This window comes from Pseudomonas sp. microsymbiont 2 (assembly GCF_054788395.1).
In genome coordinates this window covers 1,196,116-1,395,000 of record NZ_CM139112.1, presented here as the reverse complement: position 1 = coordinate 1,395,000, position 198,885 = coordinate 1,196,116, and the positions used below count along the sequence as shown (strand labels likewise).

At 64.6% G+C, this 198,885-nt stretch carries 177 protein-coding genes and 1 tRNA gene (2 of these 178 cut by a window edge); 102 read left to right on the top strand and 76 right to left on the bottom strand.

The window, feature by feature from the left end; translation table 11 throughout:
- A protein-coding gene (locus ACYUME_RS06350) for a formate/nitrite transporter family protein (RefSeq protein WP_460418344.1) crosses the window boundary here: on the top strand, nucleotides 1-460 show its 3' portion. The gene continues 422 nt to the left of window position 1, outside the view; the window shows 460 of its 882 coding nt (coding positions 423-882); its start codon lies beyond the left edge, outside the window; the stop codon is at nucleotides 458-460.
- Here ACYUME_RS06350 and ACYUME_RS06345 read toward each other — a convergent pair.
- Nucleotides 457-1,551 (bottom strand): MBL fold metallo-hydrolase, encoded by a 1,095-nt coding sequence (locus ACYUME_RS06345; protein WP_460418343.1) that lies wholly within the window; start codon nucleotides 1,549-1,551, stop codon nucleotides 457-459. The two genes, ACYUME_RS06350 and ACYUME_RS06345, sit on opposite strands and share 4 nt — an antisense overlap.
- A gap of 126 nt (nucleotides 1,552-1,677) precedes the next feature.
- Here ACYUME_RS06345 and ACYUME_RS06340 point away from each other — a divergent pair, with 126 nt between their 5' ends.
- Nucleotides 1,678-2,754 (top strand): diguanylate cyclase, encoded by a 1,077-nt coding sequence (locus ACYUME_RS06340; RefSeq protein WP_279887926.1) that lies wholly within the window; start codon nucleotides 1,678-1,680, stop codon nucleotides 2,752-2,754.
- 50 nt (nucleotides 2,755-2,804) lie between these two features.
- Complete coding sequence (locus ACYUME_RS06335) at nucleotides 2,805-5,387, top strand: bifunctional diguanylate cyclase/phosphodiesterase (protein ID WP_279887927.1); 2,583 nt, start codon at nucleotides 2,805-2,807, stop codon at nucleotides 5,385-5,387.
- A gap of 65 nt (nucleotides 5,388-5,452) precedes the next feature.
- Here ACYUME_RS06335 and ACYUME_RS06330 read toward each other — a convergent pair whose 3' ends face one another.
- Nucleotides 5,453-5,773, bottom strand: a complete 321-nt coding sequence (locus ACYUME_RS06330) for a DUF2025 family protein (RefSeq protein ID WP_279887928.1) — start codon at nucleotides 5,771-5,773, stop codon at nucleotides 5,453-5,455.
- 183 nt (nucleotides 5,774-5,956) lie between these two features.
- Between ACYUME_RS06330 and ACYUME_RS06325 the strand changes: the two genes are divergently transcribed.
- A complete protein-coding gene (locus tag ACYUME_RS06325) occupies nucleotides 5,957-7,171 on the top strand; it encodes a GAF domain-containing sensor histidine kinase (RefSeq protein ID WP_460418342.1) in 1,215 nt (404 codons plus the stop codon).
- Here the strand turns inward: ACYUME_RS06325 and ACYUME_RS06320 are convergent.
- Nucleotides 7,110-8,027, bottom strand: coding sequence for a LysR family transcriptional regulator (locus ACYUME_RS06320; RefSeq protein ID WP_460418341.1), 918 nt, complete (start codon nucleotides 8,025-8,027; stop codon nucleotides 7,110-7,112). The two genes, ACYUME_RS06325 and ACYUME_RS06320, sit on opposite strands and share 62 nt — an antisense overlap.
- Before the next feature lie 113 nt (nucleotides 8,028-8,140).
- Here ACYUME_RS06320 and ACYUME_RS06315 point away from each other — a divergent pair, with 113 nt between their 5' ends.
- Nucleotides 8,141-8,899 carry an SDR family NAD(P)-dependent oxidoreductase gene (locus ACYUME_RS06315; RefSeq protein ID WP_279887934.1) on the top strand — a complete coding sequence of 253 codons (759 nt, stop codon included), beginning with the start codon at nucleotides 8,141-8,143 and terminating at the stop codon, nucleotides 8,897-8,899.
- A 33-nt stretch (nucleotides 8,900-8,932) separates the two neighbouring features.
- On the opposite strand, the gene ACYUME_RS06310 is transcribed toward ACYUME_RS06315, so the two are convergent.
- On the bottom strand, nucleotides 8,933-9,712 hold the full coding sequence (locus ACYUME_RS06310; RefSeq protein WP_279887935.1) for a LysR family transcriptional regulator: 780 nt from the start codon (nucleotides 9,710-9,712) through the stop codon (nucleotides 8,933-8,935).
- Between the two features lie 101 nt (nucleotides 9,713-9,813).
- Here ACYUME_RS06310 and ACYUME_RS06305 point away from each other — a divergent pair, with 101 nt between their 5' ends.
- Nucleotides 9,814-10,542 (top strand): SDR family oxidoreductase, encoded by a 729-nt coding sequence (locus tag ACYUME_RS06305; RefSeq protein ID WP_460418340.1) that lies wholly within the window; start codon nucleotides 9,814-9,816, stop codon nucleotides 10,540-10,542.
- 99 nt (nucleotides 10,543-10,641) lie between these two features.
- Here ACYUME_RS06305 and ACYUME_RS06300 read toward each other — a convergent pair whose 3' ends face one another.
- The 7 genes from ACYUME_RS06300 to ACYUME_RS06270 all read right to left on the bottom strand — a co-directional run bounded on the left by ACYUME_RS06300 (nucleotide 10,642) and on the right by ACYUME_RS06270 (nucleotide 15,623).
- On the bottom strand, nucleotides 10,642-11,532 hold the full coding sequence (locus ACYUME_RS06300; protein ID WP_460418339.1) for an efflux RND transporter periplasmic adaptor subunit: 891 nt from the start codon (nucleotides 11,530-11,532) through the stop codon (nucleotides 10,642-10,644).
- Nucleotides 11,533-11,543: 11 nt separating this feature from the next.
- A complete protein-coding gene (locus ACYUME_RS06295) occupies nucleotides 11,544-11,750 on the bottom strand; it encodes a DUF1656 domain-containing protein (RefSeq protein WP_279887939.1) in 207 nt (68 codons plus the stop codon).
- Nucleotides 11,737-13,725: an FUSC family protein gene (locus ACYUME_RS06290; protein WP_460418338.1), complete on the bottom strand. Its 1,989-nt coding sequence runs from the start codon at nucleotides 13,723-13,725 to the stop codon at nucleotides 11,737-11,739. The genes ACYUME_RS06295 and ACYUME_RS06290 overlap by 14 nt, the downstream gene beginning before the upstream one ends.
- Before the next feature lie 300 nt (nucleotides 13,726-14,025).
- Nucleotides 14,026-14,142 carry a cytochrome c oxidase subunit CcoM gene (ccoM, locus tag ACYUME_RS06285; protein WP_279887943.1) on the bottom strand — a complete coding sequence of 39 codons (117 nt, stop codon included), beginning with the start codon at nucleotides 14,140-14,142 and terminating at the stop codon, nucleotides 14,026-14,028.
- 135 nt (nucleotides 14,143-14,277) lie between these two features.
- Nucleotides 14,278-14,439 carry a hypothetical protein gene (locus tag ACYUME_RS06280; protein WP_279887944.1) on the bottom strand — a complete coding sequence of 54 codons (162 nt, stop codon included), beginning with the start codon at nucleotides 14,437-14,439 and terminating at the stop codon, nucleotides 14,278-14,280.
- Nucleotides 14,440-14,498: 59 nt separating this feature from the next.
- On the bottom strand, nucleotides 14,499-14,825 hold the full coding sequence (locus ACYUME_RS06275) for an aspartate-semialdehyde dehydrogenase (RefSeq protein WP_460418337.1): 327 nt from the start codon (nucleotides 14,823-14,825) through the stop codon (nucleotides 14,499-14,501).
- A gap of 102 nt (nucleotides 14,826-14,927) precedes the next feature.
- Nucleotides 14,928-15,623 (bottom strand): M949_RS01915 family surface polysaccharide biosynthesis protein, encoded by a 696-nt coding sequence (locus ACYUME_RS06270; RefSeq protein ID WP_460418336.1) that lies wholly within the window; start codon nucleotides 15,621-15,623, stop codon nucleotides 14,928-14,930.
- A gap of 127 nt (nucleotides 15,624-15,750) precedes the next feature.
- Here ACYUME_RS06270 and rapA point away from each other — a divergent pair, with 127 nt between their 5' ends.
- Together rapA and ACYUME_RS06260 are read left to right on the top strand one after the other, a co-directional pair.
- A complete protein-coding gene (rapA, locus tag ACYUME_RS06265) occupies nucleotides 15,751-18,597 on the top strand; it encodes an RNA polymerase-associated protein RapA (RefSeq protein WP_279911489.1) in 2,847 nt (948 codons plus the stop codon).
- 255 nt (nucleotides 18,598-18,852) lie between these two features.
- Nucleotides 18,853-21,117 (top strand): putative bifunctional diguanylate cyclase/phosphodiesterase, encoded by a 2,265-nt coding sequence (locus ACYUME_RS06260; RefSeq protein WP_279887464.1) that lies wholly within the window; start codon nucleotides 18,853-18,855, stop codon nucleotides 21,115-21,117.
- Here ACYUME_RS06260 and ACYUME_RS06255 read toward each other — a convergent pair.
- On the bottom strand, nucleotides 21,017-21,904 hold the full coding sequence (locus ACYUME_RS06255; RefSeq protein ID WP_279887466.1) for an NAD(P)-dependent oxidoreductase: 888 nt from the start codon (nucleotides 21,902-21,904) through the stop codon (nucleotides 21,017-21,019). The two genes, ACYUME_RS06260 and ACYUME_RS06255, sit on opposite strands and share 101 nt — an antisense overlap.
- A gap of 191 nt (nucleotides 21,905-22,095) precedes the next feature.
- Here ACYUME_RS06255 and ACYUME_RS06250 point away from each other — a divergent pair, with 191 nt between their 5' ends.
- Nucleotides 22,096-24,279, top strand: a complete 2,184-nt coding sequence (locus ACYUME_RS06250; RefSeq protein WP_279887468.1) for a hypothetical protein — start codon at nucleotides 22,096-22,098, stop codon at nucleotides 24,277-24,279.
- Nucleotides 24,280-24,489: 210 nt separating this feature from the next.
- Here ACYUME_RS06250 and ACYUME_RS06245 read toward each other — a convergent pair whose 3' ends face one another.
- Nucleotides 24,490-24,795 carry a DUF2288 domain-containing protein gene (locus ACYUME_RS06245; RefSeq protein WP_213659879.1) on the bottom strand — a complete coding sequence of 102 codons (306 nt, stop codon included), beginning with the start codon at nucleotides 24,793-24,795 and terminating at the stop codon, nucleotides 24,490-24,492.
- 359 nt (nucleotides 24,796-25,154) lie between these two features.
- Here ACYUME_RS06245 and ACYUME_RS06240 point away from each other — a divergent pair, with 359 nt between their 5' ends.
- The 7 genes from ACYUME_RS06240 (at nucleotide 25,155) to ACYUME_RS06210 (ending at nucleotide 32,774) form a co-directional block, all read left to right on the top strand.
- Nucleotides 25,155-26,270 (top strand): branched-chain amino acid ABC transporter substrate-binding protein, encoded by a 1,116-nt coding sequence (locus tag ACYUME_RS06240; RefSeq protein ID WP_460418335.1) that lies wholly within the window; start codon nucleotides 25,155-25,157, stop codon nucleotides 26,268-26,270.
- A 236-nt stretch (nucleotides 26,271-26,506) separates the two neighbouring features.
- On the top strand, nucleotides 26,507-27,430 hold the full coding sequence (livH, locus tag ACYUME_RS06235; protein WP_046854487.1) for a high-affinity branched-chain amino acid ABC transporter permease LivH: 924 nt from the start codon (nucleotides 26,507-26,509) through the stop codon (nucleotides 27,428-27,430).
- Nucleotides 27,427-28,683, top strand: a complete 1,257-nt coding sequence (locus ACYUME_RS06230; protein WP_186735313.1) for a high-affinity branched-chain amino acid ABC transporter permease LivM — start codon at nucleotides 27,427-27,429, stop codon at nucleotides 28,681-28,683. Before livH ends, ACYUME_RS06230 begins: the two co-directional genes overlap by 4 nt.
- The gene (gene livG / locus ACYUME_RS06225; RefSeq protein ID WP_084856089.1) at nucleotides 28,680-29,447 is read left to right on the top strand and encodes a high-affinity branched-chain amino acid ABC transporter ATP-binding protein LivG; all 768 of its coding nucleotides are present in this window, start codon (nucleotides 28,680-28,682) and stop codon (nucleotides 29,445-29,447) included. The genes ACYUME_RS06230 and livG overlap by 4 nt, the downstream gene beginning before the upstream one ends.
- Nucleotides 29,448-30,149, top strand: coding sequence for an ABC transporter ATP-binding protein (locus ACYUME_RS06220; RefSeq protein ID WP_028692122.1), 702 nt, complete (start codon nucleotides 29,448-29,450; stop codon nucleotides 30,147-30,149).
- A gap of 235 nt (nucleotides 30,150-30,384) precedes the next feature.
- A complete protein-coding gene (locus tag ACYUME_RS06215; protein WP_460418334.1) occupies nucleotides 30,385-31,062 on the top strand; it encodes a COG3650 family protein in 678 nt (225 codons plus the stop codon).
- A gap of 104 nt (nucleotides 31,063-31,166) precedes the next feature.
- Complete coding sequence (locus tag ACYUME_RS06210) at nucleotides 31,167-32,774, top strand: NAD(P)/FAD-dependent oxidoreductase (RefSeq protein WP_279887473.1); 1,608 nt, start codon at nucleotides 31,167-31,169, stop codon at nucleotides 32,772-32,774.
- 125 nt (nucleotides 32,775-32,899) lie between these two features.
- Here the strand turns inward: ACYUME_RS06210 and ACYUME_RS06205 are convergent, their stop codons facing one another.
- A complete protein-coding gene (locus ACYUME_RS06205; protein WP_023632818.1) occupies nucleotides 32,900-33,364 on the bottom strand; it encodes an outer membrane lipoprotein in 465 nt (154 codons plus the stop codon).
- A 147-nt stretch (nucleotides 33,365-33,511) separates the two neighbouring features.
- On the opposite strand from ACYUME_RS06205, the gene ACYUME_RS06200 reads away from it, so the two are divergent.
- Nucleotides 33,512-33,742: a hypothetical protein gene (locus tag ACYUME_RS06200; protein ID WP_279887475.1), complete on the top strand. Its 231-nt coding sequence runs from the start codon at nucleotides 33,512-33,514 to the stop codon at nucleotides 33,740-33,742.
- A 111-nt stretch (nucleotides 33,743-33,853) separates the two neighbouring features.
- On the opposite strand, the gene pdxH is transcribed toward ACYUME_RS06200, so the two are convergent.
- The 5 genes from pdxH to dinG form a co-directional block, all read right to left on the bottom strand.
- A complete protein-coding gene (pdxH, locus tag ACYUME_RS06195) occupies nucleotides 33,854-34,501 on the bottom strand; it encodes a pyridoxamine 5'-phosphate oxidase (protein WP_460418333.1) in 648 nt (215 codons plus the stop codon).
- 19 nt (nucleotides 34,502-34,520) lie between these two features.
- Complete coding sequence (locus ACYUME_RS06190) at nucleotides 34,521-35,498, bottom strand: OmpA family protein (RefSeq protein ID WP_279887479.1); 978 nt, start codon at nucleotides 35,496-35,498, stop codon at nucleotides 34,521-34,523.
- Between the two features lie 99 nt (nucleotides 35,499-35,597).
- Nucleotides 35,598-36,743 carry a serine hydrolase domain-containing protein gene (locus ACYUME_RS06185; protein WP_460418332.1) on the bottom strand — a complete coding sequence of 382 codons (1,146 nt, stop codon included), beginning with the start codon at nucleotides 36,741-36,743 and terminating at the stop codon, nucleotides 35,598-35,600.
- A 96-nt stretch (nucleotides 36,744-36,839) separates the two neighbouring features.
- Nucleotides 36,840-39,068, bottom strand: coding sequence for a beta-galactosidase (locus tag ACYUME_RS06180; RefSeq protein WP_460418331.1), 2,229 nt, complete (start codon nucleotides 39,066-39,068; stop codon nucleotides 36,840-36,842).
- 81 nt (nucleotides 39,069-39,149) lie between these two features.
- Nucleotides 39,150-41,294, bottom strand: coding sequence for an ATP-dependent DNA helicase DinG (dinG, locus tag ACYUME_RS06175; protein WP_279887483.1), 2,145 nt, complete (start codon nucleotides 41,292-41,294; stop codon nucleotides 39,150-39,152).
- Between the two features lie 98 nt (nucleotides 41,295-41,392).
- On the opposite strand from dinG, the gene ACYUME_RS06170 reads away from it, so the two are divergent.
- On the top strand, nucleotides 41,393-41,857 hold the full coding sequence (locus ACYUME_RS06170; protein ID WP_460418330.1) for a CopD family protein: 465 nt from the start codon (nucleotides 41,393-41,395) through the stop codon (nucleotides 41,855-41,857).
- 879 nt (nucleotides 41,858-42,736) lie between these two features.
- Here ACYUME_RS06170 and ACYUME_RS06165 read toward each other — a convergent pair.
- From ACYUME_RS06165 to ACYUME_RS06150, 4 genes are all read right to left on the bottom strand, one after another.
- Nucleotides 42,737-43,486 carry a collagen-like protein gene (locus ACYUME_RS06165; RefSeq protein ID WP_460418329.1) on the bottom strand — a complete coding sequence of 250 codons (750 nt, stop codon included), beginning with the start codon at nucleotides 43,484-43,486 and terminating at the stop codon, nucleotides 42,737-42,739.
- Nucleotides 43,479-43,754, bottom strand: a complete 276-nt coding sequence (locus ACYUME_RS06160; protein WP_460418328.1) for a DUF1145 domain-containing protein — start codon at nucleotides 43,752-43,754, stop codon at nucleotides 43,479-43,481. Before ACYUME_RS06160 ends, ACYUME_RS06165 begins: the two co-directional genes overlap by 8 nt.
- Nucleotides 43,755-43,852: 98 nt before the next feature.
- Nucleotides 43,853-44,572, bottom strand: coding sequence for an OmpA family protein (locus ACYUME_RS06155; RefSeq protein WP_460418327.1), 720 nt, complete (start codon nucleotides 44,570-44,572; stop codon nucleotides 43,853-43,855).
- A gap of 89 nt (nucleotides 44,573-44,661) precedes the next feature.
- Complete coding sequence (locus ACYUME_RS06150; RefSeq protein WP_279883021.1) at nucleotides 44,662-45,354, bottom strand: OmpA family protein; 693 nt, start codon at nucleotides 45,352-45,354, stop codon at nucleotides 44,662-44,664.
- A gap of 159 nt (nucleotides 45,355-45,513) precedes the next feature.
- On the opposite strand from ACYUME_RS06150, the gene ACYUME_RS06145 reads away from it, so the two are divergent.
- The 7 genes from ACYUME_RS06145 to ACYUME_RS06115 all read left to right on the top strand — a co-directional run bounded on the left by ACYUME_RS06145 (nucleotide 45,514) and on the right by ACYUME_RS06115 (nucleotide 51,533).
- The gene (locus tag ACYUME_RS06145; protein WP_460418326.1) at nucleotides 45,514-46,008 is read left to right on the top strand and encodes a DUF6231 family protein; all 495 of its coding nucleotides are present in this window, start codon (nucleotides 45,514-45,516) and stop codon (nucleotides 46,006-46,008) included.
- Nucleotides 46,009-46,012: 4 nt separating this feature from the next.
- Nucleotides 46,013-46,489, top strand: a complete 477-nt coding sequence (locus ACYUME_RS06140; RefSeq protein ID WP_460418325.1) for a YchJ family protein — start codon at nucleotides 46,013-46,015, stop codon at nucleotides 46,487-46,489.
- A 2-nt stretch (nucleotides 46,490-46,491) separates the two neighbouring features.
- Complete coding sequence (locus ACYUME_RS06135; protein WP_279883027.1) at nucleotides 46,492-46,968, top strand: LEA/WHy family protein; 477 nt, start codon at nucleotides 46,492-46,494, stop codon at nucleotides 46,966-46,968.
- Between the two features lie 7 nt (nucleotides 46,969-46,975).
- Entirely contained in the window at nucleotides 46,976-47,173 is a 198-nt protein-coding gene (locus ACYUME_RS06130; RefSeq protein ID WP_029613223.1) for an SEC-C metal-binding domain-containing protein, read from the top strand.
- Nucleotides 47,174-47,382: 209 nt separating this feature from the next.
- Nucleotides 47,383-49,818, top strand: a complete 2,436-nt coding sequence (locus ACYUME_RS06125) for a penicillin acylase family protein (protein ID WP_460418324.1) — start codon at nucleotides 47,383-47,385, stop codon at nucleotides 49,816-49,818.
- A 109-nt stretch (nucleotides 49,819-49,927) separates the two neighbouring features.
- Nucleotides 49,928-50,269: a hypothetical protein gene (locus ACYUME_RS06120; RefSeq protein ID WP_460418323.1), complete on the top strand. Its 342-nt coding sequence runs from the start codon at nucleotides 49,928-49,930 to the stop codon at nucleotides 50,267-50,269.
- Nucleotides 50,270-50,417: 148 nt separating this feature from the next.
- Entirely contained in the window at nucleotides 50,418-51,533 is a 1,116-nt protein-coding gene (locus tag ACYUME_RS06115; protein WP_460418322.1) for a succinylglutamate desuccinylase/aspartoacylase family protein, read from the top strand.
- Between the two features lie 10 nt (nucleotides 51,534-51,543).
- Here ACYUME_RS06115 and ACYUME_RS06110 read toward each other — a convergent pair whose 3' ends face one another.
- Entirely contained in the window at nucleotides 51,544-51,786 is a 243-nt protein-coding gene (locus ACYUME_RS06110; protein ID WP_460418321.1) for a hypothetical protein, read from the bottom strand.
- Between the two features lie 98 nt (nucleotides 51,787-51,884).
- Nucleotides 51,885-52,451, bottom strand: coding sequence for a dCTP deaminase (gene dcd, locus ACYUME_RS06105; protein WP_003258001.1), 567 nt, complete (start codon nucleotides 52,449-52,451; stop codon nucleotides 51,885-51,887).
- A 327-nt stretch (nucleotides 52,452-52,778) separates the two neighbouring features.
- On the opposite strand from dcd, the gene ACYUME_RS06100 reads away from it, so the two are divergent.
- Nucleotides 52,779-52,988, top strand: coding sequence for a cold-shock protein (locus tag ACYUME_RS06100; protein ID WP_003254922.1), 210 nt, complete (start codon nucleotides 52,779-52,781; stop codon nucleotides 52,986-52,988).
- A 190-nt stretch (nucleotides 52,989-53,178) separates the two neighbouring features.
- Here the strand turns inward: ACYUME_RS06100 and apbC are convergent, their stop codons facing one another.
- Nucleotides 53,179-54,273, bottom strand: a complete 1,095-nt coding sequence (apbC, locus tag ACYUME_RS06095) for an iron-sulfur cluster carrier protein ApbC (RefSeq protein ID WP_279883039.1) — start codon at nucleotides 54,271-54,273, stop codon at nucleotides 53,179-53,181.
- A 157-nt stretch (nucleotides 54,274-54,430) separates the two neighbouring features.
- Between apbC and metG the strand changes: the two genes are divergently transcribed.
- The 7 genes from metG (at nucleotide 54,431) to ACYUME_RS06060 (ending at nucleotide 60,153) form a co-directional block, all read left to right on the top strand.
- Nucleotides 54,431-56,470 carry a methionine--tRNA ligase gene (gene metG / locus ACYUME_RS06090; protein WP_460418320.1) on the top strand — a complete coding sequence of 680 codons (2,040 nt, stop codon included), beginning with the start codon at nucleotides 54,431-54,433 and terminating at the stop codon, nucleotides 56,468-56,470.
- Nucleotides 56,471-56,560: 90 nt separating this feature from the next.
- Nucleotides 56,561-57,091, top strand: a complete 531-nt coding sequence (locus tag ACYUME_RS06085; RefSeq protein WP_460418319.1) for an Rnf-Nqr domain containing protein — start codon at nucleotides 56,561-56,563, stop codon at nucleotides 57,089-57,091.
- A 37-nt stretch (nucleotides 57,092-57,128) separates the two neighbouring features.
- Entirely contained in the window at nucleotides 57,129-58,100 is a 972-nt protein-coding gene (locus ACYUME_RS06080; protein ID WP_279883045.1) for an RnfABCDGE type electron transport complex subunit D, read from the top strand.
- Nucleotides 58,097-58,708, top strand: coding sequence for an RnfABCDGE type electron transport complex subunit G (locus ACYUME_RS06075; protein ID WP_460418318.1), 612 nt, complete (start codon nucleotides 58,097-58,099; stop codon nucleotides 58,706-58,708). The genes ACYUME_RS06080 and ACYUME_RS06075 overlap by 4 nt, the downstream gene beginning before the upstream one ends.
- A complete protein-coding gene (locus ACYUME_RS06070) occupies nucleotides 58,705-59,229 on the top strand; it encodes an Rnf-Nqr domain containing protein (RefSeq protein ID WP_460418317.1) in 525 nt (174 codons plus the stop codon). The genes ACYUME_RS06075 and ACYUME_RS06070 overlap by 4 nt, the downstream gene beginning before the upstream one ends.
- Before the next feature lie 4 nt (nucleotides 59,230-59,233).
- Nucleotides 59,234-59,872, top strand: coding sequence for an endonuclease III (gene nth / locus ACYUME_RS06065; RefSeq protein ID WP_279883051.1), 639 nt, complete (start codon nucleotides 59,234-59,236; stop codon nucleotides 59,870-59,872).
- A 104-nt stretch (nucleotides 59,873-59,976) separates the two neighbouring features.
- Nucleotides 59,977-60,153, top strand: a complete 177-nt coding sequence (locus tag ACYUME_RS06060; protein ID WP_279883053.1) for a PA3496 family putative envelope integrity protein — start codon at nucleotides 59,977-59,979, stop codon at nucleotides 60,151-60,153.
- 40 nt (nucleotides 60,154-60,193) lie between these two features.
- On the opposite strand, the gene ACYUME_RS06055 is transcribed toward ACYUME_RS06060, so the two are convergent.
- Nucleotides 60,194-60,820 (bottom strand): response regulator transcription factor, encoded by a 627-nt coding sequence (locus tag ACYUME_RS06055; protein ID WP_279808088.1) that lies wholly within the window; start codon nucleotides 60,818-60,820, stop codon nucleotides 60,194-60,196.
- A 377-nt stretch (nucleotides 60,821-61,197) separates the two neighbouring features.
- Between ACYUME_RS06055 and ACYUME_RS06050 the strand changes: the two genes are divergently transcribed.
- Nucleotides 61,198-61,722: a hypothetical protein gene (locus ACYUME_RS06050; protein WP_460418316.1), complete on the top strand. Its 525-nt coding sequence runs from the start codon at nucleotides 61,198-61,200 to the stop codon at nucleotides 61,720-61,722.
- Nucleotides 61,723-61,774: 52 nt separating this feature from the next.
- On the opposite strand, the gene ACYUME_RS06045 is transcribed toward ACYUME_RS06050, so the two are convergent.
- Nucleotides 61,775-62,992 carry an argininosuccinate synthase gene (locus ACYUME_RS06045; protein WP_013973956.1) on the bottom strand — a complete coding sequence of 406 codons (1,218 nt, stop codon included), beginning with the start codon at nucleotides 62,990-62,992 and terminating at the stop codon, nucleotides 61,775-61,777.
- Nucleotides 62,993-63,120: 128 nt separating this feature from the next.
- Entirely contained in the window at nucleotides 63,121-64,080 is a 960-nt protein-coding gene (locus ACYUME_RS06040) for a flagellar protein MotY (protein WP_460418315.1), read from the bottom strand.
- Between the two features lie 130 nt (nucleotides 64,081-64,210).
- Between ACYUME_RS06040 and pyrC the strand changes: the two genes are divergently transcribed.
- Together pyrC and rnt are read left to right on the top strand one after the other, a co-directional pair.
- Nucleotides 64,211-65,257, top strand: a complete 1,047-nt coding sequence (gene pyrC, locus ACYUME_RS06035) for a dihydroorotase (RefSeq protein ID WP_460418314.1) — start codon at nucleotides 64,211-64,213, stop codon at nucleotides 65,255-65,257.
- A complete protein-coding gene (gene rnt, locus ACYUME_RS06030; protein ID WP_460418313.1) occupies nucleotides 65,254-65,928 on the top strand; it encodes a ribonuclease T in 675 nt (224 codons plus the stop codon). The genes pyrC and rnt overlap by 4 nt, the downstream gene beginning before the upstream one ends.
- 134 nt (nucleotides 65,929-66,062) lie before the next feature.
- Here rnt and ACYUME_RS06025 read toward each other — a convergent pair whose 3' ends face one another.
- Nucleotides 66,063-66,665 carry a peroxiredoxin gene (locus ACYUME_RS06025; RefSeq protein ID WP_279808083.1) on the bottom strand — a complete coding sequence of 201 codons (603 nt, stop codon included), beginning with the start codon at nucleotides 66,663-66,665 and terminating at the stop codon, nucleotides 66,063-66,065.
- A 213-nt stretch (nucleotides 66,666-66,878) separates the two neighbouring features.
- On the opposite strand from ACYUME_RS06025, the gene ACYUME_RS06020 reads away from it, so the two are divergent.
- Together ACYUME_RS06020 and bfr are read left to right on the top strand one after the other, a co-directional pair.
- Nucleotides 66,879-67,100, top strand: a complete 222-nt coding sequence (locus tag ACYUME_RS06020; RefSeq protein WP_279808082.1) for a bacterioferritin-associated ferredoxin — start codon at nucleotides 66,879-66,881, stop codon at nucleotides 67,098-67,100.
- 202 nt (nucleotides 67,101-67,302) lie between these two features.
- Nucleotides 67,303-67,776 carry a bacterioferritin gene (gene bfr, locus ACYUME_RS06015; protein WP_279883064.1) on the top strand — a complete coding sequence of 158 codons (474 nt, stop codon included), beginning with the start codon at nucleotides 67,303-67,305 and terminating at the stop codon, nucleotides 67,774-67,776.
- Between the two features lie 104 nt (nucleotides 67,777-67,880).
- Here bfr and grxD read toward each other — a convergent pair whose 3' ends face one another.
- Nucleotides 67,881-68,216: a Grx4 family monothiol glutaredoxin gene (gene grxD / locus ACYUME_RS06010; RefSeq protein WP_016713741.1), complete on the bottom strand. Its 336-nt coding sequence runs from the start codon at nucleotides 68,214-68,216 to the stop codon at nucleotides 67,881-67,883.
- A 91-nt stretch (nucleotides 68,217-68,307) separates the two neighbouring features.
- Complete coding sequence (locus ACYUME_RS06005) at nucleotides 68,308-70,416, bottom strand: molybdopterin oxidoreductase family protein (RefSeq protein ID WP_460418312.1); 2,109 nt, start codon at nucleotides 70,414-70,416, stop codon at nucleotides 68,308-68,310.
- 364 nt (nucleotides 70,417-70,780) lie between these two features.
- Here ACYUME_RS06005 and argF point away from each other — a divergent pair, with 364 nt between their 5' ends.
- Together argF and ACYUME_RS05995 are read left to right on the top strand one after the other, a co-directional pair.
- Entirely contained in the window at nucleotides 70,781-71,701 is a 921-nt protein-coding gene (argF, locus tag ACYUME_RS06000) for an ornithine carbamoyltransferase (protein WP_460418311.1), read from the top strand.
- A complete protein-coding gene (locus tag ACYUME_RS05995; protein ID WP_460418310.1) occupies nucleotides 71,698-72,807 on the top strand; it encodes an ABC transporter ATP-binding protein in 1,110 nt (369 codons plus the stop codon). The genes argF and ACYUME_RS05995 overlap by 4 nt, the downstream gene beginning before the upstream one ends.
- Nucleotides 72,808-73,053: 246 nt before the next feature.
- Here the strand turns inward: ACYUME_RS05995 and ACYUME_RS05990 are convergent, their stop codons facing one another.
- Both ACYUME_RS05990 and ybaK read right to left on the bottom strand, forming a co-directional pair.
- A complete protein-coding gene (locus tag ACYUME_RS05990) occupies nucleotides 73,054-73,833 on the bottom strand; it encodes a PhzF family phenazine biosynthesis protein (protein WP_460418309.1) in 780 nt (259 codons plus the stop codon).
- A gap of 99 nt (nucleotides 73,834-73,932) precedes the next feature.
- Complete coding sequence (gene ybaK / locus ACYUME_RS05985; protein ID WP_279883076.1) at nucleotides 73,933-74,403, bottom strand: Cys-tRNA(Pro) deacylase; 471 nt, start codon at nucleotides 74,401-74,403, stop codon at nucleotides 73,933-73,935.
- A 305-nt stretch (nucleotides 74,404-74,708) separates the two neighbouring features.
- Between ybaK and ACYUME_RS05980 the strand changes: the two genes are divergently transcribed.
- The 11 genes from ACYUME_RS05980 to ACYUME_RS05930 all read left to right on the top strand — a co-directional run bounded on the left by ACYUME_RS05980 (nucleotide 74,709) and on the right by ACYUME_RS05930 (nucleotide 87,123).
- A complete protein-coding gene (locus ACYUME_RS05980; protein ID WP_279883078.1) occupies nucleotides 74,709-75,560 on the top strand; it encodes an MIP/aquaporin family protein in 852 nt (283 codons plus the stop codon).
- Nucleotides 75,561-75,638: 78 nt separating this feature from the next.
- Entirely contained in the window at nucleotides 75,639-77,138 is a 1,500-nt protein-coding gene (gene glpK / locus ACYUME_RS05975) for a glycerol kinase GlpK (RefSeq protein ID WP_050704018.1), read from the top strand.
- A gap of 173 nt (nucleotides 77,139-77,311) precedes the next feature.
- A complete protein-coding gene (glpR, locus tag ACYUME_RS05970) occupies nucleotides 77,312-78,067 on the top strand; it encodes a DNA-binding transcriptional repressor GlpR (RefSeq protein ID WP_279883081.1) in 756 nt (251 codons plus the stop codon).
- A gap of 250 nt (nucleotides 78,068-78,317) precedes the next feature.
- Complete coding sequence (gene glpD / locus ACYUME_RS05965) at nucleotides 78,318-79,844, top strand: glycerol-3-phosphate dehydrogenase (RefSeq protein ID WP_279883083.1); 1,527 nt, start codon at nucleotides 78,318-78,320, stop codon at nucleotides 79,842-79,844.
- A 405-nt stretch (nucleotides 79,845-80,249) separates the two neighbouring features.
- Entirely contained in the window at nucleotides 80,250-81,167 is a 918-nt protein-coding gene (locus ACYUME_RS05960; RefSeq protein ID WP_279883085.1) for a glutamate/aspartate ABC transporter substrate-binding protein, read from the top strand.
- A 151-nt stretch (nucleotides 81,168-81,318) separates the two neighbouring features.
- Nucleotides 81,319-82,065 (top strand): amino acid ABC transporter permease, encoded by a 747-nt coding sequence (locus ACYUME_RS05955; RefSeq protein WP_279883087.1) that lies wholly within the window; start codon nucleotides 81,319-81,321, stop codon nucleotides 82,063-82,065.
- On the top strand, nucleotides 82,066-82,737 hold the full coding sequence (locus ACYUME_RS05950; RefSeq protein ID WP_279883089.1) for an amino acid ABC transporter permease: 672 nt from the start codon (nucleotides 82,066-82,068) through the stop codon (nucleotides 82,735-82,737). It begins immediately after the preceding gene.
- Nucleotides 82,734-83,468, top strand: coding sequence for an amino acid ABC transporter ATP-binding protein (locus tag ACYUME_RS05945; RefSeq protein ID WP_279883092.1), 735 nt, complete (start codon nucleotides 82,734-82,736; stop codon nucleotides 83,466-83,468). Before ACYUME_RS05950 ends, ACYUME_RS05945 begins: the two co-directional genes overlap by 4 nt.
- 61 nt (nucleotides 83,469-83,529) lie before the next feature.
- A complete protein-coding gene (gene aauS, locus ACYUME_RS05940) occupies nucleotides 83,530-85,434 on the top strand; it encodes a two-component sensor histidine kinase AauS (protein ID WP_460418308.1) in 1,905 nt (634 codons plus the stop codon).
- Nucleotides 85,435-85,481: 47 nt separating this feature from the next.
- A complete protein-coding gene (gene aauR / locus ACYUME_RS05935; protein WP_460419296.1) occupies nucleotides 85,482-86,759 on the top strand; it encodes a two-component response regulator AauR in 1,278 nt (425 codons plus the stop codon).
- A gap of 28 nt (nucleotides 86,760-86,787) precedes the next feature.
- Nucleotides 86,788-87,123, top strand: coding sequence for a GlpM family protein (locus ACYUME_RS05930; RefSeq protein WP_279883098.1), 336 nt, complete (start codon nucleotides 86,788-86,790; stop codon nucleotides 87,121-87,123).
- Nucleotides 87,124-87,237: 114 nt separating this feature from the next.
- On the opposite strand, the gene ACYUME_RS05925 is transcribed toward ACYUME_RS05930, so the two are convergent.
- Entirely contained in the window at nucleotides 87,238-88,233 is a 996-nt protein-coding gene (locus ACYUME_RS05925; protein ID WP_460418307.1) for an alpha/beta fold hydrolase, read from the bottom strand.
- A gap of 198 nt (nucleotides 88,234-88,431) precedes the next feature.
- Between ACYUME_RS05925 and metR the strand changes: the two genes are divergently transcribed.
- Complete coding sequence (metR, locus tag ACYUME_RS05920; protein WP_460418306.1) at nucleotides 88,432-89,349, top strand: transcriptional regulator MetR; 918 nt, start codon at nucleotides 88,432-88,434, stop codon at nucleotides 89,347-89,349.
- On the opposite strand, the gene ACYUME_RS05915 is transcribed toward metR, so the two are convergent.
- Nucleotides 89,333-89,746, bottom strand: a complete 414-nt coding sequence (locus tag ACYUME_RS05915) for an NUDIX hydrolase (RefSeq protein WP_460418305.1) — start codon at nucleotides 89,744-89,746, stop codon at nucleotides 89,333-89,335. The genes metR and ACYUME_RS05915 overlap by 17 nt on opposite strands.
- Nucleotides 89,747-89,889: 143 nt before the next feature.
- Here ACYUME_RS05915 and ACYUME_RS05910 point away from each other — a divergent pair, with 143 nt between their 5' ends.
- Nucleotides 89,890-94,182 (top strand): DNA glycosylase AlkZ-like family protein, encoded by a 4,293-nt coding sequence (locus tag ACYUME_RS05910; RefSeq protein WP_460418304.1) that lies wholly within the window; start codon nucleotides 89,890-89,892, stop codon nucleotides 94,180-94,182.
- Between the two features lie 123 nt (nucleotides 94,183-94,305).
- Here ACYUME_RS05910 and ACYUME_RS05905 read toward each other — a convergent pair whose 3' ends face one another.
- A complete protein-coding gene (locus ACYUME_RS05905; RefSeq protein WP_134693467.1) occupies nucleotides 94,306-94,563 on the bottom strand; it encodes a type B 50S ribosomal protein L31 in 258 nt (85 codons plus the stop codon).
- Nucleotides 94,564-94,722: 159 nt separating this feature from the next.
- On the opposite strand from ACYUME_RS05905, the gene ACYUME_RS05900 reads away from it, so the two are divergent.
- Nucleotides 94,723-96,342: an FMN-binding glutamate synthase family protein gene (locus ACYUME_RS05900; protein ID WP_460418303.1), complete on the top strand. Its 1,620-nt coding sequence runs from the start codon at nucleotides 94,723-94,725 to the stop codon at nucleotides 96,340-96,342.
- A 120-nt stretch (nucleotides 96,343-96,462) separates the two neighbouring features.
- Here ACYUME_RS05900 and ACYUME_RS05895 read toward each other — a convergent pair whose 3' ends face one another.
- Nucleotides 96,463-97,881: an amino acid permease gene (locus tag ACYUME_RS05895; RefSeq protein WP_279883118.1), complete on the bottom strand. Its 1,419-nt coding sequence runs from the start codon at nucleotides 97,879-97,881 to the stop codon at nucleotides 96,463-96,465.
- 426 nt (nucleotides 97,882-98,307) lie between these two features.
- Between ACYUME_RS05895 and ACYUME_RS05890 the strand changes: the two genes are divergently transcribed.
- From ACYUME_RS05890 to ACYUME_RS05880, 3 genes are all read left to right on the top strand, one after another.
- Entirely contained in the window at nucleotides 98,308-101,427 is a 3,120-nt protein-coding gene (locus ACYUME_RS05890) for a transglycosylase domain-containing protein (protein WP_460418302.1), read from the top strand.
- A 113-nt stretch (nucleotides 101,428-101,540) separates the two neighbouring features.
- On the top strand, nucleotides 101,541-102,104 hold the full coding sequence (locus ACYUME_RS05885) for a PadR family transcriptional regulator (protein WP_460418301.1): 564 nt from the start codon (nucleotides 101,541-101,543) through the stop codon (nucleotides 102,102-102,104).
- Complete coding sequence (locus tag ACYUME_RS05880) at nucleotides 102,101-102,862, top strand: siderophore-interacting protein (protein WP_460418300.1); 762 nt, start codon at nucleotides 102,101-102,103, stop codon at nucleotides 102,860-102,862. Before ACYUME_RS05885 ends, ACYUME_RS05880 begins: the two co-directional genes overlap by 4 nt.
- Nucleotides 102,863-102,918: 56 nt before the next feature.
- Here the strand turns inward: ACYUME_RS05880 and ACYUME_RS05875 are convergent, their stop codons facing one another.
- Complete coding sequence (locus ACYUME_RS05875) at nucleotides 102,919-103,545, bottom strand: Pr6Pr family membrane protein (RefSeq protein WP_460418299.1); 627 nt, start codon at nucleotides 103,543-103,545, stop codon at nucleotides 102,919-102,921.
- A complete protein-coding gene (locus ACYUME_RS05870; protein ID WP_011532490.1) occupies nucleotides 103,545-103,766 on the bottom strand; it encodes a VF530 family protein in 222 nt (73 codons plus the stop codon). The genes ACYUME_RS05875 and ACYUME_RS05870 overlap by 1 nt, the downstream gene beginning before the upstream one ends.
- A gap of 225 nt (nucleotides 103,767-103,991) precedes the next feature.
- Here ACYUME_RS05870 and ACYUME_RS05865 point away from each other — a divergent pair, with 225 nt between their 5' ends.
- The 7 genes from ACYUME_RS05865 to cmoB all read left to right on the top strand — a co-directional run bounded on the left by ACYUME_RS05865 (nucleotide 103,992) and on the right by cmoB (nucleotide 115,119).
- The gene (locus ACYUME_RS05865) at nucleotides 103,992-106,049 is read left to right on the top strand and encodes a TonB-dependent receptor (protein ID WP_279883129.1); all 2,058 of its coding nucleotides are present in this window, start codon (nucleotides 103,992-103,994) and stop codon (nucleotides 106,047-106,049) included.
- Between the two features lie 304 nt (nucleotides 106,050-106,353).
- A complete protein-coding gene (locus ACYUME_RS05860; RefSeq protein ID WP_460418298.1) occupies nucleotides 106,354-107,700 on the top strand; it encodes a carbohydrate porin in 1,347 nt (448 codons plus the stop codon).
- 31 nt (nucleotides 107,701-107,731) lie between these two features.
- Nucleotides 107,732-110,143, top strand: coding sequence for a glucose/quinate/shikimate family membrane-bound PQQ-dependent dehydrogenase (locus ACYUME_RS05855; RefSeq protein ID WP_460418297.1), 2,412 nt, complete (start codon nucleotides 107,732-107,734; stop codon nucleotides 110,141-110,143).
- A 150-nt stretch (nucleotides 110,144-110,293) separates the two neighbouring features.
- On the top strand, nucleotides 110,294-112,714 hold the full coding sequence (gene lon / locus ACYUME_RS05850) for an endopeptidase La (protein WP_279885907.1): 2,421 nt from the start codon (nucleotides 110,294-110,296) through the stop codon (nucleotides 112,712-112,714).
- Between the two features lie 226 nt (nucleotides 112,715-112,940).
- Entirely contained in the window at nucleotides 112,941-113,333 is a 393-nt protein-coding gene (locus ACYUME_RS05845) for a protease inhibitor I42 family protein (RefSeq protein ID WP_279885905.1), read from the top strand.
- Between the two features lie 89 nt (nucleotides 113,334-113,422).
- On the top strand, nucleotides 113,423-114,166 hold the full coding sequence (gene cmoA / locus ACYUME_RS05840) for a carboxy-S-adenosyl-L-methionine synthase CmoA (protein ID WP_050703993.1): 744 nt from the start codon (nucleotides 113,423-113,425) through the stop codon (nucleotides 114,164-114,166).
- Complete coding sequence (gene cmoB / locus ACYUME_RS05835; RefSeq protein ID WP_279885901.1) at nucleotides 114,163-115,119, top strand: tRNA 5-methoxyuridine(34)/uridine 5-oxyacetic acid(34) synthase CmoB; 957 nt, start codon at nucleotides 114,163-114,165, stop codon at nucleotides 115,117-115,119. Before cmoA ends, cmoB begins: the two co-directional genes overlap by 4 nt.
- 68 nt (nucleotides 115,120-115,187) lie before the next feature.
- Here cmoB and ACYUME_RS05830 read toward each other — a convergent pair whose 3' ends face one another.
- Entirely contained in the window at nucleotides 115,188-115,391 is a 204-nt protein-coding gene (locus ACYUME_RS05830) for a hypothetical protein (protein WP_460418296.1), read from the bottom strand.
- A gap of 311 nt (nucleotides 115,392-115,702) precedes the next feature.
- On the opposite strand from ACYUME_RS05830, the gene ACYUME_RS05825 reads away from it, so the two are divergent.
- Together ACYUME_RS05825 and ACYUME_RS05820 are read left to right on the top strand one after the other, a co-directional pair.
- On the top strand, nucleotides 115,703-116,377 hold the full coding sequence (locus ACYUME_RS05825; RefSeq protein ID WP_279885898.1) for a heavy metal response regulator transcription factor: 675 nt from the start codon (nucleotides 115,703-115,705) through the stop codon (nucleotides 116,375-116,377).
- Nucleotides 116,374-117,759 (top strand): heavy metal sensor histidine kinase, encoded by a 1,386-nt coding sequence (locus ACYUME_RS05820; protein WP_460418295.1) that lies wholly within the window; start codon nucleotides 116,374-116,376, stop codon nucleotides 117,757-117,759. The genes ACYUME_RS05825 and ACYUME_RS05820 overlap by 4 nt, the downstream gene beginning before the upstream one ends.
- Nucleotides 117,760-117,877: 118 nt before the next feature.
- Here ACYUME_RS05820 and pdxJ read toward each other — a convergent pair whose 3' ends face one another.
- From pdxJ to rpoE, 10 genes are all read right to left on the bottom strand, one after another.
- A complete protein-coding gene (gene pdxJ / locus ACYUME_RS05815) occupies nucleotides 117,878-118,600 on the bottom strand; it encodes a pyridoxine 5'-phosphate synthase (protein WP_460419295.1) in 723 nt (240 codons plus the stop codon).
- 62 nt (nucleotides 118,601-118,662) lie between these two features.
- Nucleotides 118,663-119,346, bottom strand: a complete 684-nt coding sequence (gene recO, locus ACYUME_RS05810) for a DNA repair protein RecO (RefSeq protein WP_279885892.1) — start codon at nucleotides 119,344-119,346, stop codon at nucleotides 118,663-118,665.
- A gap of 162 nt (nucleotides 119,347-119,508) precedes the next feature.
- Complete coding sequence (gene era, locus ACYUME_RS05805; RefSeq protein WP_028690122.1) at nucleotides 119,509-120,411, bottom strand: GTPase Era; 903 nt, start codon at nucleotides 120,409-120,411, stop codon at nucleotides 119,509-119,511.
- On the bottom strand, nucleotides 120,404-121,093 hold the full coding sequence (gene rnc, locus ACYUME_RS05800; RefSeq protein WP_279885889.1) for a ribonuclease III: 690 nt from the start codon (nucleotides 121,091-121,093) through the stop codon (nucleotides 120,404-120,406). The genes era and rnc overlap by 8 nt, the downstream gene beginning before the upstream one ends.
- Before the next feature lie 161 nt (nucleotides 121,094-121,254).
- A complete protein-coding gene (gene lepB, locus ACYUME_RS05795; protein WP_279885887.1) occupies nucleotides 121,255-122,109 on the bottom strand; it encodes a signal peptidase I in 855 nt (284 codons plus the stop codon).
- 5 nt (nucleotides 122,110-122,114) lie between these two features.
- Nucleotides 122,115-123,914, bottom strand: coding sequence for a translation elongation factor 4 (lepA, locus tag ACYUME_RS05790; protein WP_110739522.1), 1,800 nt, complete (start codon nucleotides 123,912-123,914; stop codon nucleotides 122,115-122,117).
- Between the two features lie 270 nt (nucleotides 123,915-124,184).
- A complete protein-coding gene (locus ACYUME_RS05785) occupies nucleotides 124,185-125,585 on the bottom strand; it encodes a DegQ family serine endoprotease (RefSeq protein WP_460419294.1) in 1,401 nt (466 codons plus the stop codon).
- Nucleotides 125,586-125,788: 203 nt separating this feature from the next.
- A complete protein-coding gene (locus ACYUME_RS05780; RefSeq protein ID WP_460418294.1) occupies nucleotides 125,789-126,754 on the bottom strand; it encodes a MucB/RseB C-terminal domain-containing protein in 966 nt (321 codons plus the stop codon).
- An 8-nt stretch (nucleotides 126,755-126,762) separates the two neighbouring features.
- Nucleotides 126,763-127,356, bottom strand: a complete 594-nt coding sequence (locus ACYUME_RS05775) for a sigma-E factor negative regulatory protein (protein WP_279885881.1) — start codon at nucleotides 127,354-127,356, stop codon at nucleotides 126,763-126,765.
- A gap of 31 nt (nucleotides 127,357-127,387) precedes the next feature.
- Nucleotides 127,388-127,969 (bottom strand): RNA polymerase sigma factor RpoE, encoded by a 582-nt coding sequence (gene rpoE, locus ACYUME_RS05770; RefSeq protein WP_010220971.1) that lies wholly within the window; start codon nucleotides 127,967-127,969, stop codon nucleotides 127,388-127,390.
- Between the two features lie 437 nt (nucleotides 127,970-128,406).
- Between rpoE and nadB the strand changes: the two genes are divergently transcribed.
- Nucleotides 128,407-130,011 (top strand): L-aspartate oxidase, encoded by a 1,605-nt coding sequence (gene nadB, locus ACYUME_RS05765; RefSeq protein WP_460418293.1) that lies wholly within the window; start codon nucleotides 128,407-128,409, stop codon nucleotides 130,009-130,011.
- Between the two features lie 95 nt (nucleotides 130,012-130,106).
- On the opposite strand, the gene ACYUME_RS05760 is transcribed toward nadB, so the two are convergent.
- Complete coding sequence (locus ACYUME_RS05760) at nucleotides 130,107-130,565, bottom strand: protein YgfX (protein WP_460418292.1); 459 nt, start codon at nucleotides 130,563-130,565, stop codon at nucleotides 130,107-130,109.
- Nucleotides 130,549-130,803 carry an FAD assembly factor SdhE gene (locus tag ACYUME_RS05755; protein ID WP_133332057.1) on the bottom strand — a complete coding sequence of 85 codons (255 nt, stop codon included), beginning with the start codon at nucleotides 130,801-130,803 and terminating at the stop codon, nucleotides 130,549-130,551. Before ACYUME_RS05755 ends, ACYUME_RS05760 begins: the two co-directional genes overlap by 17 nt.
- A 133-nt stretch (nucleotides 130,804-130,936) precedes the next feature.
- Here ACYUME_RS05755 and ygfZ point away from each other — a divergent pair, with 133 nt between their 5' ends.
- Both ygfZ and ACYUME_RS05745 read left to right on the top strand, forming a co-directional pair.
- Nucleotides 130,937-131,878: a CAF17-like 4Fe-4S cluster assembly/insertion protein YgfZ gene (gene ygfZ / locus ACYUME_RS05750; protein WP_460418291.1), complete on the top strand. Its 942-nt coding sequence runs from the start codon at nucleotides 130,937-130,939 to the stop codon at nucleotides 131,876-131,878.
- Between the two features lie 55 nt (nucleotides 131,879-131,933).
- Entirely contained in the window at nucleotides 131,934-132,740 is an 807-nt protein-coding gene (locus ACYUME_RS05745; protein WP_279885869.1) for an HDOD domain-containing protein, read from the top strand.
- 64 nt (nucleotides 132,741-132,804) lie between these two features.
- Here ACYUME_RS05745 and ACYUME_RS05740 read toward each other — a convergent pair whose 3' ends face one another.
- Nucleotides 132,805-134,184 carry a sensor histidine kinase gene (locus ACYUME_RS05740; RefSeq protein ID WP_279885867.1) on the bottom strand — a complete coding sequence of 460 codons (1,380 nt, stop codon included), beginning with the start codon at nucleotides 134,182-134,184 and terminating at the stop codon, nucleotides 132,805-132,807.
- Entirely contained in the window at nucleotides 134,177-134,848 is a 672-nt protein-coding gene (locus tag ACYUME_RS05735; protein WP_279885865.1) for a response regulator, read from the bottom strand. The genes ACYUME_RS05740 and ACYUME_RS05735 overlap by 8 nt, the downstream gene beginning before the upstream one ends.
- A 200-nt stretch (nucleotides 134,849-135,048) precedes the next feature.
- Here ACYUME_RS05735 and ACYUME_RS05730 point away from each other — a divergent pair, with 200 nt between their 5' ends.
- From ACYUME_RS05730 to ACYUME_RS05710, 5 genes are all read left to right on the top strand, one after another.
- Nucleotides 135,049-136,338 (top strand): OprD family porin, encoded by a 1,290-nt coding sequence (locus ACYUME_RS05730; RefSeq protein ID WP_279885864.1) that lies wholly within the window; start codon nucleotides 135,049-135,051, stop codon nucleotides 136,336-136,338.
- A gap of 31 nt (nucleotides 136,339-136,369) precedes the next feature.
- Nucleotides 136,370-137,350, top strand: a complete 981-nt coding sequence (locus ACYUME_RS05725; protein ID WP_279885862.1) for a Bug family tripartite tricarboxylate transporter substrate binding protein — start codon at nucleotides 136,370-136,372, stop codon at nucleotides 137,348-137,350.
- A gap of 170 nt (nucleotides 137,351-137,520) precedes the next feature.
- Nucleotides 137,521-137,979 carry a tripartite tricarboxylate transporter TctB family protein gene (locus ACYUME_RS05720; RefSeq protein WP_279881615.1) on the top strand — a complete coding sequence of 153 codons (459 nt, stop codon included), beginning with the start codon at nucleotides 137,521-137,523 and terminating at the stop codon, nucleotides 137,977-137,979.
- A 3-nt stretch (nucleotides 137,980-137,982) separates the two neighbouring features.
- Nucleotides 137,983-139,497 (top strand): tripartite tricarboxylate transporter permease, encoded by a 1,515-nt coding sequence (locus ACYUME_RS05715; RefSeq protein ID WP_460418290.1) that lies wholly within the window; start codon nucleotides 137,983-137,985, stop codon nucleotides 139,495-139,497.
- Nucleotides 139,490-140,521: an AbrB family transcriptional regulator gene (locus ACYUME_RS05710; RefSeq protein WP_460418289.1), complete on the top strand. Its 1,032-nt coding sequence runs from the start codon at nucleotides 139,490-139,492 to the stop codon at nucleotides 140,519-140,521. The genes ACYUME_RS05715 and ACYUME_RS05710 overlap by 8 nt, the downstream gene beginning before the upstream one ends.
- Nucleotides 140,522-140,589: 68 nt before the next feature.
- On the opposite strand, the gene ACYUME_RS05705 is transcribed toward ACYUME_RS05710, so the two are convergent.
- The 4 genes from ACYUME_RS05705 to ung all read right to left on the bottom strand — a co-directional run bounded on the left by ACYUME_RS05705 (nucleotide 140,590) and on the right by ung (nucleotide 148,480).
- Entirely contained in the window at nucleotides 140,590-143,112 is a 2,523-nt protein-coding gene (locus ACYUME_RS05705; protein ID WP_460418288.1) for an autotransporter outer membrane beta-barrel domain-containing protein, read from the bottom strand.
- Nucleotides 143,113-143,361: 249 nt separating this feature from the next.
- Complete coding sequence (locus tag ACYUME_RS05700; RefSeq protein WP_460418287.1) at nucleotides 143,362-145,608, bottom strand: hypothetical protein; 2,247 nt, start codon at nucleotides 145,606-145,608, stop codon at nucleotides 143,362-143,364.
- A 69-nt stretch (nucleotides 145,609-145,677) separates the two neighbouring features.
- Nucleotides 145,678-147,669: a hypothetical protein gene (locus ACYUME_RS05695; RefSeq protein WP_460418286.1), complete on the bottom strand. Its 1,992-nt coding sequence runs from the start codon at nucleotides 147,667-147,669 to the stop codon at nucleotides 145,678-145,680.
- A 118-nt stretch (nucleotides 147,670-147,787) separates the two neighbouring features.
- Nucleotides 147,788-148,480 (bottom strand): uracil-DNA glycosylase, encoded by a 693-nt coding sequence (ung, locus tag ACYUME_RS05690; protein ID WP_460418285.1) that lies wholly within the window; start codon nucleotides 148,478-148,480, stop codon nucleotides 147,788-147,790.
- 128 nt (nucleotides 148,481-148,608) lie between these two features.
- On the opposite strand from ung, the gene ACYUME_RS05685 reads away from it, so the two are divergent.
- On the top strand, nucleotides 148,609-149,715 hold the full coding sequence (locus tag ACYUME_RS05685; RefSeq protein ID WP_460418284.1) for an enoyl-CoA hydratase/isomerase family protein: 1,107 nt from the start codon (nucleotides 148,609-148,611) through the stop codon (nucleotides 149,713-149,715).
- Between the two features lie 145 nt (nucleotides 149,716-149,860).
- Here ACYUME_RS05685 and ACYUME_RS05680 read toward each other — a convergent pair whose 3' ends face one another.
- On the bottom strand, nucleotides 149,861-150,271 hold the full coding sequence (locus tag ACYUME_RS05680; protein WP_460418283.1) for a hypothetical protein: 411 nt from the start codon (nucleotides 150,269-150,271) through the stop codon (nucleotides 149,861-149,863).
- 200 nt (nucleotides 150,272-150,471) lie between these two features.
- Between ACYUME_RS05680 and ACYUME_RS05675 the strand changes: the two genes are divergently transcribed.
- The 7 genes from ACYUME_RS05675 to nadS all read left to right on the top strand — a co-directional run bounded on the left by ACYUME_RS05675 (nucleotide 150,472) and on the right by nadS (nucleotide 155,608).
- Complete coding sequence (locus tag ACYUME_RS05675; RefSeq protein WP_460418282.1) at nucleotides 150,472-150,693, top strand: cysteine-rich CWC family protein; 222 nt, start codon at nucleotides 150,472-150,474, stop codon at nucleotides 150,691-150,693.
- A gap of 32 nt (nucleotides 150,694-150,725) precedes the next feature.
- Nucleotides 150,726-151,418, top strand: a complete 693-nt coding sequence (locus ACYUME_RS05670; protein WP_460418281.1) for a pseudouridine synthase — start codon at nucleotides 150,726-150,728, stop codon at nucleotides 151,416-151,418.
- A gap of 471 nt (nucleotides 151,419-151,889) precedes the next feature.
- A complete protein-coding gene (locus tag ACYUME_RS05665; RefSeq protein ID WP_460418280.1) occupies nucleotides 151,890-152,774 on the top strand; it encodes an alpha/beta fold hydrolase in 885 nt (294 codons plus the stop codon).
- A gap of 116 nt (nucleotides 152,775-152,890) precedes the next feature.
- A tRNA-Gly gene (locus ACYUME_RS05660) sits at nucleotides 152,891-152,964 on the top strand.
- 209 nt (nucleotides 152,965-153,173) lie between these two features.
- Nucleotides 153,174-154,874, top strand: a complete 1,701-nt coding sequence (locus ACYUME_RS05655) for a SulP family inorganic anion transporter (protein ID WP_460418279.1) — start codon at nucleotides 153,174-153,176, stop codon at nucleotides 154,872-154,874.
- Nucleotides 154,875-155,003: 129 nt separating this feature from the next.
- The gene (locus ACYUME_RS05650; RefSeq protein ID WP_460418278.1) at nucleotides 155,004-155,270 is read left to right on the top strand and encodes a type II toxin-antitoxin system RelE/ParE family toxin; all 267 of its coding nucleotides are present in this window, start codon (nucleotides 155,004-155,006) and stop codon (nucleotides 155,268-155,270) included.
- A 50-nt stretch (nucleotides 155,271-155,320) separates the two neighbouring features.
- Nucleotides 155,321-155,608: a NadS family protein gene (nadS, locus tag ACYUME_RS05645; protein ID WP_279881565.1), complete on the top strand. Its 288-nt coding sequence runs from the start codon at nucleotides 155,321-155,323 to the stop codon at nucleotides 155,606-155,608.
- 8 nt (nucleotides 155,609-155,616) lie between these two features.
- On the opposite strand, the gene ACYUME_RS05640 is transcribed toward nadS, so the two are convergent.
- The 5 genes from ACYUME_RS05640 to ACYUME_RS05620 form a co-directional block, all read right to left on the bottom strand.
- Nucleotides 155,617-157,212, bottom strand: coding sequence for an alpha/beta hydrolase-fold protein (locus ACYUME_RS05640; protein WP_460418277.1), 1,596 nt, complete (start codon nucleotides 157,210-157,212; stop codon nucleotides 155,617-155,619).
- Nucleotides 157,213-157,219: 7 nt separating this feature from the next.
- Nucleotides 157,220-159,583: a TonB-dependent siderophore receptor gene (locus ACYUME_RS05635; RefSeq protein ID WP_460418276.1), complete on the bottom strand. Its 2,364-nt coding sequence runs from the start codon at nucleotides 159,581-159,583 to the stop codon at nucleotides 157,220-157,222.
- 52 nt (nucleotides 159,584-159,635) lie between these two features.
- Nucleotides 159,636-160,616 (bottom strand): FecR family protein, encoded by a 981-nt coding sequence (locus tag ACYUME_RS05630; RefSeq protein ID WP_460418275.1) that lies wholly within the window; start codon nucleotides 160,614-160,616, stop codon nucleotides 159,636-159,638.
- Nucleotides 160,609-161,145, bottom strand: a complete 537-nt coding sequence (locus ACYUME_RS05625) for an RNA polymerase sigma factor (RefSeq protein WP_279881556.1) — start codon at nucleotides 161,143-161,145, stop codon at nucleotides 160,609-160,611. The genes ACYUME_RS05630 and ACYUME_RS05625 overlap by 8 nt, the downstream gene beginning before the upstream one ends.
- 82 nt (nucleotides 161,146-161,227) lie before the next feature.
- The gene (locus ACYUME_RS05620; protein WP_460418274.1) at nucleotides 161,228-162,301 is read right to left on the bottom strand and encodes a glycerophosphodiester phosphodiesterase family protein; all 1,074 of its coding nucleotides are present in this window, start codon (nucleotides 162,299-162,301) and stop codon (nucleotides 161,228-161,230) included.
- Nucleotides 162,302-162,442: 141 nt separating this feature from the next.
- On the opposite strand from ACYUME_RS05620, the gene ACYUME_RS05615 reads away from it, so the two are divergent.
- From ACYUME_RS05615 to ACYUME_RS05600, 4 genes are all read left to right on the top strand, one after another.
- A complete protein-coding gene (locus ACYUME_RS05615; protein WP_460418273.1) occupies nucleotides 162,443-163,459 on the top strand; it encodes a DUF4917 family protein in 1,017 nt (338 codons plus the stop codon).
- Nucleotides 163,460-163,535: 76 nt separating this feature from the next.
- Nucleotides 163,536-164,072 carry an RNA polymerase sigma factor gene (locus ACYUME_RS05610; protein WP_279881549.1) on the top strand — a complete coding sequence of 179 codons (537 nt, stop codon included), beginning with the start codon at nucleotides 163,536-163,538 and terminating at the stop codon, nucleotides 164,070-164,072.
- Nucleotides 164,069-165,022 (top strand): FecR family protein, encoded by a 954-nt coding sequence (locus ACYUME_RS05605; protein WP_460418272.1) that lies wholly within the window; start codon nucleotides 164,069-164,071, stop codon nucleotides 165,020-165,022. Before ACYUME_RS05610 ends, ACYUME_RS05605 begins: the two co-directional genes overlap by 4 nt.
- A gap of 112 nt (nucleotides 165,023-165,134) precedes the next feature.
- The gene (locus tag ACYUME_RS05600) at nucleotides 165,135-167,687 is read left to right on the top strand and encodes a TonB-dependent receptor (protein ID WP_460418271.1); all 2,553 of its coding nucleotides are present in this window, start codon (nucleotides 165,135-165,137) and stop codon (nucleotides 167,685-167,687) included.
- 33 nt (nucleotides 167,688-167,720) lie between these two features.
- Here ACYUME_RS05600 and ACYUME_RS05595 read toward each other — a convergent pair whose 3' ends face one another.
- From ACYUME_RS05595 to ACYUME_RS05580, 4 genes are all read right to left on the bottom strand, one after another.
- Complete coding sequence (locus ACYUME_RS05595; RefSeq protein WP_460418270.1) at nucleotides 167,721-168,215, bottom strand: helix-turn-helix transcriptional regulator; 495 nt, start codon at nucleotides 168,213-168,215, stop codon at nucleotides 167,721-167,723.
- Complete coding sequence (locus tag ACYUME_RS05590; protein WP_279881537.1) at nucleotides 168,215-168,487, bottom strand: hypothetical protein; 273 nt, start codon at nucleotides 168,485-168,487, stop codon at nucleotides 168,215-168,217. Before ACYUME_RS05590 ends, ACYUME_RS05595 begins: the two co-directional genes overlap by 1 nt.
- A 166-nt stretch (nucleotides 168,488-168,653) precedes the next feature.
- Nucleotides 168,654-169,874, bottom strand: a complete 1,221-nt coding sequence (locus ACYUME_RS05585) for a class I SAM-dependent methyltransferase (protein ID WP_279881535.1) — start codon at nucleotides 169,872-169,874, stop codon at nucleotides 168,654-168,656.
- Between the two features lie 151 nt (nucleotides 169,875-170,025).
- Nucleotides 170,026-170,634, bottom strand: a complete 609-nt coding sequence (locus ACYUME_RS05580; RefSeq protein ID WP_279881533.1) for a TPM domain-containing protein — start codon at nucleotides 170,632-170,634, stop codon at nucleotides 170,026-170,028.
- 200 nt (nucleotides 170,635-170,834) lie between these two features.
- On the opposite strand from ACYUME_RS05580, the gene bglX reads away from it, so the two are divergent.
- The 7 genes from bglX (at nucleotide 170,835) to ACYUME_RS05545 (ending at nucleotide 180,588) form a co-directional block, all read left to right on the top strand.
- A complete protein-coding gene (gene bglX / locus ACYUME_RS05575) occupies nucleotides 170,835-173,126 on the top strand; it encodes a beta-glucosidase BglX (RefSeq protein WP_460418269.1) in 2,292 nt (763 codons plus the stop codon).
- 118 nt (nucleotides 173,127-173,244) lie between these two features.
- Entirely contained in the window at nucleotides 173,245-175,002 is a 1,758-nt protein-coding gene (locus ACYUME_RS05570; protein ID WP_279881528.1) for an ATP-binding protein, read from the top strand.
- Nucleotides 174,996-176,330, top strand: a complete 1,335-nt coding sequence (locus ACYUME_RS05565; protein ID WP_279881525.1) for a sigma-54-dependent transcriptional regulator — start codon at nucleotides 174,996-174,998, stop codon at nucleotides 176,328-176,330. The genes ACYUME_RS05570 and ACYUME_RS05565 overlap by 7 nt, the downstream gene beginning before the upstream one ends.
- Nucleotides 176,331-176,588: 258 nt before the next feature.
- On the top strand, nucleotides 176,589-177,908 hold the full coding sequence (locus tag ACYUME_RS05560) for an MFS transporter (RefSeq protein ID WP_460418268.1): 1,320 nt from the start codon (nucleotides 176,589-176,591) through the stop codon (nucleotides 177,906-177,908).
- 105 nt (nucleotides 177,909-178,013) lie between these two features.
- Complete coding sequence (locus ACYUME_RS05555; RefSeq protein ID WP_460418267.1) at nucleotides 178,014-179,183, top strand: Fic family protein; 1,170 nt, start codon at nucleotides 178,014-178,016, stop codon at nucleotides 179,181-179,183.
- A gap of 354 nt (nucleotides 179,184-179,537) precedes the next feature.
- Entirely contained in the window at nucleotides 179,538-179,864 is a 327-nt protein-coding gene (locus tag ACYUME_RS05550; protein WP_460418266.1) for a hypothetical protein, read from the top strand.
- Between the two features lie 118 nt (nucleotides 179,865-179,982).
- Nucleotides 179,983-180,588 (top strand): flavin reductase family protein, encoded by a 606-nt coding sequence (locus ACYUME_RS05545; protein WP_279881516.1) that lies wholly within the window; start codon nucleotides 179,983-179,985, stop codon nucleotides 180,586-180,588.
- Here ACYUME_RS05545 and ACYUME_RS05540 read toward each other — a convergent pair whose 3' ends face one another.
- Both ACYUME_RS05540 and ACYUME_RS05535 read right to left on the bottom strand, forming a co-directional pair.
- Nucleotides 180,589-180,822 carry a hypothetical protein gene (locus ACYUME_RS05540; RefSeq protein WP_279881513.1) on the bottom strand — a complete coding sequence of 78 codons (234 nt, stop codon included), beginning with the start codon at nucleotides 180,820-180,822 and terminating at the stop codon, nucleotides 180,589-180,591.
- 42 nt (nucleotides 180,823-180,864) lie between these two features.
- Nucleotides 180,865-181,158 (bottom strand): putative quinol monooxygenase, encoded by a 294-nt coding sequence (locus ACYUME_RS05535; protein WP_279881510.1) that lies wholly within the window; start codon nucleotides 181,156-181,158, stop codon nucleotides 180,865-180,867.
- A 202-nt stretch (nucleotides 181,159-181,360) separates the two neighbouring features.
- Between ACYUME_RS05535 and ACYUME_RS05530 the strand changes: the two genes are divergently transcribed.
- Complete coding sequence (locus ACYUME_RS05530; protein ID WP_279881507.1) at nucleotides 181,361-182,281, top strand: AraC family transcriptional regulator; 921 nt, start codon at nucleotides 181,361-181,363, stop codon at nucleotides 182,279-182,281.
- Between the two features lie 100 nt (nucleotides 182,282-182,381).
- Here the strand turns inward: ACYUME_RS05530 and ACYUME_RS05525 are convergent, their stop codons facing one another.
- Nucleotides 182,382-184,019, bottom strand: coding sequence for a 5-guanidino-2-oxopentanoate decarboxylase (locus tag ACYUME_RS05525; protein WP_460418265.1), 1,638 nt, complete (start codon nucleotides 184,017-184,019; stop codon nucleotides 182,382-182,384).
- Between the two features lie 112 nt (nucleotides 184,020-184,131).
- Between ACYUME_RS05525 and ACYUME_RS05520 the strand changes: the two genes are divergently transcribed.
- Nucleotides 184,132-185,013: a LysR substrate-binding domain-containing protein gene (locus tag ACYUME_RS05520; protein ID WP_460418264.1), complete on the top strand. Its 882-nt coding sequence runs from the start codon at nucleotides 184,132-184,134 to the stop codon at nucleotides 185,011-185,013.
- 138 nt (nucleotides 185,014-185,151) lie between these two features.
- Here the strand turns inward: ACYUME_RS05520 and ACYUME_RS05515 are convergent, their stop codons facing one another.
- Together ACYUME_RS05515 and ACYUME_RS05510 are read right to left on the bottom strand one after the other, a co-directional pair.
- Nucleotides 185,152-185,766 carry an NAD(P)-dependent oxidoreductase gene (locus tag ACYUME_RS05515; protein WP_460418263.1) on the bottom strand — a complete coding sequence of 205 codons (615 nt, stop codon included), beginning with the start codon at nucleotides 185,764-185,766 and terminating at the stop codon, nucleotides 185,152-185,154.
- 28 nt (nucleotides 185,767-185,794) lie between these two features.
- Nucleotides 185,795-186,670, bottom strand: a complete 876-nt coding sequence (locus tag ACYUME_RS05510) for an MBL fold metallo-hydrolase (RefSeq protein ID WP_460418262.1) — start codon at nucleotides 186,668-186,670, stop codon at nucleotides 185,795-185,797.
- A 103-nt stretch (nucleotides 186,671-186,773) separates the two neighbouring features.
- Here ACYUME_RS05510 and ACYUME_RS05505 point away from each other — a divergent pair, with 103 nt between their 5' ends.
- Together ACYUME_RS05505 and ACYUME_RS05500 are read left to right on the top strand one after the other, a co-directional pair.
- Entirely contained in the window at nucleotides 186,774-187,685 is a 912-nt protein-coding gene (locus ACYUME_RS05505; RefSeq protein WP_460418261.1) for a LysR family transcriptional regulator, read from the top strand.
- 69 nt (nucleotides 187,686-187,754) lie between these two features.
- Complete coding sequence (locus ACYUME_RS05500) at nucleotides 187,755-187,928, top strand: hypothetical protein (protein WP_279881495.1); 174 nt, start codon at nucleotides 187,755-187,757, stop codon at nucleotides 187,926-187,928.
- Between the two features lie 6 nt (nucleotides 187,929-187,934).
- Here the strand turns inward: ACYUME_RS05500 and ACYUME_RS05495 are convergent, their stop codons facing one another.
- On the bottom strand, nucleotides 187,935-188,804 hold the full coding sequence (locus tag ACYUME_RS05495; RefSeq protein ID WP_414536001.1) for an isocitrate lyase/PEP mutase family protein: 870 nt from the start codon (nucleotides 188,802-188,804) through the stop codon (nucleotides 187,935-187,937).
- 403 nt (nucleotides 188,805-189,207) lie between these two features.
- Here ACYUME_RS05495 and ACYUME_RS05490 point away from each other — a divergent pair, with 403 nt between their 5' ends.
- Nucleotides 189,208-190,659: an MDR family MFS transporter gene (locus ACYUME_RS05490; protein ID WP_279881491.1), complete on the top strand. Its 1,452-nt coding sequence runs from the start codon at nucleotides 189,208-189,210 to the stop codon at nucleotides 190,657-190,659.
- 242 nt (nucleotides 190,660-190,901) lie between these two features.
- On the opposite strand, the gene ttgR is transcribed toward ACYUME_RS05490, so the two are convergent.
- Nucleotides 190,902-191,534, bottom strand: a complete 633-nt coding sequence (gene ttgR, locus ACYUME_RS05485; RefSeq protein ID WP_279881489.1) for an efflux transport transcriptional regulator TtgR — start codon at nucleotides 191,532-191,534, stop codon at nucleotides 190,902-190,904.
- A gap of 258 nt (nucleotides 191,535-191,792) precedes the next feature.
- On the opposite strand from ttgR, the gene ttgA reads away from it, so the two are divergent.
- From ttgA to ACYUME_RS05465, 4 genes are all read left to right on the top strand, one after another.
- Nucleotides 191,793-192,947 (top strand): toluene efflux RND transporter periplasmic adaptor subunit TtgA, encoded by a 1,155-nt coding sequence (ttgA, locus tag ACYUME_RS05480; protein ID WP_279881487.1) that lies wholly within the window; start codon nucleotides 191,793-191,795, stop codon nucleotides 192,945-192,947.
- Between the two features lie 3 nt (nucleotides 192,948-192,950).
- Nucleotides 192,951-196,103, top strand: a complete 3,153-nt coding sequence (gene ttgB / locus ACYUME_RS05475) for a multidrug efflux RND transporter permease subunit TtgB (protein ID WP_279881484.1) — start codon at nucleotides 192,951-192,953, stop codon at nucleotides 196,101-196,103.
- On the top strand, nucleotides 196,100-197,545 hold the full coding sequence (locus ACYUME_RS05470; RefSeq protein ID WP_460418260.1) for an AdeC/AdeK/OprM family multidrug efflux complex outer membrane factor: 1,446 nt from the start codon (nucleotides 196,100-196,102) through the stop codon (nucleotides 197,543-197,545). The genes ttgB and ACYUME_RS05470 overlap by 4 nt, the downstream gene beginning before the upstream one ends.
- Before the next feature lie 374 nt (nucleotides 197,546-197,919).
- A protein-coding gene (locus ACYUME_RS05465) for an OprD family porin (protein ID WP_460418259.1) crosses the window boundary here: on the top strand, nucleotides 197,920-198,885 show its 5' portion. It continues 288 nt past the right edge of the window; only the first 966 of its 1,254 coding nucleotides appear in the window; it begins with the start codon at nucleotides 197,920-197,922; its stop codon lies beyond the right edge, outside the window.

Genomic DNA, 198,885 nt, shown 5'->3' with positions numbered 1-198,885 from the left:
CACCCTGCTGGTGGCCTGGGTCATGCTCGAACTGCCGATCTTCGACAGCAAGACCGACATCGCCTTTCTCGATATTGGCCGCAAGGTGATGGAGAACGGCATTACCCAGATGTTCGCCAAAGGCATCGTCTCGGGCTGGATGATCGCCACCATGGTCTGGATGATCCCGTCCATGGAGCACGCCAAGATCTGGATCATCCTGATGATCACCTACCTGATGGCCCTGGGGGATTTCACCCATATCGTGGTCGGCTCGGTCGAGGTGTCCTATCTGGTCTGGGCCGGCGAACAGACCTGGCAAGCCTTCTGGCTGCAGTTCGCCCTGCCCACGCTGGCCGGCAACATCATCGGCGGCAGCTTCATCTTCGCCCTCATCAGTCACGCCCAGGTACGCAGCGATAGCGGCAAGCCGCCCTCGCGGCTATTAAAGGATGACAAAACCTCGAAGACCGATGGCTAGCGTGTCGCGACAGCGCGCTCGACCGCCCTGCCCTTCTGCGGCAGTGGCCGTGGCCGCCACCAGTTCTGCCCCGGATGGGGAGAGTCGAGACTGATCCGCTCCCCCATCTGCGGCGTGCTCAGCGGGACCTGCGCCGCGTTGGCCAGCGCCAGAATGCGTTCGAACGGTTCCTGCCAGCTGTGGATGGAAAGATCGAACGTGCCGTTATGAATCGGCAGCAGCCAACGGCCACGCAGATCCAGGTGTGCCTGCAGACTCTGCTCCGGCTGCATGTGTACATTGGGCCAGGCCAGGTTGTAGGCGCCGGTTTCCATCAGAGTCAGGTCGAACGGTCCGAAACGCTCGCCGATTTCGCGAAAGCCTGCAAAGTAGCCAGAGTCGCCACTGAAGAACAGGCGCATGCCCTCATCGATCATCACCCAGGACGCCCATAAACGTCGGTTGCTGTCGAACAACCCGCGTCCCGAGAAATGCTGCGCGGGCGTGGCGACGAAACGCACGCCTTGCACTTCGGTCTCCTGCCACCAGTCCAGCTGCCGCACCTTGACTGGCGGCACGCCCCATTCGATCAGCAGGTCGCCCACCCCCAGCGGCGCCAGGAAATGCTCGGTGCGCGGCGCCAGGCGACGTATGGCCTGTTCATCCAGATGATCGAAGTGGTCGTGAGAGAGAATCACCGCAGTCAGCGGCGGCAGATCGTCGATGTCCAACGGTGGCGCGTGAAAGCGCAAGGGCCCGGCCCATTGCACCGGAGAGGCGCGCTCGGCGAAAACCGGGTCGGTAATAAAGAAGCGCCCGCGCAACTTGAGCAATACAGTGGAATGCCCGAGGCGCCACAAGCTGCGATCCGGGGCATCGGCTACCTGCTGGCGGGTCATGGACTGCACACTGAGCCCCGTGCCAGGGCGGGTTTCTGGCGGCTTGCGCAGCAGCAGGTACTTGATACCGATGCGCAGCTTCTTGAGCGCGCCATCCTTCGGCAATTCGACCTGATTGTGGAAACGTCCATCCCGGCGCGGTGCCGGCTCGCCGGCAGGGGTAGCCATGGGAACCATGAGCATGAGCACTCCGAGCAAGAGGAAAGCCTTCATGTTACTCCACAGGGACCGGATCAACCGTGAATTGGCTTGTAAGGTCATTTTTCGCCGATGAGCGATTGTTCAACAATATTCACGCGACTTATGCGATAAACGGCGCCTCACAGAAGAACGACAACCATGATCGACAACCGCAGCGGCAAAGGGATTTCTTTCGTCAGGCGCATCTACCTGCCGCGGATCATCGGCCTGGGTATCGGTCTGTTCAGCGTGATGGCCGCCATCGCCCCTCTGTCGCCGCCGTCTTGGGCCTGGGCCCTGTTGCTGTTCAATGGCCTGGCCTGGCCGCATGTGGCCTATCAATGGGCATTGCGCTCGACAGCGCCCTACCAGGCCGAGCAACGCAACATGCTGATCGACTCGCTGATGGGCGGATACTGGACCGCGGCGATGCATTTCAATCCATTGCCCACCGTCACCATCCTGTCGATGATGACCATGAACAACGTCGCCGCTGGCGGCACGCGGCAGCTCGGACGCGGCCTGCTGGCCCAGCTGTGCGGCATGCTGCTGGCCAGCGCCCTGCTTGGCACCGGCCTGCAAACGCAGGCGACGCCCCTGCAGGTACTGGCCTGCCTGCCGATGCTCACGCTCTATCCATTGGCCCTGGGCTGGGTGTGCTACCAGCTGGCGATCAAGCTGGCCGAGCACAAGCGCCGGCTAAGCGCCCTGAGCCGTACCGACAGCCTCACCGGCCTGCTCAATCATGGCTCATGGAAAGACCTGCTGCTGCTCAAGTTCCAGATCTGCCAGCAACAGCAACTGCCAGCGGTCGTCGCCCTGATCGATATCGACCACTTCAAGGCCATCAACGACACTTACGGCCACGTGGTCGGAGACTGTGTCCTGCGCCAGCTCAGCCAGGAACTCAAGCGCAACCTGCGCGAGGACGACCTTGCCGGGCGCTACGGTGGCGACGAGTTCTGCGTGATCCTCCCCAATAACGGGCAAGCCCAGGCCTGCCTGGCCATGGAGCGTCTGCGCGAGCGTGTGGGCGCCTATCGCAACCCGCAGCTGCCGGACCTGCGCATCAGCCTGAGCATTGGCATGGCGCCGATCCACCCCAGCATGCCCTCGCCCGAGCACTGGCTGGAACAAGCCGACAGAGCCTTGTACGCAGCCAAGCACCAGGGCCGCGACCAGGTCAATTTCGCCCGTGGCGAGGTCACACCGCTCAAGCTGGCCTATCCTGACTGAACCTTCCCCCAGGCCGGGCGGAAGACTGCAGTTGAAGGAGTCGCCCGTACATGGACAGGAACGTCGACCTTTCACCCTCGAGCCCTACGTCACACCGGCAGGTGCGTCGCCTGGTCGGCGCGTTCTGCGCCCTGTTCGGGCTTGCCTGCCTGTTCACCCTGGTGGCGCTGTTCAACATCGCCGCCACGCTGGACCGCCAGGAGCAGGCGCAAAGTGCCTTCCACGCCACCCAGGCGCTGGAGCAGCGGCTGCTGGCCTCGCGCCAGTTCCTTTCCAGTTACGCGGTCTGGGATGCCGCCTACGAGCACCTGGTCGGCAAGGTCGACTGGCAGTGGGCCTACGACGAAAAGAACATCGGCGAGTCGCTGTACAGCGCCAGCGGTTACGAAGGCGTCTTCGTGATCGAGGACGGACGCACCAGCTACGCCCTGTTCAAGGGCAAGCCCACCGACTCGCCCGCCGGCGCGCACATCGACAGCCCCCTCGCGCCCCTTATCGAAGCTGCACGCAAGGCCGCGCCGGCCCGCGAGCAGATTACCCATTTCGTGCGTTTCAATGGCTGGCCTGCGGTGCTCAGCGCGGCGGCGGTACGCCCGGACAAGGACGTGACCGAGGCCGATGTCAGCCAGGCACCGGTGATGGTGTTCGTCGACCAGCTGACCGACGCCAAGCTGGCTGCGCTGGGCGCGGGCGCGGGCCTGACCGGCATGCGCCTGGAGAAGGACAGCGCCGCCCAGGCCGAAGAGCCCCATATCGCCCTGGGTGATACCGGCTATCACCTGGCCTGGAACAGCCCGCAGCCAGGCCGCCAGTTGCTTCATGCCTTCCTGCCGCCACTATTGGCCGTCCTGGCACTGCTCGGCCTGGTGCTGCTCTACCTGTTCCGGCACGCCTTGCGCAGCTCCCGGGCCATCGATGCCAGCCTGTTGCGCCTGCAGCAAAGCAACCGCGCCCTGGAAGCCAGCGAGCAGCGCTTCCGGGCAGTGGCCGAAGCCGCTTCCGACTGGATATGGGAAACCGACCGCCACCATCGCCTGACCTACCTGTCGCAACGCTTCGCCAGCGTCACCGGCTACCGGATCGAGAACTGGCTCGGACAGCCGCTCAATCAGTTGCTGTCCTGCGACACCACGCCCCTGCTGCCCTGGCTCGACAGCCAGGCCGACAGCGACCCGCAGCAGTTGGCGAACCTGCGCTGCAACTACGATGACGCCAGCGGGCAGAACCGCTACTGCCGCATCTCGGCGCGCTCGATCGTGTACGAGGGCAAGCTAGCCGGTTTTCGCGGTACCGCCAGCGACATCACCGACGAGGTCGCCGCCCATGCCCGGATCCAGCACCTGTCCATGCATGACGCGCTGACCGGTCTGGCCAACCGCAACAAGCTTTCCCGGCACCTCGAGCAAGCCCTGCTGCGCGGCAGCGATGCGCCTGCGCTGACCCTGCTGCTGCTCGATCTGGACAGTTTCAAGCCGATCAACGATTCGCTCGGTCACCCGGCGGGCGATGCGGTGCTGCAGGAAGTGGCGACCCGTCTGCGCGATACCACCCGCGACGGTGACCTGGTCGCGCGCCTGGGAGGGGACGAATTCGTCCTGGTGCTGCTGGGCCTGGATAACCGTAGCGAGATCGATCGCTTCTGCGCGCGCCTGCTCGACCTGCTGCAGCAGCCTGTCAGCTTCGAGGAGCATCAGTTGCATGTCGGCGCCAGCATCGGCATCGCCCAGACCCGGACACAGGGCTTCGACGCCGGCGAACTGATCCGCTGCGCCGATATCGCCCTGTACCAGGCCAAGGCCGACGGCAAGAACACCTGGCGCTACTTCTCGCCGGAGATGAACCAGCAAATCCAGTACCGCCGACAGCTGGAAAACGACCTGCGCCGGGCGATCAAACAGCACGAATTCGTTCTCTACTACCAGCCACGCTACCGCCTCGACGGCCTGCGCATCGTCTCGGTCGAGGCCCTGCTGCGCTGGCAGCACCCGCAGGAGGGCCTGCTCGGGCCGGATACCTTCATTCCGCTGGCCGAGCAGAGCGACCTGATCGTCCCCCTGGGGCGCTGGGTACTGAGCGAGGCCTGCCGCACCGCGCGCGAATGGCCCGACGAGCTGCTGGTCTCGGTCAACCTGTCGCCAGCGCAGTTCTCGCGCAGCGATGTCGTCGCCGACGTGCGCCAGGCCTTGCTGGAAACCGGATTCCCAGCCCAGCGCCTGGAGCTGGAGATCACCGAGAACGTCATGCTCAACGATATAGAAGGCGCCCTGGGCACGATGCTGGCGCTCAAGGAGCTGGGCGTTCGCCTGAACATGGATGACTTCGGCACCGGCTACTCGTCGCTGGGCTACCTGCGCACCTACCCGTTCGACAGCATCAAGATCGACAAGCGTTTCATCGCCGGGCTGAGCAGCCAGAGCGGCAACGACCGGGCGGTGGTCCAGGCCATCATCAACCTGGGCAAGGCCATGGGGCTGACCGTGACGGCCGAAGGGGTGGAGACCGAGCAGCAACTGAAGACCCTGGACAAGGAGCAGTGCCACGAGGTGCAGGGCTACTACCTGAGCAAACCGATGGACCGCGAAGGATTCGAGGCGCTGCTGGCGGGACGCGACGCCCGCCAGGATGTGTCCTGACCCGGCGGGAACGGGTCGCGCGCCGCGATGACCTCGTTCCCACAAGATGAACACTGCACCCGAAATCAGCGCAGGTTGCGCTCGGCGACGATCTCCGGCAGGTCGGTGCGCTGCAGATAAAGACGTAACGGCTCGCCGATGTTCAAGCGATCGTCGACATGCTGCGCCAGCAACAGCGCCAAGCGCTCACGGCAGAGCGCCATGCGCGCCTCGGTCTCGGGCCGCCAGACGAACTCGCTGCACGGGGTGATGCTGTCGTCGGCCACATCCATGCCGAACGAGTCCTCGGAAAACCGCACGATATGGGTACCGCGCTTGCCGTGGAAGCCGACGAAGCCTCTTAGCTGGTCGGCAGCGTTGCAAATATCCTGGGAAGTGATGGCCATGGCGTTACCTCGCATGAAGAACCGGAAGTGACGCACACAGGGCAAGCGGTCGCCTCTGGCGGGCAACGCGCAGGCCCAGCCTAGCGTAACTGCCAGACCGTTCGCCAAGATTTTTTTGCCCGGTCCGACGGCCCGCTAGAATGATTTTTCGAGCCCTTTCGCCGCCATCGGACCCGCACCTTCATGACCCAGGCCGCCAATGCCGACATCGCCATCATCGGTCGCATCAATGCCGTGCCGGCCATCCTCCAGGTGATCTGCGAGACGACCGGCCTGCGCTTTGCCGCCGTGGCGCGGGTCACCGACAACAGCTGGACCGCCTGTGCCGTGCTCGACACCCTGGGCCTGGGCCTGGCGGTTGGCAGCCAACTCGACGTCGCCACCACCCTGTGCCACGAGATCCACGGCACCCGCCAGACCATCGTGATCGACAAGGCCAGCGAGGACCAGCAGTACTGCCACCACCCCATACCACGCCTGTACCGTTTCGAAAGCTACATCTCGGTCCCGGTGCTGCGTACCGACGGCAGCTTCTTTGGCACCATCTGCGCCCTGGATCCCCAGCCGACACCGCTCAAGGGCACGGCGATCCAACCGATGATGGAGTCCTTCGCCCGCCTGCTGGCGATCCAGATCGAGAGCGAGGAGAACGCCCAGCGCACCGAGCGCGCCCTGCGCAAGGAGCGCGCCATGGCAGAGGTTCGCGAACAGTTCATCGCCGTGCTTGGCCACGACCTGCGCAATCCGCTGTTCGCCATCACCGCCGGCGCCGAACTGCTCAGCCAGCGCCTGCGGGATGACAAGCAACGTGCCATCGCCCTGCACATCCTCACCTGCGGTCAACGCGCCAACCAGCTGGTGCGCGACATGCTGGACTTCGCCCGGGGGCGCCTGGGTACTGGCATCCCGCTGAACCTGCAGCCATGCCACGACTTGCCCGAAGCCCTGCGCCACGTCGCCTCCGAGTTGCAGCGAATTCACCCGCAGCGGCGCATCGCCCTGGATATCGGCCAGGTTGGCGGCCTGTCGTGCGATCGCGAACGGATCACCCAGCTGCTCTCGAACCTGATCGCCAACGCGCTGGTGCATGGTGATCCCCAGGGCACGGTGACCGTGCGCGCCACGCTCGCCGACGGCACCTTCACCCTGAGCGTGCACAATCAGGGCGCGCCAATTCCAGCGCAGACGCTGCCCCTGCTGTTCCAGCCCTTTAGCCAACCGCTCTGCGACGCCCCTGGGCAAGGCCTGGGCCTGGGCCTGTACATCGCCAACCAGATCGCCCTCGCCCACGGCGGCCAGATGGAAGTGACGTCGAGCCTGGAGCACGGCACGTTGTTCAGTTTCCGTCTGCCATCGGGTCGACCTGGGACGCCAGCAACACCGTCAGCCAGTTCATGAACGCCTGGACCCGGCGCGGCACATGGCGCTGCCGCGCGTACAGCAGCGACACCGGCATGGCCCGTGCCTGCCAGGGCTCGAGCAACGACACCAGTTCGCCCTTGCGCAGGTGCTCCTCGACGCCCACCGCCGGCACCTGGATCAGGCCGAGACCGGCCAGGCAAGCGGCGGAATACGCCTCGGCGTTGTTCACCGTGACCACGCCGGCCATGGCCTGGAAGCACAACTGGCCACCCTGCTCGTACTCGAAGCCGGGGCTGCGCGCGCCGAGGCTGCGCACGTAATGAACCAAGCGATGGCTGGTCAGGTCTTCGAGCCGCTCTGGCACGCCATGCCGCTCGAGATAGGCCGGGCTGGCGCAATTGCGCATGCTCAGGCTGCCTACCGGCCGGGCCACGACATCCAGGTCGCCCAGCGCGCCGATGCGCATGACGCAGTCGAACCCCTCGCGCAGCAGGTCGACCTGACGGTCGGTGCAACTGATTTCCACCTCCAGGCGCGGGAAACGCTCGAGAAAACCCGGCAGCGCCGGCACGATCACCCGCCGCGCCATCATGGTCGGCAGGTCGATGCGCAGGCACCCGGCCAGCTCGGCATCGTCGGCGCTGAACAGGCTTTCGATCTCGTCCATGCCCGACAACAGGTCCTTGCCGCGCTCATACAGCAAGGCGCCATCCTGGGTCGTCCGCACCCGGCGCGTGGTGCGATTGAACAGCCGCGTGCCGAGCAGGTTCTCCAGCGCGCGCACTTGCTCGGAAACGGTCGAGCGCGGCAGGCCGAGGCTTTCGCCGGCCAGGGTGAAACTGCTGAGTTCGCTGACCCTGACAAAGGTGCGCAACAGATCCAACTTGTTCATCAAGGCCTCAATTGTCCATTCATCACGAACAGTATTTCCAAAATCAGCGGATTTAACAGACCTCGACCGACCAATAACCTGTCGCTAACCACCACCCCACCGAGGTAACCGACATGACCCGCAAGATCGCACTCATCACCGGCGCCAGCCGCGGCCTGGGCAAGAACACCGCTGAGCACCTTGCCGCCCGCGGCATCGACGTCATCGGCACCTACCATAGCAAGGCCGATGAAGCCCAAGCCGTGGCCATCTCGCTCGAACAGGCCGGCGTGCGCGCCGCCATGCTGCAGCTGGATGTCAGCGACAGCGCCAGCTTCGGCGATTTCGCCCAGCGCCTGGGCGAATCCCTCGAACAGCGGTTTGGCCGGCGCCAACTGGACTTTCTGGTGAACAACGCTGGCATCGGCTTGAACGTCCCCTTCAGCGAGACCAGCGAAGCGCAGTTCGATCAGTTGCTGAACATCCAGCTCAAGGGCCCCTTCTTCCTCACCCAACGCCTGCTGCCGCTGCTGGCCGATGGTGGACGCATCGTCAACATCTCCACCGGCCTGACCCGTTTCGCCCTGCCCGGCTACGCCGCCTACGCCGCGATGAAAGGGGCCATGGAGGTGCTGACCCGCTATCAGGCCAAGGAACTGGGCGCACGCGGCATTCGCGTGAACATTCTCGCCCCGGGTGCCATCGAGACCGATTTCGGCGGTGGCGTGGTGCGCGACAACCAGCAGGTCAATGACTACATCGCCGGCAACACTGCCTTGGGCCGGGTCGGGTTGCCCGACGATATTGGCGCGGCGATCGCCCTGTTGCTGGAGGATGGCAATGGCTGGATCACCGGACAGCGCCTGGAGGTGTCTGGAGGGATGTTCCTCTGAGATTGATCCGCCCCGACGAGGGCAGGTCTTGCCTCAAGGTCCCATCAAGGCCTGGTGCAAGCTGGCCAGTGCCGGCAACGCCAGGGCCTGGCTGCTCATGCACAGGCCAATCCGCCGCCTGAGCGCCAGCCCCGGGCCCGGCTGCCAGTAGACCCCTGGATGACGCTCGACCAGCGATTGTGGCAGCCACGCCGCGCCCAGCCCGGCGGCGACCATCGCCAGGACCCGTTGCAGCGAGCCGGCCTGGCCGACCTGCTCGCCCTCGCCATACAACCCCATCAAGCGCTGGTGCGAAGGGTGCTGCGGGCAGGTGATCCAGCGCCCATTCGGCTGGCTGCCGGTCGCCACGACCAGCACGAACGCCTCCTCCCAGAGCGGCAGGAACAATTCGTCCTCGCAACGCTGGGCCTCGTCGGCCAGGCGCGCATCACCTTCGCAGCCCTCGAGCAGCGTCAGCTGCAACCCTGCCACCGCCTGGCTGGCCAGGCGCACGCAGGCCTCGACCTGAGCCGGTGCGATGTCCGCCTCGATGCCCAACGCCAGCGCTACCCGCTCTTGGCCCTGGCGAAAGCGCAGGCGCAGCGCGTCGGCCTCGGCCACCATGCGGCAGGCCTGTGGATACAGCTCACGCGCCTGTTCGCTGACTTCGACGCCGCGGGCCTGACGCAGGAACAGCTCGGCGCCCAGGTCCTCCTCCAGTTGGCGAATGGTCACCGACAAGGTCGGCTGGGCCACGCACAGACGCTGCGCGGCCAGCGTGATGTTGCGCGCTTCAAAGACCGCGATGAATGCTTTGAGATGACGAATATCCATAGACAAAACCGATGCCAGCCAAAGAAATAAGCCGTTTTTCATGGTTAGGAGCGCTACCTAGAATACCGACCATCGAAAACGATTATGCCTGGGAGGCAACCATGAACAAACCACTGATCATCGTCACCGGCGCCAGCTCCGGTATCGGCGCCGCCACCGCCCGTCTGTTCAGCGCCGCCGGCCATCCCCTGCTGCTGCTCGCCCGCCGGTTGGAACGCCTCGATGCCCTGGCATTGCCCGATTGCCTGTGCCGCGCCGTGGATATCCGTGACCGTGCGGCACTCGTCGCCGCCGTGGCCGAGGCCGAGGCGCTTTACGGTCCGGCCGATGCCCTGGTGAACAATGCCGGGGTGATGCTGCTGGGGCAGATGCACGAGCAGGACCCGGAACAGTGGGAACGCATGTTCGACATCAACGTCAAGGGCCTGCTCAACGGCGTGCATGCGCTGGTCGGCGGGATGATCGAGCGGCGCCATGGCACCCTGATCAACGTAAGCTCGGTGGCCGGACGCAAGACCTTCCCCAACCACGTGGCCTATGTCGGCAGCAAGTTCGCCGTGCACGGGCTGTCGGAGAATCTGCGCGAGGAACTGGCACCGCACAATGTGCGGGTGGTGACCATCGCCCCTGGCGCGGTGGAGACCGAATTGCTCGGGCATACCACCGATGAGGGCATCAAGCGCGACTACGAGGCGTGGAAGGCCAATGACATGGGCGGCGTGGTGCTGACGGCGCAGGACGTGGCCGGGGCGATCGTCTGGGCGTATCAGCAACCGCAGCAGGTGTGCGTCCGCGAGATCGTGCTGGCGGCGACCGCCCAGCAGCCCTGAGAACCCGCCCTTCAGAGCTTTGGGTGAGAGGGATATTGACCGAGCGAGGGCCTTAAACTCTAACGGCGAACACCTTGAAAGCAATGGCCTGAAAACGCGCTATCGATCGTTAGCCGGCACGCCGGTCTCCGCGCGCTCCTCGTGAACTTGCACGCTTGCGGTCATGCCGGCGCTCAGCGTCACCCCTTCGGGGATTTGATCCAGGCGGATCCGCACCGGGATCCGCTGCGCCAGCCGCACCCAGTTGAAGGTCGGCTCCACTTCGGGCAACAGCTGCCCGTCCGGCGTCGAGTTGCGGTCGGTGATCCCCCGGCTGATGCTCTGCACATGCCCTTGCATCGAGTCGCCAGCGCCCATCAGCCAGACCTTGACCGGGTCGCCGACGCGGATCCTCGGCAGCTTGGTTTCCTCGAAATAGGCCTGGATGTAGAACGTGGAGTCGTCCACCAGCGCCATCACCGATTGCCCGGTATTGACGAAGTTGCCCTCGGCCAGGCGCAGGTTGGTGATGTGCCCGCCACGCGGGGCGCGCACCTCGCTGCGGGCCAGGTTGATCTTCGCCACCTGCAACTGCGCCTGGGCCTGGTGTAGTTCACCACGGGCGACGGCAGCGTTGATCTGGGCATTCTCGCGCAGCTCCGCGCTGATCGCCTCAGGCCCCAGGGCGGTGCGCCGCGCGGCTTCACGGTCACGCAGGCGCAGCTGCTGGGTGCGGGTCTCGACCACGGCGCTGGCCTGGTCGAAGGCGGCCTGGAAACGTTCGCGATCGATGGTCATCAGCAGGTCGCCCGCCTTGACCTGCTGGTTGTCATGCACCTTCAGCGCACTTACCCAACCGGACACGTCAGGGGCGATCACCACCACGTCGGCCCGCACCCGGGCATCTCGGGTCCAGGGCGTGAGCATGTAGTACTGCCAGAGCTGATAGCCGGCGAACACGGCGAGGATCACCACGCACAGGGTGACCAGGGTACGTACGGCTGTACGCATGGACTTACTCCTTACAAAGGTCCCAGCAGCCTCACCACCAGGTACAACACGCACACGAACAGCGCGGCGTCGAACAATGCCTCGTGCCAGATCCACCGCCCCAGGGGCGTGGCCTGGACGAAGATGCGCACCAGGCCGGTGACCACCAGCGCCATCAATACATAGATCAGAAACGGGCTGAGCAGCACGCCCCCCAGAGCCCACTCACGCAACCCCATGCACGTCCTCCTGCCAAAGGCACCACTTGCCCCAGCTCTTGCGCAGCTGCAATACCGCGCCGACGGCCAGGCGCAGCGGGTCGCTGGGCGGCTGGCCGCGCAGGGCCTCGATGAACTGTTCGGTGGCGGCGTCCAGCCGCTTGCCGCGCCCGGGGGCCGGGCCGCTGGCGAGCACCGCCTCCAGTTGCCTCAGGTACGCGCGCTCGGCATCGCCCAGCGGCGCCTTCGCCACCGCCAGGCACATGCGCAGATGCACCAGTTCGTCGCCGATGTCCAGGCCATGCAGCCCGTCGTCCCAGCGCTTGCGCTCGGCTTCGGGCAGTTCGCTGGCATGTCGCGCCAACTGCATCAGGCGGTCGGCCATGCGCCCGCCGAACCAGCTGTCGGCGCCGCGCAGATCGCGCCGGGTCAGGCGCACCAGGTCGCTCTGCGTGGCGGCGCGCAGGCGGCGGCCGAGCCAGGCAGGATGACGCAGTACCAGCAGACGGAACGCCAGCACCGCAGCGCCCACGCCAAGCAGCATGGCCTGTGCGCTGTTGAGCATGCTCGCGACATCGAAATGCATGGCATTGAGCGGTGCGACCAGCACGATGAAATGCAGGCAATAAGAGGTGGCGGTAGCGCCGATGCGTGGGTGTGCCATGCCCAGGGCCCCGAAGAACAGCGGCACGCCCATTGCCAGGCAGAGCATGGCGAAGCTGCTCCACTGCGCCAGCAGGATCTGCCCCACCAGGAACGCGACCGGGATCGCCAGCAGGATGCCACGCAGGAAGCTCAGGCCAATCTGCGCGCCGTTCTCGCGGCTGGCGAACAGGCTGCAGACCACGCAGGTCAGCACCAGCCCGCCTGGCGCCGACGGCCAGGCGGTGGCTAGCCAGAAGCTGCTCATGGCCAGGAAGGCCAGGGCACTGCGAGAGCCGAACAGCAGCGCCAGGGACAGGTCACGGTGGGCAGCCAGGCTCTGGGCCACCTCCTTCGGCGCCCTGCCCTGCTCCACGTCGCCAAGGGCCCCGCTGGCGGCCATGGCAAAGTCCAGCAACAGGGTCAGGCGCGCCAGGCAGTAATGTTCGGCGGGGCTGATGGTTTGATCGTGAGCCGCATCCCAGACCCGCTGACGCAACACCAGCAGGCTGGGTTGATCGGGCGCGGCCAGTTGCGTGCGCACTTCTTCCAGCCAAGGCGCCAGGCGTCCGGCCTCGCTTGCGTCGAGCTGACGCCACTGTCGGCGCACCGAGCGGGCGATGCGCAGCAGCACCATCAGTTTCTGGCTGAGACCGCTGATCGCACGGGCTCGCTGGCGGCCACGGCGACCCTCGAACCAGGCATGTTCACGTTGCGTGTCGATGGCGACGATGCGCCCGAGGCTGTCGAGCAGGCCTTGGCGTGCACTCTCCTCGCCGCCGAGCATGGCGCTGGCCGCCTGCAGGCCATTCTGCCAGGCCTGGCGTGCCTGACCGGCAAGCTGCTGTTCGACCCGAAGCGGCCAGACCAGCGCGCTGCTGAGCGTGGCGCAGCAAATGCCCAGGCTAATCTCGGTACAGCGCGCCACGGCCTGGTCGAACACCTGCAGCGGATGATCGATCGCTGGCAGGGCGATGATCGCCGCCGTATAGCCGGCGAGCACGTAGGCATAGGCCCAGGCGCTGCGCAGCTGGGTGGACGCCGCGGTGCACAGCGCCAGCCACAAGGCCAGGGTCAGCAGGAACAGCCAGGGCGTCTGCGCGAACAGGCCGATGAACACCACCGACATGAAGGTACCGACCAAAGTACCGACCAGACGGGCCAGGCCTTTCTGCACCACCATGCCCGACAGCGGCTGGGCGACGATGAAAGCAGTCATCAGCGCCCAGGCCGGCTGCTCCAGGCCCCAGCGCAGCGCCAGCCACAACGCCAGGCCGCCACCGAACAGGGTCTTGATGGCGAACTTGAGGGCGAGACTGCTGGGGGCGAACAGGGCCTGGAAGGTGATGGGCACGAGGCGGACCTTGGCAAGGCGGTGTAGTACAAGAAAGATAGACAATGCAAAGCAGGATAAATCGAGAACGATTAATTAGCTAGCTAATCATCATTTTAGCGTTCTTCGCGGCCAAGCCCCACAGTGACCGCGCCGATCTCAAGCCATGCGCTGTACCTGTGGGAGCGGGCTTGTCGGGGCGCCGAACCGCCGCGAAGGGCTGCAAGGCAGCCCCGAAGCCTGCAATGACTTTTCCATGGGCAAAAAAATGGGCGACCGAAGTCGCCCTAAATGCCTTGCGTGCTCGTGAATCGGGAAGGCTCAGCGCTGGTTGCGCTTCTTCGCGTCCTTCCAGATGAAAATGCCCAGACCGGCGAAGAAGGCCAACATCAACCCGACCGTTACCACTCCGGCGATAACCACGTTGTCGAAGAACATGTCGGCCCCTCCCTTGGTGTGCCGTCATCCGATGGGTGCAAGGTAACCAATGCAGGGCGGGGGAAAATTGACCGGAGTCAAAGGTGCCCGGGACCGGGCACGCGAGGCGGGCGCAGGGTTGACCTGCATCAAGTTTCAGCGTTTCTTGGGCTTGCCCTTGGACTTCTTCTTTTTCGCCTGCCCCAACGGCATGGCCTGCTCGAAGGCCTGGCGCATGTCATTCAGGCGCTTGTCGTTGAGGTCATGGATGCGTTTGGCGCGCTCGGCGCCGAAATCGATCAGGTTGTCTTGGCTCATGGCGGGCTCGACGGACAGCAGAGGCCTTCATGATGAAGGCAAGCGCTCGTGCTGACTAGTCAGACTTCGATGTCCACCAGCAATCCCTGGCGGGTACGCTCGCCCAGTGGCGCCACCGGCACGGTGTTGTCGGCATTCAGCTCATCGCCGGGCACGGCCTCGTACCGCTCGCCTTCGGCCTGCTGGCGACGCTGCTGCTGGCGCCGCTGCTCATCGCGCAGCAGCAAGGCCTGCTCCTCGGGGTCGCGATGGTTCTTCAGGTCGATGGCGCCATCACTGGAGGTTGGCTGCGCGGGCACCACCGGCGCGATCGTCGGCGGCGGCTTGACCGGATCCTGTTGCGAGGTCACGGGGGCGGCACTGAGAGGAATGATGGGCGGCAGCATGGGGTGGGTCTCCTGTAGCCTTTTTGTCGGCTGGTGGTCCGCCTGCGGGCGAAGGTGTGCGGCGCATCACAGCGCCGCGGCTGCCCGAAGTATAGCGTGGCCTTACTCGGCCTCGTCGTCCGGGTCGTCGTCCGACGGCGCGGCGGAATCGCTCCAAGGCCGTTTGTAGACCTGCTGCCAGACCGCATCCATGTGCGCACGCAACACTTGCGGGGCATTCTTCAGTGAAGCGCTGTCTTCGCGCTCGCCACCGAACGGGTCTTCGCCCGGCGGGGTGATCAGCGACTGTCCGGTGATGGTGTAGACCGCCTGGCCCTCGCGCATCTCGATAGCGATGTCATGGGGGTCGATGCCGCCGCCGCAGAATGAATGACTGGCCACCGTCACCTCGGCGATGCCGTCCTTGTTCAGGTCGCTGACGTCGCTGACATCGGTGTAGAAGTCCACGTCGAGGTCCAGGCCGGCGCAGGTGGTTTCCTGCTCGTTCTGCCAGCGTGGCCTGAACACCTCGCCACTGCTCGCGCGGCCATACAGGGTGGCCTTGAGCACCACCTTGTCCACTTCCTCCTCGGTGTCAGGGTCGGTGGCCTGGCCATCGACCCGGCTCAGCACCAGCAGCCCTTCGCCTTCGCGGTCGTGGAAGTGCACGCTCTTGATCGGCGTCTGCACGCCCAGCACTTCCAACTGCTCGGTCGGGATCGGCGGCAGGACCTCGAAACTCTTCTGTTCACAGGCGGCCAGCAGCGCCAGGCTGCCCAGGCCCAAGGAGACGTTCAACCAGCGGTGCTTGGCAAACATGGTGGCGCAGGGTCCTCATGGCGGGCGGTGTTCGTCGATGAACGCGCTAGACTCTGTAGATTCTTTGGTCTGGCGCAGCCGATCCGTTAACATAGCCGGCTTTGTTCATCGCGGGAGTTTTGGCAGTATGGCGCAGCAGTATCAACCGGGGCAACGCTGGATCAGCGACAGCGAAGCCGAGCTCGGTCTTGGGACCATCCTGGCGCAGGATGGCCGCCTGTTGACCGTGCTCTACCCGGCCACCGGCGACACCCGCCAATACTCGCTACGCAACGCGCCGCTGACCCGCGTGCGGTTCTCGCCAGGCGACCAGATCACCCACTTCGAGGGCTGGAAACTGACCGTGCGCGAGGTCGACGATGCCGACGGCCTGCTGGTCTACCACGGCATCGACGCGCAGAACCAGCCGCGCACGCTGCCCGAGACGCAGCTGTCGAACTTCATCCAGTTCCGCCTGGCCAGCGACCGCCTGTTCGCCGGGCAGATCGATCCACTGTCGTGGTTCTCGCTGCGATACAACACCCTGCAGCACACCAGCAAGCAGATGCTTTCCAGCCTGTGGGGCCTGGGCGGCGTTCGCGCGCAACCCATCGCCCACCAGCTGCACATCGCCCGTGAAGTCGCCGACCGCATCGCCCCACGGGTACTGCTGGCCGACGAAGTGGGCCTGGGCAAGACCATCGAAGCCGGCCTGGTGATCCACCGCCAGCTCCTGTCGGGCCGCGCCAGCCGTGTGCTGATCCTGGTCCCGGAGAACCTGCAGCACCAGTGGCTGGTGGAAATGCGTCGGCGCTTCAACCTGCAGGTCGCGCTGTTCGACGCCGAGCGCTTCATCGAAAGCGATGCCAGCAACCCGTTCGAGGATGCCCAGCTGGCGCTGGTCGCCCTGGAATGGCTGGTTGATGACGAAAAGGCCCAGGATGCGCTGTTCGCCGCCGGCTGGGACCTGATGGTGGTCGACGAGGCCCACCACCTGGTGTGGCACGAGGAGCAGGCCAGCCCCGAGTATTCGCTGGTCGAGCAACTGGCCCAGGTCATTCCCGGCGTGCTGCTGCTCACCGCCACCCCCGAGCAACTGGGCCAGGACAGCCACTTCGCCCGTCTGCGCCTGCTCGATCCCAACCGTTTCCACGACCTGGCCGCCTTCCGCGCCGAAAGCGAAAACTATCGTCCGGTGGCCGAGGCCGTCCAGGAGCTGCTCGACGAAGGCCGCCTGTCGCCCAAGGCCCACGCCACCATCCAGGGTTTCCTCGGCGCAGAGGGCGAGGCGCTGCTGGCCGCGGTCAGCGATGGCGACAGCCAGGCCAGCGCCCGCCTGATCCGCGAGTTGCTCGACCGCCACGGCACCGGCCGCGTGCTGTTTCGCAACACCCGCGCGGCGATCCAGGGCTTCCCCGAGCGTCAACTACACCCCTATCCCCTGGCCAACCCCGACGCCTATGCCGAACTGCCGTCGGGCGAGCGTGCCGAGCTTTACCCTGAAGTGGCCTTCCAGGCCCAGGGCGAGACCGCCGACGACGAGCGCTGGTGGCGCTTCGACCCACGGGTCGATTGGCTGATCGACACCCTGAAGATGCTCAAGCGCACCAAGGTCCTGGTGATCTGCGCCCACGCCGAGACCGCCATGGACCTGGAAGACGCCCTGCGCGTGCGCTCCGGCATCCCGGCCACGGTATTCCACGAAGGCATGAGCATCCTTGAGCGTGACCGCGCCGCCGCCTACTTCGCCGACGAAGAGTTCGGCGCCCAGGTGCTGATCTGCTCCGAGATCGGCAGCGAAGGTCGCAACTTCCAGTTCGCCCATCACCTGGTGATGTTCGACCTGCCGGCCCACCCGGACCTGCTCGAGCAGCGCATCGGCCGTCTCGACCGGATCGGCCAGAAGCACACGATCCAGTTGCACATCCCGTACCTGCAGGACAGCCCGCAAGAGCGCCTGTTCCAGTGGTACCACGAGGGGCTCAATGCCTTCCTCAATACCTGCCCGACCGGCAACGCCCTGCAGCATCGGTTCGGTCCGCGCCTGCTGCCGCTGCTGGCCGGTGGCGACGACAAGGGCTGGAGCGCCTTGGTGGCCGAGGCCCGCGCCGAGCGCGAGCGCCTGGAAGCCGAGCTGCACAGCGGTCGCGACCGCCTGCTGGAACTCAACTCCGGCGGTGCCGGCGAAGGCCAGGCGCTGGTCGAGGCGATCCTCGAACAGGACGACCAGTTCGCCCTGCCGATCTATATGGAAACCCTGTTCGACGCCTTCGGCATCGACAGCGAGGACCATTCGGAAAACGCCCTGGTGCTCAAGCCGAGCGAGAAGATGCTCGACGCCAGTTTCCCGCTGGGCGACGACGAAGGCGTGACCATCACCTACGACCGCGGCCAGGCGCTGTCGCGCGAGGACATGCAGTTCCTCACCTGGGAACACCCGATGGTCCAGGGCGGCATGGACCTGGTGCTGTCCGGCTCGATGGGCAACACCGCCGTGGCGCTGATCAAGAACAAGGCGCTCAAGCCCGGCACCGTGCTGCTCGAACTGCTGTACGTCAGCGAGGTGGTGGCCCCACGCAGCCTGCAGATGGGCCGCTACCTGCCGCCGGCCGCGCTGCGCTGCCTGCTCGACGCCAACGGTAACGACCTGGGCGCGCGCGTGGCCTTCGAAACCCTGAATGATCAGCTCGAAAGCGTGCCCAGGGCCAGTGCCAACAAGTTTGTCCAGGCCCAGCGCGACGTGCTGGCCCAGCGCATTGCCGCAGGCGAGGCCAAGGTCCTGCCGGTGCATGACGAGCGCGTGGCCGAGGCCCGACAGCGCCTCACCGCCGAGGCCGATGAAGAGCTGGCACGCCTGACCGCGCTCAAGGCGGTCAACCCGAGCGTGCGCGACAGCGAGATCGATGCGTTGCGCAAGCAACGCGAGGACGGCCTGGCGGCGCTGGAAAAAGCGGCGCTGCGTCTTGAAGCGATCCGGGTGCTCGTCGCCGGTTGATCTCTATAGAGGTCATCGCGGGGCAAGCCCGCTCCCACAAATGCCCAATGGGCTTGTGGGAGCGGGCTTGCCCCGCGATCGTTTCAGCCTTTCGATATCCATTTAGACCTTACAGCTATTACCCTCATATCCAAATGGTAGAAATCAAAGTGCCATTAATCAGGAAGGCTTAAACACGCGTTTCTATACTCCAGCAGGAACAGTCTCCATCCGTGCTTTTTGGGGACGAGTGAAGACTCGACGAAGAGGCCTGCAATGGAGTGGCTGGGACTGCAATTGTTCGCCGAGCTGCCGGCGACCGGACAGATCGTCCTCGACTGCCGACACAACCCTTTTCTGGTGCTGCTTGCCTTCTCGGTGGCCAGCGCCGCCTGTTTCGCCACGCTGGACATGAGCGAACGGCAAAGCCACTGCGAAGACCGCTTCGCCCGCAGGCAATGGCGCGTGCTCGGTGCCTGCTGCCTGGCCGGTGGCATCTGGGCCATGCATTTCATCAGCATGCTGGCCTTCGAAGCCCCCTTGGAAATGCACTATGACGCCCCGCTGACCGGCCTTTCGCTGCTGATCGCCCTGCTGGCCTCCTGGCTGGCGATGAACAGCCTCAACCGCGGCGAAATGCACCTGCGCCACTACGTGCAGACCGCGCTGTTTATCGGCCTGGGAATCAGCGCCATGCACTACACCGGCATGGCCGCCCTGCAGACCAGCGCCCAACAGCACTACCAGACCGGCCTGCTGCTGGCCTCCATCGGCATCGCCGTGGTCACCAGCCTGGGCGCACTGTTGCTGGCCCGCTACTTCCACGAAGGCAGTGGCACCCTGCACCTGCTGATGAAATACGGCGCGAGCCTGCTGATGGCCGGCGGCATCGTGCTCACCCATTTCACCGGCATGGCCGCGATGACCCTGGTCATCCCCCAGGAGACCGCTCTGCACCTGTCCTCCGGTGACAACAGCCTGCAACTGGCGCTGACCATCGCCTTCATCACCTTGCTGATCAGCGGCAGCAGCATCAGCGCGGCCCTCGCCGACAAGAAGCTGCAGAGCAAGGAGCACGACCTGCGTCGGGTCAACGTGCTGCTCAGCCAGCTCGACCAGGCTCGCGCCTCGCTCCAGCAAGCGGCGCACTACGACGCCCTGACCAACCTGGTCAACCGCCGTGGCTTCAACCAGGTATTCGCCGAGCGCCTGGCCGAACAGTCCGTCCATGACGGCATGCTGGCGGTGATGTTCCTCGACATCGACCACTTCAAGCGCATCAACGACAGCCTCGGCCATGCCGCCGGCGACGAGCTGCTCAAGGTAATCGCCGGCCATATCAAGGCGGCGACCCGCGGCCAGGACCTGGTGTCGCGCTTCGGTGGCGACGAGTTCTGCATCGTCACCAGCCTCAACAGCCGCGATGAAGCCCGACACCTGGCCCAACGCATCATGCAGCGGATGAAAGAGCCGATCGACCTGGCCGGCCGACGCATGGTGATGACCACCAGCATCGGCATCAGCATCTTCCCCGACGACGGCCAGAGCACCGAGGAACTACTCAAGAACGCCGACCTTGCGCTCTACCAGTCCAAAGGCTGCGGGCGCAACAGCCTGAACTTCTTCAACAATGGCCTGAAGACCCGTGCCACCCTCGAACTGCAACTGGAAGAAGAGCTGCGCGTGGCACTGTTCGAGGAGCGCGGCCTGTGCGTGCATTACCAGCCGATCTTCGACCTGCACAGCGGGCAGGTCGCCAAGCTCGAAGCCCTGGTGCGCTGGCAGCATCCGCAACACGGGCTGCTCAGCCCTGAGCGCTTCATCGGCATCGCCGAGGCCAACGGTTTGATCGCCGAGCTGGACCTCTGGGTGCTCCAGCGCGCCTGCGAGGATCTGGCAAAGCTGAACCAGCACGGCTACGCCGAACTGAGGGTCACGGTGAACTGCTCGGCGCTCACCCTCGGCCGCGAGGAACTGGCCACGGAAGTGGAAATGGCGCTGTTCCAGGCCGGTCTGGCGCCACGCCAACTGGAGCTGGAGGTCACCGAAAATGCCCTGATGGGCGACATCCACCACACCATCAATCTGCTCAAGCGTATCCGGGCCATGGGCGTGGCCCTGTCGATCGACGATTTCGGCACCGGCTATTCATCGCTCGCCTACCTCAAGCGTCTGCCGCTGGATGTGCTGAAGATCGACCGCTCGTTCATCCAGGACGTGCCGGCCAGCCAGAAGGACCGCGAGATCGTCCAGGCGATCATCATGATGGCCCATACCCTGCACCTGAAAGTGGTCACCGAAGGTGTCGAGACCGCCGAGCAGCACAGCTTCCTCGCCAACCACGGCTGCGATTATCTGCAGGGCTACCTGCTCAGCCGCCCAGTGCCTCTGGCCGAGCTACGACCGATCCTCGACCGGCTCGATCGCCAGGACAACGATTTCAATCCTTGTTGCGATACAGCTCTACCAGGGTCGCCGGATCTTTTTGCAGATAACCCTGGCTACCGTGCAGGCGCATCAACTGCGCGGCGAGGCCACTGACGGGGGTGGCAGAGCCCTGCTCGCGGGAAAATTTCACTGCGCTATCGAGGTCCTTTAGCAGGGTGCGCACGTGCCACTTGATCGGTTCGAAGCGGCTCTCGGCCATTTGCGGGGCGAGAATCTGCAGGGGTCTGGAGTCGGCAAAACCGCCGGCCAAGGCTTCGGCGATCAGCCGTGCATCGACCCCTGACTGTTCGGCCAGCGCCACCACCTCGGCGATCACCAGGGCATTGCAGGCGACGATCATCTGGTTGCAGGCCTTGGTCACCTGCCCCGCGCCTACGCCCCCCATGTGCGTGACCCGTTGGCCGAGGGCCAGCAATACCGGCCGTGCCCGCTCCAGATCGTCCGCCTCGCCACCGACCATGATCGCCAGGGTCCCCGCCTCGGCGCCCGGCGTGCCGCCGGACACGGGCGCGTCGAGCCAGGCCATGCCGCACAGGGCCGCCAGCTCCGCAGCCATCTCCCGCGTGGCGGTGGGCTCGAGGCTGGAGAAGTCCACCAGCAACTGCCCGTTGCGTCCGCCACTGGCAATGCCCCGCTCGCCGAACACCACCTCGCGCACCACCGCCGTGTCGGCCAGGCACAGCAACACCATGTCCGCCGCCTGGCACAGCTCGGCGGGGCTGCTGGCAAGGCGGGCACCGGCGGCGACCAGCTCGGCGCACTTGTCCGGGCTGCGGTTCCACACGGTCAGCGGGTAACCGGCGGCCAACAGGCGACGGCACATCGGCAGGCCCATCAGGCCGATCCCGGCGAACCCCAGCGAAGGCAATGCAGTACTCATGGAGGACTCCAGATTAAAGAAGCGTGACAAACGGGCGATGCAGTGCGGGTGCGCGACAAAAACCCTAGAAGCACTAGGGGAAAACCCGATCGCGCAAGAAAAAGACGCACTGATAAAGTCGCGAGATTTTCCGTAATGGCCATATGACATGCGCCAGCGGAAAGCTACCAACACCAGGCAAATGGCGCACTATGACCTCTACGAACACTTCTGCCAACGCGGTCCCCGAGTCGTCGCTCATCCCCGCCGGGCTGACCGTCGGCAATGCTCGGGACCTTTCCGCCGCCCGCAGCATGCCGGCGCAGCAGTACCTGTACTTCACCGAGCAGGACATCCAGCGCATTCTCGACAATCTCGATGGCCTGCGTGACCTGGTGTTTCCAGCGAACCTGCATGTCGAGGACGAGGACCAGTTGCGCCTGGAACAGCAGTTCCCCTCGGTCTGCCTGATCGGCCTGGGCCGCTGTGGCTCGAACATCGCGCTGGATGTGGCGGAGCTGGTATACAACGCCCGCACCTTCTTCCTCAACGAGTTCAACAACGAGGACCGCATCAAGGGTGAGTCCGGCTACAGTCCGGCGCGCTGGATCCGCCAGAACCTGCGCCTGGTGCAGAACAAGGCCGCCAAGCCGGTGTTCCTGGTCGAGCCGCTGGTGATGCTCGGCGACCTCGACAAGGACATCGCCGGGCGTATCCGCTTCTCGCGCAAGGGCGAGCGCGGCGCCTTCCTGCGCGACTACAGCAAGATGAAGATCATGGACCTGTCCGAGGTGCATGCCGGCGGAGCCGGCAACGCGCCGATCCTCGGCCAGTACCTGGCCAAGATCATCCTCAACAAGGACACCCAGCGCTTCTCCAGCGCCGACTGGAAGCTGATCCACTCGTACCTGATCGACTCCTGTGGCATCAAGGCCAACCAGTCGCGCCTGTACTTCTATATCTTCAGCGCCGGCGGCGGCACCGGCTCGGGCATGGCCTCGGAATTCGGCCTGGCCCAGCAGTATTCGTACATGAACAAGACTTTCGACACCAAGCCGGCCGACGAGAACGACGGCAAGAGCGGGCATTCGTTCGTCTTCGAGCCGATCTTTACCAGCGGCATCTGCGTGCTGCCCAATGCCTCCGACCACCGCAGCGAAATGTCCGAGGCGCTGCACATCAACGCCGGACGCCTACTGTGCAAATACCTGTCGGAGGAATGGGACTTCTCGTACAACTTCGACAATGAAGACAGCAGCGAAGCCAGCGTCATGGGCCGGATCCGCCCGTGGAACGCGATGATGCTGATCTCCAACGACATCATGCGCTACGCCGAGGAGAGCGACGACGGCACGATCCAGAACATCGACGTCAATGCCATGGAGAAGCACGCCAACCAGTACATCTCCCAGCAGATCTTCAACATCCTTACCGCCCAGGCGGTGACCACCGACTACGACCAGAACTACTTCCGCCGTGCCGGCATCGACATCGGCGAGACCATCCGCCTGGACGCCAACGACCTGTTCATGAGCCTGGCCGGCCCCGTGGCCATCGCCTACGCCGAATCGGTGGTGCCGGAAGTGCCAGCGGCGGGGTCGGACAAGTTCAAGGTATTCGAGCGCGAGCAGCCGCGCCTGGACATCGACGATCTGTTCTTGCGCTCCATCGACCTGCCGCACTTCAACAAGCAGACCCAGGCCATCGAAGGCATCAGCCTGCTGCCGATCGAATCACGCCGCTACCGCGCGGCGCTCGAGCAATACAAGGCCTCGGGCTACGACGCCGCGGCCCTGCACGACCTGCATTTCTTCAAGAACTGTTCGTCGGTGGTGTCGATCGTGTCCCTGCCCAAGGACTACAAGCTGTCGTACATGGACTTGAACCGGCTCAAGACTCACCTCAACAGCCTGTTCCCCAACACCACGCTCAAGCGCTACGCGCTGGTGATCGGCGCCTCGGCCAACCTGTCGCTGACCACCCTGATCGCCAAGAGCCCGTGCCTGTCGGACGACTTCCTGACCCTGATCGTGGCGTTCATCAAGCGTTGCTTCGCGCGTACCCCGTACCGCTTCGACGACACCCTGGACAACGCCATCCTCGAATTCATCACCGGCGAGCACTTCGACGAGGCGCGCATCGACGAGCTGCTCAACGAGTTCGAGAATCCGGCGAAGATCCTCGACACCAACTGGTATGCGATCAAGCCGATGTACGAGAAGAAGTACCGCGAGCTGATCAACGACAAGAGCCGCTTCGTCTCGATCAACGACATCCGCCTGTCGCGCGAATGCGTGAAGAAGGCGGTGAAGTACCTGCGCGAGATCTTCCGCCACCGCATCGGCAAGACCCGGGTGATTTCGCTGAACAGCCATACCGGGCGCGTGGATTACTGAAAACCATCGCGGGGCAAGCCCGCTCCAACGAGGAGCCCTCGTGGGAGCGGGCTTGCCCCGCGATCATTTCGGCGGCTATTACGCATGCCGTAAACTGTTACCGCCCCGCCGAATCACCCCGCCACTGTTACCAACTTCCACCTTACGTGAGCGTCAACACGCACCGTATCGAGGCGTCTGCGCGTTTTCGCGCACTAAAAAAGCGCGCACTTATTCCGCTTTCTTCGCTTGAATCACGATGAACGGCGAAACCACCACCGCCCAGATCTCTGGATCGCGGGTTTGCAGGTCAAGCGCCTGCTCGGCGGAAACCGGCCCAACAGTGCCATCACTACGCCACTTGGCGAAGATCTCGCTGCGATTCTCGGCCATCGCCTCGGCAACGGCGATCAGGTCAAGGCTGGGGTCGACCCAAATCAGGTCACCCTTGGCCCAGAAACGCTCCAAGGCTTTCCACTCGATGACAGCGGTCTCGCCGAGCAATTTGGCATAGAGGGTGCTTACTTGATCAGTCATGGGTTACCTGCGCAAAGATCGTCCGAACGAAAATGGCCGATATTTTTGCAGAAAAACCTGGTTTCAAATACGTAATTTGGTCGATCAGGCCCGAACTTGTGGGGGCGGGCCAAGGATGCAGGCAAAGTGATGGCGCTTTTCTGTATCTTTCTGTCGATCACGCGACACCCTTGGAAACAGACGCTTTTCGCCCGCTTTTCAAGCGCTCGGACGGCGCTCTACACTGTACCGGTACAGTTCCGGGACATGTTCCGGGGGAAGGCGGGGTTACGGCGTGGCGTAGCCAGGCCGCGAATCCCGCCCGGTCTGTAGCCCTGGCCTCAGGACTATAAGAATTACAACAGAATGAGTGGAGCACTATGATCAAGATTTCCAAGCTGTTTGCCGCGATGGTTCTGGCCGGAGTCGCCAGCCATTCGTTTGCCGCCGACACCATCAAGATCGGCATCGCCGGTCCCAAGACCGGGCCGGTGACCCAGTACGGCGACATGCAGTTCGTCGGCGCCAAACAGGCCATCAAGGACATCAACGCCAAGGGCGGCGTCGATGGCAAGATGCTCGAAGCCAAGGAATACGACGACGCGTGCGACCCTAAACAGGCCGTGGCCGTCGCCAACAAAGTGGTCAACGATGGCGTCAAGTACGTGATCGGCCACCTGTGCTCCAGCTCCACCCAGCCTGCGTCCGACATCTACGAGGACGAAGGCGTGATCATGATCACCCCCGCCGCCACCTCGCCGGAAATCACTAGCCGTGGCTACAAGATGGTCTTCCGCACCATCGGCCTGGACAGCGCCCAGGGCCCGGCCGCCGGCAACTACATCGCCGACCACGTCAAACCGAAAGTGGTCGCCGTCCTGCACGACAAGCAGCAGTACGGTGAAGGCATCGCTACCGCAGTCAAGCAGACCCTCGAGAAGAAAGGCACCAAGGTCGCCGTCTTCGAAGGCCTGAACGCCGGTGACAAGGACTTCTCCTCGATCATCCAGAAGCTCAAGCAGAACAACGTCGACTTCGTCTACTACGGCGGCTACCACCCGGAGCTGGGCCTGATCCTGCGCCAGGCGCAAGAGAAGGGCCTGAAAGCCAAGTTCATGGGCCCGGAAGGCGTGGGTAACGACTCCATCTCGCAGATCGCCCAGGGCGCCTCCGAAGGCCTGCTGGTCACCCTGCCGAAGTCGTTCGACGCCGACCCTGCGAACAAGGCCATCGTCGACGCCATCAAGGCCGACGGCAAGGACCCGAGCGGTCCGTTCGTGTTCCCGGCCTACTCGGCTGTCCAGCTGATCGCCGACGGCATCAAGGCCGCCAAGTCCGAAGACGCCGACAAGGTGGCTGCCGCCATCCACGCCGGTACCTTCAAGACCCCGACCGGCGACCTGTCCTACGACGAGAAAGGCGACCTGAAGGACTTCAAGTTCGTCGTCTACGAATGGCACTTCGGCAAGCCGAAGACCGAAGTCTCCCCTCAGTAACTGCGTGACTAATAGCTGACCGAGAAGCCCACTGTGCGAGCAGTGGGCTTTGTTTTACGAGGTTCTATGGACCTGATTCCCGCGATCCGGGAGTCGGTTCACCTGAAAATCTTAAAACCGTCACCCGCGGTTTCCTGGCAGTGCCCGCAAAAGATCACGTGGCGAAGACCGCGAGAACATGGGCCGGGGCCATCCCCCACCAGTGAAATGCAAATCAGGTTTTTAGGAGCGCTGTAATGCCTGAGATCTACCACTTCCTACAACAACTGGTTAACGGATTGACCATCGGCAGTACCTACGCGCTGATCGCCATCGGTTACACGATGGTGTACGGCATCATCGGCATGATCAACTTCGCCCATGGCGAGGTGTACATGATCGGTTCCTACGTGGCCTTCATCGCCCTCGCCGGGCTGGCCATGATGGGCATCCACTCGTTGCCGATCCTGATGACCGTGGCCTTCGTCGCCACGATCTGCGTCACCAGTGCCTACGGCTACAGCATCGAACGGGTCGCCTACCGGCCGCTGCGCAACAGCAACCGGCTGATCCCGCTGATCTCCGCCATCGGCATGTCGATCTTCCTGCAGAACACTGTCCTGCTCTCGCAGGACTCGAAAGACAAGTCCATCCCCAACCTGATCCCCGGCAGCTTCTCGTTCGGCCCGGGCGGCGCTGAGGAAGTACTGGTCTCGTACATGCAGATCCTGGTGTTCGTGGTGACCCTCGTCGCCATGACCTGCCTGACCCTGTTCATCTCCCGTTCCCGCCTGGGCCGCGCCTGCCGCGCCTGCGCCGAGGACATCAAGATGGCCAACCTGCTGGGCATCAACACCAACAACATCATCGCCCTGACCTTCGTCATCGGCGCCGCGCTGGCGGCGGTGGCGGCCGTGCTGCTGAGCATGCAGTACGGGGTGATCAACCCCAACGCCGGTTTCCTGGTGGGCCTGAAGGCCTTCACCGCGGCGGTACTGGGCGGCATCGGCAGCATCCCGGGCGCCATGCTCGGCGGGCTGGTGCTGGGCGTGGCCGAAGCGTTCGGCGCCGACATCTTCGGCGACCAGTACAAGGACGTGGTGGCATTCGGTCTTTTGGTTCTTGTCCTGCTGTTCCGGCCGACCGGCATCCTGGGCCGCCCGGAGGTTGAAAAAGTATGAACAGAAATCTCAAACAGGCGTTCTTCAGCGCCTTGCTGGTCTGGGCCGTGGCCTTCCCGGTGCTGGGCCTGAAACTCAGCATCGACGGCATCAGCCTGATCGTGCACAGCCAGGGCTCGTTCACCATCAGCATCATCGCCGCGTGCTCGGTGCTGATGTTCCTGCGCGTATTGTTCGACAAGCAGTGGAGCGCGGTGATGGGCCGCCGCTCGGAGCGCAAGCTGGTACCACCTTCGGTGACCAACTTCCTCACCCTGCCGAAGACCCAGCGCTGGGTCATCATGGGGCTGATCGTGGCGGCGCTGATCTGGCCGTTCTTCGGCTCGCGCGGCGCGGTCGACATCGCCACGCTGATCCTGATCTACGTGTTGCTGGGCCTGGGCCTGAACATCGTGGTCGGCCTGGCGGGCCTGCTCGACCTGGGTTACGTCGGTTTCTACGCCGTCGGCGCCTACAGCTATGCGATGCTCTCGCACTACCTGGGCTGGAGCTTCTGGGTGTGCCTGCCGATCGCCGGCCTGATGGCCGCCACCTTCGGTTTCCTGCTCGGTTTCCCGGTGCTGCGCCTGCGCGGCGACTACCTGGCGATCGTGACCCTGGGCTTCGGCGAGATCATTCGCCTGTTCCTGCGCAACCTCACCGACTGGACCGGCGGCCCCAACGGCATCAGCAACATCCCCAAGCCTGAGTTCTTCGGCCTGACCTTCGAACGTAAAGCTGCCGAAGGGATGCAGACCTTCCACGAGTTCTTCGGGCTGGAATACAACTCGATCAACAAGGTGATCTTCCTCTACCTGGTGGCCCTGCTGCTGGCACTGCTGGCGCTGTTCGTCATCAACCGCCTGCTGCGCATGCCGATCGGGCGTGCCTGGGAAGCGCTGCGTGAAGACGAGATCGCCTGCCGCGCGCTGGGCCTGAACCCCACCGTGATCAAGCTCTCGGCGTTCACCCTGGGCGCCTGCTTCGCCGGTTTCGCCGGCAGCTTCTTCGCCGCCCGCCAGGGCCTGGTGACACCGGAGTCGTTCACCTTCATCGAGTCGGCGATCATCCTCGCCATCGTCGTGCTGGGTGGCATGGGTTCGCAGCTGGGCGTGATCCTCGCGGCCATCGTGATGATCCTGCTGCCGGAGATGATGCGTGAGTTCAGCGAATACCGGATGCTGATGTTCGGTGCGCTGATGGTGTTGATGATGATCTGGCGTCCGCAGGGCCTGCTGCCCATGCAACGTCCGCACATGGAGCTGCCTCGATGAGCCGCGAAATTCTGCAAGTCAGCGGCCTGAGCATGCGCTTCGGCGGCTTGTTGGCGGTCAACGGCGTGGGCCTGACCGTCAAGGAAAAACAGGTGGTGGCATTGATCGGCCCGAACGGCGCCGGCAAGACCACCGTGTTCAACTGCCTCACCGGCTTCTACAAGCCCAGCGGCGGCACCATCCTGCTCGACGGCCAGCCGATCCAGGGCCTGGCCGGCCATCAGATCGCCCGCAAGGGCGTGGTGCGGACCTTCCAGAACGTGCGCCTGTTCAAGGAAATGACCGCGCTGGAAAACCTGCTGATCGCCCAGCACCGCCACCTGAACACCAACTTCTTCGCCGGCCTGTTCAAGACCCCGAGCTTCCGCCGCAGCGAGAAGGAGGCCATGGAGCGCGCGCAGTACTGGCTGGAGAAGGTCAACCTGACCGAGTTCGCCAACCGTACCGCCGGCACCCTCGCCTACGGCCAGCAACGGCGCCTGGAAATCGCCCGCTGCATGATGACCCAACCGCGGATCATCATGCTCGACGAACCGGCCGCCGGCCTCAACCCCAAGGAGACCGAGGACCTCAAGGCCCTCATCGCCTACCTGCGCGAATCCCACAACGTGACCGTGCTGCTGATCGAGCACGACATGAAGCTGGTGATGAGCATTTCCGACCACATCGTGGTGATCAACCAGGGCACGCCCCTGGCCGATGGCACGCCGGAAGAGATTCGCGGCAACCCTGATGTGATCAAGGCCTACCTGGGGGAGGCGTAAATGCTGAAGTTCGAGAACGTTTCCACCTTCTACGGCAAGATCCAGGCGCTGCACAGCGTCAACGTGGAGATCAACCAGGGCGAGATCGTCACCCTGATCGGCGCCAACGGTGCCGGCAAGTCGACCCTGCTGATGACCCTCTGCGGCTCGCCCCAGGCAAGCAGCGGCAGCATCAAGTACCTGGGCGAGGAGCTGGTCGGCCAGCCGTCCTCGCACATCATGCGCAAGAGCATCGCGGTGGTGCCGGAAGGCCGTCGCGTGTTCTCGCGCCTGACCGTCGAGGAAAACCTGGCCATGGGCGGTTTCTTCACCGACAAGGGCGACTACCAGGAACAGCTGGACAAGGTCCTGCAGCTGTTCCCGCGCCTGAAGGAGCGCTACATCCAGCGTGGCGGCACCATGTCCGGCGGCGAGCAGCAGATGTTGGCGATCGGCCGGGCGCTGATGAGCAAGCCCAAGCTGCTGCTGCTCGACGAGCCGTCGCTGGGTCTGGCGCCGATCATCATCCAGCAGATCTTCGACATCATCGAACAGCTGCGCCGCGATGGCGTGACGGTGTTCCTGGTGGAGCAGAATGCCAACCAGGCGCTGAAGATCGCCGACCGCGCGTATGTGCTGGAGAACGGCAAGGTGGTGATGCAGGGCACCGGTGAAGCGTTGCTGACCGACCCGAAGGTACGCGACGCGTATCTGGGGGGGTGAATGATCAAAGGGCCTTCGCAAGGCCCTTTTTTCTGCCTGCAAGGAATATATCGCCTATGCCGGCCTCTTCGCGGGTAAACCCGCTCCCACAGGTACATCACTGCATACAAGGGTGGTGGTGAACCTGTGGGAGCGGGTTTACCCGCGAAAGGACCGACACACGGCCCACTTGTGATCAGCGCCCAGCCTGGGTACCGTGGCCCGTTATTGTGCAAAGTCTCCCGGAGCCCGCCCCATGCGCCTCACCCCTTCCCTGCTGCTCACCGCCTTGCTGCCCCTGTTCGCCGGCTGCCAGATGCTGGCCGAAAAACCAGCCGATCCGAACTTCGGCACCACCCGCATGCAGGGCGAACTGAGCGCGGCCGGCGGACACTTGCTGTTCAAACCCTGCAGCGAAAGCCGTCGCTTCATCGTCAACGACGTGGCGGCCACCGGCATCCTGCAAGAGGCGGCAACCCTTGCCGAAGATGCCGGCGACAAGCTGTTCGCCGACGTCCGCGGCCGCCTGACTGGCAGCAAGCAGGCCAGCACCGATGGCCAGCTCGACGTGACCCGCCTGTACCGCCTCGAGTCCTCCGAATACAGCGGCTGCGAAGACCCCAACTTCAAGCAGCTGACCCTGCGTGCCGGCGGCCATGAGCCAGACTGGGACATCAAGGCCAGCGGCAAGGGCATGGTGCTCAACCGCGTCGGCCAGGAGCCACTGCCACTGCCCTACCTGGAAGAGGAAATCCCCGGCGGCGGCCTGAGCCTGTCCAGCGAAGCCAACGGCCAGCGCGTCGAGCTGTGGGTCGCGCCGCAGCGCTGCGTCGACGGCGCCACCGGTGCCATCCGCCACCTCAAGGCCGAGCTGCGCATCGACGGCAAGACCCTGCAAGGCTGCGCCTACTACGGCGGCGCCCGCGACCTCTGATCGCCAGGCGCTTTTATCCTGCCAGTCGGGGCGGCTAACAGCTTATACTTGGCGGTTTGTGTAAAGCCGCCGGCCGCCCCATGGCCGGGATACTGGACCCTGCCATGCTACGAATCACCGAACTGAAGCTGCCCCTGGACCACTCCGACGACGAGCTGCGCGCCGCCATCGTCCAGCGCCTGGGCATCAGCGATGAGCAACTGCTCGGTTTCACCCTGTTCAAGCGCAGCTACGACGCGCGCAAGAAGAACAGCGAAATGCTGTTCATCTACACCATCGACCTCGAAACCAGCAACGAAGACGAACTGCTGCGCCGCTTCGAGGACGACGGCAAGATCAGCGTCGCCCCGGATGTCAGCTACAAGTTCGTGGGGCAGGCACCGGCCGATCTGCGCGAGCGCCCGATCGTGGTCGGCTTCGGCCCCTGCGGCATCTTCGCAGGGTTGCTGCTGGCGCAAATGGGCTTCAAGCCGATCGTGCTCGAGCGCGGCAAGGAAGTGCGCCAGCGCACCAAGGACACCTGGGGCCTGTGGCGCAAGAGCGTGCTCAACCCTGAATCCAACGTGCAGTTCGGCGAAGGCGGTGCCGGCACCTTCTCCGACGGCAAGCTGTACAGCCAGATCAAGGACCCGCACCACCACGGCCGCAAGGTACTGGAAGAGTTCGTCAAGGCCGGCGCGCCGGACGAGATCCTCTACATCAACAAGCCGCACATCGGCACCTTCCGCCTGACCAGCATGGTCGAGAAGATGCGCGAAGAGATCATCGCCCTGGGCGGCGAAGTGCGCTTCGAGCAAAAGGTCAGCGATCTGCTTGTCGATGGCGAACAGCTCACCGGCGTGGTGCTCGGCAGCGGCGAGCAGCTGCAATCGCGGCATGTGGTGCTGGCCCTGGGGCACAGCGCCCGCGACACCTTCCGCATGCTCCACGCCAAGGGCGTGTTCATGGAGGCCAAGCCATTCTCGGTCGGTTTCCGCATCGAGCACCCACAGTCGCTGATCGACAAGGCGCGCCTGGGCAAGTACGCCGGTCACCCGAAACTCGGCGCCGCCGACTACAAGCTGGTGCACCACGCCAAGAACGGCCGCTCGGTGTACAGCTTCTGCATGTGTCCCGGCGGCACCGTGGTCGCCGCCACCAGCGAGCCGGGCCGCGTGGTCACCAACGGCATGAGCCAGTACTCGCGCAACGAGCGCAACGCCAACTCCGGGATCGTCGTCGGCATCGACCCCGAGCGCGACTACCCGGGTGGCCCGCTGGCCGGCATCGAGCTGCAGGAGCGCCTGGAGGCCCATGCCTATGTGATGGGTGGCAGCAACTACCAGGCACCCGCGCAACTGGTCGGCGACTTCGTTGCGGGGCGCCCTTCCACCGCGCTGGGCAGCGTCGAGCCATCCTACAAGCCGGGGGTCACCCTGGGTGACCTGGCACCGAGCCTGCCGGACTTCGCCATCGAGGCTATCCGTGAGGCGCTGCCGGCCTTCGACCGCCAGATCAAGGGCTACAACCTGCACGATGCGGTGCTGACCGGGATCGAGACCCGCACCTCGTCGCCGCTGCGCATCACCCGTGACGCCAGCTTCCAGAGCCTCAACCTCAAGGGCCTGTTCCCGGCGGGAGAAGGTGCGGGCTATGCTGGCGGCATTCTTTCGGCCGGCGTGGATGGCATCCGTATCGCCGAAGCGGTAGCGAAGGACATGCTCGGCCTGTAAGCCTTTTCGCGGGGCAAGCCCGCTCCCACAATCGTGGGAGCGGGCTTGCCCCGCGATAGCGCAGGTACAGGCAAAAGAAAACCCCGAACAGGCCAGGCCCGTTCGGGGTTTCTTTTGTACGGCGATCAGTGAGTGACGCGGCTGGTGCCATCGACAGTCATGATGCGCACGCGCTCGCCGACACGGAAGATCTCGTTCTGCTGCACTTGCTGCACGTAGGCACGCATGCTGCCGTCGTCTTCACGCACGGTGATCTCGACGCCCTGGGTGCGGGTCAGGCCCTCTTCGGCGGCGGAACCTGCCAGGCCACCGGCCACGGCACCGATCACCGCGGCGACGATGCTGCCACGGCCACCACCGACGGCGCTGCCGGCGACACCACCGACAATGGCGCCGGCGCCACCGCCGATCGGCGTCTTGGTGCCTTCGATCTTCACCGGACGCAGGGATTCGATGGTGCCCATGCGCACGGTCTGCACGCGGCGGGCCTCATCACGAGAGTAGCTGTCGCCGGTCAGCGACGACTGGCAGCCGCCCAGCAGCAGCGACACGGTGGTGAAGCTGGCCAGCAGCAAAGCGGATTTACGCATGGGGTCAATCTCCATAAGACAGGTGTCCATTAGACTCCGCACCTTGACAAGTGTCACGGCGCATTCGTTATAAAATTGTTTTCATTCAGCCCTGGTACAGCCAATGCCGACTGCCTGGCGGGCTTTCACGTGAGACCAAGGATAGCCATGGATTACTTCATCGTCGTCGTGGTGACTATCGCCGGCCTGTATTTTCACGGGTGGCTGTATGTGCGCATGCGTCGCTGGATGGACCGGGACCTGGCGCTGTCACTGGCCGGTGAGGATCCGGCGAAGCGCGATTTCATGCTCAAGGCGCTGGAGCGGGCACGGGGGGAGAAGGTGCGGCGCAAGGAGTTGGCGGCATGGCTGGAGCGGGAAGCGGCAGGTTATCGGTAATGCTGGGGCTGCTTTGCAGCCCATCGCGACACAAGGCCGCTCCTACAGGGGTCACGCGGTTCCTGTAGGAGCGGCCTTGTGTCGCGATGGGCCGCGAAGCGGCCCCGGATATCAGGGCGCCAGGCGCTCGCGCAGCCACTGGCCATCGACCAGCCGGTAGTTCAGGCGGTCATGCAAGCGACTGGCCCGCCCCTGCCAGAACTCGACACGCTGCGGCACCAGGCGATAACCGCCCCAGTGCTCAGGGCAATGGGGTTGCGTATCGGAAAAGCGCGCCTCGGTGGCCTTGACCAGCCCCTCCAGTTCCTCACGGTCGGCAATCACCCGGCTCTGCGGCGACGCCCAGGCCCCCAGCCGGCTGCCCAGCGGACGAACCTGGTAGTAGTCGTCCGACTCCTTGGCCGTGACCTTTTCCACCCGTCCCTCGATACGCACCTGGCGCTCCAGCGCCGGCCAGAAGAAGGTCATCGCGGCGAAGGGATTGGCCGCGATGTGCTGGCCCTTGGCGCTTTCGTAGTTGGTGAAAAAGGTGAACCCGCGCGCATCGAGGGCCTTGAGCAACAGCACCCGGCAATGCGGGCGACCATCGGCATCGACGGTCGCCAGGGTCATGGCGTTGGCTTCCACCGGCAGCTGCTCGGTCTTCACCGCGTCAGCGAACCATTGGTGGAACAGCGCGAACGGCTCTCCCGGGGCCTGGGCTTCGGCCAGGCCATCACGGGTGTAGTCGCGGCGCATATCGGCCAGGGATTGGGTCATGACTGCGTTTCCTTGACGATCAGTTGGTCTTCGCAGGGCTGTTGGCGGCGACTTTCTTGTCGGTGCTGGTCTTCTTCGCGGCCGGCTTGGCCGCTGCGGGTTTTTTCTTCGCGGCGGCGGTGGCCTTGGCCGGGGCCTTGGCTTTGGCGGCCGGTTTCTTCGCGGCCGGCTTGGCGGCGGCCTTGGCGGCTGGCTTGGCCGCTGGAGCCTTGACGTCCTGGGTGGCTACCATCGGCGTCGGAACCGGCGCCGGTGCCGCCTGCTGGTACTTGGCCAGCAACGCGATCATGGTGTTCTGCGGGGTCAGCAGCAGCTCGACACGGCGGTTCAAGGCGCGACCCTCGGCGCTGTCGTTGGCGGCACGTGGCATCACCGAGCCCATGCCCTTGAGCATCAGCCGGTCACGCTGCAGGCCACTGAGACGGAAAATGGCCGACACCGAGGCGGCACGCTCGAGGCTGAGCTTCTGGTTGGCGGCGGTGGCACCGCTGCTGTCGGCATGGCCGAGGACCAGCACGGCAGTCTTGGTGTCGGTCTCGACGACCTTGGCGACCTGGGTGATCGGGCCGAGGGTCACCGGCAGCAGCATGTTCGGACGATCCGGGTTGTAGGAGCTGTCCACCGGAATGGTCACCGCCAGCACATCCTCGCGGCGCTCCAGCTCGAACTTGCTGCCCTTGATGGCTTCGCGCACCTTGGGTTCGTACTGGTCGAGCCAGGCCTGGGTGGCCTTCTGGTCGATCTTCGGCACCGCCGCGACCTTGTCCTTCTTCTCGTCCGTGCCGAACGGCCACCACCAGCGGCTGCTGCTCTCGGACTTGGCGTCGGCCTTGGCGACGCTCTCGACGACGGCCTCCTTCACCTCCTGATCGGCAACCTTGTCCGAACCGAATGGCCACCAGTTCAGACCGGCGTCCTTGGAGCCATCCTGCGAGTGGCTGGCGCAACCGGTCATGGCCAGGCACAGGGCGAGTGCTAAGGTTTTATGTGAAGACATCAGCGATACACCATGAAATAGAAAGAAATTTTGCCCATACGCGTCAGGCGTTGGCATTGAGGATAGTCAAAGGGTCCGGGCAATACCCGCGTTACCCGATCAAAGGCAACTGCCAAGGACTCGCACCAGTTTCTGTGCGCGCGGATCCATCAGCACGTAGGGGCCAAGGGTATTGGTGACGAAGCCGAAGGCCACGTCATGCTCGGGGTCGGCGAAGCCGACCGAGCCTCCCGCGCCGGGATGGCCGAATGCCCGGCTTCCCAGACCGAAGGTGGCATTGGCCACTTGTGGCTGGTCGAGCATGCAGCCCAGGCCGAAGCGGGTCTGGGTCAGCAGCGTGCGATCCTGGCCGAGGCTGTGCTCGCGGGTCAGCTCGTCGAGCAGTTCGGATTCGAGCAGGCTGCCATCCAGCAGGCCGGCATAGAAACCCGCCAGGCTGCGGGCGTTGCCGTGGCCATTGGCCGCCGGCTGCTGCATGCGCCGCCATTCGGGCTTGTTGGTGCTGGTGAGGATCGCCGGTGGGTTGGTGAAGGCTCGGGTGGACAAGGCCTCGGGCTCGCGCATCGTGACCTGCAGCAGGCGCTGGGCCGCGGCATCGCCGGGATTGCCCTTGCCACGGGCGATGTGCGCCACGCGATGGAATTCTTCGTCGGCCAGGCCGACATGGAAATCCAGCCCCAATGGCCGGGCGGTCCGGGCCACGATCGACTCTCCCGGGCCACGCCCATCGGCGCGACGGATCAGCTCACCGATCAGCCAGCCATAGGTGATCGCCGCATAGCCGTGTTCGCTGCCGGGTGTCCACCAGGGCGCCTCGGCGGCCAGGGCGTCGACCATGGCCTGCCAGTCGTACAGCGCCTCGGCCGGCAGCAGTTCACGGATGGCCGGCAGGCCGGCGCGGTGGCTGAGCAACTGGCGCAGGGTGACCTGCTCCTTGCCGGCCTGGGCGAATTCGGGCCAGTAGCGCGCAACCGGGGCATCGAGGGCCAGCTTGCCCTCGCCCACCAGTTGCAGGGCGGTAACGGCGGTGAAGGTCTTGGTGCAGGAGAACAGGTTGGCGATGGTATCGCTGTGCCAGGCTTCGCGCCCATCCTTGTCGGCGCTGCCGGCCCACAGATCGACCACGGTTTGCCCGCCGACCTGGATGCACAGCGCCGCGCCACGCTCCTGGGGATCCTCGAACAGCGCGGCGAAGGCATCGCGCACCGCCTCGAACTTCAGCTCATAGTGACCCTGGATCTGCACCCGACTACCTCTCTGCACGGCCTGCTTTGCAAAAGCGTGCATTGTTCCAGTAGTTGGTCGATTTGCCTACTGAATATGGCTGGGTGGTTACCACCATCACGGCGCCGGCTTCTCCAGTTGGGCACGCAATTGCCCGAGCAGCTGCAGGTTGCTGCGGCGCACCGCCTCGACGAATCCTGCATAGGGCACATCAGTGATGGCCACCAGCCCCAGGTGCCCGTTCTCGCCATCGAGCAGCCGACCGCTGGCCGGCTGGTCAAGGTACTGGAACCAGTGCGCGCCAACGATCATCGGCTGGGCCAGGGCGGCCTTGAGGAAGCGGGCATAGGCCGGACCACGATCCTCCTCGCGCGCCACTTCCAGCGGGCCGGGCCAGAACGGGCCGCGGTCACGGGAGCCGAACTGGAATTCCGAGACCAACACCGGCTTGTCCAGCTCGGCCAACCTGGCGAAGTCGTAGCCATCCTCAGGCTTGAGGGTGTAGAAGTTGAAGCTCAGCACATCGCAGAATTGGGCACAGGCCTTGACCGCCTCGGGCGTGCTGAGCGCATAGCGCCCGCCCAGCAGCAGATGGTTGGGCGCGTGCCATTTCAATGCATCGGAGATGGTCTTGAAGTAGGTTTCGGCGAACACCTGCTGGAAATACTGGTAGTCGCGTTCGATCTCCGGATGCTCAGGGTTGGGCAATGGCGCCTCGAACCCAGGATCCTCCATCAGCTCCCAGGCCGTCAGCTCGATGCCCCAGGCCTTGGACAGCCCTTCCTGGTTGCGGTACTTGTCGCGCAGCTGTTTGAGAAAAGCGCGCTTGGCTGGCACATCGGTGGTCAGGCGCAGGGTGCCGTAGGCCAGGCCGTAGCGTGCCTTGGGATCATCGCCGGGCGCGGCCCAGGCCAGTTCGTTGTCGGCGAAGTAGCCGATCAACCAAGGGTCGTCGCGATGATCACGGGCGGCGATGGCCACGGCACGTTCGGTGGCCATGGCAAAACGCGGGTCGAACGGGTCGGGCATGCGGCCCCACCAGTCCATGCCGGTGCTGATGCTGGCGTAGTCGCCGACGATCGACAGTGGCAGGGTGTACGGCAGGCGCTTGGCCTGGCCGAGCGTTGGATCGCTCCAGTTGCCGAGGGTATTGAAGCCCCAGGCCTGCAAACGGTCGAGGCTGTGGCCTTGCCAGCGCTGCGCGTCCAGCGCCAGTGGCGGGCAGGTCGGTGTCCCGTCGACCTCGGCACAGGGCGCGCCATAGGTACGCTGAAGGTTGGCGGCATAGAAGTCGAACCAGCGTCCCTGCTTGTAGTTGCGCCCCTTGGAAGAGGCATTGCCGTCATCGTTATTGCCTTCGCCGTAATAAGCGCTCAATGCATCCTGTTGGCCCGGCAGGGCATCGAACATGCTTTCGCGGCCAGCGACATAAGTACGCCCACCGTCGGCGGCGACGGCATTCACCCCGAGCGAGTAGAACGGGTGTCCGTCAGGCGTCACCAGGTACCAGCGGCCTTCTCGCTTTTCGGTGCGGAAGAAGCCTTTGGCCTCGAACGCCGGCCCTGCAAGCAAGCCACCATAGGTGTCCAGCTTCAGCTTGTCGCGTTCAGCCTGCCAGACCTTGAGTTGCGCTTGCTCGCGGGTATCGGCGGCCTTGAGCTGGTCGTCACTGACGATTCGCTCGGGCCAGCGACCACGGGTGGACTGGCCGTAGCCATCGATCAGTCCGCTGTAGGCGGCCTTGAGAGCCTGGTCGTCATCCTGCAGGCCGACTTTCTCAATCAGCAGGCTCTGCGCCACCTTGGGGCTGGGGATCGAAAGGCTGACGGACGTGATCTGCGCCAGGTCGGCAGCCCCTTCGCTGCTGGTCAGCAACAGGCGCTGTCCCTCGAAGGTCCAGGGCATCGGCGGCCCGGCGCGCATGCCCTGGCTCAATGGCGAGCTGGCCTTGAGCGGAATCATCACGGTCTGCGCAGGCCCCGCCGGCAGGTCGATACGGCTGGTGAGCGTGCGCCCGTCACTGCTTTGCACCACCACATCGACGGTCAAGGCCCAGTCCATGCCGCTCTGCAGGCGCAAGGTCAGCGCCTGACCGGCGGACCAGTCCCACGCCCCGCTCTGCGGCGCGAGGCGCAGGGTCGGTCGAGCCACCGGATTGAATACTACCCTGCGCAGGACCTCGCCTTCGGCTGTCTGTTCCGCGTTGTACTGCGGCAGGCTGGCGTCCTGAGTGACCACGCTCACCACCGAAGCCGGGCGCACGAAGCTGAACAGCGTCTGTTGCCCGGCCAGCAAGGGCGCGCTGAACAACAGGGAGAACATGACAGGCAGGGTACGGCGGATCATAGGGCGGTAGCTCTCCTTCGGAGCCCGTCATGGGCTCGCGATCGAGTAATGGACAACGGGTCGGGCGTCTTGCTCCGGCAGTCAGCCGATTTCCCGCCGGAAGGGGGGTAGTGCGTTGAGAATAGCCTTGCCGTAGCGTTGAGTGACCAGGCGCCGGTCGAGCAAGGTGATGATGCCGCGATCCTGCTCGGTCCGCAGCAGGCGGCCACAGGCCTGGATCAGACGCAGCGAGGCATCGGGCACGGCGATCTCCATGAACGGGTTGCCGCCTCGGGCTTCGATCCACTCGGCCAGCGCGGCCTCGACCGGATCATCCGGCACCGCGAAGGGGATCTTGGCGATCACCACGTGTTCGCAATAGGCACCTGGCAGGTCGACCCCCTCGGCAAAGCTGGCGAGGCCGAACAGCACGCTGTGCTGGCCGTCATCGACCCGTGCCTTGTGCTTGTTCAGGGTTTCCTGCTTGGACAGGTTGCCCTGGATCAGCACCAGCTTGCGCCAGTCGCGGTCCAGGCCATCGAACACGTCCTGCATCTGCTTGCGCGAGGAGAACAACACCAGCGCGCCACGGGCCTCTTCGACGATGCTCGGCAGTTCACGGATGATCGCCGCGGTGTGCGCCGTCGCATCCCGCGGATCGGCACCCAGGTCGGGGACCCGCAACAGGCCGGCATCGCCATGCACGAACGGGCTGGGCACCACGCAGGTGACGGCGTCGCGCGGCAACCCCGAGCGCATGCGGAAGCGATCGAACTTGCCCAGGGCGGTGAGCGTCGCCGAGGTCACCAGGGCGCCGTGGGCGACGTTCCACAGGCTCTTGCGCAGCATCTCGGCGGCAAGAATGGGGCTGGCGTTGACTTCGATGTCGAACAGCGCACCGCTCTCGGCCAGGGTCAGCCAGCGCGCCATGGGCGGGTTGTCTTCGGGATCTTCGGCGGTAAAGGCGGTCCATAGCTCCCAGTTGCCCTGGGCACGGGTCACCAGGCTGCCGAACAACGGGTACCATTCCTCGGCCTGGTGGCTGGCGATGCCGATATTGTTCTCGCCGTCCATGCCTTCCTTGAGCAGGTCGGCCAGGCGCGTGAACAGGTCGTTGAGACGGGCGAAGCCTTTCTTGAGCTCGATGCCGACTTCGCGGATCTGCTCCGGCACCACGCCGCCCTCGAAGCGGTAGCGCGGACGGTCACGACCTTCCATATCCTCGCCGACGCGAAAATCCGCCACCTGCTCGCACAGGGTGAACATGAACTGTTGCTGGGTACGGACCTCCCGCGCCAGTTCCGGGACCTGCTCGATGTAACGCCCCAGGTCGCCGGGCAGCGGATGCTGGGCCAGCAGCTTGGTCAGGTTCTTGGCCGTCTGCTCCAGCCAGTCGGCGGTGGAGCGCAGGCGCGAATAGTGGGCGAAATGGCCGATGGCCTTGTCCGGCAGGTGGTGGCCTTCGTCGAACACGTACATCGTCTCGCGCGGGTCGGGCAGCACGGCACCGCCGCCCAGGGCGAGGTCGGCCAGGACCATGTCATGGTTGGTGACGATCACGTCGACCTTGCCCATGCCCTCGCGCGCCTTGTAGAAGACGCATTGCTGGAAATTCGGGCAATGCCTGCCGGTGCACTGGCTGTGGTCAGTGGTCAGGCGCGCCCAGTCCTGGTCTTCGATGCTTTCGGACCAGCTGTCGCGATCGCCATCCCAGCGGTTGCCGGCGAGCTTCTCGATCATGCTGTTGAACAGCTTCTGGCTGCGCTCGTCCACCTCGATGCGAAAGCCCTCTTCCTCGAACAGCTGGGCGGTGGCCGACTGGGCGTGGCCTTCCTGCAGCAGGATGTCGAGCTTGGACAGGCACAGGTAGCGGCCACGCCCCTTGGCCAGGGCGAAGCTGAAGTTGAGCCCGCTGTTGCGCATCAGGTCGGGCAGGTCCTTGAAGACGATCTGCTCCTGCAGCGCCACGGTCGCGGTGGCGATCACCAGGCGCTTGCCGGCGGCCTTGGCGGCGGGAATCGCGGCCAGGCTGTAGGCGACGGTCTTGCCGGTACCGGTACCGGCCTCGACCGCCACCACGGCAGGCTCGCCGGCACGGCGACCTTCGTCGTCGCAGGCGATGTCGCCGAGCACCTTGGCCACTTCGGCGATCATCAGGCGCTGGCCATAGCGTGGCTTGAGGCTTTTGGCTTCGAGGAAACGCGAATAGGCGCCCTGGATAGTGGCTTTGAGTTCGTTGCTGATCATGGTCTGCGGGCGCCCGGAGGGCTGGATATATTTTCAGTGTTTCGCATGGGCCGGCTATCATACCCCGCTATTGCCCTTTGTGCCGCATGGAGATCCGGATGCTCGCCTTTGCCCTGCCCTACACCTTGCATGTCCTGGCCGCCCTCGTCTGGGTCGGCGGGATGTTCTTCGCCTGGCTGATCCTGCGCCCGGCCGCGGTCGCCGCGCTGGAAGGGCCTGCGCGGCTGCGGTTGTGGGTGGAGGTTTTCCAGCGGTTCTTCAGATGGGTCTGGCTGGCGGTGGCGGTACTGGCTGTCAGCGGGGTCGGGATGATTCACCTGCGGTTTGCCGGGTTCGAAACGGCGCCCCGTTACGTGCAAGTGATGATTGGCGGGGGGATCGTCATGTTTGCGTTGTTCATGCGGATTCAGGCGTTGTTGTTGCCTGAGTTGCGCACGGCGGTGCAGGCTGAGGATTGGGCTGCGGGGGCCGGGGTGCTGGGGCGGATTCGGCGGATGGTGGGGGTCAATTTGTTGATTGGGGTGATGGTGGTGGGGGTGGCGAGTTCGCGGGTTTTGGTTTGAGGGGGGCGGCTTCGGCTTCGAGAGTGTGGGTTTTGATAGTTGTATGCGCATTCATTGGCGATGACGACGCATAGTCACCTTTCCGCCCTTACGGCGGGTCACTTTTTGTCAAACGCGACAAAAAGTAACCAAAAAACGCTGCGCTCCATTCATCCGGCCCCTACGCTTCGCTCCGGGGTTCCCTCGCTCCGTTCTTGCTCCCGGGAGGACCGCGCTGAACGCCCCATCCTGGGGCGCAGCGCTTGACGGGCATCCATGCCCGTCACCTCCCTTCGCAAGAACTCCGCTCGGCCTCCTGAAGTCGCAATTGGCGGCGCCTGAACTACCGCGCGCTTAGAAGCAAGAGCAAGAGCAAGAGCAGAAACTTTAAATTAGCTCTTGGCAGTTATTTATATATTGGTTGTTCTGGCCCTTTCGCGGGCAAGCCCGCTCCCACAGGAGAGTGGTGTAAGTTGAAAATGTGCATAACCCTGTGGGAGCGGGTTTACCCGCGAATACGGATCTGAGATCACACAGTTGCAACTAGCGTCAGCTGCGCCAGCCCAGTCGCCGCCTGTAACTTCGCGACTTCAGGAGGCCGAACGCAGGACTTGCGGAGGGAGGTGACGGGCATGGATGCCCGTCAAGCGCTGCGGCCCAGGATGGGCCGTTCAGCGCGGTCCTCCCGGGAGCAAGGCCGGAGTGAGGGAACCCGGAGCGAAGCGCAGGGCCGGATGAATGGAGCGCAGCGTTTTTTGGTTACTTTTTGTCGCGTTTGACAAAAAGTGACCCGCCGTAAGGGCGGAAAGGTGATTATGCGTCGCCATCGTAAATGAATGCGCATACAACCATAAAAACCAACTAAACAACTAAACAACCAACAACCAAACCCCACCCAGTTCAAAGCCGCTGCAGAATCAACTCCCCAGCCAACCCAGGCTGCCCGGCCTGCCCAGGCCGCCCATTCCCACCCGCATCGGTCCGATACACCAGACACCCCTTGCTAGCCCCACCAACCCCAGCCTTCCCGGCAGCCCCCGCCTTCCCCGGCGCACCGCCATCGAGCCGCACCACAATCCGCTCCTGCGCGAACCCTTCAGGCACCGCCAGGCGAACCCGCCCTCCAGACGCGCCATCATGCCCGTTACCGCCATCATCGCCATTGGCCCCCCGGCTGGCCTGCCCCCAGGTGCAGCCACCCGGCTTGCCATTGGCGCCATCGAGCCCCGCATACCCAGGCGCCCCAGCCCCGCCTCGGGCATCGATCGCCAGCCGATCGGCGTCCAGCGCCTGCAAGCGCAGATCCAGGTTACGCCCCGGCCGGGCCGCGTGCTCATAGGTGCCAGACGCCCCCGGCGCGCTGAATTCGCTCCCCTCGCCCAGACGCGCGGTCAATACCTCGATGCTCAAGTCACGCTCGGCCGGTGCAATGGCAATGCGCGCATCGCGCCCCAGCTCGAGTCGATCGATCTTCAGCTCGGTGAGCGTGGCCGGCAACAACAAGGTCGCCGAATCGGCCACCCGCAGTTGCTCCAGATGCACGCTAGCCGCCTTGTTGGGCAGGCGCAGCATCGAATGGGCGGCGACTTCCAGGCTCTCGGCCTGGGCCATGGGCGCGACCAGCACCGCCAGCAACAGTAATTTATGCATGGCGCGGCGCCTCCTGCGGCTTGGGAATGGACATGACATGGAAAATGCCGGTCAACAGGATCTGCAACCGGTCGAACCAGCGGTGACTGCGCTCGCGCAGGCAGCCATTGAAGAACAGCACCTCCAGCGCGTGAAGCGCCAGCAGGACAATCCCCGCAGCATTGATCAGCAGATTGAGCGGCAATGGCTGCGGCATGAACAGGTTGAACAACACCACGCCCCAGAACGCCACCGTCAGCACCTTGCCCAGGCCCAGGATAAACGCCATGCCCCGCCCTCATGATTTGTTGTTATGTCGACACGGCCCGATCGAGCGGGCCGCGTCGGCAACAGTAACCCTAGTGCCGGGGCATGCGCCAGGGGGGCTCAGTTCAGGTGCAGTTCCACCCGTCGGTTGCGCGCACGGCCCTCGTCGGAGTCATTTTCGGCTACCGGTTCACTCTCGCCACGGCCTTGGCTGGTCACCTTGCTCGGTGCCAGCCCCTGGCTGATCAGGTACTCGGCAACACCGCTGGCACGGCGCTCGGACAAGCGCTGGTTGTAGTTGTCCGAACCCACGCTGTCGGTGAAGCCGATGACCTTGACACTGGCCACGCTAGGGTCGTTGAGCTTGGGCAGCAGGCCTTGCAGACGCTGCTGCGCGCCAGAGGTGAGCTCGGCGGAGTCGAAGGCGAACAGCACCTGACCCTGGTCATCGAGGGTGATCACCTCGGGGGTCGCCGCCGGCTCCGGCTGCGGCGCGGACGGCGGATACTGCGGCAGCGGGCACCCCATATGATCGACCTGGGTGCCGGCCGGGGTATCCGGGCAACGGTCGCGGCGGTCGAAGACGCCATCGCCATCCTCGTCGCCGTCCTGGGCATAGCAGATCAGGCCACCGGTGATGGCTCCCAGAACGCCCGCACCGGCCGCCCAGCTGGAACTTTCGATGGCGCCCAGGCCACCACCGACCAGCCCGCCGAGCAGGCTGCAGATGGGCCAGGTCCGTTGATTGAGGGGCGCGCTGCCATCGCTGTGGGTGGCGCAGCCTGCCAGCAGGCTCGTGGCCACCACCAGCGGCAGTGCCGCCTTCGACAAAACACTCATGGTGCATGCTCCTGTGTCACCGGCCGCTACCGGTCACTCAGGAGTAAAGACGCGCCCGCGCCACTTCTCAAGGCGCGGGCGTACAACGGTCAGCGTTGGATCTTGATCTCGGTACGGCGGTTCATGGCACGACCATCGGCAGTGGCGTTGTCGGCGACCGGTTGCGTTTCGCCCGCCCCTACGACCGACACGAAGCTGGCGCGCGGCACGCCGCTCTCGACCAGGTAGTTGGTCACCGACTGGGCCCGGCGCTCGGAGAGCTTCTGGTTGTAGCTGTCCGAGCCGACGCTGTCGGTGTGGCCGCTGACACTCAGGCGGGCGCTCGGCGCTTCCTGCTTGAGGCGCGTGGCAATGGTATTGAGGCGTTCCTTGTCCGCCGCGGTCAGGCGCGCCGAATCGAACTCGAAGTGCACGTCACGGATGACGATGACTTCTTCCTTCTGCACCACGACCTCCTCGACCACCGCCACCGGCTCCGGCGGGCAGCCATTGGCGTCGACCTGGACACCGCGCGGTGTGCCAGGGCATTTGTCGCGGCTGTCCGGCACGCCATCGCCGTCTTCGTCGCCATCGCCATGGGCCCAGCAGTAGCCGGCCGCCAGGCCGCCACCGAGCAAGGCGCCCCAGCCAGCCCAGCTGGAACTCTCGATGGCACCAAGGGCCGCGCCGCCCACGCCCCCGACGGCAGCACATTTCGGCCAGTCGGTTTTCTGCAAACCTGCACAACCAGTCAACACACTGGTGAGCAGAACCAGGGGTAACGCTGTGCGTACTATGCTCATCTTGTTGCTTCTCCTAGGGGAATCGGTGCAAAACCGATGCTCTGGGAGTAAAGACCGGCGATTACCGCTCTGCCAGCAATAAGCCACGACGTGGCGACGCGCCTCTTTGCCCGATCGCCTGGGACCGCTAGTCTTGAGCGACCTGTACGAGGAATGGCAATGACCGACGCTTTTTCACAACGCACGCCACAGCAGGCGCTGGCCGCGCTACTCGAGCGCTTCACTCCACGCCACCTGCTGTTGGTGGGCAGCCGCTTCCCGGCCCTGGAGGCCTTCGCCGCCGCCCATCCCGAGGCCAGGATCGAAGTAGCGATCCCCGGCCCGCTAGCGCCCGAACAGGCCGCCCGGCGCTTCGACCTGGCGGTGCTGGTCGATTGCCTGGAGCACCTGCCCAAGCGCACCGGCCTGGAGCTGCTGGGCGGCATCCGCAACCTCAACGCCAGCCGCGTCGCGGTGCTGGCGGACCTGAGCGCCTGCGGCTGGCAAGACACCGACTTCTACTCTCTGGCGCTCTCGGCCAGCGAGAAATTCCAGCGCGGTGATCAGGTACTGAGCCTGTTCACCTATGATCTGCATGACTACAAGCAGGTCCCGGACTGGCTCAATGCCAGGTTCTGGGCCAACCCTGAAAATTTCGGCAAGTACTGGTGGTGATTCAATGAGTGTCTCGGTCTGCCCATGCGGCAGCGGCAACCTGCTCGACGCCTGCTGCGGGCACTATCACAGCGGTACTGCGGCGCCAGACGCCCAGACCCTCATGCGCTCGCGCTACAGCGCCTACGTGCTGGGCCTGGTGGATTATCTGGTGGCCACCACCCTGCCCGCCCAGCAGGCCGACCTGGATCGCGCCGGCATCGCGGCCTGGAGCGCGCAGAGCACCTGGCTGGGGCTCGAGGTGGAAAGCGCCGAGGTATTGGGCGGGCAGCCCGAACACGCCTTCGTCACCTTCACCGCACGCTGGCACGACCTGGAAGGCGATCATCAGCACCGTGAACGCTCGGCGTTCGTCCAGCACGCCGGACGCTGGTACTTCATCGATCCGACCGTGCCGCTCAAGAGCGGGCGCAACGATCCCTGCCCCTGCGCCAGCGGGCAGAAATTCAAGAAATGCTGCGCCAGTTACCTGGGTAGCTGAGCATGTCGCCCCTGGCCCGCCTGCTCTCGCTCAGCCTGCTGCTGGGCTGGCTGACGGGTTGCGTGAGCTGGGGAAGCGACAGCTGGCAGGAGCCCCAGGTACACCTGGTGAAAGTGGAGCCTGTGAAGCTGCGCCTGCACCAGCAGGAATTCGTCCTTCACCTGCGCGTCGACAACCCCAACGACAGCCGCCTGTTCATCCGCAACCTCGTCTATTCGATAACGCTGGGCGACCTGCTGCTGGCCCGGGACGAAGTCAGCCTGTGGCGCAGTGTCGGCGGCCATGCCCGGCGCACCTTCAAGATCACCGCGCGGACCAACCTCTGGCAACACCTCAAGCCGCTCGCGAAACTGCTCAAGAGCGGGCAGCCGCTTGACTATCAGCTACGCGGCGAGCTGGCCACGGGGCTGATCGTCTACCGGGACCTGCACTTGTCGCGCAGGGGTGAGATAATCCCCGGCGATCTTCAACCGGAGTAACCCCGCAATGACCCAGCAACCCCATGTCCATGGCCCCGACTGCGACCACGGTCACGACCACCACCACGACCACGGCCATGTGCACGGCCCGCACTGCAACCACGGCCACCAGGAGCCGGTGCGCAACGCCCTGAAGGACGTCGGGCGCAACGACCCTTGCCCGTGCGGCAGCGAGAAGAAATTCAAGAAGTGCCACGGCGCTTGAAGCGCAGCAGATAAGCTGCAAGCTGCAAGCTGCAAGCTGCAAGCAAGAACAGATCGGCGCAACGTGCGCTTCTCTCTCGAGGCTTGAAGCTTGCGGCTTGCAGCTGCCGACCATTCGTAAATAAAGCCTCCCGGCACCTTGCACGGCGACCGCGCGCTCACTACCTTAGCGCCTTTCAGAACCCCGCCACGCCCTGCAGGAGCCTAGCCATGGCCGCCCCCGTCCTTCCGCCCTTCCCTCTCCGCCTCGGCAAAGCTGCCGCGTTGCTTGGCCTGCTCGCGCTGGGCGGCTGCCAGATGGGTGGCTACCAGGACAGCGTCCTGCCGAACACCGGCGTGCAACCGCTCAAAGGCCTGGCGCAGAACGTCTCGGTCCGACGCAACGCCATGGGCGCGCCGCTGATAGAAAGCGGCAACTTCCACGACGCGCTGTTCAGCCTCGGCTACCTGCACGCCGCGGACCGCATCGAACAGATGGTCGCCATGCGCCTGCTGGCCCAGGGACGCCTGGCCGAACTGGCCGGGGCCGATGCCCTGGAGATGGATCGCCTGATGCGCGCCGCCAACCTCAAGCAGAGCGCCGGCCAGCTCTACGCCGACGCCTCGCCGCGCCTGAAGCGCTTCTTCGAGGTCTATGCTCGCGGGGTCAACGCCTACCTGTTCCGCTATCGCGACAAGCTGCCGGCGGAACTTGCCCGCAGCGGCTACCGCCCGGAGTACTGGAAGCCCGAGGATTCGGCGCTGATTTTCAGCCTCTATGCCTTCAGCCAGTCGGTGAACCTGCAGGAGGAACTTTCGGCGCTGACCCTGGCGCAGAAAGTCGGCATCGACAAGCTGGCCTGGCTGTTGCCCGGAGCGCCCGACGAGCCATTGGCCGAGACCGAGGCGGACAAGCTCAAGGGCCTGAACCTGGCCAGCCAGTTACCGGGCCTGACCGCGCTGGCCGCCGCCGGCCAGCAGTTGGCCGACCTCGGCGTGCTCGGCAGCCCGGGGTCCGCCAACCTGGCCCTGGCGCCCCAGCGCAGCCGCAGCGGCAAGAGCCTGCTGGCCAGCGACAGCCGCGCCACTTGGGCACTGAGCCCAGTGCAGATCCATACCGGCAAGTACCAGGTCGCAGGCCTGTCCCTGCCGGGCCTGCCGATCGTGCTGGCCGGTTACAACGGCAAGCTGGCCTGGAGCGCCAGCGCGGTGATGGCCGACAACCAGGACCTGTTCCTCGAGCAGGTCCGTCGCCAGGGCAGCCAGCTGACCTACCTCGTCGACGGCAAATGGCAGCAGGCCCGCGCGCGCAACGAGACGTTCTTCGTCCGCGGCCAGCGTCCCCAGCGCGAAGTGATGTACGACACCCGTCACGGCAGCCTGTTGCCCGGCCACGGCAGCCTTGCGCTGGCCTTGCAACTGCCGCAGTCCAAGGGCGATCGCAGCCTCGACGCGCTGTTCGACCTGACCCGTGCCAGCAATATCGAACGGGCCTTCGACAGCACCCGGGAAGTCGGCGCGGCGGCCCTCAACTTCGTGTTCGCCGAGCCTGGGCACATCGGCTGGCAGGTCAGCGGCCGCTATCCCAACCGCCGCGAAGGCCAGGGCCTGCTGCCCTCGCCGGGCTGGGACGGGCGCTACGACTGGGATGGCTACGCCGATGCCATGCTGCACCCCTACGATCAGGACCCGCCAGCCGGTTTCATCGGCCACGCCAACCAGCGCAGCCTGCCCAAAGGCTACGGCATGCAGCTGTCGAGCAGCTGGTACTATCCCGAGCGCGCCGAGCGCCTGGCCCAGCTGGCCGGGAACGGCCGTCACGACAGCCGCAGCCTGATGGCCATGCAGAACGATCAGGTCACCCTGCTGGCGACCAAGCTCAAGCAGATGCTCGAGGCCCCCGGCATGGCCCAGCCGCTCAAGCAGGCCATCGACACCTTGCCCGCCGCCCAGCGCGACAAGGCCCGCGATGCGCTGGCCCGACTCAAGGCCTTCGACGGCCGGCTGAGCCCGGTGTCAGCCGATGCCGCACTGTATGAACTGTTCCTGCAAGAGGTTACCCGGCAGACCTTCCTCGACGAGCTTGGCCCGGAATCCAGCCCGGCGTGGCAGGCGTTCACCGGTAACGCCCAGCGCTCCTACTCTGCCCAGGCCGATCATCTGCTGGGGCGCGACGACAGCCCATTCTGGGATGATCGCACCACCGCGCAGAAAGAAGACAAGCCAGCCATCCTTGCCCGCAGCCTCGCCGCCGTGGTCGACACCGGCACCGCCAGGCTCGGCGCCGATCGTCGTGCCTGGCAATGGGGCAAGCTGCACCAGTACCGTTGGCCGGCGCCGGCCTATCACGGCCTGGGCGACCGCCTCGAGCGTTCGCCCCTGGCGGCAGGCGGTGACTTCAGCACCGTGGCGCTGACCCCGTACGCTTGGGGTAGCGGCTTCGAGACCCAACTGCCGGCCTCGGCACGGATGATCGTCGATTTTGGCCAGGCCGAACCGCTGCAGGTACTGACCAGCAGCGGTCAATCCGGCAACCCGGCCAGCCGCCACCACGCCGACGGGCTGGACGCCTGGTTCAAGGGGCGCTTCACGAGCCTGCCACTGCAACCGCAGAATTTCGCCCGCGCCTATGGCAACCAGCGCTTGACGCTTACACCCGGCCGCTGAGGTGAATACTTCCTGCTGATCAACGGAGCACGGAGCGGCCTAGCATCCTTACCCGCCGCACAGGTCTAGCGAGCTGCGCGGCGTTCTCTGATCGACAAGGATGCGTAATATGAGCAACGAAACCCTGAAAATGGAAATTTCCTGGCCCGAGTCTCTGACCGTGCCCGCCGGCACCACCATCAACGCCCAACTGTGGGTCGGCAACGAAACCGCCCCGTATCGCATGATTTCCGCTGGCGATTGTTCGGCACCGGCCAACGGCTCGCCAACGCTGCTGGAAATCGCCTACGCCCCACAGGAGCTGACGCCAGCCGATGCAGACACCACCTGGGGTCACTTCCACGCCTCGCCCTACCTGATGCACGAAGGCCGGCGATTGAATGTCGAAAGACTGGAAAAAATCGGTATCGAACAAAGCAAGGCGGGTGTCTGGAAGGTGAGCCTGTCCTGAGAGAGCGGTCCCTGGGGCTGTCGCACAGCCCCTTCGCGGCACCCGCAATCCTGCGCCTGCCACGTGGACGACAGGTGCGCCCGTTACGAAGTTGTGCTTCTATTCTTGATCCCGGCCCCTGTCGCAGACCGCCTCCATCAGGATCACCATGCACCACTCGACCCATGAACTGCTGTCCCCCGTCCCAGGCATCAGCCGCCAGCTACACAGCTTCCACTTCGGCCCTCGTGGCGGCGGCAAAGTGTATATCCAGGCCTCGCTGCATGCCGACGAGCTCCCGGGCATGCTGGTGGCCTGGCACCTCAAGCAGCGCCTCGTGGAGCTGGAACAGCAGGGTCGCCTGCGTCGGGAAATCATCCTGGTTCCGGTGGCCAACCCGGTCGGCCTGGAACAGGTGCTGCTGGACGCCCCGCTGGGGCGCTTCGAATTGCAAAGCGGCGAGAACTTCAATCGCCGCTTCGTCGACCTGTCGGACAGCATCGGTGATCAGATCGAAGGGCACCTGACCCAGGACCCGGCGCACAACGTGGCGCTGATCCGCGAGTACCTGCGTCGTGGCCTGGATGCCCATCCGGCGCACACGCCCCTGCAGTCCCAGCGCCTGACCCTGCAGCGCCTGGCCTGCGACGCCGACATGGTGCTCGACTTGCATTGCGACTTCGAAGCCGTCGAACACCTCTACACCACCCCGGAAGCCTGGCCCCAGGTCGAGCCTCTGGCACGCTACCTGGGCGTCCAGGCCAGCCTGCTGGCCACCGATTCGGGCGGGCAGTCGTTCGATGAGTGCTTCAGCCTGGTCTGGTGGCAGTTGCAGCAACGCTTCGGCAAGCGTTACCCGATCCCGCTGGGCAGTTTCTCGGTGACCGTCGAGCTGCGTGGTCAGGCCGATGTCAGTCATGCCCTGGCGAAACACGACTGCCAGGCGATCCTCGACTTCCTCGGCCACGCTGGCGTCATCGAAGGCCAGCCGTCGGCGCTACCGCCACTGCGCTATCCCGCCACGCCGCTCGCCGCCGTGGAGCCTGTCACGACACCTCTGGGCGGGGTGCTGGTGTTCCACGCAAAACCCGGGCAGTACCTGGAAGCCGGGCAATTGATCGCCGAGGTGATCGATCCGATCAGCGATCGCGTCACAACGCTGCGCAATACCCAGGCCGGATTGCTCTATGCCCGCAGTATCCGGCGCATGGCCACGGCAGGCATGGTGGTCGCCCATGTCGCTGGCGAGCAGGTCTGCCGCAGCGGCTACCTGCTAGGCAACTGAATCAGGGCGCTCAGGCGACCGGAGCGGGTGGCGGCTCGTCGGGCAAGGTCGGTTCGCCCGGCTCCATGGGCGGGTGTTCGCCCGGCTCGGGAGGCTGCGGGGTGTCGGGGTCAGGTTGATGCGGCACGCCGCCCGCGCGCATCGGCAGCGGCGTGTGGATCGGCGGGTGCGCCAGCAGCGACCAGACCGGCAAGCCGATCTGGTTCGGCTGCAGGACGGCCAGCTTGGCGCTGATTGCGGGGTCGAGTTTCATGGGCGGCTCCTGAACGAGAGCCGGCATGCGTCATGCACGCCGGGACTGTTAACTCGTTGGAGTGCCGAGCGCGGAAACAATTCCCGCGTTTTGTCGGCTCAGGTACGTGGCAGCGTGACGCCGCGCTGGCCCTGGTACTTGCCGCCACGGTCCTTGTAGGACACTTCGCATTCCTCGTCGGACTGCAGGAACAGCATCTGCGCCACGCCTTCATTGGCATAGATCTTCGCCGGCAGCGTGGTGGTGTTGGAGAATTCCAGGGTCACGTGGCCTTCCCACTCGGGCTCGAGCGGGGTGACGTTGACGATGATGCCGCAACGGGCATAGGTGCTCTTGCCCAGGCAGATGGTCAGCACGTCGCGTGGAATGCGGAAGTATTCGACGGTGCGGGCCAGGGCGAAGGAGTTCGGCGGAATGATGCAGACGTCGCTCTTGATGTCGACGAAGCTGCCGGCGTCGAAGTTCTTCGGGTCGACGGTGGCCGAATTGATGTTGGTGAACACCTTGAATTCGTCGGCGCAACGCACGTCGTAGCCGTAGCTGGACACGCCGAAGGAGATGACCCGGCTGTCCTGCTCGCCACGCACCTGGCGCTCGACGAACGGTTCGATCATGCCGTGTTCCTGCGCCATGCGGCGAATCCACTTGTCCGATTTGATGCTCATGGCGGGGTGTCCTGAAGAGTGCAAGGTGAAAAACGAGATGCGCATCTTACCGGTCCCGGCGTCCGGGTTAAAGTTTCGTTGTCCATCCCACGCCAGACGGGGGCTGCGCTGGCCGCCGATCCGAAATTCATCAAAGCGCTTCTTGGCCATTGGCAGGCCGTGGAAAGTGGGTTAAGGTGGCGCCACTGTGCTGCACGTGACACCGAGAATCTCTAGTTTGATGCACGATACTCATCGGCCCATCGCTGAATTTTCTGCTCTCTTTGCGCTCAGTCCCGGCCAGGGTTTTTCCTGACCGTAATCAACTTTGTCCAAGGAGACAGAAACATGTCCAACCGTCAATCCGGTGTTGTCAAGTGGTTCAACGATGAGAAGGGCTACGGCTTCATCACCCCTCAGTCGGGCGACGACCTGTTCGTGCACTTCAAAGCCATCCAAGCTGACGGCTTCAAGACCCTGAAAGAAGGCCAGGCTGTTACTTTCGTCGCTACCCGCGGCCAGAAAGGCATGCAGGCTGAAGAAGTTCAGATCGCCTAAGTCGATCTCGCTTCCTCGCTTTCAAAAAAAACCCGCCATTGGCGGGTTTTTTTGTGCCTGAAACATCGATGGTTTTGCCGGCGCGCCTGTTCGTGGGAGCGGGCTTGCCCCGCGATGGCGCCAACCCAGGTAATCATCATCGCGGGGCAAGCCCGCTCCCACGCCTCTCAGGGCCCACTTCTGGCGAGGCTCAATCCTCGCTGATGGTAATGCTCGGCATCGCCGGCGCCGCCGCTTCCTGCAGCACGATGCGCGCGCCCACCTGCCGCGCCAGCTCCTGGTAGACCATGGCAATCTGGCTTTCCGGCTCGGCGATGGCGGTTGGCTTGCCGCTGTCGGCCTGCTCGCGGATCAGCATCGACAACGGCAGCGAGGCCAGCAACTCGACCCCGTACTGCGCCGCCAGCTTCTCGCCTCCACCTTCGCCGAACAGGTGCTCGGCGTGGCCGCAATTGGAGCAGATGTGCACCGCCATGTTCTCCACCACGCCCAGCACCGGGATATTGACCTTGCGGAACATTTCCACGCCCTTCTTGGCGTCCAGCAACGCCAGGTCCTGAGGCGTGGTGACGATCACCGAGCCCGCCACCGGCACTTTCTGCGCCAGGGTCAGCTGGATGTCACCGGTACCCGGGGGCATGTCGATCACCAGGTAGTCGAGATCATCCCAGGCGGTCTGGGTCACCAGTTGCAGCAATGCGCCCGAGACCATCGGCCCGCGCCAGACCATCGGCGTGTTGTCATCGGTGAGGAAGGCCATGGACATGACTTCGACGCCATGCGCCTTGATCGGCACGAACCACTTCTGCTCGCGCACCTGCGGGCGGGTGCCCTCGGCGATGCCGAACATCACGCCCTGGCTGGGGCCGTAGATGTCGGCATCGAGGATGCCGACCCGCGCACCTTCACGAGCCAGGGCCAGGGCCAGGTTGGCGGCGGTGGTCGACTTGCCCACACCGCCCTTGCCCGAGGCCACGGCAATGACGTTCTTCACGTTGGCCATGGCCGGCACCTGGGCCTGGGCCTTGTGGGTGGCGATCACGCAGTCGATGCTGACGCTGGCCGCAGCGACCCCATCGAGGTGTTCGATGGCGGTCTGCAGCACCTGCGCCCAGCCCCCCTTGAACAGGCCTGCGGCATAACCCAGCTGCAACTGCACGCTGACCTGGCCGCCCTGGATATCGATGGCGCGCACACAACCGGCGCTGACCGGGTCCAGGTTCAGGTAGGGGTCGGTGTACTGGCGAAGCACGCCTTCGACGGCGGCGCGGGTAACGGCACTCATGGAGGCTCCCATTGGCAGACTGAATACGGAACAGGCGCCTATGCTAACCCGTCAATCGTCAGTCGATGCGTCGCTGGGGTGAAATATATTTCCCAGCCCTTTATAGTGGCCGATCACCCTCATTTTTACCCGTAGCCAGATAAGTAGCCGAGCCACCATGTCCGAGCCACGCCAGATTCTCGTCACCAGCGCCCTGCCCTATGCCAATGGATCGATCCACCTTGGCCATATGCTGGAGTACATCCAGACGGACATGTGGGTGCGCTTCCAGAAGATGCGTGGCCACCAGTGCATCTACGTCTGCGCCGACGACGCCCACGGCTCGGCCATCATGCTGCGCGCCGAGAAGGAAGGCATCACCCCGGAACAGCTGATCGCCAACGTCCAGGCCGAACACAGCGGCGACTTCGCCGACTTCCTGGTCGACTTCGACAATTTCCACTCCACGCATAGCGAGGAGAACCGCGAGCTGTCGGGAATGATCTACACCCGCCTGCGCGACGCCGGGCACATCGCCACCCGCTCCGTGACCCAGTACTTCGATCCCGAAAAGGGCATGTTCCTGGCCGACCGCTTCATCAAGGGGACCTGCCCCAAGTGCGCGGCCGAGGACCAGTATGGCGACAACTGCGAAAAATGCGGCGCCACCTATGCCCCCACCGAACTGAAGAACCCCAAGTCGGCGATCTCCGGCGCCACCCCGGTGCTGCGCGACTCTCAGCACTTCTTCTTCAAGCTGCCGGACTTCCAGGCCATGCTGCAGCAGTGGACCCGCAGCGGCACCCTGCAGGACGCTGTGGCCAACAAGCTCGCCGAATGGCTGGACTCGGGTCTGCAGGAGTGGGACATCTCCCGCGACGCACCGTACTTCGGCTTCGAGATCCCGGGCGAGCCGGGCAAGTACTTCTATGTCTGGCTCGACGCGCCGATCGGCTACATGGCCAGCTTCAAGAACCTCTGCGCGCGCCGCCCGGAGCTCGACTTCGACGCGTTCTGGAATGCAGACTCCAAGGCCGAGCTGTACCACTTCATCGGCAAGGACATCGTCAATTTCCACGCCCTGTTCTGGCCAGCCATGCTCGAAGGCGCGGGTTTGCGCAAGCCAACCGCGGTCAACGTGCATGGCTACCTGACCGTCAATGGCGCGAAGATGTCCAAGTCGCGTGGCACCTTCATCAAGGCGCGCACCTATCTGGATCACCTGCAGCCGGAATACCTGCGCTACTACTACGCGGCCAAGCTGGGCCGTGGCGTCGACGACCTCGACCTGAACCTCGAGGACTTCGTGCAGAAGGTCAACTCCGACCTGGTCGGCAAGGTGGTCAACATCGCCAGCCGCTGCGCCGGCTTCATTCACAAGGGCAACGACGGCGTCATGGTCCCGGGTGATGCCGCACCAGAGCTGACCGAAGCCTTCCTCAGCGCCGCGCCTTCGATCGCCGAGGCCTATGAAGGTCGCGACTTTGGCCGTGCCATGCGCGAGATCATGGCCCTGGCCGATCGCGCCAACGCCTGGATCGCCGACAAGGCTCCATGGTCGCTGGCCAAGCAGGAAGGCAAGCAGGACGAGGTACAGGCCATCTGCGCCCAAGGCATCAACCTGTTCCGCCAGCTGGTGGTTTTCCTCAAGCCTGTGCTGCCGGTCCTGGCGGCCGATGCCGAGGCATTCCTCAACATCGCCCCGCTGACCTGGAACGATCACCTGTCGCGCCTGGAAAACCACAAGCTCAACCCGTTCAAGGCGTTGATGAGCCGTATCGAGCCGAGCAAGGTCGAGGCCATGGTCGCCGCGAGCAAGGAAGACCTGCTCGCCGCCGAGGCCAAGGCCCCGGCCGGCAACGGCGAACTGGCCAAGGATCCGCTGTCGGCCGAAATCGAGTTCGACACCTTCGCCGCCGTTGACCTGCGCGTGGCGCTGATCGTCAAGGCCGAGGCCGTCGAAGGCGCCGACAAGCTGCTGCGCCTGACCCTGGACATCGGCGATGAGCGCCGCAACGTGTTCTCGGGCATCAAGTCGGCCTACCCTGAACCGTCCCAACTGGAGGGACGCCTGACCATGATGGTGGCCAACCTCAAGCCCCGCAAGATGCGCTTCGGCATCTCCGAAGGCATGGTCATGGCCGCCGGCCCTGGTGGCGAGGAGATCTACCTGCTCAGCCCGGACAGCGGCGCCAAGCCCGGTCAACGCATCAAGTAATGCCCACCTGCCCCGGCCAACTGGCCGGGGCATTTGCATCCAGCGCCCGCTGCCCGATAATCAAGGCATCCTCCTGTTCTCGGCTATCTCATGAGCGACTACGTCCTGGTCCTGGTCGGCGCGGCGCTGGTCAACCACCTGGTTCTGCGACCTGAACGCAAGCGCCTACAGGCGCTAGGCCTGTGCAGCGCCCTGCTGATCCTGGTCGCCTTGCCAGCCGGCGTGTTGCTCCAACTCGCGACACCACGGCTCCAGGACCTGCGCCTGTTCCTGCTGCTGCCCTTGATCGTCGTATTGGCCTGGGCAGTGCCACAGATACTGCGCAAGGCCCACCCCAAGTGGCCTGTCGATGGCCTGACCGGCATCCTGGCGGGCAATGCCGTGGTGCTAGGCTTGTCATTGCAGTTCGCGACCGACACCGATGATCTGCGGCAAGCCTTGATCCAGGGCCTGATGGGCGGACTGGGTTTCTGGCTTGCGTTGACACTGTTCGCCGATTTGCGAGCACGTAGCCAGCACCCCGATATCCCGTCGGCACTGCGCGGGCTGCCTATCGAACTGATCGGCGCCGGCCTGATGGCCATGGCGCTGTCCGGGTTCAACGGACTGTTCGCACAATGAAAACCGCCCGGTACGCCTCTTGAAGAGCCACATCCCCATGCCCGCGACCGACCCTCGCCTGCGCAGCGCCATGAACCTGGTCATGCTGGCCTGCCTCCCAGGTTTGCTGGCATTGGTCTGGTTGCAGGGCTGGGGAACACTGATCAATCTGCTGCTGTGCGCCGGCGCGGCCCTCACCACCGAAGCGCTGCTGCTGGCCTGGCGCCGACAGCCCGCAATGGAGGCCCTTGGCGACGGCAGCGCACTGGTGACCGCTGTGCTGCTCGGCGCGGCGCTTCCCAGCCAGGCGCCTTGGTGGCTGCCGGCCATCGCGGCAAGCGTCGCCATCGGCCTGGGCAAGCAAGCCTTCGGCGGCGTGGGGCGCAATCCGTTCAACCCGGCCATGGTCGGCTATGCCTTCGTCCTGCTGAGCTTTCCCCAACAGATGAATCATTGGCCCGGCGACACCCCGGGCCTGCTGGACAGCCTGCAGCGGAGTTTCGTCGACAGCACGCAGGTCGACGCCTGGGCGACACCGACAGCGCTCGACACCCTGCGCCACAACCGTAGCCTGACCATCGACGAATTGTTCGCCAGCCATTGGGCCTTCGGCCATGTGGGCGGACGTGACAGTGAGTGGGTGAATCTCGCCTTCCTGCTCGGCGGGTTGTTCCTGTTGCAGCGCAAGGTCTTCAGCTGGCATGCGCCGGTCGGCCTGCTCGGTGCCCTGTGCCTGATCAGCCTGCTGGGCTGGAACGGCTCCGGTTCGGACTCCAACGGCTCACCGCTGCTGCACCTGTTCTCGGGTTCGACCATGCTGGCGGCCTTCTTCATCGCCACCGAGCCGGTCTCCGGCTGTCGGCGCCCGCTGGCGCGACTGCTGTTCGGGATCGGCACCGGCGTGCTGATCTATGTCATCCGCACCTGGGGCAGCTATGCCGATGGCACGGCGTTCGCCATCCTGTCGATGAACCTCGCCGCGCCAGCCCTGGATCGCTGGGTCGAACATCGACAGCAGGCCATGCCATGAACACTCGCTGGCGCAACGCCTTGCTGCTGTCGCTGGTGGTCGGCCTGGCGATCGCCGCGACCCTGGCCTGGCAACGCTGGACCGCCCCCTCGATCGCCGAGGGCACACGCCAGCTGCAACAGCAGCAATGGCTCGCGGCGCTCCCTCAAGGCAGCTATGACAACCAGCCGCTGGACACGCCCCTCCCCCTGGTCGACGCCAGACTGCGGCACAGCCACCTGCTCGCCGGCTACCGCGCCAGCCTGGCTGGCTTGCCCGTCGCCGTGCTGTTGCACAGCAGTGTCCAGGGCTATGCGGCCCCCATCAGGCTAATCATTGCCATCGATATCCAGGGCCGCCTGCTGGGCGTACGGGTGCTCGAGCAGCAGGAAAGCCCCGGCCTGGGCAACCGACTGGTCGACCCGGCCCTGCACTGGCTCGATCAGTTCACCGGCAAGGCGCTGGGCGATACAGCCGAGCCACGCTGGGCGATCAAGCGTGATCATGGCGCCTTCGACCAGTTGGCCGGCGCGACCGTGACCTCTCGGGCCGTGATCGATGCCGTTCAGGATGCCCTGCGCTACTTTGACGAACATCGCGCGTCTCTGCTTGGCGAGACGAGACCATGAACAGATTCTGGCTGCTCTGCGCCGCCCTGGCCCCCGTGCTCGGCGCCACCGCCACGTTCACCCAGGCCCTCTCGATCGCCCTCGGCGCAGTGGCACTCACGAGCGTTCATCAGCTGCTGATGACTCCGCTGCGTCATCGCCTCGAAGCCCCGGCGCGCCACTGCGCGAGCCTGACACTGGCTTGCGCGCTCACGATTTGCCTGCAACTGGGCTTGCAGGCCTGGGCCTTGCCACTGGCACAGGCGCTGGGTCACTTTCCGGCGTTGCTGGCCCTGACCTGCCTGGCCACCGAGCAGTTGCTGCCGAACGAGCAGCGCTGGCGCACGCTGCTCACGGGGCTGAGCGCCCTGCTGACGGCCAGCCTGGCCATGGGCCTGTGCCGCCAACTGCTGGCAGAGTACCTGGGCCTGCACATCGTCCGCCTCGCTCCTGGTGCGCTGATACTGCTCGGCCTGCTGCTGGGCTTGTACAATTACCTGCGTCCCCAGCCCAATCCACCACGCCGTCAAGGAAGCCTTTGACCCCATGAATGCTGCCAAACGCCTGGAGATCTTTCGCAGGCTGCACGAAGACAATCCTGATCCGAAGACCGAGCTGGCCTACACCACCCCATTCGAACTGCTGATCGCGGTCATCCTCTCGGCCCAGGCGACCGACGTCGGGGTCAACAAGGCCACTGCCCGACTGTTTCCGGTGGCCAATACGCCAGAAGCCATTCACGCCTTGGGCGTGGACGGCTTGAGCGAATACATCAAGACCATCGGCCTCTACAACAGCAAGGCCAAGAACGTCATTGAAACCTGTCGCCTGCTGGTCGAGCAGCACGGCAGCGAGGTACCGCAAACCCGCGAAGCGCTGGAAGCATTGCCCGGCGTTGGCCGCAAGACCGCCAATGTCGTGCTCAACACAGCCTTCCGACAACTGGCCATGGCCGTCGATACGCATATCTTCAGGGTAAGCAATCGCACCGGGATCGCGCCTGGCAAGACCGTGCTGGAAGTCGAAAAGAAACTGTTGAAGTTCGTGCCCAGGGACTATCTGCTCGATGCCCACCATTGGCTGATCCTGCATGGCCGTTACGTGTGCCAGGCCCGCAAACCACGCTGTGGCAGTTGCCGCATCGAAGACTTGTGCGAGTACAGGCACAAGACGTCGGACGATTGAGGCAATAGTTGAAACCGACGTATCGCGATTGAAAAAATCTTTTTTACCCGCTCAGGGAATCCCGCTATAAGGACGGCCAATGGCCCTTTGGCTTGGAGTGACGCATGAGCACCGATAAAGAAGACCTGGCTATCGACGAAGACTTCCCGGCGACGGACGATGACGGTGAGGCGCAGCCTGAACCGGCCAAGACCAACCTCAGCAAACGCCGTACCATCGACAACATGCTCGAAGAGCGGCGCCTGAAGAAACAGCTGGCCGACTTCGACTACGACCTGTAGCGAACGTAGAAAAGCCTCCCGAGCGGAGGCTTTTTTACCTTCAGGCCAACCCGTGTCGTTGCGCAAGCTCGATAAGGTCGACCAGCGAACGTGCGTTGAGCTTGAGCAACAGGCGGGTCTTGTAGGTACTTACAGTCTTGTTGCTGAGGAACATGCTATCAGCAATTTCCTTGTTGCTCTTGCCACGCGCGAGTTGCTGCAACACCATCATTTCCCGCCCGGAGAGCCGTTCGACCATCTCGATTTCCGTACCGCCTCCCACACCTGAGCGCCCCTTGTGCAGCGCCTGGTTTGGGAAATAGCTGTACCCGGAAAGCACTGCCTTGATGGCACTCAACAGCTCGGTCAACTCCTGCTGTTTGCACACATATCCGGCAGCACCGGCCTGCATGCAGCGCATGGAAAAATGCCCAGGCGCCTGGGACGTCAGCACCAGCACCTTGCTTGCGGGGCTTATCAGCGTCATTCGCGCAATGACTTCAAGCCCGTCCAGCTTGGGAATCCCGATATCCAGAATGACGATGTCCGGCAGATGCTCCCGCGTAAGTTGCAAGGCGTCCACACCGTTGTCGCTCTCCGCCACTACCTCGTAGCCATGCCGTTCCATCAGCATGCGTACGGCCAGGCGAATGACCGGGTGATCATCCACGATCAGCACTTTATTCATGCGATTTCCATTGATACGTTATTTTTAATCCAATAGCCCACCATAACCGAACATAACGATTATTAATGCAACGGTTTCCCTGGCTGAACCACCGAAAGAAATGGACTACGAACTTTAAGGACTATTCCTACACAAGCCTGTTGCCCAAAAAACAATAAGCTCATGCTCTTTCACAACGACCGGAAAATTAACAGGCCACCTCATGGGATCCAAGTACTGGTGACTTACTCTTCGTGCAGGAAAATTCAACTCCGAGCACAAGATATCGAGTACTGCCGAACCAAGGAGGATCAAGTTTCCAACCTTGGAAAAACCGCACCGTTATCCCAGCCACGCAAACAGGTTACTGATGAGCAAAGCATGCCCGGGCACTCACCATGAGCCAAGAATCCATCAGTCCACTCACCCTCATCGCTGTATTCGCCGGCGTAATCGAAGCTTCGGCACTGGCGTCGCTGCCATTCCTGAGCGATGACAGCCAGATCATCTATACGTGGTTTCTGGTGGTATTCCCGTTCTTCCTGACCGTGCTGTTCTTCCTGACACTCAATTTCAATGCAGGCTCGCTGTTCGCCCCCGACAAGCACGAGCCCGCCCAGGCCTGTCCAGGCCCTGCTGCGCCGCATGCGAACCCGGCCTCGACAACAGAAGAACACCACCCCCCTCGAGCCTCGGCAGCCGAGATACCCACCGAGCAGGATGGCAGCATCATCATCGCCATCTCAGGCCCGGACAGCCGCAGGATGATCGAGAACCACATACTGCGAATGATCGAGACCCCCCAAGCCACGGCCCGACACTGGACCCTGTACAACCTCGACACGCGTGCGTGCATCCATCTTTCGGCAGGCCCCATGGGCGAGGATTCCGAGGTGCCATTCGCCACCGATCAGGCACGCTAAATCACAGGCAAAAAAAAACCCGGCCGCAGCCGGGTTCTTTCTGTGACCGAACTCAGAGCAGCGAACGCCCCTTGTTCGCCGCAATGCGCATGCGCAGAGCGTTGAGCTTGATGAAGCCGGCGGCGTCAGCCTGGTTGTAGGCACCACCATCTTCCTCGAAGGTCGCGATGTTGGCATCGAACAGAGAATCGTCCGACTTGCGACCGACAACGGTCACGTTGCCCTTGTACAGTTTCAGGCGAACGACGCCGTTCACGTTGACCTGCGAAGCGTCGATCATCTGTTGCAGCATCAGGCGCTCCGGGCTCCACCAGTAGCCGGTGTAGATCAGGCTGGCGTACTTCGGCATCAGCTCATCCTTCAGGTGAGCGACTTCGCGGTCCAGGGTGATCGACTCGATGGCACGGTGCGCCTTGAGCATGATGGTGCCGCCCGGGGTCTCGTAGCAGCCGCGCGACTTCATGCCCACGTAACGGTTCTCGACGATATCCAGACGGCCGATGCCGTTGGCGCCGCCGATGCGGTTGAGATCGGCCAGCACGGTAGCCGGAGTCTTCTCGACGCCGTCGATGGCGACGATATCGCCGTTGCGATAGGTCAGCTCGATGTAGGTGGCCTGGTCAGGGGCGTTCTCCGGCGAGACGCTCCAGCGCCACATGTCTTCCTCGTGCTCGGTCCAGGTATCTTCCAGGACACCGCCTTCGTAGGAGATGTGCAGCAGGTTGGCGTCCATCGAGTAGGGCGATTTCTTCTTGCCGTGGCGCTCGATCGGGATACCGTGCTTCTCGGCGTAGTCCATCAGTTTCTCGCGGGACAGCAGGTCCCACTCGCGCCATGGGGCGATGACCTTGACACCCGGCTTGAGCGCGTAGGCACCCAGTTCGAAACGCACCTGGTCGTTACCCTTGCCGGTCGCACCGTGGGAAATGGCGTCGGCGCCAGTTTCGTTGGCGATCTCGATCAGGCGCTTGGCGATCAGCGGACGAGCGATGGAGGTACCCAGCAGGTACTCACCTTCGTAGACGGTGTTGGCGCGGAACATCGGGAACACGAAATCACGCACGAATTCTTCGCGCAGGTCGTCGATGTAGATCTCTTTCACGCCCATCGCCTGAGCCTTGGCACGGGCCGGCTCGACCTCCTCGCCCTGACCCAGGTCAGCGGTGAAGGTCACCACTTCGCAGTTGTAGGTGTCCTGCAGCCACTTGAGAATCACCGAAGTATCAAGGCCGCCGGAATACGCCAATACGACCTTTTTTACGTCCGCCATGCCATCACTCCACGGGGTTGTACGGAAAGCCGATGATTCTACCGGCCTTGCCGAAAAATTTACAATGGGGCGACAGCTTGTGACGACAAAGCGACAGGAACTGTCGAGGGCGCGACCAGCGGTCGCACTCAGGACTTGATGGCAGGAGCCGGCTGAGCGGTGCCTGTGGCAGGGGCTGCTGGCGAGGGCGCAGGCACCGTGGGGGCAGGCAGCTTCTCGACCGGTTTCTCGATCGCAGCCACTCGATCGAGCTGAATGTTCACCCGACGATTGCGCGCGCGGTTGGCGACCGTATTGTTCTTGGCGACGGGATAGCGCTCGCCATGGAAGCGCACGGTAATCTGCGCCTCCGGCACGCCATGGGCCATGAAGTATTCGGCCACGGCCAATGCGCGCCGGCGCGACGTGTCGCGATTGGTCAGGCGGTTGCCGCTGTTGTCGGAATGGCCGTTCAGTTCGATGTGATTGACCGTCGGGTCGGCCTTCAGGTAGTCGAGAATCAGATCCAGACGAGCCCGCGCCGAACTGTCCAGTTCGATCCCGCCGCCTGGAAAGCCAACCTGGGTCTGGCGAATCTGGTCATAGTTCATTGGCAGCAGCTTGGCCGCGCACAGCTGATAGTCGCCATAGGCCTTGGCGAAGCTGACCGGCATCACATGCACTTCCATGGGACGGCCACCTTCACCGCGATAATTGCGCACCACCGTGCTGCGCCCGTCGAGCAGTCCGTTGATCAGGCGGCTGGCCTGGCCCTGGCTGGAGGTGAACAGCACCCCCGTGCGGGCCATCTGCACCGAACCGAGGTTGACATCCCCTCGCCCCGGCTGCCAGGGCGCCGCAGCGGCAAGCAAGGTGGCGGGGCCGGCGCCCAGGACGTTGCTGGCCGAACGCAGCTGGAAGGTCGGCTGCTCTCCCGCGCGGCGCACGAACTCGCCGCTGCCAAAGCCATCGATCGGCTGGACCAGGCGACACTCGAACTGGTCACCCTCGACTTTCCAGGCGACGTTCTCCACGCGAGTCTGGAAGGTCAGCGCCCCGGCCGGCAGGCTGGCGACAAGGGTGAACAGGGCTAGGTAACGCTGGCGCACGGGCGGCTCCACAGATTCTGACGGCTTACCTGAACGCTATCGGACGCCCGCGAGAAAACTTGATAGCCGTGCTCGAACAGGGGTTTTCCGGTAGCATTGGCTTCTGAGTTCGACCCGCCTGGAATCCCCAATGTCCGATCGCCTGACCCTCCTGCGCCCCGACGACTGGCACATCCATCTGCGCGATGGTGCCGTCCTGCCACATACCGTCGGTGACGTGGCGCGCACCTTCGCCCGCGCCATCATCATGCCCAACCTGGTTCCGCCGGTGCGCAACGCCGTCGAGGCCGCGGCCTACCGCGAGCGCATCCTTGCCGCACGCCCCGCTGGCAGCCGCTTCGAGCCGCTGATGGTGCTCTACCTCACCGACCGCACCAGCGCCGACGACGTGCGTGCCGCCAAGGCCAGCGGGATCGTGTACGCCGCCAAGCTCTACCCGGCCGGGGCCACCACCAACTCCGATTCGGGCGTGACCAGCATCGACAATATCTTCCCGGCGATCGAGGCCCTGGCCGAGACGGGCATGCCGTTGCTGGTCCACGGTGAAGTCACGCGCAGCGAGATCGACGTGTTCGACCGCGAGAAGCGCTTCATCGACGAGCACATGCGCCGCCTGGTGGAACGCTTCCCGACCCTGAAAGTGGTATTCGAGCACATCACCACCAGCGACGCCGCGCAGTTCGTCAGCGAGGCGCCGGCCAACGTCGGGGCGACCATCACCGCCCAGCACCTGCTGTACAACCGCAACCACATGCTGGTCGGCGGTATCCGCCCGCACTTCTACTGCCTGCCGATCCTCAAGCGCAACACCCACCAGGTGGCGCTGCTGGATGCCGCCACCAGCGGCAACGCGAAGTTCTTCCTCGGCACCGACTCGGCGCCGCATGCCAAGCATGCCAAGGAAGCCGCCTGCGGCTGCGCCGGTTGCTACACCGCCTATGCCGCCATCGAGATGTACGCCGAGGCGTTCGAGCAGCGCAACGCGCTGGACAAGCTCGAAGGCTTTGCCAGCAAGCACGGTCCGGACTTCTACGGCCTGCCGCGCAACACCGACACCATCACCCTGGTGCGCGAAGAATGGACCGCGCCGGACAGCCTGCCGTTTGGCGACAACACCGTGATTCCGCTGCGTGCCGGCGAGAAGCTGCGCTGGCGCCTGCTGGAGGACAACGCGTGAGCGAAGATATGTACGAAGACGAGCAGGACAGTTCGGTCAGCAGCGGCTCGCGCCACCCGATGGCCGAGCGCTTCCGCGGTTACCTGCCGGTTGTGGTGGACGTCGAGACCGGTGGTTTCAACAGCGCCACCGACGCCCTGCTGGAAATCGCCGCGGTGACCATCGGCATGGATGAAAAGGGTTTCCTGTTCCCCGAGCACACCTACTTCTATCGGGTCGAGCCGTTCGAAGGCGCGAACATCGAACAGGCTGCGCTGGAGTTCACCGGCATCAAGCTGGACCACCCGCTGCGCATGGCGGTGAGCGAGGAAAGCGCGCTGACCGATATCTTCCGCGGCGTGCGCAAGGCACTGAAGGCCAACGGCTGCAAGCGAGCGATTCTGGTCGGGCACAACAGCAGCTTCGACCTGGGTTTCCTCAATGCGGCCGTGGCGCGCAACGATATCAAGCGCAATCCGTTCCATCCGTTCTCCAGCTTCGACACCGCCACCCTCGCCGGCCTCGCCTATGGCCAGACGGTGCTGGCACGGGCCTGTCAGAGCGCGGACATCGATTTCGACGGCAAGGAAGCGCACTCGGCGCGCTACGACACCGAAAAGACGGCCGAGCTGTTCTGCGGCATCGTCAACCGCTGGAAAGAAATGGGCGGCTGGCGCGATTTCAACGATTGAGCTGCAAGCCACAAGCTTCAAGCGACAAGGAAAAGCAGGCCGCAAGTACCTTGCTTCTTTCTTGCCGCTTGAAGCTTGAAGCTTGAAGCAAAAAAAACCGGCCACCAGGGCCGGTTTTTTTATGCGCTTGGCAATTACAGCTTGCCAGCGTTCTCGCTCAGGTAGGCGGCAACGCCTTCCGGCGAAGCGTTCATGCCCTTGTCGCCTTTTTTCCAGTTGGCAGGGCAGACTTCGCCGTGCTCTTCGTGGAATTGCAGGGCGTCGACCAGACGCAGCAGCTCGTCCATGTTGCGACCCAGCGGCAGGTCGTTGACGATCTGCGAACGCACGACACCGTTGGTGTCGATCAGGAAGGCGCCACGGAAGGCCACGCCGCCTTCGGACTCGACGTCGTAGGCCTTGCAGATTTCGTGGGTCATGTCGGCAGCCAGGGTGTACTTGACCTGACCGATGCCGCCACTGTTGACCGGCGTGTTGCGCCAGGCGTTGTGGGTGAAGTGCGAGTCGATCGACACGCCGATCACTTCCACGTTGCGTGCCTGGAAGTCAGGGATGCGGTTGTCCAGGGCGATCAGCTCGGACGGGCAGACGAAGGTGAAGTCCAGCGGGTAGAAGAACACCAGGCCGTACTTGCCTTTGATGGCCGAGGCCAGGTTGAAGCTGTCGACGATCTCGCCGTTGCCCAGCACAGCTGGAACGGTGAAGTCAGGGGCTTTTTTGCCAACGAGTACGCTCATTCGATTTCTCCTGATGAGGGGTGAAGAACCTTGCCCGGGAGAGTGCTTTCCCCCGGAATCAGCAAAGGCCGACCATCATACACAGCTTTGCGTGACAGGCCGAATTCCAACCGCCGGTCGCTCAAGGGCGGGGCTTACACAAAGTGTTTTGACAAGCATTCTCATTACCATTAATCTCCAACCCATCGACTCAACCCGTGATGGTCAGCCTTTATGTATGTGTGTCTTTGTGTCGGTGTCACCGACGGACAGATTCGCGATGCGATCTACGAAGGATGCTGCAGTTACAAGGAAGTTCGAGCCGCCACCAATGTTGCCAGCCAATGCGGCAAGTGCGCCTGCCTCGCCAAGCAGGTGGTGCGTGAAACGCTCACCGAGTTGCAGGTCAGCCAGCAGGCGGCACTGCCCTACCCCGTTGAATTCAACGCGGCATGATTTTCCCGATTTCCAAGAACCGGACCTTGTGTCCGGTTTTTTTATGCCTGAAATTCAATAAGTTAGCGCCATAACGCGGTTCACAAACATTCTTATTCCGATTAAATTTCACTTATTATTCAACAACTTAGGTTTGACATAGGTAGTTGTCGGGCTCAGACTTGAATTCATTGGCTCAACTTCTACAGGGCAGGACCCCATCATGAAAGGCGACGTAAGCGTCATCCAGCATCTCAACAAGATCCTCGGAAACGAGCTGGTCGCGATCAACCAGTACTTCCTGCACGCACGCATGTACGAAGATTGGGGCCTGAACAAGCTCGGCAAGCACGAGTACAAGGAATCCATCGACGAGATGAAGCACGCTGACAAGCTGATCAAGCGTATTCTCTTCCTCGAAGGCATTCCCAACGTCCAGGACCTGGGCAAGCTGCTGATCGGCGAGCACACCAAGGAAATGCTCGAATGCGACCTGAAGCTCGAGAAGAAAGGCCACGCCGACCTGAAAGCGGCCATTGCCCATTGCGAGACCTCGGGCGACTTTGGCTCCCGTGAGCTGCTCGAGGACATCCTCGAGTCCGAGGAAGAGCACATCGACTGGCTGGAAACCCAGCTGGGCCTGATCGACAAGATCGGCATCGAGAACTACCTGCAATCGCAGATGGGCGAAGAGTAAGTTCTTCATCGAAGAGCATCGCCGGCTCGCCGGCATGCTTTTTCAAGGCCCAACAAAAAGCCCCGCGGATGCGGGGCTTTTGCATTCCGGCGACAACCGCGGAATCAGGCCTCGGAAGCCTTGGCCTTGGCGGCCGCTTCCTTGATCAGGGTCTGCAGCTCACCCTTCTCGAACATTTCCAGCATGATGTCGCTGCCGCCGACCAGCTCACCGGCCACCCACAGTTGCGGGAAGGTCGGCCAGTTGGCGTACTTGGGCAGGTTGGCGCGGATTTCCGGGTTCTGCAGGATGTCGACATAGGCGAACTTCTCGCCACAACCCATCACTGCCTGCGAAGCCTTGGCCGAGAAGCCACACTGCGGCGCATTCGGCGAACCTTTCATGTAAAGCAGAATGGTGTTGTTGGCAATCTGCTCTTTGATTGTATCGATGATATCCATGAAGCACCTCGGCTGAACTTTCCGACGTGGTCGTCGGCACGGTGACGCATTGTATCGGAAAGCCGAGCGGCGTGCTCGGCCTTGGCGACGCTCATGCGGCCTCGACCTGCACCGGCACGCCATTGAGCGCCGCGTTGCCCGAGACATCGTCACGCAGAAGCTCGTCGGTAAGGTCATTGGCACTCACCCCAGGCTGTGCGCTGGCGATCTGCAGTTGCGCGCCTCGACGTCCATGACCATAGCCATGCGGCAGGCTCACCACCCCCGGCATCATTTCGTCGCTGGCCTGCACCTGTACCTCCAGTACGCCGGTACGCGAGCGGATGCGCACGGTCTGGCCATCCTGCAACTGGCGTTGACGCAAGTCGTCGGGGTGCATCAACAACTGATGGCGCGGCTTGCCTTTGACCAGCCGATGGTAGTTGTGCATCCACGAGTTGTTGCTGCGCACATGGCGGCGACCGATCAACAGCAATTGACCGGGCATCGGCGGCATCTGCCGGGCAAGGCGTTGCAGGTCCGCCAGCAAGGCCGTGGGCGCCGCGGCCACTTTCCGATGCTCGGTGCGCAGGCGCGTCGCCAGGTTCGGGCGCAGTGGCCCGAGATCCAGGCCATGGGGATGCTCATCGAGGGTCTCGACCGACAGTTTCCAGGCCGACTCATCGCCGTAGGCCCCTTTACGCAGGGCGAAATCGATCATCCGAGCAGGTGACAGGGTCGCCTTGAGTTCGACCTGCGCCCGCCTTGCATAAGCCTGCGCCAGCCCGACGAAAATCTCCCAGTCGTGCAGCGCACCCTCGGGCTTGGGCAGGATCGCGCGGTTGAAGCGGGTGACATTGCGCACCGCCAGCAGGTTGAAGGTGGAGTCGTAATGATCGTTCTCCAGCGCGGATGTCGAAGGCAGGATCAGATCGGCATGCCGGGTGGTCTCGTTGATGTACAGGTCAATGCTGAGCATGAAGTCCAACCCGCCCAGCGCTTGATCCAGACGCCGCCCGTTGGGGGTGGACAACACCGGATTGCCAGCGACGGTCACCAGTGCCCGCACCTGCCCCTCGCCAGGCACAAGGACTTCTTCGGCCAAGGCCGAGACCGGCAGCTCACCGCCATACTCCGGCAGCCCCGAGACCCGACTGCGCCAGCGGTTGAAATGTCCACCGGAGGTCGAGGCGACCAGGTCCACCGCGGGTTCCGTGCACAAGGCGCCGCCCTCGCGATCGAGGTTGCCGGTAACCAGGTTGATCAGTTGCACCAGCCAATGGCACAGCGAACCAAAGGCCTGGGTCGACACCCCCATCCGGCCATAGCACACGGCCTTGTCGGCAGCGGCAAAATCACGGGCCAGCTGGCGAATGTCCTGTGCGGCAATACCGCAGATCCCGCTCATCGCCTCGGCATCGAACGGCAGCAGCGCTTCACGCACCTGCTCCAGCCCGTCGACCGGCAGGTGCGAACCCCGGGCCAGGTCCTCGGCGAACAAGGTATGCAGCAGGCCGCACAGCAACGCCGCATCCCCACCGGGGCGGATGAACAGATGCTGGTCGGCGATGGCGGCCGTTTCGCTGCGCCTGGGATCCACCACCACAAGGCGCCCGCCTCTGGCCTTGAGCGCCTTCAGGCGCTTTTCCACATCCGGCACGGTCATGATGCTGCCGTTGGAGGCCAGCGGATTGCCGCCGAGGATAAGCATGAAACCGGTGTGGTCGATATCGGGGATCGGCAGCAACAGCCCGTGCCCGTACATCAGATGGCTGGTCAGGTGCTGGGGCAGTTGGTCCACGGAAGTCGCGGAGAAGCGGTTGCGCGTCTTCAGCAGGCCGAGGAAGTAGTTGCTGTGGGTCATCAGCCCGTAGTTGTGCACGCTCGGATTGCCCTGGTACACCGCCACGGCATCGCGACCGTGGGCTTGCTGGACTGCCCACAAGCGCTCGGCGGCAAGCTCGAAGGCCTCGTCCCAGCCAATGGCCTGCCACTGCTCGCCGATGCGCCGATGCGGCTGACGCAAGCGATCCGGATCTTCCTGGATATCCTGCAGGGCGACCGCCTTGGGGCAGATATGGCCACGGCTGAACGGATCCTGCGGGTCGCCCTTGATCGAACCGATACGCGCCCGACCGTCGGTCTCATGGGTGACTTCGATGCTCAGGCCACAGATGGCCTCGCACAGGTGACAGGCACGGTGATGCAGGGTCTTGGTCATGGCCGCCTCTGCTTGTTGTTCTGGACGTTCGACTATGGGCCTGCACGACCTGGCCTGGCCAGTGACGTTCGCGGCGTGAATCGGACGACATCAGGCGGGCGATTCGCGACAGCGGGTTTGCCAAAGGCGCGCCCAGCCGTGTACAACCGCTGTAGCAAATAAAAAACAGCTGCCCGCCAATGGCTTACGACACCCTTTGACACAGAGGCGCTGTTTCCCCTCTTGGTTTGAGGCGACATTTAATTATAGTATTGCGCCTTTCCCTATTTCGTCCGCCCCGTGCGGCTTACGCCGCAGGTCACCCCCGTTGTCAACAAAAACCATACGGTCGACCTGCATACCGTTGCAGATAAGGTAGTCAATCATGAGCGCAAGGCACTTTCTCTCCCTGCTGGACTTCACCACCGACGAACTGCTCGGGGTGATCCGCCGAGGCATCGAGCTGAAGGACCTGCGCAAGCGCGGCGTGCTGTTCGAACCGCTGAAGAATCGCGTACTGGGCATGATCTTCGAGAAATCCTCGACCCGTACCCGGGTGTCGTTCGAAGCCGGCATGATCCAGCTCGGCGGTCAGGCCATCTTCCTGTCGCCCCGTGACACCCAGCTGGGCCGCGGCGAGCCGATCGCCGACAGCGCCATCGTGCTCTCGAGCATGGTCGATGCGGTGATGATCCGGACCCACGCCCACGGCACCCTCACCGAGTTCGCCGCCCACTCGAAGGTGCCGGTGATCAACGGCCTGTCCGACGAATCGCACCCTTGCCAGTTGCTGGCCGACATGCAGACGTTCTTCGAACACCGTGGCTCGATCCAGGGCAAGACCGTGGCCTGGGTCGGCGACGGCTTCAACATGTGCAACTCCTATATCGAAGCCGCCCGCCAGTTCGATTTCCAACTGCGCATCACCTGCCCTGAAGGCTACGAGCCTGATCAACGCTTCCTGGCACTGGGCGGTGACCGCGTGCAGATCATCCGTGATCCGCAGGAAGCCGTGCGCGGCGCCCACCTGGTGACCACGGATGTCTGGACTTCCATGGGCCAGGAGGAGGAAACTGCACGGCGCCTGGCGCATTTCGCGCCTTACCAGGTCACCCGCGAATTGCTCGACCTGGCGGCACCCGACGCCCTGTTCATGCACTGCCTGCCCGCCCACCGTGGCGAGGAAATCAGCCAGGATCTGCTCGACGACCCTCGTTCGGTCGCCTGGGACGAAGCTGAGAACCGCTTGCATGCACAGAAGGCCCTCCTGGAATTCCTTGTAGAACCGGCTTACCACCACGCATGAGTCAACAGCTACTGCTCAACCTGCGCAACCTGGCCTGCGGCTACGGCAACCAGCGCATCGTCCAGAACCTCAACCTGCACCTGAACGCAGGCGACATCGGTTGCCTGCTGGGGTCCTCCGGTTGCGGCAAGACCACCACACTGCGGGCTATCGCCGGCTTCGAACCAGTTCACGAAGGCGAGATCCAGCTGGCCGGCGAAGTCATCTCCCGCGCCGGGTTCACCCTGGCGCCGGAGAAACGCCGGATCGGCATGGTGTTCCAGGACTACGCACTGTTCCCGCACCTCACCGTGGCGCAGAACATCGCCTTCGGTATCGGCAAGCACCCTGACCAAGCAGCGGTGATCGAAGAAATGCTCGAGCTGGTCAAGCTTGGCGGCCTGGGCGGGCGCTACCCGCACGAGCTGTCCGGTGGCCAGCAGCAGCGGGTTGCCCTGGCCCGGGCACTGGCGCCGGAACCGCAGTTGCTGCTGCTCGACGAGCCGTTCTCCAACCTCGACGTGGAACTGCGCCGACGCCTGAGCCACGAAGTCCGCGACATTCTCAAGAGCCGGGGCACCAGCGCCATCCTCGTTACCCACGACCAGGAGGAGGCCTTCGCCGTCAGCGATCACGTCGGCGTGTTCAAGGAGGGCCGCCTGGAGCAGTGGGATACACCCTACAACCTCTATCACGAGCCGCAGACCCCCTTCGTTGCCAGCTTCATCGGCCAGGGCTACTTCATTCGTGGCCAGATGAGCAGCCATGAAGCGGTAGCCACGGAACTGGGCGAACTGCGTGGCAACCGCGCCTACACCATGGCCCTGGGAAGTTCGGTTGACGTATTGCTGCGCCCCGATGACATCATCCACGCACCCGACAGCGCCCTGCGCGCGCGGATCGTCGGCAAGAGCTTCCTCGGCGCCTCCACGCTCTATCGCCTGCAGCTGCCCACTGGCAGCCAGCTCGAGGCGATCTTCCCCAGCCACAACGACCATCAGGTCGGCCAGGACGTCGGCATCGCGGTAGCGGCGGACCACCTGGTGCTGTTCGCGGTACCCGGCAGCGTCGCCGCGCAGCTGGCCAGCCATGAGCAAGGCGTGCGGCGGGTCAGTTCCGCCCATTGATGGGTAGGCAGTACCTGGTCTGACAGCCCCGCGATCGCGAGACAAACCCGCTCTCATGGGAAAAACCATAACTCATTGACTTAGTTCGACTCGGTGGGAGCGGGCTTGCCCGCGAACACCGGCGAAGCCGGTGCCAGGCACCGTGGTGCCTGCTTCGCGGGCAAGCCCGCTCCCACAGGGATAACAGTTCCCTGCGCGACAGCGCAGCCCCAAAGGGCTGGGCGATCTCCTATAAAGATCTCATGGTCACAACAGCAGCGTGCCGCTGGCCACGCGCCGGGCCTGGCCACCGATCTTCACCCGCTGCCCCTCCAGCCGACAGAACAGCTCACCGCCCCGCGCCGAGCGCTGGAAAGCACGCAGCTCGGTCTTGTCCAAGCGTTCGGCCCAGTAGGGAATCAACGAACAATGGGTCGAACCGGTCACCGGATCCTCGGGGATGCCGATGCCCGGGGCGAAGTAGCGCGAAACGAAATCATGCTCGCGCCCCGGCGCGGTGACGATCACGCCCAACCCAGGCAAGCGTGCCACCGCCGCCATGTCCGGCGCGCAGTCAAGCACTGCCTGCTCGGACCGCAGCACCACGAACAGTTCCTTGGTCCGGCGTACCTCGACCACCTCGCAGCCCAGCGCCGCGGCCACCGCCAACGGCTCGGTCAACGGCTGCGGGTCGATACGCGGAAAGTCGAGCCACAAGCGATCACCTTCACGGCTGACGCTCAGCAATCCAGACTGGCTATGAAAGTCCAGGCGCGCCCTGGTCTCGCCATACACCTCGAACAGCACATGGGCACTGGCCAGGGTGGCGTGACCGCACAAGGGCACTTCGGTGCTCGGGGTGAACCAGCGGATCCGATAGTCCTCGCCCTGGGCCACTACGAAGGCTGTTTCGGCGAGGTTGTGCTCGGCGGCGATGCGCTGCATCAGCGCTTCGTCGAGCCACTGCTCCAACAGGTAGACCATGGCGGGATTGCCGGCGAACGGTCGATCACTGAAAGCATCGACCTGATGGAAGTGCAACTGCATGACCCGATCCCTCTGTCTTGTCGGAAAGCGGCCGAGCATGGAGCATGGCAGACTGACCGTACAGTGACAGACCGGTGGATTTTCCCACCATACAGATGCTCAGCCGCGACCGATCTCGGCAAACTGTGCCTGGGTATGGGCAGCGAGTACCGAAGCGGCGAGTTCAACTTCGAGTCCACGGCGTCCGGCGCTGACATGAATCGTTTCATGTTGTTGCGCCGACTGGTCGATGAACGTACGCAGGCGCTTCTTCTGGCCCAGCGGGCTGATGCCACCGACCAGGTAACCCGTGGCGCGCTGGGCGACCTGCGGGTCGGCCATTTCGCATTTCTTCACCCCTGCCGCGTGGGCCAAGGCCTTCAGATCGAGGGTGCCGACCACCGGTACCACCGCCACCAGCAGCTCGCCCTTCTCGCTGCTGGCCAGCAGCGTCTTGAACACGCGTAATGGCTCAAGGCCCAGCTTTTCGGCTGCTTCCAGGCCATAGGAGGCGGTCTTGGGATCATGTTCGTAACTGTGCACGCGGTGCTCGGCGCGCGCCTTCTTCAGCAGGTCCAGGGCGGGGGTCATGCAGGGCTCCAGTCGATCACGTTTCGGCGGCTACTTTAGGGCAAATGCCACCTTCCAGCCAGCGCAGCCCCCAGGCCAGAGCAGCGGCCGCCGATTCGGCGATGGGCCTGACTGTCAGATTGTGACCGGGCGTTCATTTTCGACCTTTGACATCAGCGTTTCTTGTCTATATTTTTTCGTTTATGAATAAATGGTGCACCTATAAGGTGCACTTCCTGTATCCGCCCGGCGTCAATGGGGATCGACTCCGGGCTTTTTGCTGTCGAGCGCCCAGCGCCTCACAACAACAAGAACCGAGGTCAAACATGACGACTGCTCTACGACAACCGACGCTTTACGCCCAATGCCTGGCCGAATTCCTCGGCACCGCCCTGCTCATCTTCTTCGGTACCGGTTGCGTCGCCGCGCTCAAGGTCGCCGGCGCCAGCTTCGGCCTGTGGGAGATCAGCATCATCTGGGGGGTCGGCGTGAGCATGGCGATCTACCTCAGCGCCGGCGTCTCCGGCGCGCACCTGAACCCGGCCGTGAGCATCGCCCTCGCCGTGTTCGCCGGCTTCGACAAGCGCAAGCTGCCGTTCTACATCCTCGCCCAGGTAGGCGGCGCCTTCTGCGGCGCGGCGCTGGTGTACTTCCTGTACAGCAACCTGTTCTTCGATTTCGAACAAAGCCACGCCATGCTGCGCGGCAGCCAGGCCAGCCTGGAGCTGGCCTCGGTGTTCTCGACGTATCCGCACCCGGCGCTGTCCACCGGCCAGGCGTTTCTCGTCGAAGTGATCATCACCGCCATCCTGATGGCCGTGATCATGGCCCTGACCGACGACAACAACGGCCTGCCCCGTGGCGCCACCGCCCCGCTGCTGATCGGCCTGCTGATTGCCGTGATCGGCAGCGCCATGGGCCCGCTGACCGGTTTCGCGATGAACCCGGCACGGGATTTCGGTCCCAAACTCATGACATTTTTCGCCGGCTGGGGCGAAATCGCCTTCACCGGCGGTCGCGACATCCCCTATTTCCTGGTGCCCGTCTTCGCACCGATCCTCGGCGCCAGCCTCGGCGCGGCCCTGTACCGTGGCCTGATCGCCCGCAACCTGCCGACCGCGCAAGCCGAGAACCCGCAGACAGACGATAATCCTCAGGGCGACACCCAGGTTTCCTGATGCCAGCGCCGGGCCCAGGCTGAGACGCCGGGCCCGCCACGCCCTGACCTACTCCCTTATTCGTGCAAGGCCATCGACATGACAGACACCCTGGACAAGAACTACATCATCGCCCTGGACCAGGGCACCACCAGTTCGCGCGCCATCATCTTCGATCGCGATGCCAATGTGGTCGGCACCTCGCAGCGCGAATTCGCCCAGCACTACCCGCAGGCGGGCTGGGTCGAGCACGACCCGATGGAAATCTTCGCCACCCAGAGCGCGACCATGGTCGAGGCCCTGGCCCAGGCCGGCATCAGCCACGCCCAGGTCGCCGCCATCGGCATCACCAACCAGCGCGAAACCACCGTCGTCTGGGACAAGGAAACCGGTCGCCCGGTGTACAACGCCATCGTCTGGCAATGCCGGCGCAGCACCGACATCTGTGCCCAGCTCAAACGCGACGGCCATGAACAGTACATCCGCGAAGCCACCGGCCTGGTCACCGACCCGTACTTCTCCGGCACCAAGCTCAAGTGGATCCTCGACAATGTCGAGGGCGCCCGCGAGCGCGCCGAGCGTGGCGAGCTGCTGTTCGGCACCATCGATACCTGGCTGATCTGGAAGTTCTCCGGCGGCAAGGTGCACGTCACCGACTACACCAACGCCTCGCGCACGCTGATGTTCAACATCCATACGCTGCAGTGGGACGAGAAGCTGCTCGATATCCTTGGCATTCCACGCCAGATGCTGCCTGAGGTACGCCCGTCGTCCGAAGTCTATGGCAAGACCAAGAGCGGCATCGACATCGCCGGTATCGCCGGCGACCAGCAATCGGCGCTGTTCGGCCAGATGTGCGTCGAGCCGGGCCAGGCCAAGAACACCTACGGCACCGGCTGCTTCCTGCTGATGAACACCGGCGACAAGGCCGTCCAGTCGTCCCACGGCCTGCTCACCACCATCGCCTGCGGCCCGCGCGGCGAAGTGGCGTACGCTCTCGAGGGCGCGGTGTTCAACGGTGGCTCCACCGTGCAGTGGCTGCGCGACGAACTGAAGATCGTCAACGACGCCTACGACACCGAATACTTCGCCAGCAAGGTCAAGGACAGCAATGGCGTGTACCTGGTCCCGGCCTTCACTGGCCTGGGCGCCCCCTACTGGGATCCGTATGCCCGCGGCGCGCTGTTCGGCCTGACCCGCGGCGTCAAGGTCGACCACATCATCCGCGCGGCGCTGGAGTCCATCGCCTATCAGACCCGCGATGTGCTCGACGCCATGCAGCAAGACTGCGGCCAACGCCTCTCCGAGCTGCGCGTGGACGGTGGCGCGGTGGCCAACAACTTCCTGATGCAGTTCCAGGCGGACATCCTCGGCACCTGCGTCGAGCGCCCGAAGATGCGCGAAACCACGGCCCTGGGCGCCGCCTACCTGGCAGGCCTGGCCTGCGGTTTCTGGAGCGGCCTGGACGAACTGCGCGACAAGGCGATCATCGAACGCGAGTTCAGCCCGCAGCTGGATGAGGCGGCGAAAGAGAAACTGTACAAGGGCTGGCGTAAAGCAGTAGATCGCACCCGCGACTGGGAAGATCACGACGCCTGATCCCACAAGCATCGCGGGGCAAGCCCGCTCCCACGATCAAGCGCCGCCAAGCAGCGCTTTTCGTGGGAGCGGGCTCGCCCCGCGATGGGCTCTTGCGCAATAACCAGGCTGGTCCTACACCACGACCTACGGCATCATTGCAGAATTTGTCCGGCAGCCCCAAAGGACCGCCCATGAATCTGCCCCCACGCCAACAACAAATCCTCGAACTGGTTCGCGAACGCGGCTATGTCAGCATCGAGGAAATGGCGCAGCTGTTCGTCGTCACCCCGCAGACCATCCGCCGTGATATCAACCAACTGGCCGAGGCCAACCTGTTGCGGCGCTACCATGGCGGCGCAGCCTATGACTCGAGCATCGAGAACACCGCTTACGCCATGCGCGCCGACCAGATGCGCGATGAAAAGCAGCGCATTGCCGAAGCCGTGGCCCGGCAGATCCCCGACCATGCCTCGCTGTTCATCAACATCGGCACCACCACCGAATCCATCGCCCGGGCCCTGCTCAACCACAATCACCTGAAGATCATCACCAACAACCTGCACGTGGCGGCCATCCTTGGCGCCAAGGACGATTTCGAGGTGCTGGTGGCTGGCGGCACGGTGCGCCGCGACGGTGGCGTGGTCGGCCAGGCCAGCGTCGACTTCATCAGCCAGTTCAAGGTCGACTTCGCCGTGGTGGGCATCAGCGGCATCGACGAAGACGGCAGCCTGCTGGACTTCGACTACCAGGAAGTGCGCGTGTCCCAGGCGATCATTGCCAACGCCCGCCAGGTGATCCTCGCCGCCGACTCGAGCAAGTTCGGCCGTAACGCCATGGTTCGCCTGGGCTCGATCAGCCTGATCGACTGCCTGGTGACCGACCAGGCACCGTCCCCTGCCCTCACCCAGCTGCTCAATCAACACAAGATCCGTCTCGACGTGGTTTGAGCGCTACAAGCTTCAAGCGCTTAGCCGCAAGAAAAAGCCGGACCGCGACAGGCTGTCAGTTGCAGTCCGGCTTTTTCTTGCAACGTGAAACATGCAGCTTGCTCATCACTTTCGTTTTTGTTCATTTCCTTGCCATTCGATCAGTATTTTCTATGAAGACTGACTGGCGACCGCTGGTTCATTGCGCTAATATTTTCGAATTCGAACATAGATGTTCATATTCGATGTGAACAGCCCAGGAGGCCTTGCCGTGTCCCAGCCCGTTTCGCCCCAAACCATCGACTGCTATGACCTCGCCGTGATCGGCGGTGGCATCAATGGCGTGGGCATCGCAGCCGATGCCGCCGGGCGTGGCCTCAAGGTGTTCCTTTGCGAAAAGGACGATCTGGCCCAGCACACTTCATCGGCCAGCAGCAAGCTGATCCACGGCGGCCTGCGCTACCTCGAACACTACGAATTTCGCCTGGTGCGCGAAGCCCTGGCCGAGCGCGAAGTCCTGCTGGCCAAGGCGCCACACATCGTCAAGCCGATGCGCTTCGTCCTGCCGCACCGCCCGCACCTGCGCCCGACCTGGATGATCCGCGCCGGCCTGTTCCTTTATGACCACCTGGGCAAGCGCAAGCGCCTGGGCGCCTCGCGCAGCCTGCGCTTCGGGCCGGGCTACCCGCTCAAGCCAGCCATCACCCGCGGCTTCGAGTATGCCGACTGCGCCGTGGACGACGCCCGCCTGGTGGTGCTCAACGCCATGGCCGCACGCGAGAAAGGCGCGCACATCCACACCCGCACCCGTTGCCTGCGCGCCGAACGTATCGATGGCCTGTGGCAGGTGGAACTGCAGCACGCCGACGGCAGCCTGCAAAGCATTCGTGCCCGCGCCCTGGTCAACGCCGCCGGCCCTTGGGTGGCCAGCTTCATCAAGGATGACCTCAAACTCGATGCGCCGTACGGCATCCGCCTGATCCAGGGCAGCCACCTCATCGTGCCGCGCCTGTACGAAGGCGAGCATGCCTACATCCTGCAGAACGAAGACCAGCGCATCGTCTTCTGCATTCCGTACCTGGAACGCTTCACCCTGATCGGCACCACCGACCGCGAATACAGTGGCGACCCGGCCAAGGTGGCGATCACCGAGCAGGAAACCGACTACCTGCTCAAGGTGGTCAACGAGCACTTCAACCACCAGCTCAGCCGTGCCGACATCCTGCACACCTACTCCGGCGTGCGCCCGTTGTGCAACGACGAGTCGGACAACCCATCGGCGGTGACTCGCGACTACACCCTGGCGCTGTCCGCCAGCGAAGGCCAGGCTCCGCTGCTGTCGGTATTCGGCGGCAAGCTGACCACCTACCGCAAGCTGGCCGAATCGGCCATGGCCGAGCTGCACCCGTTCTTCACCCAGATGCGCGGCAGCTGGACCGCCGCCGCCCCGCTGCCAGGCGGCGAGAGCATGACCAGCGCGCAGGCCCTGGTCGAAGCGCTGGTGGCGCGCCATGCCTGGCTGCCGCTGGATATCGCCAGGCGCTGGGCGAGCACCTATGGCAGCCGTGTCTGGCGCCTGCTCGAAGGCGTCAACGGCCCTGAAGACCTCGGCCAGTCGATTGGTGGCGGCCTGTTCACCCGCGAGGTCGACTACCTGTGCAGCGAAGAATGGGCCAGCAGCGCCGACGACATTCTCTGGCGCCGCACCAAGCTGGGCCTGTTCACCAGCGTGGTCGAGCAACAGGCACTGGCCGATTACTTGCAGCAGGCCCTGGCCAACCGCGTGCAGGCGGCCTGAGGCCAAACCGGTAAGACTCAATGGGGCTGCCGTGCAGCCCATCGCGGGCAAGCCCGCTCCCACAGGGACAATGCATACCGGTACCTGTGGGAGCGGGCTTGCCCGCGATGGGCCGCACAGCGGCCCCATTGCGTCAGACTGACGCCCCTGCGCGCAGTCATTCGTTCGGATTCCCGAACGATCCGCTCGCACCCTTTCGGAAAGCCGTACGACACATACTGTCGTAAAGGCATCAAAAAAGATTAATTCCCAGTATTTTCGCGGCGTTATGATCAATGTCGGGGCTTGGCACGAGTCATGCTCTACACTTGGGAGCCGAATGCACCACGCTTCATGCTGTATTCGTTGAACGAAAGAGTCCGCCAACGGCTCCATAAAAAAAACAAACACGTCGAGGAAAATTTGATGCGCATCGTTCGTCAATTGCTGGGCGCCGCCATCGCGGCAGCGGTCATCTCGTCGCCGGTCATGGCCGAAGAGCTGACCGGCACCCTGAAGAAGATCAAGGACTCCGGCACCATCACCCTGGGCCATCGCGACTCCTCCATCCCGTTCTCCTACCTGGCCGGCAAACCGGAACCAGTAGGCTACTCCCACGACATCCAGCTGGCCGTCGTCGAAGCCCTGAAAAAGCAACTGGGCACCGACATCAAGGTCAAGTACAACCTGGTCACCTCGCAGACCCGCATCCCGCTGGTGCAGAACGGCACCGTCGACCTTGAGTGCGGCTCCACCACCAACAACGTCGAGCGCCAGCAGCAGGTCGGCTTCTCGGTGGGCATCTTCGAAGTCGGCACCCGCCTGCTGACCAAGGTCAAGGATGGCCAGCCGTCCTATAAAGACTTCGCCGACCTGGCCGGCAAGAACGTGGTGACCACCGCCGGCACCACCTCCGAGCGCATCCTCAAGGCGATGAACGCCGACAAGCAGATGAAGATGAACGTGATCTCCGCCAAGGACCACGGCGAAGCCTTCAACATGCTCGAAAGCGGCCGCGCCGTGGCGTTCATGATGGACGACGCCCTGCTGGCCGGTGAAATGGCCAAGGCACGCAAGCCGTCCGACTGGGTCATCACCGGCACCCCGCAATCGTACGAGATCTACGGTTGCATGGTGCGCAAGGACGATCCAGCCTTCAAGAAAGCGGTCGACGAGGCCATCGTCGCCTACTTCAAGTCGGGTGAAGTCAACAAGAGCTATGACAAGTGGTTCCAGCAGCCGATTCCGCCAAAAGGCCTGAACCTGCAGTTCCCGATGAGCGACGAGCTGAAGAAGCTGATCGCCGAGCCGACCGACAAGGCGGCGGACGAGAAGAAGTCCTGATCTTCCATAGCCATGGATAGTGGCCTGTAGCGCATCCGCGCGATTCGATCGAACAGGCCACCCATTAGTGTCTACCCTTTCATCCGAGGGCGTTCAACGCCCTTGGATGCTCGAAGGTGCCCGTGAAACAACCGTCTGAGGGGAAATCCCGATGAATTACAACTGGGACTGGGGCGTGTTCTTCAAGTCCACCGGCGTGGGCAGCGAGACCTATCTGGACTGGTACATCACCGGTCTGGGCTGGACCATCGCCATCGCCATCTCCGCCTGGATCATCGCCTTGCTGCTGGGCTCGCTGCTCGGCGTGATGCGTACCGTGCCCAACCGTCTGGTGTCAGGGATCGCCACCGCCTACGTCGAACTGTTCCGCAACGTGCCGCTGCTGGTACAGCTGTTCATCTGGTACTTCCTGGTGCCGGACCTGCTGCCCGAAGGCCTGCAGGAATGGTTCAAGCAGGACCTCAACCCGACCACCTCGGCGCTGATCAGCGTGGTCATCTGCCTGGGCCTGTTCACCGCCGCCCGTGTCTGCGAGCAGGTGCGCACCGGCATCCAGGCGCTGCCCCGTGGCCAGGAGGCGGCCGGGCGCGCGATGGGCTTCAGCCTGCCGCAGATCTACATGAACGTGCTGCTGCCCCAGGCCTACCGGATCATCATTCCACCACTCACCTCGGAGTTCCTGAACGTGTTCAAGAACTCCTCGGTGGCCTCGCTGATCGGCCTGATGGAGCTGCTGGCGCAGACCAAGCAGACCGCCGAATTCTCGGCCAACCTGTTCGAGGCCTTCACCCTGGCCACCCTGATCTACTTCACCCTGAACATGGGCCTGATGCTGCTCATGCGCGCGGTCGAGAAAAAAGTCGCCGTGCCGGGCCTGATTTCCGTGGGAGGCAAGTAAATGGACATGGATTTCAGCGAAATCATCCCCGCCCTGCCCGCCCTCTGGGAAGGCATGGTCATGACCCTCAAGCTGATGGTCATGGGCGTGGTCGGCGGTATCGCCCTGGGCACCATCCTGGCCCTGATGCGCCTGTCGTCGAACAAGCTGCTGTCGAACGTGGCCGGCGCCTACGTCAACTACTTCCGCTCGATCCCGCTGCTGCTGGTGATCACCTGGTTCTACCTGGCGGTGCCGTTCGTGCTGCGCTGGATCACCGGCCAGGACACGCCGGTGGGCGCGTTCACCTCCTGCGTCGTGGCCTTCATGATGTTCGAGGCGGCCTACTTCTGCGAGATCGTGCGGGCCGGCGTGCAGTCGATCTCCAAGGGCCAGATGGGCGCCGCGCAGGCGCTGGGCATGAGCTACGGCCAGTGCATGCGCCTGATCATCCTGCCTCAGGCGTTTCGCAAGATGACCCCGCTGCTGCTGCAGCAGAGCATCATCCTGTTCCAGGACACCTCGCTGGTCTACACCGTCGGCCTGGTCGACTTCCTCAACTCGGCCCGCTCCAACGGCGACATCATCGGGCGCTCCCACGAGTTCCTGATCTTCGCCGGTGTCGTCTACTTCCTCATCAGCTTCTCCGCTTCCTGGCTGGTCAAGCGCCTGCAAAAAAGGATCACCGTATGATTTCCATCAAGAACGTCAACAAGTGGTACGGGGACTTCCAGGTACTGACCGACTGCAGCACCGAGGTCAAGAAGGGTGAAGTGGTGGTGGTCTGCGGCCCGTCCGGCTCGGGCAAGTCCACCCTGATCAAGTGCGTCAACGCGCTGGAGCCGTTCCAGAAGGGCGACATCGTGGTCGACGGCACCTCCATCGCCGATCCGAAGACCAACCTGCCCAAGCTGCGTTCCCGGGTGGGCATGGTGTTCCAGCACTTCGAGCTGTTCCCGCACCTGTCGATCACCGAGAACCTGACCATCGCCCAGCGCAAGGTGCTCGGTCGCAGCGAGGCGGAAGCCACCAAGAAGGGCCTGGCCCTGCTCGACCGTGTGGGCCTCGGCGCCCACGCCAAGAAACACCCCGGCCAGCTGTCCGGTGGCCAGCAGCAGCGCGTGGCGATCGCCCGCGCCCTGTCGATGGACCCGATCGTCATGCTGTTCGACGAACCGACCTCGGCGCTGGACCCGGAAATGGTCAACGAAGTACTGGACGTGATGGTCGAGCTGGCCCACGAAGGCATGACCATGATGTGCGTGACCCACGAGATGGGCTTCGCGCGCAAGGTCGCCAACCGGGTGATCTTCATGGACAAGGGCAACATCATCGAGGACTGCCAGAAGGAAGACTTCTTCGGCAGCCCGGAGAAGCGTCACGAACGCACCCAGCACTTCCTCAGCAAGATCCTGCAGCACTGAGCAGGTACGGATTCCGCTGCCCTGACGGGCAGCGGAAGCTGGTCGTGACAAGGCCACTGTGATGAAATGCGACCCTTCGCTCCTTCGCCCTGCCCAGCCCGCCGTGAAATCCCGTGTGATCCGCCAATTGCTGTTGCCGCCCCTGATCATCCTGCTGATGGTCGGCCTGGGCCTGGCCGGGTATCTGATCAGCGAAAGCAACGGCATTCGCAGCCTCAGCGAAAACGGCGAGCGCCAGCTCGAGCTGCATGCGCGCACCGTCGAAAGCGAAATCAGCAAGTACACCTACCTGCCCAGCCTGCTGGAACTGGAGGACAGCGTCTCGCGCCTGCTCACCGACCCCGAGGCCGGTGACCGTCAGGCCGTCAACGAATACCTCGAAGGCCTGAACCGGCGCAGCCGCAGCCGGGCGATCTTCGTCCTCGACACCAACGGCCGGGTCCAGGCCACCAGCAACTGGCGCGATGCCGACTCCTTCCTCGGCGAGGACCTGGCCTTCCGTGCCTATTTCCAGACCGCCGTGCGTGGCGAGCCCGGGCGCTTCTACGGCATCGGCAGCACCACCGGTGAGGCCGGCTACTACCTGGCCCATGGCCTGGAGGAGCATGGCAAGATCATTGGCGTGGCGGTGATCAAAGTGCGCCTGGACACCCTCGAGGAACGCTGGCAGCGTGCCCGCCTGGAAGCCTTCGTCAGCGACGAGAACGGCATCATCATCCTTTCCAGCGACCCATCCCGGCGCCTGAAATCGGTGCGTCCGCTCAACCCGCAGATCAAGGAGCGCCTGGCGCGCAGCCTGCAGTACTACTGGTGGCCGCTCAACGAGCTGCAACCGCTGGCCCGCGAGACCCTGGCCGACGGCGTGGAAAAGCTCACCTTCCCGGCCAACAGCGAGACCGACAAGGGCAAGCAGCGCGAAGTCGCGTACCTGGCCCAGACCCGGCGCCTGGCCGACACGCCGTGGCATTTCACCCTGCTCACCCCGCTGCAGGACCTGCGCCGCGAATCGATGGTGCAGGGCATCCTGGTGGGCGTGGCCTTCGCCCTGCTGGCGATCCTTGCCATCGCCTGGAACGAGCGGCGCAAGGTGATCGCCACCCGCCTGGCCGCCCGCGAGGCGCTGGAAGAAGCCAACAGCCAGCTGGAGCGCAAGATCACCGAGCGCACCGCCGACCTGCGCGCCAGCAACGAACGGCTCAAGGGCCAGATTCGCGAACGCCGCCACGCCGAGCAGACCCTGCGCCATGCCCAGGACGAACTGGTCCAGGCCGGCAAGCTGGCGGCCATCGGGCAGATGTCCACCAGCATCGCCCATGAGCTCAACCAACCCCTGGCGGCCTTGCGCACCCTGTCCGGCAACACCGTGCGCTTCCTCGAACGCGGCGCGCTGGAAACCGCCAGCGCCAACCTGCGCACCATGAACGACCTGATCGACCGCATGGGCCGCATCACCGCCAGCCTGCGCTCGTTCGCCCGACGTGGCGACGACAGCGGCCAGGCCTCGCTGGAAAAGGCCGTGCAAGCCTCCTTGCAAGTGCTGGCCAACCGCATCAGCGCCTGCCACCTGCAACTGCACCGGCAGTTCGACGACCAGCTGCTGGCCATCGACCAGACCCGCCTGGAGCAGATTCTGGTCAACCTGATCGGCAACGCCCTCGACGCCATGGCCACCCAACCCCTGCCGCAACTGTGGCTGGAAGGTGAGGTGCAGGGCGACAAGTACCGCCTGCGGGTGCTCGACAACGGCCACGGCATCGATGCCGAAGCGCGCAAGCACCTGTTCGAACCCTTCTTCACCACCAAACCGGGCGAGCATGGCCTGGGCCTGGGCCTGACCTTGTCGGCGAGCCTGGCCGCCGCCGCCAAGGGTACACTGAGCGTCGAACACCCTGCCGGCGGCGGTACCGCGTTCGTCCTTGCCCTGCCCCTGGTCACGCCCCCTAGCGAATTGGCTGAGCCTCTATGAAACAAGCACCTCTCACCGTCCTGATCGTCGAAGACGACCCGCACGTGCTGCTCGGCTGCCAGCAGGCGCTGGCCCTGGAAGACATCGCCTGCGAAGGCGTCGGCAGCGCCGAACAGGCCCTGGAGCGCATCGGCGACGATTTCGCCGGCATCGTCGTCAGCGATATCCGCCTGCCGGGCATCGATGGCCTGGAGCTGCTCAACCGCCTCAAGGCCCGCGACCGCAGCCTGCCGGTGGTGCTGATCACCGGTCACGGCGACATCGACATGGCGGTCGGCGCCATGCGCAACGGCGCCTACGACTTCATGGAGAAGCCCTTCTCGCCGGAACGTCTGGTCGACGTGGTACGCCGGGCGCTGGAACAGCGCGGCCTGTCCCGCGAGGTATTCGCCCTGCGTCGCCAGTTGGCCGAACAGAGCAGCCTGGAGGGACGCATCATTGGCCGCTCGCCGGCCATGGAGCACCTGCGCGAACTGATCGCCAACGTCGCCGATACCTCGGCCAACGTGCTGATCGAAGGCGAAACCGGCACCGGCAAGGAGCTGGTCGCACGCTGCCTGCACGACTTCAGCCGGCGCCAGGGCCAGCCGTTCGTGGCACTGAACTGCGGCGGCCTGCCGGAGAACCTGTTCGAAAGCGAGATCTTCGGCCACGAGGCCAACGCCTTCACCGGCGCCGGCAAACGCCGCATCGGCAAGATCGAGCACGCCAACGGCGGCACGCTGTTCCTCGACGAAGTCGAGAGCATGCCAATCAACCTGCAGATCAAGCTGCTGCGCGTGCTGCAGGAGCGCACCCTGGAGCGCCTGGGCTCGAACCAGAGCATCGCGGTGGACTGCCGGGTGATCGCCGCGACCAAGGCCGACCTTGCCACGCTCGGCCAGAGCGGCCAGTTCCGCAGCGACCTGTACTACCGCCTCAATGTCGTCACCCTGGAGCTGCCGCCGCTGCGTGAACGCCGCGAAGACATCCTGCAACTGTTCGAGCACTTCCTGCAGCAATCGGCCCTGCGCTTCGATCGCGAGGCACCGGAGCTGGACAGCCAGACCTTGTCGCGGTTGATGGCCCACGACTGGCCGGGCAACGTGCGCGAACTGCGCAACGTCGCCGAGCGTCATGCCCTGGGCCTGCCCGCGTTCAAGAAAGGCCCCAGCGGCGGCGCCAGCCAGGGCCTGGGCTTTGCCGAGGCGGTGGAGGCGTTCGAACGCAACCTGCTCGGCGACGCCCTGCAGCGCACCGGCGGCAACCTCAGCCAGGCCAGCCAGGAGCTGGGCATGGCCAAGACCACGCTGTTCGACAAAGTGAAGAAGTACGGCCTCGGCTGAATCAGCAACCCTATCCTGGAAGTTCAACGTGGACCTGGTATTCAAAGCGGCCCTGGGCGCCGGCGTGGTGGTGCTCCTGGCGATCCTGTCGAAGACCCGCAACTACTACATCGCAGGGTTGGTGCCGCTGTTTCCCACCTTTGCCCTGATCGCCCACTACATCGTCGGCAAGGGTCGCTCGCTGGAAGACCTGAAGACCACCATCCTGTTCGGGATGTGGTCGATCATTCCCTATTTCGTCTACCTGGCGACGCTGTATGTGCTGGTCGAGCGCATGCGCCTGGAGGCGTCGCTGGCCCTGGCCACGGTGGCCTGGCTGGTGGCGGCGACGGTGCTGGTGAGCGTTTGGGTGCGCATGCACTGATGAACTGCGGCGCCTGCTTCGCGGGTGAACCCGCTCCCACAGGGAACCCGTGGCTCTTGAGAGCAACGCCTGACCTGTGGAAGCGGGCTTGCCCGCGAAAAAGGCGACACCGATTCAAAGGCCGGCGATATGGGTGACATCCTGCCGATGTGCTTGCAGATAAGGCAGGACCGCCCCCAGCAACGGCGCCTTGAACGGTTCCTGGAAGCGATGCGCCAACCCCGGGATCAGCCGCAGCTGACTGCCCTGGATGTGCGCCGCCAGATGCACTCCATGCATCACCGGCAGCAGTGGATCGGCCGTGCCATGCACCACCAGCGTCGGCACCCGTAGCTGGTTGAGCAACTCGACCCGGCTTGGCTCGGCGAGAATCGCCATGATCTGGCGCTTCACCCCCTCCGGATTGAACGCCCGGTCATAGGCCACTGCCGCCTGCTGCCGCAGGACGGCCCGGTCATCGTGCACGTCAGGACTGCCCAGAGCCGCCAGCAGGTCGGCCTGCTGCTCGATGGCCACCTCACGGCTCGGAGCGCCACGCCGCGCCAGCAGCTGTAGCAACGCCGGATCCGGTGTCGGCAAGCCGGCAGCGCCCGAACTGGACATCACCAGGGTCAGGCTGCTTACCCGCTCCGGGGCCATGGCCGCCAGATGCTGGGCGATCATGCCACCCATGCTCACGCCCAGCACATGGAACTGGCGGATCCCCAGGGCATCCATCAGGCGCAAGCCGTCACCGGCCATGTCGGTGAGGGTATAGGGCGCCGACACCGGCAGGCCCAGCTTGTAGCGCAGCAGTTCGACGCTCAGGTTGGCCGAGGCCGGCAACTGGTTCCAGCGCGACAACCCGACATCGCGGTTGTCATAGCGGATCACCCGAAACCCCTGGAGGCACAGGGCCTCGACCACGTCGTCCGGCCAATGGATAAGCTGCCCGCCCAGGCCCATGACCAGCAGCAAGGCCGGATCCCGCGGGGCGCCGACGCTCTGGTAGACCAGGCTCAGCTCACCCAGCTCGGCCCGTTGCACCGGCACGTGAACGTCGCAGCGGCCATCGGCGAAGCTCGCCGGCACGCTGACCAACAGAAAGAAGAAAAGTAGAAAAGCCCGCATGAAAAGAAACACCAGAATGCAGATCCCCAGTAGAGCGCGAGTCTGATGAAATTCGTTCGGGCGCGCTGCCACAAAACCGTGACAGTTTCGTGAACCTTGCCGAGCGGTCGCGCGCATCCATCTGTCGACAGCACAGGGCAACATGAGGGAAACTCAACGCCACCTAGTTTTAGACCACAGAATGCTCACGGAGCCGTCGTGCTGGAAATCCGCCACCTGAAAACCCTTCATGCCCTACGCGAAGCCGACAGCCTGGTAGAGGCCGCCGAGCGGCTGCACCTGACCCAGTCGGCGCTGTCGCACCAGTTCAAGGAGCTGGAGGAACGCCTGGGCCTGGCGCTGTTCGTGCGCAAGACCAAACCCATCCGCTTCACCAGCGCCGGCTTGCGCCTGCTGCAACTGGCCGACGCCACCCTGCCGCTGCTGCGCGGCGCCGAACGCGACATCGCCCGCCTGGCCGGTGGCACCGCCGGGCGCCTGCACATGGCCATCGAATGCCACAGCTGCTTCCAGTGGCTGATGCCGACCATCGACCAGTTTCGCGACGCCTGGCCGGAGGTGGAGCTGGACCTGGCCTCGGGCTTCGCCTTCGCCCCACTGCCGGCCCTGGCCCGTGGCGACCTGGACCTGGTGGTGACCTCCGACCCGGTGGACCTGGCCGGCATCACCTACGTGCCGCTGTTCACCTACGAGGCCATGCTCGCGGTGGCCAACCAGCACCCGCTGGCCAGCAAGCCGTACATCGTGCCCCAGGACCTGCTCGACCAGACCCTGATCACCTACCCGGTGGAACGTGACCGCCTGGACATCTTCACCCGCTTCTTGGAGCCGGCCGACATCGAGCCGGCCGCGGTGCGCACCTCGGAGCTGACGGTGATGATGATGCAACTGGTGGCCAGCGGCCGGGGCGTGTGCGGCATGCCGCACTGGGCATTGCACGAGTACAGCTCGCGGGGCTACGTGAAGGGCAAGCGCCTGGGCGAAAAGGGTCTGTTCGCCACGCTCTACGCGGCGGTGCGCACCGACATGCTGGATGCGCCGTACATGCGTGACTTCCTGCTGACCGCCAAGGACACCTCGTTCGCCACCCTCGACGGGGTCAGCGCGGTGCGTTGAGGCCCTCGCGCCACAGCGGCAGGATCAGGTCGCGGGTCAGGGGGGCCAGATCCAGCGTTGGCGCCTGGTCGGCGGCCAGCCAGGTCAGCTCTTCGATTTCCGCCGCCGGGGTTACCATCTCGGCGCAATGCACGCGAAACAACTCGGCCTGCACCTCGAAGCCCGGCTCGTTGGCTGCCGGGGCGCTGAAACGGCCCAGGTGAATGGCCTGGGCCGGATCGACGCGCAGGCCCAGTTCCTCGTGCAGCTCGCGCACCAGCGCCTGGACCGGTGATTCACCTGTATCGATCTTGCCACCGGGCTGCATGAACGCCTGGGTGCCACGCTTGCGCACCAGCAGGGTGCGACCTTGCGCATCGATGAGCAGGGCCGCGGCGATCTGAATGATATTGGACATGACAGGCCCTTGAACGTTTGGGGGCGCAGAGGATAACGCACATCACCTGTACTGGCCTCTTCGCGGGCGAGCCCGCGAAGAGGCCAGTACAGGCAGACGAACGGCCCCTTGCCAACTCGCCATCGCCCCTCCATAACCAATCCATGAACCTGCCAGCCCATCCGCACCCGGTGCTCGATCTGTTCCACCCCGCCGTCGCCACCTGGTTCCGCCAGCATTTCGCCACGGTCACCGACGCCCAGGCCAATGCCTGGCCGTTGATCCACGCCGGCCAATCGATGCTGCTCGCGGCGCCGACCGGCTCGGGCAAGACCCTCAGCGCGTTTCTCGCCGTGCTCGACGAGTTGTTCCGCCAGGGCCTGGAAAACCACGGCGAGCTGCCGGCGCGGACCCAGGTGGTGTACGTCTCGCCGCTCAAGGCGCTGTCCAACGACATCCACCTGAACCTCGACACACCGCTGGAGGGCATCAGCCGCCATATCGAACAGCTCGGCCTGAAGGCCCCGCGCATCACCACCGCCGTACGCACCGGCGACACACCGCAAAAAGAACGCGCGGCCATGCGCAAGCTGGCGCCGCACATCCTGGTGACCACGCCAGAATCGCTGTACGTGCTGATGGGCTCGGCCTCGGGTCGCGCGGGTCTGGCCTGCGTGCACACGGTGATCGTCGACGAGATCCACGCCCTGGCCGGCAACAAACGCGGCTGTCACCTGGCCTTGACCCTCGAGCGCCTGCAGGCGCTGGCAGGCCGGCCGTTGCGGCGCATCGGCCTGTCCGCCACCCAGCGCCCGGTGGCACGCGTCGCGCAGTTCCTGGTGGGGCGCGAGCGCCCGTGCGCCATCGTCGATATCGGCCATGCGCGCCAGCGCGACCTGGCGCTGGAACTACCGCCCGTGCCACTGGGCGCGGTGATGGCCACCGATGTCTGGGACCTGGTCTACGACCGCCTCGCCGCCCTCGCCCGCGAACATCGCACCACCCTGGTGTTCGTCAACACCCGGCGCCTGGCCGAACGCCTGACACGGCACCTCGGCGAGCGCCTGGGCAACGAGGCGGTGGCCGCGCACCACGGCAGCCTGGCCAAGGAACACCGACTGGCCGCCGAGCAACGGCTCAAGGCCGGTGAACTGCAGGTACTGGTGGCCACCGCTTCGCTGGAACTGGGCATCGATATCGGCGAGGTCGAGCTGGTCTGCCAGATCGCTTCGCCGGGCTCGATCGCCGCATTCCTGCAACGGGTCGGGCGCTCCGGACACCAGGTCGATGGCGTGCCCAAGGGGCGGCTGTTCCCCACCACCCGGGACGAGCTGATCGAGTGCGTGGCGCTGCTCGACTGTGCGCGCCAGGGCGAACTGGACACGCTGCAGGTGCCCCATGCGCCACTGGACGTGCTGGCGCAGCAGATCGTCGCCGAAGTCAGCAACCAACCCTGGGCCGAGCGCGCGCTGTTCGACCTGCTGCGTCGGGCCATGCCCTACGCCGACCTCGATGAAGGCCATTACCAGTCGCTGCTGCGCATGCTCGCCGAAGGCTTCAACGGGCGCCAGGGCGTGCGCAGCGCCTACCTGCACCGCGACGCGGTGAATGGCACCTTGCGCGGGCGCCGGGGCAGCCAGCTGACCGCGCTGACCAGCGGCGGCACCATCCCGGAGACCGCCGACTACGCGGTACTGCTCGAACCCCAGGCGCTGAACGTCGGCAGCGTCAATGAAGACTTCGCGGTGGAAAGCATTGCCGGCGATATCTTCCAGCTGGGCAATGCGTCCTACCGCATCCTGCGAGTCGAACCCGGCCGGGTGCGGGTCGAGGACGCCCATGGGCTGCCACCGACCATTCCGTTCTGGCTCGGCGAGGCGCCGGGGCGCAGCGACGAACTGTCTGCCGCAGTGGCGCGCCTGCAGCAACGCATCGACCAGCAATTGCAAGCCAGTGATGGTGAGCAGGTACTGAGGTGGTTGCAGGCGACCTATGCAATCGATGACGCCTGCGCCCGTCAGTTGCTCGACTACCTCGGCCGGAGCTGGCAGGTGCTTGGTGCCCTGCCCTCGCAGCAGACGCTGGTGATGGAGCGCTTCTTCGACGAGTCCGGCGGCACCCAGCTGATCATCCACTCGCCCTACGGCAGCCGTATCAACCGCGCCTGGGGCCTGGCCTTGCGCAAGCGTTTCTGCCGCACCTTCAACTTCGAACTGCAGGCGGCGGCCAGCGAAGACGCCATCGTGCTGTCGCTGTCCACCAGCCACAGCTTCGAACTGGACGAGGTCTGGCGCTACCTGAACAGCCGCACGGCCGAGCCGATCCTGCTCCAGGCCCTGCTCGATGCGCCGTTGTTCGGCGTGCGCTGGCGCTGGTGCGCGGCCATCGCCCTGGCCCTGCCGCGCTACGTGGGCGGGCGCAAGGTGGCGCCGCAGATCCAGCGGATGAAGAGCGAGGACCTGGTGGCGGCGGTATTCCCCGACCAGATCGCCTGCCTGGAGAACATCGTCGGCGAGCGACAGATCCCGGACCATCCGCTGGTGCAGCAGACACTCGACGACTGCCTGCACGAGGCCATGGACAGCGAGGGTTGGCTGGCGCTGCTGCGGCGCATGGAAAACGGCGAAGTGCGCCTGCTCAGTCGTGACCTGCCCGCCCCCTCGCCACTGGCCTCGGCAATTCTCAACGCCCGGCCCTACACCTTCCTCGACGACGCACCGCTGGAGGAGCGCCGCACCCAGGCCGTGCTCAACCGGCGCTGGAACGACGTGAGCGACAGCGACGACCTCGGCGCGCTGGACATCGACGCCATCGCCGCCGTGCAGGCCGAGGCCTGGCCGCAACCGAGCAATGCCGATGAAATGCACGAGGCCTTGATGAGCCTGGGCGCCATCAGCCAAACCGAAGTCAAGGCCAACCCGGAATGGCAAGCGCTGCTGGAGGCCCTTGCGGCGAGCGGACACGCCTGCCGCCTGAACAGCCACGGGCTACACCTGTGGTTCGCCCGCGAGCGCCAGGACCTGCTCATGGCACTGTACCCCGATGCCCAGCTTGACCCGTGCCTGCCGCTGCTGCCGGGGTTCGACCAGGCCCCCACGCCGGACAGCGCGCTGACCGAACTACTGCGCGCGCGCCTGGGCGGTTCTGGTCCGCTGACGCTGGCCCGGATCGCCGCGCCACTGGGCCTGGCCCCCGGCGATTGCGAACAGGCCCTCGCCCGCCTGGAGAGCGAGGGCTATGTGCTACGCGGTCGCTTCGACCCTGGCCAAGGCGAGCTGCAGTGGTGCGAGCGGCACCTGCTGGCACGCATCCACCGCTATACGGTCAAGCGCCTGCGCCGGGAAATCGAGCCGGTAAGCCTGCAGGACTTCATGCGGTTTCTGTTCGACTGGCAGCACCTGAGCGACGAAACCCGCCTGCGCGGTCCCCAGGCGGTGGGCGACGTACTGAATCAACTGCAAGGCTATCCTGGCGCCGCCGGGGCCTGGGAGGCCGAACTGCTGCCTGCGCGGATCAGGGACTACAGCCCGCACTGGCTGGACGATAGCTGTCGCAGCGGCCAGTGGGCCTGGAGCCGACTGGCCTCCACGCGGTCAGCCACCACCCTGAGCAGCACGCCACTGGTACTGCTGCCCCGCGAACACTTGGGGCTGTGGCGCAGCCTGGCCCCGGCATCCGAGGTCGAGCATCTGGGCGCACGCGCACAGCGGGTCTTGCAGACCTTGCAGGAGCAAGGCGCGCTGTTCTTCGATGAGTTGGCCCATGAAGCCCATCTGCTGCCCAGCGAGCTGGAGTCGGCCCTGCAGGAGCTGGTCGGTTCGGGGCTGGCCAGCGCCGATGGCTTCAGCGGCCTGCGCAGCCTGATCACCCCGGCCGCCAAACGCACCTCGCGCCACAGCCGCCGCGGCCACCCTGGACTGTCGAGCAGCATGGCCCATGCCGGGCGCTGGGCGCTGCTGCGCCGCGGGAGTACCGCCGTGGATACCGAGCAGCGCCTGGAGCACGTAGCTCGCAGCCTGCTGCGACGCTATGGCGTCATATGCTGGCGCCTGCTGGAACGCGAGAGCGACGTGCTGCCGCCGTGGCGTGACTTGCTGCGTTGCTACCACCGCCTCGAAGCTCGCGGCGAGATCCGGGGCGGACGTTTTATCGCCGGGCTGGCCGGCGAGCAGTTCGCCTTGCCCGAGGCGGTGGGATTGTTGCGCCAGGTGCGCAGGCGGGCATTGGATGGGGCGCTGGTGGTAGTCAGTGCCTGCGACCCGTTGAACCTGGTCGGGAGCCTGTTGCCGGGGACCAAGGTGCCGGCAGTGGCAGGCAACCGCGTGCTGTACCGGGAGGGTGTCGCGGTGGCCACCCGGGTGGCGGGCAAATACCAGTTTCTTGCCGAGGCGACAGCCAGCGAACAGGCGCAATGGCGCCAACTTCTGTTGCGCGACACACCACCGCTACAGCAATAGCGTTGCAGCACCGTCAGCGTGGGAGCGGGCTTGCCCCGCGATCACCGGCAAAGCCGGTGCCACACACCTTGATCGCGGGGCAAGCCCGCTCCCACGCTGGTGCTGCTTGCAATCGCCTACCGATCAACGCTTGGCCTGGAAACCGGCGAAACGCTTGTTGAACCCAGCGACTCGCCCCTCGACCGTGGTCTTGCGTTGCTGCCCGGTGTACACCGGATGCGAGGCGCTGGACACATCCAGTGCCACATAAGGGTAGGTCTGGCCGTCGCTATGCACCTGAGTGCGGTCGGTATCGACGGTCGAGCCGATCAGGAAGTACACATCGGCAGCCGTGTCGTGGAACAGCACCGGACGATATTCGGGATGGATGCCAGCTTTCATGGGGAAACTCCTCGGGGTCGAAATGTTATTTTATAACATATATTATCGAGAATGATTTTCGATACCCTAATTTTCATTTTTACCCCGTCGGCCAACCGGGCTATGGTCGGACTTTGCCCCAGGCCCTGAGCCTGACCGAGCCATTCGCAAGGACACCGTATGAGCCTGTCACTTCTCAGCCGTTACGCCTTCTTCGCCGCCTGCGTGCTGTTCACCCTCGCCAGCCTGCCGTTCCTCGGGCACGACTGGCTGTGGCCGTTCACCCTGACTACCGGGGTGCTCAGCCTGATCGGCGTGATCGACCTGCTGCAGCAACGTCACGCGGTACGCCGCAACTACCCGATCCTGGGCAACATCCGCTACCTGGTCGAAGGCATCCGCCCGGAAATCCGCCAGTACCTGCTGGAATCAGACAGCGACGCCTTGCCCTTCTCCCGCGCCCAGCGCTCGCTGGTCTACGCCCGGGCCAAGAACGAAGCCTCGGACAAACCCTTCGGCACATTGATCGATGTCTACGAGTCGGGCTTCGAGTTCATCGGCCACTCCATGCGTCCGGCGCCGTTGGCCGACCCGGCCAGTTTCCGCGTCAGCGTCGGCGGCCCGCAGTGCAGCCAGCCGTATTCGGCGTCGATCTTCAACATCTCGGCCATGAGCTTCGGCTCGCTCAGCGCCAACGCCATCCGCGCGTTGAACCAGGGTGCCAAGCTGGGCAACTTCCACCACGACACCGGCGAAGGCAGCATCAGCCCCTACCATCGCGAACATGGCGGCGACCTGGTCTGGGAACTGGGCAGCGGCTACTTCGGCTGCCGTACCGCGGACGGCCGCTTCGACCCCGAGCGCTTCGCCGCCCAGGCGCAGAACCCGCAGGTGCGGATGATCGAGATCAAGATGAGCCAGGGCGCCAAGCCCGGCCATGGCGGCATCCTGCCCAAGCACAAGGTGACCCAGGAAATCGCCGACACCCGTGGCGTGCCGATGGGCGAGGACTGCATCTCGCCATCGCGCCACAGCGCCTTCTCCACCCCGATCGAGATGATGCGGTTCATCGCCCAGCTGCGTGAACTGTCCGGCGGCAAGCCAGTGGGCTTCAAGTTCTGCCTGGGCCACCCGTGGGAGTTCATGGGCATCGCCAAGGCCATGCTGGAGACCGGCATCCTGCCCGACTTCATCGTCGTCGACGGCAAGGAAGGCGGAACGGGCGCCGCCCCCGTGGAGTTCACCGACCATATCGGCGTGCCACTGCGCGAGGGCCTGCTGTTCGTGCATAACACCCTGGTCGGCCTGAACCTGCGCGACAAGATCAAGCTCGGCGCCAGCGGCAAGATCGTCAGTGCCTTCGACATCGCCAGCGTGCTGGCCATCGGCGCGGACTGGGCCAACTCGGCGCGCGGCTTCATGTTCGCCATCGGCTGCATCCAGTCGCAGAGCTGCCACACCAACAAGTGCCCGACCGGCGTGGCCACCCAGGATGCCCTGCGCCAGCGTGCCCTGGTGGTGCCGGACAAGGCCCAGCGGGTGCTCAATTTCCACCACAACACCCTGCGCGCCCTGGCCGAGATGCTGGCGGCGGCGGGGCTGGAACACCCGGCGCAGCTGGAGGCCAAGCACCTGGTGCGGCGGATCTCGGCCACCGAGATCAAGCTGTTCTCGCAGATGCACGTGTTCCTCAAGCCGGGCGAGCTGCTGACCGGCGAGGTCAATGGACAGTTCTATTCGCGGATGTGGCAGCTGGCGCGGGCCGACAGCTTCGAGCCGCACAGCGAGGTGGCGGCCTGATCAGGCCTTATCGCGGGGCAAGCCCGCTCCCACGCCCATGGGGCTGGCGTGGGAGCGGGCTTGCCCCGCGATGAGAGCCATACAAAAACGAAGCCCCGGCACTGGCCGGGGCTTCGTTGATCAGGAGGCGGTACTCGCCACGCCCTGCGCCTCTTTCGGCGCCAGGCGGAAGGTGTAGTACAGCACGGTCAGCAGCACCAGGAACGCCGGGCCGATGTACAGGGCCACGCGGGTGTCCGGGAAGTACGCCATCAGCCCCACCACCAGCACCAGGAACGCCAGCGCCAGGTACGAGCTCAACGGCCACAGCCACATGCGGTACTTCAGCGCGTTACGCTCGGCAGTGGACAGACCGGCACGGAACTTCAGCTGCGCCAGCAGGATCATCACCCAGGTCCAGATCGCGCCGAAGGTGGCGATCGAGGTCACCCAGACGAACACCTTCTCCGGCACCAGGTAGTTGGCCAGCACGCCCAACAGCAGCGCGCCGATCGACAGCAGCAAGGCATTGCGCGGCACGCCGTTCTTCGAGGTACGGGCGAAGGTGGCCGGGGCCTGGCCATTCTGCGCCAGGCTGTAGAGCATGCGCCCGGTGCTGAAGATGCCGCCGTTGCACGACGACAGCGCGGCGGTGATCACCACGAAGTTGATGATGCCGGCAGCGGTCTTGATGCCGAGGCGCTCGAAGGTCATGACGAACGGGCTGCCCTGGCTGCCGATCTCGTTCCACGGGTAGATCGACAGGATCACGAACAGCGCGCCCACATAGAACAGCAGGATGCGCCAGAACACCGAGCCGATGGCCTGGGGGATGGTCTTCTGCGGGTTGCGCGCCTCGCCGGCGGTCAGGCCGATCATTTCCACGCCCAGGTAGGCGAACATCACCATCTGCAGCGACATCAGCACGCCGGTCACGCCGTTGGGCATGAAACCACCGTTGCTCCACAGATTGGAGATGCCCATCGCCACGCCGTCGTTACCGAAGCCGAAGGCGATGATGCCGATGCCGCCCAGGACCATGGCGATGATGGTGACGATCTTGATCAGGGCGAACCAGAACTCGAACTCGCCGAACGCCTTGACCGCGATCAGGTTGATCGCGCCCATGCTGCCCAGGGCCATCAGCGCCCAGATCCAGCGCGGCACATCGGGGAACCAGATGCCCATGTAGATGGCCACGGCGGTGATCTCGGCGACACAGGTCACCAGCCACAGGAACCAGTAGTTCCAGCCGGTGAGGAAGCCCGCCAGGGGGCCGAGGTAGTCTTGCGCATAGCGGCTGAAGGAGCCAGCGACCGGGTTGTGCACGGCCATCTCGCCGAGGGCGCGCATGATCACCAGGATGGCCAGGCCACCGATGATGTAGGAAAGCATGATGGCGGGGCCGGCCATTTCGATGGCCTTGGCCGAACCGAGGAACAGACCGACGCCGATACAGGCGCCAAGGGCCATCAGACGGATGTGCCGTTCGCCCAGCTCGCGCTTGAGCGGGCCGCCCTGGGCGGACTCGTCGTGGGCAGGGTGGTTGCCGACTGGCATAGCAATACAACCTCATTTTGTTATTGGATTTGACCTTCGTGCAGCACCGGCCTCGCCGATAGGCAGGGCGTCGTCTCGCCAGGCCGCCTCGTGGGCGAACCTGTCCACCGGGCACGCGGTGCCGGCGGGTCGAAGGGGGCGAGCAGTATAGGAAGCCACTTGCAGGGCTTTTCACCATATACAACAGGAAATTTGGCGAGAATTCTCGGCCAAAACCCCTTTCATGGAGGGGCATCACCGCCTCACTCCACCCATGCACAGGAATGGGGCAGCTACCTTAGCAACATTGCCGGAGAATGGAAGTCGCACCAAAGGCGCATGTTCATACCCAACTCTTCGAAGCTTCCTACAAATTTTTCACCAAACCCGACCAACGTCTAAGCTTCAGACAAGCAACGCGAAAAGTACCTGGCCGGACTCAAGACTATGGGCGCACTGTGGCAATCGGAATCAACCAGTACGGAAGCACCCAAAGCACCTCAGGCTGAATCCCCCTTGCCCAGGACCCCACGTCAACGCCGCCTGTGGTGGCGCCTGATCCTGCTCATCCTGGTAGTGGGCGTGGTCGCGGTGGGTTTCGCCGCCTACGACGAATTCCAGACCTCGCGCCTGCAATCGCGGGAATTCAGCCGCCTGGCCGGGACCCTGACCTATGCCCTCGAACCTGGCCCGAGCGATGCCATCGTCTACCCCGGCGAAGGCCCCTTCGACAAGCGCCTGGGCTACAGCGCCCTGGGCGAGTTCCTGCCACGCCTGCTCAAGCGCGATTACCTGATCAACCAGCAGGTGCATTTCTCCCCGGCACTGATGAACTACGTCGATCACGGCCTGTTCGCGCCCTACGTGGAGAAGATCCAGGCCGGCCTGTCGATCACCGACTGCCGTGGCGACACGCTCTACCAGTACAACTACCCACAGCACCTGTATCCGGACTTCGCCGCGATCCCGCCGGTGATCGTCAACAGCCTGCTGTTCATCGAGAACCGCGACCTGCTCGACCCGAAGGACCCGCAGAACAATCCGGCGGTGGACTGGCCACGCTTCGCCAAGGCGGCCTACAGCCAGGTGGCCAAATACTTCGCCCTGCCAGGCCAGTCCGCTGGCGGCAGCACCCTGGCCACCCAGCTGGAAAAGTACCGCCACTCGCCGGACGGGCTGACCGTCTCGGGCGCCGAGAAGATCCGCCAGATGATTTCCGCCAGCGTGCGTGCCTACCAGGGCGGCCCCGATACCACCGAGGCCCGCGAGCGCATCGTGCGCGACTACCTCAACAGCGTGCCGCTGTCGGCGGTGCCCGGCCATGGTGAGGTTCACGGCATGGCCGAAGGGCTGCGGGTCTGGTACGGCGCCGACTTCGACCAGGTCAACCAGGCGCTGACGTCCACCGCCAGCGACGACAAGAGCATGGCCGAGCGCGGCCTGGCCCTGCGCCAGGTGCTGTCGCTGATGATTGCCCAGCGCCGGCCTTCGCATTACCTGTCCAAGGGCCGCATCGAGCTGGCGGAGCTGACCGACTCGCACATCCGCGTCCTCGCCGCCAACGGCATCATCGACCGCCCGCTGGCCGACGCCGCCCTGGCCAGCAAGGCGATCTACCGCGACTGGGTGGCCCAGCCGACCATCGTGCCGATCATCACCAACAAAGGCATCAGCCTGGCGCGCAACCGCCTGGCGGCAATGCTCAACCGACCGTTGTACGACCTCGATCGCCTCGACCTGTCGGCCACCAGCACCTTGCAGGCCGACCTGCAGGTGCAGGTCAGCCAGTACCTGAAGAACCTCGCCGATCCGGCGTTCGCCGCACAGATCGGCCTGATCGGCGAGCGCCTGCTCACCGCCAAGACCACCGACCAGGTGAGCTACAGCTTCACCCTGTTCGAGCGCACCGCCGACGGCTCGCGGGTGCGGGTGCAGACCGACAGCACCAACCAGCCTTTCGACATCAACGAAGGCAGCAAGCTGGAGCTGGGCTCCACCGCCAAGCTGCGGGTACTGACCACCTACCTGGAGATCATCGCCGAGCTGCACGACAAGTACGCCGGCAAGCCGGCGGCCGAGCTGAAGAAGGTGCCGGTGGCCGAACTCGACCGCATCACCCTGTGGTCGCTGGAATGGCTGATGCTCAACAGCAAGAACCAGAGCCTCGACGCCATGCTCGACGCCGCGCTGGAGCGCAAGTACTCGGCCAATACCGGCGAGGCCTTCTTCACCGGCGGCGGCATGCATGTGTTCAACAACTTCCGCAAGGAAGACAACAACCGCAACCCGACCCTCAAGGATGCCCTGCGCGAGTCGATCAACCTGCCGTTCATCCGCCTGATGCGCGATATCGTGCGCTACGTCACCTACCAGCAGCCGTTCAACCGCGAACCCTTGCTCAAGGATGACAGCGACCCGCGCCGCCAGGAGTACCTGGCGCGCTTCGCCGACCGCGAAGGCAGCAACTACACCATGCGGTTCTGGAAGAAATACCAGCGCAAGACCTCGCAGCAGCGCCTGGACACCTTCCTCGACAGCATGCGCGTGACCCCGCAGCGCCTGGCCGCCGCGCACCGCTACCTGTTCCCCGAGGCCAGCCAGGAAACCTTCAACGCCTTCGTCCGCGCCCACAGCAAGGGCGACAAGCTGGCCATGGCCAAGCTCACCGACGGGCGCCTGGTGGAAATGTACGACGCCTATGGCCCCGGCAAGTACGACCTGCCCGACCAGGGCTATATCGCCAAGGTCCATCCGCTGGACCTGTGGCTACTCGGCTACCTGCTGAAGAACCCCGGCGCCTCGCTCAAGGACGCCCTCAACGCCAGCCGCTTCGAGCGCCAGGAGGTCTACAGCTGGCTGTTCAAGAGCCGCCACCAGGGCGCCCGCGACAGCCGCATCCGCACCATGGTCGAGATCGAGGCGTTCACCGACATCCACCAGCGCTGGAAGCGCGTGGGCTATCCGTTCGATCACCTGGTGCCGTCGCTGGCCACCGCCATCGGCAGCTCCGGCGACCGCCCTGCCGCCCTGTCGGAACTGGTCGGGATCATCCAGAACGATGGCGTGCGCCTGCCGACACTGCGTATCGATACCCTGCATTTCGCCCAGAACACACCTTACGAAACGCAACTGATCAGTGACCCGGATCGCGGCCAGCGGATCCTCCCGGTGGAAGTCGCCCGGGCGCTGAAAGGCGCCATGTCGCAGGTGGTCGATGCCGGTACCGCACGGCGCATCTCCGGCAGCTTCAAGCTGCACGACGGCACGCCACTGGTGATGGGTGGCAAGACCGGCACCGGCGACAACCGCATCGAAAGCTTCGGCGCCGGTGGTCGGCTGATCGGTTCGCGCTCGCTGAACCGCACCGCGACCTTCGTGTTCTTCCTCGGCGACAACCACTTCGGCACCCTCACCGCGTTCGTCCCGGGGCGCTCGGCCGAAGCGTTCAAGTTCACCTCGGCGCTGCCGGTGCAGGTGCTCAAGGGCATGGCGCCGATCCTCATGCCGTATCTGGAACCGGGCAACCCCAATGCCTGCAAGGCGCCACAGGTGGCTTCGCAACCTTGACGGGGCGAACCTATCGATTAATCAGATAGTAATAATTCGTATTTAAGGGCTTGTCTTGCGATATATCTTGAGTAATATCTTGCGATATATCTCACCACAAGGAGCCCTGCATCATGCGCGACCATGCCTCCCATGATTTTCACGAGCGCCGCCACGGTCGTGGCGAACGCGACCACGGTCGCGGCGAGCGCGGCCCACGGGTATTCGCCCCGGGTGACCTGAAACTGCTGATGCTGTCGATGCTCGCCGAGCAACCCGGCCACGGCTACGACCTGATCCGCCAGATCGAAAGCCTTTTCGACGGCAGCTACAGCCCCAGCCCCGGGGTGATCTACCCGACCCTCAGCTATCTCGAGGAAGCCGAGCAGATCACCGGCACCACCCAGGGCAGCAAGCGCCTCTACACCATCACCGACACCGGCCGCGCCGCGCTGGCCGAACAGGCGGTGGCGCTGGACGGTGTGCGCATGCGACTGGAGGTCAGCAAACGCGCCCTGCGCGGCCACGACCGGCCACCACAGATCCATGAAGCCGTCGGCAACCTGCGCCACGCCCTGCAGATGCACAGCGGGCGCTGGACACCCGACGAGATCGAGCGAGTCCGCACCTTGCTCAACGACACCGCCAAGGCCATCGCCTCCGGGCCGGCCCCATTCGTTAAGGAAGACACCCCATGAGCGACACTATCCACCGCGTCAACCACGAGATCCGCCAGCGCCGCCTCGACGTGCTGCGCGTCACCGACATCACCCCACGCATGCGCCGTATCACCCTCGGCGGCGCGGAGCTGGCCGGCTTCACCAGCGTCGGCAGCGATGACCATGTCAAGCTGCTGTTCGCCTGCACCCCCGAGGAACAACAGGCCATCGAAGCCCGTAACCTCGGCCGCGACGGCGGCGCCCGGCCAACCATGCGCGAGTACACGCCACGGCGCATCGACCTGGGGAACAACGAACTGGACATCGATTTCGTCCTGCATGGTGACGGCCCCGCCTCCACCTGGGCGGCCCAGGCCAAGCCCGGCCAGACCCTGGACATCGCCGGCCCGCGGGCGTCGATGGTGGTGCCGGATATCTTCGACAGCTATCTGCTGATCGGCGATGAGACGGCGATCCCGGCCATTGCCCGGCGCCTCGAGGAGCTGCCGGCGGGCCGCCAGGTACTGGCGGTGATCCAGATCGAGGACGAGCAGGAACGCCAGCCGCTGCCAAGCAAGGCTCAGGTCGAGGTGATCTGGGTGCGCCGCGGTCAGGAAGATATCTTGGACAAGGTCAAGCATCTGGCGCTGCCCCACGGCAGCCTGTATGGCTGGGTGGCGCTGGAAAAAGGCCTGACTCGCCAGGCCAAGGCGTTGCTGCTGGAGAAAGGTATCCAGGAAGATGCGCTGAAGGCAGTCGCCTACTGGCGTGCCGACGGTACCCCTGAAGACGAGTGATGCCGCGCCCGCTCCCACGGTGGGAGCGGGCTTGCCCCGCGATAGCGCCAGTGCCCTCAGCCACGCCCTCGCCAGCGATCCAGCCCCAGTAGTACCAGCCCAATCCCCCAGAATCCTGCCAGTACCGCCAGCGCATTCACCAGCACCTGCCCATAGCCCAACCGCGCCACATCCACGAACGGATAGGGATACACCCCGATCTCCTGCCCGCGCAGCAGCACGAAGGCGAAGTACAACGTCGGGTACAGCGCCCAGGCCAGCAGATGCCAGAGTCGCAGGTGCCCCTTGGGCACCTCGAACCACCAGTACAAGACGCACAACAGCGGCATGACGTCGTGCAACAGTTCGTCCGCCAGCCATTGCCAGCCCTGCGGCTGCCACAAGTGGCGCAGCAGCAGGCTGTAGGCCAGGGCCACCAGGACGATGCTGGTGGTAATGGCGCCACTGATCGACGGGGACAGGAACCACCGCCGCGCCGCCGACTCACGGCCAAACGCAGCCTGGCTCAACATCGTCGCCACCAGGGTGTTGGTCAGCACCGTGAAAAAGCAGAACAGGTTCACCAGCCCACCGACCAGGCTGGCCTGTTCCTGCCAGCGCGCCAGCAACACCAGGTACAGCTGGATCGCCAACCCCGCCCAGCCCAGGACGGCGGCCAAGGTCAGCCAGGGACGGCGCTGCATCAACCTTTGCGCTGCAGCTTCACATACAGCTGCTCGACCTTTTCCCGAGCCCACGGCGTCTTGCGCAGGAAGGTCAGGCTCGACTTGATGGTCGGGTCGCTCTTGAAGCAGCGGATGTCGATGCGCTCGGCCAGGCCCTGCCATTGGTAGTGCGCCACCAGCTCGGTGAGGATCTGCTCGAGGGTCTTGCCGTGCAGCGCGTTGTGTTGGGCCGTGCTCATGCCAATGCTCCAGGTTCGGGAAGGTGCGCACCTTACACGAGTGTAGTGGCATCTACAGCCTCTACCGCTGTGCCCTGTAGGAGCGGCCTTGCGCCCCTTTCGCGACACAAGGCCGCTCCTACAGACAGCTATGCAGGCCACAAAGTACTGGCCAGTACCGAACAGCTTGTGATGAAATGTTATAAAGTAACTATTGATAATTCTGCCAAGGAACGCCACATCCCCATGCGTCACATGCCGCTCCACCTGTCCCCCCTCGCCGTCGCGCTCTGGCTGGCGTCATCTCCCAGCCAGGCCGTCGAACTGCAACCCCAGGTGATCACCGCCAACCCGCTCGGCAACGCCCAACTGGCCGCGCCGAGCACCGTGCTCGAAGGCGACGACCTGCTGCAGCAACAGCAAGGCAGCCTCGGCGAGACCCTCAACAAGCAGCCCGGCGTCGCCTCCACCTGGTTCGGCCCCGGCGCCAGCCGCCCGGTAATCCGCGGCCTGGACGGCGACCGTATCCGTATCCTGCGCAACGGCGTTGGTGCCCTGGACGCCTCGTCGCTGTCCTACGACCACGCCGTGCCGCTGGACCCGGTCACCGTCGAGCGGGTCGAGATCGTTCGCGGCCCCGCTGCCCTGCTCTACGGCGGCAATGCCATCGGCGGGGTGGTCAACACCTTCGACAACCGCATCCCCGACTCGCCCATCGACGGCATCCATGGCGCCGGCGAACTGCGCTACGGCGGCGCCGACACCACCCGTAGCAGCGCCGGCAAGCTGGAGGCCGGCAACGGTGCCTTCGCCCTGCACCTGGACGCCAACAGCCGCCAGTTCAACGACCTGCGCATCCCCGGCTACGCACGCAGCTCCAAGGTGCGCGACGCCAACGAGCCGGGCCGCAAGCATCGCCTGGAAAACAGCGACGGACGCCAGGACGGCGGTGCGATTGGCGGCTCCTATCACTGGGATCATGGCTATGCGGGCCTGTCCTACAGCCGCTATGACAGCAACTACGGCTCGGTGGCCGAGCCCGGCGTGCGCCTGGACATGCAGCAGGACCACTATGGCTTCGCCTCCGAGCTGCGCGATCTCGATGGTCCCTTCAGCTCTATCAAGATCGACGCCGGCTACACCGACTACCAGCACCGCGAGATCGAAAGCGGCGACGTGCACACCACCTTCAAGAACAAGGGTTACGAGGCGCGCATCGAGGCGCGCCATCAGCCACTGGGCCCGGTCGAGGGGGTGATCGGTGCCCAGGTCAGCCGTAACGAGTTCTCCGCGCTCGGCGAAGAGGCTTTCGTTCCGCATACCGACACCGACAGCCTGGCGCTATTCCTGCTGGAACAATGGCAGGCGACAGAACGCCTGAACCTGAGCCTGGGCGCGCGCCTGGAGCACACGCGGGTCGATCCGGACGCCAAGGGCAACGAAACCTTCGCCGGGGCCGACAGCGCCAGCAGCTTCAATGCCTTCAGCCTGTCCTCGGGCGCGGTCTACCAGCTCGACCCAATCTGGTCGCTGGCCGCCAACCTCGGCTACACCGAGCGCGCGCCGACCTTCTACGAGCTGTACGCCAACGGCGCCCACGTGGCCACCGGCGCCTACGAAATCGGCGACCCGAACCTGAACAAGGAAAAGGCCATCTCCGCCGACCTGGCCCTGCGCTTCGACAACGGCACCCACAAGGGCAGTGTCGGCGTGTTCTACAGCCACTTTCGCAACTACATCGGTCTGATCGGCACCGGCAATCTGCGTGAAGGCCATGATCACGACCACGACGATCATGACCACGATCACGATCATGAGCACGACCATGACCACGGCGATTTCCCCGAGTATGCCTACCAGGGCGTGCGAGCGCGCTTCTACGGCATCGAAGCCCAGGACCGTTGGCAATTGCTGGAAAACCGCTACGGCAGCTTCGCCCTGGAACTCTCCGGCGACTATACCCGGGCCAAGAACCTCGACAGTGGCGAGCCACTGCCGCGCATCGCCCCGCTGCGCCTGAACAGCGGCTTGGTGTGGGAGCTGGACCGCTGGCAGGCGCGGGTCGACGTGCAGCACGCCGCGTCGCAGCACCGCAAGCCGGACAATGAGACGAGCACCGATGGCTACACGACCCTCGGCGCCAGCCTGGGGTACCGCTTCGACATCGGCCAGAGTGAATGGCTGGCGTTCGTGCGCGGCGAGAACCTCACCGATCAGACAGTGCGCTATGCCAGCTCGATCCTGCGCGATATCGCGCCGGCGCCGGGGCGCAGTGTGCAGGTCGGTCTGCGCACGTCCTTCTGAGGTAGCGCTGTGGGAGCGGGTTTACCCGCGAATGCGATGGTGAATCCACCGCAGCATTCGCGGGTGAACCCGCTCCCACAGGGATCGCGCCAGATTGAGAAGAGAACTCTCAGGTCGCGAACTGTTACCCCATTAGCAACAATCCCCTGCGACATTTTGTCTTTTTTTCTTACAACTTCCCCTATATCCTCCCCGCCGCAAGCTGAATCGCTTCACTCGCCACCTCTCGCAACCCATTTCCTCGAAGACTTCGCGTTTCGTTGCGCTTGCCGTTCCTTCAACAATCAAAAGATAGCGCTATCTCATGCTCCAGCTGCCCAATACCCGCTACTCCGGCCTTGCCCTCGCCACCCTGCTCGGCGCCCTCTCCCCCACCACCAGCGCCAGCGAAATGTTCGCCAAGGACTCGCCGTGGATGCTCGGCGACTGGGGCGGCACCCGCAGCGAACTGCTGGAGAAGGGCTACGACTTCACCCTCGGCTACACCGGCGAGATGGGCAGCAACCTGCACGGCGGCTACAGCCATGACCGTACCGCGCGCTACAGCGACCAGTTCACCTTCGGCGTGAACATGGACCTGCAGAAGGTCCTCGGCTGGCACGACAGCGAATTCCAGTTGACCATCACCGAGCGCCACGGCGACAACATCAGCAACGATCGCATCAACGACCCGCGCGTCGGCGGTTTCACTTCGGCCCAGGAAGTCTGGGGCCGCGGCGAGACTTGGCGGCTGACGCAGATGTGGATCAAGCAGAAGTACTTCGACGGCGCGCTGGACGTGAAATTCGGCCGTTTCGGCGAAGGCGAGGACTTCAACAGCTTCCCCTGCGACTTCCAGAACCTGGCGTTCTGCGGCTCGCAGGTAGGCAACTGGGTCGGCGGCATCTGGTACAACTGGCCGGTCAGCCAGTGGGCGCTGCGCGTGCGCTACAACCTCAGCGACGCACTCTACGCCCAGGTCGGCGTGTTCGAGCAGAACCCCTCCAACCTCGAGAGCGGCAACGGCTTCAAGCTCAGCGGCAGCGGTACCCAGGGCGCGGTGATGCCGGTCGAACTGGTCTGGAGCCCACGGGTCAATGACCTGAAAGGGGAATATCGCGCCGGCTACTACTACAGTAATGCCAAGGCACAGGATGTTCTAAAGGACAGCACCGGTGCGCCGGCCGCCATCAGCGGCGCCGCCTACCGCAGCAGCTCGAGCAAGCATGGCCTGTGGCTCGGCGCCCAGCAGCAGGTGACCTCGCTGGCATCGGACCAGTCGCGCGGCCTGAGCCTGTTCGCCAACGCCACGGTGCATGACAAGAAGACCAATGCCATCGACAACTATGTGCAGGCAGGTGTGGTTTACAAAGGGCCGTTCGATGCCCGCGCCAAGGACGACATCGGTTTCGCCCTGGCCCGCGTGCACGTCAATCCCGGCTACCGCAAGAACGCCCGCCTCATCAACCAGGCCAATGGCCTGGACGACTACGACAACCCTGGCTTCCTGCCCGTGCAGGACACCGAGTACAGCGCCGAGCTCTACTACGGCATCCACCTGGCCGACTGGCTCACCGTGCGCCCGAACCTGCAGTACATCCGCCATCCGGGCGGTGTGTCGCGGGTCGACGACGCCTTGATCGGTGGCCTGAAGATCCAGAGCAGTTTCTAACCCGACCCTTCCACACTACGGAGAACAGACGATGAGCACTGACGGTGCCAAGAATGGAACCCTCTGGCTACCACGCCTGATGGGCGTGCTGTTGCTGCTGATGGGCCTGGCCCTGCTGGCCGGCGGCATCAAGCTGAGCCAGCTGGGTGGCTCGCTTTACTACCTGATTGCCGGTATCGGCTTCGCCCTGTCGGGCATCCTGCTGCTGGCCAAGCGCCGCATCGCCCTGGGCCTGTACGGCCTGGTGCTGCTGGGCAGCACGGTCTGGGCCCTGGTGGAAGTCGGCCTGGACTGGTGGCAGCTGGTGCCACGCCTGGCCATCTGGTTCGCCATCGGCGTGGTCCTGCTGCTGCCGTGGGCCCGGCGCCCGCTGGTCGGCCCTGCGTCGAAGGTCAACACCGCGCTGCTCAGCGTCGCCGTGGTCGCTTCCGGCGCCACCGCCGTGGCCAGCCAGTTCACCCACCCCGGCGAAATCCGTGGCGAGTTCAACCGCGACAGCAGCGAGATGGCCAGCGCCGCGCCGTCCATGCCCGAGGGTGAATGGCAGGCCTACGGCCGCACCGAGCATGGCGACCGCTACTCGCCGCTGCGCCAGATCACCCCGCAGAACGCCTACCGCCTGGAAGAAGCCTGGCGCATCCGCACCGGCGACCTGCCGACTGAAAACGACCCGGTGGAGCTGACCAACCAGAACACCCCGCTGAAGGTCAACGGCATGCTCTATGCCTGCACCGCCCACAGCCGCCTGCTGGCCCTGGACCCGGACACCGGCGCCGAGATCTGGCGCTACGACCCACAGGTCAAGAGCCCCACCGGCACCTTCAAGGGCTTCGCCCACATGACCTGCCGTGGCGTCTCGTACTATGACGAGAACAACTACGTCAGCCGCGACGGCAGCCCCGCACCGAAGATCACCGACGCAGGCCAGGCCGTGGCCCAGGCCTGTCCGCGCCGCCTCTACCTGCCCACCGCCGACGCTCGCCTGATCGCCATCAACGCCGACACCGGCAAGGTCTGCGAAGGCTTCGCCAACCAGGGCGTGATCGACCTGACCCGCGGCATCGGCCCGTTCACCGCCGGCGGCTACTACTCCACCTCGCCAGCGGCGATCACCCGTGATCTGGTGATCATCGGCGGCCATGTCACCGACAACGAGTCGACCAACGAGCCGTCCGGCGTGATCCGTGCCTACGACGTGCACGACGGCCACCTGGTGTGGAACTGGGACAGCAACAACCCGGATGACACCAAGCCCCTGGCCGACGGCAAGATGTACAGCCGCAACTCGGCCAACATGTGGTCGATCGCCAGCGTCGATGAAGACCTGGGCATGATCTACCTGCCGCTGGGCAACCAGACTCCCGACCAGTGGGGCGCCGACCGTACCCCGGGCGCGGAGAAGTACAGCGCCGGCATCGTCGCCCTGGACCTGGCCACTGGCAAGGCACGCTGGAACTACCAGTTCACCCACCACGACCTGTGGGACATGGATGTCGGCAGCCAGCCGACCCTGGTCCACCTGAAGACCGACGACGGCATCAAGCCGGCGGTGATCGTGCCGACCAAGCAGGGCAGCCTGTACGTGCTCGACCGCCGCGACGGCACGCCGATCGTGCCGATCCGCGAGATTCCGGTGCCGCAAGGCGCCGTCAAGGGTGACCACACCGCGCCGACCCAGGCCCGCTCCGACCTCAACCTGCTCGGCCCCGAACTGACCGAACAGGCCATGTGGGGCGCCACCCCGTTCGACCAGATGCTCTGCCGTATCCAGTTCCGCAGCCTGCGCTACGAAGGCCAGTACACTCCGCCGTCCGAGCAAGGCAGCCTGATCTATCCAGGCAATGTCGGCGTGTTCAACTGGGGCAGCGTGTCGGTCGACCCGGTGCGTCAGATCCTCTTCACCTCGCCGAACTACATGGCCTTCGTGTCGAAGATGATCCCTCGCGAGCAAGTGGCCGAAGGCAGCAAGCGCGAAAGCGAGACCAGTGGCGTGCAGCCGAACACCGGCGCGCCGTATGCCGTGACCATGCACCCGTTCATGTCGCCGCTGGGCATCCCGTGCCAGGCGCCGGCCTGGGGTTACGTGGCCGCCATCGACCTGTTCACCAACAAGGTGGTGTGGAAGCACAAGAACGGTACCACCCGCGACAGCACCCCGGTGCCGATCGGCATGCCGGTGGGCGTGCCGAGCATGGGCGGCTCGATCGTCACCGCCGGCGGCGTCGGTTTCCTCAGCGGCACCCTGGATCAGTACCTGCGCGCCTATGACGTGAAGAACGGCCAGGAGCTGTGGAAGGCTCGCCTGCCTGCAGGCGGCCAGGCCACGCCGATGACCTACACCGGCAAGGATGGCAAGCAATACGTGCTGGTGACCGCTGGCGGGCATGGCTCGCTGGGCACCCGCATGGGCGACTACATCATCGCTTACAAATTGGCTGAGTAAGCTGCAAGCTGCAAGCGACAAGAGAAAGCGGGGCCAGCACGGTCCCGCTTTTTTCTTGCAGCTTGCAGCTTGAAGCTTGCAGCTGGGATGGGTTGAAACCCATCCCCCACCGCCCCATCTAAGCACCATAGCCATTCACGCAGGTGCCCCATGAGCGACCAGCAGGATTTCCCGGAACATCCCGACGAACACAGCGAAGTCGAACACCTCGATCCCGCGGCCACCACCGGCCACCCCCTCGCCCTGCCCGGCCAGCAACTGCCGGACAAGGTCTACGTGATCCCGATCCACAACCGGCCATTCTTCCCCGCGCAGGTGCTGCCGGTGATCGTCAACGAAGAACCCTGGGCCGAAACCCTCGACCTGGTGGCCAAGACCCCGCATCACTCCCTGGCCCTGTTCTTCATGGACACACCGCCGGAAGACCATCGCCACTTCGACACCAAGGCCCTGCCCGAGTACGGCACCCTGGTGAAGGTGCACCACGCCAGTCGCGAAGGCGGCAAGCTGCAGTTCGTCGCCCAGGGCCTGACCCGGGTACGCATCCGCACCTGGCTCAAGCACCATCGCCCGCCCTACCTGGTCGAGGTCGAGTACCCGCGCCAGCCTGCCGAACCCAACGACGAGGTGAAGGCCTACGGCATGGCCCTGATCAATGCGATCAAGGAACTGCTGCCGCTCAACCCGCTGTACAGCGAAGAGCTGAAGAACTACCTCAACCGCTTCAGCCCCAACGACCCGTCGCCGCTGACCGACTTCGCCGCGGCGCTGACGTCCGCCACCGGCAACCAGCTGCAGGAAGTGCTCGACTGCGTGCCCATGCTCAAGCGCATGGAAAAAGTCCTGCCGATGCTGCGCAAGGAGGTCGAGGTCGCCCGGCTGCAGAACGAGATCTCCGCCGAGGTGAACCGGCAGATCGGTGAGCACCAGCGCGAGTTCTTCCTCAAGGAGCAGCTCAAGGTCATCCAGCAGGAGCTGGGCCTGACCAAGGACGACCGCAGCGCCGACCTGGAGCAGTTCCAGCAGCGCCTGGAAGGCAAGACCCTGCCGGAGCAGGCGAAAAAACGCATCGACGAAGAAATGGGCAAGCTGGCCATCCTAGAAACCGGCTCGCCGGAGTACGCCGTCACCCGCAATTACCTGGAATGGGCCACCGCCCTGCCCTGGGGCGTGTACGGCAAGGACAAGCTCGAGCTCAGCCACGCGCGCAAGGTGCTCGACCGCCACCACGCGGGGCTCGACGACATCAAGGAGCGTATCCTCGAGTTCCTCGCCGTCGGTGCCTGGAAAGGCGAGATCAGCGGCTCCATCGTGCTGCTGGTAGGCCCACCGGGCGTGGGCAAGACCAGCATCGGCAAGTCCATCGCCGAATCCCTCGGCCGACCGTTCTACCGCTTCAGCGTCGGCGGCATGCGTGACGAGGCCGAGATCAAGGGTCACCGTCGCACCTACATCGGTGCCCAGCCGGGCAAGCTGGTGCAGGCGCTCAAGGAAGTCGAGGTGATGAACCCGGTGATCATGCTCGACGAGATCGACAAGATGGGCCAGAGCTACCAGGGCGACCCGGCCTCGGCGCTGCTGGAAACCCTGGACCCGGAGCAGAACGTCGACTTCCTCGACCATTACCTGGACCTGCGCCTGGACCTGTCCAAGGTGCTGTTCGTCTGCACCGCCAACACCCTGGACTCGATCCCCGGGCCCCTGCTCGACCGCATGGAAGTCATCCGCCTGTCCGGCTACATCACCGAAGAAAAACTGGCCATCGCCAAGCGCCACCTGTGGCCCAAGCAGCTGGAAAAGGCCGGCGTCTCGAAGAGCAGCCTGAGCATCAGCGATGGCGCCCTGCGCATGGTGATCGAGGGCTACGCCCGCGAAGCCGGTGTGCGTCAGCTGGAAAAGCAGTTGGGCAAACTGGTGCGCAAGGCCGTGGTCAGGCTGCTGGAAAACCCCGACGCCAAGCTGAAGATCGGCACCAAGGACCTGGAAGCAGCCCTGGGCATGCCGGTATTTCGCAGCGAGCAGGTGCTCGCCGGCAAGGGCGTGATCACCGGCCTGGCCTGGACCAGCATGGGCGGCGCCACCCTGCCCATCGAGGCCACGCGCATCCACACGCTCAACCGCGGTTTCAAGCTCACCGGCCAGCTCGGTGACGTGATGAAAGAGTCGGCCGAGATCGCCTACAGCTACATCAGTTCGCACCTCAAGCAGTTCGGCGGCGATCCGGGCTTCTTCAACGAAGCGTTCATTCACGTGCACGTGCCCGAAGGCGCCACGCCCAAGGATGGCCCCAGCGCCGGTATAACCATGGCCAGCGCCCTGCTGTCGCTGGCCCGCGACCAGGCGCCGAAGAAAGGCGTGGCCATGACCGGCGAACTGACCCTGACCGGCCAGGTGCTGCCGATCGGCGGGGTGCGCGAGAAGGTGATCGCCGCCAGGCGGCAGAAGATCTTCGAGCTGATCCTGCCGGAGGCCAACCGTGGTGACTTCGAGGAACTGCCGGACTACCTGAAGGAAGGATTGACCGTGCATTTCGCCAAGCGCTTCGCCGACGTGGCGAAAGTGTTGTTCTGACCGCCCAGCCGGGCCACTGCAGGAGCGGCCTTGTGTCGCGATAGGGCCGCACAGCGGCCCCGGCTATCTCAAAGTAGGCTAGAGACCCTGGGGGTGCTTCGCACCCCTTTCGCGACGCAAGGCCGCTCCTACAGGGATCCTGCATGGCAATGAGACGCCAACACTGCCATCACAAACTTCCATCTGCATCGGTTATCCTCAGGCCACTTCAGCCTCCGGAGCCAACATGACCCTCCCTCGCCTGCTCGTTCCCCTGGGCCTGGCCCTGCTCACCGCCTGCGTCCAGCAACCGCAACGCACCGTCGAACTCGACGGCGAAAGCGAGTGCCCCAAGCGCCTGGTGGTTGGCCAGACCTTGACCCTGACCCTGCCCAGCAACCCCACCACCGGCTACCGCTGGCTGCTGCAGAATCCAGCCCCGGACATCCTGCGCAACCTCGGCCCCGAGGTATACCGATCGCCAGAGCAAGCCGGCATCGTCGGCAGCGGCGGCCTGTCGAGCTGGCGCTTCCAGGCCAAGGCGGCGGGCGAAGGCCACCTGATCCTGGTCTACCAGCAGCCCTGGGCCCCGGAAGTGCGCCCGGTGCAGACCTTCGATTGCGTCATCCGGGTCAAGTGAGCGCACGGCACCGGTCAGCCAACCATGCAAGCTCGCCGCGGTTTGGCTAGAATGCCGGCCCTGTAGATTGCCAGCCGCCTGGACCCACCGTGAGCAAACAACCCGATCGCCTCTTCGCCCAGCCCCTGGAGCAGGTGCCCGACTTCGTGTTCAACGAGGACGTGGTGCAAGTGTTCCCGGACATGATCAAGCGCTCGGTGCCCGGTTACCCGACCATCGTCGAGAACCTCGGCGTGCTCGCCGCGCGCTTTGCCCAGCCGAACTCCGCGCTGTACGACCTTGGCGCCTCGCTCGGCGCGGTGACCCAGGCCCTGCGCCGCCATGTGCGCACGGACGGCTGCCGGGTGATCGCGGTGGACAACTCCGCGGCCATGGTCGAGCGCTGCCGCCAGTACCTCACCGCCCAGGACTCCATGTTCCAGGAGCTTTTGCCGGTGCAGGTGCTGGAGGCCGACATTCTCGCCCTGCCCTTCGAGCCCGCCTCGGTGGTGGCGATGAACTTCACCCTGCAGTTCGTCGCCCCCGAGCAGCGCCTGGAGCTGCTGGGCCGCATCCGCCAAGCCCTGTTGCCAGGCGGTGCGCTGATTCTTTCGGAAAAACTGCGCTTCACTGACGCGCAGGAGCAGGACCTGCTCAACGAACTGCACTTGGACTTCAAGCGTGCCAATGGCTACAGCGAACTGGAAATTGCCCAGAAACGCAGCGCCATCGAGAACGTGATGAAGCCCGACACCCTGGAAACCCATGAGCAGCGCCTGCGCGCCGCTGGCTTCTCCAAGGTCGTGCCCTGGTTCCAATGCCTCAACTTCGCCTCGCTGATAGCCCTGCCATGATCGATCTGTCCCCCCTCGTCCGCCGCCTGGCGGGCACGCCCCTGGCCAACTGGTCCCAAGGCCTGCAGGCGCAACTGGATGCCAAGCTGGAAAAGGGCCACGGCGACCTCGACCGCTGGCGCGGCGCCCTTGAAGCCCTGCCTCGGTTGACCCCGAGCGAAATCGACCTGGTCGACGGCCTGCGCCTGGACTGCGCGTGCGATGACGCCACCCGCGCGCAGATGCGCCAGGCGCTGATGGGCCTGTCGCCGTGGCGCAAGGGGCCGTTCGACCTGTTCGGCGTGCACGTGGACACCGAATGGCGCTCGGACTGGAAGTGGTCGCGGGTCGGCCCGCATCTGGACCTCAAGGGCAAGCGCGTGCTCGACGTCGGCTGCGGCAATGGCTACTACCAATGGCGCATGCTCGGCGCCGGCGCCGACATGGTCATCGGCGTCGACCCCAACTGGTTGTTCTTCTGCCAGTTCCAAGCGGTGCAGCAGTACCTGCCGGATCTGCCGGCCTGGCACCTGCCGTTCGCCCTCGAAGACCTGCCGGCCAACCTCGAAGGCTTCGATACCGTGTTCTCCATGGGCGTGTTCTACCACCGCCGCTCGCCCATCGAACACCTGCTGGCGCTCAAGGACTGCCTGGTCAAGGGTGGCGAACTGGTGCTGGAAACCCTGGTGATCGAGGGCGACGAAAACCAGGTGCTGGTACCCGAGGACCGCTATGCGCAGATGCGCAATGTCTGGTTCCTGCCATCGGTGCCGGCCCTGGAGCGCTGGCTGCGCCGCGCCGGCTTCAGCGACGTGCGTTGCGTCGACGTCAGTGTCACCAGCGTCGAGGAACAGCGCAGCACCGAATGGATGCGCTACCAGTCGCTGGGTGATTTCCTCGACCCGAACGACCACGGCAAGACCATCGAGGGCCTGCCGGCCCCCCGCCGCGCCACGCTGCTGGCGCGCAAATAAAAAAGGCGCCCATCGGGCGCCCGAATCCACCTGCGGCGAGGAGCTGTCGCGACGCAGGTGTGTGCTGCTCAGTCCTTGGCCACCTCGCGGGCCTTCTCCTGCGCGCTGCGCTCACGCTCGACCAGCGCCTGCTGCTTGTCGCCGTGCAGACGGGCCTGGTCTTCGCGGAACGCTTGCCAGAATTGCTTCGAACGCTCAGCGCCTCCCTCGGCGAAAGCGCTGGCGCTGCCCAGGGCGAGAATCGCCAGCAGCAGGTACTTGGTCAGGTTCATCGTGCTTGCCTCGTGATAACCGTTTCGACAGGGCCATCATCGCAAGCGGGAGCTAACGCCAAGGTGAGGCGGACATTACAGTCTTGCAAGAGAGCCGCATCGCGGGGCTAGCCCGCTCCCACGGGACCCTGCTGGCTTTGTGGGAGTGGGCTTGCCCCACGATGGCGGCGGCCCTGTCAGGCACATGACCCGTGCATTACAAATCCGTTATTCCCGCCGCTTGTGCATTCGCATCCAGTAACATCCTCGCCGCTTGACCCTGATGTCGCTACAGGGTCGAGAATCGCCCCCTTTCCATACAGAGCCCGACCATGCGCCTACTGATCATCGAGGACGAACCCCGCACCGCCGACTACTTGCAGCAAGGGCTGCGCGAGAACGGCTATGTGGTCGACTGCGCCCACACCGGGACCGATGGTCTGCACCTGGCCCGCCAACAGCCTTACGACCTGGTGATCCTCGACGTCAACCTGCCCGAACTGGACGGCTGGAGCGTGTTGCAACGCCTGCGTGCCGAGTCGTCCACGCGCATCATGATGCTCACCGCCCACGGCCGCCTGGCCGACCGGGTCAAAGGCCTGGACCTGGGCGCCGACGACTACCTGCTCAAACCCTTCGAGTTCCCCGAATTGCTGGCGCGGATCCGCAGCCTGCTGCGGCGCAACGACCAGCACCTGCAACCCAGCACGCTGAAAGTCGCCGACCTCGAGCTCGACCCCGGCCGCCACCGGGCCTGGCGCGGCGGCCAACGCATCGACCTGACCGCCAAGGAGTTCGCCCTGCTGCACCTGCTGATGCGCCAGAGCGGCGAAGTCCTGTCGCGCACCCAGATCATCTCGCTGGTGTGGGACATGAACTTCGACTGCGATACCAACGTGGTGGAAGTGTCGATCCGCCGCCTGCGAGCGAAGATCGACGATCCCTTCGAAGACAAGCTGATCCACACCCTGCGCGGTGTCGGCTACGTGCTCGAGGCGCGCACGTGAAGCGCCCGACCCTGTCGCTGCGCCTGGGCCTGAGCGTCACCCTGATGGGCGCGGCGCTGGTCCTGCTGCTGGCCTGCCTGGCGGTGTTCGCCCTCGACCACGAGCTGGAAAGCCGGGCACGCAAGGACCTGGCGCGCAAGATGCAACAAGTCGAGCACAACCTGCGCGTGGACCTGCGCAGTGACGACCTGGGTTCCCGTGCCCACCCCTTGCTCGACCTGGTGATGGGCCATGACAACCTCAGCCTCAGCGTGGTGGCGGTCAACGGTCGCCATCCGGCGCTGCTGAGCCTCGGTCCGGCCTTGCAGTCCCAGCACCTGATGACCCTGGAAGCCGACAACCGGCTGAGCTTCCACGCCTGGCGCGACGGCGCCGACAACCAGATTCTCACCGCCAGCCGCCTGATGCGCCTGCGCGACGACACACCGGTCAAGGTACTGATGTCGCTCAACCGCAGCGACGACAACAGCCTGCTGCAGGCCTACCTGCACTCGACCTTGCTGGCCTTGCCGCTGCTCCTGGTGCTTATCGGCATCGCTGCCTGGAAGCTGGTGCAGCGCGGCCTGCGCCCCTTGCGGCACTTTCGCCGCATCGCCGGACAGGTTTCGGCGCAGGAGCTCGAACACCGTCTGCCGGACGAAGGATTGCCCACCGAGCTGGCCGACCTGGCCCGGGCCATCAATGTCATGCTGGACCGGCTCGACCAGGGCGTGCGCCAACTGTCGCAGTTCTCCGACGATCTGGCCCACGAACTGCGCACGCCCATCGGCAACCTGATGGGCAAGGCCCAGGTGACCCTGGCCCGCGAGCGTGACGGCGACAAGTACCGCGAAGCCCTGGAAGACAGCGTCGAGGAACTGACCCGACTCAACCGCATCATCAACGACATGCTGTTCCTGGCCCAGGTCAGCCAGCCACAGACCCAGGTCGCGCTGGTGCCGATCGCCGTGGCCGACGAGGTGGCGCGGGTCAGCGAGCTGTTCGCCTTCAGCGCCGAGCTCAAGGGCATCTCCCTGCACTTGCAGGGCTGGGGCACGGCGCTGGCGGACCGGTTGATGTTCCAGCGCGCGCTGTCGAACCTGCTGAGCAATGCGATCCGCCATGGCCCGGAGGGCAAGCCGGTGGCCGTGGGCATTGAGCGCCAGGGCAATGAGATTGGCGTTTGGGTGGAGAACCAGGGGATGGGGATTGGCCAGGCGCACCTGCCGCACCTGTTCGAGCGGTTCTATCGGGTCGGCGCCGGGCGTTCGCGGCTGGAAGGCGGAACGGGACTGGGGCTGGCGATCGTGAAGTCGATCATGCAGCTGCATGGAGGGCGGGTCGAGGTACAAAGCCAGCCGCAGGGCCCGACTCGATTCACCCTGGTATTTCAGGCCGAATGAGGCACCGGCCTCTTCGCGGGTAAACCCGCTCCCACAGGGATTTCACCAACCTCAAGGCGTGTGCAGTACCTGTGGGAGCGGGTTCACCCGCGAAGGGGCCGGCGCTGCCCACTCATGATCAGCGCGAAGCCGCGACGATCAGCGCTTTCATCTCCGCCACCGCCGCCTTGAAGCCGACGAACAGCGCATGGGCCACCAGCGCGTGACCGATGTTCAGTTCATTGATGCCCTTGATCGCGGCCACGGCCTCGACGTTGTGGTAATGCAGTCCATGCCCGGCATTGACGATCAGCCCCTGGCCGACGCCGAACGCAACACCGTCGACAATGCGCTTGAGCTCCTCGGCCACCTCGGTCGGCGTCTCGGCGTCGGCATAGCGGCCAGTGTGCAGCTCGATGGCCGGCGCGCCGACACGTCGCGAAGCTGCGATCTGCCGTTCATCGGCATCGATGAACAGCGACACTTCGGCACCGGTGCGCGAAAGACGCTCGACCGCCGCCTTGATCCGTGCCTCCTGGCCGGCCACGTCGAGGCCGCCCTCGGTGGTCAGCTCCTGGCGGGTTTCCGGGACCAGGCAGATGTGCGCCGGGCGGATCTTCTCGGCGAAGGCCATCATCTCTTCGGTGACGCCCATCTCGAAGTTCATGCGGGTCTGCAGCACGTCCTTGAGCAGCAGCACGTCGCGCTCCTGGATATGCCGGCGGTCTTCGCGCAGGTGCACGGTGATGCCGTCGGCACCCGCTTCCTCGGCATCCAGCGCGGCCTTGACCGGGTCTGGGTAACGGGTGCCCCGGGCCTGGCGCAGGGTCGCCACGTGGTCGATGTTGACGCCGAGAAGCATGCGGTTGCTGTGAGTCACGAAGGGGCACTCCTGAGGGTTGAGGCCGACAGCATACGTGCTGATCAACGCTTGCGAAACAGTTCCCGGCTGACCAGCGGCTTTGGCCCCAGGTGCACGGCAAGGGCCTGGCGCATCAGGCGCTTGGCGGCAAGCAAGGCGCCTGGCGCCTGCCAGTCGGCCTCGGCCAGTGCCAGCAGCTCGCTGCCCTTGAACAGCCCAGGCTGGAACAGCTCTACGCGCTCCAGCCCGGCGTCGACCTGCAGGCGATACAAACCCTCGGCGGCGACCGCGAGGCCATTGGCATCCTGATCCAGGGCGAAGGCGTAGCCCAGCTCGTCCAGCAGCCGCCATTCGAACGAGCGCAGCAACGGCTCCAACGGGCGTCCGGCGGCCAGCGCCTGCAAGGTCAGGGTGTAGTGCTCGAACAACGCCGGATGTGGCGCCTCGGCCGGCAGCAGGCGCATCAGCAATTCATTGAGGTAAAGCCCGCTGAACAGCGCGTCGCCATGCAGCCAGGCGGCAATGCCGCTGCTGTCCAGGCGACCGACGTTCTTCAGTTCACCACGCCCGCGCAGCTCCACCTCCAGCGGCACGAACGGGCGCACCAGGCTGCCGCCCTTGCCCCGCGCTCGACGCAGCACCGCCCGTACCCGCCCCTGGGGGGTGAAAAAGTCCACCAGCGCGCTGGTTTCCTTGTAGGCGCGGCTGTGCAGCACGTAGGCGGGTTGGGGGGTGGGTTGTTCCATGACGATCTCCGAACCCAGGTTTGACGCAACCCATGTAGGAGCGGCCTTGTGTCGCGAAAGGGTCGCGCAGCTGCCCCAGGATCCACGTAGCACTCGAGATCTTGGGGCAGCTGCGCGACCCTTTCGCGGCACAAGGCCGCTCCTACAGAGGGAGTCCGGAGCTTACAGGTCGCCGTAGCCCAGCGAACGCAGGGCGCGCTCGTCGTCGGACCAGCCGCCCTTGACCTTGACCCACAGGTTGAGCATGACCTTGGAGTCGAACAGCACTTCCATGTCCTTGCGCGCCTCGGAACCGATGCGCTTGATACGCTCGCCCTTGTCGCCAATGATGATCTTCTTCTGCCCGTCACGCTCGACCAGGATCAGCGCGTGGATGTGCAGCACATGGCCCTGCTGCTTGAATTCCTCGATTTCCACGGTGATCTGGTACGGCAGCTCGGCACCGAGCTGGCGCATGATCTTCTCGCGCACCAGTTCGGCGGCGAGGAAGCGGCTGCTGCGGTCGGTGATCTGGTCTTCGGGGAAGAAGTGCTCGTTTTCCGGCAGGTGCTTGGCGATCTGGGCTTCCAGCGCTTCGAGGTTGTGCCCCTGCTGCGCGGAGATCGGCATCACTTCGGCGTTCGGCAGTTGTTCCTGCAGCCATTGCAGATGCGGGATCAGCTCGGCCTTCTCTTCCATGCGGTCGGTCTTGTTGACTGCGATGATCAGCGGGCCGGTCACGTACTGCACACGCTCGAGCACCAGCTGGTCCTCGTCGGTCCACTTGGTACGGTCGACCACGAAGATCACCACGTCGACGTCCTTCAGGGCCGCCGAGGCGTTGCGGTTCATGTAGCGGTTGAGCGCCTTGTCGTTGGCCTTGTGCATGCCGGGAGTGTCGACGTAGATCGCCTGCACGTCACCCTCGGTCTTGATGCCGAGCATGTTGTGGCGGGTGGTCTGCGGCTTGCGCGAGGTGATCGCCAGCTTCTGGCCGAGGATGTGGTTGAGCAGCGTGGACTTGCCGACGTTGGGGCGACCAACGATGGCCACGTAGCCGCAGCGGGTCGAAGTGTTCTCAGTCATTGCCATTCTCCACGCCCAGGGCGATCAATGCGGCGGCGGCGGCGACCTGCTCGGCGATACGCCGGCTGACGCCCTGCCCACGGCTCTTGTTGTTCAGCAGCACCACTTCGCATTCGACGAAGAAGGTCCGGCAGTGCGGTTCGCCCTGGATATCCACCACTTCGTAGCGCGGCAGCTCGCAGGCACGCGACTGCAGGAATTCCTGCAGGCGCGTCTTGGGGTCCTTGTTGGTGTCGACCAGGGTCAGGCCATCGAACTCGTCGGTCAGCCAGGCGAGGATACGCTCGCGCGCGGTCTGCATGTCGGCGTCCTGGTAGATGGCACCGATCAACGCCTCCAGGGCGTCGGCGAGAATCGACTCACGGCGAAAACCACCGCTCTTGAGCTCGCCCGAGCCCAGGCGCAGGTATTCACCCAGGTCGAAACCACGGGCCAGGCGGGCCAGGGTCTCGCCTTTGACCAGACGAGCGCGCAGGCGCGACAGCTGGCCTTCTCGGGCCTGCGGGAAGCGCTCGAACAGCGCCTCGCCGACCACGAAGTTGAGGATGGCATCGCCGAGAAATTCCAGGCGCTCGTTGTTGCGCCCGGCATAGCTGCGATGGGTCAGGGCCAGCAGCATCTGGTCCTGGTTCTTGAAGGTGTAGCCGAGCTTGCGCTCCAGGCGACCAAGGGAAGCACTCATGGGGCCACCCCGGCAAAGTTCAACGCGTTGTTCAAATCAACATCCTGAAAGACGGTTTGACTGTGGTCCGTCGCCGATAACGGCGAAAGCCCTCGCTCCCTGAGAACACAGCCTATGTCAGAAATGCAATCGGCGCCGTCCGTGGACAGCGCCGTCGATACTCAATGGATCAGCCCGACCCGCGACAGGTTAGGCAAGTGACTGAGCTTCGGCTCCGGCCAGCTCATCCACACCGCGAACGCCTTGCCGACGATATTGCGGTCCGGCACCATGCCCTGCAGTTCCTTGGGAATGTTCGGATCATCCCAGAAACGGCTGTCGTTGGAGTTGTCGCGGTTGTCACCCATCATGAAGTAGTGACCCGCCGGCACGGTCCATTGCTGGTCCGGCGGCATGCGGTAGCGGGTCATTTCCTTGCGGATCAGGTGCTCGGCCTCACCGAGTTTCTCCTTGTACAGCTCGGCGCTGCCCAACGTGCCCGGCTCGCTGCCGACCAGTTGTTCGGCAACCGCCTGGCCATTGACGTACAGGCGCTTGTCACTGGTGTAGCGAATCTGGTCGCCCGGCAGGCCGACCACACGCTTGATGTAGTTGACGTTCGGATCGCTCGGGTAGCGGAACACCATCACATCCCCACGCTGCGGGTCACCCACCTCGATGACCTTCTTGTCGATCACCGGCAGGCGGATACCGTAGGAGAACTTGTTCACCAGGATGAAGTCGCCCACTTCCAGCGTCGGCTTCATCGAGCCCGACGGGATCTGGAACGGCTCGACCAGGAACGAGCGCAGCACCAGCACGATGAACAGCACCGGGAAGAACGACTTGCCGTATTCGACCAGCAAGGGCTCCTTGTTCAGGCGTTCGACCACGGCCACTTCAGGCTGGGTGACGCTGCCCTGATAGTTGGCGATCGCCGCTCGCCGGCGCGGGGCCAGGAACAGCAGGTCGATCAAACCCAACAGACCACAGACGGCGACGGCGATGACGAGCAACAGCGGGAAATTTAGCGACATAGGACCTAGCTATCCAACCTGAGCACGGCGAGGAAGGCTTCTTGTGGGATCTCCACGTTGCCGACCTGTTTCATGCGTTTCTTACCGGCCTTCTGCTTCTCCAGCAGCTTCTTCTTACGGCTGACGTCGCCACCGTAGCACTTGGCCAGTACGTTCTTTCTGAGCGCCTTGACGGTCGTCCGCGCGATGATCTGGCCGCCGATGGCTGCCTGGATCGCCACATCGAACATCTGTCGAGGGATCAGTTCCTTCATCTTTTCGGTCAACGCCCGGCCTTTGTAGGCCGCGTTGTCGCGGTGCACGATCAAAGCCAGGGCATCGACCTTGTCACCGTTGATCAGCACATCCAGCTTGACCAGGTTGGCCGACTGGTAGCGGTCGAAATGATAGTCCAGCGACGCGTAGCCGCGACTGGTGGACTTGAGGCGGTCGAAGAAGTCCAGCACCACTTCGTTCATCGGCAGGTCGTAGCGCACCTGCACCTGGCTGCCGAGGAACTGCATGTCGCGCTGCACACCACGCTTCTCGATGCACAGGGTGATGACGTTGCCCAGGTGCTCCTGCGGCACGAGGATGGTGGCGGTGACGATCGGCTCGCGGAAATCGTTGACCGCCGAGACGTCCGGCAGCTTCGACGGGTTGTCGACGGTGATGGTTTCACCGGTCTTGAGCTCGAGCTCGTAGATCACGCTCGGGGCGGTGGTGATCAGGTCCAGGTCGTATTCGCGCTCCAGGCGCTCCTGGATGATCTCCATGTGCAGCATGCCGAGGAAGCCACAACGGAAGCCGAAGCCCAGGGCGTCCGAGCTTTCCGGCATGTACTGCAGCGACGAGTCGTTCAGGGTCAGCTTCTGCAGGGCGTCGCGGAAGTCCTCGAAGTCGTCGGAGCTGACCGGGAACAGGCCGGCGTAGACCTGCGGCTGGATCTTCTTGAAGCCTGGCAGCACTTCGACTTCAGGCGTGTTGGACAGGGTCAGGGTGTCACCCACAGGCGCGCCGTGAATGTCCTTGATGCTGGCGATGATGAAGCCTACTTCGCCGGCTTTCAGATCGGCGGTCTGCGTGTGTTTCGGGGTGAACACGCCGACGCTGTCGACCAGGTGCACCTTGCCGGTGGACTTGACCAGGATCTTGTCGCCCTTCTTGACGCGGCCCTGGCGCACGCGCACCAGAGAGACCACGCCCAGGTAGTTGTCGAACCAGGAGTCGATGATCAGCGCCTGCAGCGGCGCATCAATTTCACCCTCAGGCGCGGGGATGGTCTGGACCAGGCGCTCGAGCACCTCGTCGACACCCATGCCGCTCTTGGCGCTGCAGGCCACGGCGTCGGTGGCGTCGATGCCGATGATCTTCTCGATCTCGTCCTTGACGCGGTCCGGGTCGGCCTGGGGCAGGTCCATCTTGTTCAGCACGGGCATTACTTCCAGGCCCTGCTCGATGGCGGTGTAGCAGTTGGCGACCGACTGCGCCTCGACGCCCTGGCCGGCGTCGACCACCAGCAGCGCACCCTCGCACGCGGCCAGCGAACGCGAGACTTCATAGGTGAAGTCAACGTGGCCGGGAGTGTCGATGAAGTTCAGTTGGTAGGTCTTACCATCCTGCGCTTTGTAGTGCAGCGTGACGCTGTGGGCCTTGATGGTGATCCCGCGCTCGCGCTCCAGGTCCATGGAGTCGAGGACCTGGGCTTCCATTTCGCGCGCCGTCAGGCCACCGCACATCTGGATGAAACGGTCGGCCAGCGTCGACTTGCCATGGTCGATGTGGGCGATGATGGAGAAATTGCGGATATGACTCAAATCACTCACGGGTCAACACTCGAAAAGGCTGCGAGCCGGACGCCCGCCGAAAAATAGCCGGGAATTGTACCTCAAGCCGCAGGGATATGGGAGAACCCTTGTCACCTGCCTATCGGTTAGCGTGGGAGCGGGCTTGCCCCGCGATGGCGTCCGATCAGGCGAAAATGTTGCCTGTTCGAGCCACATCGCGGGGCAAGCCCGCTCCCACACAGGACCATCAAGTTCTGCTGCTCATGAAAAAGGGCAGCCGAAGCTGCCCTTTCCTACACGATGCCCAGCTTATTCAGCCAGCTTGAAGGTGATGAAGCTCGCTCGCCCCTGACGCAGCACGCGCATGGACACCGAACGGTTCTTCGGCAGCTCCTTGGCGATCTCGGTGAACTGCTTGGCCGAGGCGATGGCCTGGTTGTTCAGGTGGCTGATGACATCGCCCGGACGCAGGCCGATCATCGCCGCCGGGCCATCCTGGACCTCCTTGATCACCACGCCGCCCTTGAGCTCCAGGGATTTCTTCTGCTCGGCGGACAGGTCGGTCACCGAAACACCCAGGCGATTGCTGCTGCGCTCGGCGCCGCCCTGGGCACCGGTACCGATGTCGGCGTCGTCGTCCGGCAGGGCACCGACGGTGACATCCAGATTCTGGCGCTTGCCGTTGCGGATGATCTCCAGCTTGGCCTTGTCGCCGTCCTTGAGACCGCCCACCAGGTGCGGCAGGTCGGCCGACATGACGATCGGCTGGCCGTTCATGCTCAGGATCACGTCACCCACCTGCAGGCCACCCTTGGCTGCCGGGCCCTCTTCCAGCACCTGCGCCACCAGCGCGCCGGCCGGCTTGTCCAGGCCGAACGATTCGGCCAGGTCCTTGTTGACCTCCTGGATCACCACGCCCAGCCAGCCACGGCTGACCTTGCCGTCCTTCTTCAGCTGGTTCGACACATCGATCGCCACGTCGATCGGGATGGCGAACGACAGGCCCATGAAGCCGCCGGAGCGCGTGAAGATCTGCGAGTTGATCCCCACGACCTCGCCCTTCATGTTGAACAGCGGGCCGCCGGAGTTGCCCGGGTTGATGGCCACGTCGGTCTGGATGAACGGTACATAGGTGTCGTTCGGCAGGGTACGTCCCTTGGCGCTGACGATACCCTTGGTGACCGAATGGTCGAAGCCGAACGGCGAGCCGATGGCCAGTACCCACTCACCAACCTTCAATTTCTCCGAATCGCCCAGCTTGACGGTCGGCAGGTTCTTGCCCTCGACCTTGAGCAAGGCCACGTCGGTACGCGGGTCGGTGCCGACCAGCTTGGCCTGCAGCTCGCTGCGATCGGACAGACGGACGATGATCTCGTCGGCATCGGCGACCACATGGTTGTTGGTCAGCACGTAGCCATCGCTGGAAATGATGAAGCCCGAGCCCAGCGACTGGGCCTCACGTTGGCGGTCGCCACGGGGCGAACGCGGCTGCTGCGGCATGTTGCGCTCGAAGAACTCGCGGAACATCGGCGGCAGGCCTTCCAGATCCGGCATCTGTCCGGCGGCGATGCGGCGGTCCGGCAGCTTCTGCTTGGTACTGATGTTGACGACCGCCGGCGAGGCCTGCTCCACCAAGGTGGTGAAGTCCGGCAGGGCTTCCTCGGCCTGGGCGGTGAGCACCTGGCCGAGCATGAGCACCGCGGCGAACATCGAGAGATAGGTTTTCAAGCGTGGTATTGACATACGGCTCCCGTCACAACGAGCGTAGTTAGCAGTAGGACCCCTGCAGAAGCAGGAAAGGCCAGACTCCGAGAAGCCTGACCTATAGAAAATTTGCGGCTGGATTGCAAATGACAATGCTTTAATTTCATGTCAGCTCTGTGTAACAAGAGCTGTCAGAAGGCGGCGCGACCTCATTGCCGCGCCTGGGCATCCTGGGCCCGCATCGACAGGGCGATACGCTCGGCGGTCCCCAGGGGAATCTCCCCGACCACGGTGACCATCACCTTGCCCGTGGGCGTATTGAGACGGCGCGATACCGCGACGGTAGGACCGAGTTGGGCGCGGGTATCGGCACCGACATCGCTGCCGATCGGCTCCAGGAACACCGAGAAGCGCGCCAAGCCGTCGTCATACATCAGGCTGCTGACCGTGCTCTTGCGCGCCGGATCACGGCGCACCGAACTGTTGACCAGCTCGAAACCTGGCGGCAGCCAGTCGGAGCGCCACCCGGCGACGGTTTCCGCCGTCCTGGAGGCCCCCGGCTCGACTGGCTTGCACGCGGCGCTGGCGCTGAGATCGCCATCGCTCGGCAAGTCGTCGGTGTCGAGGCGGGTCATCTGGAAGCGTTCGAGCAATTGCCCTTTGTCGTTGAGCATCAACGAGCGCAGCGGCAAGCCTGTACGACGATCCAGGTGCAGTTCGAAGGCATATCGGTGCTGGTCGCGCGGGGTCAGGGTGACGATCACCGCGTCGCGACCGGCGACGCGTGACTTGCCCGCCACGCCCAGGTCGTACCAGCTCATCAGCTTGAGCGGATCGAGTGCACGCGGCGCGGAATCGGGCGGAGCACCGACGCCGCTGACCAGGGCGCCACTGACGCACTGCACCTTGCCATCGACACGCACGATTTCCTGGGCCGAGCCATCGAGCTGGAGCAAACGCTCGCTGACCCTGCCGTCCTGGACGCGATGCCAGATATCGTGGGTGGAGAAGCTGCCGTTGCGTTCGTAGACGAAGGAGCCCTGGTAACTCTGCTCTTGCTCGGCCCGTGCCAGCTTGCTCAGCCACTCGCTCGCCTCGGGCGAAGAGTTGGCCGCCAGGGCCTGTACCGTCAAGCTGCTGCCAAGCAGCAGCGACAGGAGAGGTAGCGCGCGCATGATCCTCCTTACTTGGCGGTTTCCAGGCTGGCAGCACGCGCGTAGGGCAGCGCGGTCTCGTTGCCCTTGAGCGCGGACTCCTGAGCGTGCTGACGCAGGTAACCTGGCAGGCGCTGATCCCAGCCGGCCTGATTCTGCAGCACACCGTTGGCCATCGGCCCGGTCGGTTGTTCGCTGCTTTCACTATAGCCTGCCAGAACGGCCGGGCCTTGTGCCTGTGGCATGCTCAGCCCCTGCTGGGCAGGCTGCTGCGCGGCCAGCTCGGCGCCGCCGATCTCGTCCTGGTTGTAGAAGCGCACGCCAGCCAGCACGGCAACGGTGACCGAGGCAGCCACGGCCAGACGGCCGATGCTGCGCCACGGACCTTGCTTGACCTTGGCCGGCACGGCCTCATCGGCCAGCGCCGCGGAGACCGCCGAGGCGATATCCAGTTTGGGCAGCAGCAATTCGTTGTGCATGGCTGCGCGAGCGACCTGGTAACGCGACCAGGTAGCACGGGTTTCGGCGTCGTCGACGGCGTTAAGCACGCGACGCAGCTCCAGTTCGTCCGCTTCGTTATCCATCACCGCGGACAGCGATTCCTGCAAAGCTTCACGACTCATGGCGGTTCCTCTCTTGGCTGTCGCCGCTGTCTCAGGTTTCCTGCAACAGAGGCTGCAGGGCTTTGTCTATGGCCTCCCGAGCGCGGAAGATTCGAGAGCGCACGGTACCCACCGGACATTGCATGACACTGGCAATGTCTTCGTAACTCAGACCGTCGAACTCGCGCAGCGTCAATGCCGTGCGCAAATCCTCGGGCAGCTGCTGGATGGTGCGATGGACCGTGCCTTCGATTTCATCCCGCAACAACGCGCGCTCTGGGGACTCGAGATCCTTGAGACCATGATCGCCGTCGTAAAACTCCGCATCCTCGGAGCTCACATCGCTGTCTGGCGGCCGTCTTCCACGGGACACCAGGTAGTTCTTCGCCGTGTTGATGGCGATGCGGTACAGCCAGGTATAGAAAGCACTGTCACCGCGAAAATTTCCAAGCGCCCGGTATGCCTTGATGAAGGCTTCCTGCGCCACGTCCTGCGCCTCATGGGTGTCGTGTACGAAACGCACGATCAACCCGAGAATCTTGTGCTGATACTTCAGCACCAACAGATCGAACGCTCGCCTGTCGCCGCGCTGCACGCGCTCGACAAGCTGCTGATCCTCTTCCTGGGTTAGCATGAACACTCCTCAGTGAACTCGAAGGAGCGTCGCGACAGCCATCGTTCAGGCTTGCAACCATAGACTCGGGCTTTGCGCAAAAGTTCTCCCCTCCAAGCAAGTTTCCTGCGGCCCTTGGTCGGCTCGCACGGAAGACGCAGCGCGGTCGCGACCGGCTGCGTCGATATTCTGGTTTCAGTACACAGGTGCCAGCCCAAGATAGAGCTGCCGCCCTGCGTCGCCGCGGCAAAATGTGGCGTCTGGGCAGCCTTCATGAGATTTCCGCGGCTATAGGAAAGTTCCCCAAGAAGATCGCCGCCAACGCTCAAGCGCCATTGGAAATCAGGCCCCCGGGGCTGCTATAAAGGCATCCCGGCCAGGATTCACGATAGTTTCACAATGCCATCGGCGCCTGACTATTGTGCCGTGCCCCCCTCAAAGATTACTAGTGTCCCGACATGAGCCAACAATTCCAACATGATGTCCTGGTGATCGGCAGTGGTGCCGCCGGTCTCAGCCTGGCACTGAACCTCCCCGGCCACCTGCGCATCGCCGTGCTGAGCAAGGGCGACCTGGCCAACGGTTCGACCTTCTGGGCCCAGGGCGGCGTCGCCGCGGTGCTCGACGACACCGACACCGTGCAGTCCCATGTCGAGGACACCCTGAACGCGGGCGGCGGACTGTGCCACGAGGATGCCGTGCGCTTCACCGTCGAGCACAGCCGCGAGGCCATCCAGTGGCTGATCGAGCAAGGCGTGCCCTTTACCCGCGACGAACACTACAGCGTCGACGACGGTGGCTTCGAGTTCCACCTCACCCGCGAGGGCGGCCACAGCCATCGGCGCATCATCCATGCCGCCGACGCCACGGGCGCGGCGATCTTCACCACCCTGCTGGAGCGCGCGCGCCAGCGCCCGAACATCGAACTGCTCGAGCAACGCGTGGCGGTCGACCTGATCACCGAACGGCGCCTGGGCCTGGCGGGCGATCGCTGCCTGGGGGCCTACGTGCTGGACCGCAACACCGGCGAGGTCGACACCTTCGGCGCCCGCTTCACCGTGCTGGCCACGGGCGGCGCGGCCAAGGTCTATCTCTATACCAGCAACCCCGACGGCGCCTGTGGCGATGGCATCGCCATGGCCTGGCGGGCCGGCTGCCGGGTGGCGAACCTGGAATTCAATCAATTCCACCCGACTTGCCTGTACCACCCGCAAGCCAAGAGCTTCCTGGTCACCGAAGCGCTACGTGGCGAGGGCGCGCTGCTGCGCCTGCCCAACGGCGAGCGCTTCATGCCGCGCTTCGACCCGCGCGAGGAACTGGCGCCCCGAGACATCGTCGCCCGCGCCATCGACCACGAAATGAAACGCCTGGGCGTGGACTGCGTGTACCTGGACATCAGCCACAAGCCCGCCGAGTTCATCAAGAGCCACTTCCCGACAGTCTACGAGCGCTGCCTGAGCTTCGGCATCGACATCACCCGCCAACCCATCCCGGTGGTGCCGGCGGCGCACTACACCTGTGGCGGCGTGGTGGTCGACGACCGTGGCCATACCGACGTGCCTGGCCTCTACGCCATCGGCGAAACCAGTTTCACCGGCCTGCACGGGGCCAACCGCATGGCCAGCAACTCGTTGCTCGAATGCTTCGTCTATGGCCGCGCCGCCGCCGCCGACATCGAGGCGCATCTTGAGCAAGTGAGCATGCCTCGCGCCCTGCCCTGCTGGGATGCCAGCCAGGTGACCGACTCGGACGAAGACGTGATCATCGCGCACAACTGGGACGAGCTGCGGCGCTTCATGTGGGACTACGTGGGTATCGTGCGCACCAGCAAGCGCCTGCAACGCGCCGAGCACCGGGTGCGCATGCTGCTGGACGAGATCGATGAGTTCTACAGCAACTACAAGGTCAGCCGCGACCTGATCGAGTTGCGCAACCTGGCCCAGGTGGCCGAGCTGATGATTCGCTCGGCGATGCAGCGCAAGGAAAGCCGCGGCCTGCACTACACCCTCGACTACCCAGGCATGCTGCCGGAGGCGGTGGATACCATCCTTAGCCCACGCTGACGCCCTGCGCGGGCAAACCCGCTCCCACAGATCGAGGCCAGCGCGATCGCCGTGGGAGCGGGTTTACCCGCGAAGGGCATGCCGCGATCGCAGCATCATGGCCGCGAAACCTCGGCCCACCTTCGGCGGCTGAATTTAAGCCGTACCCGCAAGCGCCGATGCTGCTCGTGCTCCAGCGCATCCCTGGGAATGCACTGCCCCTCGCTCCACCATCGCCCCTTGCGCACGAAACGCAGCACCACCATCCCCGGTAAAGCGACACTGTCCCGGCACAGCCGCGCCGGCTGCCAGCCCCCCGCGCGCCAGTAAAGGCGCCAACCGCGCGCATCGCGACGCAAGCCGGTGATGGCCTGGGGATGGGTCAGCAGGATTCGGCGGGGGATGACCCAGCAGGCGTGGGCAAGACAGACAAGCGCCAGCAGGCAGCGCAGCCCTGCCGGCAAGGCAACGACGGCAAGCGTCGTCAATGCCAGCGCCAGGCTGGCGAGGTAGGCCGTCAGCAGCAGGCGCGAGCCCTGCCAACGGCACTCGAAGGCATCACTTGGGCTGGACACGGTCCAGGATGATGCGGACCATGCGCTGCAGCTCCGGGTCCTCTGACTCGGTGCGCTCCATGAACCAGCCGAACATGTCCTGGTCTTCGCAGGTCAGCAGCCGGCGATACAGCTCCCGGTCCGCTTCGCTCAGGTTCGGATAGACCTCCTGGGTGAATGGCACCAGCAGCACGTCCAGTTCCAGCATGCCGCGACGGCTGTGCCAGAAAAGCCGGTTGAGTTCAGTTTGTTCGACCATGGAGCCCTCCTCGAGTGGTCGCGCAGTATACCGCGCGGCGGACGAAGCGGCACAAGGCGTTGGTCTAGTCACCTACCTATTTTGTTACCGGCGTTCTATGATGGCCGCCAGTCTCCAGCTACCGCGATGACCCATGGCCGATACCGCTTTCTTCTGTCCCCTCTCCCACGAGGGCATTCTCGCCGTCCGCGGCTCCGACGCCGGCAAATTCCTGCAAGGCCAGCTGACCTGCAACATCAACTATCTCGGCGACGAGCACGCGAGCCTCGGTGCCCGCTGCATGGTCAAGGGCCGCATGCAATCGAGCTTTCGCATCGTGCCTGAAGGCAACGGCTACCTGCTGGCCATGGCCAGTGAACTGCTCGAGGCGCAACTGGCCGACCTGAAGAAATACGCCGTGTTCTCCAAAGCCACCTTGAGCGACAACAGCGCCGCCTGGACCCGCTTCGGCCTGCAGCACGGCGATGCCGCCCTGCAGGCGCTGGGCCTGAGCGTGCCGAGCGCGGCCGGTGCGACCGTTCGCCACGAGGGCCTGATCGCCATCGCCGTGTCGAGCGGCCGCGTGGAGCTCTGGGCGCCAGCCGAAGAGGCCGCCCGCGTGCGCGACCAGCTGTCCGCCGTGCTGCCCGAAGGCACGCTCAACGATTGGCTGCTCGGCCAGATCCGCGCCGGCATCGGCCAGGTCATGGGGCCGACCCGCGAACTGTTCATTCCGCAGATGATCAACCTGCAGGCCGTCGATGGCGTGAGCTTCAAGAAGGGTTGCTACACCGGCCAGGAAATCGTCGCGCGCATGCAGTACCTGGGCAAGCTCAAGCGCCGCCAATACCGTCTGGCACTCGACCAGGCCGATGTGCCGGCGCCGGGCGCCGAGATCTTCTCGCCCACCCACGGCTCGTCGGTCGGCGAAGTGGTACTGGCCGCCAGCAGCGGCAGCGGCGTGGAGCTGCTGGCCGTGCTCAGCGCCGAAGCGGTCGCCGATGACAACCTGCATTTGGGCAGCCTGGAAGGCCCGCGCCTGACGCTGCTCGACCTGCCTTACGAACTGGACCGCGACCGGGAAATCCAGCGCTGACCAGCCTGCCCCGCCGTCACCGCGACGGGGCCGCACCACTGCCGTAGAGAAGTCCATGAACAAGCTGGCCGAGATGGTCCAAGCGCAATTGCTCGACGCCATCGACAAGGACGACCTGGTCCTGCCGACCCTCCCGGAAGTTGCCCTGAGCATCCGCGAAGCAGCCGAGGACAGCGAGATCAGTGTCGCCGCCCTGAGCAAGGTGATCAGCCGCGACGCCGCGCTGTCGGCGCGCCTGATCAAAGTGGTCAACAGCCCGCTGTTGCGCGCCGCCGTCGAAGTCACCGACCTGCATACCGCCATCACGCGCCTGGGTATCAACTACAGCTGCAACCTCGCCATCGGCCTGGTGATCGAGCAGATCTTCCATGCCCGGGCGCCGGCAGTTGAACAGAAACTGCGGGACATCTGGGCCAACAGCCTGGAAGTCGCAGGCATCAGCTACGAAATCTGCCGCCGCTTTACCCAGCTCAAGCCCGACCAGGCCACCCTCGGCGGCCTGGTTCACCAGATCGGTGCCCTGCCGGTGCTGATCTATGCCGAAGAACACAACGAGCTGCTGTCCGATCCGGTGTGCCTGCACTACGTGATCGAACAGATCCAGCCGGTGCTGGGCGACAAGATCCTCAGTGCCTGGGAGTTCCCCGAGCAACTGGTCGACCTGCCCGGCCAGGTCCAGGACCTGGACCGGCGCACCGACCGGATCGACTATATCGACGTCGTACAGATCGCCCGCTGCATCAGCCAGCGCGGCCGCAGCCGGCCGCTGGCCGCCCTGCCGGCCTACCGGCATCTGGGACTGCCCTATGGCACCGAGCTGGACATCGCCGAGCTGCTGGATGCGCGCAGCATGCTGCGCTGATCGACGCCCACCTGCACGGCCCTTTCGCGGCTAAACCCGCGAAAGGACCAGTACTGGCCATGCATCAATCCGCGATGAAACTCACCCGCACCTTCAGCCCGCCCCGCTCGCCATCGTGCAGGCTGATCTGCGCCAGGTGCGCCCGGCAGATCTCACCCACGATGGCCAGCCCCAGCCCGCTGCCCTGGGCGCTGCGCCGGTAGAAGCGCTCGAACACCCGTTCACGCTCATCCTGCGGAATCCCTGGGCCGTCGTCCTCGACCTCGAGCACGGCCGGCGCCAGTACCCGCAGGACCACATCGCCCCCAGGCGGGGTATGGGCCAGGGCGTTGTCCACCAGGTTGCTGAGTAGTTCGTTGAGCAAGGTCGGCTCGCCCTTGAGCCATACCGGCGCCTCGGCCTCCAGCGCCAGGGCCACGCCCCGGGCATGGGCCAGCGGCGCCATGGCCATGCCCAGTTCGCGGGCCAGCTGGCTCAGGTCCAGGCGCTGGGCGCCGCCTTCGGCAATGGCCCTGGCGCCGTTCTCCACCCGGGCCAGGGACAGCAGCTGGTTGGCCAGATGGGTCAGCCGGTCCGTGCCCTGGGCCGCCGCCTCGAGCGTCTTGCGCCATTCCTCGGGCTCTTTCGAGCGCAGGCCCAGTTCGACCCGCGCCTTGAGTGCCGCCAGCGGCGTGCGCAGCTCATGGGCGGCATCGGCGATGAACTGCGCCTGGCGCTCGAACTGCCCGCGCAAGCGCTCGGTGAAGTGGTTCAACGCCCGCACCAGCGGCCCCAGCTCGCGCTGCACCTGGACCACCGGCAAGGCGCGCAGGTCATCCGGCTGGCGCTCTTCCACCGCCGTGCGCAGGCGCTCCAGCGGGCGCAACGCGGCGCTGACCGCGAACCACACCATCACCAGCGCGCCGAGCGCCAGCATGCCCAGGCGCAGCAGGGTATCGGCCATCAACCCACGGGCCATGCGCACCCGAGCCTCTTCGGTCTCGGCCACGCGGATCTCGGCCATGCCGTTCATGTTCGGCTCGCTCACCGCCTTGAGCAGGCTGACCACACGCACGTCCTGGCCCAGGTAGGTGGCGTTGTAGAAGCGCGCCAGGGCCGGGTAATCGTCGGTGCGCGGCGTGCCGGGCGGCGGCGGCGGCAGGTTCTCGTAGCCGGAGATCAGCTTCTGGTGGATATCCAGCACCTGGTAGTAGATGCGCCCGGCGCTGTCGTAGGCGAAGGTGTCCAAGGCCACGTAGGGCACATCGGCGCTGAGCGTGCCATCGCGCTGGGACAACCCGGCGGCGATGGTCCGCGCCGAGGCCAGCAGCGTGCGGTCGTAGGCGGTGTCGGCGGCTTCGCGGCCATTCCAGTAGGCGCTTAGGCCGCTGGCCAGCATCAGCACCACCAGCAACAGCGCCAGGTTGCCCAGCAGGCGCCCGCGCAGGCTGACGTTGTCACGCATCGCGGTGCTCTAGCAGGTAGCCCAGGCCGCGGAAGGTGACGATATGCACGGGGTGGCCGTCGAGCTTCTTGCGCAGGCGGTGAACGTAGATCTCGATGGCATCGGGGCTGGCTTCCTCGTCCAGGCCGAACACCTGGGCGGCCAGCTGCTCCTTGCTCATCACCCTTCCAGGCCGGGCGATCAGGGCTTCGAGCACGCTCTGCTCGCGCTGGGTCAGGGTGAGCGGCTCGTCGCTGAGGGTGAAGCGTCGGGTATCCAGGTCGTAGACCAGCGGGCCGCAGCGCTGCTGGCGCTCCCCGCCCAGCACGCTGCGACGCAGCAAGGCCTTGACCCGGGCCTCGAGTTCGGTCAGCTCGAAGGGCTTGGCCAGGTAGTCGTCGGCGCCCAGGTTCAGGCCATGCACGCGGTCCTTCACATCGCTGCGCGCCGTGAGCATCAGCACCGGCAGGGTCTTGCCACGCGCGCGCAGGCGCGCCAGCACCTCGAAGCCGTCCAGGCGCGGCAGGCCGACATCCAGCACCGCCACGGCATAGTCCTCACTGGCCAGGGCCAGGTCGGCGGCCACGCCGTCGTGCAGCACATCCACGGTCAGGCCCTGGCTCTTGAGAGCCTGGGCCACGCTTTCGGCCAGTTGCAGATGGTCTTCGACCAGCAGCACACGCATCGGATTCTCCCTGCTCGGGTGGGCTTTTTGCGCGGAGTGTACCGCCGTGGCGGGGACTGTGAAGCCCTCGCGAGAAACCTTTCACGCTGAAAGGTTAGCGAAAGGTTGGTTGCCTAGCATCGCACCACGGTCGCCCCGCGCGCCGCAAAAAGCACCAGCAAGGTGCAAACCAATAAGAACAATAAATGGAGTCACCGACGATGCTGTCCACACAGCCGCAGGCGTTCGCGCCTACCCGTTCCTTCGCCGCTCGACCTTCCGCCCTCGCCAGCGCCGTCGCCCTTGCCGGTGTCGCGCCCATGAGCCAGGCCGCCTTCTTCGAAGACAGCACGGCCACCTTCGAAACCCGCAACATGTACTTCAACCGCGACTTCCGCGACGGCACCAGCGCGCAGCAATCCAAGCGCGACGAATGGGCCCAGGGGTTCATGCTCAACTTCGAGTCCGGCTACACCGAGGGCACCGTGGGCTTCGGCCTCGACGCGCTGGGCATGCTCGGCATCAAGCTCGACTCCAGCAAGGACCGCACCGATACCGGCCTGTTGCCGACCCACGACAACGGCAAGGCCGCCGACGAGTACTCCAAGCTCGGCCTGACCGGCAAGGTCAAGGTCTCGCAGACCGAACTGAAGATCGGCACGCTGATCCCCGAACTGCCCACCCTGCAGCCCAACGACGGACGCATCCTGCCGCAGACCTTCGAAGGCGGCCTGCTCACCTCGAAGGAGATCAAGGGCCTGACCTTCACCGGCGGGCGCCTGGAAAAGGCCAAGGACCGCAACGACACCAACTGGGAAGACCTGGCCCTGAACAACAAGAACGGTCGCTTCGGCGGCTCGTTCAGCGCCGACAACCTGAACCTGGGCGGCCTGGACTACCAGTTCACCGACCGCATCACCGGCAGCTACCACTTCGCCCAGCTCGACGACATCTACCGCCAGCATTTCATCGGCATGCTCGCCACCCAGCCCTGGGGCCCGGGCACCTTCGGCGCCGACCTGCGCCTGGCGATCAGCGACGACGCAGGCGCGGCCAAGGCCGGCAAGATCGACAACACCACCTTCAACGGCATGCTCAGCTACACCCTGGGCGGGCACAAGGTCAGCGGCGCCTGGCAGCAGCTGTCCGGCGACAGCGCCTTCCCCTACGTCGATGGCGCCGACCCGTACCTGGTCAACTTCGTCCAGATCAACGACTTCGCAGGCGCCGACGAGCGCTCCTGGCAAGCACGCTACGACTACAACTTCGCCGCCCTGGGCATCCCCGGCCTGACCTTCATGACCCGCTACCTCAGCGGCGACAACGTCACCCGCGCCGCCGGCGGCGAAGGCAAGGAGTGGGAACGCAACACCGAACTGAAGTACGTGGTACAAAGCGGCCCGTTGAAGAACGTCGCCGTGCGCCTGCGCAACGCCACCTTCCGCTCCAACTTCGCCCGCGACGCGGACGAGGTGCGGCTGCTGGTGAGCTACAGCGTGGCTCTGTGGTAACCCATAACAACAACGCTCACGGAGATTGACGATGACCTTTTCACTGCGCCGCCTCGCCCTGGCCACCGGCTGCCTGCTGCTGGCCGGCAATGCCCTGGCCGCCGAACCCAAACGTCCCGAATGCATCGCCCCGGCCTCGCCCGGCGGCGGTTTCGACCTGACCTGCAAGCTGGTGCAGAGCGCCCTGGTGCAGGAGAAGATCCTCAGCAAGCCGATGCGCGTGACCTACATGCCCGGCGGTGTCGGCGCGGTGGCCTACAACGCCGTGGTCGCCCAGCGCCCGGGCGACGCCGGCACCCTGGTGGCCTGGTCCAGCGGCTCGCTGCTGAACCTGGCCCAGGGCAAGTTCGGCCGCTTCGACGAGAACGCGGTGAAATGGGTGGCGGCGGTCGGCACCAGCTATGGCGCCATCGCGGTCAAGAGCGACTCGCCCTACAAGACCCTCGACGATCTGGTCGCGGCCTTGAAGAAGGACCCGAGCAAGGTAGTGATCGGCTCCGGTGGCACCGTCGGCAGCCAGGACTGGATGCAGACCGCGCTGATCGCCAAGGCCGCCGGCATCAACCCGCGCGACCTGCGCTACGTGGCCCTGGAAGGCGGCGGCGAGATCGCCACCGCGCTGCTTGGCGGGCATATCCAGGTCGGCTCCACCGACATCTCCGACTCCATGCCGCACATCCAGAGCGGCAACATGCGCATTCTCGCGGTGTTCGCCGAGAACCGCCTGGACGAGCCGGAGATGAAGGACATCCCCACCGCCAAGGAGCAGGGCTACGACATCGTCTGGCCGGTGGTGCGCGGCTTCTACCTGGGGCCGAAGGTCAGCGACGAGGACTACGCCTGGTGGAAGAGCTCGTTCGACAAGATGCTGGCCTCCGAGGACTTCGCCAAACTGCGTGACCAGCGCGAGCTGTTCCCCTTCGCCATGACCGGCGAGGAGCTGGACGGCTACGTGAAGAAGCAGGTGGCGGACTACAAGGCGCTGGCTCGTGAGTTCGGGCTGATCCAGTAAGCCTCCCGCGATCCCTGCAGGAGCGGCCTTGTGTCGCGAAAGGGCTGCGCAGCGGCCCCAGGATTTCAGCTTCGCAGCATGAAGTGCCGGGGCTGCTGCGCAGCCCTTTCGCGACACAAGGCCGCTCCTACAGGGGCCGCGTCATGCCGATGAACCATGAGGATTCTTCCATGATCCTGCAACGCCTCTTCGCCCTGGCCCTGCTGGCGCTGTGCGCCGTGCTGGCCGTGATGGCCTGGCCCTACCAGGCCGCCTTCTCCTACGAACCGGTGGGCCCGCGCGCCTACCCGCTGCTGATGCTCGGCCTGATGAGCCTGGGCCTTTTGTACCTGGCGATCCGCCCCACGCCCATCGTGCGCAAGGACGACGAGCCGGAGCTGGACCGCCAGACCCTGATCAAGATCAGCGCCTGCGTCGGCCTGCTGATCGTCTTCGCCAGCACCTTCGAAGCCCTGGGCTTCATCCTCAGCGCCATTCTGGTCGGCGTGCCCATGGCCCGCCTGTACGGCGGCCGCTGGCTGCACAGCGCGGTCGTGGTGGTGGGCATGAGCGTCTTCCTCTACTGGCTGTTCGACCGCGTGATGGACGTCCCCCTGCCCCTCGGCCTGCTCGCCGTACTGGAGAACTGACACATGGATACCTTGAGCTACCTGGGCCAGGGCTTCGGCGTCGCCCTGAGCCCGTACAACCTGGTCACCGCCCTCACCGGCACCCTGATCGGCACCGTGGTCGGCCTGCTGCCGGGCCTGGGCCCGATCAACGGCGTGGCCCTGCTGATCCCCATCGCCTTCGCCCTCGGCCTGCCGCCTGAGTCGGCGCTGATCCTGCTGGCAGCCGTGTACCTGGGCTGCGAATACGGTGGGCGGATCAGCTCGATCCTGCTGAACATCCCTGGCGAAGCCTCCACCGTGATGACCACCCTCGACGGCTACCCCATGGCCCGCAGCGGCCTGGCCGGCGTGGCCCTGTCGCTGTCGGCCTGGAGTTCGTTCATCGGCGCCTTCATCGCCACCTGCGGCATGGTGCTGTTCGCCCCACTGCTGGCGAAATGGGCGATCGCCTTCGGCCCGGCGGAGTACTTCGTGCTGATGGTGTTCGCCATCGTCGCCCTCGGCGGCATGGCCGGTGACAAGCCCTTGAAAACCTTCATCGCCGCGCTGATCGGCCTGTTCCTGTCGGCGGTCGGCATCGATGCCAACAGTGGCGTGTACCGCTTCACCGGCGACAGCGTGCACCTGGCCGACGGCATCCAGTTCGTGGTGCTGGTGCTGGGCCTGTTCTCCATCAGCGAGATCCTGCTGCTGCTGGAAAAGACCCACCACGGTCACGTGGCGGTCAAGGCCACCGGGCGCATGCTGTTCAACCTCAAGGAAGCGGCGTCGGTGTTCTTCGTCAATATCCGCTGCGGCCTGCTCGGCTTCGTCATGGGCGTGCTGCCCGGCGCCGGCGCGACCCTGGCCAGTGCCGTGGCCTACATGACCGAGAAGCGCCTGGCCGGTGACAGCGGCAAGTTCGGCAAGGGCGACGCCCGTGGCCTGGCGGCACCGGAAACCGCCATCGGCGCCTCCTGCTGCGGCGCCCTGGTGCCGATGCTGACCCTCGGCGTACCGGGCTCGGGCACCACCGCGGTGATGATCGGCGCGCTGACCCTGTACAACATCACCCCCGGCCCGCTGCTGTTCGAACAGCAACCGGACATCGTCTGGGGCCTGATCGCCTCGCTGTTCATCGCCAACATCATGCTGATCATCCTCAACGTGCCGATGATCCGTGTGTTCACCCGCATCCTCGCGGTGCCGAACTGGGCGCTGGTGCCGGTGATCGCGATCATCACCGCGATCGGCGTGTACGCGGTGCATGCCACCACCTTCGACCTGTTCCTGATGGTCGGCATCGGCATCATGGGCTACATCCTGCGCAAGCTGGACTTCCCGCTGTCGCCGATCCTGCTCGGTTTCATCCTCGGCGGGCTGATGGAACAGAACCTGCGCCGCGCGCTGTCGATCTCCAACGGTGAATTGGGCATCCTCTGGTCGAGCCCGATCAGCATGGGCGTCTGGGTGCTGACGCTCTGCATGCTCAGCCTGCCGCTGCTGCGCATCTGGCGCAAACGTGCCCTGCAGCGCCGGGCCATGGCCGATGCCTGATCGGTCGTTGCCGCTGTTCTGGGCCACCGGGCTGGTCGGTCTCGCTGGCGGTTGCGCCGCCAGCCTGGTCGGCTGGCCTTTGCCATGGATGGTCGGTTCGCTGCTGGCGATCATCCTGGTGCGCTGCCTGACGCCGTGGCAGCTCAGCGAAATCCCCAATGGCCGCAAGTGCGGGCAATGGATCATCGGCATCGGCATCGGCCTGCACTTCACCCCGGCGGTGATCGAGCAAGTGGCCAGTCACTTCGCGCTGATCTTCTTCGGCGCGCTGTTCACCACCCTCTCCAGCGTGATCAGCGTGTGGCTGCTGCGGCGCACCGGCGAAGACCGCGCCACGGCGTTCTTCGCCAGCATGCCGGGCGGCTCGGGCGAGATGGTCAACCTCGGCGCGCGCAATGGCGCGGTGCTCAGCCAGGTGGCCGCGGCGCAGAGCCTGCGGGTGCTGGCGGTGGTGCTGTGCGTGCCGGCGCTGTTCAAGCTGCTGCTGGGTGATGGCGTGCCGCTGAATCATGCCGGCAGCGTCAGCTGGGGCTGGCTGGCGCTGATCGCGCCGTTGGGTGTGGGCGTGGCGCTGATCTGGCAACGCCTGCGTCAACCCAACCCGTGGCTGTTCGGGCCATTGCTGGTGGCCGCCACGGTGAGCCTTGCCGGCAATCTGCAGATCGGCCTGCCCGATGGCGCCAGCCAGATCGGCCAGTGGCTGATCGGCAGCGGCCTGGCCTGCCACTTCAACCGGGCGTTCTTCCGTCGCGCGCCGTCGTTCCTCGGCCGTACCTTGCTGGCCACGGGCTTGTGCATGCTGATCGCCGCCGGCGCGGCTTGGGCGTTGAGCCTGCTTACGCACCTGGACCTGCGCTCGCTGACCTTGGGGATGATGCCAGGTGGCATCGCGGAGATGAGCCTGACGGCGGAGACCCTGCAATTGTCGGTGCCGTTGGTGACGGCGTTGCAGGTGATGCGGTTGTTGTTCGTGCTGTTTTTGGCCGAGCCGTTGTTTCGGCGGTGGAATGCGGGCGAAGCCTGAGCAGCCTGTCGCGGCTTTCAATGAAAATGAAAAAGGAAGCCTGACAAGCTTCCTTTTCCACACATCGATCAGAAATCGTAACGCACGCCCACATTCACACCGTAAGGCTGTTCGATATTCTTGCCATTGCTGTACTCCACGTCGGCATGCACGCGGAACTGCTTGGACAGCGCCAGCGACACACCCACACCCAGCTCGGCACGCGAACCCGACAGATCATTGTTGAACACGTTGTCGTTGACCTGCACCTGGTTGCGTTGGGCGAACTCATGGGCGAAGGCACCTTTCACATAAGGCTGCACCATGGCCCCGCCATCGAGCGGGATGGTCTTGCCGACGGTGGTGCCCACCTTGCCCAGCAACGACTTGGCCATGTCGCCTTCGGCGCGCAGGCCGTTGTCGAAGGTATAGTCCTTGCCAGCGACCGCTGCAGTCGCCACCTGGACGAAAGGCTCGATGAAGTAACCGTCGTTGAGCTTGATGTGCTTGCCCGCCTCCACCGACGCGCTCACACCGTGGGTATCGTAGTCGCCCTTGCTACGGGTGTGGTCGCTCATGCCGACCTTGGCATTGTTCTGGTAGCGGTTGTACTTGAGCACCGTATCGACATAAAAGCCAGTCTCGCGATCCAGCCAGGTGGCGTAACCGCCAACATAATAGCTATCCACGGTACCGGAAGTACCATAGTCGAGATTCAGGTCCGAACGACTACTACCCGCCAGCACGCCCACCAACCAGTCGCTGTCGGCCAGCTGCATGTCGGCGCCCAGACTCAAGCCACGCTGGTTCTGCTGGTAACCCGCCCCCAGGGATGCACCGCTGACGTTGTACTGGTTACCGTAGGCACGCATCCAAACACCAGCGTCGCGTCCTTCACTGTAACGCAGCTCGCCCATGCGGCTGCGCAGCGAGCTGAGTTCGCCGTATGCCACGGTGATAGGCGTGTTGAACAGCGCCATGGCGGCCATGGTGATTGGCGCGATGGTGCGGGTCTCGCGGTTGAGAACCCAGTCATTGCCCTCTTGCGCCAGTTCGTAGGAGTACGCGCCCACGTCGACCCGTTCGCGGTCGTTGAGCAGATGGAACTGTGCACCGCCGTCGGCCGTCTGCACCAGGCGCAGCGAGTCGACACTCGCCTCCTGGCCACTGCTGCCCACCAGCAGGCCGTGATTGCCCTCCGATGTGCCAGTGACGATCAACTGGTCGCCGTTGCCGGTGACAAAGTCGCTGTCCATGACAAAGGTGCCGTTGCCAGAGAGGTTGGTCACCGTCAGGCTGTGGAAGCGGCCAGGGTCACCGAAAGTGACCTGTCCACCCTGCATGACCAGATCCCCCACGTCACTGTCGCTATTGAGCGTCCAGTGGGTACCGTCACCGAACATGGCACTGTTCACATTGTGCAAGCCCCCCAGCAACTGCGCTCCGTTGCGCAGATCGAGAGTCGCGCTTCCCCCCTGCGCCACAACCACGTCGCCTGTCATCTGCCCCTGATCCAGCTGCAGCTCGAAGGAGCCGGTAGGCCCGACCGAGACGTCGCCGGTCAGCGAGGAGCGCGTGAAGTTCGCCTGGGTGGCACCTGCGGATTGAATGTTGCCGGTCATTTGCGAATCGACAAGCGCCAGGACTAGCGTGCCGCTCTCTGCAGTCGTGGCGTTGCCGTTAACAGTCGAGCCATTGAGGGTGACCGTCGAAGTGCCCGTGCTTTCGATATCGCCATTTAGCGAAGAACGGATCAAGTTTGCCTGGGTGATGCCAGCGGACTTGATGCTGCCGCTCATCGTCGAATCCTGAAATACCAGGTCAAGATTGCCGGTAGCGCTGGTAACAGCATCACCGTTCAGGGTCGAACCGCTGAAGTTGATGGTCGAAGTGCCAGCGTTGTCGATCCCGCCAGTGAACGTGGAGGCTTCGACGCGAACGTTTGCCGTACCTTGCTGACGAACCTCCAAGGCGGTGCCATTGCCACCCGTCAGGCTGGAGCCATTGAGCACTTCCAGCGTCGCGACGCTCGCTTGGCCGACCACGATGGCCGGGCCGGCGACACCGGACACATGGCTGTTGTCCAACGTCAACTGAGGCGTATTGTTCGTCAAGCTTTCGGCCAGCATCTGCACACCAGCAGTCTGCCCGGTGATGCGGCTTCCACCCTCGACCCGTGCCGCGCCGCCCATCAGCCGCAAGCCTGGGCCTACCCTGCCGGTCATCTGGGTGTTGCGCAGCAGTAGTTGGCTGCCCGCCGTGACCTGGGCACCGATGCCTGCGCTGATCTGGCTGTCACTCACGCTGGCGGTCGATTGGCCGAAGCTGCGCGCCAACAACAGGCCCATGCCGTTACCGGTGTTGACGATATTCGCGTTGGCAATGGTGGCTGTGCCGTCGAGCAAGGCGATGGCATTGCCGGAGGCCACTGAAACGACGCCACTGGTCATGTTCAGTGTCGACTGGTTGATCTGCAGTGCCTCGGTCTGTGCACCGTTGACATTCAAGATGGAATTGGCGCTGACATTGTAGAACGTGACGGGGGTGGTGGCGTCGATGGTCAACGTTTCGCCCACTAGATCGCGAGCGGTGGCGTGGCCGGAGTAGGCCACGAGTGTCACCAGGGCGATGACACCCTTGAGGGATAAGCTAGAACAATTACAGGTACTGAAGATCGGCATTCCTGGACCTCTCGGTTCAATCGCAAAGGATGCGCAGAAAGCTGGGTACTGCCCGCCAGCCTCACTGCAGGCTCGAGAAGGCTAGTGAGAGCAGGGATCTTGGCGTATAGGAAAATTCAACAAATAGATGCAGGCTTTTCAACAACCAGGGCGGTCAGCGCCCGCCCTGGTTGTCTTGCCTCACGCCCTCCGAGGGCGTCCGGAGCCCCACAAGGCGCAGTAGCCTTGATTGTTGCCATTGACCGCGTAACGCACCATGACGCTGTTCGACATGTCGACCACACCGTCCTCACGCTGGACCGTGAAGCTACTGAGGAACGAACCTGTCAGCGGTCCGCGAGGCTCTGGGCTTCCTGCCGGGAACTTGATGTCATTGAAAGGCAGCACCAGCGTGATCGTGCCCGAGCTTGTGACCGTGCCGCTGATTTCGGCAGGCTCCGAGTACGGCGCGATCCCCCTTGCGCTGGCGGAATATTGCAACTGGACGGTGACATTTGCGCCAATGTTCAGCGTTGGCTCGTTGATCTGCAGTTGAATGCCGTTCCAAGGTTGAGAGTTGCAGTTGAGGATGTTGGTGGTGGGGGTAGTTGAGCCAGCCGGCCGGTTTTCCCTTGCACCATGACCCTTGGCTGGATCGACCGGGTCTGTGATGTCGACATTCAAGTAGCGCACGAAGGACGTCAGCGTGACGACGGCGGCGACGGTGACTGGCGTTACCAGGGAACGCTGGGCGTTGTCTTCGAAGTCAGAGCCAGCTGGCGGATAGACCTCGAAGTAAGCTTCCTTCAAGCCATTCCCGTGGCGCGCGATTGTTGCCCATGGCAACTCGACATTGATGGTCGAACCGTCGACAGGTGGGTCCGGCAGTTCGATCGCAGGCACCGCAATGATCTCCTCGGCGGAACCTGCAGATCCGTAGTAGATCCGAATCCTGCTACCTGCTTGCGCGTTAGCGTAGGTGGTAAAGACGATAGTCGCCGGCAAATTGAAATCTTCCGGTCGAATCCTGTTATCCACCGGGTCGGCGCCGCCACCGCGTACCACGAGCTGGCCGAGCAGAGGGTTCGGGCTGCCATCGTCCGGATCCGGAGTCGGCCCCACGGTCCGCAGGTCCACCGCCACGACGGCAGGGGGTGATTGCCGTGGAGTCACTTCCCCCCGGGACCACTCATAAGTCACCGACAACTCATAGTTGGCCTGCCCATCTGGCTGGGCCAGGTTATCCCACGTCGCGACCACCGTGCGAGGCGCCGTGCCGTAGGTAATGGGGGACAGCCTTTGCGGGCCAGAAGGCGTTTGCAAAATCACGACGAGACCGTCGTTGGGCTGCGCAGAGACGATGTCCGGAACCTGGATGGTCAGCCCCGCCCTCGCCAGCTCGCGGTTGACGCGCGCGGCCTGCAGAATCGGGGCCGGCAAGACCGTGGGCACATCCTCCAGCTGCACCTCCACCACAAGGCTGCCAGACTCCGCCGACTCCCACCCCGTACGATCGCGCAGCCTGTACTTGACCTGCTTGAGGCCCGCCCCCCAACCTTCGACGACGGTGTTGCTAAGGTCGATCGTCTGCACCAGTTCGTCACCGACCGGATAGATGTCGATGGGCACCAGCTCGACGCCATTGACGCTGATCAAAATCTGGTCGGCGGGCCATTTCCCCGAGTAATCGGCAAGCGGGAAGGAAATGCTCGGATTGTTTCGCAGGTAATCCCGATCGATCACCGCGTCCGCCGGAAGATTGGCCGGCCGTCCCAGGGCACGGGGCTGAGTCCCGCGGGAAGGTGGGAACTGGTCGACATAGACGCGTTGAGGTTCGGACGCTACCTCGTTACCAATCTCGCTGTTCGCCACCGAATAGAAGATATCAACGAAGCCTTCTGGCACCGTAGCCCAGAAAGCGGGATCGACCGCTACGCTGATGGATTCTTCCCTCTCAGGGTCGAACGCTACTCTTGTCAGCTCGCTGACCTTTACGGGATTTGGAATCTTGTTGCCAAACGCGTCATCTAGATAGTCCATTCGCCATAGATAGATCAGGTCGAACGAGCCAAGGAAGTCGTCAGGGATATTGGGTGGTAACACCGTCACTGGCCAAGCCGGGATGGTCAGGGTCACATAGTTATTACGATCATCTGTAACATCAAAAGCCTCACGCGGAATAGTGACACCCCGTCCGTCACCGTTATCAGGCAGGACTTTGTCGGCGTCTATGACGAAGTCCCCACTGCTCGCCGTGGACTGCTGATTGACAGACATCAGCCCACTGCTGGTTGCCTTGGCTTTATTCTTTTTATACTCAGCTAGCGCCTGATCAATTTTATTTGAAAGCGCCAGGAATTCTTCTTTAGTCTTTACCGGGTCCGGTTTCGTAGCCCCTGGCGCAGAGGTTTCTCCCGCCGCAATACTGTTCTTCTCAAAGCTGGTCATAGCGTTCTCCTGGAAATTGAAAAATCAACTACAAACGGCCTAACAGCAGCCGGAACATCTACACGATACCTATTTATCACCCCTGAATTCGCACCCCATGCCACTGCCGAATATAAAGTCGACGCGTACCTGGAGCGGGTGCGAAAAACCCACGCTACCGTCGCTCTTCACGACGTCGTACCAAACCCTGACCTGGCCTTCCTTCCTGAAGTCTTCAAACTGATCATGAAGTGCCTGTCGCACGGGCCCCAGGAACAAGCGCAGCGTTTGGTTCGCGTTGCTCACTGGCACGAGTTCAGAAAACTGTTCTTCACCAGTCGCGACAAACTCTGGGAGCTCTTTTCGGTACAGCTGCCAACGCAAACGAACGTGTTCCCCTACTTGTAACCCGGCACTAGCAGGCACATCGAATGGAACTTCTGCGGTCGGGGGGATAGGTTTGGAAATGGCTTTGTACAAAGAGTCGCAACTGAGGTTGCCGTAGATGTTGACATAGGGCACCACGTACGCCGGCCGCGGATACGTCGCCGCCCAGGCGACGGTGACCAGGGTGGCAGGGGAGCGCTGCCGGTTGACGCCATTGCTGGTCCAGTAGTGCACCGGGACCCGGCCACTGCTGTCCTTGACCTGATCATAGGGAATGAGCGGAAAAGTGATCGTTGTGTTTCCCTGATCGCCCTCCTTCACCTCATAGGTCGAAATGGAGTCCTTTGAGTCGTTCCAGTGCAATTGCAACGTCTGCCCCGGTTCAGGCTGCGGGTAGAGCAGCACCTCTACCGTCACGTCCTGATTGATATCCGGAATCCCCAGGTGATTGTCTCCCGTGCGCCCTTTGACCACGACGGGCGCCAGCCTTGGATTCTCAGGCTCTGGCCCCTCCGGGTCGGGCCCTGCGACGCGCAAGTCGACGCTGACCTGGATACCGGTCGTTTCCTGCGAACCACCATGGCGACTACTGGTGTAGTACACATCCGCCAGCACGGGCCCGACAAAGCCCTGGGCAGTGATATCCGCCCATGGCACATCCACACGCACAGGCCATTGCTGGGTGGCGCCTACCGTCACAGCCTGCAATGGCCGAGTGTTCCAGTAAACCTGCAGCACATCGCCAGGCTCCGCCGCTTCGATCCTGGGGATCTCGACCTGCACGGGCGTGCGAGCATCCTCCAGATCCAGCAACCCATCGTTGGCCAGCGGCACCTGCGGAAACGGAAGCACAACAGGCACGGGCAACAACACTTGTACGTCGAGTGAAGGTGACTGAACACCCACGTTGCCACTGCGATCCAACAACCTGCAGACCACACGAAACATGCCATTGGTCAATTTCGCGGCGGGCACGTCGACTAGAAATGGATTTTGACGCTTGTTATCAACGTTGACATCAACTTCGCAAGAAGGATTAAACGGCAAGTTTGTCGTGTCCGACACACTCGAATCGAGCAGGAAGAGCTGAACTTTGTCTTCGAGCCGAATGTCGTCCCATCGGTCTATCTTGAAAGTCGCTTTGTTTCCGTTCTGTTCCAGATACGCTTCATCAATGACCGTTACGTTATCTTCCCTCAACGGACAAGGGCGTCCCATATTCGGCGCCATCTGGTCTATCCGGACCCTGGCCTCTGGAGAAAGTTCTCGATTGAAGATCTCATCAACCCAGACTTCAAACTTGAGACGGCCCTCGCCTGGGACAAAAATGGACGCAGGCACACTCAAATCGACCGGAATAAACCGCTCACCGTTTTCATCTTCATCAATGCTGGGTGTCATGTCCCACTGAACAACTTCGCCCACTGTGCGGTCATTCCAGAACGGCTGAAACTCCAGCCGAGGACTCTCATAGCCGCTCTCAATCAACTGCCGGTAATCGCTTTCGTATTCCTCCCAGGCCTTTACCCGAAAAGGCAACGTAACGATCTGCTTCTCAAGAGCTAGTGTGAGGGCCCCGTTTTCATCATCGAGCAACGGCAGCACACCCACGGGCACAGGAGCAGCGAGAATGATTTCGCTGGGCTGCGCAGAGAGGATGGAGCCCTTACCTTTAGCCGTCACCAGTCTCGACATTTTCACACCCTTGAGATATGCAGCCCCTGAACTACAAGGGCTGTATGGCTTCTGTAGGGGTGAATCTAACGCTGAGAAAAATTCCGCGAAACTGGCAAAAATGCTAGGTGCAGCAGCACTACAACGGCGGCAACGACCAGTTGATCGGCGCCATCCCATGCTGCTGCAAGAATCCATTGGTCCGGCTGAAATGCCCACAGCCAAAGAACCCGCGATACGCCGACAACGGCGACGGGTGCACCGACTTGAGCACCAGGTGCTTGGTGCCGTCGATCAACTTCTGCTTGCTTTGCGCGTGAGCCCCCCACAGCAGGAACACCACGTTCGGACACTGCTCGCTGACGGTCTGGATGATCCGGTCGGTGAAGAACTCCCAGCCCTTTTTCGCGTGAGACGCGGCGTTGGCCCGTTGCACGGTCATGGTGGTATTGAGCAGCAGCACGCCCTGCTCGGCCCAGCTCTGCAGGTAGCCGTGGTTGGGGATCGGCAGGTTGAGGTCGCGCTGCAGCTCCTTGTAGATGTTCACCAGCGACGGCGGCGTGGGGACGCCAGGCTGTACCGAAAAGCACAGGCCATGGGCCTGGCCGGGGCCGTGGTACGGATCCTGGCCGAGGATGACCACCTTGACCTGATCCAGCGGTGTCGAATTCAAGGCGTTGAAAATCAGCGGCCCTGGCGGGTAGATCTCCTTGCCGGCGGCATATTCCGCACGCAGGAACTCGCGCAACTGGTGCATGTAGGGCTGGTCGAACTCGGCGCGCAGCGCGGCTTTCCAGCTCGGTTCGAGTTTGATGCGATCGTCGTCGGTCATGGGGGCATCCAATAGCAAAGTGGCGCGACACTAGGAAAGCCTCGGCGGCTTGTCAATCGATCCGACCGACGACCGGCAGCTTCGCGCCAGGCAGCCATACTGGTGGGATGACCTGCATGAGGTAGCCCATGTCCATTCACTGCGAGGAACTCATCGGCGCCGATGGCGCCCGTATCGGCATCGCCACCCTGGACGCGCCCAAGGCGCTCAATGCCCTGACCCCGCCGATGATCGAGGTGCTCGACGAGCGCCTGCGCGGCTGGGCCAGCGACCCCGACATCGTCTGCGTGTTACTGCGCGGCAACGGCGCGAAGGCCTTTTGTGCCGGCGGCGATGTGCGCGCGCTGGCTCAGGCCTGCCGCGAGCACCCCGGCAGTGTGCCGCTACTGGCGGCGCATTTCTTCGCCAGCGAGTACCGCCTCGACTACCGCCTGCACACTTACCCCAAGCCGCTCCTGTGCTGGGGCCACGGACATGTGCTGGGCGGAGGCATGGGGCTGCTGCAAGGCGCCTGCGTGCGCATCGTCACCCCCAGCAGCCGCCTGGCCATGCCCGAAATCAGCATCGGCCTGTACCCCGATGTCGGCGCCAGCTGGTTTCTCGCCCGCCTACCCGGCAAGCTCGGGCTGTTCCTGGGCCTGACCGGCGCCCCGATCAATGCCCGTGATGCCCTGGATCTTGGCCTGGCCGACCGCTTCCTGGGCGAGCATCAACAGGACGCTCTGATCGAGGAGTTGCTGCAGCTGAACTGGCAGGAGCAGACCGCCCTGCAGCTCAACAGCCTGCTCAAGGCCGAGCAGCACAGGGCCTGCGCCGAGCTGCCCGAGGGCCAGTGGCTGGCGCGGCGGACGGTGATCGACGAAGTGCTCGACGTGGCCGATCCGGTCGCCGCCTGGCGCGCCCTGAGCGGGCTGGCACGGCACGCCGATCCGTTGCTGGCGGCGGCCGGCCAGCGCCTGCACGAAGGTTGTCCGTTGACCGCGCACCTGGTGTGGGAGCAAATCCGGCGTGCGCGCTATCTGTCGCTGGCACAGGTGTTCCAGATGGAATACAGCATGAGCTTGAACTGCTGCCGTCACCCGGAGTTCAGTGAAGGGGTACGGGCCAGGTTGCTGGACAAGGACAACCAGCCGCACTGGCATTGGCCGGATGTAGCACAGGTGCCGGCGGCGGTGGTCGAGGCGCATTTCGCCAAAGTCTGGGAGGGGCGCCATCCACTGGCCGACCTGGGATGAAACAGAGGGTGACCCGTGCCACGCACCACAGCGCCCGCTCCCACAGGGAGCCTGTAATGTCCGATACAGCAGCGATCCTGTGGGAGCGGGTTCACCCGCGAAGGCATGGCTCAATCCACCCTGGTCTTCGCGGGTAACCCCCAGGTCAGCGCTGCCAGTTGCGATCGCCGCCGCGCCCGTTGGAATGCCAGCGATCTCCTCGACCGCCTCGGTTGTCGTTGCGGTAATCGTTGCGCTCGCGATCGCGCCCGTAGTCATAGCGCTGGCGATTGCCATAGTCGTAGCGGGGATTGCCCTGCCAACGCGGCTGCACGCCGGGTGGTGGATAAGGCCGGTACTGCGGCCCTGGCGCCGGTCGGTAGTAGCGCGGCGCAGGCTGGTAGTAGTAACGCGGCTGCGGGGCCACATAGTAGCGGTCATAGCGGTAGTAACCGGGGTACACATAGCGATCGGAGGTGTAGTAGTCGCTACGGTAGTAGCCGCCGCTGCCGTAGTACGGCGCGCAGCCGCTGGTCAGAAGTACGAGCAGGACGAGCAACAGGATTCGTGGGTACATGGCGGCCTCCTGGACCGCGAGGGTGCCCGGCACAGCGGCGCTGGCGGACGTCGACGGCAATGCGTTCGTCGACACTGGATAAGACCGTCGAGGCAGGGTTCGGTGCCATTTCCGCAACAAATTGAAACAGGTCGTCCTGCCGCGCTTCGATATACTCCGTTGCCCATGACTGCGTCTGTCCCTGACGCCCGGAATCGACCATGCCCGACCCTCGACGCTGCCCCGCCTGTGGCACCCTCAACCAATGCGGCCTGGCCGACCCAGGCAGCGCCACGCACGGCTGCTGGTGCTTCAGCGTGAGCATCGACCCGGCTGTCCTGGAAGCCCTGCCGGCCGAACTGCGCGACAAGGCCTGCCTTTGCCCACGCTGCGCCCAGGTGGATGCACAGCTCAAGGCAGCGTCAGCCGAGATGATCCGCTAGACTGCGCGCCGTTTTCCCGTGACCTGTTCGCCATGCGCCTAGACCGATTCCTCGGCAACCTGCCCTGCTACAACCGCCAGCAAGTACGCCTGCTGCTCGCCAGCGGGCGCGTGCGCGTGGATGGCCTGGCGACGGATGATCCGCTGCTGGATGTGCGTGAGTTCAGCCGGGTCGAGGTGGACGAACAGGTCGTGCAGGCCGGTCGCCCCGCACGCTACCTGATGCTGCACAAACCCACCGGCTGCGTCAGCGCCACCAGCGACCCACAGCACCGCACGGTGCTCGACCTGCTGCCTGAGGGACTACGCGACGGCCTGCATATCGCCGGGCGCCTGGACTACAACACCACCGGCCTGATGATCCTGACCAACGACGGCCAGTGGTCGCGACGCCTGACCCAGCCCCGCACCAAACTGCCGAAGATCTACCGCGTGCAGACCGAGGACGAGATCGGCGCGCATTATGTCGACAAGTTCCGTGAAGGCTTGTACTTCGCCTTCGAAGACCTCACCACCCTGCCCGCCCAGCTCGATATCCTCGCCCCCCGCGAGGCACGCCTGGCAATCGTCGAAGGACGCTATCACCAGGTGAAGCGGATGTTCGGCCATTTCCAGAACAAGGTGGTGGGCTTGCATCGCGAGCGCATGGGCACCATCGAGCTGGATCCAGGGTTGGCGCCGGGTGAATTTCGGGCGCTTTCGGCCGAGGAAGTCGCCACGGTCTGAGCCCTTTCGCGGGCAAGCCCGCTCCCACGGGAGACTCGGGAAACCTGTGGGAGCGGGCTTGCCCGCGAAAGGGCCGGATCAGGCCAAGCGAAACCGCCACACGACCGCCGAGCACCCCGAGTCACATTTTCCCCGAACGGCACTTGCGCGATGCGCGCCTCGCTGCTTGAATCGAATCGTCAGTCTGCATGTGACCAACAAGTCACACTGCCGTCCCAGACGCCCTTTGCCGGCCATCCAACGCCTCGATGCGCGGGAGCACGGCAAATCGCCCGCAACAACAATACCGTCGACGAATGCGTCAAGGATCGACACCAGGGCCCACCGGTTTCACTTCCAGGCGAATGCCTACCTGTCATAAAGCACGTGCACCCTGATGGCCTCTGCGGTCGGTTCGGCGTCGTACTCGCGAACCGTCCAGGCGAACCACCAGGTGACGCGAATACCCTTTTTGCGCCAGGAGTCGATGACATGAGGCCAGAAATCGCTGTACTTGATATCCAAGGGCAGTACCGGGTTTACACGGAGTTCCATCGCGCGCAAGGCGCCGAGAAGACGATCATCCTGATCAATGGCTCGTTGGCCACCACGGCGTCCTTCGCACAGACAGTGCGCAACCTGCATCCACAGTTCAACGTGGTGCTGTACGACCAGCCTTACGCCGGCAAGTCGAAACCCCACAACCGCCAGGAGCGGCTGCTGACCAAGGAGACCGAGGCGCACATCCTGCTCGAACTGATCGAGCACTTCCGTGCCGACCACGTGATGTCGTTCTCCTGGGGCGGCGCCTGCACCCTGCTGGCGCTGGCGCACCAGCCGCAATTGGTGAAGAAAGCCATCGTCAGCTCGTTCTCGCCGGTGATCAACGAGCCGATGCGCGACTACCTGGAGCGCGGTTGCCAGTACCTGGCCGCCTGCGATCGCTACCAAGTGGGCAATCTGGTCAACGACACCATCGGCAAGCACCTGCCGTCGCTGTTCAAGCGCTTCAACTACCGGCACGTCAGCAGCCTGGACAGCCACGAGTACGCGCAGATGCACTTCCACATCAACCAGGTGCTCGAGCACGACCTGGAACGGGCACTGAAGGCCGCGCGCAACATCGACATCCCGGTGCTGTTCATCAACGGCGACCGTGACGAGTACACCACCGTCGAAGATGCCCGGCAGTTCAGCCGGCACGTGCAGCGTAGCCAGTTCAGCGTGATCCGCGACGCCGGTCACTTCCTCGACATGGAGCACAAGAGCGCCTGCGAGGATACCCGCGGCGCGATGCTCGGCTTCCTCAAGCCGACCGTGCGCGAACCCCGTCAACGCTACGTGCAGGAACAGGGGCAGCATGCACTGGCCCTCTGAGCGCATCGGCGACCTGTAGCCCTTCGCTACCCGCAGGCTATGGGCCGCCGACAGGCTTTTTTATGCCCTTGGGCTTCTCATTGGCGAGGGGTTCTGGTAAAAAGTCGGGCGCCGACGCGGGTATAGTTTAATGGTAGAACAGTAGCTTCCCAAGCTTCCGACGAGGGTTCGATTCCCTCTACCCGCTCCACATCGCATTCCCCGCATGGCGTTCCAGCGACGTCATCGCTGTCAAAAGGAGCTTCGGCTCCTTTTTTCGTTCCTGCACCTTTCTTGATCCAGCCCATGGCCATTCCTTGCCTGAAAGGCTTGAATGCCCGGCGCCTTTTGCACTTGCGAGCCGATCGGTTCCAGCGCATAAGCACCTAAGCTTTCTGAAACATCTCCAAAGGACTGCGCATGTTTCTCTCCCGCTGGCTACCGGGCCTGGCCAACCTGCTGCACTACCGCCGCGAATGGTTCCACGCTGACCTGCAGGCCGGCCTGTCGGTGGCCGCGATCCAGATTCCCATCGCCATCGCCTACGCGCAGATCGTCGGCCTGCCGCCGCAGTACGGGCTCTATGCCTGCGTGCTGCCGATGATCGTCTACGCCCTGATTGGCAGCTCGCGCCAGTTGATGGTCGGCCCGGACGCCGCCACCTGCGCCATGATCGCCGGGGCCGTGGCGCCGCTGGCCATGGGCGACCCACAACGCATCGCCGAGCTGTCGGTGATCGTCACGGTGCTGGTGGGCGCGATGCTGATCGCTGCCGGGGTGGCGCGGGCCGGGTTCATCGCCAGCTTCTTCTCCAGACCGATCCTGATCGGCTACCTCAACGGTATCGGCCTGAGCCTGATCGCCGGGCAGCTGTCCAAGGTGGTGGGTTTCAGGATCGAGGGCGACGGCTTCATCCTCAGCCTGGTCAACTTCCTCCAGCGCCTGGGCGAGATCCACTGGCTGACGCTGACCATCGGCCTGGCTGGCCTGGGCCTGCTGATCTGGCTGCCGCGCCGCTATCCACGGCTGCCGGCCGCGCTGGTGGTGGTGCTGGTGTTCACGGCCCTGGCCGGACTGTTCGGCCTGGATCGCTACGGCGTGGCGATCCTCGGTCCGGTCCCGGCGGGCATCCCCGAACTGGCCTGGCCGCGGAGCAGCCTGGCGGAAACCAAGAGCCTGCTGCGTGACGCCCTGGGTATCGCCACCATCAGTTTCTGCAGCGCCATGCTCACCGCCCGCAGCTTCGCCGCCCGCCACGGCTATGCGATCAACGCCAACCACGAGTTCGTCGCCCTGGGCGTGAGCAACCTGGCCGCCGGGATCTCCCAAGGCTTCGCCATCAGCGGCGCCGACTCGCGCACCGCGGTCAACGACATGGTTGGCGGCAAGAGCCAGCTGGTGGGCATCATCGCCGCGCTGGTGATCGCCCTGATCCTGCTGTTCTTCACCGCGCCCATGGCCTGGATTCCCCAGGCCGCGCTGGGCGCCGTGCTGCTGATGGCCGGCTGGGGGCTGATCGATGTGAAGTCGCTCAAGACCATCCGCAGGCTCAGCCGCTTCGAGTTCTGGCTGTGCCTGCTGACCACGGTCGGCGTGCTCGGCCTGGGGGTGTTGCCGGGCATCGTGTTCGCCGTGACCCTGGCCATCCTGCGCCTGCTCTACAGCATCTACCAGCCTACCGACGCGGTGCTCGGCTGGGTGCCCGGCATCGAAGGCCAGGTGGACGTGCGCCAGCACCAGGACGCCCGCACCGTACCGGGTCTGGTGGTGTACCGCTTCGACGACGCGATCCTGTTCTTCAACGCCGACTACTTCAAGATGCGCCTGCTCGAGGCGGTGCAAGGCGAGGCTCAGCCAAAGGCGGTGCTGTTCGATGCCGAAGCGGTGACCAGTATCGACGTCAGTGGCATCGCCGCCCTGCGCGAGGTGCGCGACACCCTGGCCGCCCAGGGCATCCATTTCGCCATCGCCCGTGCCCGCGGCACCTTCCTGCGCATGCTGGTGCGCTCGGGGATGGCACGGGAGATGGAGGAGAAACTGCTGTTCGGCTCGGTGCGGGCGGGGATTAGGGCATATCGGATGTGGCGCAACAGAACTGGCCGGGAGGCCGTGGACCGGTAACAGAAGGCACCTACAGCAATGCCAGAAGGGAACGATGTAGCAAGGCAAACGACCATCGCTAGCCTTGCGGATCATCTTCCCCGCATAGTTTCGCATGGTCGAAACTACGCCAATGGCGTATATCCTGCTATGCTCTTCACCGAAACATCCATCTTCACCAAACGCGTCAAAGCGTTGCTCGACGAAGAAGCCTACCGACTGCTTCAGGTCCGACTTCTGATCTGCCCCGATGCAGGAGACCTCATCGAAGGTACCGCAGGGCTGCGCAAGATACGTGTCGCGGCGAAGGGACATGGGAAACGTGGCGGTGCCAGGGTCATCCACTACCACTTCATGAGCGCGTCACGGATCGCCTTGCTGTACATCTACCCCAAGAACGAACAGTCAGACCTTTGAGCAGAACAACGCGCTGCGCTGAGAAACCTCATCGAACACTGGAGCCACCCATGAGCCGCTTCTTCGACGAACTGATGGAAAGCGTCGAGCAGATGGATGAAATCGTCCATGGCCGCCGCCCGCCTTCCCGTCAATTCGAAATCGACGCTCTCCAAGTCAAGAACATTCGCAAGGCGACCGGCCTGTCCCAAGTGCGTTTCGCCGAAATCATCGACGTACAGGTGGCCACCCTGCGCAACTGGGAACAAGGCCGTCGAGAACCCACCGGACCGGCCAAGGCCTTGTTGCGGGCTATCCACAACGACCCTGAGCATGTTCTGAAGGCACTGTCACACTGAACGCCCCCTCAGCCCTGCGGCACGCACGCCCGCGCGACACCCTGGGTGCCCTGCCCGAGCAAGCTGATCAAGCCGCAGGGCAGGCTCCCCCGCCACTGCAGGTAGTCATGGCCTGCGGGAAACTCCACCTGCTCCACCCGATACCCCTTGGCCAGCAGCACATCACGCAGATGGCGATTGGTGTCGAGGATCCTCGGCCCCTCGAACAGTCCCGCCTGCAGGTAGAACCGCAGCGGCTGGCGCGGGGCCTTGGCGTACTCGCGGGTCAACCAGCCAGGCTCGGCGCCAGACATCGGCCACCAGTAGGACCCGGACATGCTCAACACGTTGCCGAACAGCTCCGGGTGCATGAGCCCCATATAGGCCGACGCCAGGCCACCGTAACTGGAACCGGCGACCACGGTGCGCGACGCCGGGGCCGCCAACCCCTGGCGGCGGGCCCAGGGCATCAGCTCTTCGGCCATGAACCGGGCGAACAGCGGATTGGGCGGCAGCTCCTGCTCACGGCTCTGGCTGCTGGGGTTGGCGATGATGAGCGCCGCGGTGGGCGGGATCAGGCCATCGGCAAGCAGATTGTCGAGCAAGGTCGGAGTCGGTACCTGACGGGTATAGGCATGGGCATCGAACAGCACCAGCAAGGCCTGGTCGGCCTTGCCCGGACGCCAGCCCACCGGGCGGTAGAGATAGACGTCGCGCTCGTTGCCGAGCAATTGGCTGGCCAGGCGCTTGCGCTCCAGACGACCACGGGGCACGCCCGCCCGCTCGGCGACCCAAGGCTGTGGCGCGGCATCGGGCAACTCCAGCCGCGAGCGCGACAACCAGGGGTCGCCACTGCCATCGGCGAAGGTGTTTGCATTCAGCGGATCGCGGCGGGTGCTGGCCAGTATCACCCGACGGTCGTCCGACACCGGCACATCCGGGGCCATCTGATAGCTCAGGCGCGTAGCGGCGGGCACCACGAAGCTGTGGTGCCAGACATCGCTCGAACCCAGCCGGGCCAAGGGCTCATGGCTGCCTGAGGGAGCCCCGAAAACCCGCACATTGTCCCGCGCCCCGCGCCAGAGGAAGGTCACCAGGCGCTGCCCAGGCTGTCCGGGAATGGCTTCCACCAACGGCGTTCCCTCACGGGCACGTGCCTTCCAGAAAGCCTCGCTGTCGCCACCCTCGGCCAGCTCCCGCTGCAAGCTGCGCAAGGCCGGGCTGGCCAAGGGAACGGGAGAACGACGTTGCTCGGCAGCCGGCACCACCTGCTCCAGGCGCAGGCTGAACCGCTCGGACGGACGGGTCGCCAGGGGCTCGACACGTATCCGGTAATGCCCTGCCTGCTCCGCCACGAACAGAAACTCGCGGGGCTGGTCAAGACCGTCGACCAGCAGGCGCAACGGCTGCCCCTCGGCATTCAGCAGACGCAGGCTGACATCGCCTTCGACCCGCCCACGTACCAGATCCCCAGCCTTGAGCCCCAAATGCCAGACAGGCCGGCCAGTGTCGCTGACCTGCCCAGCGACCGCCCTGCCGACCTCCAGTTCGGCGCCTGCCACGGCCACGCTCGAGCTAAGGAGCGCCAGCAGCCCGGCGCCGGCCCATCGCGTCAATCGCTGCATGATCACCTCAGAAGTCGATACTGGCGGAGAGCTTCAAGGTGCGCGGCTCGCTGACCGTCGCATAGCCGTCGTTGAACACCCCGGCCCAGTAGGCGCGGTTCTCGACGTTCTCCAGGCTGGCGCGCAGGGTCACGTCCTTGCTCAACACCCTGGTGGCGTAGCGCGCACCCAGGTCGTAGCGGGTCCATTGCGGGATCTTCAGCTGGTTGGCCGAGTCCAGGTACTGGGAGCTGCTGTGGATGCCCAGGGCGGTGAGGGTCAGGCCCTCGACCCAGGGCAGGTCCCACTCGGCCCCGAGATTGGCCGACCAGGCCGGCACGCCGCGCGCGGTGTTGCCGTCCAGGGCGCCGCCAGCGGTCTTGCTCAGCACGGCACGGGTGTAGGTCACGCCGCCGAGCAGGCGCACGCTGGGCACCACCTCGCCGAACATCGTCCACTCCACGCCGCGGTTGCGCTGTTCACCGTCATCGTTGTAACGGTTGCTGGGCTTGTCGTAGATCATGCTGGGCTTGTCGATCTGGAACAGCGCCAACGTGTGGGTGAAATCGCCCAGGTCCCACTTCACCCCAGCCTCCATCTGCTTGGCGACATAAGGCGCGAACTGCTCGCGGTAGTTGGCCGCCTTCACATCCGTCACCATGCCACCCTGGGTCAGGCCCTCGATGTAGTTGGCGTACAGCGACACCGGCGCATCCCAGGGCTTGAGCACGATGCCCACGGCCGGGGTCAGCTTGCGCTCGTCGTACGCAGGCGTGCTCATCTTCTGACGGACGCGCTGGGAACGCACGCCGAGCGTGAGCAGCACGCGCTCGTCAACAAAGCCCAGGGTATCGGCCACGGCGAAGCTCGACAGGGTGTTGTCGCCAGTCTTGGTGCTGCTGCCATGGTTGCCGGCGATGACTGCCTTGCCGGGCCGGTAGATGTTGGTCGGGTACTTGGGGCCGGTGACCGTGGGCGCACGGCCAATATCTTGGTGCAGCAAGGTGGTGCTGAGCACCAGTTGATGGCTGACCGGGCCGGTCATGAAGTTGCCGCGCAGCCCCGCCTCACTGGACAGGCTGTGGGTGTAGCCAGCCTGGTTGTAGGTTTCGCCGATGGCCGAGCCATCGACCTTGTTCACCACCACACGGGTACCGTTGAGAAAGCCATCGTAGCGAGTGCGCGCACCGCCGACACTGGCGTAGGCGCTCCAGTTGTCATCGAGTTGATACTCGCCGCGCAGGACCACGGCCTTGCTGATCTGCCGGGCATGGATGCCCTCGAGGATGTTGGTATCGGGCTTGGGCGCGCGGGTCACCTGGTTCAGGCCGGTGAAGCCGGCCATCATCGGGCTGCCGTTATCGAGTTTTTCGTGGCTTTCGTAGGCGTCCAGTTCGAGCTTGAAGTCGTCGCCCCGGTAATCCAGGGCCAGAGCGGCCAGGGTGCGATCCTTGGACTGTTTGTCGACGCCGGTGTCACCACTGCCGTAGACACCGTTGAAGCGGATACCGAAGCGTCCATCGGCGAAACGTCGACCCACATCGATATGCTCGGCGACATAGCCATCGGACACGTAGCTGGTGGTCAGCCGGGTCAGTGGCGCGTCGCCGGCGCGCTTGGGCACCAGGTTGACCACACCGCCCACGCCGCCGTTGGGCGCCATGCCATTGAGCAACGCGCTGGGCCCCTTGAGCACTTCGACACGTTCGAGGAATTCGGTCGGCACATGGCCGTCCGGCGCCAGGCCATACAGGCCGCCCAGTGCCAGCTCGGTGGAGTCCAGCGCGTAACCACGAATCATGAAGTTCTCGTAGGCATGCCCTTCGCCGGTGCTGAAGCGGATCGACGGGTCATTGCGCAGCACCGCGCCGACCGTGCCGCTCTGCTGGTTCTCGATGGTCTTGGCGGTGTAGGCGGTGACGCTGAAAGGCGTGTCCATGAGGTCACGGTTGCCCAGCATGCCAAGGCGCGCGCCACGCGCCACCTGGCCGCCGCTGTAGCTGTCCGGCAGGTCGCTGTTGAAGCCCGAGGCATTGACCGTGGTCGCGCCCAAGGTAAGTGCGCCCTCCTCGGCAGATCCGCGCAGGATGATCACCCCCTGCTCCTCGACCGCGACCAGGTCGCTGCCGGCCAGCAGCTGGCGCAGGGCCTGAAGCACCGTGTAGCGGCCCTGCAAGGCCGGCGCGGCGCGCCCGGCGAGCAGGCGGCTGTCAGCGGCGATGGCCACGCCAGAGGCATGCGCCAATGCATGTACCGTGGTCTCCAGCGACTGGCTTGGCAGATCCAGGTTCAGCGGCTGGCTGTCGGCCAGGGCCAGGCCACTGCCGCCCAGGGCGCAGGCCAGGGCCAGGCGCCGCAGGGTGCCAGGGACACGGGAGGAGAGAAGCGACATGATCGGTCCTTGCGAGAGGTGGGTTCACAGCTGATGACGCGGCAGCAGTGATTTACCCCTCAAACGAATTTCGCGCGTGCACGATCAGTTGCTGGCCGCCCTTTGCCAGCACGCGTACTGGCAGGATTCGCGGCAAGGCTTCGAGCAGTACATCCGGTCGGTCACTGGGGAAGCTCCCGGTCAGGCGCAGGTCGGCCGCGCTGGGATCGACCTCGATCGCTTGCGCGACGTAGGCATTCAGCTCCCCTATCACTTCGCGCAACGGCTGGTCGGTGAACGACCACCAGCCACGCCGCCAATGCGCCAGGTCCGGGCCGAACTGGCCACCGGCACGCAGCGTGCCCAGGCGCCCATCGCCATCCAGGCAGATGCGCTCACCCGCCCGCAGTACTTGCTCCCGCCCCTGCAGGTCGCGTACCTGCACCCGTCCTCTGGAAACCGCCACCTGCACCCGATCACCGCGGTCACTGACAGTAAAAGCGGTGCCCAGCACCTCTACCCGGCCAAGGCGGGTGCTGACCACGAACGGCCGCCACAACGCGTGGGCAACGTCGAAGAAGACATTGCCATGCAACAGCAGTACCTGACGCTCGCCATGGTCGAAACGCACCCGCAGGTTACTCTCGGCGGCCACCAGCAGCTGGCTGCCATCGGGCAACGCCAACTCATGGGGCGCCTGGGCATGCGCGGTCCGTAAATCCTGCAGGAACGGTGCGGTGCGCGTGAACATCCAGCCCAGCCAGCCGCCCGAGGCCAGCAACAACGCCAGCGCGCCGCCCTGGCGCAGCACGCGCCGACGACCAGGGTCGCTAGTCTGCGGTTGCAAGGCGCCGCGTAGCTGAGGAGCCAGCCGATGAACCAGTTGCCAGCGCTGCTCGGCTTCCTGCCAGGCGCGCTCATGCTCGTCGCTGCGCTTGCGCCAACGCAGAGCCAGGCCCTCGGTCCTGCTGACGCGCGCGGGGTCGTCGCCCTGCAGGGCCGCCAGGTAAACCAGGGCTTGCTGTACCTTGCGCGGCGAGGCCGGCTCAGTCATGGCGCGCGGCCAGGCGCAGTTCCGACAGGTCGAAGACCGCACGGGCGATGTGCAGCTCGACCGACTTGGCCGACAGTCCCAGCGCCTCGCAGACCTCGCGGTGGCTGTGACCATGCAGGCGCACGCGGACGAACACTTCCCGACGCAGCTTCGGCATGCGCTCGATGCGGGCGATCAGGTGCTGCAGCTGCTCGCGGGCGATCATGATCGCTTCGACACTGGGGCTCAGCCATTCTGCCCGCGCCAGCCAGTCCTCCAGGGCCGCCAGCTCGGTGCTGCGCCGCCGATACTGGTCGATGCACAGGTTGCGCGCCGCCTGGAACAGCAGGGCCCGGGCATTGATCACCGGCGCGCTGAGGGCGTGGGCGTAGGCCTGGGCGAAGCTGGATTGGGCGATATCAGCCGCGTCGTCGGGGTTGCGCAAGCGACCGCAGAGATAGCGACGCAGATCGCTGTAATGGGCGAGCAGGTCATCGACGACAGCCGGGAGCGCCGCTCGGGCACTCCAGTCGGTGGAGAGAAAGGTCATTGCTGAGCTGGCGATGGGTGATAATAGGAATTCCTATCATTCTCACACATGTCATTCGGCCATCGCCAGCCTCGGCTTGGATTCAGTAACCGAGCGTCTTCAGCAACTGGCCTTCGTTGTGCGGCACTGGCCGGCCATAGAAGCGCATCAGCTCACCCGCGCGGTTGGTGAAGATGCCATCCACGCCCGCTTTCATCGCCTTGTCGAAGTCCACGTTCTCGTCGAGGGTGTACACGTGAACCAGCAGTCCCTTGTCGTGGCTGGCCTGATTCATCCACGGCTGGATCAGGTCGGCGTAGCTCTGCTCTCCCAGGTGCGTCCGGGTCGCCGACGGGCCGGTGCCGATAGCGCCACCGGCCTTGGCATGGTCGAGCCAGCGCTCGAACTCGGCGCGGTCCTTGGGTTGCTGGCGGGCGTAGAAGGCTGACTTGTCCTGCTCGCCGGATTCGGCGAAGTCCTGTCCCGAGGCCGGCTCGATCGCGCCCTTGGCCACCCACAGCAGGAGGATCTTCGGCACTTGCGGCATCGCCTTGTGCAGCAGTTCGAGGCTATTGCGATCGAAAGTCTGCAATACCACCCGGCCCGGCTTGTCGAGCCAGCCGCGAGCCTCGAGACGCTTTTTCAGATCCTGCTCGATGCCAGGGAACTGGGCAGGTTCCTTGGTCTCGATGTACAGGCCGGGATGACGGTCGGGATTGCCTTCGGCGATGTCGATCACCTCGTCCAGGGTCAGGATGCGCTGCCCCTTGAACGCGTCCCGGGCACGCTCGGGATAAGCCTTGTTGAACCAGCTGCCGGCATCCAGCGCCTTGAGCTCGGCCAGGGTGAAGGCACTGACCGGGCTGATCTTGCGCTCAGGGTAGCGTTCGGCGACATCGCTGGTACGGCCCAGCACATCGTCATGGACCACCACCAGTACCCCGTCGCGGGTCCGCTGCAGGTCCATCTCCAGGTAGTCGGCGCCCAGCTCACGGGCCAGCAGGTAGGCTGGCGTGGTGGACTCCGGGGCATCGTACGACGCGCCTCGGTGGGCGATCACGGCCGGGTGCGGGATATCCTGCGCCTTGGCCAACGCCGCGCCATCGGCGGCGCAAGCCAGGCCGGTGGTCAACAGCGTGCTCAGGCCGAGACTCAGGATGAGGGAAGTACTGTTCATTCGACTGTTCCTTGTACGAGTGGGCAGGCCCTGCAATAGAGCCCTTGCCATGCGCGATGGATTGCGCTGGACGGCAAGCCTCGCACATTACGCATGACATGCTAAAGTCGCCCGCGTTTCCCCGCAGCCCACGGACCTGTCATGCCCGCACTCGACGCCCACCTGCCCGCCTGGGCCGACCTCAACCAGCGCCACCCCTGCAACGCCCTGCTGCTGGGCAATGGCGCCAGTCGCGCGCTGTGGAAACCGTTCGGCTACTTTTCGCTGTTCGAGGAAGCACAACGCGTCAGGCACAAGGCCCTGGGCGTGAGCGACCAGGCGTTGTTCAAGGCACTCGGCAGCGAACTGTTCGAGCCCGTGCTCAGCACCCTGAACAGCACCGTGCGGGCCAACGCCGCGCTGGCGATCAACTCCACCGCGCCACTGAACCGCTATTACTCGATCAAGGAAGCGCTGATCCATGCGGTACGGGCCGTCCACCTGCCCTGGTCGCTGTTCGCCGTCCCGACGCGCCAGGCGATCAACCAGGCGCTGCGTCAATACCGCACGGTCTACACCAGCAATTACGACCTGATCCTGCCCTGGGCGATCGCCGAGGACCCGCAAGGTTTCGCCACAGTCTTCGACGAACAGGGTTTCTTCGATGTTCGCCGTGCACCAAGCGACGGTATTCGTGTCCTGCACCTGCACGGCGGCATGCACTTGCTCAAGCTGCCCGATGGCAGCACGCGCCAGCGCAGCGCCGAGCAGGCCGAACTGTTAGAGGGCTTCGCCGTCAACATCCCTGGCGAAGTACCGCTGTTCGTCAATGAAAGCCGCAGCGACGACAAGCTGCGCGCCCTGCGCAACTCGGACTATCTGTCCTGGAGCCTGGGGCAACTTGCCCGGGAGCGAGAGGGGCTGTGCCTGTTCGGACAACACCTGGACAGCAGCGACCAGCACCTGCTCGATGCCATCCGCCAGGCGCGTCCACAGCATCTGGCCATCGCCGTCCGGCCACTGAGCGAAGCCTCGATCATCAATCAGAAACAGCACTTTACTCAGCGCTTCGCCGATCTTGAGCAAACTTCACTGCATTTTTTCGATGCCACCAGCCACCCGCTGGGGCGCCTCGACCTGGCCATTGCGGCGCCCGCCGAACTTAACCGTCGGCGTTGATCGTACTATTTTGCAAATGTAAATAATTCTCGATAAGATCCGCACCCTTTCCTCTTGCCAGCTCCGGAAAGCGTGCATGCAGCGCCCCAAACCCGACCCCACCACCGCACAAGAAGCCTGCCGAGGTTTCTATGCCGACATCCTGCATTTCCTGCGCAAGCGCACGGATAATGCCAGCGATGCCGCGGACATGACCCAGGACGTGTTCGCCCAGTGGCTGGGCTACCGGGACCGGGCCAAGGTGGAGCAGCCCCGGGCATTCCTGTTCCAGGTGGCGCGCAACCTGCTCAGCGACCACTGGCGGCGGCAGAAGGTACGCCAGGTGGTGCTGGCCGAAGACGCCTTGCCCGACGAGCTGCCTGCGCAGGCGAACGACCCGCTGGACCACGCCCAGCAGCAACAACGGCTGAATCAATTGCGCCAAGTGCTCGCCGAGCTCTCGCCGCGCCGGCGCGAAGCCCTTATGCTGCACCGTTTCGAAGGCCTGACCCAGGCCCAGATCGCCGAGCGCATGAACATTTCCGTCAGCATGGTCGAAAAGCACATCGCCGCCGCCCTGCTGCAATGCAAGCAACGCCTGGACAGTGACACTGGCACGGAGCAGTCCCCATGACCCCCACCGACGAGCTCGACCCGTCCCCGATCGACGCCCAGGCGGCGAGCTGGTTCAGTCGCAACCGCAATGCCCCTTCGCGGGAGGCGCGCAAGGCATTTGCCCAATGGATGCAGGTAGCGGAGCACGCGCGCGCCTATCGCCAGTTCGAACAACTGTGGGACGATCTGGCGGCACTCAAGCAGGCCAGTCGCCCGACCCCGCTGCCGGTCCGCCGCCCGCCCCGCTGGCGCCCGGCCCTGGCGGCAGCGGCGGCGCTGCTGTGCGCGGTAGTGGTCGGCAACCCAGGCGCCGGCAGCGAGCCGCTCAGCCAGCGCATTGCCGCCGTGCAGTCAGCGCAACGCCTGAAATTGCCCGACGGCAGCCAGCTGTACGTGAACGCGCAGACCCGCCTGCGCCTGGACTTCAGCGCCGAACGCCGGCTGATCCACCTCGATCATGGCCAGCTGTACATCGACGTCGCGCCCGACAAGGAACGCCCGCTGTTCGTCGACGCCGGCAGCGGTCGGGTGCGAGTGGTCGGTACCGGCTTCGATCTGCGTCGCGGCGACCGCGAACTGGTGGTCGCCGTCGCCCACGGCCAGGTCGCCTTCGAAACGCCTGGTGAGCGCAACGCCCCGCTGTTGCTCGGTGCCCACCAAGGCGCCACCTACGATCTGGCGCAAGGCAGTCTGACTCGCCAGGAGCTGGGCGAGCAGCCAGTCGCCGGCTGGCGCGAAGGCCATGTGAGCTTCCGCAACCGTGAACTGGCCAGCCTGGTCGACGAACTCGGACTGTACCGCCAGCACCCGGTGGTGCTGGCCGATCCGGCCCTGGGCCGCTACAAGGTGTCGGGCAATCTCGATGTGCATGACCCCGACGCGCTGCTCAACGCCCTGCCCGCCCTGTTACCGGTCAAGACCACCCTGCTGGCCGACGGCCGTCTGCGTATCGAGCGACGCGCAAAATAATTTGAGAATTTTTATCATTCGCAGGTGAGGTATTTTCGCAAAGACGCGTCTTCCTCCTCGCCTGCCGCGTGATGGCGGGCTTTTTCCGGCCTTTTGCCGTTTGGGGGAATCCATGTTGTCCGCGTTGCGTCCGTTGCACTGCCTGCCTGCCCGACCTACCTTGCTCGCCCTGTGCCTGGCCGTGAGCCTGGCCGCCGAAGCCGCCCCGGTACCGTTCGACCTGCCTGCGCAACCGCTGGCCCGCTCGCTGAGCCAGCTGGCCCAGCAGGCCAAGGTCCAGCTGCTGTTCGACGAAGGCCTGCTTGGCGCGGCTCAGGCCCCGGCACTCAAGGGCGACTTCGAGGCTGAAGCGGCCATCAGCCGACTGCTGATCGGCAGCCGCTTCAATGTCGTGCGCATGGGCAACACGTATGTGGTGCGTCTGCGCGAGGACGATCCGAGCGCCGACAACAGCATCCAGCTCGGCGCCCTGAGCATCGTCGGCGACGGCCAGCAGGTCGACCCGGGCAACGTCGGGCGTTCGACCCTCGACCAGGAACAGATCGACCGCTACCAGCCGAACAACATCCCCAGCGTGCTCGCCACCCTGCCGGGCGTGAACATGGGCGGCTCGTCCAAGCCGGGCGGCCAGACCATCAACATCTGGGGCCTGGGCGACGCCGAGGACGTGCCAATGACCCTCGACGGCGCGCCCAAGAGCGGCTTCGAGCGTTACCAGCAAGGCACCATCTTCATCGAGCCGGAGCTGATCAAGCACATCGAAGTGGACAAGGGGCCGCACTCGGTGAAGACCGGCAACGGTGGCTTCGGCGGCAGCGTCAACATGGAGACCAAGGATGCCGGCGACCTGCTGCAGGAAGGCCGCAACAGTGGCGCCATGCTCAAGTACGGTTATGCCAGCAACGACCACCAGCAGATCTACAGCTCGGCGCTGTTCGGTCGCAGCGACGACGGACGCTTCGATGGCCTGGTCTATTACACCAAGCGCGACGGCGGCAACCTGAAGATGGCCGACAACCTGCCCGACCCCAACAACCAGTGGCCGGTCAACCCCAAGCGCGTGCCCTATAGCGCCCTGGACCTGGACGGTGTGCTGCTCAAGGGCAATGTCCACTTCACCGACGAGCACAGCCTGGGGCTGTCCTACTCGCGCTCCGAGAGTGAACGCTGGACCACCTTCGCCTCCACGGCCTACCCGGCGCCACCGAGCGCTGCGGACATCAAGAAGTACGGCTACGACGGCTCGCTCAAGCGCTTCCTGGCCAACCGCACCACGACCGATACCACCTGGTCGGCCACCTACAAGTACCAGCCGATCGAGAATCCGTGGGTCGACCTGCAAGTGAAGTACTCCGAGTCCGACACCAAGCAGACCGACGAGCGCGAAGCCACGGCGTTCTTCCAGCCGGCCACCGGCGGTCGCAAGATGGACACCGAGTACAAGGACCGCATGCTCGATGTGAAGAACACCAGCACCTTCCTCACCGGCCCGCTGGAACATGCGCTGACCGCGGGCGTGCAGGTTCGCCGCCATGATCGCGACACGCAGATGTGGATGCCCGGCAAGACCTATGAAGTGCCCAAGTACAACTATGGCCACTACCAGCCCTACTTCATGCCCAGCGGCCAGGTCGACAGCCAGGGCTACTACCTGCAAGACGCCATCACCCTGGGCAGCCTGACCATCACCCCTTCGCTGCGCTACGACCATGTCGCCAACGAAGGCAAGCCCAACCAGGCGCCTTACTACAACAACCCGCAGGCTGGGCACGACTACAGCGAAAAGACCTACAGCGGCTGGTCGCCGCGTCTGTCGCTGTTCTGGAAGCTCAGCGATCAGACCGCGCTGTTCGCCGACTACAGCAAGACCTGGCGCGCACCGGTACTGGATGAACAGTACGAAGTACAAGGCGTGGGCAGCCGCACGTCCACCAGCCGCAACCTTGACCCGGAGCGCATCACCGGCGTGCGCGTGGGCAGCATCAGCGACTTCTCCAACGTGTTCACCCAGGGCGACAGCGCCCAGGTGCGCGCCACGCTGTTCCGCAACAAGATCACCGACGAGATCTTCAAGGCCACCGGTGTCGGTTGCCAGGAGCAGTTGGCCACCGGCGGCAGCATCGCCAACACCTGCGGCGGCGGCCTGATGGGCAACTACCGCAACATCGGCGACGTGGTCTACAAAGGCTTCGAGATCGAGACGTTCTACGACTCCACCTACCTGTTCGGTGCCGTGTCGTACGCCTGGATGGAAGGCCGCCATGAAGGCGCCTACACCAACCCGTGGGGCCCGGACGTGTGGGCCAAGGACGTACCGGCGCCCAAGTGGATCACTACCCTGGGGGTGAAGATTCCGGCCTGGGACGCCCGTGTAGGCTGGACCGCGCAATTCGTCGGCGCCACCCGCCACCTGCCCAGCGACAAGTACTTCGAAGGCCCGGCCAGCGCGCTCGGCGACCGTTACTACGACAACTTCGGCAACGAGAAGTACGAGATCCACGGACTGTTCGCCAACTGGAAACCGCAGCAGGCGTACCTGAAAGGGACCGAGGTCAACCTGACCGTGGACAACCTGTTCAACAAGGCTGTCAGGCCGGAACTGTCGGGAGAGAACGCCTATACCGTCGGGCGCAACGCCAAGATCAGCGTCACCCGGTTCTTCTGAGCCCGGCGAGCGACGATGATGCAAGGGATTGCATCACCGTCCTCCTGCCACGCGTTCCTGCGCCCTGGCAACGTTCACCTGCATCGCCGTGCGGGCCAGTTCCAGCAGGGTCTGGGCGATGGCATAGTTGCCGCGCTCCTGCATCCAGGACAGGATATCGGCAAGGTGCCAGAGCGACAGGCTGCCATCATGCACCGGTACCGGGAAGCTGCGGTGGTGGGAGAGCATCAGCTTGCGCATGTTCTGCCGGGACACGCCCACCAGTGCAGCCACGTCGGTGAGGCCGACCAGATCAGGGCTGGCCTCGATCAACCGGGCATGCGGTATCACACGCCGGACATCCGCCAGGGCGCCATGCATCGCCTCCTGGGCGCTCGCCCCTTCACGGACGAAGGCCAACGCCAGGCGACCCGGCTGACCGATACCGATCACGGCGTCATCGCAACCGTCCTCCCCCAGCCGTTCGATCAGCGCATCGACATCTTCGTCACCGGTCAACTGGTACTTGAGAGTGAATTCATACTCCATCACATGTGCTCCACAGGCTGATTGACGATACCGCGCGCCGACGTGCAGTTGTCGACGATTCGCCGCAACTGACGGGCGAAGTTGCCCGGGTTTCTCGGTGTGCTCCACACACTAGTGATGCAGAACTCGCCGCAACGGCATTCGCGATCGTTGTTGGGGCAATAGATGCGCCCCCAGCAATGGCCGCCTCGTACCACGACTTTCCAACCCTGCGCCTCGGCGTGTATCAGGGTCTGCTCGACTTCCTTGTTGGGGTGCGTGGGACGGGCCATCGGTTGCGCTCCAGTATGGACATGAGAACATGGTTGTCAAGTGACAACCAGGAGGCGCCGACAGACGTCATCCCGACCCAGCCTAGATCGCGCACACCATTCATCCGCCCCACGACCAGCGCTTCAGAAGCGTCCTATCGCAAACAGGGAAACGCTTGCAGCTGCCCTAACCGGTGATCAGCCCATCCGCCAGCAGCAGGGTTTCCAGGCAGTGCTCGCGCACGCCATAGAACGCCTTGAGTTCGGCGATCTTCTCCAGCAGGGCCGCGTTGTCCTGTGGCTGGCGACGCTTGACGGCGAGGATCATCTTGTTCTTGTTGGTGTGCTCCAGCGAAATGAACTCAAAGACCTTGGTCTCGTAGCCACAGGCCTCCAGATACAGGGCACGCAGACTGTCGGTGAGCATCTCGGCCTGCTGCCCAAGGTGCAGGCCGTATTGCAGCATCGGCTGCAGCAGGCCAGGACTGTGCATCTGCGGGCGGATCTGCTTGTGGCAGCATGGCGAGCACATGATGATCGCGGCGTTGCAGCGAACACCGGTATGGATGGCGTAGTCGGTGGCGATGTCGCAGGCATGCAGGGCGATCATCACCTCGATGGCCTCGGGCACCACGCTGCGCACATCGCCACATTCGAAGACCAGGCCCGGATGTTCCAGGCGCGCGGCGGCGGCGTTGCACAGCTCGACCATGTCCGGGCGCAGCTCGACACCGGTGACCTGCGCCTCACGTCCCAAGGTATTGCGCAGGTAGTCGTGCATGGCGAAAGTCAGGTAGCCCTTGCCCGAGCCGAAGTCGGCCACCCGCAACAGCTGGTCCGCCGCGACCGGCGCGCCCGCCAGGGCGTGATCGAAGACTTCGATGAACTTGTTGATCTGCTTCCACTTGCGCGACATCGACGGGATCAGCGCGCCTTGCGCGTCGGTCACCCCGAGGTCGCGCAGGAACGGCCGCGACAGCTCCAGGTAGCGCTTCTTCTGCCGGTCATGTCCGGCCGTGGCCGCTTCGGACTGGACCTGCTGCGCCAGGTGGCGCTGCAACATCGGCTTGCCTTTCTTGCTGAAACCCAGCTGCACTTCGCCTGCGACGGTGAATAGGTGGGCGTTGCGAAAGCTCTCCGGCAACAGCTCGGCAACCAGCGCCTGCGCCTGGTCCAACGGCAGGTTGCGGGTGATGTCGCGAGTCTGGTGGCGGTAGACCAGTTGCAGGCAGGCCTGCCCCTTGAGCTGCACCGGCTTGGCGATGATCCGTTGCAGGGTCTGGTCGGCGCCGACGTGGCGGGCCAGCACCAGCTTGCCCAGGCTGCCATCGGCCAGGGCATCGGCCAGCAGAGTCAGGAACTGGGCACGCGCATCCGGCGCGCAGGGGGCAGAAGAAGGGGAAGACATGGGAACGGGTGCCTCGAAATGCGGGGGGCGCGATGCGCAATGCGGGGCATTCTACGTCGATGCCGGCTCATCGCGAACCCCTGTGGCAGCGGGCTGGTCGGATTGCCGCCGCGGGCCTGCCGCGCGGGCGACCCCGCGCCCACGGCACGGATCAGTCGAGAATCACCAGGCGGTTGGGCAGCTCATTGCGCGCATGAGTCGGCGGCACATGCTCGCTGAGCAGCTCGCCACAGGCCTCGATGCACTCGACGAACCCTTGCAACGTCTGGCCATGGCGCACCTGTTCGGTGAACCGCGCGACGATCGCTTCGCGCGCTTGCTCGGGCAAGTGCCGGGCGATGCCCTCGTCGACCAGGATCTCGACATGGCGCTCGGCCTCGCTGACGAAGATCAGCACCCCGGTCGCACCCGCCGTGCGCTGCAGATTGAGCTCGAGAAACTGCTGTCGGGCCAGCCCGGAAGCACGCCGGCGGCGCAATACCGTCGGCACTACCCAGACCGCCAGACGCGGGTGACGCAGCAGCAGGCATAACCCGATGAACGTCAGCATCTGTGCCAGCAACAGGCCGTTGACCCCGATACCGCCCAGCCACAGGTGCAGCACACCCGGCACCAGCAGGGCCAGCAAGGCGGCCCAGAGCAGGGGCAGGTAGGGGAAGTCATCGGCGCGACGGGCCAGTACCGTCACCAGTTCCGCGTCGGTGCGCCGCTCGGCGCGGGCGATCGCCTCGGCGATCTGCCGCTGTTCGTATTCGGTCATGCCATCGTCTCTCGAGCGTTCTTGTCATTGTTATCCCGGCACTCGGGTGGCGAGAGTGTATCTCAACAAGCGCCCCATATAAGGCATAATCCGCGCCTGCGCCGGATCCTGGAGAACGATCCGAAAAACAGCCAGCGGCCCTTACAACAACAGGCGTGCGAAACGTCTCGATCAACCGCATACACTCGACAACGGAATTGATGATGAAACTGTCTTTGCTGGGCCTGGCCATGGGCCTTGCCAGTCAGGCGGCCCTTGCCGCCCCCACCGCCGCGCCCCTGCAGGACAAGCAGGCGTTCATCGATCACCTGGTCGGGCAAATGACCGAGGCCGAGAAGATCGGCCAGCTGCGCCTGATCAGCATCGGTCCCGAGATGCCCCGCGAGAAGATCCGCGAGGAAATCGCCGCCGGACGCATCGGCGGCACCTTCAACTCGCGCACCGCTCCCGAGAACCGGCCGATGCAGGACGCCGCCATGCGCAGCCGCCTGAAGATCCCGATGTTCTTCGCCTACGACACCATCCACGGCGAGCGCACCATCTTCCCGATCAGCCTGGGCCTGGCCGCCACCTGGGACATGGATGCCATCGCCAAGGTCGGGCGCACCTCGGCCATCGAAGCCGCCGCCGACTCGCTCGACATGACCTTCGCGCCGATGGTCGACATCGCCCGCGACCCACGCTGGGGCCGCACCAGTGAAGGCTTCGGCGAGGACACCTACCTGACCTCGAAAATCGGCCAGGTGATGGTCAAGTCGTTCCAGGGCTCGAGCCCGGCCAATCCCGACAGCATCATGGCCATCGTCAAGCACTTCGCCCTGTATGGCGCGGTGGAGGGCGGGCGCGACTACAACACGGTCGATATGAGCCTGCCGAAGATGTACAACGACTACCTGCCGCCCTACCGCGCCGCGCTCGACGCCGGGGCCGGCGGGGTGATGGTGGCGCTGAACTCGATCAACGGCGTGCCGGCCACCTCCAATACCTGGCTGATGAACGACCTGCTGCGCAAGGAGTGGGGCTTCAAGGGCGTGACCATCAGCGATCACGGCGCCATCCAGGAACTGATCCGCCATGGCGTGGCCCGCGATGGCCGCGAGGCCGCCAAGCTGGCGATCAAGGCCGGCATCGACATGAGCATGAACGACACCCTCTACGGCGAGGAACTGCCGGGCCTGCTCAAGTCCGGCGAAGTCACTCAGGCCGAACTGGACCAGGCGGTGCGCGAAGTGCTCGGTGCCAAGTACGACATGGGCCTGTTCAAGGATCCGTACGTGCGCATCGGCAAGGCCGACACCGACCTCGAGGAGTATTACGGCAATGACCGCCTGCACCGCGACGCCGCACGCGACGTCGCCCGCCGCAGCCTGGTGCTGCTGGAGAACCGCGACCAGACCCTGCCGCTGAAAAAGGCCGGCACCATCGCCCTGGTCGGCCCGCTGGCCGACGCGCCGATCGACATGATGGGCAGCTGGGCCGCCGACGGTCGCCCGGAGCACTCGGTCACCGTGCGCGAAGGCTTGGCCCGCGCCGTTGCCGGCAAGGCCCAGGTGGTCTATGCCAAGGGTTCGAACGTCACCGGCGACAAGGCGATGTTCGACTACCTGAACTTCCTCAACTTCGCCGCCCCGGAGATCATCGACGACCCACGCCCAGCCGCCGTGCTGATCGACGAAGCGGTCAAGGCGGCGAAGCAATCGGATGTGGTGGTCGCCGTGGTCGGCGAATCCCGTGGCATGTCCCACGAGTCCTCGAGCCGCACCACCCTGGAGATTCCGGCGGTTCAGCGTGACCTGATCAAGGCGCTCAAGGCCACCGGCAAGCCCCTGGTGCTGGTGCTGATGAACGGTCGTCCGCTGTCGATCGCCTGGGAGCGCGAACAGGCCGACGCCATCCTCGAGACCTGGTTCAGCGGTACCGAGGGCGGCAACGCCATCGCCGACGTACTGTTCGGCGACTACAACCCTTCCGGACGCCTGGCCATCACCTTCCCGCGTTCGGTCGGGCAGATCCCGATGTACTACAACAACATGCGCATCGGCCGCCCGTTCACGCCGGGCAAGCCGGGCAACTACACCTCGCAGTACTTCGAAGAGCCCAATGGCCCGCTGTATCCGTTCGGCTACGGCCTGAGCTACACGAACTTCGAACTGTCCGGACTGAAGCTATCGCACAAGACACTCGAGCGCGGCGCCACCCTGCAAGCCAAGGTGACCGTGAAGAACACCGGCAAGCGTGACGGCGAGACCGTGGTGCAGCTCTACATTCGCGACGAGAGCGCGTCGATGAGCCGGCCAGTGAAGGAACTGAAGAACTTCCAGAAGCTGATGCTCAAGGCCGGCGAAGCGCGAACCTTGACCTTCGACATCAGTGAGGAAGACCTGAAGTTCTACAATGGTCAACTGCAACGGGTTGCCGAAGCGGGCCAGTTCGACGTGCAGATCGGGCTCGATTCGCAGACGGTGCAACAGCAGAGCTTCGAGCTGCGCTAAGCAAGTCCGGCCGATTCGCGGGCAAGCCCGCTCCCACAGGGGATGCACGAAACCCCGTGGGAGTGGGCTTGCCCGGCGATGAGGCCGACACAGACAACCGAGATCCCGGATCCGCCCCATGCCCTCATCCTTCCGCACCCTGCGCCTGGGCTTGATCATCCTGCTGATCCTGCTCGGTACCGGCCTCAGCGCCGGCTGGGCCATGCAACAGGCCAAGCGCCAGGCGATGGAAACCGACGCTCGCCGGGCCAGCCAGCAACTGAGCCTGTACGCCAACGCGCTGCACACCCTGATCGAGCGCTACCGTGCCCTGCCCGCCGTGCTGGCGCTGGATCCGGAGCTGATCGACGCCCTGCGTGGCCCGGTCACCGAACCGGTGCAGGATGCCCTCAACCGCAAGCTCGAACGCATCAACGGCGCCGCCAATTCCTCGACCCTGGAACTGCTCGACCGCACCGGCCTGGCCATCGCGGCCAGCAACTGGCGCCTACCGACCACCTACGTCGGCTCCAACTACGGCTTTCGCCCCTACTTCAAGCAGACTCGCAGCCAGGGCAGCGGGCGCTTCTACGCGGTCGGCGTGACCAGCGGCGTACCCGGTTATTTCCTGTCCAGCGCGGTGACCGACGAACAGGGTCGCTTCCTCGGCGCCATGGTGGTCAAGCTGGAGTTCCCCGAGCTCGAGCGCGAGTGGCGCCAGGGCAGCGATATCCTGCTGGTCAGCGACGCCCGCGGCATCACCTTCATCGCCAACCAGGACGGCTGGCGCTACCGCGAGTTGCACCCCTTGTCCGGCGCCGACCGCGCCGAGCTGGCCGAAACCCGCCAGTATGACAAGCAACCCTTGGTGCCCTTGCAACACCAGGCCCTGACGCGCTTCACCGACACCAGCCACCTGACCCGTGTGCAAGGCCCGGACGGCACTGCCGAATACCTCTGGGAGAGCCTGCCATTGGAGGCAGAAGGCTGGACCCTGCACTTGCTGCGCAAGCCGCAGGTCGCGGAGGATGGTCGCAACGCCGCCCTGGCCGCCGCGGCGATCTGGCTGAGCCTGGTGTTCGCCGCCCTGTTCGTCAGCCAGCGCCTGCGCCTGGCCCGGCTGCGCCAGCGCAGCCGCGAAGAGCTCAAGCGCCAGGTCGAAGAGCGCACCCGCGAACTGCGCACCGCCCAGGAAGGCCTGGTGCAGTCGGCCAAGCTGGCGGCGCTGGGGCAGATGTCGGCAGCGCTGGCCCATGAAATCAACCAGCCGTTGACGACTCAGCGCATGCAGTTGGAAACCCTGCGGCTGCTGCTCGACCATGGTCGCCACGAGCAAGCGCGCCAGGCCCTGGAGCCACTGGAACAGATGCTCACGCGCATGGCCGCGCTCACCGGTCATCTGAAAACCTTCGCCCGCAACAGCCCTGGCGGCCTGCGCGAACGCCTCGACCTGGCGCTGGTGGTCGATCAGGCCCTGCACCTGCTCGATGCCCGTATCCGCGCCGAGGCGGTAGAAGTGGCGCTGTACCTGGCACGGCCAGCGTGGGTGCGCGGCGACGCGATCCGCCTGGAGCAGGTGCTGATCAACCTGCTGCGCAACGCCCTCGACGCCATGGCCGACAAACGTTACAAACGCCTGGAGATTCGCATCGAAGCCGACGATGGGCAATGGCGCCTGAGCGTGCTGGACTCTGGCGGAGGCATCCGCGAGTGTGACCTGGCCAAGGTCTTCGACCCCTTCTTCACTACCAAGCCGGTGGGTGAAGGGCTGGGTTTGGGACTGGCGATCTCCTATGGCATCGTCAGCGATGCCGGGGGTTGCCTGCAGGTCGAGAACCTGCCGGGCGGTGCCCGTTTCAGCCTCACCCTGCCCCGCGACCTGGAGCCTGCATGTTGAACTCAGTGATCGTCGTCGACGACGAAGCCAGCATCCGTAGCGCGGTGGAACAGTGGCTGAGCCTGTCGGGCTTCAGCGTGCAGCTGTTCGCCCGCGCCGAGGAATGCCTGGCGCAGTTGCCGCGCAACTTCCCCGGGGTGATCCTCAGTGACGTGCGCATGCCCGGGTTGTCCGGCCTGCAATTGCTCGAGCGCGTGCAACGGGACGACCCCGGCCTGCCGGTGATCCTGCTTACCGGGCATGGCGATGTACCCATGGCGGTCGAGGCGATGCGCAGCGGTGCCTATGACTTCCTGGAAAAGCCCTTCACCCCACAGCACCTGATGAGCAGCCTTGGCCGGGCGTTGGAAAAACGCCAGCTGGTGCTGGAGAACCGCCGCCTGCACGAGCGGGCCGACCTCAAGGCGCAACTGGAAGGCACCCTGCTGGGCATGTCCCAGGGCCTGCAGCAGCTGCGGCGCCAGGTGCTGGACCTGGCCGGCCTGCCGGTCAACGTGCTGATCCGCGGCGAAACCGGTAGCGGCAAGGAGCGCGTGGCCCGCTGCCTGCACGATTTCGGCCCGCGTGCCGGCAAGCCGTTCGTCGCGCTCAACTGTGCGGCCATTCCCGAAACGCTGTTCGAAGCCGAGCTGTTCGGCCATGAAAGCGGTGCCTTCACCGGTGCCCAGGGCAAGCGCATCGGCAAGCTCGAGTACGCCAACGGTGGCACCGTGTTCCTCGACGAGATCGAGAGCATGCCACTGGCCCAGCAAGCCAAGTTGCTGCGGGTGATCCAGGAGCAGAAACTCGAACGCCTCGGCGCCAACCAGAGCATTGCCATCGACCTGCGGATCATCGCCGCGACCAAACCCGACCTGCTGGAAGAGGCTCGCGCCGGACGTTTCCGCGAGGACCTGGCCTACCGCCTGAACGTCGCCGAACTGCGCCTGGCGCCCCTGCGCGAACGCCGCGAGGACATCCCGCTGCTGTTCGAGCATTTCGCCCGCGCCACCGCCGAACGCCTGGGGCGCGAAACGCCACCTGTGGGCGGTGCGCAACTGGCCCGGCTGCTCGCCCACGACTGGCCGGGCAACGTGCGCGAGCTGGCCAATGCCGCCGAACGCCATACCTTGGGGCTGGATTCAGCGAACCTGGCGGCGGTACCGAGCGGGCAATCGCTGGTGGAGCAGATGGAAGCCTTCGAGGCCCAGTGCCTGCGCGCCGCGCTGCGCCAGCACAAGGGCGAGATCAAGGGCGTGATGGAGGCACTGCAACTGCCGCGGCGCACGCTCAACGAGAAAATGCAGCGCCATGGGCTGGCTCGGGAGGACTTTCTCGAGCGTGAATAGGCGGATTCTTGCCTACCCATTCACCGAAACAAGCAAATTTCCGCTCATCCATTGATGCTCCGAAGTGCCTGTTCGCGGGGCAAGCCCGCTCCTGCAGGGATTTGCACAACCCGCAAGCTACAGGGGCTGCGGGGGAGCTGAACTGCCCAAGACGCACCCAAACGGATCACTGCGCCCCCATTTGGCACAGCTCCTGCAAAACCCTTCTCAAGCTGCGCCGCGAGCGCGCTCCACAAAAACAACGAGAAGGTATCCCTGATGGATAACGCCAGCACTCTGCCCAGCGGGGCAGCCGTTGCACCTGCCGCGGAAAAATCCACCGCCTCCCGCCTCAAATCGATCTTCAGTGGCTCCATCGGCAACATGGTCGAATGGTACGACTGGTACGTCTACGCCGCATTCTCGCTGTACTTCGCCAAAGCCTTCTTCCCGGCCGGCGACACCACCGCGCAACTGCTCAACACCGCCGCGATCTTCGCCGTGGGCTTCCTCATGCGCCCGATCGGTGGCTGGCTGATGGGCCTGTACGCCGACCGCAAGGGCCGCAAGGCCGCGCTCATGGCCTCGGTACTGCTGATGTGCGCAGGCTCGCTGGTCATCGCCCTGACCCCGGGCTACGAGACCATCGGCGTCGCCGCACCGGTTCTGCTGGTCATCGCCCGCCTGATGCAAGGCCTGTCGGTGGGCGGCGAGTACGGAACCTCGGCCACCTACCTGAGCGAGATGGCCAGCAAGGAACGCCGTGGCTTCTTCTCCAGCTTCCAGTACGTGACCCTGATCTCGGGTCAGCTCATCGCCCTGGCGGTGCTGATCGTCCTGCAGAACACGCTGACTACCGAGGAGCTGTACGCCTGGGGCTGGCGTGTGCCGTTCGTGATCGGCGCACTGTGCGCGGTGGTCGCCCTCTACCTGCGCCGCGGCATGGAAGAGACCGCCTCCTTCACCAAGAAGGAGAAGTCCAAGGAAAGCCTGATGCGCACCCTGATGCGCCACCCGAAAGAGCTGATGACCGTGGTCGGCCTGACCATGGGCGGCACCCTGGCCTTCTACACCTACACCACCTACATGCAGAAGTACCTGGTCAACACCGTGGGCATGAGCATCAGCGACTCGACCACCATCTCGGCGGCCACGCTGTTCCTGTTCATGTGCCTGCAGCCGGTGATCGGCGGCCTGTCCGACAAGATCGGCCGGCGCCCGATCCTGATCGCCTTCGGCGTGCTCGGCACCCTGTTCACCGTGCCGATCCTCAGCACCCTGCACACCATCCAGACCTGGTGGGGCGCGTTCTTCCTGATCATGGCCGCGCTGATCATCGTCAGCGGCTACACCTCGATCAACGCGGTGGTGAAGGCCGAGCTGTTCCCCACCGAGATCCGTGCCCTGGGCGTCGGCCTGCCGTACGCGCTGACCGTATCGATCTTCGGTGGAACCGCCGAGTACGTGGCCCTGTGGTTCAAGAGCATCGGCATGGAGACCGGCTTCTACTGGTACGTCACCGGCTGCATCGCCTGCTCGCTGTTGGTGTACGCGACCATGAAGGACACCAAGCAGCACTCGCGGATCACCACTGACTGATCCTCGTTCACTGAACGTGAAAAGGGGCGCCCCGGATGACGAGGCGCCCCTTTTTTGTGAATGAGCCGAATAATAGCCATATTCGGCTCACACAATGAGCCGAATATGGCTATTATTCGGCTCATGAGTCCTAAAGAGCACACCTCTGCAGACACCTTCTGGGTCTGGCAGCAGGCCGACTGGCCCGACTTTCGTTGGGACGAGTCGCAACTCACGACCTTGCTCAGAGACTGCGTGCAGGCGCAGGGCTGCCTGCTGGGCAGAGCGGGGGCGGTGACCGAGGCCAATGCCAACCTCGATACGCTCGACACTCTGCTGCAAAACATTGTCACGTCCTCGGCCATCGAAGGCGAACAGCTCAATGTGGAGTCCGTTCGCTCGTCCCTGGCCCGCCGGCTCGGCATTGGCGAACCTGGGACGACCACGACACGCAGCGAAGGCCTGGCCGAGCTGATGCTGGATGCGACGATGGGCTATGTTCGCCCGCTGGATCAGCAGCGGCTGTTCCTCTGGCACCGCTGGCTGTTCCCCGAAAATGACGATTCGCTCGCCCCTGCCCTGCCCGTTGGCCAATGGCGCGACGCCGCCCCGATGCAGGTGGTATCGGGGCGCATCGACAAACCCAAGGTGCATTTCCAAGCGCCGCCGCGTGCAGGCCTGGAACAACAGGTGCAGCTGTTTCTCGACTGGTTCGAGAGCAGCCGCAACGATCGGCGACTCGATCCCCTGCTGCGGGCGGGGCTCGCCCATTTCTGGTTCGTCACCCTGCATCCCTTCGCCGATGGCAATGGCCGCCTGACCCGTGCCATCACAGACCTGGCACTGGCCCAGGGCGAGCAGCGGGCGGTGCGTTTCTACGCCATGTCCAGCAGCATCCTCGAGGATCGTTCCGGCTACTACGCGGCCCTTGAAAGCAGCCAGCGCGGCGACCTGGATGTCACGCGCTGGCTGGCTTGGTTCCTTGCCACCTTGCTGCGCAGTCTCCAGCAAGCGCTGGTGCGCATCGACCGGGTGCTGGCCAAGGCACGCTTCTGGCTGATCCATCGTGGCGACGGCCTGCTGCCCGAACAGGTCAGGGTACTCAATCGTCTGCTCGATGGTGGGCCTCGCGGTTTCGAGGCCGGTATCAGCGCCAGCCAGTACCAGGCGCTGGCCAAGGTTTCCAAGGCCACTGCCACCCGGCACCTTGCCGACCTGCTGGACAAACGCTGCCTGGCCCGTCTGCCAGGTGGTGGGCGTAGCACTCGCTACACGGTGACGACTCAAGAGACGTGAGCGGGGCTGGTCGACGAACGCCCTGAACAACTCGACCGCCCGCCGCACCTCGTGTCACTGACCGACAGCAGGTCGCCATCCAGAGAAAAGCCGCCTCTCCCCTTAATTCCCAATTAACTGCCCGGGGCCATTCTGCAATGGCCCTGCCACCGGCCTGCCCCTCCCGAAGCAGATGGGAACGGTGTTGGACGGTGGTTGGGGCGCCAATGGCAGCTTCCTGAGATAACCCGCGCCAAAACAAATCGAATAAATCGATTTTTATACGTAATTTTTTGCGCTTTTTAATCAACTTTATAGGCGTAGCATTGACCCCATAGAAACAACAAACCCTCGCAATCCACCGGAGCAACGACCATGAAAAACCAACTGATCCTCACCCTCGCCCTCTCGGTACTGGCTGGCGGCGCCTTCGCCGAGGACGGCTTCGACCGTACCGGCGCCCACACTTTCGCTGCCGTACAGACCCAGGCAGCCAACTACGCGGAAGATGGTTTCGACCGTACCGGTGGCCAGCGCTTCGCTGAAGACGGCTTCGACCGTACTGGCGGCCAGCGCTTCGCTGAAGACGGCTTCGACCGCACCGGCGGCCAGCGCTTCGCCGAAGACGGCTTCGACCGCACCGGCGGCCAGCGCTTCGCCGAAGACGGCTTCGACCGCACCAACGGCCACCGCATCGGCTGATCCTCGATGCGCGCTACCAGCCCGGCTTCGGCCGGGCTTGATCATTTCCAGCCGGGCAAAGCCTTGGCACACTAGGCGCCTCGTTCCCAACCAGGAAGGGCCTCGCGGCCTTGCGCAGATGTACTACTACGAACCCGCCAAAGGCCACGGCCTGCCCCACGACCCGTTCAACGCCATCGTCGGCCCGCGCCCCATCGGCTGGATCTCCAGCCACGACCGCGAAGGTCGCCTGAACCTGGCGCCCTACAGCTTCTTCAACGCGTTCAACTACATCCCGCCCATCGTCGGTTTCTGCAGCGTCGGGCGCAAAGACAGCCTGAACAACATCGAGCAGACCGGCGAGTTCGTCTGGAACCTGGCGACCCGTCCCCTGGCACAGCAGATGAACCAGAGCTGCGCCGCCGTGGCGGCGGATGTCGACGAGTTCGCGCTCAGCGGCCTGACGCCGGCCGCCTCGAACGTAGTCAAGGTGCCGCGTGTCGGCGAAAGTCCGGTGAGCTTCGAATGCAAGGTCAGCCAGATCGTCCAGCTCAAGCGCGCCGATCAAGAGCTGGTTCCCAGCTGGCTGATTCTCGGAGAGGTGGTGGCGGTGCACATTGCCGAGCACCTGCTGAAGGCCGGCATCTACGACACCGCCGCCGCCGAACCGATCCTGCGCGGCGGCGGCCCGGCCGACTACTTCGCGCTGGGCGAGCTGTTCAAGATGGCCCGGCCACAGGCCTGATCAGAAGATCAGTTCGCCTTCCTCGCCCACGCCCTGCAGACGTTCGAGTTCGGCACAAGCGGCCTCGTCGGCCGCTATAGCCGACTGGAACACCTGGCCATCGAGCACCTTGTGAAAACGCGGCGCGCCGCCCAAGCCCAGGGCCTTCACGGCGATCGCCGCGTGGTAGCCGCCACCTTGCACCGGGACCATCGCCGAAACCGCTTCGAAGTGGGGGAATTCTCTACGTGCCATGCTGCACTCCGCCTGTGTGATCGAGGGGCGGCATTCTACACGCTAGGCGAAGGTGTGCAGGTCCAGGCTGCTGACCACCTGCTCCTGCACCAGTTCGCCGAACACCGCCAGCGTCGGCGAGGCAAAGTAGCCACTCATCGCCTGCTGGTCGCGCCAACTGCCGCTGAGCAGCCACAGGTCGGTATCGACCTGCGAGCGCTGCACACTGAAGCTCAGGCAGCCGGGCGCGCGCAGCGAAGGCTCGAGCAGGTCGCGCAGGCGCACGCCAAGCTCTGCGGATCGACCGTTGCTGGCGCGGATGAAAGCCAGGTGTGTGACCGGTTGTTGCTGGGTCATGAACGATCTCCTTGAAGCGCTGCGGACGGGAAAACCAGGCTGCCAAGGTTAGCCGCCACCCCGCGCGCGACGTTAGGTCATTACTGTCGGCCGATTGCCTGATCCTGCAGCGCGGCAGGATCAGGCAATCGCTGTGCAGCTTTCGACTAGCGTCGGCCATTGCCCAAACCTATGCTGCCCCGGTCACCAGAGGAAACCCGCCATGACGCCATCCATGCCCCTCGACCCGATCCTGGAACAGCAACGCCAGGAGCTGGCCGGACTGATCCAGCGCCACGCCCACGGCCCCTACGGCCCGGTGTCGGCCATCGACGACCTGTACCTGACCCGCTACGAGGAAAATGTGCGCGGCATGCCCGCCCTGGCCCAACCGGCCTTGTGCATCCTGGCCCAAGGTAGCAAGACCCTGTTCCTCGGCGACGAGCGCTATACCTATGACCCGCTGAACTACATGGTGGTCTCGGTGACATTGCCCGTCACCGGTGCGCTGCTCGAAGCCAGCCCCGAGAACCCCTGCCTCGGCGTGCGCCTGGACATCGATCCGGCGCAGATCAGCCAACTGATCGCCGAAAGCGGGCCGATGCTGGTGCCCGGCCAGACCGCCGGCCGTGGCTTGTTCGTGGAAAGGAGCGATCCACAGCTGCTCGACACCCTGCTGCGCCTGGTGCGTCTGCTCGACACGCCTCGCGATATCGCCGTGCTCGCCCCACTGGTACGTCGTGAGTTGATGTACCGGGTGTTGCGTGGCCCGCAAGGCTGGCGCCTGTACGAAATAGCCCTGTCCAACAGCCAGACCCACCGGGTCTGCCAGGCCATTGCCTGGCTCAACCAGCATTACCAGGAACCGTTGCGAATCGAGGACCTGGCACGCGAGGTCAACCTCAGCACCTCGACCCTGCACCACCGCTTCAAGGCGGTGACGTCGATGAGCCCGCTGCAGTATCAGAAGCAGCTACGCCTCCAGGAGGCGCGCCGGCTGATGCTCAACGATGGGCTGGAGGCGGCGGTGGCGGGCTATCGGGTGGGCTACGAGAGCCCATCGCAGTTCAGCCGCGAATACAGCCGCCTGTACGGCGCACCACCGATACGCGACGTGGCACGCCTGCGCGCCAGCTCGGGTTGAGCAGGCCAGATCCAGCGCTGTATGCACAATCCCTGTGGGAGCTTCAGCCGCGAGCACCGAGTAGCTACCTTCGCGGGTCAGCCCGCTCCCACGGCAATATTCAGCCTTGCACCGCCTGTTGCCACTGCCCTTGATCCACCTGGATCAGCGTTGGCCCCTTGCGCTCCACCGCCCGCCCCAGCGCCGCCTGCAATTGGGCGACATCACCGACGTGCTCGGCCTCGGCCCCCAGGGCCCGCGCCACGCCGATGAAATCCGGCGTATGGATATCCACGCCTACCGGCTCGATGGCGCGGTTGACCATGTACTTCTTGATTTCCTCATAGCCCTGGTTGTTCCACAGCAGCACGATCAATGGCACCTGTGCCTCCACCGCGCTGGCCAGCTCCGGCAGGGTGAACTGCAGGCCGCCATCGCCGATCAGGCACACCGCCGGGACCCGCTCGGCAGGCGCCTCGGCGCTGCCCAACCAAGCCCCCATCGCCGCCGGCAAGGCGTAGCCCAGCGTGCCATAGCCGGTCGAGGCGTTGAACCAGCGGCGCGGCTGGGCCATGTCCAGGGTCAGGTTGCCGGTGTACACCGGCTGCGTCGAATCGCCCACCAGGATGGCATTGGGCAGCCGCTCCAGGATGCCGGTCAGCAAGCGCGTCTGGCTCAAGGTCGGTTGATCCCAGGTGGCAGCGTTGTCCTCGCGCAGGCGCGCGGCGCGCGCAGCGCCCCAGCCGGCATCGCGCGGTGCCTGCGCCTGCGCCTGCAGGGCAGCCAGCAACGCTTCGCTCGCCTGCTGTGCATCGGCGACCAGCGCCAGCTCCGGCAGGTAGTTGCGCACGGTCTGGTCCGGGTCGATGTCAATCCGCAGCAAACTGCCAGGGATCTCGAAGCCTCCCTTGAAGGTCACGTCGTAGTCGGTCTCGGCCAGCTCCGTACCGATGGCCAGCACCACATCGGCCTCGGCCACCAGCGCGCGGGTGGCCGGCAGGGTCTGGGTCGAGCCGATCTGCAGCGGATGGCCTGCCGGCAGCAAGCCCTTGGCATTGATGGTCAGCGCCACCGGCGCCTGCAAATGCTCGGCCAGGCGCGCGAGCGCAGCGCCGGCGCCCAGGGCACCGCCGCCCGCGAGGATCAACGGGCGACGCGCCTTGGCCAGGCGCGCGGCCATCCGCTGCACGGCCAGCGGCGCGGCACCGGCACGGCTGGTGCGCACCGGACGGGCGGACAGCAGGTGGTCGGCGGGCGCGACCAGGACATCCAGAGGAATCTCGATATGCACCGGGCGTGGCCGGGCGCCGTCGAACACGGCGAAAGCACGGGCCAGCACCTGGGGCAGGTCGTCGGCGCTCATCAGCGTCTGCGAGAACGCCGCCACGCCGGCGACCAGGCCAGCCTGGTTGGGCAGTTCGTGCAGCTTGCCGCGGCCACCACCAAGCTGGTCGCGGGACTGCACACTGGAGATGACCAGCATGGGAATCGAATCGGCATAGGCCTGGCCCATGGCGGTGGTGATGTTGGTCATGCCCGGGCCAGTGATGATGAAGCACACCCCGGGCTTGCCACGGGTGCGCGAGTAGCCGTCGGCCATGAAGCCGGCACCTTGCTCGTGGCGCGGGGTGACATGGCGGATGGAGGACGCCGCCAGGCCGCGATAGAGCTCCACGGTATGCACACCGGGAATGCCGAAGACATGGTCCACGCCATAGCCTTCGAGGAGTTTGACCAGCACTTCGCCACAGGTTGCCATCGTCGAATACCCGAATCGTGTTGAAAACGGCATTCATGGAACCAAGCGACGGCTACCGCGACAATGCAAAAAAACACATACTAGCCATGATCCAGCATCATGGCTTACTCGAATGAAACGCCTGCCGCCCCTCCCCGCCCTGCATACCTTCCTGGTGACCGCGCAACACTGCAACTTCACCCGTGCCGCGCAGCAACTGCATATCACTCAAGGAGCGGTCAGTCGGCAGATCGCCGGACTGGAGGATCACCTGGGCTATCCGTTGTTCCAGCGCCAGGCCCGCGGCTTGGCGCTGACCCGCGAAGGGCAGGATTGGCTGCCCCGGGTGCAGCAGGTCTTCGCCCTGATCGAGCAAGGCGTGCGCGAGGTCGGCGGGCGCAGCACGACACTGCAGCTCAAGGCGCCGACCTGCGTGATGCGCTGGCTGCTGCCACGCTTGCTTGAGTGGCAGGCACTGCGCCCGGATGTACCGGTGGAGTTGACCACCACGGTGCAGCATGGCGTGGATTTTCGTCGCGAGGGCTTCGATGCTGCCGTGGTCTACGGCGCGGCGCCGAATCATGGGCTGCAGGTGCGCAAGTTGTTCGATGAGCAACTGACGCCGGTCTGCGCGCCCTCGCTATCGAGCGGCCCCTTGCAGTTGCAGGACCTGGCGCGGCAGATGCTGCTGCATCCATCGAGGGACGAACACGACTGGCGGTTGTGGTTGCAGACAGCCAATGCCGGATTCGAGCCCCAGGGGCCGAAGCAGCACTTCGAGACGCTGGACATGGCGATGGCCATGGCTTCCCAAGGGACGGGGATCGCCATCGGCGATTTCTCGCTGATTGGCGATGACCTGCGCACAGGCCGGTTGTGCATGCCGTTCGAGCTTAAGGTGACGACCGGCAAGGGCTATTACCTGGTGAGCCCGTCGAAGACCATGCCTGCGGGGCTGGTCGAGTTGATGGAATGGCTGCAGGCGCGAGCCTCAAGCCTTGCGCCGCTCCTGTAGGAGCGGCCTTGCCGAGGCGTCGGACCGGTCGGAAAGGGCCGCATAGCGGCCCCTGGTGATGTATGCCATGGTCACGATCCTGGGGCTGCTGCGCAGCCCTTTCGCGACACAAGGCCGCTCCTACAGGTACCGCGTGACTCAGTAGCCGACCGTGAACCGCGCCCGCGAGTGCGCCGGTTTTTCCAGCTCGTCCAGCATGGCGATGGCGTAGTCGGCAAAGGTGATCCAGCTCTTGCCATCGGCACCGATCAACAGGTGATCCCGGCCCAACCGGTAGTGCCCGCTACGCTCACCCTCGACGAACTCCGCCGACGGTGACAGGAACGTCCACTCCAGCGACGGCTCCTGGCGCAGCGCATCGAGAAAACGCACCCCGGCGCTGGCCTCGGCCTTGTAAGCCTCGGGGAAGTCCGGGCTGTCGATCACCCGTTGCCCCGAGGGCAGCAACAGGCTGCCGGCACCGCCCACCACCAGCAGGCGCTTGACCCCGGCAAGCTTGACCGGCTCGATGATCGCCTGGGGTTCGATCGTGGCGAAGTGCGCCGCGCTCAGCACCGCGTCGCAGCCGCTCACCGCGGCCTGCAGGGCGGCGCTGTCCTTGGCGTCCAGCGCCTTGACGGTCACGCCCTCGCGGCCTTGCAGCTGCGACGGATTGCGGGCGATGGCCAGCACGCTGTGGCCTCGGCGCAGCGCCTCTTCCAGCAACTGGCTGCCAGCGCGCCCGGTAGCGCCGATGATTGCGATCTTGCTCATGGGAAACACTCCAACAGGTTGAAAGGAATTACCACTTCATCTCGCCCTTGGCGACCTTGGCACCCAGTTCCAGGGAGCTCTCCTCGCCAAGGTTGGGGTAGCGCTGCTTCATCGCCGCGATCAGGGCAGCGGCATCGGCAGCCTTGGCGGCCTCGCTGTCGAAGGCACGAATGTAGCCGGCGGTGAAGCGCACCGCCGCCAGCGAACGGCTGCTGTCACCCAGGTAGTGGCCAGGGACCACGGTGCGCGGCGCCAGCTTTTCGATATGCGCCAGGGTGCTCAGCCAGTCGGCATGGGACTGCGCGGTCTGGGTGTCGGCCATCCACACGTGGATATGCTCGGAAACCACCACGCCACCGACCACGGCCTTGATCGAGGGAATCCAGACGAAACTGCGATCAGGCTGCGGGCCATCGAGGCCGACGACCTCCAGGGCCTTGCCCTCCAGCTCCAGGCGATTGCCCTTGAGGACCTCTGGCACCACCAGTTTCGCCGGCTTGTCGGTGCCCATCTGCGGCCCCCAATAGGCGAGCTTGGCGTCCATGGTCTTGCGGATATGCTCGACGGTGGCGGCCGAGGCCACTACCCGCGCCTTGGGGAACGCCTGGACGAGCGTGTCCAGGCCGAAGTAATAGTCCGGGTCGCCGTGGCTGACATAGATGGTGGTCAGCTGCTTGCCGCTCTTGCGCAGGCGTTCGACCACCTGCTCGGCCTGGGCCTTGCCGAACTGGGCGTCGACCAGAATGGCATCGTGCTGACCACTGACGATCACCGAACTGACCGGAAAGATGGCCTCATGGCCTGGGTTGTAGACATCGAGCTTGAGCGGTTCGGCGGCCATGGCCGGGCCGGCCAGGGTGATGCAGGCCAGGAGCAGGCCACGCAGGGGAGTGAAGAGCGACATGGGGCATTCCTGTGTACGGGACGATGGAAGCAAGCTTAGTTGCCCGATCCAATACAAAAAATGCGATGCTGCAACATAGTTTGTTTCTGAAATCGGGCAAATCATGGACCGTCTCAACGCCATGCGCGTCTTCGTCACCGTCGTCGACCTTGGCAGCCAGTCGGCTGCGGCGGATCATCTGGAACTCTCGAGGCCGGTCGTCTCGCGCTATCTGGCGGAACTCGAGGACTGGGTCGGCGCGCGCTTGATGCAGCGCACCACGCGCAAGCTCAGCCTGACCGCCGCCGGCCAGGAAACCCTGCCGCGCTGCCGCCAGTTGCTGGAACTGGCCGGCGACCTGCAGAACGCCGTGCGCCAACCGGACGACGCCCCGCGCGGCGAACTGCGCATCAGCGTCAGCACTTCGTTCGGCCAGGCCCAACTGGTGGACGCACTGGCCGCCTACGTCAAACGCTATCCCGGGGTCAAGGTGGAACTGCAGATGCTCGACCGCACCGTCAACCTGGTGGACGAACGCATCGACCTGGCCATCCGCACCAGCAACGATGTCGACCCCAACCTGATTGCCCGACGCCTGAGCGTGTGCCGTTCGGTGATCTGCGCCAGCCCCGCCTATCTGCGCGAACACGGCACGCCACGGCAGGTGGAAGACCTGAGCCAGCACAACTGCCTGACCCATGCCTACTTCGGCCACAGCCTGTGGCATTTCGAGGTGAACGGACAGAACGTCGCCGTGCCGGTGCAGGGCAACCTCAGCGCCAATGAGGCCATGACCTTGCAGAAAGCCGCGCTGGCCGACACCGGTATCGCCATGCTGCCCACCTACCAGGCGGCCACCGCGCTGCGTAGCGGCGAGCTGGTGCGCCTGCTGCCGCAGGCCAGGCCCAGGGAGCTGACGCTCAATGCGGTGTATACGTCGCGCAAGCACATGCCGGCGACCTTGCGCAGCATGCTGGACTTTCTCGCGCAGCGATTCAGGGACGAGCCGGAGTGGGATGAAGGACTGGGTCTGTAACCCGTGCAGATCGGCCAGGCGAGCCTATGCTTGAAGTATCACCTGTTGCACCAGCAGGAGGTTCGCATCATGAGCGTCAGAACCCGCTATTGCGCCATCGCCCTCACCCTCGTCGCGGTGGCCGGACTCTACGGCTCCGCCTGCTGGCGGGTCGAGTTGCTGCGCAGCCAACCCAATGCCGCCGCCAGTTGCGTGCACGAACACTGCGTCCCCCACACCGCCACCCTGAGCGCCGTCAGGTAACGCCGATCACTCCTCGACGCTCATGTATTCCTTGGCCCAGCGAATGTAGTCTTCCGGCTGGGTGTAGGTGTGCGAAAGCTCGGTGGCGCCGAGGCTGTCCGACTTGTGCTGCAGGCCACGCTGCTGGCGCAGGCAGTCGTAAGTAGCCTTGATCGCGGCGAAGTAGGCGGCATGGCCATCGACCACGATACGCACGCCCAGGCGCGCCAGGCGCTCGTCGTCGCGCAGGTTCGGGTTGGCGTAGGTGACCAGCATCAGCGGCACGCTGAGGTGCTCGGCGATCTGTTCCAGCTGCTCGAAGTCCTTCACCCCCACCATGCAGATACCGTCGGCACCGGCCTTCTGGTAGCTCTGGGTGCGCACGATGATTTCTTCGGTGGTCAGCACACCGGCATTGGTCCGGGCGATGATCGCCAGCGCCGAATCCACCCGCGCCTCCAGCGCCGCACGGATCTTGCCCACGCCCTCATCGACCGAGATCAGGTCGGTGGACTTGCGACCGAACTGGGCCGGCAGCAAGGTGTCCTCGATGGTCAGCGCAGCCACTCCGGCGCGCTCCAGCTCGATCACCGTGCGCATCACATTGAGGGCATTGCCGTAGCCATGGTCGGCATCGGCGAGCACCGGCAGTTGCGCGACCCGGCCGATACGGGTGGCCTGCTCGACGAACTCGCTGAGGGTGATGAGAGCGAAGTCCGGCGCGGCCAGGACCTGCAACGAAGCGACCGAGCCGCCGAGAATGCCGACTTCGAAGCCCAAATCCGCGGCGATGCGCGCGGACATCGGGTCGAAGACCGAGGCGGTGTGATAGCACGAACCTGAAGCAAGCAGTTCGCGGAAGGCAAAACGCAGATCGTGGTGGGAAGCCTTGGGCATGATCACTCCGCTGGTAATGAGAAATTGTGAACGGCTGACAACCGACCCCTGTATCGGGTCTACCTGACTGTTCCAACCGTCGCCATCAGGGCGGTCATGCTCGACATGCAGGCAGAGGAATAGAAGGTGTGGACATACAGTGACGCGAAACCCTGCGACAAACAGCTGCACCATGCTGGTGCAAGCCCCGGATTTCAGCCTCTGCGGCCCAGCCACGATATCACGCGCCCATGCGCCGCTGGATGAATGCGCCAATGCCGATCTTGCATAGGGGATGCATGGAGTACATAGGTAGCTATGTAACTCAGGTTACAATGCTCCACCATGAATGAGTCCATCGCGGGGCAAGCCCGCTCCCACGATGCCTCGCGATCGCGCCAGCTCTGACCACAAGGTATCCACCGTGACCGCCGCCCTGCCCCCCACCGTCCTGCGCCGCGTCCTGACCGCCTTGATGCTGGCGATCTTCCTTGGCGCCCTCGACCAGACCATCGTCGCCGTGTCCATGCCGGCCATTTCCGCCCAGTTCAACGATGTCGGCCTGCTGGCCTGGGTCATCTCCGGCTACATGGTGGCCATGACCGTCGCCGTGCCGATCTACGGCAAGCTGGGCGATCTGTATGGGCGACGGCGGATGATTCTCACCGGCACCGCCCTGTTCACCCTGGCCTCGGTGGCCTGCGGCCTGGCCCAGGACATGCCGCAGCTGGTGCTGGCACGGGTCGTCCAGGGCATCGGCGCCGGCGGCATGGTCTCGGTGAGCCAGGCGATCATCGGCGACTTCGTGCCGCCGCGCGAACGCGGTCGCTACCAGGGCTACTTCAGCGGTATGTATGCCCTGGCCAGCGTCGCCGGACCGGTGCTCGGCGGCTGGCTGACCGAATACCTGTCCTGGCGCTGGGTGTTCTGGATCAACCTGCCGCTGGGTCTGGCCGCCCTGTGGGTGATCCACCGCGCGCTGGACGGGCTGTCGGTGAAACGCCGCGAGGCACAGGTGGACTACCTCGGCGCATTGCTGATGATCATCGGTCTGGGCAGCCTTCTGCTGGGCATCACCCTGGTCGGCCAAGGGCATGCCTGGCAGTCGCCCCCGGTGCTGACGCTGCTGGGCGGCGCGGTGATCGGGCTGCTGGTGTTCGTCGCCCATGAGCGGCGTTGCCGCGAGCCGCTGCTGCCGCTGAGCCTGTTCGGTAACCGCGTCGCGGTGCTGTGCTGGTGCGTGATCTTCTTCGCCAGCTTCCAGTCGATCTCGCTGACCATGCTCATGCCCCTGCGCTTCCAGGGCATCACCGGCGCCGGCGCCGACAGCGCGGCGCTGCACCTGCTGCCGCTGGCCATGGGCCTGCCCATCGGCGCCTTCACCGGTGGGCGCATGACCAGCCGCACCGGTCGCTTCAAGCCACAGATCCTCACCGGCGCGCTGCTGATGCCATTGACCATTGCCGCGATGGCACTGACGCCGCCACAGGCCGGGCTGCTCAGCGCACTGTTCATGCTGCTGACCGGCATCGCCTGTGGCCTGCAATTCCCCACTTCGCTGGTAGGCACGCAAAGCGCGGTGGACAGCAAGGATATCGGCGTGGCGACCAGCACCACCAACCTGTTCCGCTCGCTCGGTGGCGCCATGGGGGTGGCATGCATGTCCAGCCTGCTGCTGGCGTTGCTGCATCAAGGTGGTTTCGAAATGCTCGGCAACCCGCTCTTGGGCAGCCTCAAGGCCGGCGAGGCGGATCCGCTGACCCAGGCACGCTTGCTGGAAACGTTCAGGCACCTGCTGCTGGCCAGCGCAGGAGCTTCGCTAGTCGGGCTGCTGGCTGCGCTGGCACTGCCGGACCGCCAGCTGCGCGGGCGCTAGGCTCTGTACGAAATGTATCTGCACTCGCCCATACTGTGTTGAAACGGGGCTCGGAATGCTCATGTACTCCAGTACACTGCGCTTCCTCCCCCCGTTTCGCCTTGTCTGGCCTTCGCGCAGACACATTTCGTACAGACCCTAGCCTTGCACCGCCTGTAGACGCCAGCCTGGCGCCTACAGGGGGGACGTAATCCTCGCTTAATCATCGGAGGAAACACTCCCTCACAATCATTCACAAAGTGTCATTTGCGCAGACCCGGGCTCAAGCGCAGCATATCCAGCCCAGTGTCGACCCATTTTTCCACGCCGCCCAGCAGGTCGAAGCTGTCCGGCAGCAACAACCAGCGGCCGATCAGGCCATCCACATAGGCAAACATTGCAATGGCCGCTCGCTCGGGATCCAGATCGATCGGCAGCTGACCCCGCCGCACGGCATTGGCCAAGGCCAGAACAATGCTCTGGTGACAGTCCAGCACCGCGCCCTGGCGCTGCTGGCGAATCTCACACATGTCGTCGGTGAACTCGCACTTGTGATGCAGGATTTCATTGATACGCCGGGTACGGGCATCGAGCACCAGCTCGCTGAACACTTGCAGCAGCAGCTTGCGCATGCAGCCGAGCGGATCCAGTTCATCCTCGCTTTCGCTGGCTCGAGCAAGGTGATCATGGGTCTCGTGCAGGCTGTCGAGCAGCGCCTGCACCAGTTCGGCCTTATTGCTGAAGTGCCAGTAGATCGCGCCCCGGGTCACCCCCGCGAGCTCGGCGATGTCGGCCAGGGTGGTTCGCGCAACCCCGCGCTTGTAGAAGGCCTTTTCCGCCGCCTCGATGATCTGGGCGCGGGTTTCCTGGGCTTCTTCTTTGGTTCGACGGACCATGGCAGTACAACCTCATCAGGCCCCGCACGCTCGCTCGGCGGGCGGGAATCAGGGCGGGGCGAGCTCTTCGAAGGCCACTCCCGGGTGTATTTGGGCGATCCGCGAGGAAAAAATCACGGTTCACCTGTGCTATTTACAAACAACCATGAATGTAAGTATATTCCTTAGCAAGCTATTTATCCACCGGATAGCGTTTTTCCTACAAGACTATTCCACTATATTCTTGAGCTCCCCTGCTCCTGCGACCCGAGGATCCTCATGCAATTCAAGCCAGCCGTAACCGCCCTGGTTTCCGCCGTGGCCCTGGCAACCCTGCTCAGTGGCTGTAAGAAAGAGGAAGCCGCGCCAGCGCCGCAGGCTCCTCAGGTCGGCGTCGTGACCTTGCAACCCCAAGCCTTCACCCTGACCTCGGAACTGCCGGGGCGTACCAGCGCCTACCGCGTGGCCGAGGTTCGCCCACAGGTCAATGGCATCATTCTCAAGCGCCTGTTCAAGGAAGGCAGCGACGTCAAGGAAGGGCAGCAGCTCTACCAGATCGACCCCGCCGTCTACGAGGCCAACCTGGCCAACGCCCAGGCCAACCTGCAGGCGACCCGCTCGCTGGCCGAACGCTACAAGCAGCTGATCGACGAGCAGGCCGTCTCCAAGCAGGAATACGACGACGCCAATGCCAAACGATTGCAAGCCGATGCCTCGCTCAAGAGCGCCCAGATCGACCTGCGCTACACCAAGGTCCTGGCACCGATCAGCGGTCGCATCGGCCGCTCCTCGGTCACCGAGGGGGCGCTGGTGAGCAACGGCCAGGCCAACGCCATGGCGACCATCCAGCAGCTCGACCCGATCTACGTCGACGTCACCCAGTCCACCGCCGAGCTGCTCAAGCTGCGCCGTGACCTGGAAAGCGGCCAGCTGCAGAAGGCCGGCGAGAACGCCGCCCAGGTGCAGCTCGTACTGGAAGACGGCAGCCTGTTCAAGCAACAGGGTCGCCTGGAGTTCTCCGAGGTCGCGGTCGACGAGACCACCGGCTCGGTCACCCTGCGCGCCATCTTCCCCAACCCCGAGCACACCCTGCTGCCCGGCATGTTCGTGCATGCGCGGCTCAAGGCCGGGGTCAACGCCAACGCCATCCTGGCGCCGCAACAAGGCGTGACCCGCGACCTCAAGGGCGCGCCGACCGCGCTGGTGGTCAACCAGGAGAACAAGGTCGAACTGCGCCAGCTCAAGGCCAGCCGCACCCTGGGCAGCGACTGGCTGATCGAGGAAGGCCTGAACCCGGGTGACCGTCTGATCACCGAAGGCCTGCAGTTCGTGCGCCCAGGTGTCGAGGTCAAGGTCAGCGAAGCCACCAACGTCAAGAAGCCGGGCGGCCCCGATCAGGCCAGCGCAGCGAAAGCAGACGCCAAAGCGGAGTAAACCATGTCGAAGTTCTTTATCGATCGCCCGATCTTCGCCTGGGTGATCGCCCTGGTGATCATGCTGGTCGGCGCCCTGTCGATCCTGAAGCTGCCGATCAACCAGTACCCGAGCATCGCCCCGCCGGCCATCGCCATCGCCGTGACCTACCCGGGCGCCTCGGCGCAGACGGTGCAGGACACCGTGGTGCAGGTAATCGAGCAGCAGCTCAACGGTATCGACAACCTGCGTTATGTCTCGTCGGAAAGCAACTCCGACGGCAGCATGACCATCACCGCCACCTTCGAGCAGGGCACCAACTCCGACACCGCCCAGGTCCAGGTGCAGAACAAGCTGAACCTGGCCACCCCGCTGCTGCCGCAGGAAGTGCAACAGCAAGGTATCCGCGTCACCAAGGCAGTGAAGAACTTCCTGCTGGTGATCGGCCTGGTGTCCGAAGACGGCAGCATGACCAAGGACGACCTGGCCAACTACATCGTCTCGAACATGCAGGACCCGATCTCGCGCACCGCTGGCGTGGGTGACTTCCAGGTGTTCGGCGCCCAGTACGCGATGCGTATCTGGCTGGACCCGGCCAAGCTGAACAAGTTCCAGCTGACCCCGGTCGACGTGCGCACCGCGGTCTCCGCGCAGAACGTGCAGGTATCTTCCGGCCAGCTCGGCGGTCTGCCGGCACTGCCGGGTACCCAGCTCAACGCCACCATCATCGGCAAGACCCGCCTGCAGACCGCCGAGCAGTTCGAGAAGATCCTGCTCAAGGTCAACGCCGACGGCTCCCAGGTGCGCCTGGGCGATGTCGCCACGGTCGGCCTGGGCGGCGAGAACTACGCCATCAGCGCGCAGTACAACGGCATGCCGGCCTCGGGCCTGGCGGTCAAGCTGGCCACCGGCGCCAACGCCCTGGATACCGCCAAGGCGCTGCGCCAGACCATCAGCGACCTCGAACCGTTCTTCCCGCCAGGGGTCAAGGCGGTATTCCCGTATGACACCACCCCGGTGGTCACCGAATCGATCAGCGGCGTGATCCACACCCTGATCGAGGCCGTGGTCCTGGTGTTCCTGGTGATGTACCTGTTCCTGCAGAACTTCCGCGCCACCATCATCACCACCATGACCGTGCCGGTGGTGTTGCTGGGAACCTTCGGCATCCTCGCCGCCGCCGGCTTCAGCATCAACACCCTGACCATGTTCGCCATGGTCCTGGCGATCGGCCTGCTGGTGGACGACGCCATCGTCGTGGTGGAGAACGTCGAGCGGGTGATGTCCGAGGAAGGCTTGCCGCCCAAGGAGGCGACCAAGCGCTCCATGGAGCAGATCCAGGGCGCGTTGGTCGGTATTGCCCTGGTGCTGTCGGCGGTACTGCTGCCCATGGCGTTCTTCGGCGGCTCCACCGGTGTGATCTATCGCCAGTTCTCCATCACCATCGTCTCGGCCATGGGCCTGTCGGTACTGGTCGCGCTGATCTTCACCCCGGCCCTGTGCGCCACCATGCTCAAGCCGCTGAAGAAAGGCGAGCACCATGTGGCCAAGCGCGGCTTCTTCGGCTGGTTCAACCGCAACTTCGACCGCAGCGTCGTGGGCTACGAACGCAGCGTCGGCACCATCCTGCGCAACAAGGTGCCGTTCCTGCTGGCCTACGCGCTGATCGTGGTCGGCATGATCTGGCTGTTCGCCCGCATCCCCACCGCGTTCCTCCCGGAAGAAGACCAGGGCGTGCTGTTCGCCCAGGTGCAGACCCCGGCGGGCTCCAGTGCCGAGCGCACCCAGGTGGTGGTCGACCAGATGCGTGAATACCTGCTCAAGGACGAAGCCGACACCGTGTCGTCGGTGTTCACCGTGAACGGCTTCAACTTCGCCGGTCGCGGCCAGAGCTCGGGCATGGCGTTCATCATGCTCAAGCCGTGGGACGAGCGCTCGAAGGAGAACAGCGTGTTCGCCCTCGCCCAGCGCGCGCAGATGCATTTCTTCGGCTTCCGCGACGCGATGGTGTTCGCCTTCGCCCCGCCGGCGGTACTCGAACTGGGTAACGCCACCGGCTTCGACGTGTTCCTCCAGGACCGCGCCGGCGTCGGCCACGAGAAACTGATGGAAGCGCGCAACCAGTTCCTGGCCAAGGCCGCGCAGAGCAAGATCCTCAGCGCCGTGCGTCCGAACGGCCTGAACGATGAGCCGCAGTACCAGCTGACCATCGACGACGAACGCGCCAGTGCCCTGGGCGTGACCATCGCCGATATCAACAACACCCTGTCGATCGCCCTCGGCGGCAGCTACGTCAACGACTTCATCGACCGTGGCCGCGTCAAGAAGGTGTACATCCAGGGCGAGCCCAACTCGCGGATGAGCCCGGAAGACCTGCAGAAGTGGTACGTGCGTAACGGCGCGGGCGAGATGGTGCCGTTCTCCTCCTTCGCCAAGGGCGAATGGAGCTACGGCTCGCCGAAGCTGTCGCGCTACAACGGCGTGGAAGCGATCGAGATCCTCGGTACCCCGGCCCCTGGCTACAGTACCGGTGAGGCCATGGCCGAAGTCGAGCGCATCGCCGGCGAACTGCCAACCGGTATCGGCTACTCCTGGACCGGCATGTCCTACGAGGAAAAACTCTCCGGCTCGCAAATGCCGGCGCTGTTCGCCCTCTCGGTGCTGTTCGTGTTCCTCTGCCTGGCGGCGCTGTACGAAAGCTGGTCGATCCCGATCGCGGTCGTGCTCGTGGTACCGCTGGGCATCATCGGTGCCCTGCTCGCCACCAGCCTGCGCGGGTTGTCCAACGACGTGTACTTCCTGGTCGGCCTGCTGACCACGATCGGCCTGGCGGCGAAGAACGCCATCCTGATCGTCGAATTCGCCAAGGAACTGCACGAACAGGGGCGCAGCCTTTACGACGCGGCCATCGAGGCCTGCCGCATGCGTCTGCGCCCGATCATCATGACCTCGCTGGCGTTCATCCTCGGCGTGGTACCGTTGACCATCGCCAGTGGCGCCGGTGCCGGTAGCCAGCATGCCATCGGCACCGGGGTGATCGGCGGCATGATCAGTGCGACCGTGCTGGCGATCTTCTGGGTACCGCTATTCTTCGTCGCAGTGTCGTCGCTGTTCGGCAGCAAAGAGCCGAAAGAACACGCCACCCCTGAAACTCCACGTTATGAGGCTGGGCAATGACCAAGTCTTTGTTGTCCCTGGCGGTAACCGCCTTCATCCTCGGCGGCTGCTCGCTGATCCCCGACTACCAGACGCCCGAGGCGCCGGTGGCCGCGCAGTGGCCGCAAGGTCCTGCGTATTCGCCGACCGAATCGGCCAACGTCGCCGCCGCCGAACAGGGCTGGCGTCAGTTCTTCCACGACCAGGCGCTGCAGCAACTGATCCAGGCATCGCTGGAAAACAACCGCGACCTGCGCGTCGCGGCGCTGAACATCGACGCCTACCGCGCCCAGTACCGCATCGCGCGCGCCGACCTGTTCCCGGCCGTTACCGCCAATGGCAACGGTAGCCGCCAGCGGCTGCCGGCGAACATGTCGCAGACCGGCGAGGCGAGCATCAGCAGCCAGTATTCGGCCACGCTCGGTGTCAGCGCCTACGAGCTGGACCTGTTCGGCCGGGTGCGCAGCCTGAGCCAGCAGGCCCTGGAAACCTACCTGTCCAGCGAGCAGGCGCGTCGCTCCACGCAGATCAGCCTGGTGGCCAGCGTGGCCAACGCCTACTACACCTGGCAGGCCGACCAGGCCCTGCTGAAGCTGACTGAAGAAACGCTCAAGACGTACGAAGAGAGCTACAACCTGACCCGCCGCAGCAACGAGGTGGGCGTGGCTTCGGCGCTGGACCTGAGCCAGGCGCGCACCGCCGTCGAAGGCGCGCGAGTCCGGCTGTCGCAGTATCAGCGCCAGGTCGCCCAGGACCTGAACAGCCTGACCGTGCTGGTCGGCACCGGCGTGCCGAGCAATCTGCCCAAGCCGCTGGAGCTCAATGCCGACCAGCTGGCCGAAGTCCCGGCGGGCCTGCCCTCCGACATCCTCCAGCGCCGTCCGGACATCCAGGAAGCCGAGCACCTGCTCAAGGCCGCCAACGCCAACATCGGCGCGGCCCGCGCGGCATTCTTCCCGAGCATCAGCCTGACCGCCAACGCCGGTACCCTGAGCCCGGACATGGGCGGGCTGTTCAAGGGCGGTTCGGGCACCTGGCTGTTCCAACCGCAGATCAACCTGCCGATCTTCAACGCCGGCAGCCTGCGAGCGAGCCTGGACTACTCGAAGATCCAGAAGGACATCAACGTCGCACGCTACGAGAAGACCATCCAGACCGCCTTCCAGGAAGTCTCGGACGGCCTGGCCGCGCGCAAGACCTTCGAAGAGCAGCTGCAGGCCCAGCGCGACCTGGTGGCCGCCAACCAGGACTACTACCGCCTGGCCGAACGCCGCTACCGCATCGGCATCGACAGCAACCTGACCTTCCTCGACGCTCAGCGCAACCTGTTCAGCGCCCAGCAGGCGCTGATCAGCGATCGCCTGTCGCAGCTGGTCAGCGAGGTCAACCTGTACAAGGCCCTCGGCGGTGGCTGGTACGAGCAGACCCAGCAGCAGGCTTCGATCCAGACGCCGAAAGGCTGATTGGAACGGTAACGACAAAAAGCCCACCCTTGCGGTGGGCTTTTTGTTGGATGCCGTACTCCGTCCCTGTAGGAGCGGCCTCGTGTCGCGAAAGGGCTGCGCAGCAGCCCCAGGATTTCAGCATTGATGCAAAGATCGCGGGGGCCGCTTTGCGGCCCTTTCGCGACACAAGGCCGCTCCTACACCCTCAGCACGATCAGACATATCGTTCGATAATCGCCCTATTCCGCGTTCCACGAATTGCCTCGCCCCCACCCTCCCCCGCACCATCGCCCACGCAACGTTGCACAAGTTCTCTCTCAAAGACGCCCGGCCCTGCGGCCCGCACTCGCAGCGCACCGGCTCGCCCAATAAAAACAAGAGATCCACGACAGATGAGCACTTTGCAACCCGCACGCCAGCTGCTGCCGGGCCTGTTGGCCCTGTCCTGCGCCCTGCCCGTCCTGGCCGCCGATGGCGGATTCCTGGAGGATGCCAAGGCCAGCCTCAACCTGCGCAACTTCTACATCAACCGCAACTTCGTCGACCCGGCCAACCCCCAGGGCAAGGCCGAGGAATGGACGCAGAACTTCATCCTCGACGCCCGCTCCGGTTTCACCCAGGGCACCGTTGGCTTCGGCGTGGACATACTGGGGCTGTACTCGGTCAAGCTGGACGGCGGCAAGGGCACGGCCGGCACCCACCTGCTGCCGGTGCATGATGACGGCCGCCCGGCCGATGACTTCGGCCGCCTTGGCGTGGCGTTCAAGGCACGCCTGTCGCAGACCGAGCTCAAGGTCGGCGAGTGGATGCCGGTGCTGCCGATCCTGCGCTCGGACGACGGTCGTTCGCTGCCGCAGACCTTCCGCGGCGGCCAGGTCACCTCGCGGGAAATCGACGGCCTGACCGTCTATGCCGGCCAGTTCCGCGGCAACAGCCCGCGCAACGATGCGAGCATGGAAGACATGTTCATGCAGGGCCGCGCAGGCATCACCTCCGACCGCTTCAACTTCGCCGGCGGCGAATACACGTTCAACGACAAGCGCACCATGGTCGGTCTGTGGGATGCCCGGCTGAAGGACATCTATCGTCAGCAATACCTGAACCTGGTGCACAGCCAACCGCTGGGCGACTGGACCTTGGGCGCCAACCTTGGCTACTTCCTGGGCAAGGAGGATGGCAGCGCCCGCGCCGGCGACCTGGACAACCGCACGGCCTCGGCCATGCTCTCGGCGCGCTACCAGGGCCATACCTTCTACATCGGCCTGCAGAAGGTCAGCGGCGACGATGCCTGGATGCGGGTCAACGGCACCAGCGGCGGCACCCTGGCCAACGACAGCTACAACGCCAGCTTCGACAAT

Coding starts and splice junctions, on each gene's coding strand:
- ACYUME_RS05610 (WP_279881549.1), top strand. CDS start 163,536: ATGCAGCGCCCCAAACCCGACCCCACCACCGCACAAGAAGCCTGCCGA.
- ACYUME_RS05725 (WP_279885862.1), top strand. CDS start 136,370: ATGACCTTTTCACTGCGCCGCCTCGCCCTGGCCACCGGCTGCCTGCTG.
- ACYUME_RS05635 (WP_460418276.1), bottom strand. CDS start 159,583: ATGTCGCTTCTCTCCTCCCGTGTCCCTGGCACCCTGCGGCGCCTGGCC.
- ACYUME_RS06025 (WP_279808083.1), bottom strand. CDS start 66,665: ATGAGCGTACTCGTTGGCAAAAAAGCCCCTGACTTCACCGTTCCAGCT.
- ACYUME_RS06215 (WP_460418334.1), top strand. CDS start 30,385: ATGCGCCTCACCCCTTCCCTGCTGCTCACCGCCTTGCTGCCCCTGTTC.
- ttgR (WP_279881489.1), bottom strand. CDS start 191,534: ATGGTCCGTCGAACCAAAGAAGAAGCCCAGGAAACCCGCGCCCAGATC.
- ACYUME_RS05785 (WP_460419294.1), bottom strand. CDS start 125,585: ATGTTCGCCGCGGTGCTCATGCTCGGCCAGGTGCTCACCGCCCAGGCC.
- ACYUME_RS06210 (WP_279887473.1), top strand. CDS start 31,167: ATGCTACGAATCACCGAACTGAAGCTGCCCCTGGACCACTCCGACGAC.
- ACYUME_RS06140 (WP_460418325.1), top strand. CDS start 46,013: ATGAGTGTCTCGGTCTGCCCATGCGGCAGCGGCAACCTGCTCGACGCC.
- aauS (WP_460418308.1), top strand. CDS start 83,530: ATGAAATGCGACCCTTCGCTCCTTCGCCCTGCCCAGCCCGCCGTGAAA.
- ACYUME_RS05830 (WP_460418296.1), bottom strand. CDS start 115,391: ATGAACCTGACCAAGTACCTGCTGCTGGCGATTCTCGCCCTGGGCAGC.
- rnc (WP_279885889.1), bottom strand. CDS start 121,093: ATGAGTGCTTCCCTTGGTCGCCTGGAGCGCAAGCTCGGCTACACCTTC.
- ACYUME_RS05675 (WP_460418282.1), top strand. CDS start 150,472: ATGCCCGACCCTCGACGCTGCCCCGCCTGTGGCACCCTCAACCAATGC.
- ACYUME_RS05710 (WP_460418289.1), top strand. CDS start 139,490: ATGCCTGATCGGTCGTTGCCGCTGTTCTGGGCCACCGGGCTGGTCGGT.
- rapA (WP_279911489.1), top strand. CDS start 15,751: ATGGCGCAGCAGTATCAACCGGGGCAACGCTGGATCAGCGACAGCGAA.
- ung (WP_460418285.1), bottom strand. CDS start 148,480: ATGACCGACGACGATCGCATCAAACTCGAACCGAGCTGGAAAGCCGCG.
- ACYUME_RS05505 (WP_460418261.1), top strand. CDS start 186,774: ATGGACCGTCTCAACGCCATGCGCGTCTTCGTCACCGTCGTCGACCTT.
- nth (WP_279883051.1), top strand. CDS start 59,234: ATGAATGCTGCCAAACGCCTGGAGATCTTTCGCAGGCTGCACGAAGAC.
- ACYUME_RS06325 (WP_460418342.1), top strand. CDS start 5,957: ATGACCCAGGCCGCCAATGCCGACATCGCCATCATCGGTCGCATCAAT.
- ACYUME_RS06320 (WP_460418341.1), bottom strand. CDS start 8,027: ATGAACAAGTTGGATCTGTTGCGCACCTTTGTCAGGGTCAGCGAACTC.
- ACYUME_RS05555 (WP_460418267.1), top strand. CDS start 178,014: ATGGCTATTATTCGGCTCATGAGTCCTAAAGAGCACACCTCTGCAGAC.
- ACYUME_RS05550 (WP_460418266.1), top strand. CDS start 179,538: ATGAAAAACCAACTGATCCTCACCCTCGCCCTCTCGGTACTGGCTGGC.
- ACYUME_RS05605 (WP_460418272.1), top strand. CDS start 164,069: ATGACCCCCACCGACGAGCTCGACCCGTCCCCGATCGACGCCCAGGCG.
- ACYUME_RS05655 (WP_460418279.1), top strand. CDS start 153,174: ATGTTTCTCTCCCGCTGGCTACCGGGCCTGGCCAACCTGCTGCACTAC.
- ACYUME_RS06200 (WP_279887475.1), top strand. CDS start 33,512: ATGGATTACTTCATCGTCGTCGTGGTGACTATCGCCGGCCTGTATTTT.
- ACYUME_RS05955 (WP_279883087.1), top strand. CDS start 81,319: ATGAATTACAACTGGGACTGGGGCGTGTTCTTCAAGTCCACCGGCGTG.
- ACYUME_RS05720 (WP_279881615.1), top strand. CDS start 137,521: ATGATCCTGCAACGCCTCTTCGCCCTGGCCCTGCTGGCGCTGTGCGCC.
- ACYUME_RS05945 (WP_279883092.1), top strand. CDS start 82,734: ATGATTTCCATCAAGAACGTCAACAAGTGGTACGGGGACTTCCAGGTA.
- ACYUME_RS06230 (WP_186735313.1), top strand. CDS start 27,427: ATGAACAGAAATCTCAAACAGGCGTTCTTCAGCGCCTTGCTGGTCTGG.
- ACYUME_RS06330 (WP_279887928.1), bottom strand. CDS start 5,773: ATGGCCATCACTTCCCAGGATATTTGCAACGCTGCCGACCAGCTAAGA.
- ACYUME_RS06270 (WP_460418336.1), bottom strand. CDS start 15,623: ATGTTTGCCAAGCACCGCTGGTTGAACGTCTCCTTGGGCCTGGGCAGC.
- ACYUME_RS06080 (WP_279883045.1), top strand. CDS start 57,129: ATGCCCGCGACCGACCCTCGCCTGCGCAGCGCCATGAACCTGGTCATG.
- ACYUME_RS05685 (WP_460418284.1), top strand. CDS start 148,609: ATGTCCATTCACTGCGAGGAACTCATCGGCGCCGATGGCGCCCGTATC.
- ACYUME_RS05915 (WP_460418305.1), bottom strand. CDS start 89,746: ATGTCCAATATCATTCAGATCGCCGCGGCCCTGCTCATCGATGCGCAA.
- ACYUME_RS05845 (WP_279885905.1), top strand. CDS start 112,941: ATGACCCTCCCTCGCCTGCTCGTTCCCCTGGGCCTGGCCCTGCTCACC.
- ACYUME_RS06045 (WP_013973956.1), bottom strand. CDS start 62,992: ATGGCGGACGTAAAAAAGGTCGTATTGGCGTATTCCGGCGGCCTTGAT.
- ACYUME_RS05980 (WP_279883078.1), top strand. CDS start 74,709: ATGACGACTGCTCTACGACAACCGACGCTTTACGCCCAATGCCTGGCC.
- ACYUME_RS06020 (WP_279808082.1), top strand. CDS start 66,879: ATGTATGTGTGTCTTTGTGTCGGTGTCACCGACGGACAGATTCGCGAT.
- ACYUME_RS05700 (WP_460418287.1), bottom strand. CDS start 145,608: ATGACCAGCTTTGAGAAGAACAGTATTGCGGCGGGAGAAACCTCTGCG.
- ACYUME_RS05990 (WP_460418309.1), bottom strand. CDS start 73,833: ATGCAGTTGCACTTCCATCAGGTCGATGCTTTCAGTGATCGACCGTTC.
- ACYUME_RS05885 (WP_460418301.1), top strand. CDS start 101,541: ATGCGCGACCATGCCTCCCATGATTTTCACGAGCGCCGCCACGGTCGT.
- ACYUME_RS05855 (WP_460418297.1), top strand. CDS start 107,732: ATGAGCACTGACGGTGCCAAGAATGGAACCCTCTGGCTACCACGCCTG.
- ACYUME_RS06260 (WP_279887464.1), top strand. CDS start 18,853: ATGGAGTGGCTGGGACTGCAATTGTTCGCCGAGCTGCCGGCGACCGGA.
- ACYUME_RS05525 (WP_460418265.1), bottom strand. CDS start 184,019: ATGGCAACCTGTGGCGAAGTGCTGGTCAAACTCCTCGAAGGCTATGGC.
- argF (WP_460418311.1), top strand. CDS start 70,781: ATGAGCGCAAGGCACTTTCTCTCCCTGCTGGACTTCACCACCGACGAA.
- ACYUME_RS06220 (WP_028692122.1), top strand. CDS start 29,448: ATGCTGAAGTTCGAGAACGTTTCCACCTTCTACGGCAAGATCCAGGCG.
- ACYUME_RS05875 (WP_460418299.1), bottom strand. CDS start 103,545: ATGCAGCGCCGTCCCTGGCTGACCTTGGCCGCCGTCCTGGGCTGGGCG.
- ACYUME_RS05630 (WP_460418275.1), bottom strand. CDS start 160,616: ATGACTGAGCCGGCCTCGCCGCGCAAGGTACAGCAAGCCCTGGTTTAC.
- ACYUME_RS06205 (WP_023632818.1), bottom strand. CDS start 33,364: ATGCGTAAATCCGCTTTGCTGCTGGCCAGCTTCACCACCGTGTCGCTG.
- recO (WP_279885892.1), bottom strand. CDS start 119,346: ATGGAACAACCCACCCCCCAACCCGCCTACGTGCTGCACAGCCGCGCC.
- ACYUME_RS06125 (WP_460418324.1), top strand. CDS start 47,383: ATGGCCGCCCCCGTCCTTCCGCCCTTCCCTCTCCGCCTCGGCAAAGCT.
- ACYUME_RS05775 (WP_279885881.1), bottom strand. CDS start 127,356: ATGAGTCGTGAAGCTTTGCAGGAATCGCTGTCCGCGGTGATGGATAAC.
- ACYUME_RS06190 (WP_279887479.1), bottom strand. CDS start 35,498: ATGTCTTCACATAAAACCTTAGCACTCGCCCTGTGCCTGGCCATGACC.
- ACYUME_RS05615 (WP_460418273.1), top strand. CDS start 162,443: ATGCCCGCACTCGACGCCCACCTGCCCGCCTGGGCCGACCTCAACCAG.
- glpK (WP_050704018.1), top strand. CDS start 75,639: ATGACAGACACCCTGGACAAGAACTACATCATCGCCCTGGACCAGGGC.
- ttgA (WP_279881487.1), top strand. CDS start 191,793: ATGCAATTCAAGCCAGCCGTAACCGCCCTGGTTTCCGCCGTGGCCCTG.
- ACYUME_RS05780 (WP_460418294.1), bottom strand. CDS start 126,754: ATGCGCGCGCTACCTCTCCTGTCGCTGCTGCTTGGCAGCAGCTTGACG.
- grxD (WP_016713741.1), bottom strand. CDS start 68,216: ATGGATATCATCGATACAATCAAAGAGCAGATTGCCAACAACACCATT.
- ACYUME_RS05500 (WP_279881495.1), top strand. CDS start 187,755: ATGAGCGTCAGAACCCGCTATTGCGCCATCGCCCTCACCCTCGTCGCG.
- livH (WP_046854487.1), top strand. CDS start 26,507: ATGCCTGAGATCTACCACTTCCTACAACAACTGGTTAACGGATTGACC.
- ACYUME_RS06310 (WP_279887935.1), bottom strand. CDS start 9,712: ATGGATATTCGTCATCTCAAAGCATTCATCGCGGTCTTTGAAGCGCGC.
- ACYUME_RS05565 (WP_279881525.1), top strand. CDS start 174,996: ATGTTGAACTCAGTGATCGTCGTCGACGACGAAGCCAGCATCCGTAGC.
- bglX (WP_460418269.1), top strand. CDS start 170,835: ATGATGAAACTGTCTTTGCTGGGCCTGGCCATGGGCCTTGCCAGTCAG.
- ACYUME_RS05880 (WP_460418300.1), top strand. CDS start 102,101: ATGAGCGACACTATCCACCGCGTCAACCACGAGATCCGCCAGCGCCGC.
- ACYUME_RS05495 (WP_414536001.1), bottom strand. CDS start 188,804: ATGCCCAAGGCTTCCCACCACGATCTGCGTTTTGCCTTCCGCGAACTG.
- ybaK (WP_279883076.1), bottom strand. CDS start 74,403: ATGACCCCCGCCCTGGACCTGCTGAAGAAGGCGCGCGCCGAGCACCGC.
- ACYUME_RS06335 (WP_279887927.1), top strand. CDS start 2,805: ATGGACAGGAACGTCGACCTTTCACCCTCGAGCCCTACGTCACACCGG.
- ACYUME_RS06110 (WP_460418321.1), bottom strand. CDS start 51,786: ATGAAACTCGACCCCGCAATCAGCGCCAAGCTGGCCGTCCTGCAGCCG.
- ccoM (WP_279887943.1), bottom strand. CDS start 14,142: ATGTTCTTCGACAACGTGGTTATCGCCGGAGTGGTAACGGTCGGGTTG.
- ACYUME_RS05535 (WP_279881510.1), bottom strand. CDS start 181,158: ATGACCCAGCAACAACCGGTCACACACCTGGCTTTCATCCGCGCCAGC.
- ACYUME_RS05950 (WP_279883089.1), top strand. CDS start 82,066: ATGGACATGGATTTCAGCGAAATCATCCCCGCCCTGCCCGCCCTCTGG.
- ACYUME_RS06150 (WP_279883021.1), bottom strand. CDS start 45,354: ATGAGCATAGTACGCACAGCGTTACCCCTGGTTCTGCTCACCAGTGTG.
- ACYUME_RS05825 (WP_279885898.1), top strand. CDS start 115,703: ATGCGCCTACTGATCATCGAGGACGAACCCCGCACCGCCGACTACTTG.
- ACYUME_RS06155 (WP_460418327.1), bottom strand. CDS start 44,572: ATGAGTGTTTTGTCGAAGGCGGCACTGCCGCTGGTGGTGGCCACGAGC.
- ACYUME_RS06120 (WP_460418323.1), top strand. CDS start 49,928: ATGAGCAACGAAACCCTGAAAATGGAAATTTCCTGGCCCGAGTCTCTG.
- glpR (WP_279883081.1), top strand. CDS start 77,312: ATGAATCTGCCCCCACGCCAACAACAAATCCTCGAACTGGTTCGCGAA.
- ACYUME_RS06255 (WP_279887466.1), bottom strand. CDS start 21,904: ATGAGTACTGCATTGCCTTCGCTGGGGTTCGCCGGGATCGGCCTGATG.
- ACYUME_RS05860 (WP_460418298.1), top strand. CDS start 106,354: ATGCTCCAGCTGCCCAATACCCGCTACTCCGGCCTTGCCCTCGCCACC.
- ACYUME_RS06050 (WP_460418316.1), top strand. CDS start 61,198: ATGAGCCAAGAATCCATCAGTCCACTCACCCTCATCGCTGTATTCGCC.
- ACYUME_RS05910 (WP_460418304.1), top strand. CDS start 89,890: ATGAACCTGCCAGCCCATCCGCACCCGGTGCTCGATCTGTTCCACCCC.
- cmoB (WP_279885901.1), top strand. CDS start 114,163: ATGATCGATCTGTCCCCCCTCGTCCGCCGCCTGGCGGGCACGCCCCTG.
- ACYUME_RS06055 (WP_279808088.1), bottom strand. CDS start 60,820: ATGAATAAAGTGCTGATCGTGGATGATCACCCGGTCATTCGCCTGGCC.
- ACYUME_RS06180 (WP_460418331.1), bottom strand. CDS start 39,068: ATGATCCGCCGTACCCTGCCTGTCATGTTCTCCCTGTTGTTCAGCGCG.
- ACYUME_RS05650 (WP_460418278.1), top strand. CDS start 155,004: ATGCTCTTCACCGAAACATCCATCTTCACCAAACGCGTCAAAGCGTTG.
- ACYUME_RS05585 (WP_279881535.1), bottom strand. CDS start 169,874: ATGTCTTCCCCTTCTTCTGCCCCCTGCGCGCCGGATGCGCGTGCCCAG.
- pyrC (WP_460418314.1), top strand. CDS start 64,211: ATGTCCGATCGCCTGACCCTCCTGCGCCCCGACGACTGGCACATCCAT.
- ACYUME_RS06305 (WP_460418340.1), top strand. CDS start 9,814: ATGAACAAACCACTGATCATCGTCACCGGCGCCAGCTCCGGTATCGGC.
- dcd (WP_003258001.1), bottom strand. CDS start 52,451: ATGAGCATCAAATCGGACAAGTGGATTCGCCGCATGGCGCAGGAACAC.
- ACYUME_RS05890 (WP_460418302.1), top strand. CDS start 98,308: ATGGGCGCACTGTGGCAATCGGAATCAACCAGTACGGAAGCACCCAAA.
- ACYUME_RS05865 (WP_279883129.1), top strand. CDS start 103,992: ATGCGTCACATGCCGCTCCACCTGTCCCCCCTCGCCGTCGCGCTCTGG.
- ACYUME_RS05510 (WP_460418262.1), bottom strand. CDS start 186,670: ATGTCGCTCTTCACTCCCCTGCGTGGCCTGCTCCTGGCCTGCATCACC.
- ACYUME_RS05745 (WP_279885869.1), top strand. CDS start 131,934: ATGAACAAGCTGGCCGAGATGGTCCAAGCGCAATTGCTCGACGCCATC.
- ACYUME_RS05925 (WP_460418307.1), bottom strand. CDS start 88,233: ATGCGGGCTTTTCTACTTTTCTTCTTTCTGTTGGTCAGCGTGCCGGCG.
- ACYUME_RS06135 (WP_279883027.1), top strand. CDS start 46,492: ATGTCGCCCCTGGCCCGCCTGCTCTCGCTCAGCCTGCTGCTGGGCTGG.
- ACYUME_RS05695 (WP_460418286.1), bottom strand. CDS start 147,669: ATGTCGAGACTGGTGACGGCTAAAGGTAAGGGCTCCATCCTCTCTGCG.
- ACYUME_RS06240 (WP_460418335.1), top strand. CDS start 25,155: ATGATCAAGATTTCCAAGCTGTTTGCCGCGATGGTTCTGGCCGGAGTC.
- metG (WP_460418320.1), top strand. CDS start 54,431: ATGTCCGAGCCACGCCAGATTCTCGTCACCAGCGCCCTGCCCTATGCC.
- ACYUME_RS05590 (WP_279881537.1), bottom strand. CDS start 168,487: ATGGCCCGTCCCACGCACCCCAACAAGGAAGTCGAGCAGACCCTGATA.
- ACYUME_RS05530 (WP_279881507.1), top strand. CDS start 181,361: ATGACGCCATCCATGCCCCTCGACCCGATCCTGGAACAGCAACGCCAG.
- ACYUME_RS06160 (WP_460418328.1), bottom strand. CDS start 43,754: ATGGCGTTTATCCTGGGCCTGGGCAAGGTGCTGACGGTGGCGTTCTGG.
- ACYUME_RS05470 (WP_460418260.1), top strand. CDS start 196,100: ATGACCAAGTCTTTGTTGTCCCTGGCGGTAACCGCCTTCATCCTCGGC.
- ACYUME_RS05560 (WP_460418268.1), top strand. CDS start 176,589: ATGGATAACGCCAGCACTCTGCCCAGCGGGGCAGCCGTTGCACCTGCC.
- ACYUME_RS05960 (WP_279883085.1), top strand. CDS start 80,250: ATGCGCATCGTTCGTCAATTGCTGGGCGCCGCCATCGCGGCAGCGGTC.
- ACYUME_RS05755 (WP_133332057.1), bottom strand. CDS start 130,803: ATGGTCGAACAAACTGAACTCAACCGGCTTTTCTGGCACAGCCGTCGC.
- nadB (WP_460418293.1), top strand. CDS start 128,407: ATGAGCCAACAATTCCAACATGATGTCCTGGTGATCGGCAGTGGTGCC.
- pdxJ (WP_460419295.1), bottom strand. CDS start 118,600: ATGCTTCTCGGCGTCAACATCGACCACGTGGCGACCCTGCGCCAGGCC.
- ACYUME_RS05520 (WP_460418264.1), top strand. CDS start 184,132: ATGAAACGCCTGCCGCCCCTCCCCGCCCTGCATACCTTCCTGGTGACC.
- ACYUME_RS06075 (WP_460418318.1), top strand. CDS start 58,097: ATGAACACTCGCTGGCGCAACGCCTTGCTGCTGTCGCTGGTGGTCGGC.
- ACYUME_RS06130 (WP_029613223.1), top strand. CDS start 46,976: ATGACCCAGCAACCCCATGTCCATGGCCCCGACTGCGACCACGGTCAC.
- ACYUME_RS05905 (WP_134693467.1), bottom strand. CDS start 94,563: ATGAAAGCTGGCATCCATCCCGAATATCGTCCGGTGCTGTTCCACGAC.
- ACYUME_RS06085 (WP_460418319.1), top strand. CDS start 56,561: ATGAGCGACTACGTCCTGGTCCTGGTCGGCGCGGCGCTGGTCAACCAC.
- ACYUME_RS05595 (WP_460418270.1), bottom strand. CDS start 168,215: ATGGAGTATGAATTCACTCTCAAGTACCAGTTGACCGGTGACGAAGAT.
- ACYUME_RS05740 (WP_279885867.1), bottom strand. CDS start 134,184: ATGCGTGACAACGTCAGCCTGCGCGGGCGCCTGCTGGGCAACCTGGCG.
- ACYUME_RS06295 (WP_279887939.1), bottom strand. CDS start 11,750: ATGGGGTTGCGTGAGTGGGCTCTGGGGGGCGTGCTGCTCAGCCCGTTT.
- ACYUME_RS05600 (WP_460418271.1), top strand. CDS start 165,135: ATGTTGTCCGCGTTGCGTCCGTTGCACTGCCTGCCTGCCCGACCTACC.
- ACYUME_RS05625 (WP_279881556.1), bottom strand. CDS start 161,145: ATGACCTTTCTCTCCACCGACTGGAGTGCCCGAGCGGCGCTCCCGGCT.
- ACYUME_RS06245 (WP_213659879.1), bottom strand. CDS start 24,795: ATGACTGATCAAGTAAGCACCCTCTATGCCAAATTGCTCGGCGAGACC.
- lon (WP_279885907.1), top strand. CDS start 110,294: ATGAGCGACCAGCAGGATTTCCCGGAACATCCCGACGAACACAGCGAA.
- ACYUME_RS05570 (WP_279881528.1), top strand. CDS start 173,245: ATGCCCTCATCCTTCCGCACCCTGCGCCTGGGCTTGATCATCCTGCTG.
- ACYUME_RS05715 (WP_460418290.1), top strand. CDS start 137,983: ATGGATACCTTGAGCTACCTGGGCCAGGGCTTCGGCGTCGCCCTGAGC.
- ACYUME_RS05640 (WP_460418277.1), bottom strand. CDS start 157,212: ATGCAGCGATTGACGCGATGGGCCGGCGCCGGGCTGCTGGCGCTCCTT.
- ACYUME_RS05540 (WP_279881513.1), bottom strand. CDS start 180,822: ATGGCACGTAGAGAATTCCCCCACTTCGAAGCGGTTTCGGCGATGGTC.
- ACYUME_RS06005 (WP_460418312.1), bottom strand. CDS start 70,416: ATGACCAAGACCCTGCATCACCGTGCCTGTCACCTGTGCGAGGCCATC.
- rpoE (WP_010220971.1), bottom strand. CDS start 127,969: ATGCTAACCCAGGAAGAGGATCAGCAGCTTGTCGAGCGCGTGCAGCGC.
- ACYUME_RS05665 (WP_460418280.1), top strand. CDS start 151,890: ATGAGGCCAGAAATCGCTGTACTTGATATCCAAGGGCAGTACCGGGTT.
- ACYUME_RS05900 (WP_460418303.1), top strand. CDS start 94,723: ATGAGCCTGTCACTTCTCAGCCGTTACGCCTTCTTCGCCGCCTGCGTG.
- ACYUME_RS06340 (WP_279887926.1), top strand. CDS start 1,678: ATGATCGACAACCGCAGCGGCAAAGGGATTTCTTTCGTCAGGCGCATC.
- lepB (WP_279885887.1), bottom strand. CDS start 122,109: ATGTCGCTAAATTTCCCGCTGTTGCTCGTCATCGCCGTCGCCGTCTGT.
- livG (WP_084856089.1), top strand. CDS start 28,680: ATGAGCCGCGAAATTCTGCAAGTCAGCGGCCTGAGCATGCGCTTCGGC.
- bfr (WP_279883064.1), top strand. CDS start 67,303: ATGAAAGGCGACGTAAGCGTCATCCAGCATCTCAACAAGATCCTCGGA.
- nadS (WP_279881565.1), top strand. CDS start 155,321: ATGAGCCGCTTCTTCGACGAACTGATGGAAAGCGTCGAGCAGATGGAT.
- ACYUME_RS05580 (WP_279881533.1), bottom strand. CDS start 170,634: ATGACCGAATACGAACAGCGGCAGATCGCCGAGGCGATCGCCCGCGCC.
- ACYUME_RS06100 (WP_003254922.1), top strand. CDS start 52,779: ATGTCCAACCGTCAATCCGGTGTTGTCAAGTGGTTCAACGATGAGAAG.
- ACYUME_RS06275 (WP_460418337.1), bottom strand. CDS start 14,825: ATGCTGCCGCCCATCATTCCTCTCAGTGCCGCCCCCGTGACCTCGCAA.
- ttgB (WP_279881484.1), top strand. CDS start 192,951: ATGTCGAAGTTCTTTATCGATCGCCCGATCTTCGCCTGGGTGATCGCC.
- apbC (WP_279883039.1), bottom strand. CDS start 54,273: ATGAGTGCCGTTACCCGCGCCGCCGTCGAAGGCGTGCTTCGCCAGTAC.
- ACYUME_RS06060 (WP_279883053.1), top strand. CDS start 59,977: ATGAGCACCGATAAAGAAGACCTGGCTATCGACGAAGACTTCCCGGCG.
- ACYUME_RS06300 (WP_460418339.1), bottom strand. CDS start 11,532: ATGCGTACAGCCGTACGTACCCTGGTCACCCTGTGCGTGGTGATCCTC.
- ACYUME_RS06165 (WP_460418329.1), bottom strand. CDS start 43,486: ATGCATAAATTACTGTTGCTGGCGGTGCTGGTCGCGCCCATGGCCCAG.
- ACYUME_RS05670 (WP_460418281.1), top strand. CDS start 150,726: ATGCGCCTAGACCGATTCCTCGGCAACCTGCCCTGCTACAACCGCCAG.
- ACYUME_RS05870 (WP_011532490.1), bottom strand. CDS start 103,766: ATGAGCACGGCCCAACACAACGCGCTGCACGGCAAGACCCTCGAGCAG.
- ACYUME_RS06345 (WP_460418343.1), bottom strand. CDS start 1,551: ATGAAGGCTTTCCTCTTGCTCGGAGTGCTCATGCTCATGGTTCCCATG.
- ACYUME_RS06070 (WP_460418317.1), top strand. CDS start 58,705: ATGAACAGATTCTGGCTGCTCTGCGCCGCCCTGGCCCCCGTGCTCGGC.
- ACYUME_RS06115 (WP_460418322.1), top strand. CDS start 50,418: ATGCACCACTCGACCCATGAACTGCTGTCCCCCGTCCCAGGCATCAGC.
- ACYUME_RS06250 (WP_279887468.1), top strand. CDS start 22,096: ATGACCTCTACGAACACTTCTGCCAACGCGGTCCCCGAGTCGTCGCTC.
- ACYUME_RS06145 (WP_460418326.1), top strand. CDS start 45,514: ATGACCGACGCTTTTTCACAACGCACGCCACAGCAGGCGCTGGCCGCG.
- ACYUME_RS05735 (WP_279885865.1), bottom strand. CDS start 134,848: ATGCGTGTGCTGCTGGTCGAAGACCATCTGCAACTGGCCGAAAGCGTG.
- ACYUME_RS05995 (WP_460418310.1), top strand. CDS start 71,698: ATGAGTCAACAGCTACTGCTCAACCTGCGCAACCTGGCCTGCGGCTAC.
- ACYUME_RS05895 (WP_279883118.1), bottom strand. CDS start 97,881: ATGCCAGTCGGCAACCACCCTGCCCACGACGAGTCCGCCCAGGGCGGC.
- ACYUME_RS05680 (WP_460418283.1), bottom strand. CDS start 150,271: ATGTACCCACGAATCCTGTTGCTCGTCCTGCTCGTACTTCTGACCAGC.
- dinG (WP_279887483.1), bottom strand. CDS start 41,294: ATGATCAGCAACGAACTCAAAGCCACTATCCAGGGCGCCTATTCGCGT.
- ACYUME_RS06315 (WP_279887934.1), top strand. CDS start 8,141: ATGACCCGCAAGATCGCACTCATCACCGGCGCCAGCCGCGGCCTGGGC.
- ACYUME_RS06170 (WP_460418330.1), top strand. CDS start 41,393: ATGCTCGCCTTTGCCCTGCCCTACACCTTGCATGTCCTGGCCGCCCTC.
- pdxH (WP_460418333.1), bottom strand. CDS start 34,501: ATGACCCAATCCCTGGCCGATATGCGCCGCGACTACACCCGTGATGGC.
- ACYUME_RS05620 (WP_460418274.1), bottom strand. CDS start 162,301: ATGAACAGTACTTCCCTCATCCTGAGTCTCGGCCTGAGCACGCTGTTG.
- era (WP_028690122.1), bottom strand. CDS start 120,411: ATGACTGAGAACACTTCGACCCGCTGCGGCTACGTGGCCATCGTTGGT.
- ACYUME_RS05515 (WP_460418263.1), bottom strand. CDS start 185,766: ATGAGCAAGATCGCAATCATCGGCGCTACCGGGCGCGCTGGCAGCCAG.
- ACYUME_RS06280 (WP_279887944.1), bottom strand. CDS start 14,439: ATGAGCCAAGACAACCTGATCGATTTCGGCGCCGAGCGCGCCAAACGC.
- ACYUME_RS05730 (WP_279885864.1), top strand. CDS start 135,049: ATGCTGTCCACACAGCCGCAGGCGTTCGCGCCTACCCGTTCCTTCGCC.
- ACYUME_RS05545 (WP_279881516.1), top strand. CDS start 179,983: ATGTACTACTACGAACCCGCCAAAGGCCACGGCCTGCCCCACGACCCG.
- ygfZ (WP_460418291.1), top strand. CDS start 130,937: ATGGCCGATACCGCTTTCTTCTGTCCCCTCTCCCACGAGGGCATTCTC.